The sequence below is a fragment of the Streptomyces sp. DSM 41931 genome (genome assembly GCF_050271085.1).
In the GTDB taxonomy this organism is placed as follows: Bacteria; Actinomycetota; Actinomycetes; order Streptomycetales; family Streptomycetaceae; genus Streptomyces; species Streptomyces albogriseolus.
The window spans coordinates 5400344-5629571 of sequence record NZ_CP189902.1; the positions used below are offsets into that span (position 1 = coordinate 5400344).

A 229228-nucleotide genomic window follows, 5' to 3' on the forward strand; every position below is an offset into this window, starting at 1 on the left:
AACACGCGGGCGGTCCTGGACGGCTCCCCTTCTTCGACGCGGAGGGCGGTCTGCTCGGCCCGGACGCGCTGCCCTCCTCGGATCCCGGAGCCGGTGACCCGGCAGCGCGGGCCGAGTGGGTGACGCTGCTGCACGAGAAGGGGGAGGCCGGGGAGGCCTTCGCCGCCGCCGGGATCGACGCCGACCTGTCGGCGCCGGAGGGCGGCCCTGGCCGGTACCGGAGCGATCCGACGGTGGTCGTCGGCAGGTTCGCGCTCGACCACACCCGTCTGGAGCGGGAGGTTTGCCGGCTCCGGGACGAGGGGGTCGGCGACCGCTTCCTGATCCCCGACGACTGGCGCACGCGGCTGCTGCTGGAACCGACGGCCACCGGTCTCGCGCTGAGGGTCGTGGAGCGCGCGGAGGCCCAGGGCCTCCCTTCCCTGCCCGGGACGCTCTGGCGCAGACTCCCCGACCTCGACCTGCTCCGGGTCGGCGGGATCGAGCCGGAACACCTGCATCCGCTGGTCGGCGCGGCCCTGTTCCCCGGTGTACGCCCCGACGCCGGCATCGGAGGACCGCCGGGCCCCGACGCCCCGCAGCCCGTCCGGGTGCGCTGCCGGGGCGAATGGCACGAGGTCGGCTTCCGGCCGGGCGTCCTGCTCCGTATGCCGCACAGCGACGAGGAGCAGCAGCGCGAGCGGGCCCTGCGCGCGTTCGGCGGCGCCGTCGCCGGATGCTTCGCCGTGGAGCAGACCTGGGCGTCGGGCGACGGCCGCCTGCCGAAGGCGCTCCAGGCCCAGCGGCGCGACCTGTTCCTCCGCGCCCAGCACGGCGACACGGACGGCGTCCTCCGCCTCCTCGACATGGGCGTGGACTGCCGCGTCCGTGACGCCGCCCGCCGCTCCCTGCTGCACGCCCTGAACCTTCTCGACCACGAGCCGCTGCTGCCCAGGCTGCTCGCGGCGGGGCTCGATCTGGAGGCACGGGACAAGGAGGACCGGACGCCGCTGTTCGTGGCGGTCGCCGAGGGCGGCTCCCGGGCCCTCGTGGAGGCGCTGCTCGACGCGGGCGCCCGGATCGACGTCGAGGACCACATGGAGCAGTCGCTGGCGCACGTCGTCCGCCGCTACCGCCGCTCCGACCTGGCCTTCCTCGAGAAGCGCGTGCGGGAGGAGTACCCGGACGCCGGGGCCGACTGGTGGGACGACTATCTCTCCCGCGACGACGAGGACGACGACTAGCACCGGCGCGCCGAGCGTGACCGCCACCGACCCGCACCCGTCCCCGCACGGGCCCGAGCCCGCCGAGTACAGCGAGGAACCCCGCCTTGACCACCCGCCCCGCCCCCGACCCGCTGGCCGCCGCCGACGCCCTCGTCGCCCGGCTGCGCGCACGCCGCACCGAGCCCGCGGCCAGCCCCCAACTGGAGGCGCTGGCCCTGGCGGTGACGGCCAACCAGCCCGTCCTGCTGTGGGGCGAACCCGGCATCGGCAAGTCGGCCGGACTGGAACAGCTCGCCGCCGGGCTCGGCCTCCCGCTGGAGACGGTCATCGCGAGCGTCCACGAGCCCTCGGACTTCGCCGGGCTGCCGATCGTCGGGGACGACCCGGCGGCGACGGGCGTGCCCATGGCCCCGCCCGACTGGGCGGTCCGGCTGCGGGACGCCGGGCACGGCCTGCTGTTCTTCGACGAGCTGTCCTCCGCGCCCCCGGCGGTGCAGGCGGCGCTGCTGAGGGTGGTGCTGGAGCGCCGGGTCGGCAGCCTCGTCCTGCCCGACGCGGTGCGGATCGTCGCCGCCGCCAACCCGCCGTCGAGCGCCGCGGACGGCTGGCACCTCAGCCCGCCGCTCGCCAACCGCTTCGTCCACCTCCACTGGACCCACGACCCGGCCACGGTCGCCCGCGGCATGGCCGGCACCTGGCCGGAGGCGACGGTCCCGGTGGTCGATCCCGCGAAGGTCCCCGGCGCCGTGGCGCGGGCACGCGGCGCCGTCTCCGGTTTCCTGACCGCCCGACCCGGCCTGGTCCATCAACTCCCCGGCGACGCGGAGACCCGGGGCCGCTCCTGGCCGTCCCCGCGCACCTGGGAGATGGCGCTGCGGCTGCTGGCGACGGCGTACGCGACGGGCGCGGGCCGTGAGGCGACGGCCGCCGCGCTCACCGGGGCCGTCGGGGACGGCGCGGGCATCGAACTGCTGTCGTACCTGGAGCACCTGGACCTGCCCGACCCCGAGCGGGTTCTCGCCGACCCCGCCGCGTTCGCGCTGCCGGACCGCGGCGACCGGCAACTGGCCTTCCTCATCGCCATCGTCTCCGCCGTCCAGAGCGACCTCACCCGGTCCCGCTGGGAGGCCGCCTGGGCCGTTCTGGCCAAGGCGGTGGACGCGGGCGTGCCGGACGTGGCCGCCCGTGCCGCCACCGACCTGGCGGCGATGCGCCGGCTGGACTGGCCCGTACCCCCCGGCATCGACGCGTTCCTGGACCTGCTGCGGCTGTCCGGGGCCCTGCCCGGCGGGCGTTGAGGCGTACGCGCATGGCGGACACCCGCGGCGGCCTGGACCGCACCAAACTCCTCGCCGCCCGCTACCGCGCGGCGCACGACCGCCCCTATCTGGCGTCGGCGCTGTACGCCCTCGGCATCGTGGCGAGCAGTGAGGTGCCGACGATGGGAGTGGACCGGCACTGGCGCTGCTACGTGTCGCCCGCGTTCGTCGACGCGACGCCCGTCGAGGAGCTCGCGGGCGTGTGGATCCACGAGGTGGCGCATCTGCTGCGCGACCACCACGGCCGCGCCGGACGGCTGCCCGCCGCCGACCAGCGCGACCGCTACCGCGTCAACGTCGCCCAGGACTGCGAGATCAACGACGACCTCCTCGCCGACGGCCTGCGCCTGCCCGCCGGACGCGTGGAACCCCGCCTCTACGGCCTGCCCGACGGGCAGTTGTTCGAGGAGTATCTGCCGGGACTGCCCCCGCACGTACGGGAGCACGACTGCGGCTCGGGCGCCCACGGCACCCCCGTGCCGTGGGAACTCCCGCAGGCCGACGGCCCCGACGGGGTCGGCGAGGCCGAGGCGCAGGCACTGCGCCGGCACACCGCCGAGACGATGCGCGCCCACCTGCGCTCCCGCGGCACCCTGCCCGGCGGCTGGCAGCGCTGGGCCGAGCAGGTCCTGGAACCCACGGTCGACTGGCGGCAGGCCCTGACCGGCGCGGTGCGGGAGGCCGCCGCCTGGGCGGGCGGCGCCGTCGACTACACCTACCGCCGCCCCTCGCGCCGCACCCCGGCGCTGCGCGGTGTGGTCCTGCCGAGCCTGCGCCGTCCGCTGCCCCGGGTGGCCGTCGTCGTGGACACCTCGGGCTCGATGGGCGACGCGGAGCTCGCCGCCGCGCTGGGCGAGATCACGGGCGTCCTGCGCGAGGTCGGCGTGCGCGGCAACCGCGTCACCGTCCTCGCCTGCGACGCCGACGTGCACGCCGTGTCGAGGGTGACGTCGACCGAGCAGGTCACGCTCGGCGGCGGGGGCGGCACGGACATGCGCGTCGGCATCGACGCCGCGCTCGCGCCCCCCGACCGCCCTTCGGTCGTGATCGTCCTCACCGACGGCTACACCCCCTGGCCCGCCGAAACCCCGTCCTGCCGCCTGGTCGCGGCCCTGATCGGCGCGGGCGCCCCCGAGCCGCCGCACTGGGTGGAGACGGTGCGCGTCCCGGCCGCCTCCGACCGGTAGCGCGGCTCGGCGCCGGCGGACCGGCCCACGGGGGCGTGCCCGGTGTGCTGGGGCACGCCCCCCGGGCCGGTGGGCGTCGGAGGATCAGCCGGCCGCCGCGGGCAGACGGAGGCGGCCGTCACGGACCTCGGCGATCCGGTCGACGGCGGTCAGATGGGTGCGGTCGTGGGTGACCAGCACGGTGGCGCTGGCCTGCTGGTGGGTGAGGCGGGTGATCAGGTCGATGACGGCGGCGCCGCGCTCGTGGTCGAGGGCACTGGTGGGTTCGTCGACCAGGAGGACGGTGGGGTCGTTCATCAGGGCACGGGCGATGTTGACGCGCTGGCGCTCACCGCCGGAGAGCTGGTGGGGGCGTCGGCGGGCCTGGTCGGCCAGGCCGACGGCGTCGAGCAGTTCCATGGCCCGGCTCCGGACGGTGCGGGGCGTGCGGCCGTCGATGTGGGCCATGACCTGGAGCTGTTCGGCGGCGGTGAGGGAGGGCAACAGGTTGGGCTGCTGGAAGACGATGCCGATCTTGTGGCGGCGCAGCTCGGCGAGCTCTCCGCGGGCCATGCCGGTGGTGGCCAGGCCGTCGATCGTGACGGTGCCGGCATCGGGGGTGATCAGAGTGGCGGCGACCGCGAGGAGGCTCGACTTGCCGGAGCCGGAGGGCCCGACGACCGCGGTCAGGCTGCCCCGGGGCACATCGAGGGTGACCTGGTCCAGGGCGGTGAGACGGCTGTCACCGTCGGGGTAGGTGAGGGTGATGTCGGTCAGGCGGAGACTCATCGGGTGCTCCCCAAGGCGGTCAGCGGGTCGACGGAGGTGATGCGGCGGATGGACAGGGCGGCTCCGAGCGCGCCGAGCGCGATCATCACGACGGCCGGGACCAGGACGGTCGCGGGGGTGAGGAGAAACGGCACCGCGCTGCCGGCGACGAGCGCTCCGAGACCGGCGGCGAGACCGGTGCCGATCAGCGTGCCGCCGGTGAGCAGGACCACCGCCTGGCCGAGGGCGTCCTTGAGCAGGCCTGCGGTGGAGGCGCCCAGGGCCTTGAGGACGGCTACGTCGCCGCTGCGCTGCATGGTCCACACGGTGAAGAAGGCGCCGACGACCAGGGCGGAAATCGCGAACAGGAAGCCGCGCATCAGCTGCAGGGACCCGTTCTCGGAGGTGTAGGAGCCGATCGCGGACAGCGAGTCGTCCTTGGAGACCGTCTTCGTGCCCGCGGCCTCGTCGGCGGCGCCGATGCGGGCGTCGGAGGTGGTGTCGAGGGCGATGACAGTGGCGGCCGGTCCCTGGCTCCCGCCTGTCGGGGGTGCGGTCTGCTGCCATATGCCGAGGCTGGTCCAGATGACCGGGGTGTGGCTGAACGAGGCGTCCCCGCTCACCGCGGCGACGGTCAGCCTCTGTCCGGCCAGGGTGACGGTGCCGCCCGTCGTGACGCCGAGACCGTCGGCCGCGGTGGCGGACAGGACGGCCTCCCGGCCGCCGATCTTGTCGCCGCCGCCGGGAACGAGCGCGGAGCCCGGCCGCACCCCGAACACGGAGACCCCGGTGCTCCTGTTCCCGGCGCTCGCCCTGGTGGTGGTGATGCCGAGCGGCTCGGCGCTGCTCACGCCCGGCGTCCCGGCCCACCGCTGCCACTGCTCCTCGGTGACGGTGGAGTTCGAGTACGACAGGTCCTCGCCCCTGCCGGGCGCGGCGAAGGCGATCCTGTCCGCGGGCAGGCCGGTGATCGCGGAGGTGTTCTGCCGGCCCAGACCGGCGGTCAGCCCGGACAGCAGCCCGACCAGCAGGGTGATCAACACGATGACGGTTCCCATCAGGGCGAAGCGCCCCTTGGCGAACTTCAGGTCTCTCCAGGCGACGAACACGGCGTGGGCCTGCCCTTTCACGGGGGTCACGGGGGTCATGGGGGGGGAAGCGGTAGGACTCCACCGTCGCTGTCGGACCCCCGCCCGGGCATCTGGCCCAGGACAGCACGTGCCGCACCGAAAGGCGGCACGCCGGTTGTAACTTTCGACGGAGGCCGGGCCGCGGGCTCCTCCCTAGGCTGGAGGGACTGTGAACTCCACCGCCCCCGCCCTGACCCCCACCCCACGCGCTCTGGCCTGGTGCCTGCATGTGCTGGTCGTCGCCCTGCTCGCGCTGGCCGCCGGCCGGGCCGTCACCGGCCACAGCCCCTACGCCGGGCCGATCACCGCCACGGCTGCCGCGTGCGCCGTGATCTACGGGGTCGGTCCCGCGCTGCCCCGGGTGCGCCGCTCGCGGCGGGCCGCGGCACTGTGGCTGGCCGCCGTGGGCGCCTGCTGGCTGGTGCTGCTGGCCCTGTCCGGCGACGGGGTGTGGGTGGCGTTCCCGCTGTACTTCCTCCAGCTCCACCTGTTGCCCCGCCGCGCGGGACTGGCGGCGGTGGCGGCCACGGCGGTGGCGGCCATCGCCGGCTTCGCCGCGCACCAGGGCTCCTTCAGCCCCGCGATGGCCATCGGCCCGGCCCTCGGCGCCGCCGTGGCCGTCGCGGTGGTGTGGGGCTACCAGGCCCTGTACCGGGAGAGCGAACAGCGCAGGCGTCTGATCGAGGAACTCACCGCCACCCGCGCCGACCTGGCCGCCGCGCAGCACGCCGCCGGGGTGCTCGCCGAACGCGAACGCCTGGCCCGCGAGATCCACGACACCCTCGCCCAAGGCCTCTCCAGCATCCAGTTGCTGCTGCGCGCCGCCGAACGCGCCCTGCCCCGGACACCGGAGAACGCCGCCCGCTACGTGGACCAGGCACGGCAGGCCGCCGTGGACAACCTCGCCGAGGCCCGCCGCTTCGTCGCCGCCCTCGCCCCGCCCGCCCTGGAGGGCACCACCCTCGCCGGCGCCCTGGAGCGTCTGTGCGCCACCACCAGCGCCCGACACCGGCTCACCGCACGCTTCCACCTCACCGGCGAGCCCGTGCCCCTCGCCACCGCGCACGAGGTCGCGCTGCTGCGCGTCGCCCAGTCCGCGCTGGCCAACACCGAACGCCACGCCGAAGCCGGCACCGCCGACGTCACCTTGAGCTACCTCGGCGACCACGTCGCGGTGGACGTCGTCGACGACGGACGCGGCTTCGACCCCGACCGGCTTCCCGCCCCCGACCCGGAGACCGGCGGGTTCGGACTGGCCGCCATGCGCGCCCGGGTGCACGCCCTCGGCGGCACCTTCACCATCGAATCCGCCCCCGGCCACGGCACCGCCCTGGCCGCCCGGCTCCCCCTCACCCCGCCCGCCGAGACCGAGCCCGAGGCCCGCCCGTGACCGACACACCCATCCGTCTGCTCCTGGCCGACGACCACCCCGTCGTACGGGCAGGGCTGCGCGCCGTCCTGGAGACCGAGGAGGGCATCACGGTGGTGGCCGAGGCCGCCACCGCCGAAGACGCCGTCACCCGCGCCGCCCGAGGCGACATCGACGTCGTCCTCATGGATCTCCAGTTCGGCACGGGCATGAACGGCGCCGAGGCCACCGCCGCCATCACCGCTCGCCCCGGCTCACCCCGCGTGCTGATCGTCACCACCTACGACACCGACGCCGACACCCTGCCCGCCATCGAGGCCGGCGCCACCGGCTACCTCCTCAAGGACGCCCCACCCGAGGACCTGGCCGCCGCCGTACGCACCGCAGCCACCGGACGCACCACCCTCGCGCCCGCCGTCGCCGACCGGCTGATGAACCGGCTACGCGCCCCCGGCACCGCCCTGACCCGTCGCGAGACCGAAGTCCTCGCCCTGGTCGCGGAGGGCCTGTCCAACCAGGCCGTCGGCGACCGCCTCCACCTGACCGAAGGCACCGTCAAGTCCCACCTGGCCCGCGTCTACACCAAGCTCGGTGTCGAATCGCGCACCGCGGCCGTCGCCGCCGCCGTCGACCTCGGCCTCATCCGCCGCTGACCCCGCGCGCGCGAGGTCACCCGCACCGCCACGGGAGTGACCCACCCGGACCTGGACGGCGTCGCGGGCGGGCGACTCCCGCACCCCAGGCGCGGATCAGGCTCGTCCCTGCGGCGTCCCGGGTCGCCGACATCGGCAGGGCTCTGAGGGCCGGCTGAGGCGCAAGACGCGGGTCGAGGCGGCCGCCGCGGGCGTGTTCTGCCCGTCTGCCGGGCTCAGCCGGTGCGCCCGTACCGCCGCCGCAGCCCCTCCGCCAGCGGGGCCTCGGCGAAGGCGCCCGCCGCCACCCGCGCCGCGACCGTGCGGCGCACGATGCGGTCGGCCAGGGACGGGGCGTGGCGGGCCAGCGCCATCTCCGCCCGGCCGCGCCGCGTCGTCGCCACGTCGCGCGGTGCCCTGCGGGCGGTCACCGCGGCGACCACCGCCGACACCACGCCCTCCAGCGGTTCGGGCCGCGACACCCCGTCCAGGGAGAGCCCCGCCTCCCGCGTGCTGTCGTGGATCGGGCTGCGCACCATGCTCGGGTAGACGGTCGTCACGCCCACATGCGTGCCGGCCTCCAGCCGCAGCGTGTCCGCGTACGCGGCGAGGGCGCGCTTGGACACCCCGTACGCGGCGGCCAGCGGCAGCGGCAGGACCGCCATCCGTGAGGCGATGAACACCACCCGGCCGCGCGCCCGTTCGAGATGGGGGAGGGCCGCACCGGTCACATCCCAGGCGCCCAGCAGGTTGAGGCCGAGCTGCGCGTGGACCTCCGCGGACGGCCGCAGCTCCGCCGGCGCCGGTCCGCCCCGGCCCGCGTTGTTCACCAGCACGTCCACGCCCCCGCCGAGCAGCCGTACCGCCTCCTCGACGCCCTTCGTCACCGACTCGGGGTCGGTCAGGTCGCAGGCCACCACCGGCACCGGCGCCGAGGCGTCGGCGTGCAGGTCCAACCCGACGACCCGGGCGCCGAGTTCGGTGAAGCGCGCGCCCAGCGCCCGGCCGAACGTCCCCTCCGCGCCCGTCACGAGCACCCTCCGTCCCGCGAGCGGGGTCGCCTTCCGTACGCCCTTCAGGTCCCGCGCCACCTGGCGCAGGTACTGGTCCACGTCGATCCGCATGTGCGGCCGCCTGTCGCCCCAGCGTTCCCGCGCCGCGTGCAGTTCGGCGGTGACCGACGCCAGCATCCGGTCCCGCGACGGCCTGCGCAGCCGCCCGGTCAGGCAGGCGGCGAGCAGCCGGCTCTGCGCCTCCACCACCGGCAGCGCCGACCCCGTCGACTGCATCAGTCCCACGAAGGACAGGGCGTCGTCGTCCAGCGGGAACACATGCCGGTACAGCGGCAGCCGGGCCGGGTCCGGCACCAGCGTCGGGTCGAGGAACGGCACGGTCGCCCGGTACCCGGTGCACCACAGCACGTGGTCCACCTCGTCCTCCCGCCCGTCCGTGAAGCGCACCCGGCGCCCCTCGAAGCGCTCGATGCCCGCCCGTACGCCGATCGTCCCGGCCCGCACCAGGGCGGGGACCGTGTCGCTCAGCGTCGGGTGGTCCTGGAGCACGCCCTCGGGCGACGGCGGCAGCGCGGGACCCTCCGCGCCCCGGGCCGCCAGCCGCAGCATCGTCTGCGAGAGCCGCTGGCGCAGCCGCCACGGCAGGACGGCCGCCAGCGCGCCGTTCCACTGGTCGGTCGGGCGGCCGAACAACGTCTTCGGCAGCACCCACACCCCGCGCCGGGCGGAGATCAGCACCTCGTCCGCCTGCCCGGCCAGCTCGGTCGCGATGTCCATCGCCGAGTTGCCCGTGCCGACGACCAGCACCCGGCGGCCCGCGAACGCGGACGGCTCGCGGTAGGAGTGCGCGTGCGAGGTGGTGCCCTCGAACGTGCCCGGATACGGCGGTTCGGGCAGCCGGGGCGTGTGGTTGTGCCCGTTGGCGACCACGAGATGCGCGACGGTCTCCTCGTACGCGCCGTCGGGGCCGGTCAGTTCGAGCCGCCAGCCGTCCTCGGTGCGCCGGGCGGCGACCAGTTCCGTGCCGGTGCGGAAGTGCCGGGGGACGTCGAAGCGCTCGGCGTAGTCCCGGACGTAGGCGAGGAGTTGGGCGCGGGTCGGGTAGTCCGGCCACTCCGCGGGCATCGGGTGGTCGCTGAACTCGCTGCGCGGCTTCGACGTGTTGAGCCGCAGCCCCTCGTACGCGGCGGTGTCCGGGGCCGGCCGCCACAACCCGCCCAGCTCCTCGGCGCGTTCGACGCCGAACACCTCGACGCCCGCCTGAAGCAGCGCCTTCACGGCCGCGATCCCCGCCATGCCGCCGCCGACGACGGCCACCCGCCCCGGTCCCGCCGTGCCCCGCCCTGCGCCCATCGCGTCCGCGCCCTTCCCCGAGCCGTGCGGCCGTCCGTGCGGCCGCCCCGTGGAGTTATTCCAACGTGCGATGGATTATTACGTCAGTTCCGTCGCCGGCACCAGACCCCGGCCGGGCCTCCGCCCGCCCGGGTCCGTACAGGGCGTCGAGGAAGCGGCGCACCCACAGGCGGAACTCGTAGCGCTCCCGCTCCCGTTCGGCGGGGGAGGCGGCGGCCAGCGCGGTGACATGGCCGTGCGCCGCCCACACCAGGCTGCGCACCGTCACGTGCGGCGTGGTCTCCCGCACCGTCCCCGCCTGGGCGGCCTCCAGCAGCGCCCGCTCCACCTCGCCGTACAGCGGCAGCGCGTACGCCCGGTCGAGGCCCGCGCCGCGCGTGGGGTCCAGCCACCGGCGCAGCCAGAGGAACGTGGTGTGCGGATGCTCCTCCAGGAAGTCCACGAAGCCGTCCGCGAGCGCCCGCAGCGCCGTCGCCAACGGATCCCCGCCCATCGTCGCGGCCTCCCGGAGACCCGCCACCAGCGGGGCCAGCGCCTCCCGCTCGGCCGCGTGCACCCGCTCGAAGCAGGCGTCGTACAGCGCCTCCTTGGCGGGGAAGTGGTGGTGCAGGCTCTTCACGTCGATGCCGACCCGCGCCGCGATGTCGCGCAGCGAGGTCCCCTCGGGGCCGCGCGCGGCGAACAGTTCCGTGGCCTCCCGCAGGATCCGTTCGCGGGTGGACGGGCCGTCCCGCTCCGCCCGGCGGGGCCGGCCAGGTCCGCGCCGGGCGGGCCGCTCGGCGGAGGGTGTCTCGCTGGTCTTCCTCATCCGGCACAGTCTGGCTAGGATCCGCAGACCTCGCAATCCAACACCTGAGGGATTCATGAACGCCGCCACAGGATCCGAAGCCCCTCTCCCCGACGAGCGCGCCCCCGCCGCCGTGGCGGACGCCGGAGACGGCGCGGAGGTGCCCCGCCCCGCACTCGTGCGCTACGCGCTCGGCTCGGCCGGCATGGGCGTGTACGTCACCGTCCCCGGCCTGCTGCTCCTGTACTTCCTCACCGACACCCTCGGGGTCACCCCCTGGCTGGCGGGTCTGGCGCTGCTCGTCCCGAAGGCCGTGGACATCGTCCTGCACCCGTACGTCGGCTCCCTCTCCGACCGGGAACGCGCCCGCCGCGGGAGCAGACTGCGGCTGCTGACGGCGGGCTGCGCCCTCGCACCCGCGTTCGTCGCCCTGTTCGCCGTCCCCGGTCCGGTGGCCGACCGGCCGTGGGCCGCCGCCTTGTGGGTCGCCGCCTGGTTCGTCGTCGCCAACGCCCTGTTCGCCGCGTACCAGGTGCCCTATCTCGCCACCCCCACCGACATGGAGACCGGCTACCACGGCCGCACCCGGGTGCTGTCCTTCCGGATGGTGGTCCTCACCGTCGGCATCCTCGTCGGCGGCGCGCTGGCCCCGCTGCTCGCGGGGGAGGGCGACTCGGTCGGCCGGTACGTCGTCATGGCCCTCGTCCTCGGCGTCTTCACCGTGGTCTTCCAGTACGTCGGCGTCGGCGGCGTGCGCGACCTGCTGCCCGCAGCGGCCCCGACCGGAACAGCGGTGGACCGACACGGCCCCGCCCTCGCCCAGGTACGGGACGTGCTGCGCCGCAACCGTCCCTTCCGCGTGCTGGTCTCCTGCTACCTGCTGGTCTCCACCACGACCCACCTGGTCCTCGCCGGACTGCCGTACTACGCCCGGCACGAGCTGGACCGCCCCGGTTTCACCACCGTCCTCATGGCCGCCTTCGTCGCGCCCGCCCTGCTCACCACGCCCCTGTGGTTCCGTCTCTCCCGGACCTGGGGCAAGCAACGCTGCCTGCTGCTGTGCCAGGGCTTCTTCGCCGCTGGGGCGCTCGGTCTGGCGGCGGGGAAGACGGCCGGACTCGTGGTCCCGGTGCTGTGCACGCTCGTCCTCGGCGTGTGCTTCGCGGGACTCCAGCTCTTCCCGTTCTCGATGGTTCCGGACACGGTCCGCGCGGCCGACGGCGACGAGACCGGACGCACCGGCGCCTACACCGGGGTGTGGACCGCGACGGAAGCGACGGGCGCCGCGGCCGGCCCCTACCTGTACTCGGCGGCCCTCGCCCTCGGCGGCTACGCGGCCGCGCGGGCCGGCGAGGAGGTCACCCAGTCGGGCGGCGCGCACACGGCCATCCTGCTCGGCTTCACGCTCCTGCCCGCCCTCCTCATGGCGGCGGCCCTGGCGGTCCAGTCCCGCTACCGCCTCGACGCCGAACTCACGCGCGCCAGGGGCGTCTGACGAAGAGCCCGGCACGACGCGACCGCGACGATGTCGACCGTCCTCGCGGGCGCGTCAGCGCGGCCCCCGTACCAGCGCGAACCGCGCCCCCTCCGGGTCGGCGACCGTGGCGACCCGGCCGTGTGCGGTGTCCCGGGGGCCGCCGAGCAGCTGGCCGCCGAGGTGGAGCACCTGGTCCACCGCGTCGTCGGTGTCCGCCACGGTGAAGTAGGTCGTCCAGTGCGGTCCCCGGTCCCGGGGCAGCGCGTTGCCCAGGCCGTGGACGCCGGTCACCGGGTGGCCGTCCAGACGCAGCGTCACATAGTCCAGGTCGGCGGAGACGACCGGTTCCTCGTCGTAACCGAACACGGTCTCGTAGAACTTGGCCACATTCGTGGTCTCGAAGGTGGCCAGTTCGTTCCACGCCGGGGTGCCGGGCCGGCCGCTGACACCGGGGACGGAGCCGTCGGCCGCCTCCCAGATGCCGAAGACCGCGCCGCACGGGTCCGAGGCGAGCGCCAGCCGCCCCGCGCCGTCCGCGCTCAGCGGCCCCACGCCGACGGTCCCGCCGCACGAACGCACCACCTCGGCCGTCAGATCCACGTCGTCGGAGGCGAAGTACGGCGTCCACGCCGCCGGCAGCCGGCGGTCCGGCGGAAGCACCCCGATCCCGGCCACCGCGTGCCCGTCGAGCACGGCACGCACGTACGGGCCCAGCGGCCGCGGGCCGGGCCGGAACTCCCAGCCGAACAGCGCCCCGTAGAACTGCTCCGTCGCGTCGAGTCCGCGCACCATCAGGCTCACCCAGCAGGGTGTGCCGGGTGCGTGCCGGGCGGACCCGTCGCCGTTCGGGCGGGCGTTCCCCCGTGCGTCGGTCATCGTCACTCTCTTCTCGGCCGCCCGTACGTCGGCCGTGTCCGCTCGCCCCTGCCGGGGCCGTCCCGTGTCCGGCCCGGCGGATCGTTCCCGCATCGCGGCCGACACCGTATGTGCCCGATCCCGTACGCCCGGTGACCGGTTGTGCCCGGCCGAGCAGAGTAGCCGGACCGGGACGAGTCGGCCACCCCGTGCGCGAGGATGGTGACCATGAACGCCATCATCTCCGCATCCGAACTCGCGGACGCGCTGCGGTCGGAGCGCCCTCCGGTCCTGCTCGACGTCCGCTGGCAGCTCAGCACGGCCGCCGCGGCCGGCGAGCCGTTCGACGGCCGTGCCGCCTACGCGTCCGGCCATGTCCCCGGCGCCGTCTTCGTCGACCTGGACCGCGAACTGGCGTCCGCGCCGGGTGCGCGGGGACGCCATCCGCTGCCGGACCTCGACGTGTTCGGCGCGGCGATGCGGCGCGCCGGGGTGTCAGCGGGAACGCCCGTGGTCGCGTACGACGGCGGCATCGGGTGGGCGGCGGCCCGCGCCTGGTGGCTGCTGCGGTGGACCGGTCACCCGGACGTACGCGTCCTGGACGGCGGACTGCCCGCCTGGGACGGCCCGTTGGAGACGGAGGCGCCGACGCCGGTTGAGGGCGACTTCGTGCCGGAGCCGGCGGGGAGCGGTGTGCTGGACGCGGACGGCGCGGCGGCGCTGGCGCGTGCGGGTGTGCTGCTGGACGCCCGTGCGGGGGAGCGGTACCGGGGCGAGGTGGAGCCGATCGACCCCGTCGGCGGCCACATCCCGGGCGCGGTGTCCGCGCCGACCTCCGACAACGTGGATGCGGACGGCCGCTTCCGGCCCGCCGCCGAACTGCGCGCCCGCTTCGGCCGGCTGGGCGCGACGCCGGACGCGCCGGTCGGCGTGTACTGCGGCTCGGGCGTGTCGGCGGCGCACGAGGTACTGGCGCTGGAGATCGCCGGCATTCCGGCGGCTCTGTACGTCGGTTCCTGGTCCGAGTGGTCGTCGGATCCGGCGCGGCCGGTCGCGGTGGGGCCGGATCCGCAGTAGCCGCCCGCCCGTCCCGCCCCGGGGCTCCGCCCCGGACCCCGCTCCTCAAGCGCCGGAGGGGCTGAATCGTCCTCAAACGCCGGACGGGCTGATTTCAGCCCGTCCGGCGTTTGAGGACGAGGCCCGCCAGGGGGCCGGCGAGCCGGCCTACTCCTGCTTTTTGCGCCGCGTCCCGAAGACGATCTCGTCCCAGCTCGGGACCGCCGCGCGGCGGCCCGGGCGGACGCCGTCCGCCTCGGCCTGGCGGTCGGTCGAGCCGATGAGGCGGTCCCGGTGGCCGCCCACCGAACGGGGCATCAGCACATCCGCGTACGCGGAGCCCGCGGACGCGGCCGGCGCCGGCGGCTCCTCCGCCTCGGGCTCGGACTCCGGCTCCTCGGCGGCCGGTTCGGTGCGCTCCGGCACCACCAGGTCGCCGCGGAAGCTCGGCACGGCCTCCAGCAGGCTGGTCAGGGAGTCGCGCTCGCCCGAGGCGGTGGCCGCGGTGGACTCCTCGGCCGGTTCGGACGCCTGCGCGGGCAGGCTGGGCCGCTCGCGGTCGGCGGGGCGGTCCAGCGGACGGTCGCGCGGGAGCCGTGCGATGCGCGGCACGAACGGGAAGCTGGGCTCGGGCGCGGCGAGGTCGTCGGACTCGCCGATCAGCGAGCGGGCCTCCTCGTCGACGGCCTGGACGAGCCGCCGGGGCGGGTCGTACGTCCAGCTCGCCGAGTGCGGCTCGCCCGCGACCCGGTAGACCAGCAGGACCTCCCATGTGCCGTCGTCGCGGCGCCAGGAGTCCCACTGGACGGTGTCCTTCTCCGCGCCGCGCAGCAGCAGCCGCTCCTGCACGGCCTCGCCCAGCGGGGGGCCGGAGTTCTCACCGGGGCGGCGGACCGGCGTCTTGCGGGCGCGCTCGGCCATGAAGGCGCGCTCGGCGAGGACGGGGCCCTCGAAGCGCCGCACGCGGTCCACGGGGATGCCGGCCATCTGCGCGACCTCTTCCGCGGTCGCGCCCGCCCTTATACGGGCCTGGATGTCGCGGGGGCGGAGGTGGCTCTCCACCTCGATCTCGATCTGGCCGAGGCGGGGACGGTCGCCGCGCACGGCGGCGCGGAGCCGTTCGTCGATCGGAAGCGTGTACTCCGTGCTGTCCGCAGCCTTCAGCACCAGCCGTGTGCCGTCATTCGAGACGGCCACGACACGCAGTTCGGGCATGGGGACCTCCCGGGTGGTGCCTGCCGACGTCACGTGCGTCGCTGCTTCCGCTAGTCGAGTGTGGCCTGCCCGGGTGCAGCCTGCCACAACCTTGCCGAGTTGCCCGGCGTGTCGGGCGCGGGCCCTGGATCGCCGTTATGGCACGGTTACCTATTCGCAACGCTAAGTGACCAAATGCGTCACCCTGTGCAACTAGCCCCCTCCCGGCGGTCCTCCGAGGACCCGGGCACCCTGACGGGAGTCCGGACCCAGGGCTCGCAACAGTACTCCATTTGGGCCACGTGCGTGGATTGGCACGCCGTGCGAGTTCACGCAAGGGGTGGGACTTGGCCGCCGTTGCCCCACTCATCCACCCCTGGACGTGGGGGACTTGTGGGGTACTTCACGCGATCGCCGGATACGGAGGCAATGTCCACGGCCCTGGTCCACGCGCCGGGACCAGCGCCGGGACTACGCGCCCAGGACCCTGCGCAAGTAGTCGTTGCGGAACCGCCGTTCCGGGTCCAGCCGGTCCCGCAGCGCGACGAACTCGCCGAAACGCGGATACACCCGTGAGAGGTACTCGGCGTCACGCGTGTGGATCTTCCCCCAATGGGGTCGTCCCTCGTGCGCGGTGAAGATGCGCTCGGCGGCGGTGAAGTACCGCTGGTACGGGGTCCCCTTGAACATGTGGACCGCCACGTAGGCGCTTTCCCGGCCGGACGCCGTGGACAGGGTGATGTCGTCGGCCGGCGCGGTGCGCACCTCGACCGGGAAGCTCACCCGCAGCGGGGACCGGTCCACCATCGCCTTCAGCTCCCGCAGCGTGTCCACGAGCGCCTCGCGCGGCACCGCGTACTCCATCTCCACGAAGCGCACCCGGCGCGGGGAGGTGAACACCTTGTAGGGGATGTCGGTGTACGTCCGCGCGGACAGCGCCCGGCTGGAGATCTGCGCGATGGCCGGAATCGTCACCGGGGCGGCGCGGCCCACCCAGTTGGCGACCTGGAAGACCCCGTTGGAGAGGAACTCGTCCTCGAACCAGCCGCGCAGCGGCGGCACGGGACGCTCCGGGCCGGCGCTGCGGTTGTTGCGCTTGGTGTTGGTGTTGCCGGTGTGCGGGAACCAGTAGAACTCGAAGTGCTCGTTCTCCGCGTGCAGCGCGTCGAACTCGGCGCACACCCGGTCGAACGTCATGGGCTCCTCGCGCGCGGTGAGGAGGAACAGCGGCTCCACGGCGAAGGTGAGGGCGGTGACGATGCCGAGGGCGCCGAGACCGATCCGGGCGGCGGCGAAGACGTCCGGGTTCTCCTTCTCGGAGCAGCTCAGCACCGAGCCGTCGGCGGTGACCAGTTCGAGGCCCTTGATCTGGGCGGCGATGGAGGCGGACTCCCGGCCGGTGCCGTGGGTGCCGGTGCTGGTGGCGCCGGAGACCGTCTGCTCCATGATGTCGCCCATGTTGGTCAGCGACAGGCCCTCGCGCGCGAGGGCGGCGTTGAGCCGCTTCAGCGGGGTGCCCGCCTCGACCGTGACGGTGCCCGCCTCGCGGTCGATCCTCCGTATCCCCGTCAGCAGCTGAGGGCGTACCAGCAGGCCGTCGGTCGCGGCGATGGAGGTGAAGGAGTGGCCGGTTCCCACCGCCTTCACCGGCAGCCCGTCCTCGGCGGCCCGGCGCACGGCGTCGGCCAGTTCGTCGACGGAGGCCGGAGTGACCTCCCGGGCCGGCCGGACGGAGACGGTGCCTCCCCAGTTACGCCACGTGCCGTTCCTCGCGCTCGTCGTGCTGCCCAACGAAGCCTCCCCGACCCGGCGCCGGCCGCTTGAGCCGGCGGTACCCGAGGAAACCGACCGCGACCGCGACGGCCCCGGCGGCCGCCGGAACCCCGTACCCGGCGCGCGCCCCGGCCGCGTCGATCACCCAGCCGCCCACGGAGGAACCGAGGGCGATGCCGACCGCGAGCCCGGTGCTCACCCAGGTCATCCCCTCGGTGAGCTGCGCGCGAGGTACGTGCTCTTCGATGAGGGACATGGTCGTGATCATCGTGGGAGCGATGGACAGACCCGCAGCGAACAGCGCCACGGCCAGAAACGGCAAGTTCCCGACCAGTAGGAGTGGGATCATACTCACGGCCATCGCGCAAACGCCGAGCAGCCACCGGCGTTCCGGCGCCCCCGCGAAGTGCAGCAGCCCGAACACCAGACCGGCCACGCAGGAACCCAGGGCGTACACCGCGAGCACCACGCTGGCCGCGGCCTTGTGCCCCTCCTCCTCGGCGAAGGCGACCGTCACCACGTCCACCGCGCCGAAGATCGTGCCCGTCGCCACGAACGTCGCCACCAGCACCTGCAGACCGCGCGACCGCAGCGCCGTGCCGCCGCCCTTCCGCTCACCGGGATGCGGTTCCGGCTCGGTGGCGCGCAGCGCGGTCAGCCAGAAGACGCCGGCCGCCAGGAAGCAGGCCGCCAGCAGCGGGCCGGCCTCCGGGAACCAGGCCGTGGACAGTCCGATCGAGACGATCGGGCCGACGATGAAGCACACCTCGTCGACCACCGACTCGAACGAGTAGGCGGTGTGCAGGCGCGGAGTGCCGCGGTACAGCGCCGCCCAGCGGGCCCGGACCATCGCGCCGAGGCTCGGCACACAGCCGATCCCCACGCACGCGGCGAACAGCACCCACTCCGGCCAGGAGAAGTGCACGGCGAGCAGCAGCACCGTCGCCGCGGCCAGCGACAGCAGCGTGGCCGGGCGCAGCACCCGGCGCTGCCCGTACTGGTCCACCAGCCGCGAGACCTGAGGGCCCACCAGCGCGGCGGACAGCGCGATGGTCGCCGAGAGGGCGCCGGCCAGCCCGTACCGGCCCGTCACCTGGGAGATCATCGTGACGACGCCGATGCCCATCATGGACAGCGGCATCCGGCCGAGGAACCCCGCGGCGGAGAAGGCCTTGCTGCCGGGGGCGGCGAACAGGGCGCCATAAGGGCTGGGCACGGGGTTCTCCGGAAGATCAGTAAGGTGCTATCGCCGTCGATACAGATTACCGGCGGCGTCACCCGCTTGCGCCGGTGATGTACGGCACCTTCCCGCGACACCCCCGGCCCCTGTCCCCGCTGTCGGTGCCGGGTGGGAGGATCGAGACATGTCTGACGTGCTCGATGCCAGTCCCTACGACGCCCTGCTCCTGCTCTCCTTCGGCGGCCCGGAAGGCCCGGACGACGTCGTCCCGTTCCTGGAGAACGTGACACGCGGGCGGGGCATCCCCAAGGAACGCCTCAAGGAAGTCGGGCAGCACTACTTCCGGTTCGGCGGGGTCAGCCCCATCAACGACCAGAACCGCGCCCTGCTGGACGCGCTGCGCAAGGACTTCGCCGAGCACGGCCTGGACCTGCCGGTGTACTGGGGCAACCGCAACTGGGCGCCCTATCTCACCGACACCCTCCGGGACATGGTGCGCGACGGCCGCCGCCGCATCCTGGTCCTCGCCACCAGCGCCTACGCCTCCTACTCCGGCTGCCGCCAGTACCGCGAGAACCTCGCCGACGCGCTCGCCACGCTGGAGAAGGAAGGGCTGGATCTGCCGAAGACCGACAAGCTGCGGCACTACTTCAACCACCCCGGCTTCGTCGAGCCCATGGCCGACGGGGTGATCCGGTCGCTCGCCGACCTCCCCGAGGACGTCCGGGACGGCGCGCACATCGCCTTCTGCACCCACTCCATCCCCACCGCCGCCGCGGACACCTCCGGCCCCGTCGAGGCGCACGGCGACGGCGGCGCGTACGTCGCGCAGCACCTGGACGTGGCCCGGCTGATCGCCGACGCCGTCCGCGAGCGCACCGGCGTCGACCACCCCTGGCAGCTCGTCTACCAGTCCCGCTCCGGCGCCCCGCACATCCCGTGGCTGGAGCCCGACATCTGCGACCACCTCGAGGAGCGGAAGGCCGCCGGCGTCCCGGCGGTCGTCATGGCCCCCATCGGCTTCGTCTCGGACCACATGGAGGTCCTGTACGACCTCGACACCGAGGCCACCGCCAAGGCGGAGGAGCTGGGCCTGCCGGTGCGCCGCTCGGCGACCGTCGGCGACGACCCGCGGTTCGCCGCCGCCGTCCGCGAACTGGTGCTGGAGCGCGCCGCGGCCGAGAGCGGGCGGGACGTCACCCGGTGCGCCCTGGGCGCGCTCGGCCCCAGCCACGACCTGTGCCCCGTGGGCTGCTGCCCGGCCCGCGCCCCGCGTCCCGCCGCCGCGGGCGCCGACAGCCCCTACGCCTGAGGAGCCCCGTGACCGACCCTCTGCACGCGGAACTGCTGGAACTGGCCCGGGAGGCCGCCCGGCGCGCGGGTGAGCTGCTGCGCGACGGCCGCCCGGCCGACCTCGCGGTCGCCGCCACCAAGTCCAGCTCGGTCGACGTCGTCACCGAGATGGACCTCGCGGCGGAGAAGCTGATCACCGCGCTGATCGCCGAGCGCCGCCCGGAGGACGGCATCCTCGGCGAGGAGGGCGCCTCCACCGCCGGCAGCAGCGGCGTCCGCTGGGTCGTCGACCCCCTCGACGGCACGGTGAACTACCTGTACGGCCTGCCCACCTGGGCCGTCTCCGTGGCGGCCGAGCAGGACGGCGTGGCCGTGGCCGGCGCGGTGTTCGCCCCGATGCGCGGGGAGGAGTACCACGCGGTGCTGGGCGGCGGGGCGTGGGCCACGGGCGCCTGGGAGGGCGAGCGGCGCCTGGCCTGCCGGCCGTCGCCGCCGCTGGACCAGGCGCTGGTCTCCACCGGCTTCAACTACGTCGCCGACGTCCGTGAGCAGCAGGCCGAGGTCGCCCGCCGGCTGATCCCGCTGGTGCGGGACATCCGCCGGGGCGGCTCGGCGGCGATCGACCTGTGCGACGTGGCGGCGGGCCGCCTGGACGGCTACTACGAACGCGGGCTGCACCCGTGGGACGTCGCCGCGGGCGCCCTGATAGCCCGGGAATCCGGCGCCCTCACCACCGGCCGCCACCCGGACAGCCCTCCTTCCGCCGAGCTCACGGTGGCCGCGTCTCCGGGCGTCCTGAGGCCCCTGCTGGGGCTGCTGGAGGAATGCGGCGCGTAGGAGGCGGCTGACGCCGCCGACCGTCGGGGAAAGGCCCCGGGCATCGCCGGCCGGCTCCCGACCGGGCCGGATCGCGTCCGCGCTGAAGTCGGCTGGCTCCGGCCGACGGGGCGAGGATCCGCCGGGCCGGGCGGCAATGGACGGTGAACGCCTGCCGGCGCTGCGCCGGCAGGACCGCCGCCGACCGGGTGCCTCCGGGGCAGAGGCGGCAAGCCTTGCTGGGCCAGGCCTGTCCACGCGAGCGTGCGTGTGACGGGCGCGGTGTCGTCGAGGGCGGCGCGCCAGCGGGTTCGCGCGCCGATGGGCTGTCACGGTTTACCGGCGGGAACGACGGTGGGCCTCGGCGGATCATCCGCCGAGGCCCACCGGGCGTTGCTGTGTGCGACGGTCAGACGCTCGTCGCGCCGACTTCCACACCGTGTTCGGCCGCCAGGCGGCGCAGGTCGTCGAGCTCGCCCTGCTCCACTTCGACGAGGAAGTCGTCGCCCTCGTCGCGGGCCCGCGACAGGTCGGACTCGGTCGTCTTTATGCGCTGCAGAAGTCCTGCGGTGAATGCGTCCATGCTGCGCCCCCTCGTCCTGGGTCGGTGGGTCGGTGGCACGGGGGTGTGCCGTCGGAAGGGACGATCACGTCCGTGGCGGATGCCCGGCGCCGCTCGGCCGGGCGGCGACGGTACCGGACATCCACGCCCGCTCTGCGGAAGCGGACCGTGTGCACCGCACGGTGGCGCGGTACGAGCAGAGCGTGATCGCGGGATGTAAACCCGTCCTCCCCAAGCTCCCTCCCGCGGAAACCTAACCTCGCGAGAAATTCTCGTATTCCCGCCCCGTTCGCCCGCACGTTCCCCGGCCCCCGGGGCCGCCGGCCGCTCCCCTGTTCCGGCCGCCTTACAGCCGACTTACGGCCGAAAAGGGCAGGATGGAGGCAACAACACCCACCCGTACCCCTGCCCGCGTGCGTGCCGACACGGCCCGCCGGGCGGGTCATGAGGAAGGACAAGCGACGTGCGCGTACTCGTCGTCGAGGACGAGCAGCTGCTCGCCGATGCGGTGGCCACCGGACTGCGCCGGGAGGCCATGGCCGTCGACGTCGTGTACGACGGTGCGGCCGCCCTGGAGCGCATCGGCGTCAACGACTACGACGTGGTCGTCCTCGACCGCGACCTCCCCCTCGTGCACGGCGACGACGTCTGCCGCAAGATCGTCGAGCTCGGCATGCCCACGCGCGTGCTGATGCTCACGGCGTCCGGCGACGTCAGCGACCGCGTCGAGGGACTCGAGATCGGCGCCGACGACTACCTGCCGAAGCCGTTCGCCTTCAGCGAGCTCATCGCCCGCGTGCGGGCGCTCGGCCGGCGGACCAGCGTGCCCCTGCCGCCCGTCCTGGAGCGGGCCGGGATCAAGCTCGACCCCAACCGCCGCGAGGTCTTCCGCGACGGCAAGGAGGTCCAGCTCGCGCCGAAGGAGTTCGCCGTGCTGGAGGTCCTGATGCGCAGCGAGGGCGCCGTGGTCTCCGCGGAGCAGCTGCTGGAGAAGGCCTGGGACGAGAACACCGACCCGTTCACCAACGTGGTCCGGGTGACCGTCATGACCCTGCGCCGCAAGCTGGGCGAGCCGCCGGTCATCGTGACCGTGCCCGGCTCCGGATACCGGATCTGATCACCGACCATGGCTGCCACTCCCGCGCCCCCCACCGCGCCCCCCAAGCCCACCTGGGACCCCCGGTCGCCCACCCCGATGCCGTGGCTGCGTCCCACCATCCGCATACGGCTCACGCTGCTGTACGGCGGCATGTTCCTGATCGCCGGCATCCTGCTGCTGTCGATCATCTATCTGCTCGCCGCGCAGGCCCTGCGCACCGGCAGCCAGCCGCTGTTCAAGATCGTCGACTTCAACGGCCTGAAGGTCTCCAGCAACGACTGTCCGGGCATCGCCGACGGCAACCTCTCGCTGAACGAGTTCAACGCCGCGATCAGCGAGTGCATCGACCACCAGCGCCAGGTCGCCCTGGACAACCTGCTCAGCCGCTCCCTGCTGGCCCTGCTCGGCCTCGCCGTCATCGCGTTCGCCTTCGGCTACGCCATGGCCGGGCGCGTGCTGTCGCCGCTGGGGCGGATCACCCGCACCGCGCGCGCGGTGGCGGGCTCGGACCTGTCCCGCCGGATCGAGCTGGACGGCCCGGACGACGAGCTGAAGGAGCTGGCCGACACCTTCGACGACATGCTGGAGCGGCTCCAGCGCGCGTTCACGGCCCAGCAGCGCTTCGTGGGGAACGCCTCCCACGAGCTGCGCACCCCGCTGGCGATCAACCGGACGCTGCTCGAGGTGCACCTCTCCGACCCGGAGGCGCCGGTGGAGCTCCAGCAGCTCGGCAAGACCCTGCTGGCCACCAACGAGCGCAGCGAGCAGCTCGTGGAGGGCCTGCTGCTGCTCGCCCGCAGCGACAACCAGATCGTGGAGCGGGGCCCCGTCGACCTCGCGGAGGTGGCCGGCCAGGCCATCGACCAGGTCGCCGGCGAGGCGGAGTCCCGGCACGTGACGATCCGCGGCACGCGCCGTCCCGCCGTGGTCCAGGGCAACGGCGTGCTGCTGGAGCGGATCGCCCTGAACCTGGTGCAGAACGCCGTGCGGTACAACGTCCCGGAGGACGGCTGGGTGGAGGTCACCACGGACGTCCAGCACGGCCAGGCGGTCCTCGTGGTGTCCAACACCGGACCGGTCGTCCCCGCGTACGAGGTCGAGAATCTCTTCGAGCCGTTCCGCAGGCTGCGCACCGAGCGGACGGGCAGCGACAAGGGCGTGGGACTGGGTCTGTCCATCGTGCGGTCGGTCGCCCGGGCGCACGGCGGGCACATCTACGCACAGCCGAGGGAGGGCGGCGGACTCGTGATGCGTGTCACCCTTCCGATCTGAGATCATGCCCCGGCCCCGGCCGGTGTTCGCTTCGGGCGAAATTCTGGACCGGTGCCCCAATCGAATTCATGTGTGATCGATCACAGGCGCATCGATTCGGCCGTCTACTCTCCGTGATCATGAATCCCGTCGGAAGGCCGGAAAAGTCCCGGTTTTCAGGGGTCCCGTTCACGGGAAGTACACGGTGAGGTGCCTTTGTAGTGCGGCATCGGGACCGTGTACGGTCCCCATCGCCATCCAACCCGATCACTCATGAGGAGTCCGGTTGGGTGTCGATTGAGTAACAGACCTTGATGTGAGGCAAAATCTCCGCCTCAGGTCGGGCACAAGTCCGGCCTCTCACGCGTTACGTGCGCTGGAGACACCGCATACACCCAGAGGGGGAGAGTGACATGGCTACCGACTACGACACTCCACGCAAGACCGACGACGACGTCGACTCGGACAGTCTGGAAGAGCTGAAGGCACGGCGGAACGACAAGTCGGCCTCGGCCGTGGATGTCGACGAGTTCGAGGCCGCCGAGGGTCTCGAACTGCCCGGTGCGGACCTCTCGAACGAGGAGCTGGCCGTCCGGGTCCTGCCCAAGCAGCAGGACGAGTTCACCTGCATGAGCTGCTTCCTGGTGCACCACCGCAGCCAGCTGGCCCGCGAGAAGAACGGCCAGCCGATCTGCCGCGACTGCGACTGAGGCGGGGTCGGCCGTGACTGGCTCGACCCCACCGCGGAAGCGCCGCTTCTTCTCGAAGGGAGCGGACCAAGGGTCCTCGGAGGACCCACAGCACGACACGCGTGATTCCGAGCGAGGCTGGACCGGTTCCGGGGCGGCCTCGCTCGAAGCGCCGGCCGGCCGGGGTGACCTCCCGGTGTCCGTGGAGGTCACCGCGCCCGTGGCGCGCAGGCGCACCGCCGTCGTCCGGGAGAAGGCCCGGGAAGGCGTCCGCAAGGGCGGTGCACGCGCCCGCGCGGGTCTGGCGCACCTCGCCGACCGGATCATCGACATCGCCCCGCGTGTGCCCGTACGGGACCTCGCGACCCTGCGGGAGCAGTTCCCCGGGCTCGGGCCCGAGGACATCGCCGACAAGCTCGTGGCGGGCGCCGCGAAGGCCACCGCGACGGTCGGGGCCGGCGTCGGAGCGGCGGCCATGATGCCCGTCCCGCCCGCGATGCCGACGGAACTGGCCGCGGAGGTCACCGGCGTCGCCGCGATCGAACTGAAGCTGATCGCCGAACTGCACGAGGTCTACGGCGTACGTCCCGCGGGCACCCTCGCCCAGCGCAGCACCGTCTACCTCAACTCCTGGTCCCAGGAGCGCGGCATCGAGGCGACCAAGCCCTCCACCGTGAGCGCCGCGATGAACAGCCGCATGAAGCGCGAACTGCGCCAGCGGATCGTGAAACGCACGGTGCGCAACCTGCCGAACCTGATGCCGTTCCTGGTGGGAGCGGCCGTGGGCGCCGTGATGAACCGGCGCGACACCAGAAAGCTCGCCGCCCGCATCCGGGACGACCTGCGCAAGGTCCAGGTGCCCTGGGACGAGCTGCCCCCGCTCCCGGCGCTGGAGCGCCCCCACGACGCCCTTCCCGAGCACGCGCTGGAGCTGGACATGGGCGTCGACCGCCACCGGAAGGACGACGAATCCCCGTGACCGCCCGGGGCGGCCGCTACGAGGCGTCCGCCGCGTCCCTCGCCGCCCTGAGCGCCTGCGCCAGCCGCTCGGGCTCACGGGTGGACAGGAAGACGTAGGGAGTGGGGTCCTCCGGGTCCGTGACGGCCACGCGCAGCGCACCGGGGACGTACGCGCGCAGCAGCATGAACGCGCGCGGGTCGGCCTTGGGGCCGCGCCAGGCGCGCGCCTCCTCGGCGTCCAGCACCTCCGCGTCGCCGAGCGCCGACGCCGGGATCTTCGCCTCGCCCGCGATCAGATGACCGTTCACGACCCGGATCCGCACCGAGCCGTACGCGCTCACCACGACCGCCGCCGCGGCGGTCCCGCCGGCCAGCCCGCCCAGCATCGGCAGGGTGCCGAACGGCAGCATGATCAGCGCGAAGGAGATCCCGGCCAGGAAGCACAGGAACCACCAGGAGCGGGGAGCGGTGAGGCGTTCTTCGTACGGGGCGGCGGAAAGCTGCATGAGGCCAAGCTTGGCACGCTTCCCGCAGGGCCCCCGCGCCAGGGCGGACGCGTGCTCAGGGGCCTCGCCGCGGGCGGGTAAGGTCTGCGGCTGTGAGTGGTAATTCCGCAGCTCTTCAGCCCCCCGCCGACGCCGTGCCGCCCGTGCGCCACCCCGAGGCCCCCGCACCGGGTGAGCTCCTGGGCGCCCACTACGGGCAGTGCTTCGGCTGCGGGGACGAGCAGCCCCACGGGCTGCACCTCCAGGCGCGCGCCGGCGAAGGCGTGTCGATCACCGCCGAGTTCACCGTGCAGTCCGCGCACCAGGGCGCCCCCGGACTCGCCCACGGCGGGGTGCTGGCCACCGCCCTCGACGAGACGCTCGGCTCGCTGAACTGGCTGCTCCGCACCATCGCGGTCACCGGACGGCTGGAGACCGACTTCGTCCGGCCCGTGCCCGTCGGTACCGTGCTGCACCTCCAGGCGGAGGTGACCGCCGTCGCGGGACGCAAGATCTACTGCACCGCCACCGGACGCATCGGCGGCCCCGAAGGCCCGGTCGCCGTCCGCGCGGACGCCCTGTTCATCGAGGTCAAGGTGGACCACTTCATCGACCACGGCCGCCAGGAGGAGATCCAGGCCGCGATGGAGGACCCCGACCAGGTCCGCCGGGCCCGCGCCTTCGAGGTCAACCCGTGAGCGCCGGCCGCGGAGCGCTCGAGGTGCTCATCCGGCGCGTCGACCCGGACGTACCGCTTCCGGCGTACGAGCACCCCGGCGACGCGGGGGCCGATCTGCGCACCACCGAGGCCTGTGAGCTGGCCCCGGGCGAGCGGGCCGTGCTGCCCACCGGGGTGTCTGTCGCGCTGCCGGAGGGGTACGCGGCCTTCGTGCACCCACGATCCGGTCTTGCCGCCCGCTGCGGCGTCGCCCTGGTGAATGCCCCGGGGACGATTGATGCCGGGTACCGTGGGGAGATCAAGGTGATCGTGGTGAATCTCGACCCGCGCGAGTCCGTGCGGTTCGAGCGCTTCGACCGGATTGCCCAACTGGTCGTCCAGCAGGTCGAGAGGGTGCGCTTCGTGTCCGTCGCGCGGCTGCCCGGATCGGCCCGGGCCGAGGGGGGCTTCGGATCCACCGGCGGCCACGCCGCGGTGGAAGGTAAGAGCGGCACAAGCGTTCAGGCCGCCGAGGGCGGTACAGCGGGTGGGAATCGATACGCTTCGGTCGTATCCGACCGGGAAGGACAGTGACGTGTTCGGACGTCGCAAGAAGAGGGATGCCGCCGACGGTGCGGCCGGCGAGGCCGAGCAGGTCGTCGACGGTGTCGACGCTGAGGCGGACGAGGAGACCGGGCGCGTGAGGCTCGAGCCCGCGCCCCGGCCCGACGGGCCCTGGGACAGCTCCGAGGTCCGCGAGCCCGGCGAGGGCCGGGTCGATCTGGGCGGTCTGTTCGTGCCCGGCGTGGACGGCATGGAACTGCGCGTGGAGGTCGCGGGCGACGCGATCGTCGCGGCCACCGTCGTGCTGCGCGACAGCGCCGTCCAGCTGCAGGCCTTCGCCGCGCCCAAGCGCGAGGGCATCTGGGGAGAGGTGCGCGAGGAGATCGCGGCCGGCATCACCCAGCAGGGCGGCATCATCGACGAGGTCGAGGGCCCGCTCGGCTGGGAGCTGCGCGCCCAGGTCCCGGTGCAGCTGCCGGACGGCACCGGCGGCTTCCAGGTCGTGCGGTTCGTCGGCGTGGACGGCCCCCGCTGGTTCCTGCGCGGAGTGATCTCCGGGCAGGGCGCGGTGCAGCCGCAGGCGGCGGGGCTGCTGGAGCAGATCTTCCGGGACACGGTCGTGGTGCGCGGGGACGGCCCCATGGCCCCGCGCGATCCCATCGTCCTGAAGCTGCCGAACGACGCGCAGATGGTGCCGGAGAACGTGCAGCAGGAGGAAGGGTCGCGGTTCGCCGGCGGAATGAGCCGGCTGCAGCGGGGGCCCGAGATCACCGAGGTGCGCTAGCGCAGTTTTTGCCGTGGCCCGCGGGGCCGGTCGTCTACGCGGCCGGTTGCCGCGGGCCGCTGTGTTGTCCGGGGCTCCGCCCCGGACCCGCTCCTCGAACGCCGGAGGGGCTGTCTCCAGCCCCGCGGCACTGGGCGACTCCGCCCGACCCTGTTGATCGGCCGGGCGCCGGACAGCGATACTGGCGCCCGGTCCACGGGGGAGGGCATCCGCATGGGACGGACGATCACCGACACCATGGTGCGCGTCGAGGACGTGCACAAGTCCTACGGCAGCGGCGCGGCCGCCGTGCACGCGCTGCGAGGCGTCTCCTTCGAGGTCCCGCGCGGTGAACTCGTCGCCCTCAAGGGGCGCTCGGGCTCCGGCAAGACCACCCTGCTGAACATCGTCGGCGGCCTGGACGCCCCCGACCGGGGACGGGTCGACGTCGACGGCCGCGACCTCGCCCGCCTCGACGAGGAGGGCCTGCTCGCCCTGCGCCGCGACCGCGTCGGCTTCGTCTTCCAGTCCTTCGGCCTCATCCCCATCCTCAGCGCCGCCGAGAACGTCGGGGTCCCGCTGCGGCTGCGCGGCGCGGACCCCCGCGAGCGCGAGGAGCGCGTGGAACTGCTGCTGGCCCTCGTCGGCCTCGCCGACCACGCGGCCCAGCGGCCCGGCGAACTCTCCGGCGGCCAGCAGCAGCGGGTCGCCATCGCCCGCGCCCTCGCCAACAGCCCCTCCTTGCTCATCGCCGACGAGCCCACAGGACAGCTCGACGCCGAGACCGGGCACGCCGTGATGGAGCTGCTGCGCGCGGTCGTCCGCAGCGAGAACGTCACCGCGCTCGTCGCCACCCACGACACCACCCTGCTCGACCTGGCCGACCGCGTCCTAGAACTGAGCGACGGACAGATCGTCGAGCACTGACCGGCCGCCCGGCCCGCGCGTCAGGGTTGCGTCAAGGTCGGACCCCGGGCCCCCGCCGGCCGCCCGGCCGCCGCGCACGGCGGCCTAAGGTCGACTCCGCCGGAAGCACGACCGGAAGACAATGGGGCCATGGGACGCGGCAAGCTTCGGATCCACCTCGGCGCGGCGCCGGGCGTGGGCAAGACCTACGCGATGCTCGCCGAGGCGCACCGCCGCACCGAACGCGGCACCGACTGCGTCGTCGCCTTCGTGGAGACGCACGGCAGGACCCGCACCGAGGCCCTGCTGACCGGGCTGGAGCGGGTCCCGTACAGGCGCCTGGAGCGGGACGGCGTGACCGTGGCCGAGATGGACCTCGACGCCGTCCTCGCCCGCCGCCCCCGCGTCGCCCTGGTCGACGAGCTCGCCCACACCAACGCGCCCGGCTCCCGCAACGCCAAGCGCTGGCAGGACGTGGAGGAGCTGCTGGCCGCCGGCATCGACGTGCTGTCCACCGTCGGCATCCAGCACCTGGAGTCGCTGGGCGACACCGTGGAGTCCATCACCGGCGTACGGGAGCCGGAGACCGTGCCGGACGAGGTGGTGCGCCGCGCCGACCAGGTCGAACTGGTCGACATGACGCCCGAGGCGCTGCGCCGCCGCATGGCGCACGGCAACATCCACCAGCCCGACCAGGTCGACGCGGCCCTCTCCAGCTACTTCCGCCCCGGCAACCTCGCCGCCCTGCGGGAGCTCGCCCTGCTGTGGGTCGCCGACCGGGTCGACGCCCACCTCCAGCGCTACCGCAGCGAGCACGCCGTCTCGGCGATCTGGGGGTCGCGCGAGCGGATCGTGGTCGGGCTGACCGGGGGGCCCGAGGGCCGCACCCTGATCCGGCGGGCCGCGCGGCTCGCGGAGAAGGGCGCGGGCGGGCAGCTGCTCGCCGTGTACATATCCCGCAGCGACGGCCTCGCCTCCGCCTCGCCCGGCGAACTGGCCGCCCAGCGCACCCTCGTGGAGGACCTCGGCGGCAGCTTCCACCACGTCGTCGGCGACGACATACCCGCCGCCCTGCTCGACTTCGCGCGCGGCGCCAACGCCACCCAGATCGTGCTGGGCTCCTCCCGCCGCCGCACCTGGCAGTACGTCTTCGGCCCCGGCGTCGGCGCGACCGTCGCCCGCGACTGCGGACCCGACCTGGACGTGCACATCGTCACCCACGAGGAGGCCGCCACGGGCCGCGGACTGCCCGTCGCCCGGGGCGCGCCGCTGGGACGGCTGCGGCTCGCCTGGGGGTGGGCGGCCGGCACGGCGGGGCCCGTCGTCCTGGCGGCGCTGCTCAGCGCCGTCGACCCGGGGCTCGCCCTCGACATGCTGATGTTCCTGGCGGTGACCGTCGCCGCGGCGCTCCTCGGCGGGCTGTGGCCGGCCCTCGCCTCGGCGGCCGTAGGCTCTCTGCTGCTCAACTTCCTCTACACCCCGCCCCTGCACACCTGGAGCGTCTCCGACCCGCGGAACATCGTCGCCATCGTCGTCTTCGTCGCGGTCGGCGCCTCGGTCGCCTCCGTGGTCGACCTCGCGGCCCGGCGCACCCAGCAGGCGGCCCGGCTGCGCGCCGAGTCGGAGATCCTGTCGTTCCTCGCGGGCAACGTGCTGCGCGGCGAGACCGGCCTGGAGAACCTGCTGGAGCGGGTCCGGGAGACCTTCGGCATGGAGTCCGCCGCGCTGCTGGAACGCGCCGGGGACGTCGAGCCGTGGACCTGCGCGGGCCGGGTGGGCCGGGGCCGCCCGGTGGAGCGGCCCGAGGACGCCGACGTCGAGGTGCCCGTCGGCGACCACATGGCGCTGGCGCTGACCGGCCGGGTGCCGCCGGCCGAGGACCGCAGGGTGCTGGCCGCCTTCGCCGCGCAGGCCGCCGTGGTCCTGGACCGCCGGCGGCTGCGCGAACAGGCCGACCAGGCCCTCGCCCTCGCCGAGGGCAACCGCATCCGCACCGCGCTGCTCGCCGCCGTCAGCCACGACCTGCGCACCCCGCTCGCCGGAATCAAGGCGGCCGTCTCCTCGCTGCGCTCCGAGGACGTCGAATGGTCCGACGAGGACCGCGCCGAACTGCTGGAGGGCATCGAGGACGGCGCGGACCGCCTGAACCACCTGGTGGGCAACCTGCTCGACATGTCCCGCCTGCACACCGGCACGGTCACCCCGCTGATGCGCGGCACCGACCTGGACGAGGTGGTGCCGCGGGCCCTCGGCGGGGTGCCCCAGGACAGCGTCGTCCTGGACGTCCCCGAGACGCTGCCGATGGTCGACGCCGACCCCGGACTGCTGGAGCGGGCGATGGCCAACGTGGTCGAGAACGCCGTGAAGTACAGTCCGCCGGGGGAGAAGGTGCTGGTCGCCGCCAGCGCCCTCGCCGACCGGGTCGAGGTGCGGGTCGTCGACCGGGGTCCCGGCGTCCCCGACGAGGCGAAGGAGCGCATCTTCGCGCCGTTCCAGCGCCACGGGGACGCCCCGCGCGGCGCCGGCGTCGGCCTGGGCCTGGCGGTCGCCCGCGGCTTCGCCGAGGCCATGGGCGGCACCCTGAACGCCGACGACACGCCCGGCGGCGGCCTCACCATGACCCTCACCCTGCACGCGGCGGACGCCCGGCCGGAGGACGGCCCGGACGACCGCGGGCGCGGCCGCGTGGCCGCGGAGAACGAAAGCGGCCCCGTGGCCGCGGAGAACGAAAGGCGAGCCTCATGACCCGGGTGCTGGTGGTCGACGACGACCCGGCCATCGTGCGGGCCCTGGTGATCAGCCTCAGGGCCCGGCAGTACGAGGTCGACTCCGCCGAGGACGGGGCGGGCGCCCTGCGCGCGGCCGCCGCCCGCCACCCGGACGTGGTCGTCCTCGACCTGGGCCTGCCCGACACGGACGGCGTCGACGTCATCCGGCGGCTGCGCGAGTGGAGCCGGGTGCCGATCCTGGTGCTGTCCGCGCGGCACGCCTCGGGCGAGAAGGTCCAGGCGCTGGACGCCGGCGCCGACGACTACGTCACCAAGCCCTTCGGCATGGACGAACTGCTCGCCCGGCTGCGGGCCGCCGTACGGCGCGCGGAACCCGCCGACGGCGGAGACGTGGTCGTGGAGACCGAGGCGTTCACCGTCGACCTCGCCGCGAAGAAGGTCCACCGCGACGGCCGTGACGTACGGCTCACGCCCACCGAGTGGCATCTGCTGGAGGCGCTGGTGCGCGCCGGGGGCCGGCTGGTGGGGCAGAAGCAGCTGCTGCGGGAGGTGTGGGGGCCGTCCTACGGGACGGAGACCAACTACCTGCGCGTCTACATGGCGCAGCTGCGCCGCAAGCTGGAGGCGGACCCGTCACGGCCGAGACACCTCATCACCGAGCCCGGCATGGGCTACCGCTTCGAGAAGTGACGGCGGGCCGTTCGGACCGGGGAAGCAGGGGGTACGTAACCGTCAGTGCACCCCGGTACGCTTCAGATATGAGTGCTGTTCCTCGGTCCGAGAAGCCGGCAGGCCGGTTCCGCCGCATGCTCGACCGGCTCTCGTCCTCCCAGGAGGACCTGGAGTCGGAGGAGCTGCGCGAGGACGCCGCGACTGCCGGATGCACGCGGATAGGTGACTGCCAGGACCGCGAGATCGTCACGGTTACTGGTACCTTGCGCACGGTCACGCTGCGGCCGCGCGCGGGAGTGCCGGCCCTGGAGGCCGAGCTGTTCGACGGTACCGCCGCGCTGGACGTGGTGTGGCTCGGCAGGCGCTCCATCGTGGGGATAGAGCCGGGGCGCAAGCTGATCGCATCGGGCCGGATCGCCATGAGCCGTGGCCGCCGGGTGCTGTTCAATCCGAAATACGAACTCAGACCCCTCGGACGGGAGTAGCCGGTGACGTCGCTCGACAAGCCGACAACCGAAGAGACCGCCGCGGACACGTCCGCGGACGACGCCCGGGCGGTGACGGAAGCCGCCCTGTTCGAGGCGTTCGGCGGTGTCCGGGGCATGGTCGAGACGGTGCTGCCGGGGCTGCTCTTCGTCAGCATCTACACGGTCAACAAGAACCTGCACATGTCGGCGCTCGCGGCGCTCGGCGTGGCGCTGGTCATGGTCGTGGTCCGGCTCGCCCGCAGGGACACCGTGAAGCACGCCTTCAGCGGCGTCTTCGGCGTCGGCTTCGGCGTGGTCTTCGCCATGATGACCGGCAACGCCAAGGACTTCTACCTGCCGGGCATGCTGTACACCCTGGGCCTGGCCCTGGCGTACATCGTCACGGCGATGGCGGGCGTCCCGCTGATCGGCCTGATGCTGGGCCCGGTGTTCAAGGAGAACCTCTCCTGGCGCACCAGGAACCCGGGCCGCAAGAAGGCGTACACCAAGGCCAGCTGGGCCTGGGGCCTGATCCTGCTCGCCAAGTGCGCGATCCTCTTCCCGCTGTACTGGTGGGCGGACACCACCCAGCTCGGCTGGGTGCTGGTGGCGCTGAAGATCCCGCCGTTCCTGCTCGCCGTCTATCTGACCTGGGTGTTCCTGGCGAAGGCCCCGCCGCCGATCGACGTCTTCGCCGAGATGGAGGCGGAGGAGCGCGCGGAGGAGGAGCGGAAGGCCGCTGCCGCGGGGGAGGGTGAAGGGGCGCAGGCGGGCCGGCACCGCCGCCCGTGAGCTTCCTGTACACGTGTGAGGGGCGCCCGGATCCATCCGGGCGCCCCTCACACGTGTGCGCACGGCTCGTGGCCGCGCGTGCTGCTCACGACTCCTTGCGGACCGAGAGCAGGTCCTCCAGCTGCTCCTCACGGGCCTGCGCGGCCACGAAGAGCAGCTCGTCGCCGGCCTCCAGGGAGTCCTCGCCGGTCGGCGTCAGCACCCGAGTGCCGCGGATGATCGTGACCAGCGAGGTGTCCTGCGGCCACGCCACGTCCCCGACCTGGGTGCCGGCCAGCGCGGACTCCTCCGGCAGGGTCAGCTCCACCAGGTTGGCGTCGCCGTGGCTGAAGCGCAGCAGCCGGACCAGGTCTCCGACGCTGACCGCCTCCTCCACCAGCGCCGACATCAGACGCGGGGTGGAGACGGCGACGTCCACGCCCCAGGACTCGTTGAACAGCCACTCGTTCTTCGGGTTGTTCACCCGGGCGACGACGCGGGGCACGCCGTACTCGGTCTTCGCGAGCAGCGACACGACCAGGTTGACCTTGTCGTCGCCGGTCGCGGCGATGACCACGTTGCAGCGCTGGAGCGCCGCCTCGTCCAGGGACGTGATCTCGCAGGCGTCGGCGAGCAGCCACTCCGCCTGCGGGACGCGCTCCACCGAGATCGCGGTCGGCGCCTTGTCGATCAGCAGGACCTCGTGGCCGTTCTCCAGCAGCTCGCCCGCGATCGAGCGGCCGACCGCGCCGGCTCCGGCAATGGCGACCCTCATCAGCGACCGCCCTCCTCGTCGGGTCCCTTGGCGAAGGCCGCCTCGACCCGGTCGATCTCGTCCGTGCGCATCATCACGTGCACCAGGTCACCCTCCTGCAACACCGTCTGCGAACTGGGCAGGATGGCCTCGCCGAGCCGGGTGAGGAACGCGACCCGCACGCCCGTCTCGTCCTGCAGCCGGGAGATACGGTGCCCCACCCACGCCGCGGAGGTGTGCACCTCGGCGAGCTGCACTCCGCCGGTGGGGTCGCGCCACAGCGGCTCGGCGCCCGAGGGGAGCAGCCGGCGCAGCATCTGGTCGGCGGTCCACCGGACCGTGGCGACCGTCGGGATACCGAGCCGCTGGTAGACCTCCGCGCGCCGGGGGTCGTAGATCCGCGCTGCGACGTTCTCGATGCCGAACATCTCGCGGGCCACCCGGGCGGCGATGATGTTCGAGTTGTCGCCGCTGGACACGGCGGCGAAGGCGCCGGCGTCCTCGATGCCGGCCTCGCGCAGGGTGTCCTGGTCGAAGCCGATGCCGGTGACCCGGCGGCCGCCGAACGAGGAGCCCAGCCGGCGGAACGCGGTGGGGTCCCGGTCGACCACGGCGATCGTGTGCCCTTGTTCCTCCAGGGCCTGGGCCAGGGCGGAACCGACCCTGCCGCAGCCCATGATGACGATATGCATCGCGTTACACCGCGCTTCCTGCAGGCCGTGCGACCTTCATGACCTTCGTGCTCATGTCTCTCTTTCGGCTCGCCAGGCAACACGTCGCGGCCCGTTGGCGGCCGCCAGGCAACATCATGCCGGGGTCCGCCGACCCTGATGCCCCTCGGGGGCGCTCTGCCCGCCGTAACCGACGGTACGCGGGCCGGGGTGGCCCTACCGTCCGCGGCGCGGTGGGGGCTTGGCGCGCAGTTCCCCGCGCCCCTGAAGGCGCTGCGGTGAACGCGCCCCGAAGGGGCGCGAGGAACTGCGCGAGCAACCCATGACGACCTGCACCCGGCGCCCCGGGCGTCTTCGAGGAGCGGGGCGCCACAGGCCCCAAGACCTAGCGGCGCGTGATGCTGCGCACGCTGGCGATGGCCAGGACGCCCAGGACGACGAGGCCGGCCGCTGCGCCGATCAGTTCTGCGGTCGTGTGCATGGGACCCTCCACGAGGCGTTGCGACAACGGCCGGGCATGTGGTCATACAGGCATGCAACTCCCCCGACCTGCGCAATCCGCACCCCGACGCCCCGACTTTTCACCCGGAGGGCAGCGGCCGTATGGATGCCGTATGGATCTGGGGTGGCGGGTGCGTCGCTCGTCGCCGGACGGCTTACGATCCACACTTGTGTCCAAACTGACCGACGTGCCCAAACGCATTCTCATCGGGCGCGCACTACGCAGCGACCGGCTGGGCGAAACGCTCCTGCCGAAGCGCGTCGCACTCCCCGTCTTCGCCTCCGACCCGCTGTCCTCCGTGGCGTACGCGCCCGGCGAGGTGCTGCTGGTCCTGTCCATCGCGGGCCTGTCGGCGTACCACTTCAGCCCCTGGATCGCCGCCGCGGTCGTCGTGCTGATGTTCACCGTGGTCGCCTCCTACCGGCAGAACGTGCACGCCTACCCCAGCGGCGGCGGCGACTACGAGGTGGCCACCACCAACCTCGGTCCGAAGGCCGGCCTGACCGTCGCGAGCGCCCTGCTCGTCGACTACGTCCTCACCGTCGCCGTGTCGATCTCCTCCGGCATCGAGAACCTCGGCTCGGCGATCCCCTTCGTCGTCGAGAACAAGGTGGCCTGCGCGGTCGGCGTGATCGTGCTGCTGACGCTGATGAACCTGCGCGGGGTCCGCGAGTCGGGCACACTCTTCGCGATCCCCACCTACGTCTTCGTCGCCGGCGTCTTCCTCATGATCGCGTGGGGCGCCTTCCGCGGGGTCGTCCTCGGCGACGACATGCGCGCGCCGACCGCCGACTTCGAGATCAAACCCGAGCACCCCGGCCTGGCCGGCTTCGCCCTCGTCTTCCTGCTGCTGCGCGCCTTCTCCTCCGGCTGCGCCGCGCTCACCGGCGTCGAGGCGATCTCCAACGGCGTACCGGCCTTCCGCAAGCCCAAGTCGCGGAACGCGGCGACCACGCTCGCCATGATGGGTCTGCTCGCCGTCACCATGTTCTGCGGCATCATCGGGCTGGCCATGGCCACGGACGTCCGCATGGCCGAGAACCCCGCCAAGGACCTGATCCACGACGGAGTCCCACTCGGCCCCGACTACGTCCAGCACCCGGTGATCTCCCAGGTCGCCGAAGCCGTGTTCGGTCAAGGCAGCCTGCTGTTCATCGTTCTCGCCGCCGCCACCGCGCTGGTGCTGTTCCTCGCCGCGAACACCGCCTACAACGGCTTCCCGCTGCTCGGCTCGATTCTCGCCCAGGACCGTTACCTCCCTCGCCAGCTCCACACCCGCGGCGACCGCCTCGCCTTCTCCAACGGCATCGTGCTGCTCGCGGGCGCCGCCGGACTGCTGGTGTGGGTCTACGGCGCCGACTCCACCCGGCTGATCCAGCTCTACATCGTCGGCGTGTTCGTGTCCTTCACGCTCAGCCAGACCGGCATGGTGCGGCACTGGAACCGGCTGCTGGCCACGGAGAGCGACCAGGCCAAGCGCCGCCACATGATCCGCTCGCGGGCCATCAACGCCTTCGGCGCCTTCTTCACCGGCCTGGTCCTGGTCGTCGTGCTCGTTACCAAGTTCACCCACGGCGCGTGGGTCGCGCTGCTCGGCATGTGCATCTTCTACGCGACCATGACGGCGATCCGCCGCCACTACGACCGGGTCGCCGAGGAGATCGCGGCGCCGGACACCCCGACCGACGACAGCGTGCGGCCCTCCCGGGTCCACTCCGTCGTCCTGGTCTCCAAGGTGCACCGCCCCGCTCTGCGCGCCCTCGCCTACGCCAAGCTGCTGCGCTCCGACACCCTGGAGGCGCTCAGCGTCAACGTGGACCCGGACGAGACCGGTGCGCTGCGCGAGGAGTGGGAACGGCGCGGCATCGACGTCCCCCTGAAGGTGCTCGACTCCCCGTACCGGGAGGTCACCCGCCCGGTGATCGAGTACGTCAAGAGCCTGCGCGCCCAGTCGCCGCGGGACGTGGTGTCCGTCATCATCCCGGAGTACGTGGTCGGCCACTGGTACGAGCATCTGCTGCACAACCAGAGCGCGCTGCGGCTCAAGGGCCGGCTGTTGTTCACCCCGGGCGTGATGGTCACCTCGGTGCCGTACCAGCTCGAGTCCTCCGAGGCCGCCAAACTGCGCGCCCGCAAGCGGCAGGACTGGGCCGCCCCCGGCTCGGTGCGCCGAGGTCCGGCGGAGCGGGCGAAGGACTCCTCCCCGCACACGTAGACTGGTGGGCTGTTGTCCCGGGCCGCCAGGCCCGCCCGCCCGTACCCGATGTTGTGGAGTCACCCCGCCATGCAGGCAGAACCGAGGAAATCACTGGTGGGGGAGGAGTACGAGGTCGAGATCGGCCCCGTCGCCCACGGCGGCCACTGCATCGCCCGTACGTCGGAGGGGCAGGTCCTCTTCGTCCGGCACGCCCTGCCCGGCGAGCGCGTCGTCGCCCGCGTCACCGAGGGCGAGGAGGGCGCGCGGTTCCTGCGTGCGGACGCGGTGACGGTGCTGGAGGCGTCCAAGGACCGCATCGACGCGCCCTGCCCGTTCGCCGGCCCCGGCCGCTGCGGCGGCTGCGACTGGCAGCACGCCAAGCCGGGCGCGCAGCGGCGGCTCAAGGGCGAGGTCGTCGCCGAGCAGCTCCAGCGGCTGGCCGGGCTGACGCCCGAGGAGGCCGGCTGGGACGGCACGGTGATGCCCGCCGAGGGCGACAAGGTGCCCGCGGGCCAGGTCCCGTCCTGGCGCACGCGCGTGCAGTACGCGGTGACCGCGGACGGCCGCGCGGGTCTGCGCCGGCACCGTTCGCACGAGGTCGAGCCGATCGACCACTGCCTGATCGCCGCCGAGGGCGTCAGCGAGCTGGGCATCGAGAAGCGGGACTGGACCGGCATGGACTCGGTCGAGGCGATCGCCGCGACCGGCTCCCAGGACCGCCAGGTGGTTCTGACGCCGAAGCCCGGCGCCCGCCTTCCGCTGGTCGAACTGGACCGCCCCGTCTCGGTGTTGCGCATCGACGAGCGCAACGGGCAGGTGCACCGGGTGCACGGCCGCCCCTTCGTCCGCGAGCGTGCCGACGGCCGCACCTACCGCGTCGGCAACGGCGGCTTCTGGCAGGTCCACCCGAAGGCCGCCGACACCCTCGTCACCGCCGTCATGCAGGGCCTGCTGCCCCGCAAGGGCGACATGGCGCTCGACCTGTACTGCGGCGTCGGCCTGTTCGCGGGCGCGCTGGCCGACCGGGTCGGCGAGCAGGGCGCGGTGCTCGGCATCGAGTCCGGCAAGCGCGCGGTGGAGGACGCCCGGCACAACCTGGCGGAGTTCCCGCGGGTGCGGATCGAGCAGGGCAAGGTCGAGTCGGTGCTGCCCCGCACCGGCATCACCGAGGTCGACCTGGTCGTCCTCGACCCGCCCCGCGCGGGCGCCGGCCGCAAGACGGTCGCACACCTCTCCTCCCTGGGCGCCCGCCGCATCGCCTACGTCGCCTGCGACCCGGCCGCCCTGGCCCGCGACCTCGCGTACTTCCGGGACGGCGGGTACAAGGTGCGGACACTGCGGGTGTTCGACCTGTTCCCGATGACGCATCATGTGGAGTGCGTGGCGATTCTGGAGCCGGCGGCGAAGTAGCCTTGACCTGCGGTTCATCCGGCACTGCCCGAGTCAGGCCGGAGCGCTCGACCTGTTTTTTCGAAGCACACCACGTCGAGCGCTTCATAGGCTTGTGTTACGTGTCTGCACCTGCGGTTAAGCCTAGACGGTGCGCTTGACGCTCACCGAGCGCTCATTCTGACGGTGCGTCATGATGCTGGACAGCCGGCTACCGAGACGGCCGTGTCCGCGCATGAGCACGCCGCCGCCCCGCAGGTCAGCGACCTCGATGAGCCGTGATGAGCTCAACGCCCGCGCCTGGGCCGTGTCTGGCGTCGAGCAGGCGCAGGCCGTTGCGCGCCCAGTGCGACGCGTCGAGACGGTGGTGATCACGGTTGGACAGCGGGGCGACTCCCCGCAGTACTCCTCGCAGTCCGAACCCGTCTTGGAAGCGATCCGGGGCCCCGGCTGGGTCTCGGCAGGCCGCGCAAGCGCCGGACCGGGTCCGTGCCGACAAGGCGTACGACTCCCGCCGCAAACGCTCTCACCTGCGCAGACGCGAGATCAAGGCCGCCATTCCGTTTGGGTGGACCGGGTCCGCAACCGCCGCAAGCGCGGATCACGCGGCGGGCAGCCGCCGAAGTTCGACAAGGACGACTACATGCAGCGGCACGCGGCCGAGTGCGGGATCAACCGCCTCAAGCGCCACCAGGCCGTCGCCACGAGGTACGACTAACTCGCCGTCCGCTACGGAGCGACCGTGCTGATCCCAGCCATCAACGGTGGCTCTGACCTGTGTAAATGCTTCGGTGGCACCAACTGTCGGGCGGTAGCGTGCCCCGATGGGGATCAGCGTTCAGGTTCGGACATTTACCGACGCGGTCGAAGCCACGTGCATGCATCCATCCATCGCTGACCTGTGCAGACGGGCGGCGAGCCAGAACCTGCCCATGCTCGGATACGTCGATCCCTGCGACGGCACCGTGTTCAACCGGTCGCAGCTCGCAGTCCTCACCCCGGAACTCCAGGCCTTGGCGAACGGCTCAGCCGTCGAAGAAGCCGAGGCGGTGCACGAGATCCTTGCGCTGACCGCTCAAGTCGAGCGCATGACCCACCGGTATCTAGTCCTCAACGACGACTGACGACGCCCCTTCCACAACAGGCCCTGATCGCCGGGGCCTTCCTCGTCCCGGGTGGGGAAGCGGTTTCGGGGTTGCTGGTGGCCGCGGGGATCTCCGGCCTTGCCGCGATCTGGCCGCACCTCCGCGAAGCCCTGCACTGAGAGGGGCGGCAGATCGTCGGCGTTTGTCCACAGCGCCACAGCGAGGGAACCCCAGCCCGCTGCCGAGGAGCCCCGATGTCCGGCGCGCCCACCGTCAACTCCCCGCCCTGCTACTCAGTCCGATCGACCGTCACCACGAAATCACGGACGGTAGGGTGGTGGAGCGATCGAAGAGGACACGATGAGCCCACATGGCATGAGGGGGAGGGTGACGAGACGACATGGCAGCGCTGGAGGAGAGTCAGGGGCGTACCCGGGACCAACGGTCGGTGTTCGAGCGGTATCAGGACGCTGCGGCGGATGCCGGAGAGCTTGATTCATCCCTGTTCTCCGTGGAGGTCACCGCCGACGGCCGGCCGACCGACATCGAGCGCGAGGAGGCCGAGGACGTGGTGATCGAACAGATCACCTCTCCCTTCGACCCCGAGCACATCGACATTGACACCCGGACGACGACCGTCGATCTGCTGCTGTCCCGGCTGCGCAACGAGATGATCGACCTCGCCCCGGACTTCCAGCGCAAGGCGGGCATCTGGACCGACGGCAAGCAGAGCCGCCTCATCGAGTCGCTGCTGTTGCGCATCCCTATCCCGTCCTTCTACGCCGCTGAGAACAAGGACGGCAGTTGGGCCATCGTCGACGGCATCCAGCGGCTCACGTCGATCGCCCGCTTCCTGGAGCCGCAGACGGTCGGAGCCGACCCGCTGAAGCTGACGGGCCTGGAGTATCTGCGCAACTTCGAGGGGGCGGGCTTCGCGGACCTTTCCGGAAAACTCCAGATCCGGCTACGCGAGACGGAGGTCGTCGTCCATGTCATCCGGCGAGGCACTCCCGAGCCGGTGATGTTCAACGTCTTCGCGCGCATCAACACCGGAGGCGAGCCCCTCACCCGGCAGGAGATCCGACACGCGCTCATCCCGGGAAGGGCCCGCACGCTTCTCGCGGAGCTTGCGGAGACCAAGGAGTTCCGGCAGGCCACCGGCTACAGCGTCGTCGGTGACCGGATGGCCGACCGGGAGATGGTCCTGCGCTTTCTGGCGTTCCGGATGACCTCCCCGCACGCGTACAAGCCCGGTGACTTCGACGCTTTTCTCGCCGAGGCGATGCATCAGGTGAACCGTCTCGACAGCGTGGAAGAGGGCCGGCTGCGAAGCGAGTTCATCACGGCGATGATCGCGGCCAGGGAAATCTTCGGACATCATGCCTTCCGCAAGTACCGCCGGAACCAGCAGCGCAAGTCACCCATTAACAAGGCACTCTTCGAGGCGGTTGCCGTCAATCTCGCGAGCCTCGACGACGACGACCGCGAGGCGCTGCGGCAGATCGACGTCCTCGGTGCCTTCGCGGAACTCATGGATGACGTGGAGTTCGAGCGCGCCATCTCCGTGGGCACCGGCGACGCCAGGAAGGTGCGGAAGCGGTTCGACGCTGTTAAGGAGCTCTTTGAGGACGCGCTCGGCGAGGAACGGAGCGAAGTCGAGCAGTGATCAACCACATCAAGCTGATCAACTTCAAGGCGTTCCGGCGTCTGGAACTGCCCCTCGGCCCGCTGACGCTCCTCACCGGTCTCAACTCCTCGGGTAAGAGCAGCGTTCTTCAGGCACTGGCGCTGCTGCGGCAGTCGTACGAGACGCAGATGCTCACCCGGACCAAGCATGCTGGGGGAGGGCTGCTGCTCAACGGGGACCTCGTGGCCCTCGGCACCGCACAAGATGTCCTGCATGAGGACTTCGGGCCCGTGGAAGAACTCCCCGCCGTCAAGGAGCCACTTGTGGGCTTCATCATTGAGGAAGACGGCGAGCAGCGTACGTGGGCCGCCGCGTACGACTTTCGTCATCCCGATCGGGACGTCATGCCCCTGGCGGAGGGGTCGGTCCGCTCGCACGTGGCCGAGCAGCCGTTCCAGTACCTGCACGCCGACCGCATCACCCCGGCGGTCACTTACCCCCGCTCCCACCAGATCGCCATCGCGCGCGGCTTCCTCGGCGTGCGGGGTGAGCACACCGTCAACTACCTGCGCCATCACACGGAGCAGGACGTACCCATAGAAGTGCCGGACGGTCCGCTCCGCCATCGCGGCGCGACCTCTCCCCAACTCCTGGACCAGACGATCGCCTGGATGCAGGAGCTGTGTCCGGGCGTCAACATCGAGACGGATCCTGTCGAAGGCACGGACTCGGTCCGCCTCTCCTACGGCTTCGGCGGCACCGCCGGCATCAACGCCACTCGCCGTCGGCGCCCCACCCACGTCGGCTTCGGTCTCACCTACGCGCTGCCCGTCGTGGTCGCCTGCCTCACCGCCACGTCCGAGAGCCTGATCCTGCTGGAGAACCCAGAGGCGCACCTGCATCCCAAGGGGCAGAGCAGGATGGCCGCGCTGCTCTCCGCAGCCGCCGCCACCGGCGCTCAGCTGATCGTCGAGACGCACAGCGACCACGTGCTGAACGGTGTGCGCATCGCCGTGAAACATAGTGTCCTTCGGCACGAAGATGCGGTCGTGCACTACTTCAGTGGCAATGGGGCGGGCACCGAGGTCGTCACGCCGCGCATCGACAAGGACGGCATGCTCGAACAGTGGCCCGAGGGATTCTTCGACGAGTGGGAGAACTCGCTCGACCAACTGCTGGACTGACGGCACGGAACGACACAGGGGGAAGAAGGCGTGCCACTGTTGTTTCTGAACGAGAAGTCCTGGGGGGCGGCCTGCGACCCGGCGCGGGCCGAGCGGGCGATGGCCGACTTTGTGGCCGTCGTCCGTGCCGCCGCGGCCGAAGGAGGGTCGAGCACGGCACTGGTGAGCGAGGTGGACGTCAAGTCGCTTAACATCGCCGAGGGCTATCCCGTCAACAAGTGGATCGCGGCCAGTCCACGCAACCGCGCTCTCTGGCAGCGCCTGCGGGCGTTACAGGGCCGCTCGCCCGTGCGGAGCGTCTTCTCTGCGGATGATGCCGCCGATCATCTGGAATACCGCCACGATGGCGAGGTCGTCCTCGGCCTGGGCGCCGCGCACTTCATGGACGGCATCGCGGTCAGCCTTGCGGTGGCCCGGCAATGGCAGGCCGATCGCGTCACTCTGGAGCGAAGCGAACTCGTCGAGGACGACGACAGGCTGGAGATGCGGCAGGACGCCGTCGATGTCCGTCATTTGTCTGCGGAGCCACATCTCGATAGGTACCGGGACTGGCTTCGGGCGGGGCGCAGCGAGGGCGTCACCACCGGCTCGCGGATCTGGGACAGCCGGTCCGACCTCTATCCACACCTCACTTTCCTGCAGCGCGTCGAGGGCCAGCTCCGCAGCCTGGACCCGCAGTGGGTGGTACCCGTGCGGCGGGCTCTGGAGCGACTGGAGGAAGCCGTCGCCGCGTGGGATCCAGCAACCATGGCCGAGCCCGAGTGGCGGACCAAGGTCACCCCGGAGGGCGAGACCCGCAAGCGCGTGTGCCGCTTCACCGATGTGAACGGCGAGACACACACATTCGACCTGCACGCCCGGTTCACCCCGGGCGCCGGCCGCATCCACTTCCGTTTGGTCCGGGAGGAACGGACGATCCGCCTTGCCCACATCGGCAGCAAGATCCGGCCGGAGGTCTAGTACTGCAACGGTGCTTGCCATGATTGCTAACCAGGTTGGTCGTTGGTGTGGTCATGGGTGGGGGACCTTGCTGATGCCAGGTTGTGGGCGAGCGAACCCGCGGGAGTCGGGTCCTTGCCTGCATGCGGGGCCTGATCGCTCCGCTGCAGCGCAGACCGTTGACTCCTCCGCGGTAGCGGTACCGGGAGGGGCCGCCCCTCCGCCAAGCGGAGTGCTCGGTCAAGCCCGCCATGAACCGGTGACGGGCCGGAGCCACTTCCGGACCGGGGCAACACAGTGAAGCCGCAGGTCACATGCCCGATCCGGCTCGGACGGCCCGGCCCCGCGTCTGTGGCACGCGGTCTTCGCTCTGACAGTAGGTCAGTGAGCCTACCCCGGACGGGCCGGGCCCGCTGTGGTCCGTGGGGCAGATCCACGTACGCCGATCACCCGACCGGGACCACTCGGGCGTCGTTCCGGTCCAACCCGCATAGCCCACAGGCCGAGACCGATGAAGCGGCCGAGGGCCCCGGCGACCCGGTCGGCCTGCAAGGTCAGGTCGCCGGAACGGGCCGTAGCCGGTAGGTGCCCCCGTGCGCGACGACACGGCCGGCTGTGGGCGGGGCGAAGTGGGTGCCGAGGAGGAGGGTGTCCGTGCCCGCGAGGGAGGCGAGCAGTTCACCGCGGGTGGTCTCGGACTGCTGTGGGTCGATGTCCACGCAGGCGCCGATGGCGGGGTGGGCGAGTTGGACCGGGTGGTGAATGCAGTCACCGGTGATCAGCGCTGTCTCACCCTGACTGGTCAGTTCCACCGCGACATGGCCGGGGGTGTGGCCGGGGGTGGGGACCAGACGCAGGCCCGGAGTGATCCGCACGCCCTCGGCCGGGACGTCGACCAGGTCGAGCAGACCGGCCTGCTCGACCGGGATCACCGAGTCGCGGAACATCTGACGGCGTGCCTCCTCCATGTCGTACGCGGCCCAGAACTCCCTTTCGGCGCGTGCGGTGAGGTAGCGCGCCGCGGGGAACGTGGGAACCCACTCGCCGTCCGCCTTCCGGGTGTTCCAGCCGACGTGGTCGGCGTGCAGGTGGGTGAGGACCACCAGGTCGACGGAGTCGGGCGGGAAGCCGGCGGCGGCCAGACGCTCGGGGAAGTCGGTGCGCAGGTCGTGCCAGGCCGGGTTGGCCCGTTCCTTGCCGTTGCCGATGCCGGTGTCGACGAGTACGCGCAGCCCGTCCACGACGCACGCGAAACTGTGGCTGTCGATGTGGAGGATGCCGTCAGCGCCGGCGAAGTGGGGGCGCAGCCAGTCCTGGCCGGCCACCACCTGAGGAGTGGCGTCGGGCAGCAGCCAGGGCCCGGTCGCGGGCGGCAGCGGTGTCTCGTCGATGCGGTGGACGGTGATGTCGCCCACCGCCCAGGAGGGGATGGGGGCGGCCGAGGACGTCTGCATGGTCTGTCTTTTCCTTTGCTCTTCAGCGGAGAGGCCGGTGGCGCGGGCTGCCGCAGGCCCCTGTCCGGGTTCGTGACACGGCGAGGGCTGTGAGGGCGGCCGCAGCGAGGAGTGCGGCGATGACGGCGTAGGCGTGCGAGGTGGTCCTGAGCCCGTAGTGCTGGGTGGCGGCCCCCGCCGCGACGGCGGGCAGGCTCATGGAGAGGTGGCTCAGAACGTAGTAGGCGGCCAGTGTCGCGGCGCGGTCCCGCTCGTCGAGCGAGGCGAGGAGCATGCGAAGCACCCCTTGGGAGACGGCCCCGAAGGCTGCTCCGGCGAGAGCCGCGCCGCCCTGAACGGCCGGCAGTCCGACGCCGTGCAGACCGCTCAGGGTCAGGACCGCGGCGGGCAGGACGACCGTGCATCCGCCGATCGCGGTGGTGAGGGGATCGGTGCGGCGCAGAACCCACATGGTGAGTGCGGCTGCGGCGCTGAGGGTGAAGAAGACCGTGCCGAGGGTTGCCTGTGGGGCGTCGGGGGCCACCAGACGCACGAGGGCCGGCCCGAGGGAGGAGTAGAAGCCGCCCAGTGCCCAGACCGCGACGATCGCGGTGCCGGTGGTCAGCAGGGTGCGGCGCACCGCGGGCGGTACACCGAGCCGCGGGCGCAGCGATCGGAGCGCGCCTGCCCGGCGGCCGGCTGTCTCCGTGGTGAAGGTGACGGCGATCGCCTGGGCGGCGAACAGTGCCGCCAGCAGTGCGTGGACGGTGACCGTGGGGGAGGGGGCGAAGCGGACGAGGAGGGTGGAGGCGAGGACGCCCGCGGCCATGCCGGCGACCGGGGCGATGGTGTTGGTCAGGGCGGACCGACCGGGACGCCGCGGGTTCTCCAGGTCGAGGAGAGCCGCGCCCGCGGCGCTGGTGGCCACGCCGGTGGCCACTCCTTGCAGAAGGCGGGCCGCTGTCAGGGTGCCCGCGCCGTCCGCCGAGGCGAGGAGGACCATGGCGACGGCCTGCGCGCCCAGGGCGCCTGCCAGGACGGGACGCCGTCCCAGATGGTCGGAGAGCGTGCCGGTGGTGAGAAGGGCCGACAGCAGTGCCAGGGAGTAGGCGCCGAAGACCACCGTGACGGCGAGCGCCGAGAGGCCCCAATGGTCCTGATAGAGGGGGTACAGCGGTGTCGGGGCACTGGATGCCGCCAGGAGGGCCACGAGTACGGACGCGTCCAGACCGAAAGAGGCGGCACGGGTCTTCCCTTGGGCGCGGCTGTCCCTGACAGGGCAGTGCGCACCTGGGCCGGACACGACGTCGGACATGGAACCTCCCTTAAAGCAACTCGTTTGCCTTAAGGGAGGGTAGATTCTACAGTCGCGCTAAAGCAAATCTTTAGCTTTTGGCTTGGTGTGCCTCGTCGCACCACCCCGACCAGGGAGAATCCGTGTCCTCCGCCGAACTCACACCGTCCGAGGCCGCCCGCTGGGCCGCCCGCGCCGGGCTTCCGCTGCCCGATGACCGCCACGCGGCGGTCACGGTCACCGCCAACCACATCCACTCCGTCGTCGCGGCCCTGCGCGAGCTGGACTTCGGTGACACCCCGCCCGCCGGTGCCTTCCGTGCGCAAGAGGGGAAGCACGATGCAGCCGTATGAGTTGTCCCTCGCCGCCGCCGCGCGGGAGATCCGGGAGCGACGGCTGTCCCCCGTCGAGCTGGTCGACTCGGTCCTCGACCGCATCGAGAAGGTGGAGCCGCACGTTGCGGCCTACGTCGCGGTTTCCGCTGATCACGCCCGTCGGACCGCCCGCGAGGCCGAGCGCGAAGCCGCCCAGGGCTCCTACCGGGGCCCGCTGCACGGGATCCCGGTAGGAATCAAGGACGTGATCGATGTGGTCGGCGTGTCCACCACGGCAAGCTCCAGGACCCGGGCCGGTCACCGCGCGGCCTCCGACAGCACGGTCGCCGCGAGTCTGCGTGCGGCCGGCGCGATTCTGATCGGCAAGACGCACACCCACGAGTTCGCCTACGGGCTGACCACCCCGCAGACCAACAACGCCTGGGACCGAGGGAGGATCGCCGGTGGCTCCAGCGGCGGCTCCGCCGTCGCCGTGGCCTCCGGCGCGGCGACATTCGCCCTCGGCACCGACACCGGCGGATCGATCCGGGTGCCCGCCACCCTGAACGGGGTGGTCGGACTCAAGCCGACGTACGGACTCGTGCCCCGTCACGGCGTCACGTCGCTGTCCTGGTCGCTCGACCACGTCGGCCCGATCACCCGCACCGTCGACGACGCGGCCCTGGTCCTGACCGCCATCGCCGGGCACGACCCCCGCGACCCCGCCTCGGTGGCCGTCCCCGGCGTCGACTACCGGCCGGGCCCCGAACCGGATCTGACGGGAGTGCGCGTCGGCGTGCCTCGCACCTACTACTTCGAACACGTCGACGCGGACGTCGCGGCCGCCGTCCGCCACGCCATCGCGCAGCTGGAGGCCCTCGGCGCCCGGCTCATCGATATCGGCATACCGATGACCCGCTACATCCAGGCCGTCCAGTGGGGCCTGATGGTGCCGGAAGCCACCGCCTACCACCAGGCCACCCTGCGTGCCGTCCCCGAGCTGTACCAGGCGGATGTCCGGATCCTCCTGGAGGCCGGCGAGCTGATGGGCGCGGGCGACCACCTGCGGGCGCAGCGCGCCCGGACGCTGATGCGCGACGCATGGGCCCGCATCCTGGAGGAAGTCGACGTGATCGCCGCTCCTGCGGTGCCGATGGCCGCGGTCCCGTCCGGTCAGGAGACCGTCACCTGGCCCGACGGCACGGTCGAGAGCGTCTCCGACGCCTACGTGCGCCTCTCCTCCCCGGCCAACATCACAGGCGTGCCCGCGCTCTCCGTCCCGGTCGGCCGGGACACGGCAGGCATGCCCATCGGCATGCAGTTGCTCGGGCGGCCCTTCGCCGAGCGGACGCTGCTGCGGGTGGGCCACGCCTACGAGCGGACCCAGCCCGCCCGGTCGCTCGCACCCGTCACCTGAGGGCGGTAGGGGCCGGGCCGAAGATTTCCGGCCCGGCCGCCCCACCGCTCGGCTCCGGCGGGATCAGGACCGGATGCCCGCCACGATGAGAGCGGCGAGGACCCCGCCCCGGCCGTCGGGCAGGCGCTCGCCCTGTGCCGCGGAGGCGGTGGCGGCGTCACCCGCGGGTGCCGGAGCGCGTGGGGGTCGACAGGACGACGGTGCCACCGAAGGGCATGCGCTGCCCGGGGCAGAGGGAAACGCTAACGCAAGGACTGTGCTTTAGGCTGGTCGGATGAGCACCAGGCAAAGGGTTCGCCCCGGCGGGCGCAGCGCACGCGTCCAGGCGTCGGTGCACACCGCCGTACGGGAACTCCTGGAGGAGAGGGGCCGCGAGGCTCTGACCGTCCCCCTGGTCGCCCAGCGCGCCGGAGTCACCCCGTCGACCATCTACCGACGCTGGGGCACCCTGCAGGAACTGCTCTCGGACGTCGCGGTGGAGCGGCTGCGACCCGACACCGCGCCGGAGGACCACGGCGACCTGCGGTCCGACCTGACGGCGTGGGCCGAACAGTTCCTCGACGAAATGACGTCCGCCTCGGGCCGCGCCTACATCCGCGACGCCCTGCTCGGCGACCCGGACGGCGACAACGCCGGCCAGTGCTCGGCCTACGCGGCCGAACAGATCAACGTCATACTCGCCCGGGCCGACGACCGGGGGGAGCACGGTCCCGACGTCGAAACGGTCATGGACCGCATCGTCGCTCCCATGATGTACCGCATCCTCTTCCGTCCGGCCGGGCTCGACGCCGCATACGCCCGCCGGCTGGTGACTGAGCTCTTCGGTGGACGGGGGAAGGGCGGACAGTGACCGGGCGGCTGACTCCGTCGCCTCGGAAAGCACCCGCGCGGCGCACGGACGCGTCGGCGGCGCCCACGGTCCCCTACAAGGCCGTGGACCGACCCCCGAAGTTGCGCACGGTGGGGCCAGGCGGGGCGCCGAGGACCGCACCCCCCGGTTGAGCCGGGTGCTGAGAGCGGAGGAGCTCGACGAACCTCGCTGCACCGCCGCGAGGTCGAACGGGGGCCGGCCCGCTTGCCGTTCGTCCGGGTCCGTGTTCTCAGGCGGGGTCGAGTGACTCCACGGTATCGGCACAGGCGCCTGTGACGCGCCCGTCGAGAGCGGCGTGCACGGTGGGGAAGACGGGGAGGAGCGTGTCGAGGCCGAGGAGGCCCCACACCTGCTGGTAGTGGTCGCTGAGGGCGGCGAGGCGCAGGGCGCCGGCACGGCTGTCGAGCACGCTGGACAGCGCGACGATCATGCTGACGCCCGAGGAGTCGAGGTACTGCACGTCGGAGGCGTCGAGGACGAGGGTGGTGCAGCCCTCCTCGATCAGGTCCTCGCACCGGGCGCCGATGTCGGAGGCGTTCGCGTGGTCGACCTCGCTCGGCAACCGGACGACCGTCGTGTCCGCTTGATGTACCCGCACCCTCAGCATGGAGAACCGACTCCCGTCCCGATCGTTCATACCCGTGCCCCGGCGCCTTTCCGTTCGCCGCCCCCGCGTTTACCCCGGGCGCCCTCGGTCACGCGTGCCGTCGAGCACCGCATCGTCGAGCAGACCCATGGGCGCCGTCGGCGGGCCTACCCGGGCAGCTCGGTGTGCAGGCGGATCGTGGTCCCGTCATGCGGCGTGGACCGGATCTCGACGAGATCGCAGAGCTGGTGGACGAGCCACAGCCCGCGGCCACCCACCTGCCGCGCGGTCGGCATCGTACGTCCGGCCAGCGGGTCCTCCAGGTAGCCGGCGTCGCGGAACTCGCAGACGAGCCGTCGCTCCTCGCTCCACGTGCGCAGCACGCCGTGTCCGCCGCCGTGACGGATGCTGTTGGTGGCCACCTCCGTCGCGGCAAGATGCAGCTCGCGCAGACGCCGACCGGTCAGGCCGTGCTGCTCGGCGCAGGCGGCGATCTTCTCCCGGAGGGCGGGCAGGTCGCCGCTCGTGTAGAGGAACTCGTCGTACGGGTCGCAGGGGTCGGTGAGGGCAGCGAACTCGTACGGCGCCCGCGCGTCGTAGTCCTCGGACAGCACCGTCCGGCCGTCCCTGCGAATCTCGGGGTGGCAGCGTGCCATCTGGGTCAGTGCGGCGTCGTCGCGTGCGACGTCGTAGGGGCACAGCAGCCACCAGGCCGGGCCCTGGGCGAAGGCCTTGTTGAGCAGCCACTCGTGATAGCGCAGTTCCATGGCCTCGGCAGCACTGCGCACCTGGTCCCAGGGGGATTCGCCGATCCCGCGGACGGGCCGCCCCTCAGAGACGCGCTCCTTGATCCATTCCTGCCAGGCAGCGATGAGCCGTCCCGGATGGCGCGCCACCCGACTGGTGTCGACATAGCGCACGGTGTCCCCCTCGCGGACCTGGGCACGCAGCAACGACGCCTTCTCCTGCGGCACGGCCACGACGACGGCCTCGTCACTGTCGAGCGCTTCCTGGATGAAACCGACAGCGCCCGCGACGAATTCATCGCTGCCCGAGTACGGATACAGCTCGTGCCGGTATCCGCTGCTTCCGAGGGGAGTGGGCGAAGAGGAGGTCACGGCGCCATCACCACCGGAACGTCGGGGACCGCGAAGCCGGAGAGCTTCCAGGCGAGCCGCACGGTCTCGTTGGTGCCTTCCAGGACTATCTTCCGATCCGGAAGGTGTCTGGCGGCATCGGCCAGCGCTCTCATCCCGGCGGCATCGAAGAACTCCACGGTCTGGCAGCGCAGACGCACCGTCGGCGTGTGAGCGAGGAGGGTGCACAGAATGGAGCCGAAGGCCACCGCGCCGTCACTGTCGACGGTCCCTGTCACCGCCCAGCCTTCCTGCTCGGTTCGGTACACCCGGAAAGCGGGGGAGACCGGTCGGCTGCCCACATGATGAGGATGCACACACGTGATCTGCTGCAGAGCCGGCAGGTCCCAGTCGGCGCCGCTGTAGGCGCAGACCACCATGGCTCCGGTGTCGGCGGCGAACTCCTCGAGATCGAGCTCGCTGCGCAGCCACTCCTCGCTCGGGTCCGCGCCCGGGCCGGGCACGACATGGTGCAGCACGCGAAGGGAGCGGAACCCCTCCCGGTCCGCCGTGGCCGCCTCCCGACGCACTGCGGCAAGAAGGGAACCCTGCAACCGCGCGGGGTCGAGTACGAGCGGTGCGAACTCGCTCTCCGTCCGCGGGGCGGGGCCGACGATCACGACCTTGTCGCCGTGCAGCGCACCGTCCGCGACGAAAGCCCGGCTGCGGCCGATGACGTCGTCGCTACGCCCCAACAGGTGGCAGACATGATCGCCGATGTCGACCTCGTCCAGGCTTGGCAGTACGCGCGGCGTTCTCACTGCTCCTCCCTCGCTTCCTGCTCACTCTACTGCTCCCGCAACTCCCTTCCGCGCGGGTGAGGACCGGCTGCGGTTCAACGGTTCCCGGGGACGAGGGGGCGGGTGGTGGCGGGCGTGTCCGTCTCGCACACGGTGCCGTCGGCGGGGTGGGCGCCGTGGATGAGGGCGGCGTCGACCGCGCTGTCGACACACGTGTTGATGCCGTAGGAGCCGTGTCCGACTCCTTCACGTGTGAGCAGGACCGCGGAGTCCAGGGTGCGGGTCATGGTCTCGGCCCAGTGGTGCGGGGTGACCGGGTCCAGTCGGCCCGCGACCACCAGTGCGGTCGGCGAACCGGCGGCTGTGAGCGGCTTGGTGACGCGGTCCTTGTCCGGCGCGGGCCACCGGGCGCAGTTCAGGGCGGAGTAGGCGGCCCGGGTCCCGATCCGCTTGGCCTCGGTGACGGCCTTGGCGGCTGCTGCCTTGTGCGCGGCGATGCCGGCGGGGGTCTGCCAGTCGGCGCAGCGCACCGCGGTGTGGGTTTCGAACATCGCGGTGGGGACGGGGAAGGGGGACACCGTGACGCTGTTCCACAGGGTGTACAGGGGTGCGCCGTTGCCGTCCTGCGCGGCCAGCAGGGCCGACGTCAGCAGTGGCCAGGTGTTCTGGTCGCCGGCCAGGGCCCGGGTGGCCTCCAGGGCCATGGCGCCGTCGAGTTCACCGCCCGGCGTGACCCCCTTGACGGGTGCGACCTTCAGCGGCTTCGCCGCCAGCGTGTCGGTCAGTGTGTCGAACGCCCCCTGGGGGTCTCCCGCTCCGAACGGGCACACCGCGGTCCCTTCGGCGCGGCAGGTCTCGAACCAGGCGTCGAGCGTCCGTTCGCTCGCCACGGCGACCTCGTGCTGGAAGGGGAGGGGGTTGCCGAACCACTGGTTGGTGTCGACGGGCGCGTCGAGCACCATCTGGCGGACCCGGTCGGGGAACAGGGTGGCGTACATCGGTCCGACCACGGTGCCGTAGGACAGGCCGTAGTACGTGATCGTGTCCTCGCCGAGGGCGGAGCGGACCTGGTCGAGGTCGCGGGCCACGTTGTCGGTGGACAGGCTGGCCAGGAACTCCTTGCTCCGGTGCTTGACGCAGCCGTTCGTGAACGCGGCGGCATCGGTCAGCAGCCGCGGCAGGGGTTTGCCCCCGGGGACGGCCGGGTCGAAGCCGGTGCCGGCGGCCTCGGCCCGCTGCTCGTCGGTCAGGCAGCGGACTGCCTGCGATCGGCCGACGCCGCGCGGGTCCATCGCGACGATGTCGAACCGGGCGAGGACCGCGGGCGAGAAGGCACCAGGAGTGCCCGCTGTCCTGGGCAGATCGCGCAGTGTCCCGGTGGCGGAGACTCCGGGTCCACCCGGGTTGAAGACCAGGCTGCCGATGCGGCGGCCGGGATCCGTGGCCCGGTGCCGCATGACCGCGAGCGGGATCTGCCTGCCGTCGGGCTCGGTGTACTCCTGCGGCACCTTGATCGTGGCGCACTCGAGGTTCTTCCCGCAGGTGCTCCATGTGAGCGGGTCCGGGGAGGGAGCCGGGACCGATGCCTCCGCCGCGGACGTGCTGCGAGGCCCCGAGGCACCGGACGAGCACCCGGTCAGGACGACGAGGGCCGCGGCGAGCGCCGCCCCGTACCGGGCGGTGCGCCTTGACCTCGACCGGATCATGATGATCTTCCCTTTCGTCGTACGCGCGCCGGCCGAGAAGGGCCGGCGTCGGTCGTGCCTTCTCGCTTCGCAGGGTCAGCGCCCGGCCGCGTCGAGCAGCGGGGAGTACCGCAGGCGGAGCGAGCGCTCCATGCTGGCCAGAACGGCCCCGAGCCCCAGTGCGACGTTCAGCCAGATCGGCAGGTGTACCGGCGATTCGAACGTTCCGACCCGCTGCATGACGGGAGGAATGCGGGAGAGGGGTTCGGCGAGCTGCACCAGGTTCAGGCCCACGCCGATGACGAGCAGCAGCACCGATCCGATGCCGATCGCCCGGCTCAGCCCCGGATGGCGGACACCGAAACGCGCCCGCCGTCCCTCCGCCGACGCCGGGTCGGGCGTGAGCTGACGCGGCTGCCCGTCCCGGGGGCGGTAGTGGCAGCGCTTGACGCCGTAGTCGCTCATCGCCACCTCGATGACACCCCCGTCGACCGGGAAGACCGCGGGCAGCTTCGACTCGGCCACGTGCCTGCCGTCCAGGAACAGATGCGCCCGGATCCTGCTGGTGTCCCACCGCGCCCAGTGCCGTACGTCGACGGCGTACAGGCGTGCGTCACCGTCGGCGCCGGGAAGCCGTAGCCAGAACAGCGAGCGCAGGGGGAGCTGCCACCAGCGGAACCGCTGCAGTTCCCTGCCGTCTCCCGGCTTGAGGCGCTTCGACGCCGCCCACTGCTTCCACGCCATGCCCCGTCCACCCCTTCGCGCCTCAGCCGCACCCCCACTAGTACAGCGTGTTAGCAGAACGCTAGCACACTGTACTAGTACGCCGTGCTAGTAGAGTGGGTGGAACCGGGAGAAGCGAAGGAGAGCGGGTATGGACACGCGCGAGAAGATCCTCCAGGCCGCCGCGGAGATGCTCGCCGAGGACGTGGCGGCGAAGCTGAGCGTGCGCGCGGTCGCCGCGCGCGCGGGAGTGAGCGTCGGCTCACTGAGGTTCCACTTCCCCACCCAGCGCGCCCTCCAGGACAGCTTGCTCGCGCGGATCTACGAGCACCTGCTGCCCGGCGATGCGATCCGGGACCGGACGCTGCCGCCCCGCGAGCGGCTGCTGAACTGTCTGCGGCAGGTCCTCGCACCGCTCGGCACCAGGGAGGACGCGCGGACCGCATGGGGCACGGTGTACCGGGCCTTCATCGAACCCGAGCCGACCGAAGAGGTACGTGCCGCATACCTCCGCTTCGAGCGGGAGGCGGAGCGCCGGGTCGAACACTGGCTGACCGTGCTCGAGGAGGAAGGCGCTGTGTCCCCGGGGCAGCACACCCGCAACCTCAGGTTCCTTCTCACCGTCCTCAACGGGCTCTCGGTCGAACGCGCCCTGCCCAGCGGCGAATCCGTCCTCATCGCCGAGACCGAGACGCTCAACGCCGCCGTCGACCACGTCCTCTCCACCGGCCCCGCACCACCCGCCGGACCGGCTCGGCCGTGAACCGGATCAGTCCCCTCTCCGCGCCCGTTCCCCCCAGGTGAGGGCGGCCCGGTACGCGCCACCGGCCTGATAGGCGCTCCGGCTGGGTCAATATCTGTGCCCGCGAGCTGAGATTTCAACGGAGTAAGCGGACAGATTTTCTGCCGCATTACGTGGAGTGGGGTTCTTCACCGTACTCAGGCCGCTGCGGCGTGCTACTGTCGGTGTCAGTTGCAGTTGTGGTTCCCAAAAATTCAAGTGCTCACCGGGCGGCATCTGTGCCACTGGAAGCGCCTTGTTATCCGGTTTTTCCGGACGGGGTGATCATCGCGGCGACACGGAGTCCGTGACGTGCGGACTCCGATGTACTGCCCCCAGAAGGAGAAATAGCATGGCTTCCGGTACCGTGAAGTGGTTCAACTCGGAAAAGGGCTTCGGCTTCATCGAGCAGGACGGTGGCGGCGCGGACGTGTTCGCCCACTACTCGAACATCGCCGCCCAGGGCTTCCGTGAGCTGCTGGAGGGCCAGAAGGTGACCTTCGACATCGCGCAGGGCCAGAAGGGCCCGACGGCCGAGAACATCGTTCCCGCCTGACGCCGACTGTCGCACACGTGCAGCTGGGGCCCGCGTCCTTCGGGGCGCGGGCCCCAGCTGCTCGCCATTTTGCGCCCGTAGACCTATCGCATACGGAGCGTCCTTCTGGGACGCTCCGCGCCACTCATTCCAGCGCCTGTGCCCGCACGGATTTTCCGTCGGTCACATCCGCTTTCGCTTGTCACCAGGTTCATTCTTGCAATTCTTTGTGCTGCTCATCGCTGCGGGAATTCCTTGATATGTGCCGCATCGAGGAAGGTTCCGCATGAACCGCACACGCACGAACGACCGCTCCGCCCGCACCCGTAACGGCAGTGCCGACTCCGGAAGGGGCGACAGCCGATTCGGCTCGTCGGGCAGGAGCCGCTCCGGCGGGCCGAGCCGTTCCGGCGGTCACGGCCGCCGGCCCGCCGCAGTCCAGGGGGAGTTCGCGCTGCCCAGGACGATCACTCCCGCACTTCCCCCCGTGGAGGGCTTCGCCGATCTCGACATGCCTGGGGCACTGCTGGGCGCACTGGGCTCGCAAGGCGTGACCGTGCCCTTCCCGATCCAGGCCGCGACCCTGCCGAATTCCCTCGCCGGCCGGGATGTACTGGGCCGTGGCCGCACCGGTTCCGGGAAGACCCTGGCCTTCGGGCTGGCGCTGCTGGCCCGTACGGCCGGGCAGCGCGCCGAGCCGAGGCAGCCGCTGGGGCTGATCCTCGTACCCACGCGTGAGCTGGCGCAGCAGGTCACCGACGCGCTCGCCCCGTACGCCCGCTCCGTGAAGCTGAGGCTGGCCACGGTGGTGGGCGGCATGCCCATCGGCAGGCAGGCGAGCGCGCTGCGCGGCGGCGCCGAGGTCGTCGTCGCCACGCCGGGACGCCTCAAGGACCTCATCGACCGTGGCGACTGCCGACTGAACCAGGTTTCCGTCACCGTCCTCGACGAGGCCGACCAGATGGCCGACATGGGCTTCATGCCGCAGGTCACCGACCTTCTCGACCAGGTCCGCCCCGAAGGCCAGCGCATGCTGTTCTCCGCCACCCTCGACCGCAACGTCGACCTGCTCGTGCGCCGCTACCTGACCGACCCCGTCGTGCACTCCGTCGACCCCTCGGCCGGCGCGGTCACGACGATGCACCACCACGTGCTCCATGTTCACGGCGCCGACAAGCACATGGCCACCACCCAGATCGCCGCACGGGACGGCCGGGTGATCATGTTCCTCGACACCAAGCACGCCGTCGACAACCTCACCGAGCACCTTTTGAACAGCGGGGTACGGGCCGCCGCCCTGCACGGCGGAAAGTCGCAGCCGCAGCGCACCCGCACGCTGGCGCAGTTCAAGACCGGACACGTCAACGTGCTGGTGGCGACCAATGTCGCGGCGCGCGGCATCCATGTCGACCACCTCGACCTCGTCGTCAACGTCGACCCGCCGACCGACCACAAGGACTACCTCCACCGCGGCGGCCGCACCGCCCGCGCGGGAGAGTCCGGCAGTGTCGTCACCCTGGTCCCCCCCCACCAGCGCCGCGGCATGACGCGCCTCATGGCAGCGGCCGGCATCGTCCCCCGGACCACCCAGATCCGCACCGGCGAAGAGGCCCTGCACCGCATCACCGGAGCCCAGGCCCCCTCCGGCATCCCGGTCGTCATCACCGCACCGGCGGCCGAACGCCCCAAGAAGCGCGGCGCCGCCTCACGCGGCCGGCGCCGCCCCGTCCCGGCGGCCCGCCGCGCGCCCGTGCGCGGGCAGTCCACCGCCGGTACGGCGGCATAAGGACGCTTGCCCGACCGCAGGTCGGGAGAGCGGGCTTCCGCGACGTCAGGCCCCACAGCGTGCCGGTGGGGCCTGCCCCGCCGCGTCCGGACGAAGAGATCACCCAGGCAATGGATCAACCCGCCCCACTCTCCGGGTACCGTCAGGGCATGAGTCATCCGCACCCCGAGCTGAAAGCCGCCCCGCCCCTTCCCGAAGGGGGGCTGCGGGTCGTCGCCCTGGGCGGCTTGGGCGAAATCGGCCGCAACATGACCGTCTTCGAGCACGCAGGCAAGCTGCTCATCGTCGACTGCGGCGTGCTGTTCCCCGAGGAGACCCAGCCCGGCGTGGATGTGATCCTGCCGGACTTCACCTCGATCCGGGACCGGCTGGACGATGTCGTCGCCGTCGTCCTCACGCACGGCCACGAGGACCACATCGGCGGCGTGCCCTATCTGCTGCGGGAGCGGAGGGACATCCCCGTCGTCGGCTCCAAGCTGACGCTGGCGTTCCTGGAGGCCAAGCTCAAGGAGCACGGCATCCGGCCGCGCGCGGTCCGGGTGAGGGAGGGTGACCGGCGTGGTTTTGGCCCCTTCGACTGCGAGTTCGTGGCGGTCAACCACTCCATTCCCGACAGCCTCGCGGTCGCGATCCGCACCCGGGCCGGGATGGTGCTGCACACCGGCGACTTCAAGATGGACCAGTTCCCCCTCGACGACCGCATCACCGATCTGCGCGCCTTCGCCCGCCTCGGCGAGGAGGGCGTGGACCTGTTCCTCACCGACTCCACCAACGCCGAAGTGCCCGGCTTCACCACCTCCGAGCGTGAGCTGAACCCGGCGATCGAGCAGGTGATGCGCACCGCGCCGCGCCGGGTCATCGTCTCCAGCTTCGCCAGCCATGTGCACCGCATCCAGCAGGTCCTGGACGCCGCCCACCAGTACGGCCGCAAGGTCGCCTTCGTCGGCCGGTCCATGGTCCGCAACATGGGCATCGCCCGTGATCTGGGCTATCTGAAGGTTCCCTCCGGTCTGGTCGTGAGCACGAAGGAGCTGGAGAAGCTCCCGGACCACAAGGTCACTCTGGTGTGCACCGGCTCCCAGGGCGAACCGATGGCCGCGCTGTCGCGGATGGCCAACCGCGACCACATGATCCGCATCGGCAAGGGCGACACCGTCCTGCTCGCCAGCTCCCTCATCCCCGGGAACGAGAACGCCATCTACCGGGTGATCAACGGACTCACCCGGTGGGGCGCCCACGTGGTCCACAAGGGCAACGCCAAGGTGCACGTCTCCGGGCACGCCAGCGCCGGCGAACTCGTCTACTGCTACAACATCGTCAAGCCCCGCAACGTCATGCCGGTGCACGGCGAATGGCGCCACCTGCGGGCCAACGGCGACCTCGCCATCCGTACCGGCGTCGACCCCGACCGGGTCGTCATCGCCGAGGACGGCGTCGTCGTCGACCTCGTCGACGGGCGTGTGTCCATCACCGGCAAGGTCCCCGCGGGCAACGTCTACGTGGACGGCATGGAGGTCGGTGGCGCCACCGAAGCGTCCCTCAAGGACCGCCTCACCCTCGCGGAGGAAGGCGTCGTCACGGTGGTGGCGATCGTCGACGCGGACACCGGCGCCCTCGCCGAGCCCCCCGACTTCCTGGCCCGCGGCTTCGTCCACGACGACGCCACCTTCGAACCGGTCGTCCCCGTCATCGAGAAGACCCTGGCCACCGCGGCCGAGGAAGGCGTCGGGGACGCGCGCCAACTCGAACAGCTCATCGCCCGCGCCGTGGCGAACTGGGCGTTCCGCACCCACCGCCGCAAGCCCCTCATCATCCCCGTCATCATCGACGCCTGAGCCACAGCCCGGCAGGCGTCCGGGGCGGATGGTGGTGAAAGCTCGGGGCCCGGACGCCACGACGGCGTCCGGGCCCACACGGTGCGGCGTCCTGCCGTGGGTGTGACGCCGCTCTCGACCGGTCAGTCCGCGTCGCGGGGGTCGAAGGAGTCGGTGTCGACCGTGAGCGGCTGGGGGAAGGCGCCGGCGACGGCGTCCCAGCGGACGAACTTGAAGCCGGTGCCCTCACGGTCGCCGTCGGCCGGGGTGTCCTCGCCGTCGTGCGTGACCAGCAGCCCCTTGGGGAAGGCGCGGCCGAGGGGCACGTTGACGACGGTGGAGCCGTCGGAGTGCTGCACGCCGTCGGTGGCGCCGTCGGTCACGGCGAACGAGCCGAGGTAGTCGTTGTCCCCCTCGCGTGCGTATACGGCGAAGGTGTCGTCGCCCTGGCTGGAGGCGAGGACGTATCCGGTGCCGTCCTCGGCGTGGTAGACGGTGACGCCCTCCGCGTCGGCACTCAGGTGCTCACCGCCGAAGCCGGGGTCGTCGTCCGTGTCGAGGGCGCACTCCTCCTCCTCGGCGTCGTACGTCCACGGCGTGCCGTACTCGCGGACGCGGTCGATGAGTTCGGGGTCCTCGAACTTCTCGTCGTCCAGGCCGATGCGCCACAGGCCCACCGTCTCCTGGGCGGCGTACAGGACGTGCTCCTCCAGATCGACGGCCATGCCCTCGACCTGGGGGTTCTCACCGGGATCGGCGCACGGGGACCAGTCGGTGCCGTCGGGCAGGGTGAAGGTGGAGGGGAGGTCGAGGGTGTCCTCGGTCGCGTAGGCGACGCGCCCGTCGTCGTCCTTGAGCCGGAGCAGGCGCAGGCGGGTCTCCTCACGCCGGGAGACGACCACGTAGGCGTCGTCGTCATCGCTGAAGGCCGTCAGGCCGTAGGCGGTGCGCTGGTCGTCGACCTCGGTCTCGTCGGCGGCGAAGACCGGCGCGGCGCCGGCCGCGGTGACGTCCTTCAGCGGCGGCCTGCCGGCCGCGACGGCGACCGGGTCGATGGCGTAGGCGCGGACGCGGTCGCGGCCCCGGTCGCTGACGAGGGCCAGGTCCGTCTTCTCGCCGTCCAGTTCGAAGCCGTAGACGATGTCGACGTTGTTGAACCGGCCGGGCTCGGCGTCCTCGTGCGGGGCCGGGGGAGCGGCGATGTGCTGGAGGCGGCGGCCGTCGAGTCGGTGGACGTCGAGGCCGGCCTCCTTCAGCGTGCCGATGACGATGCTGCGGCCGGGATTCCGGGGGTCGACCCACACGGCCGGGTCGTCGGCGTCGGCGTTGCCTCCTGCCGCGTCGTCGTACACCGCGGGGGTCTCCACGGTGGCCGTGACGGTCACGGGAGCCGTGGGTCCGGCGGTCAGGGTGAACGCGGTGGCCAGTGCGGTCAGGCCACTGAGAGCGAAGACGTTCACGTTGCTCCTCGGTAGGAATGCGGACGCCGTGAACGCTACGGAAGGTGCGCGAAGCGGTGGCGACGCGATCCTGAACGCAACATGACGGCGGCCGCGGACGGCACGCTCGTGCGCTCCTGCCGCGCCCGTGGGGTGGTCCCACGCTGCCGTGCTCCTCAGAGCGTTCGCCAGAGCTGTGCCAGCGCCGACGGGGTGAGGACCTGGTCCGGATGCCCCTGTCCGGCGAGGCGGCCGTCCTGGAGCAGGAGGCATGCGTCCGCGGTGCGGGCGGCCTCCAGGTCGTGCGTGGCCTGGACGACCGTCACGCCGTCGGCGACCAGGGCCGTCAGCAGTGTCCCGATCCGCTCCCTCGCCTCCGGATCCAGCCCCGTGGTCGGCTCGTCGAGGAGCAGAAGGTCCGACTCCTGTGCCAATCCCTGTGCGATGAGGGCGCGTTGACGCTGTCCACCCGACAACTCGCCCAGCTGGCGTGAGGCGAGGTCCCGGATCTCGAGCCGGTCGAGCGCCGCGTCCACGGTCGCGTGGTCCCGGCGGGTCAGCCGGCGCCACGGTCCGCGGTCACCCCAGCGCCCCATCTCCACGGTCTGCCGGACGGTGAGCGGCAGGGTGTCGCCGACGGCTCCGCGTTGCGGCACGAACGCGGGTGGCCGGTCTCCGGTGCGGTGGAGATCGCCGGATGTCGGACGGATCACACCGGCGAGCACCCCGAGCAGGGTCGACTTGCCGCTGCCGTTGGGTCCCACGAGCACCGTCGAGGCCAACTTCGGTATCCGCGCGCTGATTTCACGGAGCACGGGGCGGCCCGGGTAGCCGGCGCACAGCCCGGAGAAGTGGAGGTGAGCGGTCGGGTCCGAGGGCGGGGCGGGCGAGGGCCGTGGTTTTTTGAACATGATTTTCATTGTAGTGTCCTCGCCATGGAATGGCTGACGGCCCCCTTCGAGGCGACCTTCGTGCAACGAGCCCTGTGGGGCGGGATACTCGTGTCCGCGATCTGCGCGCCGGCGGGCACCTGGGTGGTGCTGAGGGGAATGGCCTTCCTCGGTGACGCCATGTCCCACGGGCTGCTGCCAGGGGTCGCGCTGGCCGCGCTGCTCGGCGGGAACGTGATGGTGGGGGCCGTGGCCAGCGCCGCCGTCATGACAGCCGGCGTCACCGCGCTCGGCCGGGCGCCGAGGCTGTCCCAGGACACCGGCATCGGGCTGCTGTTCGTGGGCATGCTCTCGCTCGGCGTGATCATCGTCTCGCGCTCCCAGTCCTTCGCGGTCGACCTGACCGGCTTTCTCTTCGGTGACGTCCTCGCCGTCCGGCAGCAGGACCTCCTCGTGCTCGCGGCGGCGTCGCTCGCGGCGCTGGCGGTGTCGGTCCTCGGCCATCGCGCCTTCCTGGCCCTGGCGTTCGACGAGCGCAAGGCCCACACCCTGGGCCTGCGGCCGCGCCTGGCTCACGCCGTGCTGCTCGGCCTGCTCGGTCTGGCGATCGTGGCCTCGTTCCACATCGTGGGAACGCTGCTCGTCCTCGGACTGCTCATCGCACCGCCGGCGGCCGCTCTGCCCTGGGCCCGCGGTGTGCGCGGGGTCATGGCACTCGCCGCCCTGCTCGGCGCCACCGCCACGTTCGGCGGACTGCTTCTGTCCTGGCACCTGAGCACCGCCGCGGGCGCGACCGTCGCGGCCCTCGCGGTGGGCCTGTTCTTCCTCTCGCACGTGCTGTCCGGGCTGCGGAACCGCCGTGCGCGCCACGCCCCCGCCCCCGTACTCGAAGTCAACTGAAAGAAGCCTGAGGCGCTCGTCATGACCGTCCGCAGAATCGTCACTCCCTGGGCCTCGGCCGCGCTGGCGCTCACCGCGCTGCTCGCCGCGAGCTGCGCGGGAGACAAGGACAACAACTCCAGTCCCGGGGCGAGTTCACCCTCCGCCACTCCGCACGGGTACGTCGAGGGAGCACAGGAGGCCGCCGAGCAGCAGTCCCGGCTCCTGCTGAACGACCCCGGCAGCGGAGACAGCGGGGTCCTCGACCTCGTCACCGGCACGGTGCACCGCACCGCTCAGGTGACCGGCGCCGTCCGGCTGGGAACGGACGGCAGGTTCGGCTACCTCCACACCTCCCGCGGCACCCATGTGCTCGACAGCGGCGCCTGGATGGTGGACCACGGGGACCACATCCACTACTACGGCGCGGCCGTACGGGACGTCGGCGAGCTTCCCGTGGACAGCCGGGCACAGGTGCGCAGCGACGTCGCGGTGACCGCGGTGACAGACGGGGGTGGGCGCACCGTCCTCTACGACCGGAGGAAGCTGGAGCAGGGCAGGATCGAGTCCTTGCGGACGCTGCCGGGCATCTACACGGGCGCCGTCGTGCCGTACGAGGAGCACCTGCTCGCTTTCGCGGACGAGGGCGGCACACCCCGGCTCGTCGTCCTCGACCGTGAGGGCGAGCGCGTCGCCTCCCCAAACGTGGAGTGCGAGGAGCCGCGAGGGGACGCCGTCACCCGGCGCGGCGTGATCCTGGGCTGCGCCCGCGGCGCCCTGCTCGTCCGGGCCCAGGGGGGCGCCTTCACCGCCGAGGAGATCCCCTACGGGCGGGACGTGCCGGCCAAGGAGCGGGCCACCGCCTTCCGGCACCGGCCCGGCGGCGACACCCTCACCGCCCCGGCCGGAGACGACGCCGTATGGGTCCTCGACGTCGCGGAGCGGACCTGGACCCGGGTGGAGACCGGACCGGTCGTCGCGGCCAACACGGCCGGAGAAGGCTCCCCGTTGCTCGTCCTGGAGACCGACGGCTCGCTGCACGGCTACGACATCGCGACCGGCGAGCGGACCGCGCGGACCAAGCCGCTCCTGACCGGAGGAAAGCGAGCCGGCACCGGCGGCAGCGCCCCCGTCATCGAGGTCGACCGCAGCCGCGCCTACGTCAACGACCCGGAAGGCAAGAAGGTGTTCGAGATCGACTACAACGACGGCCTGCGTATCGCCCGCTCCTTCGACCTGGACGTCAAGCCGGTCCTCATGGCGGAGACCGGACGATGAGCCGGACCGAGGCCAGGCAGCGCGCGAGGGTGGGCCTCGCACGTCTGCGCAGCCTGATCCTGGGCCTGCTGGCCCTCGCCGTGTCCGCCACCGCCACCGCCTGCACCGCCGCCGACGACCGGCCCGACATCGTCGTCACCACCGACATCCTCGGTGACGTCACCCGGGAGATCGCCGGTGACGAAGCCGACGTCACCGTCCTGATGAAGCCGGGCGCCGACCCGCACTCCTTCGGCCTCTCGGCGGTCCAGGCCGCCGAGCTGGAACAGGCCGACCTGGTCGTCCACAACGGCCTGGGCCTGGAGGAGAACGTACTGCGGCACGTGGACGCCGCCCGTGAGTCCGGCGTCGCCACCTTCGCGGCCGGCGAGGCGGCCGACCCGCTCACCTTCCGTACCGCCGAAGACGGCGGTCCCGAGGGCGAGGCGGGACGGCCCGACCCGCACTTTTGGACCGACCCGGACCGGGTGCGCAAGGTCACCGCCCTGATAGCCGATCAGGTCATCGAGCACGTCGACGGAGTGGACGCCGACGCGATACGCGCCAACGCCGACCGCTACGCCGGGCACCTCACACACCTCACCGCCTGGATGGAGAAGTCCTTCGCCCGCGTTCCGGAGGGCAGGCGGGCCTTGGTGACCAACCACCACGTGTTCGGCTACCTCGCCGACCGCTTCGGCCTCCGGGTGATCGGCGCGGTCGTCCCCAGCGGCACCACGCTGGCCTCACCCAGTTCCTCGGACCTCCGCTCACTCACCGAGGCCATGGAGAGGGCAGACGTACGCACCGTCTTCGCCGACTCCTCCCAGCCCGGACGGCTCGCCGAGGTACTGCGCACGGAAACGGGCGGCCAGGTCCGGGTCGTCGGACTCCACTCGGAATCGCTGACCGCCAAGGGCGAGGGCGCCGACACCTACCTGCGGATGATGCGCGCCAACACCACCGCCATGGTCGACGGCCTGACCGGCGCCTGACCCGCGGCGTCCCCTGTCCGCCGGCACACGGGCCGGCGCCGTCACACCCCACCGCCGCCACCGGGCGGCACGGAAAGGAACACACAGATGAACACGTCGATACGCGGCAGAGCCCTCATGGGAGCGGCGCTCGCCCTGGCGGCCTCCACGGTTCTGACCGCCTGTGGAGGGGGAGACTCCTCCTCCGCCGACGCCCACGCCAAGGCCGGCGGGACCGCGAGCGCCGCGCCCGCGGCAGCGGTCAGGAACCCGCTGGTCGCCACCTTCGACGGCGGCCTCTACATCCTGGACGGGGAGAGCCTGAAGCTCGCCAGCACCATCGAGCTCCCCGGCTTCAACCGGGTCAACCCCGCGGGCGACGAGGACCATGTCATCGTGTCCACCGCCGACGGCTTCCGCGTCCTGAACGCCACCGGCCAGACCCTCACCGACATCGAGTACAAGGGCGCCAAGCCCGGCCACGTCGTACGCCACGCGGGCAGGACCGTGCTGTTCACCGACGGCACCGGAGAGGTCAACGTCTTCGACCCCGCCGACCTGAGCAGCGGCAGGAAGCCGGAAGGCCGCACCTACACCTCCGCCGAGGCGCACCACGGTGTCGCCATCGAACTGGCCAACGGCGAACTCCTCACCACCCTGGGCACCGAGGAGAAGCGCACCGGCGCGCTGGTGCTGGACAAGAACGACAAGGAGATCGCACGGAACGAGAACTGCCCCGGCGTCCACGGCGAGGCGGCAGCCAGGAACGAAGCCGTCGCCGTCGGCTGCGAGGACGGCATCCTGATCTACAAGGACGGCACGTTCACCAAGATCGACGCCCCCGACGACTACGGCCGCATCGGCAACCAGGCCGGCAGCGACACCTCACCGGTCCTCCTGGGCGACTACAAGACCGACCCCGAGGCCGAGCTGGAACGGCCCACCCGCGTCTCCCTCATCGACACCGAGACGAAGAAGCTGCGCCTGGTGGACCTGGGCACCAGTTACTCCTTCCGCTCACTGGCCCGCGGCCCGCACGGCGAGGCCCTGGTCCTCGGCACCGACGGCGCCCTCCACGTCATCGACCAGGACACCGGCAGGATCGAGCGGAAGATCCCCGTCGTGGGCGAGTGGCAGGAGCCGCTGGACTGGCAGCAGGCCCGGCCCACCCTGTTCGTCCGCGACCACACCGCGTACGTCTCCGACCCCGGCAAGAAGGCCCTGCACGCCGTCGACCTGGAGACGGGGAAGAAGACCGCCTCCGTCACCCTGCCGGAGAGCACCAACGAACTGTCGGGCGTCGTCGCCGGACACTGACCCCCGCAACGTGCCCTCGCCACAACGGTTCCGAAGCCGCGGTGGCGAGGGCACACCGCGACGCGTCGGCCCACACGGCCCGTCAGCGGCCCACGGGGTCACCGTCGGCACCGTCGTTCCGGACGCGCAGTACCAGGTGGCCGCCGTGATGCAGCGGTGTGCTCAGTCGCGGACGTGCCGCCTCCTGGCCGGTCTCCGCGTCGACGATGTGCACCTCGCCGTGGCCGCCCCGGGTGACGGCGATCCAGTCGGAGCCGGGTGAGGCGGCCACCGCTCGGCGCTGGACGCCCTCCCAGGGGGTGCCACCACGACGTGGGGCACCGTCCATACCGGGCAGGGGAAAGCGGCGGGCGGCGCCGTCGGCGTCGAGCAGGATCAGCTCGTCGCCGTCGGGATGGATGCGGGAGAAGGCGGTGTGGCGCCGGGCGAGGGCCAGCCGGAAGACGAGCCCGGGACCGAGTTCCGTGAGCAGCGTGCGGCCGGTTCCCAGCTCGTGGCGCCATGCCTGGTTGCTCCACTCCGGCCAGCGCAGCGGGTCCGGGTCGCCGCCGCGCAGCGTGGTCCACAGGGCCTGCCGCCGGGTGTCGAACCGCAGGTACCAGCCCCGCGCGGACGATCCCCACGGAACGACCGCCTCGGTGGTGAGCGCGTCACCCGTCCTGCGGGCCCGGTGCACTCCCTGGCCCGTGGCCGCGAACACCAGCTCCGGACCCGGCACGTACGCGTCCCCGTGCCCGTCGTCCGGCAACGCCAGGACGGCGTGAGGGACGACCCGGGGGCAGCCCGGCGGCGCCCCGAGGAGGTCCGCGAACCGGTGGACGGCCAGCGCACCGGGTTCCCGGTGCCGCAGTACGACGAGCGGGTCGCCCCCGCCCAGCACCGTCACGCCCGGTTCGCCGGCACGGGTGCGCACGCGCGCGGCCTCCCCGGTGGCCAGGTCGACGACTGTGAGCAGGTCCGACCACGGTTCGCTGTTCTTGCCGAGGCCGGTGGTGACGGCCAGTCGGCGGCCGGACGGGTCACAGGCGAGGTGCTCGGCCGGCACGGCGACCGGGACCGTGCGTTCCACGAGTTGCTCGGCGAAGGGATCGAGCACCAGGAGTTCGCCCCGACGGTCGTCGACGCAGGCCACCCGCCCTCCCGGCAGTGCCAGGAAACCGGCGTGCTCGGAGAGGTGACGGCCGGTCAGACGTCCCGCGACGGCACCGTCCGGAACGGTCAACAGGTGTACGGCTCCGGCCACATGGTCGGAGACGAGCAGGACGGGGGTGGCAGCGGGCATGAGTCCTCCAGAAGCGTTTTGATGAAAACGATTATCATGTATCTTCAGTGCGTTCCCGGTATCTGAAAGAAGCGAGGGCATCGATGCTGCGCTCACCGTCGAGATTCGTCCGCAACTGGCTCACCGCAGCGGCGGTGGGTTCCCTCCTGGTCGGCTGCGGCTCGTCCTCCGAGGAGTCCGCGAACGACAAGGCCAGGCCCGCGGCGAAGACGGAGGTGACCGTCGAACCCATCAAGGCGTCGACGGAGTTGACCGACACCAACGGCGTCAAGGTCTCCTTGGAGAAGAAGCCCGAGCGGATCGTCTGCCTGTTCGCCCTGTGCGACGACATCCTGACCGAACTGGGCATCGTCCCGACCGCCACCAACAGCGCGGTGCTCGCCCACCCGGACTTCCTGGGGGAGGAGAAGGCCAAGGAGGTCGACATCATCCCCGGCGGCTTCATCGCCCCGGAGGTGGAGGCGATCCTCTCCCACAAGCCCGACCTCGTCATCGGCCTCGGGGACACCCACGGCAAGCTCGCCCCGGCGCTGAAGGGAGCGACCACGTTCTGGGCCATGCAGCCCGAGACGTGGCAGGACAGCGTGGGCTACCTGCGCGACACCGCGGCGCTCACCGGCCGCACCGCCCAGGGGGAGAGGGCGGAGAGGGCCTTCCGGGTCAAGCTCGCCGCAGCCGAGAAGACCCCGAGTGACAGGACCGCGCTCATCATCTACGGCAGTGACGAGAACTTCGGCGTCGCGACGCCCGAAGGGGACGTGGCCGCCAGCCTGTTCCCCAAGATCGCCGACTACCCGTGGAAGTCCCGTGGCGTGGAGGGCAGTTACAGTCTCGAGGAGATCCTCGCCAAGGACGTCGACGTGTTGTTCGTCGAGACGCTGAGCTTCGGCGACGCGGAGGGCAAGCTGTCCGAGAAGCTCGCCGCGAACCCGCTCTGGAGCAAGATTCCGGCGGTGCGGAACGGTGACGTCCACGAGGTGAACTCAGAGGTGTGGGCCAAGGGGCGCGGCACCCGTTCGCTGGGCATCGTGCTCGACGAGGCCACGGCCGCGCTGCGGTGAGGACGTCCCTTCCCGTGCCCGCCGTGGCCGATCGCGCCGCGGCGGGCGGAGAGCGGCCGTCGCGCGGTGCGCGCAGGTGGCAACCGCTGGTGGTGGCCGTGCTGCTGGCGGTCTCCTCGGTCTGCGCGCTCAGCCTCGGCACCCCCTACGTCCCCCCGCACCGGCTGGTCGCCGCCGTCCTGGAGGGGGACACCACCCTCGCCGGGATCGTCGTGAGTGAACTCCGCGTGCCCCGGCTGCTGCTGGCGTCGGTCGCCGGGGCCTGTCTGGGGGCGGCCGGACTGGTGCTCCAGGAGGCGCTGCGCAATCCGCTGGCGGTGCCGGAGATGCTGGGTGTGTCGTCCGGGGCCGCGCTGGGGGTGGCCGCGCCGCTGGTGCTGGCCTTCTCGCTGCCCGCCGCCGTCCAGCCGCTGTTGGCCATCGGCGGGGCCGCCCTGGGGGGCGGGCTCACGTTGCTGGTCGCCGGGATCGGCCGAAGTCCGTCCGCCGTGCTGCTGACCGGCGCGGCGGTGGCGGCCGCGTTGCAGGCTGCCCTGCTCGTGCTGATGGTCATGGCCGACCAGTTGGACCTCCAGCTGATCTACCGCTACCTGCTCGGTTCCCTCTCCGCCCGGACGTGGGACGACGTGACGGGCCTGTGGCCGTGGCTGCTCGTCGCGGCGCCCGCGCTCGTGCTGTGCGCGCCGGTGCTGTCCGTGCTGCGGCTGGGCGACGAGGACGCGGAGGCGCTCGGTGTGCGGGCTCAGCGCGCCCGGCTGGCGGCGCTGGCCATCGCCGTGGTGCTGATCGCTCCGGTGACGGCCGTGTGCGGGCCCGTCGCCTGGGTGGGTTTCCTCGCCCCGCATCTGAGCCGCTGGTTCGCTCCCGCGGCGGGAGCGGTGCGCTGGCTCCCCTGGTCGGCGGCCTGGGGCGCCGCCGTCGTGGTGGTCGCCGATGTCCCGGCCCGGCTGGCGTTGGCGCCCGTGGAGACGCCGGCCGGCGCGTGGACGGCCCTGCTGGGCGTGCCGGCCGGCGTCGCGCTGATGCGGTCGGGCGGCCGTCGCGGGGCAGCGGCCCGGCGCACCACGGCCGCACCTCCCGCCGGGGCGGCGCAGCCCGTTCACCGGGGCGGACCCGGGCCCGGCGGTCCGCCCTCGCCGCCTCTCGGGACGACCGGACCGGAGGGCGTACGGTGACCCGGCGTTTCACGGCTCTCGCGGCGCTGGCCGTCGTGTGCGCCGCCGTGGAGGTGGTGGCGGGGCGCGGTATGTCCCCGGGGGTGGTCTGGGAGGTCCTCAACGGTGGCGGTGACGCGACGGAGCGCCACATCGTGTTCCAACTCCGTCTGCCGAGGCTGCTGGTGGCCCTCGGCGCGGGCGCCTGCCTGGCCGTGGCCGGGTTGGTCCTGCAGTCGGCGCTGCGCAACCCCCTCGCCGGGCCGGAGGTGACGGGCGTGACCCCGGGGGCGGTCCTCGGCGCGGTCACCGCGACCGCGCTGGGGCTCGCCGGGTGGGACGCGCCGCTGGCCGTGGTCCTCGCCGCGTGCGCGGGCGGATGTGCCGGAGCGGCGCTGCTGTGGCTGCTCGCCGGCCGCGGTCGCGGTGATCCCGCGCAGACTGCCGTGCACGGGGTGCTGGTGTCGGCGGTGCTCGGCGGGCTCACCGCCATGGTGCTGCTCGTGGAGCCGGGTGAGCTCGGCAGCGTCGTGCAGTGGCTGGTGGGCACCACGGAGGGCCGGGTGTGGGAGCACTGGCACCTGCTGTGGCCGTGGGCGCTCGTCTGGGGGGTCGCTGCCTGGTTGCTGGCGGGGCCGTTGACCCTGCTGCGCTGCGGGGACGACATCGCCCTCGCCGCCGGTCTCTCCGCTCGCCGGGCCCGGACCCTGGCCCTGCTGTGCGCGGTGGCCCTGACCGCCGGCGCCGTGGCCGCCGTCGGCGCGCTGGGCTTCATCGGGTTGCTCGTGCCGCATCTGGCCGTGGCCGTCTTCGGTGCGGACCTGCGCCGGAGCCTTCCCGGTGCCGCTCTGACAGGCGCGGTGGTGGTGTGCGGGGCCGACGCGGCGGCGCAGTTGTCCTCGCGGCTGCTGGCGACGGCGCTGGACTCCGGGCGGCTCACGCTGCCGGTCGGGGCGCTCACCGCCTGTCTCGGCGCCGCGCTGCTGCTGCTCGTGGTGCGCCGCACACCGAGCCGTACGTTCTGACGTCGAAGTGAGGACAGAGCATGACCGAGTCCGTGGGGATCCATGTCGAGGGGGTCCACTTCGGCTACCCCGGACGGCCCGTGCTGCGGGGCGTCGACCTGACCGTCCGGCCGGGCGAACTGACCGCCCTGATCGGCCTGAACGGCTGCGGGAAGTCGACCCTGCTGCGGCTGGCCGCCGGGCTGCTGCACCCCGACGAAGGGCGGGTGCTGCTCGGCGAGGACGACGTCGCGCGGCTCTCGAGGCGCGCCACGGCCCGGCGGGTGGCCCTGCTGCACCAGTCGGCCCCGGCCGTGCCGGGTATGACGGTGCGTCACCTCGTCCGTCAGGGGCGGTACGCGGCACGTGGCCCGCTGGGCATGCTGCGCGAGGGCGACGACCCCGTCGTGCGCCGGGCGCTGCGCGACGTCGGGGTGGAGGACTGGGCCGACCGTGACGTCGACGCGCTGTCCGGCGGCGAGCGGCAGCGTGTCCGGCTCGCGATGGCGCTCGCGCAGGACACCCGGGTCCTGCTGCTCGACGAGCCGACCACGTACCTGGATCTGCACCACCAGCTCGACGTGCTGCAGACCGTGGTGCGTCTGCGCGAGGAACGCGGGCTCACGGTGGTGATGGTGCTGCACGACCTGGCCCACGCGGCCCGTTTCGCCGAGCGGATCGTCGCCCTGCGGGAGGGCCGTGTGGTGGCCGACGGAGCGCCGAAGCAGGTCGTCACGCCGGGGTTGCTGGCGGAGGTGCTGCAGGTGGCGGGCCGGGTCGGTGAGGATCCGGAAGGGGGGTGGCCTGTGTGTTACCCAGATCACCCTATCGCGGCTCTAGAATATGAAAATCAGATTCATTAGGGTGGGTCGTGGCGCTCAACCGAACGCCGCATCTCCCTGCTGATGAAGGAGAGTTCATGGACAACGAGCAGGTCTTCGCGCCGATCGCCGACCCGGGTCAGCTGGCTCACGACTCGGCTTCTCACTCCAACGCGCTCGTCGAGAACCCCTTCGAGGACACCGAGGAGTAAGCGAGGGTCCGGCCACCCTCGACCGTGGGCCCGCCCGATGCACCTTCCGGGCGGGCCCACGCCCGTCCCAGGTCCCGTCGACAGGAGGAACGCCGTGTCCCGTAACCGACTCGTCCCCGGTGTCGAGGTCGTCCCCGTGCCCGGGCGAGGGCTTGCCGTCCGCACCCCCGAGGGGGAGTTCTTGAGCGTCAGGACAGGAGACGCCGACGAGGACGCCCTGCTCTCCCTGCTCTCCGGGGGAACCACAGCCCTGGTGGACGAAGGACTGGACCGCGTGGTCCGGGCGTTCGAAGAAGCCGGTTATCTGGCGGAAGGGCCATCGGGCCCGGAGTGGCCCGCCGCGCACGGGGACGTCAGGATCCTCGGCGACCCGGTACTGACCGAACCGCTCGCCGGACAACTGGCCGCCCTGGGCGCGCGGCCCCGTACGACGCCGGCCGTCACCGCCTCAGGCAGCTCGCCGGCGGGCATCGAGGACCTGCTCGACGGAAACCCCTGCGCGGTCGTGTGGTGCCTGGACGGACCCGTGCCGGACGGCCTGTGGGATGCCGCCGACCGGCTGCCGGAGCACGGCGTCGCGTGGCTGCGCTGCCACCGCGAGGGCTGGCAGGCGTACGTTGAGCCGATGGCCGTCGCTCCCGGGGACGTCACCTCGGCGCACGTCCGGTCCCGTCGGCTCGCCGCCACACCCGCACACCGCGAACTGGCCGCGTACTGGAGCGGACCGCGCACCTCCGGCGCCCCGGTCCGGCTCGCCCCGCCCGCCGCCACGCTGCTCGCGGCGCTGCTCGCCGACGACCTCCGCCGATGGGCCACCGGCGCCTCCGACCCGGGGGGACTCCCGGCACGGCGCCGACTGCGACGGGTGGACCTGCGCACGCTGACCGTCACCGAGCACCCCGTGCTGCCGGTGCCCGACGTCGCGCCGACGCCGAAGAAGGACGGATGACGGCCTTCAGCACGGCCGCCGTGGGGGAACTCGCCACCGACGTACGACTCCCGGCGGGTGACGGCCCTTTCCCGGCCGTCCTGCTGCGCACCCCCTACGACCGGGCCCGGCACGAGGCCGAGGCGCGTGGCTGGGCCCGCCGCGGGTTCGCCGCCGTCGTCCAGGACGTGCGGGGGCGGTTCGCGTCGCCGGGGGAGTGGCACCCGTACGCGTACGAGACCGCGGACGGAACAGCGGCCGTCCGCTGGATCCGGCAACAGCCGTGGAGCGACGGGCGACTGGTGGCCGCCGGCGCCTCCTACGCCGCCCACTGCGCCCTCGTCCTCGCCCTCGACGCGCCCGGGGACGCCCGGCCGGATGCCGTCATCGCGGCCGTGCCCGCCCTCGGCCCGGCGGAGACGGCCCGCGAGGCGTCCGGCGTGGAACGGCTGCTCTCCCGCGCCGGGTGGTGGGCCGCCCACGGCGACCGGCGCGACTCCGACGAACGCGCGCTGGACAAGGCCCTGGCCCAGGACCCCGGCCTGCTCGCCCACCTGCCGTTGACCGCCCTGCCCGAGCGGCTGGGACGCGCACTGCCCTCGTGGGCGGGGCTGTGGCGCCGGCCCGACCGCGGGCACCTCGTGGCGCGGGCGGCGTACGCCGGACCGCCCCTGCTCGCGGTGGGCGGCCACCACGACCACTTCACCGAGGAGACCGTCGCTCTGTGGCACGCCTGGGGCGGATCCTCGGCGCGTCTGCTGCTCGGCCCCTGGGGGCACCCTCTGACCGCTGCTCCGGGGCCGGACGCGGGACCCGCCCACCGGCTCAACCTCGGCGAACTGTACGTGCGCTGGGCCCGCCGCGCCCTGACCGGCGACCTCGCCCCCGGCCACCACGGCGCACTCGCGCTGGGCGGCGCCGACCTATGGCTGCCCGCCGGCGCCGAGGGAGAACCGCGCGCCCACCGCACGCACCTCGTGCACGGCTCCGCCTTCACCGCCGACCCCGCCCGGCCCGTTCGCTCCGACCACCTGACCGTCCCCGCGGACGGCCCGCCCGACCGCTGCCTGCTGGTCACCCCGCCGTCGCCGCGTCCGCTCGACCTCGTCGGCCCCGTCAGTGTGCGGCTGCGGGCCACCGCCCACACACCGTCCGCCGACTGGGCCGCCAGGCTCGTCGCGCTCCCACCGGACGGAACCGCCGAGCGGCTCGCCGTCGGTGTCGTCCGGCGTGCCGAACCGGTCGGCCGGGAGGCCGCCTTCACCGTCGGACTCGGCCGGCTCGCACGCCGGCTCCGGACCGGTACCCGGTTGCGCCTGGAGATCGCCGGACACCACTTCCCGGCCCACGCCCGCAACCCCCACACCGGGGACGACCCGATCACGGCGGAACGGCTGCTCGTCTCCCGGCGGGAGGTCGACCCGGACAGCGTGGTGCTGAACCTGCCCGTCCTCCCGTCCCGTCCCGCCCCCACCGATCCTGCCGAGGAGATCCTGCGATGACGGCTCTGCCGCTGGAAGCGCTCGTCGACCCCGTCTGCGGAATCGTCCGCAAGGTCAAGCCCGTCGAGCACCCCGCGGGCGCCCCGCCCCGCTACACCGCGCTCACGGCCGAGGTGTCCGACGCCCGCAGACTCGGGCTGTGGCCCGCCGACCGGGTCTCCCTCGGCACCACCTTCGGCGACCCCGAGCAGGCCCGCGTCGCCGCGATAGCCGAGGGAGTGGAGCGCTACTGCGGCAACCGTGTGCCGCCGCCCGGCCATCCGGACGCACCCCTGCGCGCCACCGCCGCCGAACTGGCGGACAAGGGCCTGCGCCTGTACGGGCCGGCCGATCTGCCCGCCTACGCACCCTGGCAGTACGCCCGCGTGGGCTTCCCCTACCGCCCGTTCACCGCCGACACCCCCGCGCTGTGGACACGGGGAACCGAACGACTGCTCGACGGGACCGCTGTCGAGGTCTGGGCACCCGTCTCGCTCACCCACCTCAACTGGCGCCAGGGCGGCCTGCGCGCACTGCCCCGTACCCACCACCTCAACTACGCCGGCATCGCCGCCGGACAGGGCCTCGACGACGCGATCGAGCGCGGCCTGCTGGAGATCGTCGAACGCGACGCCCTGGAACTGTGGTGGCACCTGGACGGCCCGGCCCGGGGCATCGACCCGGCGAGCGTGCCCGGCCTCGCCGACGACCTCGCCGGTTCCGCGCTCGAGGTCCATATCGTGGAGATGCGCTCGGAGTTCGCCCCCTGTATGGCCGCGCTCGTCCACGACCCGCGCCTCGGCCTGTACGCCGCCGGGTTCGCCTGCAAGTACGACCCGGCCGACGCCGCCCGCAAGGCTGTCCTCGAAGCCGTTCACACCTGGGTCTTCACCCAGGGGCTGACCGGCCCCGACGGCTGGGTGTTCCAGGCCGTCGAGGCCGGGCTGCTCGCCCGCGGGCTCTACCTGGACCACCGGGCCGACGGCCGCTACCTCGACGTGTGCGGCGAGCAGTTCGAGCACGTGCGGGACCTGGGAGCACACGTGCAGGTGTGGCTCGACGAACGGATGGCGGCCGAGGCCCGGAGGTTCACCGAGCCCGCGCTCGGGACGGTGTCCGTCGCCGAGGTCGAGCCGGGCAGCCGGGAGCGCCTGAGGAGCGCGCTGCGCGGCGGCGGCCACCGCGTCATGACCTTCGATCTCACCACCGAGGACGTGGCGGAGACCGCGTTGCGCGTCGCGCGGGTCCTCGTCTCCGGACTGCTGCCCAACGCGCCTGCGGCCTTCGGGTACTTCGGCTGCCCGCGCCTCGCCGAGGCCGCCGTCGCGCGCGGCTGGCGCACCACCGCGCCGAGCGCGCCGCGGGACTTCACGCTGGCACCTCCGCCGCACATGTGAGGGCCGGTGTGGAAGACCACCGTGAGGACCTGCCGACGGGCCTGGTCGCCGCCCTCGCCCGTGCCCGCTCCCCGGAGCGCCCCGGCCCCGACACGCCCGCCGGGACAGCCGTCCGCCGCTGGCCGGGGCCGCCGCGTCCGATTCCGGAGGCCGGCCCCGCGGACCTCGACCTGCGGACCCTGCTGCGTCTGTCCCTGGCGGCCTCGGACCCCTCCGGACGCCTCAGGCCCACCCCCTCCGCGGGTGCGCTGCATCCGGTGGACACCGAACTGGTCGTGGGCGCCGGCTGCTCGCTGCCGCCCGGCCGCTACGGCTACGACCCGCTGCGCCACCGCGTCCACCCCGTCGGCCCGCCCGTCGACGGCACGCCGCCGGGCGTGACCGCCGTGCTCTCCGTCACCGCACAGCGCACGGTGTCCCACTACGGCCACCGCGCCTGGCCCCTCCTGTTGCTGGACACCGGGCACGCCGCCGCGGCGCTGTTCCTGGCGGCCCGCGTCCTGGGCGCCGGTGAACCCGACGTACGGATGGACGGACGCACCGGCAGCCCTCTGGCCGTCGTACGCGTCCCACCGCCCGGCGGTGGGAGCCCGAGGCGCCCGGCGGACGAGGACCGGCCCGCCCCGGCCGACCTGCTGGCGCGTCGCAGTGCCCCGCCACCGCTGCCGGGTCTTCCACCCCGCGCTGCCCTACGGGCGGTCCTGGCCACCGCCGAACGAGCCGGGGACGGCGGCCTGTTGCGCTGGTGCGCCGCGGTCGGCCCGCCTCGGCCCGGCCTCATGGAACTGGCTCCCGAGGGCACGGCCCTGCGGCGCCACGCGTCCGGCGACGCCCGTCCGACGCTCGCGGCCTGGGCGGCGGGCCAGGCGTGGCTCGCGGACGCCGGCGCCGTGGTGATCGCCCACGGCTGCCCCACGGACGCCGGCCCCGCGCACATCCGCCGCGCCCATCTGAGAGCCGGCTTCGCCGTCCACCTGGCCCATGTCACGGCCCAGCGCCACGGGCTGGCGGCCCGGCCCGTCGGCTCCTGGCAGCAGGCGGATCTCGGCGCCGCCCTCGGCGCCGAGCCGGGCCGTGACTGGGTCGTGCACGCACTGGCCCTCGGCACCCCTCACGCCGACGAGGAGAAGTCCGCATGATCGTCCACCCCGAGCTGCGCCGCGCCGCGATGCGCGCACGGCGTCCCCTGCTGGCGGCCACCCTCTTGCAGGGAGCCGTCACCCTCACCCACCTGGCCCAGGCCGTGCTGCTGGCCCTCGCGCTCGCCGCCCTGGCCCGCGGTGACACCGGCCCACTCCCGTGGTTGCTCGCCACGGTGCTCGCCGTCGTCGCCGCCCGCGCCGGACTCGCCGTGTGGCAGCGGCGCACCGCCACCCGTGCCGGGGCCAGGGTCAGGGTGGCACTGCGCGACGAACTCCTCGCCCACCTGGGCCGGCTGGGGCCCGCGTACCTGACCACGGCGCGGGCGGGAGCCGTCCGCACCACCCTGGTCGAGGGGGTGGAGGGCGTCGACGCCTACGTCTCCCGCCACCTGCCCCAGATCCTGGTCACCCTCGCGGTACCTCCCCTGGTCCTCGCCGTCCTCGCCGTGGTCGAACCCCGGGCCCTCCTCGGACTCGTCCCCGCCCTGCTCCTTGCCCTGCTGGGGCCACGCGCCTGGGACCGGCTCCTCGCCGCCCGGGGAAAGGAACACTGGGACACCTACGAAGGACTGGGCGCCGACTACCTGGAGGCCCTCCAGGGCATGCCCGCGCTGCGCGCCGCGGGCGCCGTCGGCCGCACCCGCGCACGCCTGGAGGAGCGGTCCGCGGCCCTGCACCGTGCGACCGTGGCCAAGTTGCGGATCTCCCTGGTCGACACCGGCATCACCGACCTCGCCGTCCAGGGCGGCACCGCCGCCGCCGCGCTCCTGGCGTGCTGGTCGGCCGTCACCGGATCCACCACCGCGGCCGGCACCTACCTGGTGCTGCTGCTGGCCTCCGAGTGCTTCCGCCCGGTCCGCGACCTCGCCCGGGAATGGCACGCCGGCTACCTCGGGGTGTCGGCCGCCGACGGGCTGGCGGCCCTGCGCACGGCCGAGCCGGCGGTCCCCGACACCGCGACGGCGCCCGCGCACCGGCACACTCCGCCCGAACTCCGTTTCCACGAGGTCCGGTTCACGTACGACGGTGCTCCCGCACCCGCCCTGGACGGTGTCTCCTTCACCGCGCGGGCGGGACGGACCACCGCGATCGTCGGGCCGTCCGGCGCGGGCAAGTCGACCCTGCTGTCCCTGCTCCTGCGCCACCACGACCCGCAGGAAGGGCGGATCACCCTCGACGGGCGCCCCACGACCGAGTACGCGCTCGACTCGCTGCGGCAGGGCATCGCCGTGGTCTCGCAGGAGACGTACCTGTTCCACGCCACCATCGCCGACAACCTGCGTCTGGCCCGACCCGGCGCCACGGACGACGAACTCACCCGGGCGGCGCGCGCGGCCGGGATTCACGACGAGATCGCCGCCCTGCCGGACGGCTACGCCACGGTGCTCGGCGAACGGGGCGCCACCCTCTCCGGCGGACAGCGACAGCGGCTCGCCCTCGCGCGGGCGCTGCTGTCGGACGCCCCGGTCCTCGTTCTCGACGAGGCCACCAGCGCGGTCGACGAACGACGCGAGGCGGACATCGTCCGGGAGCTGCTGAAGGCGGCCGGCGGGCGGACCGTCCTGGTGGTCGCCCACCGGCTCGCCGCCGTCCGGCACGCCGACCACATCGTCGTCCTCGACGCGGGACAGGTCGACGCCGTCGGCGACCACACCGGCCTGGTCGAGGCCGGCGGCGTCTACACCCGGCTCGTCGAGGCCGGCCGCGTCCACCGAGGAGAACTCGCCGCATGAGCACCGTCACGGGCCCCACGGCCACCTGCGCGGACGTCCCCGCCCGGGGCGCGCTGCGCGCCCTGCTGCCCGCCCTCGCGGCACACCGTGCCATGACGGCACGCACCTGTGTTGCCGCGCTTCTCGAACAGGGCTCCCTCACCGCGCTGGTGACCCTGGCCGCGCACACCGTGGGCACCGCCGTCATCGAAGGGCGCGCCCCCACGGCCGGCGTCGTCACCGCGCTCGTCGCCCTCGTCCTTGTACGCGCCCTGATGACCTGGCGGGAGATGGATCTCTCCCATGACCTCGCCTACCGGGTGCTGGCCGCGCTACGGGTCCGCGTCTTCGACGGACTGGCCCGCAGCGCGCCCGCCCGGGTCGCCGGCCGCCGCAGCGGGGATCTCGCCGCCACCGCCATGGCCGACGTGGAGGCGCTGGAGTTCTTCTACGCCCACACCACCGCCCAGCTGCTCGCGGCGGGCACGGTGTTCACCGGCGGCTCGGTACTCCTGGCCCTGGTGGAGCCGTGGCTGCTGGTGGCCGTGCTGCCGGTCGCCGTCCTGCTCGCCACGGCGCCCTTCGCCGACGCGGGCGCGCGCACGGTACGCGGTGGCCGCACCCGGTCGGCCGTGGCCGCGCTGTCGGCGGACACGGTGGAGACCGTCGACGGGCTGCGCGAACTGCTCGCCTTCGGCGCTCTGGCCGAACGCCGCCGCAAGCTGGCGGAGCGGGGGCGGCAGGTGGGCGACGCCCAGCGCGCCGAGGCCACCTGGGAGGCCGTCGCCGCCGCCGTCCGTGACGTCCTCATCGTGGTGGCGGTCCTCGGCGTGGTCGCTGCGGCGGCACACTCCGTGACCTCCGGACGGCTGCACGGTGCCTGGGCGCCGGCCGCGACGGCGCTGGCCCTGTCCGTCCTCGGCCCGGTCGCGGAGTCGGCCCGCGCCCTGAGCCAGGCCGTGGCCCTGCGCGCCGCCGCCGCCCGCGTCGACGCGGCCGTCAAGGCCCCCGCCCTCGCCCCGCCGCCCGCCGCTCCACGTCCCCTGCCTCCCGGACCACTGGGCGTCCGGCTGCACCGAGTGAGCTTCGACTACGGCGGCGAGCCCGTGCTGAACGGCGTGGACCTCACCGTCCGACCCGGCCGGACACTCGCCCTCGTCGGCGCCTCCGGCGCCGGCAAGTCCACCTGCGCCCACCTGCTGGCCCGCTTCTGGGACCCGTCCGCCGGTGAGGTCCAGCTGCTGCCCGCCGACGGCGAGCCCGTGGACGTGAGGGAGGTGCACGACGCGGAACTGCGGCGCGCGGTGGTCCTGGTGGGACAGGACACCCCCCTCTTCCACGGCACCCTCGCCGAGAACCTGCGGCTCGCCGAGCCCGAGGCCGACGACCGGGCGCTGGCCGAGGCGGCACGGCTGTGCGGCGTCGACCGGATCGCCCCTCTGGACACGCTCGTCGGCGAGCGAGGCGCCACGCTGTCCGGCGGTCAGCGGGCCCGCATCGCCCTGGCCCGCGCGCTGCTGGCCGGACCGCGCGTCCTCGTGCTCGACGAGTCCACCGCCCACCTGGACAACACCGGCGACGCCGAACTCGCCGCCGCGCTGCGGCAGGAGAGCCGCACGACGATCTTCATCGCCCACCGCCCCGCCACCATCCGCCGCGCCGACCGCATCGCCGTCCTGGAGGACGGTCTCATCACGGAAGAGGGAACCTGGGAGGACCTCACAGGCGATCCCGGCAGCGCGCTCAACCGCATCCTCGGCCACACCGCCCCGACCGAACACGGCGTGCCCACGGCGTAGAAGACGAGATGCACCCCTCCTTCGAGGGGTGCATCGTGTGCTTCCAGCTGCTGCTGAGCCGTGACGCGGGTGACGCGGCGGCTGCGGATCCTGCCGCGGTCGGAGATGAACTTCCGCGGCAGATCGGTGTCCTTGGAGTCGGTGTAGGCGATCCCGGCCGCGTCAGCGGGTTGTGACGGGTTGGACGGGCGGTGTCACGCGACGGGATCGAGCAGGGAGTCGAAGGCGGCCGGCAGTCGTTTCCACGCCTCGGGGCCTGCCGCGTACTCGGCGTCGGTCAGCAGGCAGGACTCCAGCACCCGGGCGAGCCCGTCGCGGTCCAGGCCGGGTGAGGTGAAGACGAGGTGCTGGCAGCGGTCGCCGTGCTCGGAGTGCCAGTCCAGTGCGGCGGCCGCCCGGCGGACGGGCGGGACCATCTCCCAGGCGGCGTCCGGCAGGGAGGCGAGCCAGGGGCCGGCGCTCTCCACGCACAGCGCTCCGCCCGCGGCGTCCCAGGCGAGCAGGGTGTCGGGGCGGTCCGCGAGCCAGAACCGTCCGCGGCTGCGGACCGCGGCGCAGCAGAGGTCTTCCAGTGCCGCGTAGAGGCGTTCGGGATGGAACGGGCGGTGCCGGCGCCAGACGAAGGTGGTGACACCCGCCTCGTCGGCGTCCTGGGGGAGCAGGGCGCAGGCCGGGTGCTGGGCCGCGGCGGCGGCTTCGGCGTCGAAGCCGGTGAAGGCCAGTCGGGCGAGCTCCGGAGAGCCGGCGCTCACCTGACGGGCGGTGGGGTGGAGTTGGGTGAGGAGCGCCCGGTCCTCGTCGTCGGCGTTCTCGCTCCCCACGACGGCGAGGACGGGGGCGTACTCCAGTTGCCTGGCCCAGGTGTCGCCGACCGTGCGCCGGTCGCCGGCCGTGGCCGCGAGGCCCGCCTCGGCCAGGTCGTCGCCGTTGCCGAGGCAGGGGAGGACGAGAGCCGGATCGACCGCTGTGACCACGTTGGTGAGCCGGACCGCGTCGGCGGCGTGCTGGACGACGACCTCGGCCATCCCCTTGGGTTCGACGGAGTCCCACAGTTCGACGACGGCGAGCCGGGTGAGGCCGGCGTCGGCGAGCCGTCGCAGCTGGGGGACCAGGTCCTCGCGGAGCGCGCAGCACGCGCAGTCGTTGACCAGGGGTGCCTCGTCCCGGGACAGCTCGCCCGAAGCGTCGCGCACCTGACGCAGCACGGTGCCGTCGGCCGCTGTGGACAGGTCGTGATGGAGGGCGACGCTGCCGGGTACCAGGCGCAGGAGGTGCTCCACGACCTCGCGGCGGGCCTCGGAGTGGATCCCGGCGACGATGACGACGGGCAGTCCGGTCTCGTCCCGCATCAGTTGGCTCCGCGTCGGCCGTACCGGCGCTCGAAGCGCTCGACCCGCCCGGCGGTGTCCAGAACGCGGGCGGTCCCCGTGTAGAAGGGGTGGCTGACGTGCGAGATCTCGACGTCGACCACCGGGTAGGTGTTGCCGTCCTCCCATTCGATCGTCTTGTCGCTGGTCATGGTGGAGCGGGTCAGAAAAGCGTAGTTCGCGGCACGGTCGCGGAAGACGACGGGGCCGTAGGCGGGGTGGATCCCGGGCTTCATGGGGCGTCCTCGAGTTCGGGGGCCGGTGGGGGAGTGGCGGGAGGTCAGCGTTCCTCGCGGAAGTCGGCGTGGCGCCGGGCGATCGGGTCGTACTTGCGCAGGACCAGGCGATCGGGGTCGTTGCGGCGGTTCTTGCGAGTGACGTACGTGTAGCCGGTTCCCGCGGTGGAGCGGAGCTTGATGATCGGGCGTACCTCGTTGCGTGCCATGGGCGGTACTATATGACAATGATTTCCATTATCGAAAGTTAGCCGTCCCCGACGAGAGGTAGGTACGACCGTGTCCGCCCACTGCCAACTGACCGGCGCCCGGCCGCGCTTCGGCAACACCGTCTCCCACTCGCACCGGCGCACGTCGCGCCGCTTCGACCCCAACATCCAGCGCAAGCGCTACTGGCTGCCGAGTGAGGGCCGGTACGTCCGGCTGACGCTCAGCGCCAAGGCGATCAAGACGGTCGACAGCATCGGCGTCGAAGCCGCCGTGGCCCGCATCCGCGCCCGCGGGGGGAAGATCTGATGGCCAGGAAGAGCAAGATCGCGCAGAACGAGAAGCGCAAGGCGGTCGTCGAGCGGTACGCGGCCCGGCGTGCGGAGCTGAAGGAGATCATCCGCCGGCCGTCCTCCACCGACGCCGAACGCCGGGCCGCAGTGGAAGAGCTGCGGCGCCAGCCCCGCGACGCGAGCGCCACCCGCGTGCGCAACCGGGACAGCGTGGACGGGCGGCCCCGCGGTCACCTCCGGAAGTTCGGCCTGTCACGTGTCCGCGTGCGTGAGCAGGCCCACGCGGGCTTCCTGCCGGGGGTCACCAAGTCCTCCTGGTAGTCCCCCCCCGCTCCGGCGACGGGCCCCGGTTCCGGCCGTGACTCCGCCGAGTCGCGGCCGGAACCGGCCGCCGGCCAGGACGCCCCGCCGCACGACGACGCAGACAAGGGGGTGTCGCCCGCCGGATCGGGGGAACGTTGCGTCTGTCGTGATCGCCCTCAGACGTCCCGTTGGTGCGGCTTCCGGCATCCGCGACGGGGCGGGGCGGGCTTCACGGGAGGGCACGGGCCGGTATGAGGAGAAGGGCGTCGCGTGGAGCGTTCAGGCCGATCGGTGAGCGGGGCGCGAGCCGACGTCGACGCACAGGTGTTCACCGCGGACCCGGAGGTGGGCGGAGACCTCGCCCGGGTGGACTGGACGGCCACGCCGCTCGGCCCGCCGCGGCAGTGGCCGCAGAGCCTGCAGACGGCCGTCAGCATCCTGCTCTCCTCCCGCTTCCCGATGTGGATGGCGTGGGGCGAGGAGCTGACGTTCTTCTGCAACGCGGCCTACCGGCGCGACACGCTCGGCCGTAAGTACCCGTGGGCGCTGGGCCGGCCCGCGAGCGAGGTGTGGGCGGAGATCTGGGGGGACATCGGCCCGCGCATCGACGCCGTGCTCGGCACGGGCCGGGCCACCTGGGACGAGGGGCTGCTCCTCTTCCTGGAGCGGTCCGGCTACACCGAGGAGACCTACCACACGTTCTCCTACAGCCCGCTCCGGGACGACGCCGGCGACGTCGTCGGCATGCTGTGCGTGGTCAGCGAGGACACCGAGCGGGTGATCGGCGAGCGGCGCATGGCCACCCTGCGGGACCTGGGCTCCGACCCCAGCGTGATCCGCACCGAGCAGGAGGTGCTGGCCTTCGCCGACCGGCAGCTGTCCCGCAACCCGAAGGACCTGCCCTTCACCCTGACCTACCTGTTCGACGGCGGCGACGCCCGGCTCGTCGGCGCGACCGGCGTCACCCCCGGTACGCCTGTCGCACCCCGCGTCCTCCCCGTCGCCGGCGACGACGGCGTCTGGCCCGTCGCGGCGCTGGCCGAGGGGGAGACACGCCTGGTCCCGCTGACCGGCGCGCCGTTCGTCGGGCTGCCCGGCGGCGGCCGGCCCGAGCCGCCCGTGGAGGCGCTCGTGGTGCCCCTGCTCCAGCAGGGCAGCGCGCCGTACGGCTTCCTCGTGGCCGGCCTGAACCGCTACCGCGACCTGGACGAGCGCTACCGGGGGTTCGTCGAGCTGGCGGCCGGACACATCGCCTCCGGCATCGGCAGCGCCCGCAGCTACGAGGCGCAGCAGCGGCGCGCGGAGGAACTGGCGGAACTGGACCGGGCCAAGACCACCTTCTTCTCGAACATCAGCCATGAGCTGCGCACCCCGCTGACCCTGATCATGGGGCCGGTCGAGGAACTGCGGACCCGGCTCGCCGACGCGGGCGAGGACGTACGGACCGAACTCGACGCCATCCATCGCAACGGGCTGCGGCTGGGCAAACTGGTCAACACGCTGCTCGACTTCTCCCGCATCGAGGCCGGCCGGATGCAGGCCCGCTACGAGCCGGTCGAACTGGGCGCGGTGACGGCGGAGCTGGCCAGCGTCTTCCGCTCGGCCATGGAGCGGGCCGGACTCACCTTCGAGGTGGACTGCCCCGCCCTGGACGAACCGGTGCACGTGGACCGCACCATGTGGGAGAAGGTGATCCTCAACCTGCTCAGCAACGCGCTGAAGTTCACCTTCGAGGGAACGGTCCGCGTGGCCGTGCGCCGGTCCGGCCCGCACGCCGTGGTCACCGTGGCCGACACCGGGACCGGCGTGCCCGAGGCGGAGATGCCCCGGCTGTTCGAGCGCTTCCACCGCATCGAGAACGCCCGCTCCCGGTCGAACGAGGGAAGCGGCATCGGACTGGCCCTGGTGCGGGAACTCGTCGGTCTGCACGGCGGCACGATCGACGCCGAGAGCGCCGAGGGCAAGGGCACCGCCATCACCGTCCGGGTGCCGTTCGGCACCGCGCACCTGCCCGAGGGCTCCGTGGTGTCGGAGCCGGCCGGCGCCCGGGCCTCGGCCACCGCCGACCCGTACGTCCACGAGGCCCTCCGCTGGCTTCCCGTGAGCGCGGCGGGCGCGGCGGCCGACGACGGCTCGGAGGAGACGGAGGCCGCCCCGCTCGGCTCGCACGCCGGTGACACCCGCAGCGCCCGCGTGCTGGTCGCCGACGACAACGCCGACATGCGCGAGTACCTCACCCGCATCCTGACCGCCGGGGGATACGAGGTCACCGCCGTCACCGACGGCGTCGAGGCCCTCGACGCCGTCCGCCGCCGCACGCCCGACCTCGTCGTCAGCGACGTGATGATGCCCCGGCTGGACGGGCTGGAGCTGGTGACCCGCCTGCGCGGCGACTCCCGTACGGCCTCCGTGCCGGTGCTGCTGCTGTCGGCCAGGGCCGGGCAGGAGGCGTCGATCGAAGGACTGCGGGCCGGCGCCGACGACTACCTGGTGAAGCCCTTCGCCGCCGCCGAACTGCTCGCCCGGGTCCGCGCGAACGTCGAACTGGCCCGGCTGCGCGGCCACCACCTGCGCTGGCGGACCGCGCTCATCGACTCGCTCCAGGAGGCGTTCTTCGTCTGCGACGAGTCCGGCGCCGTCGTGGAGATCAACACGGCCTTCACCGACATCCTCGGCTACGGCCCCGAGGACCTGCCGTACGCCCCCGTCCCCCCGTGGTGGCCGGACCCGGACACCGACCCGGTCGCGCGCGAGCAGGTCGGCGACGCCTTCGCCGGCCTGCTGGAGAACGCGCAGGGCTCGCACACCGTGCCGGTCACCCGCCGCGACGGCCGCCGCCGGTGGGTCGCCGTGACCTACAACAAGGCCGAGGACCCGGACACCGGACGCCAGGTCACCGTCGGCACCTTCCGTGACGTCACCGCCGAGCACTACGCCATCCAGCGTGAGACGGCGCTCGCGGCGCTCAGCACCTCGCTGTCCCGGGCCTCCAGCATGCCCGAGGCGCTGTCCGGCGCGCTGGACCAGCTGCGGTCGCTGTGGCACGCGGACGTCGTGCTGGCCGCCGTCTTCGACGGCGACGACACCCCGGCGCTCACCGCGACCGACCCGGACCTGCGGTGGGAGAACCTGCCGGACGGACGCCGGGAACGGCTCGGCGCGCTGCGCGGCCGTCCCCCGCTCACCGTGGTCACGGAGGACAGCGGCGCGGGCGTCCTGCTGGAACACCCGCGGGGCCCGCTGACCCTGTGGGTCGACCTGGGCGGAGACCGGCCGTTCACCTCCGAGGACCAGCTGCTGCTGTCGCTGCTGTCCGGGCACCTCGCGCAGGGCCTGGTGCGGGCGCACCAGATCGACCAGCAGCGGGAGGCCGCGATCGCGCTCCAGCGCGCGATTCTCGGTCCCGCGCGGCTCCCCGACGGCTTCGCCGTGCGGTACGAACCCGCTTCCCGCCCGCTGGAGGTGGGCGGCGACTGGTACGACACCGTCACCCTGCCGGACGGGCGCATCGGCATCGTCGTGGGCGACTGCGTCGGACGCGGCCTGGAGGCGGCCAGCGTCATGGGCCAGCTGCGCAGTGCCTGCCGCGCCCTGCTGCTCCAGGACCCCAGCCCCGGCCGCACGCTGGCGGCGCTCGACCGGTTCGCGGCCGGCGTGGCGGGCGCGGTGTGCACGACCGTGTTCTGCGGGGTGCTCGACCCGGCCACCGGAGAGCTCACCTATTCCAGCGCCGGTCATCCGCCGGGCGTCCTCGTGCACCGCGACGGCACCGTACGGCTGCTGGAGGAGGGACGTGCCCTGCCGCTGGCCGTACGGCCGGGCCGGACGCGCCCGGAAGCCACGTGCGCCCTTCCCGCCCGGGCCACGCTGCTGCTGTACACCGACGGTCTCGTCGAACGCCGGCGGCTGCCGCTCAGCACGGGCATCCAGCGGGCGGGCGACGCCGTGCAGGAGGGCCGCGACCTGCCGGTCGAGGACCTCGCCGGCGCGGTGATGGCGAGGCTCGCTCCAGCCGGCGGGTACGACGACGACGTGGCGCTGCTGCTGTACCGCCATCCCGCACCGCTGGACATCACCTTCCCGGCCGAGTCCTCCCAGCTCGCCCCCGTCCGCAAGGCGCTGCGGAGCTGGCTCGCCCGGTGCGAGCTGCCCCCGAACGCGGTGCAGAACGTCCTCGTGGCCGTCGGCGAGGCGTGCGCGAACGCGATCGAGCACGGCCACCGGCACGCTCCGGGGGAGGGTGTACGGCTGCGCGCCGTGGCGCTGGTGGACACCCTGCGGGTGACGGTGGCCGACAGCGGGCGGTGGAAGGATCCGCACCCCGGGGCGAACGCGCACCGTGGCCGGGGCATGTCCCTGATGCGGGCGATGATGCAGCAGGTCACCGTCTCCCCCGGCCCGTCCGGCACCACCGTCGACATGCAGATGAGGATCCCCTGATGACAACCACGCTCACGCTCGCGCCCGGACGGGGTCCCGACGGCGCCGCCCGTCTCGCCGTCGCCGGCGAGATCGACATGAGCAACGCCGGTCGTCTGGCGGAGGCCCTGGACAGCCGTCCCGGTCCCCTCGTCGTGGACCTGACGGAGGTGGAGTATCTCGACAGCGCGGGGCTGAGCGTGCTGTTCGCCCACGCCGACAGGCTGGAACTCATCGTTGCGCCGCTGCTCGAGCCCGTCCTCACCGTCTCGGGTCTCGCCGGCCTGGTCCCCGTCCACGTCTCCGGCCCGCGGATCGGGCCGCAGGGTTGACCGGCCCGCACCGGGGAAGCCGCACTGTGCCCGAGCCACCCGTTCAGGAGTGAAGTCCCAGGTGAGTGACACCCTCGACACGACAGTCCGTTACACCGGGAAGCGCACAGCCGTCGTCACCGTCGTCGGAGACGTCGATCTGCACACCGGGCCCGTCCTGCGGGCGGAGGCGCTGACCGTTGTGGGACATGGCGCTCCGCACCTGGTCCTGGACATGGCCCAGGTGGACTTCGTCGACTCCACCGGCCTCAGCACCCTCATCGTCCTGCTGCACGCCAGCCAGGAGGCAGGCGGCTCGCTCCGCATCGCGGGTGTTCCCGAGCGTCTCCTGCGCATGGTGACCATGACCGGCATCTCCGAGCTGCTCCCCGTGCACGACACGGTCGCCGACGCGCTGGCGGCGCTGGACGTGGCCGAGGGCGCGGAGGACGGCGCCGACGATGCCGTCGGCGGGGTCGGCTCGTCCCGATGACCCGCCCCGCACGGGCGGACGGTCCCGCATCCCGCTCCGGACGCGCCTGCCCTGACCGCGGGCGCCGCTCTCCGGTGCGTTGCGCCACACTGCGTCATGGGCGGCGGAGTCCGGGGCAGCCGGGACGCCAGGACACACGGTCCGGCGGCGGGCACGGGCCGGTGGAGGGGACGAGATGAGCGCTGAACGGGAACCGCGGCCGGGGGAGGGGCCACGCCCGTCACCGGCGGTACGGGACCCGGACGGGGACCTGTCGGTGCTGTTCGGGACGTCGACCGCGCTGTTCGCCTCCATGGCGGGGCCCGCCCATGTGCTGGAGGCCGCCAACCCCGCGTTCTTCGCCGCGATCGGGGGCGGGCGGCGGGAACGCACCGGTGTGCCGCTGGGCGATCTGATGCCCGAGCTGGAGGCCCAGGGCTTCCTCCGGCTGCTCGACCAGGTCTACCGGACGGGGGAGCGGCACGTCGGCCGGGACACCCGCGTCGTCCTCGGCGTCGGCCGCCGGGCCCGGGAGGCGTACGTCGACTTCACCTACGAGGCCCGCCGCGACAGCGGCGGCAACATCGTGGGCGTCCGCATGATCGGGGTGGAGACCACCCAGGTCAAGCACGCCCGGCGGCTCGCCGCCGAGCAGCGCGCCCTCCTGGAGCAGATCGCCCGGCAGGCACCCCTGCCGGAGGTGCTGGAGGGCATGTGCCGGGTGATCGAGGAGCTGTCTCCCGACGTCATCGTCTCGGTGCTGCTGGCGGACGAGGACGGCCGCCGTCTGCGCCACGGCGCCGCCCCCAGCCTGCCCGCCTTCTACAACCAGGCCATCGACGGCATCGCCATCGGTGAGGGCGTCGGCTCCTGCGGCACGGCCGCCCACCGGCGGCGGAAGGTGATCGTCACCGACATCGCCACCGATCCCCTGTGGGACGACTTCCGTGATCTGGCCGGCCGGGCGCGGCTGGCCGCCTGCTGGTCCACCCCGATCCTCGGGCGCGACGGGCGGGTGCTGGGCACGTTCGCGATGTACCACCGCACACCGCGCGCCCCCGAGGACACCGACCTCGCGCTGGCCCGCCTCTTCGTCGACACCGCCGCCCTCGCCGTCGAGCGGCACCACGCCGAGCAGGCCCGGCGGGCGGCCGACGCCCGGGAGAAGGCGGCACGCGACGACCTCTCCTACCTGCTGACCGTCAGCACCGCGCTGGCCGGCCCGCTGGACGAGGGGCAGACACTCCGACGCCTGGCCGACCTGGCCGTCCCGGCGCTGGCCCCGCTCGCCGCGGTGGACGTCCTGGAGGCCGGACGGGTGCACCGGGCGGCGGCCGCCGCCACGACCGGGCGCGCCCGTGGCCTGCTCGCCTCCCACAGCGCCGTCCGGGAGACCGAGGACGACGCCGTCGCGCGGGTCCTGGCCACCGGCCACACCGAAGTGGCCCGCCGCACCCCGCCCGGTCCCGGACCGTGGCAGGACCTGGGCGTCACCGGCTACGTCTGTGTGCCGCTCATGGACCGGGAGCGCCCCTTCGGCGTGCTGAGCCTCTACGCGACGGACGACGCGTCGCTCGACGGTCACCGGATCGCGCTGGCGGAGGAAGTGGCCCGCCGCGCCGCGTCGGCCGCGCACAACGCGCGCCAGTACGCGCAGCGCGCCGCCCTCGCCCGTGACCTCCAGACCGGCCTGCTGCTGCCGGACCTGCCCGACGTCCCCGGCGCGCAGGTGGCGGCCTTCTACCACCCGGCCGGCCAAGGGCTGGACATCGGAGGCGACTTCTACGACGTCTTCCCGCGCGGGGACGGCAGCTGGTCCTTCGTCCTCGGGGACGTCTGCGGACGCGGCGCCCGGGCCGCCACCACGACGGCCCTGGTCCGGCACACCGCCCGAGCCGTCGCCCCGCTCCTCGACGACCCGGTCGCCGTCGTCAAGGCCGTCGACAGAGCCTTGAACGACCGCAGCTCCCAGGAGAACAACGGCTTCGTGACGCTCGTCTACGGCCATCTGACGCCGGTCGACGACGGACTCGCCGTCGAGCTGGTGCGGGCGGGCCACACCCCGCCCCTCCTGCTGGACGCCGGCCACACGGTGACGTCGGTCGAGGCCCACGGCGGCCTGATCGGCATCGGCATCCCGCCCCGGCTCGACGCCGTCCGCCTCACGCTGCGCCCGACGGAGAGCCTGGTGCTCTACACCGACGGCATCACGGAGTGCCGAGCCGCGGGCACGGAACAGTACGGAGAGGCCCGCCTGGCCGAGGCCCTGGCCTCCACTCCGGCCCGCCCGGCCGCCACGGACATCGTGCGGAGGCTGACGGAGGACATCCGGGCGTTCACGAGCGGGCGCACGGTCGACGACGACCAGGCGGCGCTGGTGGTGACGGCGCAGGGACCGTCACCGGGCGGGCGGTAGCTCACATCTCCCGCACGGAGGAGCCGGTGCGGCCCGCCCGGGCAGCGAGCGGCCCCGCCGGGGCGCAGCCCGGCGGGGCCTGGAGTGGTGTGGTGCGCCCGCGTCCGTTACCGCACCGCGTAGCCGAAGTACTCGCCGTGGGCGGGGAGTCCGCCCTGGCCCGGCTGGTACGTGGTGGCGGGCGCGCTGGTGCCGCCCGTCACGGCGTTCGCGAACGGCAGGACGTGCACGGCCCCGGTGGCGGCGGGCCCGTAGGGCATGCCGACGTACAGGTTCCGCGGGGTGAAGTGGATGCTCGTGCCCAGCTTGGCGCCGGCGCTCGCGGGTCCGGGGACGCCGTCGCCGTCGCCGGCCTCGATCCACGAGTCGTTGGCGCCCGCCGCGCCCATCAGGGAGAAGGTGTGGACGGCGCCGGCGTCGGTGACGCCCGCGAGGTCCTCACCGGGGACGCCCACGGCGACCTTCAGGGTCTCGGCCGAACCGACCTGTCGCGGCGCGGTGTTGACGGCGCTCAGGGACGCGCCCGTGCGGTCGCCCGCCTCGATGGTGCCGGAGCGGTCGTCGCTGCCGGAGCCCTGGTTGAGCGCCCGCAGGTAGTCCCAGGTGCCGTCGCCCTTGATCTGCAGGAGGAGGACGTTGCCCGCCTCGGCCAGCTGCGCGCCGCCGGTCTCCGCCGCCAGGGCCTCGCCCGGCGCGCCGACCGCGAGGATCGAGTCGGTGGCCGTGGCCGCGCCGGCCGGGCGGTAGGCGACGAGCGCGAGGGCCTGGCCGAACTTGTCACCGGCCTCGGCCCCGGCGTTGATCTTCTCGTTGTCCTGGTCCAGCCCCGTGACCAGGGTGGGCCGTCCGGCGGCGTCCAGCGTGTGGCTGAACACGGCGAGGTTGCCGGCGTTCGCGTCGCCGCCGATGGCGTCGCCGGGAGCGCCCATGGCGATGAAGTTGGAGTCGCCCGTCACGGCCGTGCCGAAGGCGTCGTTCGCCTCGGCCGCGCCGGGGACGCCGGGCGAGTCCTGGTTGATGTCGATGCTGGTGTCGCCGTGCACGTAGAAGGCGGCGCCCGCCTTGGCGAGCGAACCGATCGCCTCGCCCGGCGCGCCGATCAGGACCCACGGCCTGCCCTCGGCGGTGGTGCCCGCCTCGAGGGCGGCGCCCATCCGGTCGTTGCTCTCGGGCGTGGCGGTGCCGATGGAGCCGGTGCCGGCGCCCTGCTCGAGGTGGCGCGCGGCCGGACCGGTGCCGAGACCGTTCCTGCCGCCGAACAGGATGTCGACGAAGCCGGCGTCGGTCGCGGTGCCGAGGTCCTCCTCCGACGCGGACACCACGAGATCGGTGTAGCCGTCCTCGTTGTAGTCGACGGTCGCGAGGTGGTTGCCGAAGTGGTCGCCGGGCTCGGCGCCGCCGGCCACCCAGTCGAGGTCCTGGGTGATCTCGGCGGTGCCCTTGCCGCCGCCGTACACGACACGGACCAGACCCGCGGTGGTGTCGCCGCCGACCGTCGCCATCGGGTCGCCGACGGCGATGTCCTCGACGGCGTCGCCGTTGAAGTCGGCGATGCGGGTGGCGCCGGCCTTCTGCGCCACCCAGGCGGCGAGGTCGTCGACGCGCGCGACGACGCCGGCCGTGGAGGTCTGCGTCTCGTCGGTGCCGAGGCAACCGCCCTGGGACGACCGGCTGGTGAGGCCGACGAGCGTGCCGCCGGACAGGACCGGGCCGCCGGCGTCGCCCATGCAGGCGGCGACCCCGCCCTTGCCGGTGACGTTCACGGAGGCGGCCGCGGTGGAGTCCACGGTGTAGACCCCGGTGTGCAGCTGGTTCGGCGCCCACACCGTCTTCGTCCGGCCGTATCCGGCGAAGGTCAGCTCCGCGCCGGCCGCGGGCGCGGCGCCGGCGAACGCCGCCGGGGTCACGGTGGTGACGGGCCGGCTGAGGCGGGCCAGCACCACGTCACGGTCCGTGCGCGGCACGAGCTCGACGACGCGGCGCTCGGCGCCCTGCGTGCCGGTGAGGTCGGACCGGCCGACGACCGCGGTGGTCGCCTTGGCGGGGACGCCGGCCGGGACGGCGAGCGAGGCGGCCGGGTCCTCGGCGAAGCAACTGGCCGCGGTCAGCAGCCACTCGGGGTCCACGAGGACGGCGGAGCAGCCGCGGTCGTGGGCGCCGACGGTGATCTTCGCCGTGTAGGCGTACGTGGTGTCCGAGGCGGCCACCGGCGTGCCGCCGGTGACGGCGAGGGCGGGCGCCGCGCTCAGCGCGAGCGACCCGGCGGCCAGGACGGCGCAGAGCGCGGCCGGCCGAGGACGTCTGATGAAGGACATGAAGGTGGGTTCCTCAATCATGGGGAGGCGGGGCCTCAGTTGGTGACGTGGATCTCGACCAGGACGTGCTCCCGGCCGTCGACGGACTCGCCGACGCCCGCCCAGGTGTCCGCCGGGATGTCGTACTCGACCTGGTCGTCCTCGGCCGTCATCTCCAGGTGGGTGTTGGCGGAGTCGTCCGTCTTCACCCCGTGCACCGCGGGCAGTTCGAGGGTCAGGAAGCCGGTCTCGGCGGTGACGTCGAAGCAGACGTCCTCGCGGTCGCGGGCGAGGAACCGCAGGAGGTCGGCCCCGGCGGCGCAGTCGGCGAGCACGATGTGGCCGTCGCCGCGCTTGAGGACGATGTTCTGCTCGGCCAGGATCTTGTCGGCGTTCGGGTAGGCGTAGTCCTCGACGGCGTAGCCGGGCGCGTCGCCGGCGACGGCCTCGGCCGGGGAACCGGCGGCGGCGCCGCCCTGGGCGAGCACGGCCCAGGCCAGCGCGCCGGCGGTGGCCGCGGCGCCCAGAAGGCGCACGAGTGTGTTGCGTGTCTTCATCACAGTCCTAGAAGGTCGGATCTCTCGGGCTCGCGCCCTTGGGGAAGAGGGCGGCTCAGCTCGCCCTGTCGTACGTCTGCGTGACGGGACCGTCGGGATCGAGCTGGAAGTACAGCGTGTTCTGGTCCTCCACATAGAGCTGGATCCCGCCGGTGGCGCCGAGGCCGCCGTCCTCCACGCCCAGGTACACGAAGTCGCCGGACGTGCTCGGCTTCTGGTAGTCCCAGGTGCCGCTGAAGTCGGCCGGCTCGGCGCCCTCGTCCGTGGTCACCCCGGCGGCCGTGAACGTCCCGTCCGCCGAGAGCTCGATCCGCCCGCCGTCGTCGCTCCGGTACACACCGGGCAGTTCGAGCGGGTCGACCTTCTCCGAGCACCCCGAGACGAGCAGGGCGGAAACGGCGAGCACGGCGGACAGCCACCGTGCCCGTGCCGTCCCGCGGGTCACGGGCCGAGGGTGACGTCGAACTCGATCACCTGGGTCTTGGGCGACATCGGCCCCTCGTCACCGACGACCTTGTCGACGAACGCGCCCACGGTGTCGCTCCACCAGTCCGTGTACCCGATGACCGGGGGGTGCGTCGCCGACTCGATGTCCGACTCGTTGTACGCGGTGTACCGCCAGGTCACCGAACCGTCCGCGTTCTCCCGGACGGGAGTCATCCGGACCTGGTGCGAGCCCAGGAACGTGTACGCGAGGTTGCCGGTGAGCCCGGCCGTGGTGAGCGTGCCGTAGTCGGTGAGGTACTTGCCGACGCCGTCGAAGCCGCTGAGCTGGTAGTCGTACATGTAGGTCTTGCCCAGCTGGTACTTCCCGGTGCGCTGCCACTCGCTGAGGAAGTACGCGATCACGCCCCTGGTGTGCGCGTGCTCGCGGTAGAGGCGGGTGAACTCGTCGTTGGGGCCGAAGCACTGCGAGCGGGGGCCGTCGCCGGACAGCCAGCTCCAGCCCAGCTCCCACGGGTTGGTGCTGTTGCTGTGCTCGATCGGGTCGCCGAACGGCGTCAGACAGCTCTCCGCGCCGTCGGGCAGCCCGGTCTTGCCGTCGATCGGCACCTTGGAGTTGTCGATGGCGTCCTGGATCGCCTGCCGGATCGCGGCCTGGATCACCAGGATCCGCGCCTCGGTGGCGGCCCTCGCCGCCTGGGCGTAGGACTTGCCCGCCGCCAGCTCCGCCTGCCGCGCCTTCGTCGCGGAGGCCTGTGCGTCGGCGGCGTAGGCCGCGGCGGTCGAGGCGGAGCGCACGGCCCGGTTGGCCGCGTCCCGCGCCACGGCGCTCGCCTTGCGGGCCGTCGCGGCCGCGTTCGCGGCGGTCTGCGCGGACCTGGCGGCGGAGGCGGCGGAGGCTTCCGCGGCCTCCGCGTTCCTGCGGGCCTCCTCGGCGGAGGTCTTGGCGTCGGCCGCCCAGCCCTTCGCCTTGTCGGACCACTCGGTGGCCTCCTCGGCGGCCTGGCGGGCGAGCGCCGCGGCCTCGGAGGCGTACGCCGCGTCCTCGAGCGCGTCCTGCGCGACCTTGGCCGCCCGGGCGATGGCCGCGCGGATCGCGCTGATGTGCGTGGCGTGGTCGTGGTCGATGCGCGCGAACTCGTGCTGCGTCGTCCCGATGAACTGGCGCAGCATGTGCGTGTCGCCCTCGAGCGCGACCTGCGCCGCGGCCCGTACGTAGGGACCGCCGCTCGCCAGCAGCGTGGTGGCCGCCACCCGGTCGTCCTCGTGGACGGCCGCGGCGCGCTCCACGTGCAGGAAGGTGTGCAGCGCCTCGGCGGAGCCGTCCGCCAGGGCGGCCTCGGCGGCCCTGCGCACGGCGGTGCCGGTGGCGGGGTCCGCGAGGAGCGTGGTGACCTCCACCTCGTTGTCGTCCCGGGCCGCCTCGACCGCGCCCTTCTCCAGGAACGTCCTGACGGTGGCGGCGTCCTCGGTGCCCAGCGCCGCAGCGGCGGCCTCGGCCACCTTGCGCGTGGAGATCGCGGCGACGGCCGCGGCGTTCTCCGCGTTGTCCTGCTCCAGGGCGATCAGCCGGTCGGCCTCGATCCAGCGCAGGACGTCCTCGTCCGAGCCGGCCAGCGCGAACTCGGCGGCCTCCCGGGTCCACGTACCGGACCGGTCGAGGAGCAGGACGGCGGCCTGCCGCCCCTTGTCCACGGCCTCCCCGGTCCGGCCCTCGGCGAACGCCGTGTCCATCGCGGTGATCAGCGCGACCAGTTCCTCGGACAGCCGCGCCTGCTGCGTCCGCTCCTGGTTGGCGCGCTCCAGCAGGTCGGTCTCCGCGCGCCGCTGCTGCCGGGCGACCTCGATCGCTTCCTCGGTCTCCTCGTTCAGCCGGGCGATCTCGGCCTCACGGGCCTCCTGCTCGACCTCCCGCGCCTCGGTGACGGCGTCGTAGGCCTTGTTCGCGGCCTCGACGGCGGCGTTCGCGGCGGCGGTGGAGCGGTTGGCGTAGTCCACGGCCTTGCCGGCGTTGAGGGCCGCCTCCTCGGCGGCGGCGGCCGCCTTGTCCGCGTGGTCGGCCGCGCTGTCGGCGGCGGCGGCCGCGGTGCGCGCGGCGGCCGCCGACCTGCGGGACAGGGTCGAGGCCCGGCTCGCGGCCGCGGTGGCCCGTCCCGCCGCGGCCTCGGCGATCGCGGCCTGGCGCTGCGCCTCGGCGGCCTGGGACTGCGCGGCGCCGGAGGCCGCGGCGGCGTCGGCGGAAGCGCGCGCGGCGGCGGCCGAGTCGACCGCTGCACCCGCGGCGGCGAGGCCCGCGGACTCCGCGGCGTCGGAGGCGAGGGCCGCGAGCCGGGCCTTCGCGGCCACGGTGCGGACCCAGCTGACCATCGCCTTCGCGGCCTGCGCCGCCTGGTTGGCGGCCTCCGCCATGTTCGCGTTCTTCGACGCGCTGATCGCGGCGTGGTAGGCACGCGACGCGGCGCGCCCCGCCGCGGCGGCCGCCGCGGCGGCGGCGTTCGCGGCGGACACCGAGCGCCGGGCCGCGGCCTGCGCGGTACGCGAGGCGGACACCGCGGTCGACGCGGCGGCCGCGGCGCCCTGGGCGGCCCGCGCCGCCTTGTTCGCCGCCTTCGCCGAGCGCTGTACGTCCTGTTCGGCGGCCAGGGCCTCGGCCTTCGCCTCCAGCGCGGCCGCCTTGGCCTTCTCGGCGGCCTGGACCGCCTGCTGCGACAGCTCGACGGCCTCGTCGGTCTTGCGCTCGGCGAGCTTGCCCTCCGACTCCACGATCCTGACCAGCTGCTGGATCGTGGCCGTCTCCTCGTCCCGCGCCCGGGCGATGTACTGCCCGGTCGTCAGGAACCACTGGATCGCCCGCGGTGACCCGTCGTCGAGCGCCCGCTCCGCGTACTCCCGCACCTGCGGCGAGGCGGTGACGAGGATCGTGGTCACCTGGACCCGCTGGTCCTCGTGGAGCGCGTCGTACTGCCCGGTGCTGAGGAAGGACCGCAGCGCGAAGTCCGTCCCGGTCGTCAGCGCCTCGGAGGACTCCCGCTTCACGGCCTTGCCGCCGTGCGCGTTGACCGTGGTGACGGCCACCCGGAGGTCCTCGCGCACCGCCGACTGGAAGCCGCCTCCCAGGTAGGCGGCGACGGCCGCGTCCCCGCCGGACAGCGCCTCCCCGATCCCCGCCCGCGTCGCCTTGCCCGCGCTGACCAGGGCCTGGGTGAGGGCGAAACGGTTGTCCTCGGCCACGGCCGCCGGCAGCCGCTCGCCGAGGAACGCGGCCACCTCGTCCGCGTTGCCCACGAGCGCCGCCGCCGCGGCCGTGCGCACCGCGCGGCCGCCCGTCCGGTACGCCCGCACGGCCTTGGCGCGGTCGGTGTCGGGCAGCCCCACGCCGCCGTCGGCCGGCGCCGGGTCCGCCGCGTACGCGGGCCGGGACCCGAACACGCCCAGCGGCAGCGCGGTACCCGCCGCGATCCCGCCCAGGATGGCCAATGACTGGCGTCTGCTGAATATCTCCCGTGCCCCTCGCATCGAGACCCCCTTCTCGGCTCCGAGGGGACATCTCGCCACCCCCGTGGTTCAAGTCCCTTATCGAAACCGGATCTTGACGGCTCGTCCAACGTGATAAACGGGTGGAAACGGGGTTAACTCACGGTTACACCCAGTGATCCGCGTCACGGCGAGAAACGGTTGTAGCGCTCTCGGTAACGAAGTGCTTCAAGCCTTGAATTGGCTGGAAAGCGACGCCAGGTGCCGTGCGGCGGCGGTGCGGCATCTTCGTCTGCGCGGTCGGCGCGAACTCGCCGATGGCTGATTTTCGTGGTGTCGCGAGGCGGACTTCGTTATCTCGGCGCGGCGAGCCGGCGGTGTGCAGTCCTGACCGACGAAACTTTCGATGAGCGCTCTGGAGCTTGCGCCGTAATCACTTGGCGGTGCGTGTGTCGAGGTGCAGGTATATGGCGGTCCAGGCGTTTGAGCTGGGCATACGTATCACGCGAACTTCGCGGTGTGAAGGCGAAGTTTCCGAAAGGCTGTCGAAACTGTTGACACGCTCATGCCCTCCTACGAACACTGTGGCCACCGCACGACAGCCAACCCCCGTTGCCCAGGCGTCACTTGGGCGTAACGGTGGTCGGCCACGCAAGGCCGCGGGTGGCATCAGCCGCCCGGCCCCCCCACCAGCCTTCATCGGGAGGACGAATGAACCAGGACGGCAAGCGCTACGAGTCCGAGCAGAACCCGCGCCCCTTCAGCGGCTTGAGCCGGCGCGGTTTCCTCGTCGGCGCCGGGGCGGGCGCCGCCGCGGCCGTCACCGGGTCCGGACTGCTGCTGCCGGGCACCGCGCACGCCGCCACCACCATCACCACCAACCAGACCGGGTACGACGGCATGTACTACTCGTTCTGGACCGACGGCGGCGGCTCCGTCTCCATGACGCTCAACGGCGGCGGCAGCTACAGCACCCGGTGGACCAACTGCGGCAACTTCGTGGCCGGCAAGGGCTGGGCCAACGGCGGCCGCCGGACCGTCCGGTACACCGGCTGGTTCAACCCGTCGGGCAACGGCTACGGCTGCCTCTACGGCTGGACCTCCAACCCGCTCGTCGAGTACTACATCGTCGACAACTGGGGCAGCTACCGGCCCACCGGCGAGTTCCGCGGCACCGTCTACAGCGACGGCGGCACCTACGACATCTACAAGACGACCCGGTACAACGCCCCCTCCGTCGAGGGCACCCGCACCTTCGACCAGTACTGGAGCGTCCGGCAGTCGAAGGTGACCAGCGGCTCCGGCACCATCACCACCGGGAACCACTTCGACGCCTGGGCGCGCGCGGGCATGAACCTGGGCCAGTTCAGGTACTACATGATCATGGCCACCGAGGGCTACCAGAGCAGCGGCAGCTCCACCATCACGGTCACCGGCTGAGCCCGGACACCGCGCCCTGTCACGCGTTGAGCAGCCAGATCGACAGGTTGAGGGCGGCGGCGTAGGTGACCCAGGCCGCGTACGGCAGGAGCAGCAGCGCGGCGGCCCTGCGCCGCCGCGCGAACGCGACGATCGTCGCGGCGAGCGCGAGCAGCAGGAGACAGATGTCGGCGAACGCCCAGCCGTAGGCGTCGGCGGCGAAGAACAGGGGCGTCCAGGCCAGGTTCAGCGCGAGCTGGACGGACCACCAGACCATGGCCGGGACGCGCCCGGTCCTGCTGCTGTCGCCGTCGCCGCGCAGCGCGAGCCAGGCGGCCACGGCGATGGTCCCGTAGAGCACCGTCCACACGGGGCCGAAGAGCCAGCCCGGGGGAGCCCAGGACGGCCGGTCGAGCGCCCGGTAGGTCTCGCCGGAGCCGGCGGCGGCGACGCTGCCCAGCGCGGCCACGGCGTAGCACACCGCGAGCAGAAGCAGCAGCGTCGGCCATCCCGGGCGGCTCCGGCGGGTCGGCCGGGAGGTCTCCTCGCGTCGCAGGTCGGCCATGGGCGTCCTCCGATCGGTCCCGGAGTGGGTGCCCGGATGGGGAGCACGTACACGGCGCCCCCTCCCGCGGATTCCGGCGGGAGGGGGCGCCGCTTCCGTGGCGTCCGTTTCCGTGGCGCCCGTGCGTCGGCCGGGGGACATGGTCCCCGTCCGGGTGCTGTGCCCGCCGGTCGCGGGTAGGGGCGAGGGGAGGGCCGCGCGGGCGGCCACGTCTTCCCCCCTTCCCCACCACGGCTGCGAGGCCGACCGAGGAGCAGCATGAGCGAGCACCGCCGCGGGACGCCGGACGTGGTCGTCGTGGGTGCGGGCCTGTCCGGTCTGGCGTGCGCGCTGGACCTGTGCCGTGCCGGACGGCGGGTGGCGCTGCTGGAGGCGTCCGACGGCGTGGGCGGCCGGATGCGCACGGACCGGCGGGACGGGTTCCTGCTGGACCGCGGATTCCAGGTGTTCAACACCTCCTACCCCCAGGTCAAGCGGCGCCTGGACCTCAGGAGTTTGCGCCTGCGGCCGTTCACGGCGGGCGTCGTCGCGCACACCTCGCGGGGCCCGGTCCGGCTCGTCGACCCGACCAGGGAGTCCGGCGCGGCGGAGGCGCTGACGCCGGGGCGGCTCCCCGGGGCGCGCGACCTGGCCGCGCTGGCCGGGCTCACCGCCTGCGACGCCCTGCTGCCGGCGTCGGTCGTCAGGCGGCGCCGGGACGATTCCACCTCCGCGGCCCTGAAGCGGGCGGGACTGTCGGACGCCGTGATCGACGAGATCCTCCGGCCGTTCCTGTCGGGCGTCTTCCTGGAGGACCGGCTGGAGACCTCCGCCCGCTTCTTCCACCTGGTGTGGCGCAGCATGGTCCGCGGCTCCCTGTGCCTGCCGGCCCAGGGCATCGGCGCCGTGCCCGCACAGCTTGCCGACGGCCTGCCGGACGGCGTCCTGCGGCTGAGCACGCCCGTCTCCGCGCTCACCGACGACGGGGTGCTGACGGAGGACGGGAGCGAGGTCCCGGCCCGCGCCGTGGTGGTGGCGACGGAACCGGCGACCGCCGCCCGGCTGCTGCCGGGGCTGACCGTGCCGGACACCCGCACCGTCACCACGTACCACCACGCCGCCGACGCGAGCCCCGCCGTCGAACCGGTCCTCCGGGTGGACAGCACCGGCACGATCCTGAACACCTGCGTGCTCTCCCGGGTCACCCCCACCTACGCCCCCGCGGGCACCGCGCTGATCTCCACCTCCGTCCTGGGGACCGACGAACCCGGCAGGGAACGGACCGTGCTCCGGCGGCTCGCCGAGCTGTACGCCACCGACACGGACGGCTGGCAGCGGGTGGACGTGCGCACGGTCGGGGGCGCGCTGCCGGCGATGGTGCCGCCCTGGCCGCTGAGCCGCACCACCCGTCTGCGGCCCGGCCGGTACGTGTGCGGGGACCACCGGGCGACCGGCTCCGTGCAGGGCGCCCTCGCGTCGGGGACGCGCGCGGCACGGGAGGTGCTGGCCGGCACGGCAGGGTGACGTGGGCCCGTACCGGAGCCTCAGTCGCGGCCCCGGGCGCGGCGGAAACGGGTGAGTCCCTCGGCCAGGCCGACCACCGGGTCCGGGTAGCCGAGGGCGTCGCGCCGGTCCGGCGGGAGGCGCCACGGCTCGTGGATCCGCCCGGCGTCGACGTCCGCGAGCTCCGGGACCCAGCGGCGTACGTAGGCGCCGTGCGGGTCGAAGCGCCGGGCCTGGACCGTGGGGTTGAGGACGCGGTGCGGGCGGGTGTCGGTGCCCGTGCCGGCCGCCCACTGCCAGTTGAGCTGGTTGTTGACGACGTCGCCGTCCACCAGCAGGTCCAGGAAGTGCCGGGCGCCGATCCGCCAGTCCACGTACAGCGTCTTCGTCAGGAAACTCGCCGTCAGCAGGCGCGCCCGGTTGTGCATCCAGCCCTCGTGCCGCAGCTGGCGCATGGCCGCGTCGACGATCGGATAGCCGGTGCGTCCCTCCCGCCACGCGGCGATGTCCTCGGCGGCGTCGTCCTCGCCGCGCCAGCGGTCGTCCCGGGTGCGGTAGTCCCGCCAGGACGCCTCGGGCCGCGCCGCCAGCACCTGGTGGTGGAAGTCCCGCCAGCACAGCTGACGCACGAACGCCTCCGCGCCTTGACCTCCCTGCCCGCGTGCCCGGTGGACGGCCTCCGCCGCGGAGAGCGCCCCGAAGTGGAAGTACGGCGACAGCCGCGACGTGGCGTCGCCCGCGAGGTCGTCGTGCCGGTCCTCGTAGGCGGCCATGCCCCCGGAGCGCGACCACCGCGCGAACCGGTCCCGGCCGGCCGTCTCCCCTCCCGGCGGGAGACCGGGGGAGGTGCCGGACACGTCCGCGCGGACGGGCAGCGGCTCACCGCGCACCCCGTCGGGGACGCGTACGGCGCGGGGCGCCGCGAGGGGCCTTCGCAGGGTCTCCCGGGACCAGCGGCGGAGGTACGGGGTGAACACGCCGTAGTGGTCCGAGCCGGCCGGGGTCACCGCCCCCGGGGCGAGGGCGGTGATCACCGCCTCGTGCACCCGGAGGGCGACGCCGGCGGCGCCGAGCTCCTTGCGCAGCCGCTCCTCACGGCGGTGCGCGTACGCCGTCACGCCCGCCGCCATGTGCACCTCGGCGGCCCCGCACGCGGCGGCGACCGCGCGGACCTCCCGGACGACCGGCCCGGACCGGAGCACGAGCCGGCCGCCGCGGCGCCGCAGCGAGGCGTCGAGGTCGTGCAGGCAGTCGGCGAGGAAGGCCCGCCGGTTGGGCGCGTCGAAGCCGGCCGCGCGGATGCCGGGGTCCAGCACGAACAGCGGCACCACCTCGTCCGCGGACCGCAGGGCCGCGTGCAGCGGCGGGTGGTCGCGCAGACGCAGGTCCGCGGTGAAGAGGACCACGGAGACGGTCACGGTGTCACTCCGGCAGGTCGGGCGGCGGGCAGCGTGCGTCTGGTGCCGCACCGCCGCGAGTAACCGCCGGGACGGCGCGGGAAACGTCGCCGGCGGCGGGCAGGGTGCGTGACCCGGACGGGCGGGGTTACCCGTCTGGCATGACTGACACACGTCCCCTCGCACTGATCACCGGCGCGTCCAGCGGCATCGGCCTCGAGCTGGCCCGGCAGTTCGCGTCGCACGGCTACGACCTCGTGGTGAACGCCGAGGACGAGGAGCTGGAGGCGGCGGCGCGGCAGCTGCGGGAGCCCGGCGCTCAGGTGCGGGCGGTGCGCGCCGACCTGCGGACCGGCGAGGGACGCTTCCTGCTCCTCGACGCGCTCGACGGCCTCACGGTCGACGTCGCCGTCCTCAACGCCGGGGTCGGCCGGGGCGGCGCCTTCGTCGACACCGACCTCACCGACGACCAGGAGGTCATCGACCTCAACGTCACCGCGACCGTACGGCTGGCCAAGCCGCTGCTGCGGGCGATGGTGGCGCGCGGTGAGGGGCGGCTCGCCTTCACCTCGTCCGTCGCCTCCCAGATGCCCGGCTCCTTCCAGCCGGTCTACAACGCGTCCAAGTCGTTCGTGCAGTCCTTCGCGCAGGCGCTGGCGGAGGAGGTGAAGGACTCCGGGGTGACGGTCACCGCCTTCATGCCGGGGCCGACGGAGACGGAGTTCTTCGACCGGGCGGACATGGCGGACGACACCCGCGTGGGCTCCATGAAGAAGGACCCTCCGGAGCAGGTGGCCGAGCAGGCGTTCGAGGCGATCGTGAAGGGCGAGAAGAAGGCCGTCACCGGGTCCCTGCTGACCAAGGCGCAAGGGCTGGCCGGGAAGGTCCTGCCCGACGGCGTGAAGGCGGCGGCCCACCGACGCCTCGCCGAACCGGGCACGGGCGACGGCTCACGCGACTGACCCGGGAGGCCGGGCGTTTCGGCCCGCCCGCACGAGACACCCGTGCACGGCAGGCGCGCCACGAGGCGCAGGCGACGCACGACGCAAGGACGTAAGGAGGAAGCCGATGTCGAACCCGCAACAGCCCGAGCTGCGGCGCAGCGACAAGGGCGCGGCCACGCCGCAGGACAGCGAGGCCCGCAAGGCGTCCCAGCCCGGCCGCGGCGCGGGCGGCCGCGCGCACGGCACCGACCGCGGCGACAAGGGCGGCGGACGGGGCGGCGGCAAGCCGCCGGAGCAGCAGCCGGACCATCCGGAGTGAGGGTCCTCCGGCCCACGAGGGGCGCGCCGTGAGCGAACGGCGCGCCCCTCGTCGCTGATCCGCCCGTCAACTCGCCTGCCTGGGCAGTCGGTTAGTCTGACAAGGGGCGTTGCGCGGGGGTGGGCGGCACGGTGACGGTGACGGACGGCAAGGTGACCGCTGCGGCGGTGCTGCCCGTGGTGCTGCGCGGGCGACTCGCTGTCGTCGCCGTGCTCGCCGCGCTCGTGGTCGTCGTGCTCGGCGTCCGGTACGCCGGTGACGCCGGGCCCGGCCGGACGGACGCCCGGATCGGGGAGGCCGCGTACGGGGTCGGGGCGCCCTGGTGGCACATCGCCTCCGCGACGGACTTCCTGGGGGACCCGGCGGGCGCGCTGCTGCTGCTCACGGCAGTTCTCGTCGGCTGTCCGACGGTCCGCCGGCCGCGCGCCGCCGTGCTGCTGTTCGCCGGTCCCGGGCTGACCGTCGGTGTGACGCGGCTGCTCAAGCCGCTCGCCGCCCGCACCATCAACGGCGACGACAACCTGGCCTTCCCGAGCGGCCACACCGCCTTCCTCGCCGCGTTCGCCCTCGCCCTCGCCCTGGCGCTGCTCGCGGCGGGGCGGTACGGGCTCGGTCCGACCTCCGGCACCGTCCTCGCGCTCGGCGCCGCCTGTGCCGCCGGCGCCCTCATGGGCTGGGCCCAGGTCGCCACCGGGGCGCACTACCCGACCGACACGGTGGGCGGCTGCTGCACCGCGCTGGCCGTGGTGCCGACGGTGGCGTGGGTCGTCGACCGGGTGGCCGACACCCGCCGTCGGCAGCCCGGGGGAGCAGGGGAACAGCGGCGCTGACCTTTTCGCGAAAAACTATTGGCGAAAAAAATTTCACGTAACTCTTGACGGGAATCAAGGGGTCGGGTGACGCTGAAAGCACCCCGGCCGCCGGGGCCGGCAGCAGGTGACGTCCCCCACACGGCAGCATCCGAGCCGGTGACGCACCGTCCACAGCCCCTACGGCCCACAACGTGAGGAAATCGCCATGACCACGCTCCGTCTCCCCTCGCCGACAGCCGATGTCCGGGCCCCGGCACAGGCCCACCTGTACCGTCGCTCCGCGCGGCCCGGTGCCGCGGTGCTGGCCCTGTTCACCGGCTCGCGCGCCGACCACGCCGTGGCCGCCCGCGCCGCCGACCTCGCCCGCGGCGGACACCCCGTCACCGCCGCGGCCGTCGTCCGCTCCACCGGCTTCAGCATCAACGCCCTGCTGCATCACGCCCGCCACCGGCGCGTCCAGGCCGACGCCGACGCCATCCTCGCCACGGTGCTGCCCGCCATCGCACGCGCCGGACCGGTGCGGACCACGGCGCTGGTCGTGCCCGCCCGGGCCAACCCCTACCGGGCCCTGCCCGCCGGCCGGATCGACCGCGCCGCCCGGCGCCTCGCCTGCGACATGATCCTCAGCCCGGTATCCCTGCCCGGGCGCAGCCCGCACCCCGCCGGGCCTGCCGCACGGCCCCTCGCCCGCGAGCACACCGGCGATCAGGATCGGTCGGGCGGGCTCGGCGGCCGCCGGGCCCGGGGGCGCCTGCCCGGGCCCGCGACGGCTGCCGCGGCCGGACCGGCCGGCGCCCCACGGGGAGGTGGCCGCGATGCGTGACCTGGTCATGGCCGGGATCGACGGTTCCCGTTCCAGTCTGACCGCTGTGGAGGCGGCGGCACGCGAAGCGAGCCTGCGTGGGGCCGACCTGCATCTGGTGCACGCAGTCAGCCGGCCCACCCTGCCCCTGCGGCCCGGCGAGGACACCCGCGCCTCGGTGGCGCGCGTGAGGGCCGAGGCCGAGGACCGCGCCCGCACGACGGCTCCCGGCGTGACCGTCACCTCTGGCGTGGTCGGCGGCAAACCGACGGCTGTGCTGACCGCCCACTCCTACGCGGCCCGGCTGATGGTGGTCGGCTCGCGCGGCCTCGGCGGCCTCACCGGGCTGATGGCGGGCTCCACCGCCGTCCACCTGGCCGCCCACGGTGCCTGCCCCCTCCTGGTCGTGCGGGCAGGGGGCGCATGCAAGGGACCCGTCGTGCTCGCGGTCGACGGATCTCACGCCGGTGCCGCGGCAGCGCGGCTTCGCTTTCACCGAAGCCGCGCTGCGCAAGGCCGACCTGCTGGCCCTGCACGCCTGGACACCCTGGAGCGCCCCCATGCCGCCGCCACCGGACAGGACCATGCCCCACGCCGCCGCGCCCGGCGCGCTGGCCGAACACGAGGCATGCCTGCTGTCGGAAGCGATCGCCGGTCAGCGGGGCGACTTCCCGGACGTGAACGTCGTATGCCGCACGGTGCGGCGAACAGCCCGCACCGCGCTCATCGACGCCAGCCGGACCGCCCAGTTCCTCGTCGTCGGCGCCCGGGGGCACGGCGGCTTCGCCGGCCTGCTCCTCGGCTCGGTCAGCCAGGCCCTGCTCCACCACGCCCAGTGCCCCGTCGCCGTCGTCAAGGCAACCGCCCGTCATGACCACCCCGCCCCTCCGGCCGCACGCCGGCGCCCCGCCGGGTCGCCCGGGGGCGGTCCGCGCACGGCAGTCGGGTGATCCGGCTCCGGCCTTGCGTGAAGCGACGGAGCGGCAGGGGCGGTCCCGCTCTCCTGGCAGCTTCGAGGCATCGGAGGGACGCTGGGCGACGAAGGCGCTGGGTCGGTGTCGAGGAGTCGGGATGAGCGGTCTGGTGGTCGTGGGCGTGGACGGATCCCCGTCAAGCCTCGTGGCGGTGGAGGCCGCGGCGCGCGAGGCACGGTGGCGCGGCGCCGGGCTGCGTGTGGTGCACGCGTTCCTGTGGCCTGCGATGCATGCGCCGCGGGGTCGCTCGCCGCTCGGCCCGCCGGAGGGCGAGCCGCACAACAGGGTCGAGCACCTGGTGGCTGAGGCAGTGGCGCGTGCCAGGGACACGGCGCCGGGGGTGGAGGTCTCGCACGTGGTGGTGACGGGTGAGCCGGTGACGGTGCTGGAGGCGCAGTCACGGGCCGCGGATCTCGTGGTCGTCGGGTCGCGGGGCATGGGCGGGTTCGTCGGGCTGCTGATCGGCTCGACGGCGGTGCATCTCGCCGCGCACGGCCGGTGTCCGGTGCTGGTCGTGCGTGAGGGGGGCGACGAGAAGGGGCCCGTGGTGGTGGGCGTGGACGGCTCCGCCGCGGGCGAGCGGGCGATCGAGTTCGCCTTCGCCGAGGCCTCGCTGCGTGGAGCGCCGCTGAGGGCGATTCATGCCTGGACTCTGTGGAACGCGCCCCCTTCCGAGTTGCACGAGGGCGCGGACACCTATGTGGCCATGCCGGAGGGAGTCGCCGAGGCGGAGGAGCGGCTGGTGTCCGAGGCGCTGGCCGGGTGCCGAGAGCGGTATCCAGGGGTGAGCGTGGAGTCCCGGGCGCTCCGCGGCCAGACCCGTGAGGCGCTGATCGAGGCCAGTCGCTCGGCGCGGCTGCTGGTGGTCGGGGCCCGGGGCCGTGGTGGGTTCGCCGGGCTCATGCTGGGGTCGGTCAGCCAGGCGGTTCTGCATCATGCGCACTGCCCGGTCGCCGTCGTGCGAGGGGCCGCTGGGCGCTCGTGATCCATTGACGGTACGTGGACCTCGCGACGTCGACGGTGAGGGAGCGGCTGACGGTCCCCGTGCGGTGGTCATCGGGAGGCCGGCAGCAGCCTGTCGCCGGCCTCCCCCGCCTCACACCTTCCGCCGGAACACCGGCCGCACCGGCCTGCCCCCCAGCCACGGCGTCGGATCGCCCGCGTCCAGCGCCTTCCGGTACACCGCGCACGCCTGGCCGACCACGTCCACCGTGCGGTCGACGTCGGCCTCCTCCAGCGCGCTGCTCACCACGAACGACGGGGCCAGGATGCCGCCCGTCAGCAGCCGGCGCAGGAACAGCGTCCGGTACTCCTGCGACGGCCGCCCCTGTGCGTCAAGGGTCGCGAAGACCAGGTTGCTGGCGCGGCCCCGGACCACCACATGGTCGGCGACGCCCATCGCGGCCGCCGCGTCCCGGACGCCCGCGGCCAGCCGCTCGCCCAGGGCGTGCAGGCGGGCGGTGACGCCCTCCTCCACGTACGTGGTCTGCACGGCCATCGCCGCCGCCAGGGCGTGCGTCTCCGCGCCGTGCGTGGTGGACAGCAGGAACACCCGCTCGGCGTCGTGGCGCAGCCCGCCCCGCTCCATCAGCTCGCGGCGCCCGGCCAGCGCGGACACCGCGAAGCCGTTGCCCAGCGCCTTGCCGAAGGTGGAGAGGTCGGGGGTCACCCCGTACAGGCCCTGGGCGCCCGCCTCGGACCAGCGGAAGCCGGTGATCATCTCGTCGAAGACCAGCACGCTGCCGTGGCGGTGGGCGAGGTCGCGCAGCCCGGCGAGGTAACCGGGCGGCGGCTCCGTCCCGGTGGCCGGCTCCAGGATCAGGCAGGCGATCTCGTCCGGGTACCGGTCGAACAGCGCCTCCACCGCGGCCAGATCGCCGTAGGGGAACGTCACCGTCAGGTCCGTGGTCTCCGACGGGATGCCCGCCGGCATCGGCGTGGTGCCGATGAACCAGTCGTCCACCGAGAAGAACGGGTGGTCGGCGCAGAGCGCCACCCGCGCGCGCCCGGTGACGGCGCGCGCCAGCCGCACCGCCGCCGTGGTCGCGTCGGAGCCGTTCTTCGCGAACTTCACCATCTCGGCGGTCGGCACCGTGGCGAGGAACCGCTCCGCCGCTTCCGCCTCCACCACCGACGGGCGCACGAAGTTGCTGCCCCGGTCCAGTTCCCGCCGCACCGCCTCCAGCACCCGTGGATGGGCGTGGCCGAGGCTCACCGACCGCAGGCCCGAGCCGTACTCGACGTACCGGTTGCCGTCGACGTCCCACACATGGGCGCCGCGGCCGTGGCTGATGACCGGCGCCAGGTCCTGCGGGTACTGGTCGTCGCCCTTGGCGTACGTGTGCGCCCCGCCGGGGACCGCCGCGTGCAGACGTTCGTTCACCGCCCGCGACAGCGGAAGCTCCAGCTCCTCGCCGCTCATGGCGTCCTCACCTCCAGCGTCCTCAGCACCTCCGCCAGGCCCGGCGCCTTGCGGTCCCGTTCGGACGTCACCGTGACCGGCAGCGGCCAGGGGACGGCCAGTCCGGGGTCGTCGAAGGCGATCGTCACGTCCTCCGAGGGGTCGTGCTCGCGGTCGATCCGGTACGACGTGTCGGCGGTCTCCGTCAGCGCCTGGAAGCCGTGCGCGCAGCCCGCCGGCACGTACAACGTCGCCTGCGTGTCGCCGGACAGCTCGAACGTGGCCCGGCCCAGATACGTCGGCGAGCCGGGCCGCAGGTCCACCACCACGTCGAAGATCCGGCCGTAGGAGCAGCGCACCAGCTTGGCCTCGCCCTCGCCGGAGCGCAGATGCATGCCGCGCACCACGCCCCGCACCGAACGGGAGAGGCTGTCCTGCACGAAGGCGCCCGGGTCGAGGCTCACGGAACGCACCGCGTCCGCGTCGAACGTGCGGCAGAAGAAGCCGCGTTCGTCGGTGAACGGCGTCGGCTCGAACAGAAACGCCCCGGCGATCGCCGGGACCTCGGTCACCTTCATGGGGTCTCCTGTCGTGCGTGGTCGGGGGCGGCGCCGGACGCCGGTAACAGGGGGTTCAGCGCCTCGAACTGCCGGCGGACGCGCTCGGCCAGCACCGGGTTGCGTTCGGTGAGGGTCCGCCGGACCGCCGCCCGGTCCCGCTCCAGCGCGCGGAACTGCTCCAGCAGCCGGCCCGCGTCGATCTCCCGCGCCGGGTGGCAGTGCTCGCCCAGCCCCATGTCGGCCATCAGCCGGTCGCTCTTCGCCGCGTAGCTCACCGCGAGCGCCGGGGTGCCGACCTTCAGCGCGCACACCAGGTTGTGGTAGCGGGTCGCCACCACGGTGTCCGCGACCGCCATCTCCTTCATCAGGTCGCCCAGCGACGCCGTCGCGGCGGCGGTGACCAGCGGCGAGTCCACCGCCTCGAGGATCGCCTCGGTCACCGGCCGGTCCACGTCGTCGCCGGTGAGCAGCCGCACCGGCCTGCCCTCCGCGGCCAGCGCGCGCACGAACCGCGTCATGCCGTCCAGGTAGCGGCGGCGCAGTTCGTCCGCCCGGTCCCGTTCGTCGTTGCTGCCGCCGAAGTCCATGACGCCCACGCACACCGGTCCGGGCGGCCCCGAGGAGTCGCCCGGCGGGGGAGTGGGCAGGGTGAACACCAGGTCCGCGTACACCTCGTCGCGCCGGGTGTCCACGCCCATCGCCCGTATCGCGTCCCGCGACAGCGTGTCCCGGTACGACCGGTACGCGGCCAGCCGCGCCGCCCAGCGGGTCAGCGCCCGCACCGGCCGGCTGCCGGTCTCGGACGCCCCGACGCCGACCAGCGCGACCGGGGTGCGCAGCAGCCGTCCGGCCGCGCACACCAGGAACAGCGAGTACGGCATGCCCCAGGGCCGCAGCGGCAGGGTGCTCTCCAGGATGCCGGTGCCGGGCACGATCACCACGTCGTGCCGGCGCACCCAGGCGGCGATGCGGAAGGCGTCCACGAGTTTGCCCACGCCCTTGCCCGCGATGTCGCCCGGGCCCGCGGCCGTGCGGTACTCGCCGCGGAACCAGTGCAGCCGGGCCGCCGGTATGCCGTACCGGGCCGTCACGGTCTCGGGGCCGCCGCACAGGGCGTCCACCTCCGCGCCCGGGCGGGCCGCGCGCAGATGGTCCAGCAAGGCCACCAGCGAGCCGTCGTTGCCGACGTTCCCGGAGCCGAACAGACCGAAGAGGCCCACCCGGGGAGACGTCACGCGCCACCCCTCTCGCGGCCGGCGACCAGGGCGTCCACCGAGACGGCCGACGCGGCCGGGTCCACCGGGGCCCGGTCCTCGACCCGCTCGCCGGCGCCCGGCCGGACCCGGCTGGTCGCCCACGAGGCGAGATGCCGGTAGCAGGCGCGCCGGTCGGCCGGGGACAGCGGCGCCCGCCGGACGGCCGAGACGAACCCCCACACGTACTCGGCGAGCAGCCGGGGCGTCGGGTGCAGCGGGCCGGCGCGGCGCGGGTCCAGGTTGACGCAGCGGGCGCGCTTGGAGGGGTTGGCCCGCTCGGCGCGGGTGGGGTGGTCGCGGCGGAAGTACAGCAGCTCGGGCACCTGGTGGAAGGGGCCGTGCAGGGTGATCTCGGCAACGAAGGTGCGGTCCGCGTGGTGGTAGCTGTCGTGGGGCCTGACCCGGCGCAGCACGTCGGCGCGGATCACGCCGTAGAAGTCGTCGCCGCCGGGCTCGAACAGCAGGCTGCGGAAGCGCTCGGGCGCGCGCGGCGAGCCGGTGTTCAGCGTGTACGCGTAGGGCACCTTGATCGTGCCGTCGGCGTCGATGACGGCCTGGTCGCTGTGCGCGAGGATCACGTCAGGACGCTCGTCCAGCGCCTCCACGCAGCGCTTCAGCAGGTCACGGGCGTACAGGTCGTCGTGCGAGGCCCACTTGAACAGCTCGCCGCGGCACTGGGTGAAGACGTAGTTGTGGTTCGGCGCGGCGCCGATGTTCCGGGACAGCCGGATGTACCGGATCCGGGAGTCCCGCGCGGCGTAGCGGCGGCAGATGTCCTGGGTCCCGTCGGTCGACGCGTTGTCGGTGATGACCAACTCGAAGTCCTCGTACGTCTGGCCGAGCAGGGCCTCCAGCGACTCGGCGAGGTACTCCTCGCCGTTGTACACGGGAAGGCCGATGCTCAGCCGTGGTTGCGCGGTCATGACGTCCTCACTTCACGGATGAGTTCTCGGTGGTGCTCGCGCAGTGCGATCCTCAGGTGCAGCCACCACGCGGCCGAACCGCACACGGAAGCGGCGGCGGCGCCCCAGGCCGAGCCGACGGTGCCGCCGAGGGCCGCACCGCCGATGCCGAGGCCGACGTAGCACACGGAGGCGAAGATCTGGCACCGGAGACTGAGCCGGGCCGCGCCGAGCGCGCGCAGCCCGGCGGCCGCTCCGGTACCGACACCGGCCCCCGCGACACCGAGGGTGGCCGGAACGATGAGTTCCTTGGCGGCGGGCCAGACGTCGCCGAGGACCAGCTCGCCCGCCCGGTCCGGCATCAGCAGCAGCACACCGCCCCACAGCAGGGCGGCGACCGCCTGACCGCCGCCCAGCAGCAGACAGAACCGGCCGAGCCGGTGCGGGGCCTGCCGCAGCATCCGCGCCGCCTCGGCCACGGTGACCAGCGTCAGCCCCATCAGCACGGCCAGGAACGGACCCTGCAGCAGCTCGGCGCCCCGGACGACGCCGACCGCGCCGACGCCGACGATGGCGCCGAGCCCGTACGCGCGCAGCTGGCCCGCGCCGCTCACGCAGGTGTTCTCGACCAGGTACCGGTAGCCGAGGTCACGGTGGTCGCGGATCCACAGCCGGGCCCCGGTGAGCCGGGGCCGGATGCCGGACTGCGCCCAGCCGTACGCCGCCGCCACCGCGGCCGAGCCGCCCCAGGCGAGCACGAACGCGGGCACGGTGCCCGCCCGCGCCGCCACGACCAGGGCGGGGATCAGCGCCACGCCCCACACCACGTCGTTGACGAACGCCTTCCGGCCGACGCCGGCCGCGAAGAACGAGTACCGCCAGGCGTCCTGGAGCAGCAGCCCGGGCAACACCACGCCGAGGCAGGCGAAAGCGGCCCCCACGCTGCCGCCGAGCAGCGGCCAGGACGCCACGCACAGCGTGCCGATGACCGCGCCGACGCCCAGCGAGGTGCCCGTGGAGCGGGACACCGCCGGCCGCCAGGACGCCTCGGGCACGCCGCTGAACCGCACCACGAGCGGATCGGTGGCCAGACCGCGGGAGACGCTGAGCACCACGCCGTAGGTCACCCAGGCCAGGCTGAACACGCCGAACGCGGTCAGTCCCAGCGAGCGCGCCACGTACACGCCCACGGCGAAGTTGGACAGGCTGGAGGCCGCCTGGTCGGCGAGCCCCCACGACAGGCGGCCCGCGACGGCCCGCGTGACGGTGCGGGCCGGGCGCGCCGCCGGCGTCGTTGTCGTAGGCGGCTTGTCCCCCTCGGTGGCCATCGGCGTCACGCCTTGACCAGCCCGGCCCCGTGCAGGGCGTCGGCCGCCGCGACGACGGTGTCGAACGGCAGACCGGCCCGCTCGGCCACGTCCAGCAGACCGTGCTCGCCGTCGGAGAGGCTGAGCACCCACAGCATCGCCATCTGGGCCTCCTGCGCGTCGCTGCGGCCGCCGAGCGCCCCGTAGAGCCCCCGCCGGCCCAGCTGCGGCTCCCCGTACGGGCTGAGGTTGACGTACCGCCGGTTGCGGTCGAGCACGGCGCACACCTCCCGGCAGACGGCGAGGGTGTCCTCCATCGCCTCCGGCGTCACGAAGTCCAGGTCGTCCGCCGAGGTGTGGTACTCCGGGTAGCCGGCGTACGGGGTCCGGCTGAGCGAGCCCACACCGAGGTCGAAGCCCGGCGAGCAGAACTGCCGCTCGTCGTAGCCGTACGGGGTGAACTCCCGTATCTCGTGCGGGCGTCCGGAGGTCTCCAGCACGTACCGCGTCACCCGGTCGATCTCCGCGTCCCCGCGCCTGCTGCGCTTGTAGGTCAGCGAGCCCCGGTCACCCGCGCAGGCCAGCACAAGACCGTGCTTCACCCGCTCCACCCGGCCGGCGTTGCGGGCCAGCCAGGTGATCGCCCCGATGGTGCCGGGCGCGAACAGGAACCGGTACGTGTAGTACGGCGTGCCCCGGGCGAGCGACCGGGCGAGGAACACCGCCACCGCGATGCCGGCCAGGTTGTCGTTGGCCAGCGACGGGTGGCAGACGTGACTGGAGACGATCACCTCGTCGGGCACCTGCCCCGGCACCACGTGCTCGGCGTAGGTGAGGTGCCCGTCCGCGAGGGTGGAGTCGATCCGCACCTCGTACTCGCCGTCCGGCAGCGCGTCCAGGGTCTCCTGCGCGAGACAGAACCCCCAGTCCGGCTTGTAGTAACTGGTGCGGTACGGCACCCACTTCGGGTGCTCGGGCAGCGTGTGCAGATGCGGGCGCAGCTCGGACAGGGGCATCCGCGCCGCCACCGGCACGCTGTACCCGAGCACGTGCAGGCTGGAGTCGGCGAGGTCGACGACCCGCCGCCCGGAGGGGTCGGCGATCCACGCCTCCCGGACGTTCCACTCCTGCGGCACCGTCCAGTCCAGCACCTGCGTCCCGGTGGGCACCTCGTGCACCTCCAGCGGCAGATGCCCGCCGACGACGTCCAGGGTGGCGCGCACCCCGTCGCCCGTGATGCTCCGGCAGAGCGGGTACATCCGCTCCACCAGGGCGTGCATCTCCTCGCCCGGCGTGGTCACGACCGCCACCGCAGGGTGTCGTCGACCGTGCCCGCGTCGGACGCGGCGCGCAGCACGGCGAGCCGGGTGAACCGCTGCTCGAACGCCTCCCGGGTCAGCCCGTGCGCCCGGTAGGCGTCGGCGAGTTCCAGCGCGCCCCGCTTCACCGTCCACTCGCACGCGAAGCCGGGGATCGCCGCCCGGAACCGGGAGAAGTCCACCCGGTAGGAGCGCGGGTCGGCGCCCGTCTCCCCGGTGATGACCACCTTCGAGCCGTCCACTGCGTCCGCGACCTGCTGGGCGATCTCCGCGACCGTGACGTTGTTGGTCTCGCTGCCGATGTTGAACGCCCGGTCGTGCACCGCCTCCCGCGGCGCCTCGAGGGCGGCCGTGAACGCGCGGGCGATGTCCGCGGCGTGCACCAGCGGGCGCCACGGCGTGCCGTCGGACAGCACCAGCACCTCGCCGGACAGCAGGGCGTGCCCGACCAGGTTGTTCAGCACGATGTCGGCGCGCAGCCGCGGCGAGTACCCGAAGGCGGTCGCGTTGCGCATGTACACCGGGCTGAAGTCGTCGTCGGCCAGCTCGTGCAGGTCGTCCTCCACCCGCACCTTGGACTCGGCGTACGGCGTCACCGGGCGCAGCGGGGCGTCCTCGGCCACCAGTTCGTCACCGCCCGCCGCGCCGTAGACCGAGCAGGTCGAGGCGTACAGGAAGCGCCGCACCCCCGCGTCGCGGGCCAGCTTCGCCAGCCGCACGGACGCGTGGTGGTTGATGTCGTAGGTGAGTTCCGGCGCCAGCGCCCCCAGCGGGTCGTTGGACAGGGCGGCCAGGTGGATCACGGCGTCCGCCCCGGCCACATGGCCGGCCGTGACGTCCCGCAGGTCCACCCGCGTCCCCGGAGGGTCCGCGGGCGTCGGCCCCAGCACGCAGTCGGCGAACAGGCCGGCGTCCAGCCCGACGACCTCGTGTCCGGCGGCCGTGAGCACCGGGGCCATCACGGTGCCCAGATAGCCCTGGTGTCCGGTGAGCAGTACGCGCAAGGTTTCAACCCCCCAGGTCGACAGTGAGTTTGGTGACGGCGAACGCCTCGGCGTAGCGCGCGTTGCTTTCGATGCCCCGGATCCGGGCGAGCCCGAGGAAGGCCTCCCGGTCGTACCAGGGCCGGTGCCGCTGCGAGGGGTAGTGCTCCTGCAGCAGCCGCACCTTGTCCTCGGCCGTGTCCGGGGCCAGCGGCTGGTACACCACCGGACGGCCCAGGTCCCCGTCCCATTTGACGATCTCGTAGCCGAGCACGAGATGGTCGCGGAACGCGGTGGTCATCAGCTTCGCCAGACCGCGGTGGTCCTGGTGCGCGTCCTCGGTGCGCGGGGCGAGCACCAGGTCGGGCTCGGTACGGGTGCGCAGCTCCTCGACGGCGGCCTTGGCCTCCGTCCAGTGCGCGGGCAGCCGCCCGTCGGGCATCTTGTCGACGGTCAGCCGCAGGTCGGCGCCCGGGCAGAACGCGGCGAGCGCCTCCTGCTCCTCCTGCTCGCGCTCCGTGCCGCCGCCGGACAGCACCAGCGCGTCGACCCTGAGGCCCGGGCGGGCCCGGCACAGGGTCAGCAGGGTGCCGCCGGCGCCGATGGCGATGTCGTCGCAGTGCGCGCCCACCGCGACGACCCGCTCGAGACGCCCGGTTCCCAGCCGGATCACGCGCTCACCCCCGTCCCCGTACGCTCCCGCTCCCACACGGCCCACGGCCGGTCCCCCCGGGCGTAGGCCTCGTCCAGCGCCGCACGCTCCTTCACAGTGTCGGTCGGCTTCCAGAAACCGCGGTGCCGGTGCGCGACGAGCCTTCCCCGCTTGGCCAGTTGGCCACACCCGTCGGCGACGAGATCCCCGTTCTCGGGGATGTGGTCGAAGATCTCCTGGCGCAGCACGAAGTAGCCGCCGTTCTCCCACAGCGGCAGCTCGCTCACCGCGGTGATGCCGCCCACCAGGCCGTCCTGGCCCAGCTCCACGCAGTGGAACGACGACTGCGGCGGCACCACCATCATCGACGCGCCCGCGTCCCGGCGGGAGAACTTCTCGATCATCTCCGGCAGCGGGGCGTCGGTGAGCACGTCCGCGTAGTTGGCGAGGAACATCTCGTCGCCGTCCAGATGGTGCCGCACCCGGCGCAGCCGCTCCCCGATGGGCGACTCGATGCCGGTCTGCGCGAACGTGATGGTCCAGTCCGCGATGTCGGTAGACAGCAGCTCGGTGCGGCCGCCGCGCAGCACGAAGTCGTTGGAGGTGGTCTCCTCGTAGGTGAGGAAGAACTCCTTGATGTGGTGGGCGCCGTAGCCCAGGCACAGGATGAACTCCTTGTGCCCGAAGTGCGCGTAGTAGCGCATCACGTGCCAGATCAGCGGGCGCGGGCCGACCATCGCCATGGGCTTGGGGATGTCGTCGTTCGCCCCGGCGCGCATGCGCAGCCCGTAACCGCCGCAGAACAGTACGACCTTCATCGCTCGACCTCGACAATGCTCAGTTCCGGGATGGGGAAGACCAGCCGGCCGCCCCACTCGTGCACGTACGCCAGCTGCTCGGTCAGCTCGGCGCGCAGGTTCCACGGCAGCACCAGCACGTAGTCCGGCCGGTCCGCGGCGATCCGGTCGGGCGGCAGGATCGGGATGCGCGTGCCCGGCGTGTACCGGCCGTGCTTGTACGGGTTGCGGTCCACCGTGTACGGCAGCAGGTCGGGCCGGATCCCGCAGTGGTTGAGCAGCGTGTTGCCCTTGCCCGGCGCGCCGTACCCGACGACCGTCTCGCCCCGCTCGGCCGCGTCGACCAGGAACCGCAGCAGGTCCCGGCGCACCTTGGCCACCCGGGCGGAGAACTCGGTGTACCCGGACAGATCCTGGAGCCCGGCGGCCTTCTCCCGGGCGAGCACGTCGGCCACCCGCGGGCCCGGCTCCCCGGCCGCCTCCTCGGGCCGCGCCCAGAGCCTGAGCGAACCGCCGTGCGTGGGCAGCAGCTCCACGTCCACCAGGGCCAGCCCGCCGCTCGCGAGCGCCCGGATCGCGGAGGCGACCGTGTAGTACTGGAAGTGCTCGTGGTAGATCGTGTCGTACTGGTTCTCCTCGATCAGGGTCAGCAGGTGCTGCACCTCGATCGAGACCCAGCCGTCGTCGGCGACCAGGGCGCGCAGCCCCTGCGTGAAGCCGATGACGTCCGGGATGTGCGCGTACACGTTGTTGGCGACCACCAGGTCGGCCGGCCCGTGCTCGGCGCGCACCGCCGCGCCCGTCTCAGGGCTCAGGAACGCGGTGAGCGTGGGCACGCCCGCCTCCCGCGCCGCCGCGCCGACGTTCACCGACGGCTCGACCCCCAGGCAGCGCACGCCCCGGTCGAGCACGTGCCGCAGCAGATAGCCGTCGTTGCTCGCCACCTCCACCACGAACGAGTCCTCGCCGAGCCCCAGCCGCGCCGCCGCGTCCTCGACGAACACGCGCGCGTGCTCCACCCAGGAGGAGGAGTACGACGAGAAGTACGCGTACTCGCTGAACGTCTCCTCCGGCGTGATCAGCGGCGGGATCTGCGCCAGCCAGCAGTCCGTGCACACCCGCAGGTGCAGCGGGTACGCCGGCTCCGGCGCGTCCAGGTGCTCCGCGGCGAGAAAGCTCTCGCACGGCGGGGTCGCCCCCAGGTCGACGACGCTCTCCAGCGCCGTCGAACCGCACAGTCGGCAACGTGTCATCTGCTTCCCCCATCCCGCTCGCGCAGGTCCCCCCGGCGCGAGCTCGTGTGCGTGTCCCCTCGCGACGGGTCCGCCCCGCCGCGTCCCGCGATCGCCGCGCGGTACCCCTCCTCCAGGCGGGCCAGCCCCACCTCGGGGCTGAAGCCCCGCTCGTACCGGAGCCGGGCCGCCCGGCCCATCTCCCGGTTGCCGTCGCCGTCCGCGGTGATCCGGCGCAGCGCGGCGGCCAGTGACGCGGGGTCGTCCGGCCGGTGCAGCAGCCCGGTCACCCCGTCCTCCACCAGCTCGGTGAAGGCGCCGTGCCCGGCGGCGACGGCCGGCACCCCCGCCGCCATCGCCTCCACGACCACCAGCCCGAACGCCTCCTTCCACGTCGACGGGGCCACCACGGCCACCGCCCGCGCGACGGCCTCACGGCACCGCGTCCGGTCGTACAGGCCGGCGTAGCGCACGTCGTCCCGGCCCGCCGCCCAGGCCGCCACCTCCGCCTCCAGCGGACCCGTGCCGGCGATCACCAGCGGCACGCCCACCCCGCCGGCGGCGGCGAGCTCGTCCCACGCGGCCATCAGCGGCCGCACGCCCTTCACCTCCGCGAGCCGCCCCAGAAACAGCAGGTGCTCGCCCGGACCGGTGCGGCGCACGTCCGTCTCCGGCACGAAGTTGTGCTTCACCACGAGCCGTCCGGCCGGCATCCCGGCGCCCGCCAGCACCTCGCGCTGCGCCGCCGAGATGCAGAAGAACCGCTCCACGCCCGACCACCAGCGCCGCCGGTTGACCGAGAGGCTCACCGCCAGCGGCACCGTCGCCAGCCGGGAGTTCCGGTAGCAGCCGTGCCGGACGGCGGGCAGCGGCGCCCGGCCCACGCACGCGGTGCACGGCGAGCCGTCCCGGTGCAGGGTGCCCGGCGGACACACCTGGGTGTAGTTGTGCAGCGTGGCGACGGCCGGCACCCCGGCGTCCGCGCAGGCGGCGATCACCGCGGGCGACAGCAGCGGGAAGACGTTGTGGAGGTGCACCACGTCAGGACGCTCGGCGCGCAGCCGCTCGGCCAGCCGGGCGCGCACCGCCGGGTTCCACGGGACCAGCAGCGGGATCGCCGCCTTGGCCGGCAGCGAGCGGGCGGCGATGTCGTCGCTGCGCCGCTCGAACACCCCGACCCGGTGGCCGGCCTCCCGCAGCAGCGCCACCTCCTGGTCGACGACCTTGTTCTCCCCGCTCGGCTGTGCCGACGCGTAGCGGTTGTGCACCACCATGACGTGCATTCACGCCACCTCCTTGCCGCGGACCGGCCGCGCGACGGTCCGTCGGACGGGATCCGGCGCCGGCGGACCGGCCCCGGGCGCGGGCGGGGCGGCGGGCGCCACCAGCAGCGAGGCCGCCAGGGCCAGGTGCAGCAGGTACGGCGAGGCGTCGCCCAGACCCGCCTCGGTGTACGAGGCGAGCCCGCAGTAGGTGATCAGGAACAGCGCGCAGGCCCGCGCGAGCGACGGCGGCCGCAGCAGCGCGACCGTGGCCGGCACCAGCACGAACCCCGCCACCAGCGCCACGCCCAGCAGACCCTGTTCGTGGTAGACGGCCAGCCAGCTGTTGTCGATGGGCAGCCCGTCGAACGACTTGTCGCCGAGCCCCACCCCGAACAGCCGCTCCGCGCCCGACCGGGGCGCGTCCAGCAGCGCCTCCCACACCTTGGCGCGGCCGGTGAGGGTGGAGAAGTTCTCCTCGGTCTGCCCGCGCAGGAACCACGCCTGGAGCAGCGACCCGAACGCGACCGCGGCGACCGCCGCGCACGCGAGCGCCCAGCCGAACCAGCGGCGGGCGGCGGCGCTGGTCAGCACCAGGGAGCCGATCGCCACCACCAGACCGGCGAGCAGCCCGATCGTCGCCGTCCGGGTGTGCGTGAGGGCGAGCAGCGCCAGCGACGGCACGATCACCAGCACGGCGCTCCGCCGGTCGGTGCGGCGGCCCAGCACCAGCAGCACCGTGAGCCCCACGACCACCGCCGCGTACTGCCCGATCTGCGGCGGCGTCAGCGGCCACAGCGCGCCCACCAGACGGCCGCCGTAGAGGTCGGGCAGGGCGGCGCCCGGCGACAGCACCAGGCCGGCGGCGACCGAGCACAGCACCAGGAAGTAGCAGCGGATGTGGTACCGCACGAACGTGGTGGAGCCGTCCCACCAGCGGGAGAGCAGCCACAGCGTGGCCACGAACACCGCGAACCGGCCGCACCGGAACAGCGCCCCGAACCCGGCGCTCAGATCCACGCTGGAGATCAGGCTCGGCACCAGCAGCAGACTGAGCAGCAGCAGGAACGCGCCGGCCCGCACCCGCAGCCGAGGGTTGAGCGCGAGCGCCAGCGCGAACGCGGCGACCAGGGCGCCCATCGTGACCATCTGGATCAGCGACCGGGGCAGCGGCACGATGGTCTCCGCGCCCGTGGAGCCGAGGGTGTTGAGGACCAGCAGCCCCCACACCGCCTGGACCGTCCTCGGCGTGTGCTCCACCCGCACGTCAACCACCGTCCCCGGCGCGGAAGGTGCTGCCCGCGTCCTGCCGGTACGGCGCGCCCTGCCACTCCTGGAAGTCCAGCTCCCCGCTCGGGTCGTGCGCGACGAACGTCCACGGCCCCTCGTAGACGTTGCTGCGCCAGCGGTTGTGCTGCTTCAGCGTGACGGCGTCGGCGACCTTCTCGCCCATGTACGGCGACCAGTCCGGATAGGTGCCGTAGTTGGCGAGGACCGCCATACGGCCGCACATCGACGCGCAGTCCATCGCGGACGGGTCCAGCAGGAACCGGTTGTGGTGGACGTCCACCCGCTGGGTCCGCCACCGGCAGTCCGTGTACAGCGGCGCCTTGGTGATGCCGGGCCGGGCGCAGCGGTCGATGTCCTCGACGAGCAGCGTGCAGTCGGCCGAGGAGGTGTTGGCGGGGCTGTTGCAGAACCGGTCGGCGTTCTCCCACAGGGTGATCGCGTTCCAGTTGTCCTCGAAGAGGTTGCCGGAGATCTCCAGCGTGTCGGTGCGGGCCTTCACCCGGGGCTCGCCGCCGGACTCCGAGATGTAGACGGTGGCGAACGGGAAGGTGTCGCCGCGCTCGGCGTACCGCTTCCCCTCCAGCCAGTTGTTCCGCCGGATCGTGTTGTTCCTGATCACCGCGTTGTAGCTGGTCTCGTACATCAGGGCGGCCCCGTGGTTGTCCTCCAGGACGTTGCCCTCGATCAGGAAGTCGTTGTTGTTGGTGTCCGCCCACAGGCCGGTGCCGCGGTTGTCGTGCACCCAGTTGCCGCGCACGTCCGCGCCGTCGACGGCCCAGAACTTGACGCCGCCGGTGCAGCCGCAGCCGGGCCGCCTGCGCTCCCAGTCGTGCCGGTTGTTGTCGGTGATCTCGTTGCCCTCCAGCACCAGGTCGCGCAGCGGGCCCGACCCCTTGTAGGCGTTCATGCCGTACTGGCCGTTGCCGCGCAGGCAGCTCGCCCGCACCTGCTGGCGGGAGCCGGCCATCAGCCCGGCGCCGGAGTTGAACTGGATCCGGGAGTGCTCGATCACCCAGCCGTCGGCCGAGTCATGGTTGACGACGCCCTCGTCGTGCGGCGCGACGAACCCCTGCACGGTCAGATGCCGGACGGCCACGTCGCGCGCGCCGCCGCCGAAGGCGTACTGGTTCGTCCTGAGGCCGTCGAGCACCGCGCCGGGCGCGCCGATGTAGGTGTTGCCGTCCTTGGGCTCCACCTGCGCGTACCGGTCGCCGGCCAGCCGGTGCCTGCCGGGCTTCAGCCAGAACGTGGTGCCGGCGGGGGAGGCGTCGGTCTTCGCGGAGAGGTCGCCGGGCACCGAGGGGTCCACGGTCACCGCGCCGGACGGCGTCTCGGACGGGCCGGGCTTCGGCTTCTCGCACACCCGGGCCACCGGCCGCGGCGCCCCGCCGGTGTCCTCCGGCTGTGTGCGGGCGTCCGCCCGCGACCGCCCGTCCGGCTTGTTCGCAGGCTCGGGCTCGCTCTCGCAGCCGGCGGTCGCCACCAGGACCAGCGCCAGCCCGGCCGCCGACGCCCAGCGCCGCCACCGGCGCACGCCTCCTCCACGCGGACCCATCGCAGCCCCCTAGCCGTCGAACCGGAGGACGGTGGTGAACCCGGCCGTCCCGTCGACGGATCCGCTGCCGACCAGCGTGGTGCTCGGCACCTTGCGCCCGAACCCGGGGGAGTACCAGCCCAGCGGCGGTCCGCTCTCGCCCCGGTGGGCCCGCCAGGTGAGCCCGGCCGGCAGGTCGAGCACCGCCGAGCGGTCCTCGCCGTCCCGCGTCCAGGTGAGCCGCGCCCGGCTCCCCTCCAGCTCCGCCGTCACCGAGGGGCCGAGGTGGAACGCCAGACGCACCTCCCGGCGGTCGCCGCTCACCGTGTCGGTCACCCGCACCTCACGGCGCTCGTGGGCGAGTTCGACCTGCCGCCGGTGGACCAGCGGGCGGTAGCCGTCGTGCTCGGCGCACCAGCGCGCCGTCTCCTCCCCGTCGGCGTCCACCGTCAGCACCCGGGTCCCGGCGTGCCGCGTCCACAGGAAGGGGCCGCCCGACACGGACTGGTCCCGGCCGCCCGCCTCGAGCGTGTTGTGCCCGAGCGTGGACCGGAAGTAGCTCCGCCACTCGGGCCGGCCGTGGTAGCAGTACGTGCCCGGGTCGGCCAGCACGTCGACCCCGTCGTGCCGCACCTCCACGGACAGCGCGTCCGCGTGGGCGTGCGCGGCGATCGACAGGAAGCCGTGTGGACCGCCGTCGCAGCGGCACCAGATCTCCCCGGGCCCCCGCAGCACGGTGAGCCCCGCGTCCGCGAAGTGCGCGGGCCGGCTCTCCGGACGCGCCACGCCCCTGCCGTACGGCTCGACCAGCGAGGCCAGCAGCGGGGTGCGGACGTCGGCGCCGGGCACCTCGGGCCACCAGCCGAGCCGGCCGAACACCGCCTCCCCGGTGGCCAGCAGCGACCCCCAGCGGTCGGTGTCCGGGCCGTCCAGCACCAGCCCGTGCCCGTCGTCCGCGTCCCCCTGACGGGGCGGGCGCAGCCGGTTGTCGACGACGGCCGCGAGCGCGTCCGTCATCCGCAGCAGCACCAGCCGCGTCGTCGCGGGCACCGCCACGCCCGCCGCGTCCGCCTCGGCCAGCGCGGCCAGCCCCAGCTCCAGCACCAGCCCGTGGTACTCGCTCGCCAGCTCCCGGTTGATCCCCGACAGGAAGGTGTTGGCGCGCAGATGCCGGTCCAGGTCGCGCAGCGCGTCCGCCCGCAGGCGCGGCGAGTACGGGAACCAGCCGAACGCGCAGGACGCGGCGAGCTGCCCGGCGGCCTCGGCGACCGCGTGGTTGTTCGCCGACGACCCCCGGCTGGGGAACGCGGCCAGCCAGCGCTGGTGGTGCCAGATCTGGTCCAGCGCCACCGGGTTCTCCTCGAACAGCGCGGGCGCGCCCGCCCAGCCGTCGAGCAGGCGGCGGATCCACACCCACGACAGCAGCCGGATGCCCAGCTCGATGCCGCTGACCCAGTGCGCGCCCCGCAGCGGCGGGTTGGCCTCCCACCACGACCGCAGATGCGCGGCCACGCGCTCCGCGTACCGGTCGTTCCCGGTCAGCGCGTACGCGGCGGCCAGCACGGTCAGGTACTGGTGCCGGGACGGCTCCCAGATCTGCTTGATGTCGCCGACCGCCTCCTCGTCGCGGTACGGCACGTCGAAGGCGTGGTCCAGCGGGGCGCGGCGCCCGGTCCCCGGGTCCAACTGCCAGTCCGGGTCCGCCATGTCGTCGCGGACCACCCCGAAGAACTCGGCCCGCCCCGCCATCAGCCGGTCCGCCTCGGCGACCAGGCGCTTCACCGCGTCCGGGTCCACCCTGGCGAGCGCGCCCCCGGGCAGCACGGCCGTGAACCGGACGCCCGTCACCGGCGGCCGCCCGGGCAGCGCCGACCGCCAGCGCCGCCGGCGCACCGCGTCGGCCGCCCGGCCGCCGGCCTCCCGCGGCCCCATCCGGGACAGCCGCCGCAGGTACCACCCCGCGCCCATGCTCATCGCGCCCCCGCCAGGGTGACCGGGACACCGCTCGCCAGCGCCGTGCGCACGGCGAGCGTGGCCGTCGTCGTCGCCGCCAGCGACTCCAGCGGCACCGGCATCGGCCCGCCGGTCCGCACGGCCTTCACGAACGCCGCCAGCTCCGCGTTCTGCCCCTTGTCGCGCGTCTTCGGCAGCCGCGAGCCGACCCACTGCCGGCGCCGGCCGTCGTACACGGCGGCCCGCGTGAAGTCGTCCAGCCGCAGCACCTTGCCGTCCGCGACGAGGTCCAGCGTCTCCTTCGGGAAGGTCGAAGGACCGGAGGTGACGTAGCTGATCGTCGCCGTGGACCCGTCCGGGTAGCCCAGCACGATCTGCAGGTCCTCGTTGCCGGCCGGGGCGGCCGCGTACACCGACACCGGGTCGGCGTCCAGCAGCCAGCTCGCGGTGTCGACGAAGTGCCCGCCCTCCCCGGCGAACCGCGACCCCTCGGTGTCCTGCCGCAGGTACCAGCTGCCGTGATCGAGACGGCCCGCGTTGACCAGGTAGCGCAGGCTCGCCGGACCGGTGCGGACGCCGAACCGCTCCCGGGCCTCCCGCAGCAGCGGGGCGAACCGGCGGTTGAAGCCCACCTGGATCCGGTCGTTGCCCGATTCCTCCACCGCCGCCAGCACCCCCGCCAGCTCCTCCTCGGTGAGCGCCAGCGGCTTCTCCACGAACACCGCCTTGCCCGCCAGCAGCGCCCGCCGGGTCAGCTCGGCGTGCGAGCTGTGCCGGGTCACCACGAACACCGCGTCCACGGCCGGGTCGCCGAGCACCCCGTCCAGGTCGGTGGTGGCCCTGCCGAAGCCGAACTTCCGCCGGGCGTTGGCCGCGGACAGCGCCGTGGTGGTGACGACCGTGGACAGCTCCACGCCGTCGCGGCCCGTCAGATGCGGCAGCAGCATCGACGAGGCGTAGTTCCCCGCGCCGACGAACGCCAGCCGCACCGGGCCGGACCGCCGCGACGGCGCCGACCGGCCGGGACGCCGCCGCACGTCGGGCACCGTCACCTCCGGTGCCTCGACGACGGGCGCCTCGCGCGCCGACGCGTACCGGAACAGCACCGCCACCGCCTTGAGTTCGCCCTCCTCGAGCCGCCGGTACGTCTCCACGGCGTCCTCGAAGCCGGCGACGTGCGACACCAGCGGCTCCACGTCGACACGGCCCCGGGCGACCAGGTCGAGGAAGCACGCCAGATTGCGGCGCTCGGTCCAGCGGACGTAGCCGATCGGGTAGTCCCGGCCCTGGAGTTCGTACTCGGGGTCGTAGCGTCCGGGCCCGTAGCTGCGGGAGAAGCGGACGTCGAGTTCCTTCTCGTAGTACGCGTTCCACGGCAGGTCGAGCCGGCACTTGCCGATGTCGATCACCCGGCCGCGGTCCCGGCACAGCCGCGCGGCCAGCTCCACCGGCTGGTTGCTGCTCCCGCCGGCCGCCAGATACACCTGGTCCACGCCCATGCCGCCGGTGAGTTCGGCGACCGCGCTCTCCACGCTCGCGGAGCCCGGGTCCCCGCAGGCCGCCGCGCCCAGCCGTTCGGCCAGCTCGCAGCGCGCCGGGTCGGGGTCCACGCCGACCACCCGCACCCCGGAGGCGTTCAGCAGCTGCACCACCAGCTGCCCGATCAGCCCGAGACCGATGACGAGGGCCGCCTCGCCGAGCCGCGACTCGCCCTGGCGCACGCCTTGCAGCGCGATCGACCCGACCGTGCCGAAGGCCGCGTGCCGGGGCGCGACCCCGTCCGGGACCGGGACGTAGAGGTTCTTCGGCACCCAGTTCAGCTCGGCGTGCAGCGCGTGCTCGTTGCCCGCGCACGCCACCAGGTCGCCCACCTTCACGTCGTCGATCCCGGCGCCGACCTGCTCCACCACCCCGCACAGCGAATAGCCCAGCGGCGTGTACGAGTCGAGCTTGCCCATCACCTTGCGGTACGTGGCGGGCACCCCGTTGGCGGCGACGCTCTGCACGACCTTCGCCACCTGGTCCGGCCGCGACCGCGCCTTGCCCAGCATCGACATGCCGGCCTCGGACACCTTCATCAGCTCGGTGCCGGTGGAGATCAGCGAGAAGGCGCTGCGCACCAGCACCCCGCCCGGCTTGCAGCCCGGCACTGGCACGTCGAGCAGCGCCAGCTCACCGCTCTTGTAGTTCTGCACTACCTGCTTCACGGAGTTCCTCTTGTCTCTACGCCGTCGAGGTGGGGGAGTCGTGGCCGGCCCTGGAGGTCGCGTCGCGGTACCAGTGCTCGAGGGTCAGCACATGCCAGAGGTGCTTGGAGAAGTCCCGCTGCCCGGCGGCGTCCTCGGCGACCATGCGCGCCAGCGCCTCCCGGCGCAGGAAGCCGGAACGGACCAGCAGGCCGTCGTGCACCACCTCCCGCACCAGCGGCGCGAGGTCCCGGCTCATCCAGGCCCGCAGCGGGGCGCTGAACAGGCCCTTGGGCCGGTACACGATCTCCCGGGGCAGCACCGTCGTGGCCGCCTCCTTGAGCACCGCCTTGCCCTGCCGCCCGGCGATCTTGCGCGCGCCGGGGACCGCGAACGCCGCCCTGACCACCTCGACGTCCACGTACGGCACCCGCACCTCGGTCGACGCGGCCATGCTCGACCGGTCGGTGTAGGCGAGGTTGAGACCCGGCAGGAACATCCGGGCGTCCGCCAGGCACATGCGGTTCACGAAGTCGTCGAGGGCGTTGTCCCGGTAGACGTCCGCGTGCTCGGTCAGCACGTCGTCCACCGCCGGGGCCAGGTCCGGGTCGAGCAGCCCGATCAGCTCCTCGCGGTCGTACAGGGTGTAGCTGCGGCGGAACGCGGTCTCCTCCGGCAGGCCCGCGAAGGACAGGAACCGTTTGGCGAACCGCACCGACCGCAGTCCGCGGCGGCGGGTGGCGACCGGCAGCCGGTCCACGGCCCCGGCGACCCCGCGCCGCACCGGCCCCGGCACCCGCCGGTAGCGCACCGCGATCAGGTTCGCCAGGTGCTTGCGGTACCCGGCGAACAGCTCGTCGGCGCCCATCCCCGACAGCATCACCTTCACCCCGGCCTCCCGGGCGGCCGCGCAGATGAGGAAGGTGTTGATCGCGGCGGGGTCGCCGACCGGCTCGTCCAGGTGGTACGTCATCCGCGGCAGCAGGTCCTGCACGTCCGGGGCGATCTCGATCTCCCGCAGGTCCACCCCGAACCGCTCGGCCACCCGGCGGGCGTAGCGCAGGTCGTCCGGCATCGCCTCGAACCGCGCGTCCTCCGCCCGGAACCCGATCGTGTACGCGGGGATGCCGGGCCGGTCGCGCGCCGCCAGCGCGGTCAGATAGCTGGAGTCGAGACCGCCCGACAGGAACGTCGCCACCGGCACGTCGGACAGCAGATGGAGCCGCGTCGACTCCTCCACCACGGCCGCCAGGTCTGGCACGTCCCCGGACCGGGCCCGCTCCTGCCCCTCGGCGGCGACCTCCCGCAGATCCCAGAACCGGCCCCGCTGCACCGAACCGTCCGGGCGGCACCGCAGCCAGGTCCCCGGCGGCAGCTTCTCCGCCCCGCGGAACGCGCACCGCGAGTCCGGCACCCAGTAGTACAGCAGCGAGGCCACCAGCGCCGCCGGATCCACCTCCAGCGACCCGCCCGTCACCGCCGCCAGCGCCTTCAGCTCCGAGGCGAACACCAGCCCCTCGCCGCGCCGCAGCAGGAACAGCGGCTTGATGCCGAGCTGGTCGCGGACCAGCACCAGCTCACCGGTGCGCTCGTCGAACACGGCGAACGCGAACATGCCGCGCAGCCGGGGCAGACAGTCCGTGCCCCAGCGCCGCCACGCCTCCAGCAGCACCTCGGTGTCCGAGGTGCCCCGGAACCGCACCCCGGCGCCCGCCAGCTCGGCCCGCAGCTCCGGCGCGTTGTACAGCTCGCCGTTGTACGTCAGGGCCAGCCCCTCCGACACCATCGGCTGGGCGCCGGTGCCGGACAGGTCGAGGATGGCCAGCCTGCGGTGCCCGAGGTGCACCTCGCCGTCGCCCAGGGCGTGGGCGTAGGTGCCGGACCCGTCCGGGCCGCGGTGGGCGAGGGTCTCGGTGAGCCGGTCGGTGACCGCCTTGCCGTCCGGCCACCGGTACGTGCCTGCGATGCCGCACATGAGCTACCGCGCCTCCTGGTCGCTGTCCGGGACCCGCGCCGCCCACATCGGCAGCCTTTCCGTGCGCCGCGGACCCTCGCCCACGGCCTGGACGGTGGGGCTCCCGCCGTGCTGCCGGGCCGGCCGCCCCTCACGGACGCGCGGCACCGGGAACGGCCCGTCCCACAGCGTCCCGTCCGTCCGGTCCCGCGGATCCGGGTCGACCAGCACCACGCCGGCCACCTCCACCCGCCGGTCCGCGAGCTGCCGCGCCACCGTGTGCAGCCACGCGGTGGTGCCGTGCCCGGCCGCCACCACCAGCACGGCCCGGCCGGCCAGGCCGGGGAGGTCGGACCAGGCCGCGCCGGGCGCCACCGAGGCCACGCCGATCCGGCGCCGGTCGGACGGCAGGGCCGCGGCCCGCTCCACCCCGACCACCTCCGGGTCGCCCTGCTTGGCGCGGCGCCCGGCGAGACCGTGCCGGGGCAGGGCGTCGACCACGGCCACCGGCTCGTCCGCCGCCAGCGTCCGCGCCAGGTCCAGGGCGATCACGCCCGCGCCGCGCGGACAGCCCAGCTCCAGCAGCGCCAGCGGCTCCGCGGACGCGCGCACCGTACGGGCCAGCGACGAGGCGAGCCGGGTCCGCGCCGCACGCCTGCGCCGGCGCCGCCCCAGCAGGCCCGGCCGCAGCGCGGAACCGGACAGCTCGGCGGTGACCGAGGCGCCCAGATGGCGCGCGACGTCCCGGCGCAGCACCGGGCGGTCGCCCACCACCGAGGCGACCGCGGCGACCACCAGGCCGAGCACCAGGCCGAGGACCAGCCCGATGCCGCCGTTGGCGGCGACGGCCGGCGGCAGCGAGTGCTTCAGGAGGCGCGGGGCGTCGACGATCTGCGTGCCGGCGACCAGCCGGGGCGTGCCCACCCGGGCCTCCGCCGCCCGCTGCGAGAAGTCGCTGATGCGGGAGCTGAGTTCGGCGCGGCGGGCGAACAGCGTCTCCAGGTTCGCCGACTCCTCCGGGCTGCCCTCCGGCGGCCCGTCGCCGATCGCCTCGTTCACCTCGTCGAGTTCCTTCTGCATGCGGTCGCGCTGCGCGAGCAGGGTCGAGGCGTCGGCGGCCGCGGCCTGCTTGATCCGCCGCACATGGTCCGCGACGAACGCCTCGGCCACCGCGCCGGCGCGGGCCACCGCCTCCTCGCCGGTCCCGCCCGTGGCCTTGATCTCCAGCAGGTTGTTGGTCAGGCCGGCGCCCTCGTAGTCCTCCATGAAGTTTTCGGCGCTCACCGAGGAGCCGAGGGACGTCAGGGCCGCGTCGGCGATCCGTGTGGTGTGCAGCAGCGCCACGTCGGTGCGGATCAGCGTGCCGGGGTCGTTCGGCTGGTCGTCCTGGTGGGCGACCAGCACCTTGGTCACGGCGGTCGGCGGCGGGGGCAGCAGCACCGCCACCGCCACCCCGATCAGCAGCCCCAGCAGCGCCAGGGAGCCCCACAGGCGGCGGCGTCTGCGCACCGACACCGTCAGGGCCTGCAGATCCAGCAGGGGAGCGGCGGCCGTCGGCTCGGCCGTGGCACTCGTCATCGCGCACCTCCCCGGGCGCCGTCGCCGAGGGCGAGCGCCGGTGCGGCGGCCTCCCGCGGCGGGCCGGCGGACCGTGCCGGACGGGTCCGGACCGCGTCGGCCAGGACGATGCCGACGACGTCGTGGCCCGCGTCCGCGCACGCCTCGGCGACGCCGGCCAGCTCGGCGGCGGTGCGGGTGCCCGCGCTCAGCACGACCAGGACGCCCGACTCCTCCGCACGGTCCGGCACCAGCGGCGCCTCGGCGGAGACCACCGTCACCCGCAGCAGCGGGTCGCCCCCGGCCTCGTCCGCCAGCCGCTCGGCGGCCCGCAGGGCGACGGAGTCGTCGTCGGCCACGACGAGCAGCAGACGCCGCGCGCCCGGCACCAGGTCGCGGATCCGGCCGCACACCCGCCGGTACCGGATTCCCAGGCTCGCCTCGTCCCCGGCAGCCGGCGGGGCCGGTGCGTTCCACGGCGTGTCCAGGCCCAGCAGCCGGCGGACCCGGTGCCGGGCACCGCCGCCCTCCGGCCGGTGCCCGCCCCGCCGGGCGGCGACGTCGACGCCGCCCAGCAGCCCGGACCCGAGCGCGGCGGCGATCTCCCGCTCGGAGCGCGGCCGGCGGTTCCCCCGGGCCGCGGCGAGATGCCCGACGACCGCCAGCAGGAAGAACAGCACCGCCCCGGCGGCGATCAGCTGCACCCGCGTCGGCGGGGCCTCACCGGACGGCCTGGCCGCCGGACCCATCACGACCAGCCGGGAGCCGGCCGCGTTCGAGTCGGCCTGGCTCAGCTTCCCGACCGCCTCCTGCAGCGCGGTGCGCAGCTTCGCCAGCTCGGTGCGGGTCTGCACGCTCTCCACGGTCCGGCCGGGGTCGGCGGCGTCGGCCAGCTCGGTGATGCGGCGGCTGGTGGTGAGCACCATCTGCCGCAGCCGGTCGGGGCCGGCCGCCGCCGTCGGGTCGGCGGTGTCGTCGACGATCCGCGCGGAGAACGCCACGAACTGCCGCGCCAGTTCGTCGGCGAGCCGCTGCGCCTTCGCGGGGCTCTCGGCGGTGCCGGAGATCTCGATGATGTTGCCGTCGGTGACCTCGGCGCGCACCCGCTCGCGCAGTTCCTCGCCGTCCACCCCGCCCCAGCCGAGCTCGGCGGCCGTGCGGTCGGTCACCACCGTGCTGGTGGCGATCTCCGCCTGGGTCAGCAGCACGCGCTCCTCCCAGGCGCCCGGCAGCAGCACCGACGCCGAGGTGGTGTAGCGCGGCGGGAACACCAGGGAGGCGCCGAACCCGGTCAGCGCCCCCAGCACGGCGAGGACCGTCAGCAGCCTGCCGCGCCTGCGGAGCATCCGCCCGATGGTGACCAGGCGTATCGCGTCATCGTTCAAAGGACGTGCCTCTTTCCCGCCCGTTCCGGGCCGCCCCCGCGTCCGTGCCGCCCGCGACGGCGGCCTCGTAGGCGGCCAGCAGCGCCGCCTGCGAGTTGCGCCAGGCCAGCGGGCCGTTGATCCGTTCCTGCCCGGACTTCCCCATGCGGGAGCGCTGTTCGGGGTCGTCCAGCAGCCGGGCGATGAGCGCGGCGAACTCGCCCTCGTCGTCGCCCTTCGCGTACACGGCGGCCTCGCCGGCGGAGACCCGCGCCTCCTTCAGGTCGAAGGAGACGATCGGCCGGCCCATCACCATGTACTCCAGGACCTTGTTCATGGTCGACACGTCGTTGAGCGGGTTGCACGGGTCGGGGGAGAGGCACACGTCCGCGGAGGACAGGTAGCGCACCAGGTCGGCGTCCGGCACCCGTCCCGTGAACTCCACCTGGTCCGCGAGCCCCAGCTCCCGGGACAGCGCCACCATCGCGTCGAAGGTGTCGCCCCCGCCGACGAACACCGCGTGCCAGTCGGTGCGGCCCTGCTCGTCACGGAGCTTCGCCAGCGCCCGCAGCGCGTAGTCGACACCGTCCTGCGGGCCCATCACGCCCAGGTAGCACAGCAGATGGGGCTTGCCGCGCCTCAGCTCCGGCTCCGGCTCCACCGGGTGGAACCGCTCGGTGTCCGGCGCGCTGCGCACCACGAACACGTCCTCGGGCCGCCGCCCGCCGCGGCGCACGGCGACGTCCTTGTAGCTCTCGTTGGTGGCGAGCACCACGTCCGCCGCCCGGTACGTCATCCGCTCCAGCGCGCACACGCCCCGGTAGAGCAGGTCCTTGCCCCGGCCGAACCGGGACAGGTACAGCTCCGGCACCAGGTCGTGCTGGTCGAAGACGAACCTCGCGCCCTGCCGCTTCAGCCGCAGCGCGGGCAGGAACAGCAGGTCCGGAGGGTTGCAGGCGTGCACCACGTCGACCGGGCCGACCTTGCGGGCCAGCCGCGCCGTGTGCCACAGCGCGGCGCCGTACTCCTTCAGGTAGCCGGCCGGTCCTCCGGTGGCCGCGCGCAGCGGGTAGCGGTGGATCCGCACCCCGTCGATCACGGCCTCCGGCTCGGTGTCCCGCTTGGCGCCCCGCGGGCAGATGACGTCGACCTCCCAGCCCGCGTCGCGGAGCGTCCGGCACTCCTGCCACACCCGCCGGTCGAACGGCACCGACAGGTTCTCCACCAGGATCAGCGCGCGGCGGCCCCGCGCGCCCTTCGGCTCACCAAGCAAGGCCCACGTACCCGGGTTCGGCCCGGCGCGCCTCGGCGTCGGGGAGGCGGACGAGGTCGACGATCACGGGGGCGTCGCCGTGCGGCAGCGCCGACAGCACGGCCGGGTCCTTCGTCCCCACCAGGACGACCTCGGCGTGGTCCAGCACGTCCTCGACGGAGTCGGCGAGCAGTTGCGCGAGGTGCGGCAGCCGGGTCTCGATGTACTCGCGGTTGGCGCCGAGCAGCCGGGACAGGCTGACGTTGGCGTCGTGGATCCGCAGGTCGTACCCCTTGCCGAAGAGCCGCTCCGCCAGTTCCACCAGCGGGCTCTCGCGCAGGTCGTCGGTGCCGGGCTTGAACGACAGCCCGAACAGGCCGACCTTGCGCCTCCCGGTGCGCTCGACCAGCTCCACCGCCCGCTGCAGGTGCTCCTCGTTGGACGGCAGGACGTGGGCGAGGATCGGCACCGACACGTCGGCCCGGTGCGCCGCGTGCACCAGGCTGCGCAGGTCCTTCGGCAGGCAGGAGCCGCCGAAGGCGAAGCCCGGACGCAGATAGGCGGGGCTGATGTTGAGCTTGCGGTCGGCGAGGAACACGTCCATCACCTGGTGCGAGTCCACCCCGAGCGCCCGGCACACCGCGCCCAGCTCGTTGGCGAAGCCGATCTTCAGCCCGTGGAAGGCGTTGTCCGCGTACTTGATCGCCTCGGCCGTGGGCACCGGCACCCGGAACACCTCGCCGGGCAGGTCCGCGTACAGCGCCGCGACGACGTCGCCGCTCGCCGTGTCGAGTTCGCCGATGACGGTCTTCGGCGGGTCGAAGAAGTCCCGCACGCTGGTGCCCTCGCGCAGGAACTCCGGGTTGACCGCCACACCGATGTCGACGCCGGCGGTGCCGCCGACGTGCTTCTCCAGGATCGGCACCAGCAGGCCCAGGCAGGTGCCCGGCAGCATCGTGGAGCGGAACACCACCGTGTGCCGCCCGCCCCGCTCGGCCAGCGCCGCGCCGATCTCCTCGGTGACCCGCTCCAAGTAGGTGGTGCACAGGCTGCCGTTGGGCTCCGACGGGGTGCCCACGCAGACCAGGGACACCTCGCTGCCCTCGATCGCCTCGCGCACGTCGGTGGTCGCGCGCAGCGCCCCGCTGCCCACGACCTCGGCGATCAGCTCGCCGATCCGCTCCTCGACGACGGGCGCCTTGCCGTCGTTGACCAGGTCCACCTTCACCGGGTTGACGTCCACCCCGACGACCTCGTGACCCATGGCGGCCAGGCACGCGGCCGACACGCAGCCCACGTAGCCGAGCCCGAACACGCTGACTCTCATGACCCGTTCCTCCCCCCGGGCAGGCCCCGTCGGCCTGCGGTCCGCACACCGGCCGCCCCACGGGCGCGGCGCATCAGTAGGCCCCCTGTCCCTGGATCACGGCGCGCAGCGTCTTCCACAAGATCACCGTGTCCAGGGCGAGGGACCAGTCCTCCACGTACCGCAGGTCCAGGCGGACCGCCTCCTCCCACGACAGGTCGCTGCGTCCGCTGATCTGCCACAGTCCGGTGAGCCCCGGCTTGACCTTGAGCCGGCGCCGGATGTCCGGGCCGTAGGAGGCGCACTCCTCCGGCAGCGGCGGTCGTGGACCGACCAGCGACATCGACCCGGTGAGCACGTTGAACAGCTGCGGCAGCTCGTCCAGCGAGTAGCGGCGCAGCACCGCCCCGATCCGGGTCACCCGCGGGTCGCGGCGCATCTTGAACAGCGGTCCGGCACCCTCGTTGAGGCCGGTGAGCGCGGCGCGGGCGCGGTCCGCGTCGGGAACCATGGTGCGGAACTTCAGGATGGTGAACTCGAGGCCGTCCTTGCCGACTCTGCGCTGCCGGTAGAACACCCCGCCCCGGCTGTCCGTCGCCACGAGCAGCGCGACCAGCAGCATCAGCGGCGCGAACACCACCAGCAGGACCGTCGCGCCGAGCCGGTCGACGACGCCCTTGACCGCGCGGCGGCCGCCGGTGAAGGCCGGCATGCTGACCCGCAGCAACGGTATGCCGAGGACCGCGTCGACGTGCAGCCGCGGCCCCGCCACCTCCATCAGCACCGGGGCGACGACCATCTCGGCGTCGGAGCCCTCCAGGTTCCACGACAGCCGCTGCAGCCGGTCCGGCGACCAGTGCGGGTCGGGGGTGACGGCGACCACGCGGTAGCCGTCGCGGCGGACGTGGTCGGCGACGTCCGCCAGCCGGCCCACCACCGGCACCCCGTCCAGCCGGCCGCCGTCGAGTCCCGGACCGTCGGTGGTGCACACGGCGTCCACGCGCCAGCCCAGGTGCGGGTACTTGCGGGTGCGGGCGATCAGGTCGCGCACCGTGTCCGGGCTCCCGGCGGCGAGCACGGGCCGCAGGCAGCGGCCCTCCTTGCGCTGCCGGTGCAGCCACAGGCGCAGCAGGTAGCGCATCGTCATGGTGACGAGCGCGATCGCGGGGACCGCGACGAAGATCCAGAGTTTGATGTTGCGTGAGGTCAGGGCGATCCCGCCGAGCGCGAGCACGACGGTCGCCATGAACAGCGAGCGGCCCAGCCGCCGGAACTCCTCGGCGCCCTGGCCCAGCACGGTCGGCGCCCACGACCGGCTCACCGCCAGCGCGCCGAGCACCAGTAACCAGGTGCCGAAGGCGAGGATGCCCCACTTCTCGTGCCAGTCGGCGGCGTCCCGGACGCCGAAGAAGTTGCCGATCCCCGCGACCACGACGGCGGTCGCCACCGTGTCGCTCGTGATCACGGTACGGCGGTACCGGTGCTCCCAGTCGGCCGGCCCCCGGTGGTACGTCCCGTCCGCCAGATGATCCCGCTCCGACGGGAACGGGCTGACCAATCCCCCTTGCCGCACAGAACCCCCCAGGTCCCCAGTGATGCGACGTGTGCGCCTGACACTGTCTCTGCCGGGGGACCCCACCCCCGACCGCGCTGTTCCTCGCCACGGGAGGCCCCCGCCTCCCGCGCCGGCACGCCGGCTACGGACGGACAAAGAACAACGTGAACAACCTGTCGCGGCGGCAGCGGCACACGGCCGCGCCGGCACATGGAGCCGAGCGGACCTGACCGGCCCCTCGGGCGCGCCCCCGCACCCGAGCCCCCCCGGGACTCAGCGGTGTGATCACCCCCACGCCTGGCGCCGTGGACGAACCCCTCCCCCCGGCGCCGGACTTAAAGATCATTTAATCGGTCGCCTCGTGCCCGAACAGCCGAAGCAGGGTCAATCTAGACCATCGGGGCCGGTAAGAAGAGAGGGTGTGAGGAAATTGTGTTCAGGGGGCGTGGCCGAATGCGCCGTCCGGAACCCGTCCGCGTAGCTCTCGCACCGGCGTCTCAACTCCCGTCGTACGAAAGCCTGATGACACTTACGCCCCGCGCCGACACCGCCTCGCGGTCCGCCCCGCGCCCCCGCCGACCCGGCGACGGCCGAGGTCCGGGCACACATGACGTACACATGGGCTCACCGCCCCCGCCGCGCTCCGAGCGCCTCACGATGCCCGGTCCCGGGACCGGAATCGCACCCACGGCTCCCCGTCGAACGATTTCGTGTGTGTTCCACGGATGTCCGAGATCCAACCGCTGAAGCGACCGTTCCGCAGGGCAGGCGGGGAAGTCCTGACGGCTGTCGGCGGCCGAGCCCGGTGTCCACGCCCAGGGCCCGACCGCCCTCTCAGACTGGGTACGCCGTGTGGATGTGGCCGTCACGGATGACGACTTCGACGACACTGGTCTCTCGACCGCTGCCGTTCACACCTACCGGCTCTCCGTAGTCGAAGCGGTGCAGATGACTGTCCTGGCCCGCCCGGGCGCGGGGGTTGGGGATCGCCGGGGTTCCGTCGACGCCTTCCCGCAGCCTTCGGCCCAGGACGAAGTCGTCGCCGTCCCAGAAGAAGTCCTCGTAGAACTCACCAGGCAGTGAGGGCTCCGGCCCGGTCGGGTCGGCGTTCTCCCGCACTCGGTCCTGGGCACCAGGTCCGTGCTGGCCCTCGATGTGGGCCTCGCGTTGCTCCGTGATGCCGTGCCTGCTGCTCTCGCAGTTGACCAGCCCCCACGGATCGGTCCACCGAAGCGGGTCGGGGACGTACCCGTGGTGGTTCGGCGCTGGGGAGAGGCCCAGTGGATCCGGACTGATGTAGCGGGCGTTGGCGGGGTCGTAGTAGCGGCGGAAGTTGTAATGGAGGCCTGTCTCGCGGTCGAGGTACTGCCCCGGGAAGCGGAGAGGGCAGTCGACGGGGTCCGAGGTACGGGCCAGGGGCGCGCCCCACAGAGTGGTGCGCGCCCGCCAGGCGATCCGGCCCTCGTCGTCGACCAGTTCCGTGGGGGTGCCCACCACATCGGTGACGATGGCGTAGAAGCGGCGGTCGACCTCGTCCTGGTCCAGTTGCGCCAGCGCGCGGTTGGTGCCGGGAGCCCATTCCCAGCTCCTGGTGGGGCCGTCGGCACAGTCGCTCTGTTCCACCAGGTGGGAACCGTCCCAGGTGAAGACGGTTTCCTCTGCGACCCGTCCGTCGTCGGACAGGCGGCGCTTGGCGACACGTCGGCCGAGGCCGTCGTACACATATGCCCAGCGGCAACCGTCCGGGGTCGTGACCTGAGTGAGCCGGTCCTCGGCGTCCCACGTGTAGGTCCATTCCCTCGTCCCTCCGGACAGCAGCTTGCGTGTCTGCCGGACGAGGCGCCCCTGCGGGTCGTGGACGTAGGTGACGTGGCCGGCCCTGCGGATGAGGGTCCCGTCGTGGATCCGCTTCCCTTGCGGGCCGCCTTCCGGCGTGTCGGCGCGGCTGACGTTGCCCGCCGCGTCATAGGCGTAACGCTCGGACCAGCCGTCTGCGGTGACCGCCTCGACCCGGCCGAGGCGGTCACGGGTGAACCTGCGGACGCCATGGGTCTGGTCCCCGACGGCCGTCAGACTGCCGTCGTCTCCGTACGTGTAGGAGCGGTGGAGCAACACCCCGTCCAAGGTGTCCGAGCCTGAGGCGGCTTCCATCAGCACCGTCTGGCCGGTGAGGCGGTGGCCGGCGTCCCACTCCTGGGTGAGCACCGCCGCCTCGCCGAGCCTTCGCTCGGTCTCGTGTCCTGATGCCCCGTAGCCGAAGGACAGGGAGTTCCCGGCCAGCCGTACCCGGAGGGGGCGGTTGTTCGCGTCCCATTCCCACCGACTGACGACACCCGACGGAGTCCTCCGCTCCACCCGCCTGCCGAGAACGTCGTACGCGGTGTGCAGCGCGCGCCCGTCACACTCCTCCGAGACGACACGCCCCGCCGCATCGCGTGTGAGTGTGAGAACGGTGTCGGGCGTGACCGCCGTGACCAGCTGGCCGGTGGCGTCGTAGGCGAAGGTGGCGACTTGCTCGCTGGAACGCCGTTCCACGACCCGTCCGCACGCATCCCGTACGTACGTGGTGATCTGCCCCGCGCCGTTGGTGCGCCGGACCAGGCGGCCCGCCGCGTCATAGGCGTAGGAGACGGTGCGTCCGTTGAAGTCCGTCTCGCTCACGAGACGGCCCGCGGGGTCGTACTCGTAGGTCCATACGGCACCCGAGGCGCTCGTCACGGAGGTGAGCCGCAGCTCCGTGTCGTACGCGAACCACGTCGTCGAGCCGTCCGCCTCCGTACGTGCCCGCAACTGGTCGAAGCGGGTGATGGTGTGAGTGGTGCTCCGTCCGTCGGTGCCGGTGTGGCGGACGACGTTGCCTTCTCCGTCGTAGGACCAGCTCTCGCTACTGCCGTCGGCCATGACCCGCTCGGCCGGCAGCCCTTCCACTGTCCAGGTGGTGCGAGTGGTTCCACCGGTGACGTCGACGGATTCGACGATGCGCCCGAAGGCGTCACGGGTGACCCGGTTGGTCCCGCCCAGTGGAGCCGTGACGGCGTCGGGAAGGCCCAGCGGTCCGGGCTCGACGCGGTGGGCCGCGCCCAGGGCGTTGGTCACTGACAGGAGCGCACCGGAGGCGTCATGGGTGTAGGAGGTGACGGCACCGTCGACGTCGACCGTCGCTGTCGGGTGGCCGTGCTCGTCGTAGGCGAATCCACGTCTGGCGCCGGTCGGCAGAGTGATCCACAGAGGGCGGTCGGAGTCGTCGTACTCACAGGTCGTCGTCGTACCGTCGGGCCGGACCACAGAGGTGAGGTTGCCGCGCTCGTCGTAGGTGAAACGGGATGTACGGCCCAGCGGGTCGGTCCGCGAGAGCAGCCGGTTGTACGCGTCCCACTCGGCATGCGTGGTGTTGCCGAGCGGGTCGGTCTGGGCGACCACCTGCCGGCGATCGTTGTACCGGTACACCGTGGTGTGACCCAGGGAGTCCGTGTAGCGCGTTTCGCGGGCGTCAGGGTCGTAGGCGATCGCGCAGGAAAGGATTCCGTCGACGCCGTCACCTCGGACGCACCGGTCCTGATCGTCGTAGGTGAAGCGGTACCAGGATCCGTTACGGTCCGTCCAGGACGTGATGCGTCCTTGCACGTCGTAGGTGAACGTGAGTGGCAGTCCACTGGAGTTGTAGATCTCGGTGAGATGTCCTTCGGCGCTGTACGCGTAACGCAGCAGCGTGGTTCCTCCGGGCTCCTCCGCCTCGGTGCGCAGCCGCAGTCCGACGATCCGGTCGCCCTCGGTGTCGATGTGCAGGTGGCGTCCGCCGGAGTCACGGACGGCGGTGGGAGCGCCGCGTTCGTCCCGGTCGAAGTCGATGCGCCGCCCGCCGCGGCCGGTCACCGCGGCCAGCGGAAGGGTGAACGCTTCCTGCGCGGCGACGGGCGCGGCGGGCGGAGCGAAGTGACGGGTGCGCCCCGATGCGGGATCGGTGATGCGAATGGGTGCGCCGGGGGCCCCGTCCCAGTCCAGGGGCCAGCGCGGTCCTTCGAGAGGCATGACCGAACTGCCGGGTGCGGGCACGGGGTACACGAGGATCATGCCGTCCTCGGACGCGAAGACGGCTCCCTTCTCGTCCAGTTCGAGACGCTCGTCGAGCGTCGATGCCCAGGACGGACCGAACCACCGGCCCCAGCGGTACGTCGACAGATGCGTGCGCCGCAGTACGAGGGGGAGGAGCCCGGGAAGGCTGACGTCGGTCTCCTCCACGAGCATCTCACCGGAGACCATGTCGACGGGATCGCCGTTCTTGCAGCGTCCCTTGGCGGGCTTGCTCTTGCCGACGGCGTCGTCCGCACCCTTCCGCAGCCCTCGGCCGAGCCCTTTCGCCATGGCCTTGAGACCGCCCTTGCCGAGGGCCTTCACGCCTACGGCGAGCTTGCCGAGGGTGGTGATCCCCTTGCCGCCCGGTATGCAGTCCAGCGCGGCCAGTCCGACGTCCCATAGGGACGCCTGGCCTTTGCTGTATTTGTAGAGCGTGTCGGCGAGGACGACGAGCGCGGCGATGAGGACGATCGCGCCGAGGATCGGACCGCCGATGATCATCGCGACGATGCCGACGACCGCCACCACGATCTTGCAGGCGGCGACGATGGTGTCCCAGTTGTCGGTGAACCAGTCGCCGATCTCCTCCCACCAGGACCGGTTCTGGATCCCCGCGTCGGAGGCCTCGTCGATCTTCGACTTCGCGTCCCGCGCCGCCTCCTCGCGCATCTTCCGCGCGTCCGCGGCCATCTTCTTCGCCGCGTCCAGCGCGCTCTGCGCGGACGTGACGTCCGACTGCGCCTTCTCCTGCGCCGACTTCGCACTGCGTACATCACGGGTCGCGGCCCGCACCTTCGCCTCGTCCGGCTTGTCCGCGTCCGACTTCGACCCCGTCGGGTCGTCCTTGTACTTGTCGGCCTCCTTCGTCGCCCGCCCCACCCACGACTCCGCCGACGCCAGCTTCGACTTCGCCGACGACAGATCAGCCTGCGCCTCACGCGCCTTCGCCAACGCCTTGTCCGCCAGCGCCTGCGCCCGCTCCAGCTTCGGCCAGTAGTCCGCGAGCGCGTCCCCGCACATCGCGTACGACTTCTCCAACTTCCTCAAGTTCTTGGGAACGCCGGAGAACTCCTCCTTGAACACCTTCGCCGACTTCCCCGCCCACTCCGCCAGCGTCCCCTCACCGGCCATCCCCTTGACCAGACGCAACGCGTCGGAGACGTCGTCGGCGAAGTCGTGCAGGAATCGCGCGAGCTGGCGCACCCGCTCCGGGTCACCGGGCGTCGGGTCCTTGTCCAGGTCGAGAACATGCCAATCACTCGGCCGGTGGCCCATGATTTCCCCCGTTGCGACGCTTCACCCGTGGAACGTGTGCCTGGGCAAAGTTACTTGATTCTCCCCTCATAGACTCGTGTGGTGAGCCACGACCGAGAGACACCTGGTGACGACGCCTCCGAGCGGCGGCGATGGGAAGCTGCGAGCCCGGAGGAGTTGGCGCGCCTGGCAGGGCAGCGGCCGGAGGAGCTGTTCGCAGCGGCCGAGAGGCTGTGCGGTGGGGCGACCGGCGAGAGGTCCGCAGCGGGCCCGGTGGCGCGGACCCTTGGGCGGATCGCCGAGGCGCTCGCCGACACGCGCTCACGGGACGGTGCCGCACAGGCCGCGGACATCGCAGGCCGTCTGCTGCCCTTGGAGGCCGCGGCTCACGGGGAAACGGATCGGATACGGCGTGCGGTGGCCGCGAGGCTGGCCAAAGCTCAGCCTCTGCGCAACCTCGAGCCCTTGTTCGAGCAGCTACCGGAAGGACTCCACAGTCCTCAGGTCGAGACGCGGGCCTGTCTCCTCGGGGAACTCGCGCTGCTCGGCGCGCTGACCGGGGCGGGCCCCGGTCGAGGCCGACTGCGTATGTACGCGGAGAGGCTGCGCGAACTGGAACACCCGCTGGCCCGGCTGCCCCAGAACCGGCTCGACATCGAGCACCGGTTCATGGTGAGAGTGCGTGGGCTCGGGTCGGTCAAGACCTCGCAGCAGCTTCGGTCCCGGTTCCCGGAGGTCCCGCCGAGCGACACGGGTGCGGCCGCCGGGCGGTCGGCCGTCGGCGTACCCGACGACACCCGGGTCCGGGCGGCCGCACGGCCGTTCACCGCGGGCGGGTGGGCCCGCACCCCCGAGGTGCGGTTCTTCGCGCTGCCCGCGCCGCTCGACCCCGGCGACTTCGGCATGTCCTTCCTCGAGCGGCTTTCTGTGGACTGTCTGCGGGGAGACGGGACGCGCGTTGCCTGTGTGACGACACCCGACGACGTGCTCGACGAACTCTTCTCCGCCGCCTATTACGGCGGAGTCGGTGGGCAGGGGCAAGGCGGCGCCTACGCCCGCCTGTTCGCCTGGGACGCCCTGTACGCCCTGATGGGCCTCCCCGTCCACGTGCCCTTCCTGGAGGCGGTGCGCCGAACCGCCGATCACCGCTGGGTGCGCTTCGTCGCCTCCACCCCGTGGTTCCACCACGACACCGCCGACCTGGGCCTCGCCGTACTCGACCCCTCCCGTACCCGCGTCGCCGTGCTGGCGGCCACCGACACCGATGTCACGGCGCCGGACGCGTCAGCACGGCCGTGAACTTGTAGCGGGACCCCCGGTACACCGACCGCACCCACTCGACCGGCGTCCCGTTCTCGTCCCGTGAGTGGCGGGACAGCAGCAGCATCGGCAGGCCCACGTCCGTGCCGAGCAGTCCCGCCTCGCGCGGGGTCGCGGGGGAGGTCTCGATGGTCTCGTCGGCCTCCGCAGGGCGCACCCCGTACACCTCGGCGAGCGTGGTGTAGAGGGAGGTGTAGCGGGTCAGGTTGCGGCGCAGGCCGGGGAAGCGGCGGGCGGAGAGATGGGTCGCCTCGATCGCCATCGGCTCGCCGCCCGCCAGCCGCAGCCGCTCGATGCGCAGCACCCTGTCCTCCGGCTCCACCTCCAGCAGCGCCGCCAGCGCCTCGTCGGCCGTGACGTAGCCGATGTCGAGCACCTGGGAGGCGGGGTTGAGGCCCTGCGCCCTCATGTCCTCGGTGTACGAGGTGAGCTGGAGCGTCCGGTACACCTTCGGACGGGCCACGAACGTGCCCTTGCCCTGGATCCGGTCCAGCCGCCCCTCGCTCACCAGCTCCAGCAGCGCCTTGCGGACCGTCGTGCGGGACGTGGCGAACTCGACGGCGAGCAGCCGCTCGGCCGGCATGGGGGAGCCCGGCGGGCGCTCGTCGGTCATCTGCAGCAGCCGCTGCTTGATGCGGTAGTACTTCGGCACCCGCTCCCGGCGGCCCGGCGCCTCCGTGCCGGGCTGGGCGGCGCTGCTGACGTCCGTGCTCATGTCCTGCCTTCCGGCTGCGGTGTCCGGCGCGCGGACGGCGGGGGCCGGCCGCGGTGCACGTCGGCGGACCGCCGGGTGATCGGCGCCGCACGCTCGGCGGTCCCGTTATAACGGCGCGCTCTCGCTTTGGTCTAGTCCAACCCTGTGTCCCGTCCCCCTTTGGGTGGACATCTCCGCCCCGCGCACGGGGCGTTGCCGTTACCCAGCCGTGAGTCGGACAACCCTTGACACGACCATAGGTCTAGGCCAAGCTCCCCTTGCTGGTCTAAACCATTTAGCGGAAGCCGGGTCCCAGCCCGCCGAGCTGTTGCGCCGATGTCAGGGTCACCGCGAGGGCGTGGGTGTGCAAGGCATTCCTGAGGAGGGGTGGCGCGTGAAGCGCAAGCTGATAGCCGCGATCGGGGTCGCGGGCATGTTGTTCTCGGTCGCTGCGTGCGGTGGCGACGACGGCGGTGACAGCGGCGAGAAGGCCGGCGCGGACGGCTACGCCGGGCAGACGCTCACCGTCTGGGTCATGGACGGCTCCTCACCGGACCAGTGGCAGAAGGACCTCGCCGCCGAGTTCGAGAAGAAGACCAAGGCGAAGGTCACGTTCGAGGTCCAGCAGTGGAACGGCATCCAGCAGAAGCTGACCACCGCCCTGTCCGAGGAGAACCCCCCGGACGTCTTCGAGATCGGCAACACCCAGACCCCCGCCTACGCCAAGACCGGCGGCCTCGCCGACCTCGCGGACCTCAAGGAGGAGATCGGCGCCGACTGGACCGAGTCCCTCAACGAGTCCTCCGTCTACGAGGGCAAGCAGTACGCCGCCCCCTGGTACTTCGCCAACCGCGTCGTCCTCTACAACAAGAAGGTCTGGGCCGACGCCGGCCTCAAGGACACCCCCAAGACCCGCGACGAGTTCTACACCGCGCTCAAGACCATCGGTGAGAAGACCGACGCCGAGCCGATCTACCTCCCCGGCCAGAACTGGTACCACTTCGTCGGCCTGGTCATCGGCGAGGGCGGCGAGCTGGTCAAGAAGGACGGCGACACGTACGTCTCCAACCTCGACGACCCGAAGGTCGCCGCGGCCGCCGAGACCTACAAGAAGTTCCAGGCCCTGTCCAAGGCCCCCAAGGACAAGGACGAGGCCACCCCGCAGCAGGGCGAGGTCTTCGCCAAGGGCAACGTCGGCGCCTTCATCGGCATGGGCTGGGAGGCCGGCATCGCCATCGAGGCCAACCCGGCCATCGAGAAGCAGATCGGCTACTTCACCATCCCCGGCGCCACCGCCGACAAGCCCGAGGGCGTCTTCCTCGGCGGCTCCAACCTCGCCGTCGCCGCGGGCAGCCAGAAGCAGGAGCTCGCCAAGGAGTTCCTGAAGCTCGCCCTCTCCGACAAGTACGAAGGCCGGCTTGCCAAGCTCAACGGCGTCATCCCCAACAAGGAGTCGCTGCAGAGCAACCTCAAGGGCAACGCGCCCGCCGAGGCCGCCGCACCGGCCGCCGCCGTCGGCGGCACCACCCCGCTCATCCCCGAGTGGGCCGCCGTCGAGAACGACCCCAACCCGATCAAGACCTACCTGACCGCCGTCCTGAACGGCAAGTCCCCGGCCGCCGCCGCGAAGCAGGTCGAGGGCGAGTTCAACAAGCGCCTGGCGCAGCAGCAGTAACAGCGCACGCGCTCCGACCGGAGCGGGGACCGGCCGACGGGACGGTCCCCGCCCCGCGTTGAGCACGCCGAGAAGAGAGATCGCGAGCATGACCGTGCAGACCGAACGGCCGCCCTCCGGACCGGCGGACGTCCGCAAGTCGGACGACCCCGCACCCGCCGGGCCCCGACCCAGAGCCGCGTCGCGGGCCGGCGCGCTCGCCCCGTACCTCCTGCTGCTGCCCGCCTGCGCGGCCACCGTGCTGCTGCTCGGCTGGCCGCTGCTGAAGGACCTGCTGCTGTCGTTCCAGAACCTCAACATGGCGCAGCTGATCCAGCACGTCACCGAGTGGAACGGCATCGACAACTACAAGGAGGTCCTCACCGGGGAGGACTTCTGGCGGGTCACCCTCCGCTCCATCCTGTTCACGGCCGTCAACGTCGCCCTCACCATGCTGCTGGGCGCCCTCGTCGGTCTGCTGCTCGCCCGCCTCGGCAAGCGGATGCGGCTCACCCTGATGATCGGCCTGGTGCTGGCCTGGGCGATGCCCGTGGTCGCCGCCACCACCGTCTACCAGTGGCTGTTCGCGCAGCGCTTCGGCGTCGTCAACTGGGTCCTCGACAAGCTCGGCTGGCACTCCATGGCCGACCACAGCTGGACCAGCAGCCAGATGTCGACGTTCTTCGTCGTCACCCTGCTCATCGTCTGGATGTCCGTGCCGTTCGTCGCGATCAACCTCTACGCGGCGACCACCACCATCCCCGGCGAGCTGTACGAGGCGGCCGCGCTCGACGGCGCCGGCGCCTGGCGCGGCTTCACCACCGTCACCCTGCCGTTCCTGCGGCCGTTCCTCTACGCCACGACGTTCCTGGAGATCATCTGGATCTTCAAGGCGTTCGTCCAGGTCTTCACCTTCAACGGCGGCGGCCCCGACCGGCTCACCGAGATCCTGCCCGTCTACGCCTACATCGAGGGCGTCGGCAACCAGCACTACGGCATGGGCGCGGCGATCGCGGTGCTGACCATCCTGATCATGCTCGGCCTGACCGCGTACTACCTCAGGATCGTGCTCAAGCAAGAGGAGGACGAGCTGTGAAGCGCTCGCTCTTCGGCCGTGTCTGGCCCAACGCCACCGCCCTCGTCGTCTTCGCCGCCTGCGTCTTCCCCGTGTACTGGATGTTCGCCACGGCGCTGAAGCCGACCGGCGACATCATCGCGGAGGACCCGGTGTGGTTCCCCACGGACATCACGTTCGAGCACTTCGGGACCGCGACGGACGCCGAGCACTTCTGGACGTTCGTCCGCAACTCGCTCACCGTCACCTGCCTGGCCGTCCTCTTCTCCCTGATCATCGCGCTGGCCGGCTCGTTCGCCCTGGCCCGGATGCGGTTCAAGGGGCGGCGCGGCTTCGTCATCGCCTTCATGCTGGCCCAGATGGCGCCCTGGGAGGTCATGGTCATCGCGATCTACATGATCGTGCGCGACGCCTCCATGCTGAACAGCCTGGTGCCGCTGACCGCGTTCTACATGATGATGATCCTGCCCTTCACCATCCTGACGCTGCGCGGCTTCGTCGCCGCCGTGCCGAAGGAACTGGAGGAGTCGGCGATGGTCGACGGCTGCACCCGCGCCCAGGCGTTCCGCCGGGTCATCCTGCCGCTGCTCGCGCCCGGCCTGATGTCCACGTCCATGTTCGGCTTCATCACCGCCTGGAACGAGTTCCCCCTCGTCCTGGTGCTCAGCAAGGAGTCCGGCGGCGCGCAGACCCTGCCGCTGTGGCTGTCCAGCTTCCAGACCCAGTTCGGCGACGACTGGGGCGCGACCATGGCCGCCTCCTCCCTGTTCGCCGTGCCGATCCTGATCCTCTTCGTCTTCCTGCAGCGCCGCGCCGTCAGCGGCCTCACCGCAGGCGCCGTGAAGGGATAACGCCACCAGATGACGACATTCACCACCGGCGCCGGCACCCTCACCCGGGACGCGCTCGCCGTGCTCCAGCCGGGGTTCACCGGCACCACCGCACCCGACTGGGTGCGGCGCAGACTGGCCGAGGGCCTGGTCTCCGTCGCCCTGTTCGGCCGCAACGTCGCCGACCCCGAGCAGGTCACCGCCCTCACCGCCGCGCTGCGGGCCGAACGGGACGACCTGTTGGTGGCCATCGACGAGGAGGCCGGCGACGTCACCCGCCTCGAGGTCCGCACCGGCTCCTCCTTCCCCGGCAACCACGCCCTCGGCGCCGTCGACGACCCCGCCCTCACCCGGCGGGTGGCCCGCGAACTGGGCCGCCGGCTCGCCGCGTGCGGCGTCAACCTCAACTGGGCGCCCTCGGCCGACGTCAACGCCAACCCCGACAACCCGGTGATCGGCGTACGCTCCTTCGGCCGCGACCCCGCCCTGGTCGCCCGGCACACCGCCGCCTACGTCGAGGGCCTGCAGTCCCACGGCGTCGCCGCCTGCACCAAGCACTTCCCCGGCCACGGCGACACCAGCGTCGACTCCCACCACGCGCTCCCGCAGATCGACCTGGACGCCACCACGCTGCACGAGCGTGAACTGCGCCCGTTCCGCGCCGCCATCGAGGCCGGCACCCGCGCCGTCATGACCGCCCACATCCGGGTGCCCGTGCTCGACCCGGACCGCCCCGCCACCCTCTCCCCGCGCATCCTCACCGGCCTGCTGCGCGACGAGCTCGGCTACGACGGCCTCATCGTCACCGACGGCATGGAGATGGGCGCCGTCGCCGGCACCTACGGCCTCGAACACGGGGTCGTGCTGGCCATCGCGGCCGGCGCCGACGCGATCTGCGTGGGCGGCGGACTCGCCGACGAGGACACCGTGCTGCGGCTCCAGGACGCCCTGGTCACCGCCGTGCGCTCCGGCGAACTGCCCGAGGAGCGGCTCGCCGACGCCGCCGCCCGGGTCAGGTCCCTGGCCGCGTGGACGACCGGCATGCGCCACTCGCCCTCCGCCGCCGGCGACCCGGCGCCGGAGATCGGCCTGACCGCCGCCCGCCGCGCCGTGACCGTCACCCGCGCCGCCGGTCCCGCGCCGGTCACCGCGCCCGTCTACGTCGCCACGTTCAGCCCCGCCCCGAACATCGCGGTCGGCGACGAGACGCCGTGGGGCGTCGGAGCGGAGCTGGAACGGCTGCTCCCGGGCACCGCCACCGGCCACTTCACCGGCCCCGGCGCCGGCACGGAGGCGCTGCGCGCGGCCGGCGGGCGGCGGGTCGTCGCCGTGGTCCGCGACGAGCACCGGCACCCGTGGATGGGGGCGGCCCTGGACACGCTGATCGCGGCCGGCCCGGACACGGTGGTCGTGGAAATGGGCGTCCCCCAGTCCACGCCGCGCGGGGCGGTCCACATCACCACCCACGGGGCGGCACGGGTGTGCGGCGTGGCCGCGGCGGAGGCGGTCCTGGCAGGCTGACCGAACGCCGGAGTGGCTGATTACAGCCCCTCCGGCGTTTGAGGAGCGGGGTCCGGGGCGGAGCCCCGGGGTCGGGACGGGAAGGGGCGGAGGGGGCGAACACCCCCCGGTCATGGGTGGAGCTTCTCGCCCGCCGCCAGCATGGCCACGAACTTCTCGATCCGCGCCGCCCGCGTCTGCGCCCGCTTCGCCTCCTCGATCCGGTGCAGGATCGCGTACCGGTTACGGCTGTCCAGCGCGTCGAAGAACTCACGCGCACCCACGGGCGCCGCGTCCAGCGCGGCGCGCAGATCATCAGGAACGACCGCACTCCGAGGACTGGCGTACGCGGCCTCCCACCGCCCGTCCGCCTTGGCCCTCTCGACCTCCCGCAGCCCGGCCGGCCGCATACGACCCCGCTCGATCAGCTCCAGCGCCTTCCGCCGGTTGACGGCGGACCACCTGCTGCGCGCACGGCGCGGGGTGAACCGCTGGATCCAGTGGGTCTCGTCCAGGCTCCTCTTGTGTCCGTCGATCCAGCCGAAGCACAGCGCGGACTCCAGCGCCGTGGCGTAGTCGACGCCGGGCAGCCCGGACCCCTTCCTCGGGATCTTCAGCCAGAGGCCCTCGGCGTCCCCCTGGTGCTCCTCCAGCCACGCCTCGAAGTCCTCCTGGGTCCCGAAACCCAGCACCGGCCCTGTCGCATCGTCCGTCCCACCAGCCATGCGCCCATGCAAGCCGGGTTCGACGGCCAGGTCAACGGCCGCCCGCCGCCGGGGTGTTGCGGGCGGAACCATGGCGGAGCGTGTCGTTATTGGGCCGAACGGGTGACCATGGGTAAGAATTGGCCGATGCAGACAGCCAGCGCGACAGGGGACGGAGCATGCCGGTGAGCAGCCACGATGTCACCGACGAACAGTGGGAGGGGCTCGCCCAGGTCGTGCCGCTGCGGGGCCGCGACGCGTGGCCGTCCTCGGTCGGCCACCGCGCCATGCCGGAGGCCAGGACGGAGGCGCGGCGCCGCTTCGTCGTCCTGCGGGTGAACGTCTTCGCGGACGCCCGCGAGGTCGCCGAGACCCTGATGTCGGGCATACCCGTCCTCCTCGACCTGACGGGCGCGGAACCGGATGTCGCCAAGCGCGTCCTCGACTTCAGCACGGGCGTCGTCTTCGGCCTCGCCAGCGGCATGCACCGCGTCGACCGCAACGTCTTCCTGCTGACGCCGGAGGGCATGGAGGTCACCGGACTGATGGAGGGCCTGGGGGCGCCGGGCGCGTGACGCTTCACGCGCCCCGCGCGTACGGACGGGCACGCCGTCCGTTCGTAGGAAACGCCCCGTGAAGGAACGGTTCGGCGGCACGGGAAGCGTTTAGCGTCCGGCGCATGACCCCGCCGCCCCCGCCCCAGCCGGTCGCGACCGTACCCCGGCAGTCCGCCGAACCCCCCGCGCACGCGCCCGTGGACGCCGGGCGGGCCCGGCGGCCCACGCTGCCGCGCGTCACCGAGCTGCTGCTCTCCGCCTTCGCCGGGCACCGCGGCAGCACGTTCCGCCTGGGCGACCTCACCCTGCTCGCCGGCCCCAGCGGCACCGGCAAGACCACCGCGCTGCGCGCGTACGAGGCGCTCGCCCGGCTCGGCGGCGGGGCCGAACTGGGCGAGGTGTTCCCGGACCCGTCGGCCTGCGTCCCGGAGCGGGCCCGGCCCGACGCCCAGCGCCGCCGCGGCTTCCGCATCGGCTGCACCGCCGACGGCCCCGAGGGCCCGGTCCGCCTGGAGGTCGCCGTCCAGGCGGAGCCCGAACTGCGCATCGTGGGGGAGCGGTTGTCCGCCGACGGCCTGGTCCTGATGGAGACCGCGCTGCGCGACCCCCGCCGCCGCGCCGTGCAGGCCGCGTGGCACACGGCGGGCGCCACCGCCGTCACCCGCGCGCCCCTCCCCGACGACCGTCTCGGCACGGCGCTGCTGCCGCTGCGCGTGGCCGGCACGACCGCCGGACAGCTCCGGGTGCTGGCCGCCGCCGAGCAGATGCTGGTGGCGCTGCGCTCCGTCTTCCCCTGCGACCCCCGCCCCGAGCGGATGCGCGACCCCGTCCCGGCCGGCACCGGCCGGCTGCTCCCGGACTGCGAGAACCTCGCCGACGTGCTGTGGCGCACCCGCTCCGAGTGCACCCGCCGCCACGCGCTGCTCGTGGACGCGGTACGCGTCGGCTGCGCCGGACCCGTCGACGACCTCCTCGCCGAACCGTGCGCCGGAGGACGCCTGGTGCGCGCCGTGCTCGACCGCGGCGACGGCGTCCGCACCACGCTGCGGCGGCTCGGCGACGGCGAACTGCGCTACACCGCCCTCGCGCTGGTGCTGCTCACCGGCCCCGGCGTACTGGAGGCCGACGTGCCGGGCGAGGTGCCGGACGCCCTGCGATGCCTCACCGTCCTCGCCGACGGCCTGGACCGGGCGCAGGATCCCGCCCAGCGCGCCGCCCTGCTGGCGCTGGCGGCGCGGATGTGCGAGCGGGGGCACATCCGCCTGGTCGGCGCCGTGAGCGACGCCACCTGGGCCGCCGGGGTGCCCGGGGCGACCGTGGTACACCTGAGGCGTGACTGAACCGCGCGACGACGCGTCCCGGCCCGCCGACCTGCCCGCCCTCCAGCGCCGCCTCGCCGACTTCGCCGCCGCGCGGAACTGGCAGCCGTACCACACGCCCAAGAACCTCGTCGCCGCACTCGGTGTGGAGGCCGCCGAACTGCAGGAAATCTTCCAGTGGCTGACGCCGGAGGAGTCCGCCCGGGTGATGGACGACCCGGACACCGCGCACCGAGTCACCGACGAGGTGGCCGACGTGCTCGCCTACCTCCTCCAGTTCTGCGAGGTCCTCGGCGTCGACCCGCTGGCCGCCCTGGCGGACAAGATCGAGCGGAACGAGCACAGGTTCCCGGTGCCGGGGCCGGAGCGGTCCGGTGCTCCGCCCCGCGCCTAGGAGTCACGCCTTCCGTTCTCACGCTCCGTAGTCGAAAACGCGTTCCTATACCAAGTGGTGTCCGCAGATTTCGGACTTCCTCTGGCCTTTTGTCTCACAGAGCTTCACTCTGGGTAGTGAACAGAGCAGTTCAACGGATGCGGACGCGTGGGCAGCGCGTCGGACAGACGGGGGCAGCGCATGGACGCTGTGCGGCTCATCGTGACGAGCAGGAGGGCCCTGGCCGCCGGCGGCGGTGTGCCGGAGCTGCTGACCGAGGTGTGGCAGGCACAGGCCCTGGCCCAGGCGATAGGGAGCCGCCTGGCCCTCGTGGGCCCGCCTCCCCTGCGCGACGAGGCCACAGGGCTGGCCGATCTGGCCGGCCGAGGCTGCGGCGTCCTCGACCGGCCGCCGCCCGGCCCCGACGAGCCGCGCGCGGCCCGGCTCACCGAGCTGGGGGAGACCCGCGCGTGCCTGATGCACCTCGGCGGCCTGCTCGGCGACGTCGGCATCGCCCTGGTCGGCATCGCCTGCGCCGCCGACGACGAGGCGACGTACTGGAGCTGCGTCGAGGCCATCGACGCGGCGGACGAGGCCCGGGACCGCGTCCGGGACATGCTGCGCAAGCTGGCGGAGAGGGAGGCGGCGTTACCCAGGCAGGAGGCCGGCTGACCGCCTGGCCGGCGGCTTTCCCACACGAGCTCGGAACCGGGCGGCGCACCGTCCTGGTCCCGCCCGCTTCCCGCCCGGCCGGAGGCCTTCCCGCGCGAGGTCGGACGCCGGCGGCGCGGTCGCCTCGGTCCCGCCTGTTTCTTGCCTTGCAGGTGGCCTTCCTGCGCGAGGTCGGACGCCGGCGGCGCGGTCGCTTCCGTCCTGCCCGCTTCCCGCCTGGCGGGTGGCCTTCCTGCGCGAGGTCGGACGCCGGCGGCGCGGTCGCTTCCGTCCCGCCCGCTCCCCGCCCGGCCGGAGGCCTTTCTGCACTCCGGCGGCGCGTCGCTTCCGTCCCGCCCGCCCGGGACGGGGCAGAGCACCTGCTGGAGCCGGTCGAGGGCGACCTCGCGGTGCGGTTGCGGCGCGGGCCGGGCCCTCCACCGGCCGGACCGGCCGTTGCTCCGATCGGCTGATCCGGACGAGGAGGCCGTCTCAGGTTGCCGGGCCGTCGCCCGCATCCTCCGCGGCGGACGCCCGGGCCTCCGCCGCGCACCCCCCGCCCGACGCCCCGGGCGCCTCACCCCTCCCGCCGGAGTCCAGAAGCTTCGCGTCCAGCGCGGACAGGTCCGCGTTCAGCGCCGCCATCAGCAGGTCCATCTGCGCCAGCAGACCCGCCTGCGGCACACTGCTCCGCTCGTCCGACATGACGGTCCCCTCGGCCCACGGCCCCGCCCGGGGGCCGACACGGTGACACCCCGGCGTCACAGGGCCGGCGCGGGCGCCGGACGCTCCGGCTCCGAACGAGCCAACGATCTTCCCGTCCCCCGGTCACGACCAGGCCGTACCACCGGCGTGCGACGAGGCATGCCGACGGTCCTCGCGCGCCCCCGCCCCCGGGAGCGTGCAGGATAAGAGGCATGGATCTTCGCATCTTCACCGAGCCCCAGCAGGGGGCCACCTACGACACCTTGCTCACCGTCGCCAAGGCCACCGAGGACCTCGGCTTCGACGCCTTCTTCCGTTCCGACCACTACCTGAGCATGGGATCGGGGGACGGCCTGCCCGGCCCCACCGACGCCTGGATCACCCTCGCCGGACTCGCCCGCGAGACCAAGCGCATCCGCCTCGGCACGCTGATGACGGCCGGCACCTTCCGCCTCCCCGGCGTGCTCGCGATCCAGGTCGCGCAGGTCGACCAGATGTCCGGCGGCCGCGTCGAACTCGGCCTGGGCGCGGGCTGGTTCGAGGAGGAGCACAAGGCGTACGGCATTCCCTTCCCCAAGGAGAGGTTCGCCCGCCTCGAGGAGCAGCTGGAGATCGTCACCGGCTTGTGGGCCACCGAGGTCGGCAAGACCTTCGACTTCCACGGCACCTACTACGACCTCACCAAGTCGCCCGCGCTGCCCAAGCCGGCCCAGTCCAAGGTGCCCGTGCTGATCGGCGGCCACGGCGCCAGGCAGACCCCGCGCCTCGCGGCCCGGTTCGCCGACGAGTTCAACATCCCCTTCGCGTCCGTCGAGGACTCCGCGGCCCAGTTCCAGCGGGTCCGCGACGCCGCCCGTGAGGCCGGCCGCGACCCCGGCGACCTCGTCTACTCCAACGCCCTCGTCGTCTGCGTCGGCCGCGACGACCAGGAGGTGGCGCGCCGGGCCGCCGCGATCGGCCGCGAGGTCGACGAGCTGAAGGCGAACGGTCTGGCGGGCTCCCCGGCCGAGGTGGTCGACAAGATCGGCCGCTACGCCGAGGCCGGCTCCCAGCGGATCTACCTCCAGGTGCTCGACCTGTCCGACCTGGACCACCTGGAGCTGATCTCCTCCCAGGTCCAGTCCCAGCTGTCCTGACCCAACCGTCGGAGCGGGGCCGTCCCACCGGGGGCGGCCCCGCTCCCCGTGCGCGCGAAAAATGCGCGGACCCCCGCGACACCTTCCCTGTACGTTGGGCCGACACCGGAATCCCGGTGACTACCCCCAGCTCAGAAGGTGTCTCGAGGTGTGACTCCGTGTTCCTGACGATCAGTACCACCGGCTCCGCGCAGCGCCCGGCGACCGACCTCGGTTATCTGCTGCACAAGCATCCCGAGAAGGCGCAGGCGTTCTCCACGTCGTACGGAACGGCGCACGTCCTCTACCCCGAGGCGGACGCCGAACGCTGCACGGCGGCGCTGCTGCTGGAGGTGGACGCGGTGGCGCTGGTCCGGCGCGGCAAGGGCAGGGGCCGCGGCGGCGCACCCGACGCCGCTCTCGCCCAGTACGTCAACGACCGCCCGTACGCGGCCTCCTCGCTGCTCGCCGTCGCCCTCGGCTCGGTCTTCTCCAGCGCCATGCGCGGTGTGTGCGCGGCCCGTCCGGAGCTGCCGGACGCCCCGCGGCCGCTGCGCGTCGAGGTGCCCGCGCTGCCCGCGCGCGGCGGCGCCGACCTGGTCCGCCGCCTCTTCGAGCCGCTCGGCTGGACGGTCACCGCCGAACCGGTGCCGCTGGACACCGAGTTCCCGGAGTGGGGCGACTCGCGTTACATACGCCTGGCCCTTCAGGCCGCGGACCTCACCCTCGCCGAGGCGCTGCGCCACCTCTACGTGCTGCTCCCTGTCCTGGACGACGCCAAGCACTACTGGGTCTCCCCGGACGAGGTCGACAAGCTGTTGCGCGTCGGCGACGGCTGGCTGGCCGGCCACCCCGAGCGGGAGCTGATCACCCGCCGCTACCTCTCCCACCGCTGGTCGCTGACCCGGCAGGCGAAGGAGCGGCTGGAGCTGGTCCGGCTGGCCGAGGCGGACGACAGCGAGGTCGAGGACCTCGACAACGCCGTCGCGCCGGAGGCCGAGGAGGAGGAGAAGCCGACCCCGCTGGCCGTGCAGCGCCGCGAGGCGGTCCTCGGCGTGCTGCGCGCGTCGGGCGCCGCGCGGGTGCTCGACCTCGGCTGCGGCCAGGGCCAGTTGGTGCAGGCGCTGCTGAAGGACCCGGCGTTCACCGAGATCGTCGGCGTGGACGTGTCGATGCGGGCGCTCACCATCGCCTCCCGCCGCTTGAAGCTGGACCGCATGGGCGAGCGGCAGGCGTCCCGCGTCACGCTCCTCCAGGGCTCCCTCGCCTACACCGACAGGCGTCTCAAGGGCTACGACGCCGCCGTGCTCAGCGAGGTGATCGAGCACCTCGACCTGCCGCGGCTGCCCGCCCTGGAGTACGCGGTGTTCGGCGCCGCCCGCCCCCGCACGGTGTGCGTGACCACCCCGAACGTCGAGTACAACGTGCGCTGGGAGAGCCTGCCGGCCGGGCACGTCCGGCACGGCGACCACCGCTTCGAATGGACCCGCGAGGAGTTCCGCGGCTGGGCCCGCACCGTCGCCGAACGGCACGGCTACGCCGTGGAGTTCCTGCCCGTCGGGCCGGACGACCCCGAGGTCGGCCCGCCCACCCAGATGGCCGTGTTCCGGCTCGGCACCCCGAAGGAGGCGAAGGCCGCATGACCACCACCGACACGACCACCGCCGCCGCACGCGGCCGTGCCCTGCCGGTCACCGACCTGTCCCTGGTCGTGCTGATCGGCGCCTCCGGCTCGGGCAAGTCCACGTTCGCGCGGCGTCACTTCAAGCCGACGGAGGTCATCTCCTCCGACTTCTGCCGGGGTCTGGTCGCCGACGACGAGAACGACCAGAGCGCCTCCCGTGACGCCTTCGACGTGCTGCACTACATCGCGGGCAAGCGCCTCGCGGCGGGCCGCCGCACCGTCGTCGACGCCACCAGCGTCCAGCAGGACGCCCGCCGGCAGCTGATCGACCTGGCCAGGCAGCACGACGTGCTGCCCATCGCCATCGTGCTGGACGTGCCCGAGGAGGTGTGCGCCGAGCGCAACGCGGCCCGCACCGACCGCGCCGACATGCCCCGCCGGGTCATCCGCCGCCACATCCGCGAACTCCGCCGGGGCCTGCGCCACCTGGAGCGCGAGGGGTTCCGCAAGGTGCATGTGCTGCGCGGCGTGGAGGAGGTCGAGCACGCCACCGTCGTCACCGAGAAGCGTTTCAACGACCTCACCCACCTCACCGGACCCTTCGACGTCATCGGCGACGTCCACGGCTGCTCCTCCGAACTGGAGGCGCTGCTCGGCAAGCTGGGCTACGTCGACGGCGTCCACCCGGAGGGCCGCACCGCCGTGTTCGTCGGCGACCTCGTCGACCGCGGTCCCGACAGCCCCGGCGTGCTGCGCCGTGTGATGGCGATGGTGAAGTCGGGCAACGCCCTGTGCGTGCCCGGCAACCACGAGAACAAGTTCGGCCGTCACCTCAAGGGCCGCAACGTGCAGCTCACCCACGGACTCGCCGAGACCGTCGCGCAGATGGAGGGCGAGAGCGAGGAGTTCCGCGCCGAGGTGCGGGAGTTCGTCGAGGGACTGGTCAGCCACTACGTCCTCGACGGCGGCCGGCTGGTGGTGTGCCACGCCGGTCTGCCCGAGAAGTACCACGGCCGCACCTCCGGCCGGGTCCGCAGCCACGCCCTCTACGGCGAGACCACGGGCGAGACCGACGAGTTCGGGCTGCCCGTGCGCTACCCGTGGGCGGAGGACTACCGCGGCCGGGCCGCCGTCGTCTACGGCCACACGCCCGTCCCCGAGGCGACCTGGCTCAACAACACCATCTGCCTCGACACCGGCGCGGTGTTCGGCGGCAAGCTCACCGCGCTGCGCTGGCCGGAGCGCGAGCTGGTCGACGTACCGGCCGAGCGGGTCTGGTACGAGCCGGTGCGGCCGCTGCGCACCGAGGCGCCCGGCGGGCACGAGGGGCGCCCACTGGACCTGGCGGACGTGCACGGCCGGCGGGTCGTGGAGACCCGGCACATGGGCCGGGTGGCCGTACGGGAGGAGAACGCGGCGGCCGCGCTGGAGGTGATGAGCCGGTTCGCGCTCGACCCGCGGCTGCTGCCGTACCTGCCGCCGACCATGGCGCCCACCGCCACCTCGCGGCTCGACGGTTACCTGGAGCACCCGGTGGAGGCGTTCGCCCGCTACGAGCAGGACGGCGTGGCCCGGGTGGTGTGCGAGGAGAAGCACATGGGGTCGCGGGCGGTCGCCCTGGTGTGCCGTGACGCGGGCGTGGCGGCCCGCCGGTTCGGCGCGGCCGGGGGCGAGACCGGTTCGCTGTACACCCGGACCGGACGGCCGTTCTTCGACGACGCGGACATCACCGAGGAGATCCTCGGCCGGCTGCGCACAGCGGCCGGCGAGGCCGGGCTCTGGGAGGAGCTGGACACGGACTGGCTGCTGCTGGACGCCGAGCTGATGCCGTGGTCGCTGAAGGCGTCCGGGCTGCTGCGCACCCAGTACGCGGCGGTCGGCGCCGCGGCCGGCGCGGTCTTCCCGTCCGCCCTCGCGGCCCTGGAGGGCGCCGCGGCCCGCGGGGTCGACGTGGGCGAGCTGCTGACGAGCCAGCGTGAGCGGGCGGGCGCGGCGGCCGGCTTCACCGACGCGTACCGCCGCTACTGCTGGACCACCGACGGGCTGGAGGGCGTGCGTCTCGCGCCGTTCCAGATCCTCGCCGTCCGGGGCCGCAGCCTGGCCGCGCTGCCGCACGACCGGCAGCTCGCCCTGATCGACCGCATGGTCGAGCACGACCCGACGGGCCTGCTGCAGACCACCCGCCGGCTCTACGTCGACACCGCCGACCCCGAGTCGGTGCGGGCCGGCGTGGACTGGTGGCTGGAGATGACCGGACGCGGCGGCGAGGGCATGGTCGTCAAGCCGGTCGGCGCCCTGGCCCGCGACGGCGCCGGACGCCTGGTGCAGCCGGGCATCAAGTGCCGTGGCCGGGAGTACCTGCGGATCATCTACGGCCCCGACTACACCCGGCCGGAGAACCTGGCGCGGCTGCGGTCCCGCTTCCTCGGCCACAAGCAGTCCCTCGCCCTGCGCGAGTACGCCCTCGGCCTGGAGGCCCTGGACCGCCTCGCCGACGGGGAGCCGCTGTGGCGGGTCCACGAGCCGGTGTTCGCGGTGCTCGCCCTGGAGTCGGAGCCGGTCGACCCGCGCCTGTGAGACGCGCGGGGCGCGGAGGGCCCGTTCCTCCGCGCCCCGTCCGCTTCCCGCGTGCGGCGGGCGGGATTCGGCGAGGGCAGGGGTGAACCCGGGCCGCGGCGGTCAGGATGGAGGCATGACCTACCACGTCGACTCCGAGGCCGGGCGGCTGCGCCGCGTCATCCTGCACCGGCCCGATCTCGAGCTCAAAAGGCTCACCCCGAGCAACAAGGACGCGCTGCTCTTCGACGACGTGCTCTGGGTGCGCCGGGCGCGCGCGGAGCACGACGGCTTCGCGGACGTGCTGCGCGACCGCGGTGTCACCGTCCACCTCTTCGGGGACCTGCTCACCGAGACGCTGGAGCTGCCCGAGGCGCGCGCGCTGGTGCTGGACCGGGTCTTCGACGAGAAGGAGTACGGCCCGCTGGCCACCGACCCCCTGCGCGCCGCGTTCGAGACCCTGCCCGCGCCGGAGCTGGCCGAGGCGCTGATCGGCGGGATGACCAAGCGGGAGTTCCTCGACTCCCACGCCGAGCCGGTCTCCGTGCGCTTCCATGTGATGGAGCTGGACGACTTCCTGCTCCGCCCGCTGCCCAACCACCTCTTCACCCGCGACACCTCCGCCTGGATCTACGACGGCGTCGCCATCAACGCCATGCGGTGGCCGGCCCGGCAGCGCGAGACCGTGCACTTCGAGGCGATCTACCGGCACCACCCGATGTTCCGGGACGGGTCCTTCCGTCTGTGGTCGGAGGGGCAGGCCGACTACCCGTCCACCATCGAGGGCGGGGACGTCCTGGTGATCGGCAACGGCGCGGTGCTGATCGGGATGAGCGAGCGCACCACCCCGCAGGCCGTGGAGATGCTCGCGCACAAGCTGTTCGCGGCCGGCTCGGCGCGCACCATCGTCGCCCTCGACATGCCGAAGAGACGCGCCCTGATGCATCTCGACACCGTGATGACCATGGTCGACGGCGACACCTTCACCCAGTACGCGGGCCTGCCCATGCTCCGCTCGTACACCATCGAGCCGGGCGCCGACGAGAAGGAGCTGAAGGTCACCGACCATCCGCCGGAGCACATGCACCGGGCGATCGCCGCCGCGCTCGGTCTGAGCGAGATCCGGGTGCTGACCGCCACCCAGGACGTGCACGCGGCCGAACGGGAGCAGTGGGACGACGGCTGCAACGTGCTGGCCGTCGAACCGGGCGTGGTCGTCGCCTACGAACGCAACGCCACCACCAACACCCATCTGCGGAAACAGGGCATCGAGGTGATAGAGATCCCCGGCAGCGAGCTGGGCCGGGGCCGGGGCGGGCCGCGCTGCATGAGCTGCCCGGTCGAACGGGACGCCGTGTAGGACGCTGTGGAGAAGGGTGGCGCTGTATAGAATTGCGGTTAGTCGTATAGACTTCCACGGTTCGTGTCCCCCAGTCCTGGAGCGCCCCCATGGCGACAGTCCCGACCCCCCTCGCCGGCCGTCACTTCCTCAAGGAGGTCGACTTCACCGCGGAGGAGTTCCGCGGCCTGCTGGAGCTGGCCGCGGAGCTGAAGGCCGCCAAGCGGGCCGGGACCGAGACGCCGTACCTGCGCGGGAAGAACATCGCGCTGGTCTTCGAGAAGACCTCGACGCGCACCCGCTGCGCCTTCGAGGTCGCCGCCGCCGACCAGGGCGCGTCGACGACCTACCTCGACCCGTCCGGCTCGCAGATGGGCCACAAGGAGTCCGTGAAGGACACCGCGCGGGTGCTCGGCCGGATGTACGACGGGATCGAGTACCGGGGCGACAGCCAGGCCAAGGTCGAGGAGCTGGCCGCCTTCGCGGGCGTGCCCGTCTACAACGGGCTCACCGACGACTGGCACCCCACCCAGATGCTCGCCGACGTGCTCACCATGACCGAGCACAGCGACAAGCCGCTCACCGGGATCGCCTTCGCCTACCTCGGCGACGCCCGTTTCAACATGGGCAACTCCTACCTGGTCACCGCGGCCCTGCTGGGCATGGACGTCCGCATCGTCGCCCCCAAGACGTACTGGCCCGCGCAGGACGTGATCGACCGCGCCCGGGAGCTGGCCGCGGCGAGCGGGGCCAGGATCACGCTCACCGAGGAGATCGCCGAGGGGGTGGCGGGCGCCGACTTCGTCGCCACCGACGTCTGGGTGTCCATGGGGGAGCCCAAGGAGGTCTGGGGCGAGCGGATCGCCGCCCTCGCGCCCTACGCGGTGACCATGGACGTGCTGCGCGCCACCGGCAACCCGGACGTCGGCTTCCTGCACTGCCTGCCGGCCTTCCACGACCTGGGCACCGCGGTCGGGCGGGACGTGTACGAGGCGCACGGCCTCACGTCGCTGGAGGTGACCGACGAGGTGTTCGAGTCGGCGCACTCGCTGGTCTTCGACGAGGCCGAGAACCGTATGCACACCATCAAGGCGGTCCTGGTCGCCACCCTCGGCTGAGGGGCCGGGTCAGACCGGGCGCCGCTGGCCCGGCAGCCGGAACCACACCGCCTTGCCGGACTCGGTGGGGCGGTGCCCGCACGACGAGCTGAGCGAGCGGATCAACAGCAGTCCGCGCCCGTGCTCCTGCCACGGGTCGGGCAGCTCGAGGTGGGGCCGGGTGAGGTCACGGGGCGGCTCAGGGTCGGCGTCGTGCACCTCCACCTGGAAGCCGGTCGGCAGCAGCCGCAGGACCAGCTCGATCGGGGTGGCGCCGGAGGTGTGCTCCACGGCGTTCGCCACCAGCTCCGCCGTCAGCAGCTCCGCCGTGTCGCAGTCGGCGGAGTGATCCCGTTCGGCGAGCGCCGTGCGCACCAGGGCACGCGCGACGGGCACGGCCGCGGTCGTGTGCGGCAGTGCGACGCGCCAGGAGGTCGGGATGGCGGGGGGTTCGTGCACAGTGGTTCCGTTCATGGAGCGGGCGCTCCCGTGTTCGAGTGCCCATGGTACGGCGCGCCTCACCCGGCCCCGCCCCCGGGACCGGGTGACACCGGGGCCCTGCCGGGCGCGCCGTCCGGGGCGCTGCGCCCCGGCAACCGCGGCCTACCCGCCCGGCGGCCCCGCCTCGCGCGCCCGCCCCCACCGTTACCGGGGTGTCGATGTTCCGTGACGCGCGTGACGGCGCCCGAACGGCGTATTGCGTACTCGTGACGACAGTCACCAACCGGTGATAACTTCGAGTGGCAGACCTCACTGAGCCGCGCAGTGCCCGCCCGAGGAGGCCGCCCTCATGAGTCCTTTCACCGGCTCCGCCACCCGCACCGCGCGCTGGGAGCATCTGCGCGTCGAGCTCGCCGACGGCGTCGCCCACGTCACCCTCGCCCGCCCCGACAAGCTGAACGCGCTCACCTTCGGCGCCTACGCCGACCTGCGCGACCTGCTCGCCGAGCTGTCCCGGGAGCGGGCCGTCCGCGCCCTGGTGCTGGGCGGCGAGGGCCGCGGCTTCTGCTCCGGCGGCGACGTGGACGAGATCATCGGCGCCACCCTCTCCATGGACACCGCCCAGCTCCTCGACTTCAACCGGATGACCGGCCAGGTCGTCCGCGCGGTGCGGGAGTGCCCGTTCCCGGTGATCGCCGCGGTGCACGGGGTGGCCGCGGGCGCCGGCGCGGTCCTCGCGCTGGCCGCGGACTTCCGGGTCGCCGACCCCACCGCCCGCTTCGCCTTCCTGTTCACCCGGGTCGGCCTGTCCGGCGGCGACATGGGCGCCGCCTACCTGCTGCCCCGGGTCGTCGGCCTCGGCCACGCCACCCGGCTGCTGATGCTGGGCGAGCCGGTGCGCGCCCCGGAGGCCGAGCGGATCGGGCTGATCAGCGCGCTCGCCGACGAGGGCGGCGCGGACACGGCGGCCCGCGAATTGGCCCGCCGCCTCGCCGACGGCCCCGCCCTCGCCCACGCCCAGACCAAGGCCCTGCTCACGGCCGAACTGGACATGCCGCTCGCGGCGTCGGTCGAACTGGACGCCTCCACCCAGGCCCTCCTGATGACCGGCGAGGACTACGCCGAGTTCCACGCGGCCTTCACGGAGAAGCGCGCTCCGAAATGGAGGGGACGATGACCCCCTCAGGGGCGCGGGGAACTGCGCGACCAGCCCCCACGGCGCCGCACCTGAGCGTGGCCGTCGTGGGCGGAGGCCCCGGCGGCCTCTACGCCGCCGCCCTCCTCAAACGCCTGGACCCGTCCAGGAACATCACCGTGTGGGAACGCAACGCCCCCCACGACACCTTCGGCTTCGGCGTCGTCCTCTCCGACGAAACCCTCGGCGGCATCGAACACGCCGACCCCGAGGTCTACACCGCCCTCAAGGCCGAATTCGTCCGCTGGGACGACATCGACATCGTCCACAGAAACACCCGCCACACCTCCGGAGGACACGGCTTCGCCGCCCTCGGCCGCCGTCGCCTCCTGGAGATCCTCCACCACCGCTGCCGCTCCCTGGGAGTGGAACTCCGCTTCCGCGCGGAGGCCCCCGACCCGGCCCGCCTCGCGGAGACCCACGACCTGGTCATCGCCGCCGACGGCGTGCACAGCACCACCCGCACCGCCTTCGCGGACGTGTTCCGCCCGCACATCACCGCGCACCGCTGCCGCTACATCTGGCTGGCCGCCGACTTCCCCTTCGACGCCTTCCGCTTCGAGATCGCCGAGACCGAGCACGGCGTGATGCAGCTGCACGGCTACCCGTTCTCCGCCGACGCCTCCACCGTGATCGTGGAGATGCGCGAAGAGGTGTGGCGGGCCGCCGGGTTCGACGAGCTCGACGAGGCCGAGTCCCTCGAGCGCTGCGCCAAGATCTTCGCGGACGCGCTCGGCGGACGCCCCCTGCGCTCCAACAACTCCGCCTGGACCACCTTCCGCACGGTCGTCAACGAGCGCTGGTCGCACGGCAACGTCGTGCTGCTCGGCGACGCCGCCCACACCGCCCACTTCTCCATCGGCTCCGGCACCAAGCTCGCCGTGGAGGACGCCCTCGCCCTCGCCGCCTGCCTGAGCGAGCAGCCCACGCTCACCGACGCCCTCGACGCCTACGAGACGGAACGGCGGCCCGTCGTCGCCTCCACCCAGCGCGCGGCCCGCGCCAGCCTGGAGTGGTTCGAGAACCTCGCCCTGTACCTGCGCCAGCCGCCGCGCCAGTTCGCCTTCAACCTGCTCACCCGCAGCCGCCGCGTCACCCACGACAACCTGCGGCTGCGCGACGCCCGCTTCACCGAGGCGGTGGAGCGCGGCTTCGGCTGCCCGCCCGGCACACCGCCGATGTTCACCCCGTTCCGGCTGCGCGGACTCACCCTGCGCAACCGGGTCGTCGTCTCACCGATGGACATGTACTCGGCGGCCGACGGCCTGCCCGGCGACTTCCACCTCGTCCACCTCGGCGCCCGCGCGCTGGGCGGCGCCGGGCTGGTGATGACGGAGATGGTCTGCGTCAGCCCGGAGGGCCGCATCACCCCCGGCTGCGCGGGGCTGTGGAGCGGACGGCAGGCGGAGGCGTGGCGGCGGATCACCGACTTCGTGCACACCCGCGCGCCGGGCACGGCCATCGGCGTGCAGCTCGGCCACAGCGGCCGCAAGGGCTCGACCAAGCTGATGTGGGAGGGCATGGACGAGCCCCTCGACGAGGGCAACTGGCCCCTGGTCGCCGCGTCCCCGCTGCCGTACCGGCCGGGGAGCCGGACCCCCCGCGAGCTGTCCCGCGCGCAGCTCACCGATCTGCGCGAGCAGTTCACGGCAGCCGCGGTGCGGGCCGCGCGGGCCGGGTTCGACCTGCTCGAACTGCACTGCGCGCACGGCTACCTGCTCTCCGGCTTCCTGTCCCCGCTGACCAACCGGCGCACCGACGCCTACGGCGGCTCGCTGGAGAAGCGGCTGCGCTTCCCGCTGGAGGTGTTCGACGCGGTGCGGGCGGTGTGGCCGGAGGACCGGCCGATGACCGTGCGGATCTCCGCGACCGACTGGGCGGAGGGCGGCACCACGGCACAGGACGCGGTCGCGATCGCCCGTGCCTTCGCCGACCACGGTGCCGACGCGATCGACGTGTCCACCGGGCAGGTGGTGGCCGACGAGGAACCGGAGTTCGGCCGCTCGTACCAGACGCCGTTCGCCGACCGGGTGCGCAACGAGGCTCGCGTCCCGGTGATCGCGGTCGGCGCGATCTCCTCCTGGGACGACGTCAACTCCCTGATCCTGGCCGGGCGTACGGATCTGTGCGCGCTGGCCCGCCCGCATCTGTACGACCCGCACTGGACGCTGCACGCGGCCGCCGAGCAGGGCTACGAGGGTCCGGGCGTCGTCTGGCCGCCGCAGTACCGCGCGGGCAGCCGCCCGCCCCGCACCGGCCGCACCGACGCCCCCAAGCCCCGGCTCACCCTGTCCGACCTGCCGCTCGCGGAGACACCGGCGCCCGGCGCGTGACCCCGCCGGACCCTCCTCAGTCCGCTTCGGAATCCGCCGAGGGGCTCGCGAACTCCGCCCCCGCGTCCCGCAGCCGCTCGTGCAGGGCCCGGAAGACGGACGCCGAGCGGGTGCCGGGCCAGTCCGCCGGCAGCAGCCCGGCGGGCAGGCCCGGGTCGGTGTAGGGCAGGTGGCGCCAGTCGTCCAGGGCCAGGAGGTAGTCGCGGTACGCCTCCTCGGGCGGGGTGTCCGCGCGCTGCTCCCAGGCGCGCAGCACCGGCGCGTGCCGTTCCAGGAACGCCCGGTGCCGCTCCGCGATCGCCTTCAGGTCCCACCAGCGGGCCACCGCCTCCGCCGTGGCCGTGAACCCGAGGTGCTCGCCGCGGAACAGGTCGACGTACGCGTCCAGCCGCAGCCGCTCCAGGGTGTGCCGGGTCTCCTCGTACAGCCGGGCCGGGGCGATCCACACGCCGGGCGCCGCCGTGCCGAAGCCGAGACCGGCCAGCCGGGAGCGCAGCAGATGCCGCTTCTGCCGCTCCGACTCCGGGACCGAGAACACCGCGAGCACCCAGCCCTCGTCGCCGGGCGGCGCGGTGGCGTAGATGCGCCGGTCACCGTCCTCCAGCAACTGGCGTGCTTCCGGGGACAGTTCGTAGCCGGCCGCGCCCTGGGCGGTGCGGGCCGGGAGCAGCAGTCCGCGGCGCTTGAGCCGGGACACCGAGGAACGCACGGACGGGGCGTCCACGCCGACCGCGCCCAGCAGGCGGATCAACTCCGCGACGGGCACCGGGCCCGGCACGAACCGGCCGTAGGCGCCGTAGAGCGTGACGATGAGAGACCGTGGAGCATGCTGGTCGGACACGTTGATCATCTTAGGTCGTGTCCGCCGGCCCGCTGCCCCGGCATCAGCCCTGGTCGTCTCCGGTGCCGGCGCCGGTGCGCAGCCGGAACCGCTGGAGCTTGCCGGTGGCCGTGCGCGGCAGCGTGTCCAGGAAGACGATCTCGCGCGGGCACTTGTACGGCGCCAGCTCCGTCTTCACGAAGGCCCGCAGCGCCTCCGCGTCGCGCTCCGCGCCCTCCTTGAGGACCGTGTACGCCACCACGACCTGGCCGCGCGCCTCGTCGGGACGCCCGACCACCGCCGCCTCCACCACGTCCGGATGGCGCAGCAGGGCGTCCTCGACCTCGGGGCCCGCGATGTTGTACCCGGCCGAGATGATCATGTCGTCGGCGCGGGCCACGTACCGGAAGTAGCCGTCGGGGTCGCGGACGTAGGTGTCGCCGGTGACGTTCCAGCCGTCCCGCACGTAGTCCCGCTGGCGCGGGTCGGCCAGGTAGCGGCAGCCGACGGGGCCGCGCACGGCGAGCAGTCCGGGCTGCCCGTCGGGCACCGGGACGCCGTCCGCGTCCTGCACGCGCGCCTCCCAGCCCGGCACCGGGACGCCGGTGGCGCCGGGGCGGACGGCGTCGTCCGCGGCGGAGATGAAGATGTGCAGCAGCTCGGTGGCGCCGATGCCGTTGATGATGCGCAGCCCGGTGCGGTCGTGCCAGGCCTGCCAGGTCGCGGCGGGCAGGTTCTCGCCCGCCGAGACGCAGCGGCGCAGGCTGGAGAGGTCGTGTCCTTCCGCCTCCGCCAGCATCGCCCGGTAGGCGGTGGGCGCGGTGAACAGCACCGACACCCGGTGCTCCTCGACCGCCGCCAACAGCTGGGAGGGGTGCGCCTGTTCGAGCAGCAGGGCGCTCGCGCCCGCGCGCAGCGGGAACACCACCAGACCGCCGAGGCCGAAGGTGAAGCCCAGCGGGGGGCTGCCCGCGAACACGTCGTCGGCGACCGGCTTGAGGATGTGCCGGGAGAAGGTGTCGGCGATGGCCAGGACGTCCCGGTGGAAGTGCGCACAGCCCTTCGGCTTCCCGGTCGTGCCGGAGGTGAAGGCGATCAGGGCGACGTCGTCGGCGGCGGTCGGCACCGCGTCGAACGCCCCGTCGGGCGCGGGACGGTGCAGCAGGTCGTCACGGGAGCCGCCGCCGAAGGTGGCGATGCGCAGGTCCGGGACCTCGGCCTTCACGAGGTCGTCGAGGGAGCGCACGTCGCACAGGGCGTGCCGGACCTCGGCGAGCGCGCAGACGGTGGCCAGCTCGTGCGGCCGCTGCTGGGCCAGCACGGTGACGGCGACCGCGCCCGCCTTCAGCACGGCCAGCCAGCAGGCGGCCAGCCAGGGAGTGGTGGGCCCGCGCAGCAGCACCCGGTTGCCGGGCACCACGCCGAGGTCCGTGGTGAGCAGATGGGCCAGCCGGTCCACCCGGGCGCGCAGCTCGCCGTACGTCCAGACCCCGCCGTCGGGCGTGCGGAACGCGGGCCGGTCGCCGGGCCGGCCGTGCAGCAGTTCGGCGGCGCAGTTCAGCCGCTCGGGGTAGCGCAGCTCCGGCAGGTCGAAGCGGAGTTCGGGCCACTCGTCCGGCGGCGGGAGATGGTCACGGGCGAAGGTGTCGACGTGCGCGGTGAACCGTGGACTCATGTCGATGCGCCCCCTTGGCGTGGTGGGCTCGCATCAGGAGCGTATCGTGTTGGTGACGGCAGTCAACGGTTCGCGATAACCTCGGGATGGCCCACCGGCGAGGGAAGGGACCGGCGATGACCGCATTCTCGCTCGAACCGGCACAACTCGCCTGGTGCGCGGAGCTGCGCGCCCTGGCCGCCGAACGGCTCGGACCGCTCGCCGAGAAGGGCGAGCCGGGCCGCGTCAACCGCGCCCTCGTCGCCGAGTTGGGCGCCCTCGGACTCCTCTCCCGGCTCTTCGCCTCCGGTGCGCTGGACCTGTGCCTGATGCGCGAGTCGCTCGCCCAGGCGTGTACGGAGGCGGAGACCGCCCTCGCCCTCCAGGGCCTCGGCGCCCACCCCGTGCACGCCCACGGCACCTCCGCACAGAGGGACCACTGGCTCCCCCGGGTGAGTGACGGGACGGCCGTCGCGGCCTTCGCCCTGTCCGAACCGGGCGCAGGATCCGACGCGGCCGCGCTGTCCCTGGGCGCGGAGCGCGACGGCCCGGACGGGTGGCGGCTGACCGGCGAGAAGTGCTGGATCTCCAACGCCCCCGACGCCGACCTCTACACCGTCTTCGCCCGCACCACCCCCGGCGCCGGCGCGCGCGGCGTGACCGCCTTCCTGGTGCCCGCCGACCGGCCCGGCCTCACCGGCAGCCGCCTCGACATGATCGCCCCGCACGCCGTCGGGACCCTGCGCTTCGACGGCGTGCCGGTCACCGGCGCCGACGTCCTCGGCGAACCCGACGCCGGCTTCCGGGTCGCCATGGACACCCTCAACCTGTTCCGCCCCAGCGTCGGCGCCTTCGCCGTCGGCATGGCCCAGGCCGCCCTCGACGCGACCGTCGCCCACACCGCCCGGCGCGCCGCGTTCGGCGGCCGGCTGGGGGACCTCCAGGCCGTCGCCCACCAGGTCGCCGAGATGTCCGTCCGCACGGAGGCGGCCCGCCTGATGGTCTACGCGGCGGCCACCGCGTACGACGAGGGCGCGCGGGATGTGCCCCGTCGCTCCGCGATGGCGAAGCTGCTGGCCACCGAGACCGCCCAGTACGTCGTCGACACCGCCGTCCAGCTGCACGGGGCGCGCGCCCTGTGCCGGGGCCATCTGCTCGAACACCTCTACCGAGAGGTCCGCGCGCCCCGCATCTACGAGGGGGCGAGCGAGGTCCAGCGCGGCATCATCGCCAAGGAGCTGTACAAGACCCTGGAGGCCCGGTGACCGCCGAGCGCGTCAACCCGTCCGACCTGTCCCCGCCCGCCGGCTTCTCGCACGCCGTCGTCGCCACCGGCTCCCGCGTGGTGTTCCTGGCCGGGCAGACCGCCCTCGACGGCGACGGGAAGGTCGTCGGCGACACGCTCCCCGAGCAGTTCACCCGCGCCCTCACCAACCTCCTCACCGCCCTCCGCGCCGCCGGGGGCGCCCCCGCCGACCTGGCCCGCGTCACCGTCTACGCCACCGACGTCGCCGCGTACCGCGAGCATGCGCGCGAACTCGGGCGGATCTGGCGAAGCTTGGCGGGGCGGGACTATCCGGCGATGGCGGTCGTGGAGGTGGTCCGGCTGTGGGACGAGGAGGCGATGGTCGAACTCGACGGATGCGCGGTACTGCCGTGAGCCGCCGGGCGCAGCCCGCCCGCTCCTCCTAGCCTGGAGCGATGCCGGAGATCGAGTTGAGCGCGGGGACCGTCGCGTACGAGGACACGGGCGGCGAGGGGCCGGTGGTCGTGCTTCTGCACGGTCTGCTGCACGACGCCTCCGTCTGGCGCCACGTCGTCGCCGAACTGCGCACCGACCACCGTCTCGTCGCGCCGACCCTCCCGTACGGGGCGCACCGCACGCCGATGACCCGGCCGCCCACGCCGGACCTGGTCAACGAGCTGGTCGCCGAGTTCCTCGACCGGCTGGACCTCAGGGATGTCACCCTCGTCGAGAGCGACTGCGGCCGCGCCCAGACGGTCGCCGCCCGGCACCCCGAACGGCTGGCCCGGCTGGTGCTGATCTCCTGCGAGGCCTTCGACAACTACCCGCCGGGTCTTCCCGGCAGGATGATCGGCCTCGCGTGCCGTGTGCCGGGCGGTGTTCCGCTGCTGGTCCGCGTGCTGGGCCGGAAGCCGTTGCGCCGGCTTCCGGTCGGCTTCGGCGCCCTCACGAAGCGGCCGTTGCCCGACGAGCTGGTCGATCGCTGGCTTCGCCCGCTGCGGACGGACCCCGCGATCCGCCGGGACTTCCGCCACTACAACACGCACGTTCGGCGTACGGAACTCCTCGAGGCGGCTCAGGGGTTGCGGCGCTTCGACCGCCCCGCGCTGGTCGTCTGGGCGACGGAGGATCTGATGATGCCGCGCGAGCACGGCCGCATGCTGGCGGAGTTGCTGCCGCAAGGGCGGTTGGTGGAGCTGAGGAACACGCGAACGCTGATCGCGGAGGACCGCCCGCAACGGCTGGCGTCGCTGCTGCGGTGGTTCGTGGCGCAGGGCTGACCGGACCGCCTGGCTCGCCACGGCCGGGCGCACCGTGGTGCGGGGGCAGCGCCGACGAGCGTCCGCGGTCCGGTGGGGGCTGATCGCGCAGTTCCCCGCGCCCCTTCAGGGGCGCGGGGAACTGCGCGCACGGTCACCTCAGCGCAGGGTGCGCAGCCGGCAGGGCGGACGGCGACCCGGTCGGTCGAGGCGCGGCCGTCTGCCGATGGGCCGCGACCGCGACCGCGGCAGCGAGGGGGGCGCGGTCAGGCGGCGACTGACAGGCCCTGCGTCGGCAGCCGGTGCGGGGCGATGACGCGACCGTCAGGTCGCAACTCACCCGTGTCGTCGAAGACGATCGCGCCGTCGCACAGCAGGGTCCAGCCCTGCTCCGGGTGGGCGGCCACCACGTGCGGGGCGGGGGAGTCGGTCTGCCGGCAGGACGTCCGGTGGGCACACATGGCGCACCTCCACATCGGTGGAACGAGCCGAACACGTCGTACCCCACGACCATGCGCCGCCCGCACCGCCCGCTGGAACGGCCCGGTGGGAAACGTGACAGTCCCCGGACACGGCAGGGACGGTTCCCCGACGGCCGATGCGGCTCCGCCACCGAAGGGTGACGCTGAGTGGCCGCGCCCCCGTGCGGCGGGTACTGCTGGAGGTCCCCCTTCCGCTCACCTCGGAGGTCCCCCTCATGCCCGTACGCCCCCTCCTCGGCACGGCGTCCTGCGCCGCGCTGCTGCTGCTCGGCGCCGCCGCGGCGGCCCCCTCGGCGGCGGCCGCGCCGTCCGACCCCGCGGAGTACGTCACCGTCGACCCGGAGGGCCGGATCGCCGCCGACGGCACCGTCACCCTCACCGGCACCTACCGCTGTGACGCCGGCACCGGACCGGTCTACGTCAGCTCCTCGGTCAACCAGAGCACGCCCCACGTCAACTACGGCATCGGCGGCTCCGTCGCGGTGTGCGACGGAGCGGAGCACCGCTGGCAGAACAGCGGCAAGGCCCCGCGGAACGCCCTGACAGCGGGCCCGACCAAGGTGGAGGCCACGCTGCTGGAGCTGCGCGGCAGCGGCATCCTGATCGTCCCCGTCCCGCACGCGGCCGGCCACCACGACGTCACCCTCGTCGACGGCTGACCCGCGGCCCGGCCCCGGTACCGGTAGTCCCTACGCCGCCGAGCCCGGCCAGTCCAGCAGCCGGGCTCCGATGACCGCCGTCTGCAGCATGTAACGGTGCGCCGGGTCACCGGGGTCGGCGCCGGTCAGCCGGTGGATCCGCTCCAGCCGGTACGTCAGCGCCCGCACGCTCAGCGACAGCCGCCGGGCCGCCTCGGCGGCGACACATCCCGAGTCGAAGTAGGCGGTGAGCGTGTCCAGCAGCGGCCCGGCCCCGCCGCGCGCCTCGGTCAGCGGGCCCAGGGTGTTGTGCACCAGGTCGGCCATGGCCTGCCGGTCACGGGCCAGCACCGGGTAGACCAGCAGGTCGGAGGCGCGCAGCACCGGGTCGTCCAGGTCCAGCCGCTCGGCGATCTCCAGCGCGTTCAGCGCCTCCTCGTACGACTGGACCACCCCGCCCGGCCCCGGCTGCGGACGTCCGACGGCCACTTGGCCGCCGTCCGTGGCGGCGTGCGCCTGCTTGGCGAAGTGGGTGAGCACGTCCTGTTGGTGTCCGGGCGCGATGCACAGCAGCCGTCCGTCCTTGGTGGTGAGCAGGATGCTGCGGTCGCCGAACCGGGCGATCAGGGCGCGCTCCACCTGACGGGGCACCGGGTCGCCCTCCTCGTAGGCGACGGGGCCCCGGGCGACGGCGACGGCGTGCTCGTGGGACAGCCGCAGCCCGAACCGTTCGGCGCGCTCGGCCAGCCGGCCCAGGTCGCTGCGCCCGTAGAGCAGGTCGTCGATGAACTCACGCCGCGCTGCCTCCTCCTGACGGACCGCCAGCCGTTGTGCCCGCTCGTACCCTTCGGCGAACGCGTCCACCACCTGCTGCACGGCCGCGAGCGCGCCGTCGGCCGCGTCCGTGCCCCGGGTCGGCCACGCTCCGCGGGCGGCGGCGAGGTGGGCGATGACGAGGGAGCGCAGTCCGAAGCCGGCCTCCGCGGCCTGTTCGCCGAGGGCGCGGCGGGACGCGAGCTCGTCGCGGGTGAGGCGCCTGCCCGTGGCGGCGACCTCGGTCAGTATCCGGGTGTAGCCCTCCAGATACTGCTCCGGAATCTTTCGTTCCGACACGTCGTCCCCTCGACTCCCTGACGCGGTCCTGATGCGTTCATGGCGGCTCACCGGCATGCAGACCCTAGTGAACTTTGCCGGAATCCGGCAATGCGCGGTGCGGGGCGGGCCGTGCAGCATGGCTCGCGGGGAGCACTGCGGAGGTTCCGGTGCCGGACACCGGCAGGCGTCCGGCACCGGAACCGGAGGGGAGCAGTGCCGCCCGACGGCATCGGCCGTCGCACGCGACGACGGGATCCGACGTCACCGCCTCGCCCGGCGCGAGGCCCCCACCGCTTTGAGGCCCTCGCCCGCGAGACGCCGCACACATCCGACTTCTGCCCGTAAGCCAGCCCAGAAGGACGTGTCCCATGGATGCCGCCACCGTGGGCATCGCCGTACTCGTCGGCGCCGCCCTGTTGCTCGTGCTCATCGGTCTGCTGCTCGTCACCAAACTGTTCCGCAAGGTGGAACAGGGCAAGGCGCTGATCGTCTCCAAGCTCCGCAAGGTCGACGTGACCTTCACCGGCTCGGTCGTGCTGCCCGTGCTGCACAAGGCCGAGGTGATGGACATCTCGGTGAAGACCATCGAGATCACCCGCGCCGGCAAGGAAGGACTGATCTGCCGGGACAACATCCGCGCGGACATCCGCATCACGTTCTTCGTCAAGGTCAGCAAGACCGTCGAGGACGTCATCAAGGTCGCCCAGGCCGTCGGCACCGCCCGCGCCAGCGACCGCGACACGCTCCAGGAGCTGTTCCACGCCAAGTTCTCCGAGGCGCTGAAGACCGTCGGCAAGCAGCTGGACTTCACCGACCTCTACACCAAGCGCGAGGAACTGCGGTACCGCATCATCGAGGTCATCGGCGTCGACCTGAACGGCTACCACCTCGAGGACGCCGCGATCGACTACCTGGAGCAGACGCCGCTCACCCAGCTCGACCCCGGCAACGTCCTCGACGCCCAGGGCATCCGCAAGATCACCGAGCTGACCGCGGTGGAGCACGTCCGCACCAACGAGGCGCAGCGCAACGAGGAGAAGGAGATCACCCGACAGGACGTCGACGCACGCGAGGCGATCCTGGAGCTCCAGCGCCGGCAGGCCGACGCGGAGATCAAGCAGAGGCGGGAGATCGAGACCGTGCGGGCCCGCGAGGAGGCGGAGACCGCGCGGGTGGTCGAGGAGGAGCGGCTGCGGGCGCAGAGCGCCTTCCTGCGCACCGAGGAACAGCTCGGGGTGCAGCGGGAGAACCAGGCCCGCGAGGTCGCCGTCGCCGCCAAGAACCGCGAGCGGGTCATCGCGGTGGAGAGCGAGCGCATCGAGAAGGACCGCCTGCTGGAGGTCATCGCCCGGGAGCGGGAGACCTCGTTGACCCGCATCGCCGCCGACAAGGAGGTCGAGGCGGAGAAGCGGGAGATCGCCGAGGTCGTCCGCGAGCGCGTCGCGGTGGACCGTACGGTCGCCGAGCAGGAGGAGTCCATCAAGAAGCTGCGGGCCGTCGAGGAGGCGGAGCGCCGGCGTCAGGCCGTGATCATCGCGGCGGAGGCCGAGGCGCAGGAGAAGCTGGTCAAGGACATCAAGGCCGCCGAGGCCGCCGAACAGGCCGCCGCGCACCGCGCCGCCGAGGAACTCACCCTCGCCGAGGCCCGGTTGAAGACGGCCGACCTGGACGCCAAGGCCAAGCTGCGCCTCGCGGAGGGCGTCCAGGCGGAGTCCGCGGCCGAGGGTCTCGCCGCCGTCCAGGTGCGCGACAAGGAGGCCGAGGTCATCGAGAAGGCCGGCCGCGCCGAGGCCGGGGCCACCGAGGCCCGGCTGCGCGCGGAGGCCGAGGGCGCCCGCGCCAAGGCGGTCGCCGAGGCGGAGGCCATCTCCGGCAGGCTGCGCGCCGAGGCGGCCGGCCTCACCGAGAAGGCCGCGGCGATGGCCGCGCTCGACGAGGCGTCCCGCGGTCACGAGGAGTACCGCCTGCGCCTTGAGGCCGAGAAGGACGTCCGGCTGGCCGGACTGGACGTGCAGCGGCAGGTCGCGGAGGCGCAGGCCACCGTGCTCGCCACGGGCCTGGAGAACGCGGACATCCACATCGTCGGCGGGGACTCGGTGTTCTTCGACCGCCTGGTGTCGTCCATCTCGCTCGGCAAGGGCGTGGACGGCTTCATGAAGCACTCCGAGACCGCGCAGGCCCTCGCCGGGCCCTGGCTGGACGGATCCGCGAGCTTCACCGACGACCTGAGCCGGATGCTCGGCTCCGTCTCCACCTCCGACGTGCGGAACCTCACGGTGTCCGCGCTGCTGACGAAGCTGATGAGGCAGGGCGGCGAGAACACCGGGCAGGTCAAGCAACTGCTCGACAAGGCGGGTGAGTTGGGTCTGGCGGACACTCCGCTGGCCGTGCTGAACGGCCGCACCAGGGCCTGACCACCACCCGGCCGGGAGCCGCCGCACAGGGGACGGCGGCTCCCGGCCGGCTCCCTTCCGAGAGGCAGCCATGACCACCGGCACCCACGAGCCCATCCACGACGGCGCCCGCCCCGGCGCCGCCCCGGACGCGTCCGCCGCGGACACGGCTCCGCGGCGGCCCGGCGCGGCGGTCGACGGCGGCGCCTACCAGGTGCTGCGCGACCGCCTCACCGACCGCGCCCGTGAACTCGCCCGCCGCGCCGAGGCGCTGAACCGGCGCCGGGCCGAGGAGTTCGGCGCGCCCGAGCTGCGCCTCACCGGCACCGAGCGGCTGCGCACCGGGCGCACCGCCGTGCCCCGCGACGTCGTCGCCGTCGGCGACGTGCTGCTCTTCGGCTACGAGACCCGCCCCCGCCCGGAGCGGGACACCACCGTGGGCGACGTCCTCGCCGCACACGACCGCGACCTGAACCGGCTGCCCGAGGACGCCGTGCCCGGCCTGCTCGACGACCCCGCGTTCCAGCGGGAGTTCGCCGCCCTGCACCGCTACTACCGGCAGGCCCGCCTGCTGCGGCTGCGCCGCGTCGAGGGCACGCTGCTCGCCGTCTTCCAGACCGGCGAGAAGCCCGGCGACATCCGCGTCCTGCGCTGGACGGTCTCCGAGGACGGCCAGGCCGCCTTCCTCGACGCCCGCGGCGAACGCGACCACGCGCGCGTCCCGCCCGCCGGCCTCACGTGGACGCCCGCCACCCGCGAGGACCACGTCCTCGGCCGCCACCCGCACGTCTCCGTGGGGGGCGAGGTGTTCGTCGACACCCTCGGCGGCACCCTCACCGTCAAGGCGGAGAACGACACCGGCACGCCCGACGGCATCCACAGCGAACCCGTCGACGAGCCTCTGCAGTCCCTCGCCGACGCCGACATCGCCCATGCCCGCGTCGGCCCGCTGATCCTGCTGCGGATCCTCCCCTACAAGGAGACCGCACACCGCCATCTGGTCATCAACACCCTCACCCGCACCGTCGTCCGCCTCGACGGCATCGGCCAGGGCTGCCGCCGGCTGCCCGAGGACCAGGGCATCGTCTTCCCCGGCGGCTACTGCCTCGCCGCAGGCAGCCACAAGACCTACGACCTCGACACCGAGGGCATGGAGTTCGAGCGGGAGGTGCGCTCCCCGTACGGCGAGGACGTGCTCTACGCCTTCCACGCGCCCGCGCGCGGACGCGCCCTGCTGCTCTCCTACAACCAGATCCGCGAGGCCGTAGCCACCCCGATGGCCTGCCACGGCTGGGCCCTCTTCGACGACGGGCGCCTCACCCTGCTGCGCCCCGAGGGCGACGAACCCGCCCGCGTGCACCCCGTGCGGCAGTGGGACACGCCGTACCTGTCCGACGCCCGCGCCGCCGCGCGGCCCGTGGGGGAGGGGCCGCTGGCCCGGGTGGGCAACGCCGACCTGGTGCGCGGCGTCTCCGACTGCCTGTCGCTGGCCCGCGCCGCCGCCGAGACCGCCCCCACCGCCGAGATCTACGCGACCCTCGCCGCCGCCTGCGTGCGCGCCCTGGACACCCACCACTGGCTGGGCGACCCCGAGGTCGGCGACCTGCGCACCCCGCTGGAGGAGGTGCGCGCCACCGCCGCGCAGGTGCTCGCCGAGTTCGAGACGGTCACCGACCTCACCCGCCGGGCGGCCGGGGCGCTCGACGAGGCCGCCGAACGGATCGCCGCCGTGGTGCGCCGGCTGCGAGGCGAACAGCCCCGCGAGGCCGCCGCCTGGGTGCGCGGCCTCACCGAACTCCGCCAGGCCCAGGGCCACCTGCTGACCCTGAAGGAGATGCGGTACGCGGACCACGCGCGCATCGACGCGCTCGCCGCCGAGGCCGAGAGCGACCTCGCGTCCTTCGGGCAGCGCGCCGTAGCGTTCCTGAGCCGCGAGGACGCCTTCGCCGCCCACCACACCGGCCTGGAGAGGCTGCACGCCGCCATCGAGGCGGTCACCACCACCGCCCAGGCCGCCCCGCTCACCGCCCGGCTCGACGAACTCGCCGACGGGCTGCGCACGGTGACCGAGGTGGTCGCCGGGCTCGACATCGCCGACGCCACCGTCCGCACCGGCGTCCTGGAGCGCGTCGCCGACGCCCTCGGCGGCGTCAACCGCGCCCGCGCCACCCTCGACGCCCGGTGCCGGGCCCTGCGCGACCGGGAGGCGCGCGCCGGGCTCGCCGCCGAGCTGACCCTGCTCGGCCAGACCGTCACCGGCGCCCTCGCCGCGGCCGGCGACCCGGACGCCTGCGACGACCAGCTCGCCCGCGTCCTCGCCCAGCTCGAGGAACTGGAGTCCAGGTACGCGGAGTTCGACGACGTCCTCGGCGAACTCGCCGACCGGCGCACCGACATCTACGACGCGTTCTCCGCCCGCAAGCAGAGCCTCACCGACGCCCGCGCCCGGCGCGCCGGACAGCTCGCGTCCGCCGCCGAGCGGGTGCTGGAGACGGTCGCCCGCCGCAGCGTCGGGCTCGCCGACGCCGACGCGGTGAGCACCTACTTCGCCTCCGACCCGCTGGTCGCCAAGGTCCGCCGCAGCGCCGACGAGCTGCGCTCCCTCGGCGACCGGGTGCGCGCCGAGGAGCTCGACGGCAAGCTGCGCTCCGCCCGCGAGGAGGCCGCCCGCGCCCTGCGCGACCGCACCGACCTCTACGCCGACGGCGGCCGCGCCATCCGTCTGGGCGCCCACCGCTTCGCCGTCTCCACCCAGCCCTTCGACCTCACCGTCGTCCCGCACGACGACGGCCTCGCCCTCGCCCTCACCGGCACCGACTACCGCGCCCCCGTCACCGACCCCGCCCTGCTCGCCGACCGCCCGCTGTGGGACCGGCGCCTGCCGTCCGAGTCGCCGCGGGTCGCCCGTGCCGAACACCTCGCCGCTCGGCTGCTGCACGAGCACGGCCCGGACGCGCTCGCCGGGGCCGACGACCTCCCCGCCCTGGTCCGCACGGCCGCCGAGGAGGCGTACGACGAGGGCTACGAGCGGGGTGTGCACGACCACGACGCCACCGCGATCCTCACCGCCCTGCTCCCGCTGTCCGACGGCGCCGGCACCCTGCGCCACGCCTCCGCGGCCCGCGCCCACGCCCTGCTGTTCTGGGCGCACGGCACGACGGAGCAGGAGCGCGCCGAGTGGACGACCCGCTCCCGTTCGCTGGCCCGGGTCCGGGACGCCTTCGGGGCGCCGCCCGCGCTGGACGCGCTGCGGGACGAACTCGCCCGCGCGGTGGGGGAGTGGGACCCGGACGCGCCGGTCCGCCCGGAGGCGTGCGCCGCGTACCTCTTCGACGAACTCACCACCGGCCCCGAGGGGTTCGTGATCAGCGCCCGTGCGCGCTCCCTGCTCGACACCTTCCGCCGCACGGTCGCCGGTGAGGGGTACGACGAGGACCTCACGGCCCTCGGCGACCTGGGCGCGCGCAGGCAGCTCGTCGAGGCGTGGCTCACCGCGTACACGCGGGCGTCCGGGGAGGAGGCGGACCCCGGGGACCTCGCGGAGGCCGCGGCCGCCGAGCTGTGCCCGGACGTGCCCCGCCACGCGTCGGACGCGCCCCTCAGCGTCACCGTCGAGGGCCTGGTCTCCACGCACCCGCGCGTCACCGACCGCCGGCTCACCCTCCGCCTGGACGAGTTCCTCGCCCGCACCGGGGAGTTCCGGGCGCGCGAGGCGCCCGCCTTCCGCGCCTTCCAGCGGCGCCGCGCGGCCCTTGTCACCGTCGAGCGGACCCGGCTGCGCCTGGACGACCACCGGCCGCGGGTGCCGGCGTCGTTCGTCCGCAACCGGCTGGTCGACGAGGTGTACCTGCCGCTGATCGGCGACAGCCTCGCCAAGCAGCTCGGCACCACGGGCGAGTCCGCCCGCACCGGCGCCGGCGGTCTGCTGCTGCTCCTGTCCCCGCCCGGCTACGGCAAGACGACCCTGGTGGAGTACGTCGCCCACCGCCTCGGCCTGGTGCTGGTGCGGATCAGCGGCCCCGCGCTCGGCCACGGCGTCACCTCGCTCGACCCGGCCGAGGCCCCGGACGCCACCGCCCGCCAGGAGATCGAGAAGATCAACTTCGCGCTGGCGGCGGGCAGCAACACCCTGCTGTACCTGGACGACATCCAGCACACCTCGCCCGGACTGCTCCAGAAGTTCATTCCGCTGTGCGACGCCACCCGCCGGGTGGAGGGCGTGTGGCAGGGCGAACCGCGCACCTACGACCTGCGCGGCAAGCGGTTCGCGGTGTGCATGGCCGGCAACCCCTACACCGAGTCCGGCGAGGTCTTCCGCATCCCCGACATGCTCGCCAACCGGGCCGACGTGTGGAACCTCGGGGACGTCCTCACCGGCAAGGAGGAGGTCTTCGCGCTCAGCTTCGTCGAGAACGCGCTCACCGCGAACCCGGTGCTGGCGCCGCTCGCCGGACGCGACCGCGCCGACCTGGACCTGCTGATCCGGCTCGCCTCGGACGACCCGACGGCCCGCCCGGACCGCCTGCTCCACCCGTACGCGCCGACCGAACTCGACCGCGTGCTGGCGGTGTTGCGGCATCTGCTCACCGCCCGTCGTACGGTCCTCGCGGTCAACGCGGCCTACATCGCGTCCGCGGCCCGCTCCGACCACGCCCGCACCGAGCCGCCGTTCCTGCTCCAGGGCTCGTACCGCAACATGAACAAGATCGCGCAGCGGATCCAGCCCGTGATGAACGACGCGGAGCTGTCCGCCGTCGTCGAGGACCACTACACGGCCGAGGCCCAGACCCTCACCACCGGCGCCGAGGCGAACCTGCTGAAGCTCGCCGAGCTGCGGGGCACGCTCACATTGGAACAGGCGTCCCGCTGGGCGGAGGTGAAGGCGGCTCACGTCCGCACGCTCACCCTGGGCGGTCCCGACGACGACGCCCTCGCCCGCGCGGTGTCCGCCCTCGCCCTGCTCGGCGACCGCATCGCGGCGGTCGAGTCGGCGATCACCCGCGCGGCCGGCTCCCGGCGCCTTCTCACGCCCCCGCCCCGGCAGGGGGACGACGGCTGAACGGGGCAGGCCGAGGACACCGAGCCGGATCACGCGAGGCGTGACCCGGCATCGGTTTCACGCCATCAACTTGACGTGAACATGGCCTATCTGGAGTTTATCTACGCGCGGAGCTGGTTCGGCGAAATCAGTATTCGGGTCATTACGGAAGACTTTCCGACCGGTAGTTACCGAGCGGTATTCGGCCCTGCTACAACCCATGTTGCTCCCTCAACTACCGTCGCGAGTTTCGTCGTGAAGGGCGGATACACGTGTCAACGCGCTCCCTGGGAACAACTCTCGCCACCCTCGTCCTGGGTGTGGCGACCGTACTCGGCCTCGCCCAGCCCGCCACCGCCGCCGGCCACAACTACGTGGCGCTCGGCGACTCCTACTCCTCCGGCGTGGGCGCCGGCAGCTACACCTCCGAGAGCGGTGACTGCAAGCGCAGCACCGCCGCCTACCCCCAGCTCTGGAAGAACGCCAACGCCCCCGCGTCGTTCAGGTTCGTCGCCTGCTCGGGCGCGACGACGACGAGTGTGTCCTCCACCCAGCTGGGCGCACTGTCCTCCTCCACGACCCTCGTGAGCGTCACCGCGGGCGGCAACGACGTCGGCTTCGCGGACGTCATGCAGACCTGCGTGCTGCAGAGCGAGGCCACCTGCGTCTCCCGGGTCGACACCGCCGTCTCGCAGATGCAGAACACCCTCCCGGGCAAGCTCGACTCGCTGTACTCCGGCATCCGGTCCCGCTCCCCGCAGGCACGCGTGGTCGTCCTCGGCTACCCGCGTTTCTACAAGCTGTCGGGCAGCTGCATCGCGGGCCTGAGCGAGACCGAGCGCTCCGCGATCAACAACGCCGGTGACGTGCTGAACGGGGTGATCGCCAAGCGGGCCGCCAACGCCGGCTTCGCCTACTCCAGCGTGGTGGACGAGTTCACCGGACACGAACTCTGCTCGGGCGACGCCTGGCTGCACAGCGTCACCTTCCCGATCGGCAACTCCTACCACCCGAAGGCCGTCGGCCAGTCGGGCGGCTACCTGCCCGCCTTCCGCTCGGCGGTCTGACGGGACGTCACCGGCGCACGCAGGCGGCAGCATTCCGCTTTGTCCTCTGGCGGACGCGCGTAGACCACGGGCATCATCGGTCTGCTCCGCCTGCACAGCCGTCCCCCACGCACCCTGGCCCCGACAGCAGGAAGGCCCCCACATGAAGACCCTCAAGGCGCCGAAGCTCCGCTCCGTCCTGACCGCCCTCGCCCTCGTCGTCGCCCCGGGCGCCGCCGTGGTGGGCACCGCCGGCGAGGCGTTCGCCGTCACCAAGATCAGCCATGCCACCGCGACGTCCATGTTCCGCGAGGTCGGCATCACCTGGTCGTCGTCCGGAGGCTGCTCCGACCGCTATGTCTCCACCTGCACGTCCTTCGACCAGCTCAACCTGGCCACGGCCCAGGGCGCCCAGACCCTGAAGCGGGCCACCGGCTGCGCCCTGAACATCACGGGCGGCACCGAGACCGGGCACGCCTCCGGCACGTACTCGCACTGGAACGGCTACAAGCTCGACTTCTCCAAGACCACCTGCGTCGGGAACTACATCAAGAACACCTTCACCTACATCGGCGTGCGCGGCGACGGAGCCCCGCAGTGGCGGTCCGGCTCCGGCAACGTCTACGCCGACGAGGGCAACCACTGGGACGTCACGTACTACAACTGCGGCGGCTGCTGACCTCGCGTCGGAGGTCTCAGCCGGACCTCCGGTCCCCGTACTCCGGCAGGGCGGCCAGCGCCGCCAGCTCCTCCGGGGTGCGGGGACCGGCGTCCGTGCCGCCGGCCGGCCCCCGCGCCCGCAGGAACAGCCCGGCCGCCACGCCCCACGGCAGCCTGAGCCCCGCCGCCGTGAGAAGGTCCCGGCGGGACAGCATCTGCGGGGCCGGGCCGGTGTGGGCGCCCGCCGGGGTGAGCAGCGCCGCGTCGTCGGCCCAGCGCAGGGCGAGATCCACGTCGTGCGTGGCCATCACCACCGTCGTGCCGCTCGCCCGCAGACCGTCGAGGGTGGCCAGCAGCCGTTCCTGGCCGTCGGGATCGAGACCCGCCGTCGGCTCGTCCAGGATCAGCACCCGCGGCCGCATCGCGACCGCGCCCGCGATCGCCGTCCGCTTGCGCTGCCCGTACGACAGCAGATGGGTGGGCCGGTCGGCGAGCGCGGCGATGTCCAGCGCCTCCAGCGCCTCCGCGACCCGCGCGCGCACTTCCGCGTCGGGCAGCCCGAGGTTCAGCGGCCCGAACGACACGTCCTGCCCCACGGACGCGGCGAACAACTGGTCGTCCGGGTCCTGCACCACCAGCTGCACGGTGGTGCGCAGCACCGTCAGACCCTTCCGGTCGTGCCGCACCGCACGGCCCGACAGCAGCAACTCCCCGCCGTGGGGCCGCAGTCCGCCGCTCAGCAGCCGCATCAGCGTGGTCTTGCCGCTGCCGTTGCGGCCCAGCAGCGCCAGCGCCCGTCCCTCGCGCACCTCGAAGTCGAGCCCGGTGAACACCGGCGGCCCGTCCTCGTACGCGAACGACACGTCCCGCAGTGCCACCAGCACGGATCCGCTCACGACAGGGGCCTTTCCAGTACGAAGGTGAGGGCGGCCAGCGCCGCCAGGAGCGCGCCGCTCGCGGCCGTGAACCGGGCGGACACCCGGGCCTCGGGCACCAGCACGCGCAGGGCGCCGTCGTAGCCGCGGCCCGCGAGCCCGGTCTGCAGCCGCGCCGCCCGGTCGAAGGACCGGACGAACGCGGTCGCGCCGAGCCCGCCGAGCGAACGCCAGGCCGCCGCACGGGTGGTGTGCCCGAGCCGCGCCGCCTGCGCCCGGTGCACCCGGCGCACCGAGTCCAGCAGCAGAAAGCTCATCCGGTACGTCACCAGCGCCACGTCCACGAGCGGCGCGGGCACCCCGGCGCGCACCAGCCGCGGCAGCAGGTCCGACATCGGTGTGGTGAACGCGAACAGCAGCACGCCCAGCGAGGCCGCCGAGGTGCGCAGCAGCAACTCCCCGGCACGCAGCGGTCCGTCCTCGGCCGGCGACACGAAACCGCCGGGTCCGCCCACCCGCACCAGCAGGGTCAGCGCCCCGGTGACGCAGAACCCCAGCGGCACCCGGTACGCCCGCCACAGCCGCCCGGCCGGCACCCCCGCCGGGCCGAGCAGCAGCACCAGCGCGGTGACCAGCACCAGCGCGGCGCCCGGCCACGGGGGCAGCGAGACCGCGAGGACGGTGAGGCCGAGGCCGAGGACGGCCTTGTCCACGGGATGTCGGCGGCGCCAGCGGCTGCTGTGCGCCGCCGCGTCGATCGGCAGCACGGATCCGTCAGTCCCGTCCGCCGTCGGCGCCGGTGCGTGCCCCCGCGTCCGTGTCCCCCGCGACGGACCGCTCACGGGCCCGCGCCTCGCCCTGCCGGCGCCCGCGCCGCAGCCCGAAGTAGTACGCCAGGACGCCCGCGCCGATCGCGGCCTGGAGGGCGAACAGCGCCGACTCGACCTCCCCGGACGGCGGTTCGTACAGCGGCGAGAACCACGGCTCGTAGTCCGGGTCGATCTCGGTGATCGCGGTCTCCGCCTCGCCGTCCGCCCCGGTGAACGGCTCCTCCTTGTGGTCGCCGAGCCCGAGCGCCAGCGGGATCACGGCGAGGGCCGCGACGAGCAGCAGGAGCAGGGTGTTGATCCTCGCGTTGCGCCTCACCGGGCCACCGCCCCGGCCGACTCGGCCCGCTTGCCGCCGGCCGCCGAGGTGACCAGCACCCCGAGCCGGGTCAGCTCGCCCTTGCTGGACTGCACCAGCAGACGCATCACCAGCACGGTCAGCAGCCCCTCGCTGACCGCGAGCGGAATCTGCGTGACGGCGAAGATGGAGCCGAACTTCCCCAGCGCGCCCAGGAATCCGCTGCCCGGGTCGGGGAACGCCAGCGCCAGCTGGACGCTGGTCACGCAGTACGTCGACAGGTCGGCGACGAACGCGCCGCAGAACACCGCGCCCATCAGCGGCACGCCGTACCGGCGCAGCAGCCGGTAGACGCCGTACCCCGCCCAGGGGCCGACGACCGCCAGGGAGAAGACGTTGGCGCCGAGCGTGGTGAGCCCGCCGTGGGCGAGCAGCAGCGCCTGGAACAGCAGGGTGATGGTCCCGAGCACCGCCATGACCGGCGGCCGGAACAGGATCGCGCCCAGCCCGGTGCCGGTGGGGTGGGAGCAACTCCCGGTCACCGAGGGCAGTTTCAGCGCGGACAGGACGAAGGTGAACGCTCCCGACGCGCCCAGCAGCAGCGTGCTCTCGGGATGTTCTCTGACGTCACGGACGAGCGACCGGGCTCCGTGGACGACGAAGGGCGCGGATACGACGCCCCAGGCGACCGCGTGCGCCGGAGGCAGGAAACCCTCGGCAATGTGCATGGCTCAGCACACCCTCTCCAGCACCTCGTGGATGGTTGACGCGCCTTGGCCGGTCTCCTGGCTGACGGGTACCACCGCCCGTGCTCCGCCTTCCCGGGTCCCGAAGAACCCAGTGGCTGCCCGTGAGGGCCGGAGCCGGACTTCCCGATCACAGTGGCGAGGGCCGCACCGGTATCGCACCGATTTCCCGTCACCAAGGCGTGGTGACAGTAGTCCCCGTCGCGGTCCGGTGACAAGCGGCGACGGGGGCGCGCGGAGGGCGCCCGGCGGCTCGGGACCCGGCGCACACCTGCGCGTTCGGGCAGCCCGGCGACCGGGGTGACTGGGGGGCCGCCGTCCTGGGCAAGGTCTTCCTGCAACTAATATGCAAGAGCGATTTTCCAGCAACAGGGATGTGAGGTTCGATGACGACCCGACGACGCATACGGGGCGCCGCCGCCGTGCTGGCGACGGCCGCGGCGGTCGCCGCCTGCTCGGCACCGGGCTCCGGCGGCGCGGACGGCGCGGCGGCCGGCGAGTCCGTGGTGATCGGCGTCTCCACCGAGCCCGACACCCTCAGCCCGCTCCTCGGCTACGGCAAGGACGGCAACTCCAAGCTCTTCGACGGCCTCCTCGCCCGCACCGCCGACATGACCCTCGAACCCGCCCTGGCCACGGCACTTCCGCGGATCACGGACGGCGGACGCACCTACACCTACACCCTGCGCAAGGGCGTCAGGTTCAGCGACGGCAAGCCGCTGACCGCGCGGGACGTCGTCTTCACGTACCGCACGGTGCTCGACGACGACACCAACAACACCGCCAAGAGCGAACTCGCGGCCGTCAAGGACGTCCGGGCGGTGGGCGACGACACGGTCGTCTTCACCCTCCACCACCCCTACGCGCCGTTCGCCGCCCGCACGGTGCTGCCGATCGTCCCCGAGCACGTCGCCGGCGGGCAGGACCCCAACACCGGCCCCTTCAACACCAAGCCGGTCGGCACCGGACCGTACGTCCTCGCCGACTGGCGCAAGGGCGAGAAGCTCACCTTCAAGGCCAACCCGCACTACTGGGGCGGCGCCCCGAAGGTGAAGAAACTCACCATGGCGATCGTCCCCGACGACGACGTCCGCGCCACCCGGCTCCGCTCCGGCGACCTCGACGGCGCGGTCCTCCCGCCCAACCTCGCCGCCACCTTCAAGGGCGACGACGACAAGAAGACGTACCGGGCCACCTCCTACGACGTCCGCGTCGTCACCCTCCCCAGCGGCAACCCCGTCACCGGCGACACCGCGATCCGCCGCGCCCTCGACCTCGCCGTCGACCGGCAGGCCATGGTCGACAAGATCCTCGACGGCGCCGGCCGCCCCGCCTACGGCCCGCTGCCCGTCGACGACCCCTGGTTCGCCGAGGACGTCGAGCGCCCGCGCGACCTCGCCGAGGCCGGCCGCGTCCTCGACGCCGCCGGCTGGACGAAGGGCGAGGACGGCGTCCGCGCCAAGGACGGCCGCCCCGCCCGCTTCACGCTGTACTACCCCTCCGGCGACAAGGTCCGCCAGGACCACGCCCTCGCCTACGCCTCCGACGCCAAGAAGGCCGGCATCGACGTCCGGGTGGAGAGCGCCACCTGGGAGGTCATCGAGCCCCGCATGCACCGGGACGCCGTCCTCGCGGGCTTCGGCAGCACCGGCGACCCCGACTTCGGGCTCTACACGATGCTGCACTCCTCCCTCGCCGGCGACGGCTTCAACAACATGGCCCACTACGACAACCCGGCCGTCGACCGCGCCCTGGAGACCGGCCGCCGCACCCAGGACCCCGAGGCCCGCAAGGCCGCCTACGCCGCCCTCCAGCGCGCCCTCGTCAAGAACCCCGGCTACACCTTCCTCACCCACATCGACCACCTGTACGTGCTCGCCGACCGCTGGAAGGGCCTCACCACCCAGACCGAGCCGCACGAGCACGGCTTCGCCGCCGGACCCTGGTGGAACGTCGAGGACTGGCAGCCCACGCCATGACCCACGCCCCCTGGCGCGCCATGGCACGGCTCACGGCGCGCCGCGCGCTGTACGCCGTGCCGGTGCTCCTCGTCGTCACCTTCGGCGTCTTCGCCGTGGCCGCCGCGTCCCCCTTCGACCCGGTGAAGGCGTACGCGGGCACCGCCGCGCTCGGCGCCGACCAGGAGACCCTGGACCGGCTGCGGGACAACCTCGGCGTGGACCGGCCGTTCACCGCCCGCTGGTGGGACTGGCTGACCTCCGCCCTCGGCGGCGACCTCGGCCTCTCGGCGGTGATGCGCCAGCCGGTGGCCGAGGTCATCGGCGAACGCCTGGTGTGGTCCACGCTGTTGTGCGCCGTCGCGTTCGCCGCGGCCGTGCTGCTCGGCACGGTGCTCGGCGTGCTCGCCGCCCGCCGCCCCGGCTCCCTCGTGGACCGTGCGGTCACCTCCGCCGCGTACGTCCTGGAGGCCGCCCCGGTCTTCTGGATCGCCCTGCTCGCCGTCTGGCTGTTCGCCCTCCAGCTGGACGTCCTCCCGGCGGGCGGCCTCACCGACACCGGCAGCGACCGGGTGACCTTCGGCGGCCTGGTCCAGCACCTGGTGCTCCCCGCCGGCGTCCTCGCCGTCTCCCAACTGCCCTGGTTCACGCTGTACGTCCGTCAGGGCGTCGGCGACGCCCTCGCGGAGGACCCCGTGCGCGGGGCGAGGGCGCGCGGCCTGAGCGAACGCACCGTGCTGCTCGGCCATGCCCTGCGCTCCGGACTGCTGCCGGTGCTCACGCTCATCGGCTCCCGGGTGCCGGAACTCATCACCGGGGCGCTGCTGGTGGAGACCGTCTTCAGCTGGCCCGGCATCGCCTCGGCCACGGTGGAGGCGGCCACGGCGGTCGACTTCCCGCTGCTGGCCGCGCTGACCACCCTCGCCACCGCCGCCGTCCTCGCCGGCAACCTGCTCGCCGACCTGCTCTACGGGCTGATCGACCCGAGGGTGAAGCTGGAGGAGATGTGACGACCGAGGCCGATACCGCCGCCGGCCCGGCGGCTCCCGAGTGGCGAGCGCACGACGCCGCCCGCCGCTCCACGCACGTCCTGCGGCTGCGCGTCTCCGCCGCCCTGGTCGCCGTGACCGTGCTGGCCGTGCTGCTCGTCCCGCCGCTGGTCCAGCTCGACCAGCAGGCCGTCGACCTGGCCGCCAAACTCGAACCGCCCAGCTGGGCGCACCCGTTCGGCACCGACGACGTGGGCCGCGACCTGCTGCTGCGCTGCGTCTACGGACTGCGGGTGTCCCTGCTCGTGGGCGTGGTGGCCGCGCTCACCGCCACGGTGATCGGCACCGCCGTGGGAGCCGCCGCCGGCGCCCTCGGCGGCTGGGCCGACCGTCTGGTCATGCGTCTGGTCGACACCCTGTCGTCCGTCCCGCACCTGCTGCTCGGCATCTTCATCGTGGCCATGTTCCGGCCGGGCGTCTGGCCGGTGGTGATCTCCGTCGCCCTCACGCACTGGCTGTCCACCGCGCGCATCGTCCGCGCGGAGGTGCTGTCGCTGCGGTCCCGGCCGTTCGTCGACGCGGCCGTCTCCGGCGGGGCGAGCCGGTGGCGGGTGACGGTACGCCACCTGCTGCCGGGCGTGCTGCCCCAGGCGGGTCTCGCCGCCGTCCTGATGGTCCCGCACGCCATGTGGCACGAGTCGGCCCTGTCCTTCCTGGGCCTGGGCCTGCCCACCCACACCGCGAGCCTCGGCACGCTCATCCAGGGCGCCCGCGGCTCCCTCCTCGCCGGCCAGTGGTGGCCCACCCTCTTCCCCGGCCTGTTCCTGATCCTCCCCACCCTCGCGGTCGCCGGCCTGGCGGGCGCCTGGCGCGAACGGATCAATCCCCGCCGCCGATCGGAGCTGATGCTGTGACGCCCGCGCCCCTGCTCTCGGTACGCGACCTGTCCGTCCGCTTCCTGCTCCCCGGAGGGCGCCGCGTCGCCGCCGTGTCGGACGCGTCGTTCGACGTCGCGCCGGGGGAGTGCCTCGCCCTCATCGGGGAGAGCGGCTGCGGCAAGTCCGTGCTGGCGTCCGCCCTGCTCGGGCTGCTCCCGGCCAACGCCCGCACCGCCGGCCACGCCCACCTGGGCGATCTCGACCTGCTGACGGCCGGCGAACGCACCCTCGCCCGCACCGTACGCGGCCGCCGTATCGGCCTGGTCCCGCAGTCCCCGGCAGCGCATCTGACCCCGGTGCGGACGATCCGCTCGCACATCGAGGAGACGGTCGCCCGCCTCACCGGCGTCCGCGGCCGCACCGCCCGCCGGAAGGCGGCCGAACAGGCGTCGTCGCGCGCCGAGTTCCCCCTCGACCACCTCGACCGTCACCCGCACGAACTGTCCGGCGGGTTGGCCCAGCGCGCCGCGACCGCCCTCGCGCTGATCGGCGACGCTCCGCTGCTGCTCGCGGACGAACCCACCACCGGCCTGGACCGCGACCTGGTGGACCGCACGGTCGACGAACTGCGCCGGCACGTGGACGACGGTCACGCCCTGCTGATGATCACGCACGACCTGGCCGCCGCCGAGCGCATCGCCGACCGCGTCGCCGTCATGTACGCGGGCCGCATCGTCGAACTCAGCGACGCGGCACCCTTCTTCGGCTCCCCGGGCCCCCGCCACCCCTACAGCCGCGGCCTGCTGGAGGCCCTCCCCGAGCGGTCCTTCACCCCCGTCCCCGGCCTGCCGCCCGAACTGGGCAGCCTCCCCGAGGGCTGCGCCTTCGCCCCCCGCTGCGACCGCGCGACGGACATCTGCCGCGCGCTCCCGTACCTGGAGAACACCGTCGCCTGCCACCACCCGGTACCGGCCCCGGCCGGCACGTCCCACGCGACCCGGACCCCGGAGGACACCCGTGCTTGAGCTGCGCGCCGTCACCGCCGGCTACGACCGCCGCGCCCCCGTCGTCCGCGACGCGCACCTCACGGTCACCCCGGGCGAGGCGGTGGGCCTGCTCGGCCCGAGCGGCTGCGGCAAGTCGACCCTCGCCCGGGTCGCCGCCCTGCTGCACCGCCCGGACGCCGGTGAGGTCGTCCTCGACGGCACGCCCGTCCGCGGCTTCCGGCATCGCGCCCCCCGCGAGCAGCGCACCGCGATCGGCGTGGTCTTCCAGCAGCCGCGCCTCGCCGCCGACCCCCGGCTGCGCCTCGCCGACCTGATCGCGGAACCCCTGCGGGCGACGGGCCGGCGCGCCTCGGCCGCCGACCGCGTGGCGGAGCTGGCCGACACCGTGGGCCTCACCCCGGACCTGCTCGGCCGCCGCCCTCACGAGGTGAGCGACGGCCAGCTGCAACGCGCCTGTCTGGCAAGGGCGTTGGCCCTGAAGCCCCGCTGGCTGGTGTGCGACGAGATGACGGCGATGCTCGACGCGTCGACCACGGCCGCGCTGGTGCGGGCCGTGGAGGACTACCGCGCGTCGACGGGCGCGGGCCTGCTGTCGGTCGGCCACGACCGCGTCCTGCTGAACCGCTGGTGCGACCGTACGGTCCCCTGGGAGGCGGTGGCCGCGGGCTGAGGCCCGGGCGGCCCGGCCCCGCCTCCCGGAGAACCGGTCACCACATCTGGACGTCGCCCGCGAGGTCCCCCTCCTCGAACGAGGCGTCCCCGGACATCTCGTCGGCGGCGGGCGAGCCGAAGGCGCCGGAGAGCATGCTGGTCATCAGTTCCTCGATGTTCAGCTCGGTCGCCCCGGCGGGCGCCTCGGGCTTCTCGCCCTCGCTCACGCGCAGCACCAGCGCGAACTTCTTGACCTTCGCCGTCTCCGCCAGCTTGGCGAGATCGACGGACACCTCGGTCAGCTCGCCGTTCTTCAGCGTGAAGTCGGCGCTGACCTTCTTGTTCGGGGCGTCCGCGAAGTCCTTGGCGGTGGGCAGCTCGTCCCCGATCGGCAGGTCGTTCTGCAGCGGCTTCAGCGCGTCGAACAGCTCGGTCAGCAGCGTGCGGAACGGCGCGGTCGCCTTGATGTGCTCGGTGCCGTCCGAACCGCCGGAGGTGGTGAGGTCGACGTTCTCGGCGACGGCTTTCTTCAGCGCGTCCGTCAGCTTCTTCTGCGTCTTGGCGTCGAGGCTGGGCTCCGCGGACGGCTCCTCGCCACCGAGGCCCTCCGCCCCGGACATGTTCTTGCCGGTCTTCTCCATCTCCTTCTTGGAGAGCTTGATCCACCCGCCTTCGAGGAGCTTCTTGAACGCCCCTGCCTCGGGCGGCAGTTCACTGGCCGGCGGCAGCGGGCTGCCCGACATCTCGCCGAGCGTCGCGGCGTCGACACGGGCGTAGATCCAGTCCCCGACCAGCCGGTACTCGAGAAGGGCGCCGTCCGGACCGCTGAGCTTCATCGCCATCGCGGTGAAGTCCTTCTCCCCGGAGTCCTTGATCGGCTTCTTCGAGTGCATGGAGACGCTGATCGTCCCCTCGCTGAGCAGCTCGGCGATCTCGGCGGGCATCTCCTCGCCCGGCTCCGACTGCTCGGCGTCCAGCGCCTTCAGCGAGGCCGCGTCGGTGTCGAGGTCCAGCTCGAAGGCGAGCGAGCGCTCCTCACCGAGCTTGTCGAAGGCGTTGTCCAGCTTCTGTCCGGCGGACAGGTTCTCCACCGTGCCGCAGGCGGCGGTGCCGGCGAGGACCATGCCGGCGACGGCGGTGGTGGTCAGGGTCTTGCGCAACGCAAAAATGACGATCTCCTTGTCAAGCGACCGGTCCGGTCGTCATGTCAGACGACCGAACAACTCGAACGGTTGTATGGCAAAAGCAAGTTCACCGGGAGAACACGCACGGAAGCGGCCCCCGCCCGACTCACCGCCCCGCAGGCAGGGAAGAACCGGACCATGTCCACTCACACGACGGCCGCCGCAGGAGTCCAGGTCTGCTCCCTCAAACGGGACACCCCGCAGACGATCCCGGCCAACGCCCCCTACACGGTCATCCGGTTCCCCTTCGGATCCGCCGAGTCCAGCGACCGTTTCACCATGCACCAGGTCGACCAGCCCGACGGCTATGTGATCACCGACTGGGACAACGACCCCCGCTCCGGCCTGATATGGCCCAGCGTGGCCGGCTGGGGCACGCTCTACGCGATGATCCAGTGGGAGGCCGGCGGCTACGACGAACTCCGCGACCAGTTCGTCCGCGACCCCCTCGGCCTCACCCCCAACCCCAACGACACCACGGCCACGGAACACCGCCCGCCCAGCCCCGGCATGCAGTGCTGGACCAAGAGCTGGGGGATCTTCGTCGACCCGTCCGTCCCCCTCGCGGTACGCGCCACCCACGACGACAGCGTGGCCCGCAAGATCGTCCTGGCGGAGTTCAAGCTGGTGATCCACGAGGCCGCCTGAACCGCCCCCTGCCAGGGCCGTCCCCGGCCGGGGCTGTCCCGGGCCGGGGTCATCGCGGGCTGACGGTGACCGTGGCGTAGGCGAAGGCCTCGCCCTCCCGGGGCGCGCGGTTCCAGGACCGGGTGGTCAGCTCCGGCAGGATGCCCTCGGCCAGGGCGTGCCGGGGCAGGGAGAGGCCGAACTCGCCTTCCACCGCGGCCAGCAGACGCCGCTCGCGGTCCGCGTCGCCGACCCCGCTCAGCACCCGCTCCGGGTCGAGGGCCGCGGGCACCTCCCCCGAGCGCTCGACGTCCGTGCCGCGCAGCGTGTACGCGTACAGCTCCTCGCCCCGCTCGGCGACCGAGAGGTGGAAGACCCTTGGCATGTCGTCGCGCCCGCGGCATACCCACAGCACCACGGCGCGTCCGCCGCGGGAGGCATCGGCGGCGGGGGAGACGAAGAGGCGCCCGGGCCCCCGTGTCCGCGCGGCCGGATCGAAGCCGAACGCCCACCCTGAGCCCGTCCGGCCCACCGCCACCACGGCCCGGTCCTCCCACGGCTCCTCGCCGTCCCGCCGCTGCCTGACGTCGTGGGGGAACCACCCGGCGGGACGGACGGGCGGGGCGGTCAGGCCCGCACCCTCGTCCTGCCCGACCAGACCCGGCAGCGCCTCCGGCTCCACGCCCTCCACCCACAGACACCGGTACGAGCCGAACGGGGCGTTCCACCGCTGGGACTCCGCCAGCCAGCTCAGCCCCGGCGGGTCCAGGTCCGGCACCCGCTCGGGCGCCGTGCCCGTCCGTCCGGCCCGGGGCGTCGCCAGCAGCTCCCGCCCCCGCTCCCGCGTGACCACCGGCCCGAGAACCGGGTCGGCCAGCAGGCCGAGCGGCGCCAGCAAGGCCGGTGCGGGCGGCGACCAGGAGGGCAGCGCGGCACGGATCACCCGCCACGCGCCGTCCGTGTCACCCCACCGCGCGGCCTCCCGCGCCTCGGCGACGGCCCGCCCGAAGTCACCGTCCGGTGCGTAGCGGTAGGAACCGTCGCGCACCCGGGCGAGTATCGCGTCGGCGGCCGCCTGGATGGCGTCGTCGGTCTCGACGCCCAGCGGGAACCGGTGGGCGCCGAGGTGGGGGCGGCTGTCCCGCGCCCGGGCCAGGGCCAGCACGGGCACCAGCTCGTCCGTGCAGCGCGGATCGGCGACGAGCCCCCCGAAGGTCGCGCCACCGTGCCCGACGCCCTGTGCCAGGACGTCGAGCTGCCCCAGCATCCCCCAGGCCCCCGGCCGCCCGTAGCGCCGTGCGACGGCCAGCAGCTCCCGGGCGGCCTCCCACCTCCCGCTCAGCGCCTCCTCCCGCGCCCGCGCGACGTCGGCGTCCCGGGCGCGGGTGGTGTCGTTGACGAACTCCGGCAGCTGCGCCCGTTCCGCGTGGAAGGACTCGTACCGGCGCTGCATATAGGCACGGAACGACGGATACCGGGTCGGGTACTCACCGCTCCAGCCTTTGTAGACGTACAGCGCCCACTCGCCGTCCTCGTCGGTGTCGCCCGGGTCCAGCAGCGCGTAGGACATGTCGGAGTCGGTCTCCAGCTGCAGCGCGCGCTCCCACATCCCGGCGAGCAGTACCTGCTGCTCGGTCGCCCGCTCGTCCAGGCTCTCCCGGTACATCGGCGTCATGGAGAACGGATCCCCGAACCAGCCGATCTCGTGCGCCGCGCCGAGCTGGTATATCGAGTCGTCCCGCAGAGCCCAGCCGTTGCTCGCCAGGAGGAACCCCCGGTACGACGGCGGCAGCCGGGTCCCCAGGCGCCGCTCGGCGTCGGCCACCTCGCCCTCGGACGCCGGCGGAGCCGCGAGCGCCAGATCGGCGAGGGTCGTCTCCCCCTCCTCCAGCTCCATCGCCTCGTCCTCGCTCGGCACCCACTCGTCCTGCCAACGCCGCAGGAACGTCCCCCAGTCGAACCCGTTGTCGTCCATGCGCCGATGGTGGCAGCCGCCACTGACAACGCTGCTCGTGAGGCCGCAGGGGCCCGTTCGAGGGGCTGGTCAGGCGGGTCACGCAGGGACGACGACCCGTCCGACCCCGGCGGGATCAGCCGACAAGAACGATCTCGTCGGCGCCCGTCTGCGCGTACATGTCGTTGACGATCTTCTGAGCCAGGACACGGTGCCCGGACGGAACCTCGACGCGTGCCCACATCAGGTGAGCCTGCTGGGCCCCGCTGTCCTTGTACCGCCAGGCCCAGTACCGCTTCATGGCCATGCGGTAGCGGCCGTCACCCACCACGCCGGCCGTGTGGTAGGTGGCCTCGTTGTGCTTCGTCCACGGGGTCGTGGCGTTGTCGGGGACGGTGCGCAGAAAGGCGGCCGTCTCCTGGTCGCTGCAGTAGGCCCCGCACAGTTCGCTCCTGATCTCCAGGCGCAGGTCGGGGAGCAGCCCGGCCTCGACGGCGTCGGGCACCGCCGTGCACGTGTACGAGCCAGGGCCGCCGGAGGCGCTCTCACAGTCCATCTGCTTGGGCGCGCGGAAGACGAAATGGACGCCGGACAGCTCCCAGACGTAGGAACGCTCGTCGCCCCGCCAGGTCGCGCCCCGCACCGAACCGGTGGCCCGCCGGTTGTAGTACGCGAGGCGGTTGTCCTGGGCGGGCACGGGCGGCGGCGGGGTGACGGAGCTGAGCGGCCGGTCGACGGCCGGCACGGTGGCGCCCCGGGTCAGAGGCTTCGGATCCCCCTCGCGGGGACGTGTCCCGGCGAGACCGGCCCGGCGGAGCGCCGTGCGGACCAGGATCTGGGCGATGTCGGCCACGCGGTCGGAGGAGGCGAATTCCTCGCTGTAGTCGAACTGGACCACGGCATTGCCGACCCGCACGCCGACCCTGGCCGTCCTCGACGCCTCGACACGGTAGGAGCTGCCGCCCGAACCGCGCCAGACGGACAGGTAGGCCTCGTGGCCGAGGCCGCTGAGATCCCGGTGGAATCCCCAGGCCGGCACATCTTCTTCGAAGTTCGGTGCGCCGGCGCGAAGCTGCCCGTAGCGGGCATGGGCCCACTCGGTTCCGCTGACGCCGATGCCGTCGCCGGCGAGCAGGTCCCAGCTGACGCCGAGGGACACGTTGCGGCTGAACGGCGCCTGCTCTCCCGCCGAGCACGAGGCACCGTCGTCCGCGGCCACCTGGACCGGATCCCGCATCAGCCGGGCCACGTCCGCCGCGTCGAGCAGTGCGCAGGCGGTGGGCAGCGAGCGGACCGGCCCCGGCACCCGCTCGCCGACCACGGCACCGGAGCCCACCACCAGTTGCCCGCCCGAGACCGCGACGGCGAGCGCCGCGGCCAGGGCTCGGCGAACCCGCGCGGGCGCGGTCCGGGACCGCGCGCCCGCCTCGGCCGGCACCCCGAGGGCAAGACGGTTCCGCAGCTCGATGTGCCGGAACCGGTAGACGCCGCCGGCCTGCCGCAGCACCCCGCGGGCATGCGCGTCCTCCAGGAAGGGCAGGAGCCGCCAGGGAAGCCGGCCCGTGGCCCGGAAGTACAGGCGGGCCGTCGTGAACCCGCCCCACGCGGAGGAGCCGAAGGCGAACAGCAGCCAGCACACCGGCGTCGCGACGGCCATCAGCACCCAGTCGCGAACGGTGACGACGTCCCTGCCGCCTCCATTGGACTGCCAGGCGAGCAGCAGCATGGGCGGCAGGTGGAGCACATGCCGCAGCGGTGTCGCGTCGCCGCCCAGCCGCACCGGGGCGAACCAGCCCACGCGGAGCACGCTGCGCCGGTCCGTCCGCAGCAGGGCGGCCGGGCTGTCCGCCCTGGCCGGATCGGCGTCGCGCCACACATGCCTGAGGGCCCGGCGCCCGTACCACCACACCACTACGCCGGAGAGCCACAGGCAGAGAAACACCGGGCCGTCCCAGCGGACGACGGCCGTCACCGTGGCGCCGATCGTGAGGGCGGCCAGAACGGCCAGCCCTCGATCCCGCCACGGGACGAACGCTCCCCGGACGTCCCCCCGCCGGGGCCTGTGCAGCCTGCGCGGCGGCACATGACGCCCGGCGGCCGGCGCGGCTGCCTGCGCCAGGAAGGCCAGCCCGCAGAGCATCGCGTAGGCCCCGGCCATGGACGGCAGCGGCAGCCATTGCCGCCACCACGGCAGCCCGAAGGCGAGGCCCGCCACCGACAGCCAGCCGACCAGAAGTGCCGGCGCCATGACGAGCCCGGAGACGAGCCGGGGCACGGCCCGGTCCAGTCGCCACCAGGCGAAGTCCTGTTCGTTCTCCGCCTTCATCTGCGCGGCGAGGAAACCGATCCAGGCGCGCGCCTGCTGCGGTGACCAGCCGCCGTGCGCGGCCTGGATGTCGTACGAGGAGCTGTAGACGGTGTCCAGGAAGGCGTCGTACAGATGGCTTTCGATGTCGGCGCGGGATCTGAACGCATCCGGCGCGAGCAGCTCCGAGGGATCGGCGTCGGCGCGGGCGTACGCGACCCGGGCCAGTCCCACCATCAGCGGGACGGACAGCACCTGTCGAAGCCGCCGTACCTCGGGCGGCGCGGCGGAGCGGCCGGCGATCCGATCCAGGACCGGTGTCCAGCGGGTGGGGGCCGGACCGGGGCTGAGGTACGCCCGTACGGTCGCGTCGCCGAGCGGCCTCAGGCGGATTTCGGTGCGTTCGAAGTCGAGCTGGTCGGAGACATGCCGGCGGTACTCGGGCTCGCGGCCGGCCAGCACGAAGGGCCGGCTGCCGCGCAGGGTCTCGCCGATCTGGCGGAGGGCGGCGGCCCGCCGGTGCTCGGGGAGTTCGTCGAAACCGTCGAGCATCGGCAGGACCCTGCCGGTGAGGAGGAGATGGAAGGCGACCTCCGCCGGGGGGACGTCGCGCACCAGGGTGCACGCCTCCGGGTGCGCGTCGGCGAGCTGTTCCGCCATCCAGAGCAACAGCCCCTGGTCCGGGTCCCAGGAGGCCAGCGACACGATCAACGGCACCGGGTCGCCGGAGCCGCGGGCCCGCCGGTGCAGCAAGGCGTGGGCCAGGCGCAGGACGAGCACGGACTTGCCGGCGCCGGCGCCGCCGAGGACGACCAGGCGACGTGTGGGGAGGGCGGTGTAGTAGTCGGCGATGTCCGGCGGGTCGGGGCGCGCCGACGGGCGTTCCTCCTCGGCGCCGTCCTCAGCCTGCGGCGTCAGGGTCGTCCACGCCACGTCCAGCGGGTACGGATCGTTGAGCCGCCGCAGACGTTCGTCCTCGTCGTAGCGGACGACCAGGCTCTCCGCGAGCGCCTCGGCGACGCGGTCGAGGGTGCGCCGCGTGCGCCAGGCGGCCCGGCGCCGGCGGGCCCATTTCCTGCGCAGCCGGGACCACCGGGACAGCCCGAGGGCGCCCACGAGGAGCAGCCCGCCGCCGACCACCGGACCCGGGTCGAGCCGCGCGGGAAGCGGGAGTTCGGGCCGGGCGAGAAGCAGGACCACCCCGAGCAGACCGACGGCGTACGGCAGGACGGCCTCACCGGGACCGCGGTCGCCGGGAGCGCCGACGCCGTGCCCCGCGTACAGGTCGCCGTCCCCGTGCAGGGAGACGTTCTCGACGACCTGCGCGAAGACGACGTTCCGCTGGGTTCCCCCGGAGATCTCCTGGTGCAGGCCGTCGCCGCCGCTCGCCACGCCCCCGCCCCTCCTCCGTCAGCCCAGGTTGATCGAACCGTGGACGTCGCGGGTGAAGACGACGTTGTGCTGGGTGCCTCCGGAGATCTCCTGGTGCTGGGTGCCGCCGCCGGCCGACGCGCCGGACAGCTGCTCCGCCTCCCGTCGCCACCGGGCGAGGGCCTCGGCGAACGCGGGGTCCTGGCGGGCACGCAGGGCGAGACCCTCCGCCAGCCGGGCGGCTCGCTGCTCGTCGGAGGCGTCGTCGTCCAGGGCCCCCACCAACGCGCCCACCTCCGGTTCGCCGTCGTCCTGCACGGCATCGGGCTGCCGGTCGGGGGACCGCTGCACGAGGGCACGCAGCCGCTCCCAGAGGTTCTGCCCCGCGGCGCCGGCGGTCCCGCTCGCCAGAGCCATGAGAAGGTCCGCCGCCACGGGTTCCACGCGTCTCCCCTTTCGCGTTCCCTCAGGGAATACGACCCTACGCCCCAACCGGGCCTCGGGGCACGCCTGTTGTGCCGGTCAGCGGGGTTGCGAGACCGCGGAGGCCGGCCCTGTGAGCACCGCCCGGACCGTCTTGCCCTGGGGCGGGTAGGGGACGCGGTCCCAGTGGTGGCGTCGGAGTGGCGGTCCGGTGCGGGCTGGGGCCGAGTGCCGCGCTCCGTGCGCTGAGTGAGCGTACGGATGCGACGGGTCGACGGTGCGCCGGGTCTTCCGCGGCGTCGGGCGGGGAGCGCAGGGATGGTGGCGACGGGGGCGGGTCCTCTCGACCCGTGATCGGCCGTCGCCCCGTCGTGACCGCCCGGAACGGAACGGGCCCCGGGCGTCCGTCCGGGGTCCGGTCACCCGCTCCGATCAGGTGACCCACGTCACACCCGGATGCTGTCAGGAACCGGGGCGCCGTCTCGTTCAAGGGGCACGCGAACGAGACAGGAGCATCGCCATGAAGCACCGCATCGTCGTACTCGGTGCCGGATACGCCGGGGCTTTCGCCGCCGGGAACCTGGCCCGCCGGCTCTCCCCCGCGGACACCGAGATCACCGTCGTCAACGCCGCGCCCGAGTTCGTCGAGAGGATGCGGCTCCACCAGCTCGCGGCCGGCCAGGACCTCACGTTCCGCAGGCTCGCCGACGTGTTCGCGGGCACCGGGGTGCGGCTGCGTCTGGCGCGCGTCACCGGCGTCGCCCCCGAGCGCAGGACCGTCTCCGTGACCGGCGAGGACGGCGACGGCGAGCTCGCGTACGACACCCTTCTCTACGCGCTCGGCAGCTCCGTGGCCCACCACGGCGTCCCCGGCGTGGCCGAGCACGCCTTCGACGTGACCGGCCTGTCCTCGGCGCTGCGTCTGCGCGAGCGCCTGGCCGGCCTGGACAGGGGCAGCACCGTGCTGGTCGTCGGCGAGGGGCTGACCGGCATCGAGACCGCCACCGAGTTCGCCGAGTCCCGGCCCGACCTCTCGGTCGCGCTCGCCGCCCGCGGCGAACTGGGCGCCTGGCTCTCCCCGAAGGCCCGCCGGCACCTGCGCCGGGCCTTCGACCGGTTCGGCATCACCGTCCACGAGCACACCGCCGTCGAAGCCGTCGAGCCGACACGGGCGGTCGCCGCCGACGGCACGTCCCTCCCGGCCGATGTGACCGTGTGGTCCGCCGGGTTCGCCGTGCACCCCGTCGCAGCCGCCAGCGGCCTGGAGGTGGCCGAGACCGGTCAGATCGTCGTCGACCGCACCATGCGCTCCCTCTCGCACCCGGACGTCTACGCCGCCGGTGACTGCGCCTACGCGATCGGTGAGAACGGCCGACCGCTGCCGATGTCCTGCGCCTCGGCCGGCCTCACCAACATGCAGGCGACCGCCGCGATCGTCGCGCGCCTGACGGGCGGCGAGGTCCCGGCCACCGAGTTGAAGTACTACGGGAACCACATCAGCCTCGGGCGGCGGGACGCGATCTTCCAGATGGTGGACGGGGACGTCCGGGCGAAGTCCTGGTACCTGGGCGGCAGGACCGCCGCGCGGCTCAAGGCGGGCGTGCTCAAGGGGGCCGGGTGGGGTGTCGCCCACCCGACCTTCGGCATGCCGAAGCGCAGGCGCCGACTGACCACCGTGCCCGACCCGGCCGGTGCGCCCGACCGCGCCGGCGCGAGGACCACCGCCTAGGCTGCCGCACATGGACAGCGCAGCCGTCGAACGCTTCGAGGCCGGCCGGGGCCGGCTGGCCTCGCTCGCGTACCGTCTGCTCGGTTCGGCCGCCGACGCCGAGGACGTCGTGCAGGACACGTTCCTGCGCTGGCAGGCGGCGGACCGCGAACGGATCGAGGTACCGGAGGCGTGGCTGACCAAGGTCGTCACCCATCTCTGCCTCGACCGGCTCCGCTCGGCGCAGGCGCGCCACGAGCGCGCGGCCGGCGCCTGGCTGCCCGAGCCGCTCCTGGAGGGCGACCCGATGCTCGGCCCCGCCGACACCGTCGAGCAGCGCGAATCGGTGTCCCTGGCCGTACTGACCCTCATGGAGCGCCTCTCACCGGTCGAGCGGGCCGTCTACGTGCTGCGCGAGGCCTTCTCGTACAGCCATGCCGAGATCGCCCGGATCCTCGACGTCACCGAGTCCGCGAGCCAGCAGCATGCCCACCGGGCCCGGGTCCGGGTCGCCGCCGAGCGACGCCGCGGCAGCGAGGAGGTGGACCTCGCGTCCGCGCGCCGGGTCGTCGAGGAGTTCCTCGCCGCCGCCACATCGGGGCGCACCGAGCGGCTGGTGGCGCTGCTCACCGACGACGTGACGGCGGTCTCGGACGGTGCGGGGCGGGCCAGGCGGCTGCTGCGGCTCACGACGCGCGAGCGCGTCGCCTCCTACGTACGGGCGGGGTTCAGGCCCACGCCGGTGAAGCGGCGGCTGGCCGGCGGCTCGCCCGTGTTCCACATCGCGGTGCTCAACGGCTCCCCGGCGGTCCTGGCCGTGGTCGACGACCGGGTCGTCGGCACCGTGGTGTTCGACGTCCGGGACGGCAGGGTCGCGTCCCTGTGCGGCATCGCCGCCGCGGACCGGCTCGTGCGTCTGGACGAGGCCTGGCGGCGGCACGGAAGCGACGCACCGGTCGTCGCCGCGTGGTGACTGGCGCCGGCGGGTTCCGGCGGAGGCGAGGGAAGGGGCGGCGGATAGGCGCGGTCGGGGATGGGGGGGAGCCGGCGGTGTGCGGGCGGTTACGGTGGCGGGGGAGGGGGAGTGGGATGACGCCACCCCCCGTCACCACCGAAGCGGACTGCCGTCCGCGCCGCGTGGTGGAGGCGCGTGAAGGGAACGCCCCCCTCGCCTATGCCGGGACAGGGTCTCCCAGCATGTTCAGGGCCTGGCGGGAGAGCAGGCGCTCCGCCGCGTCGTAGCTCCAGCCGCAGTCGACAACGAGCGACCGCCATGCCGACAGCCCGAAGCACAGCCACAGACGGTCCGCCGCACCGTTCACGTCGAGATGCGGAGCCACTGCGCCGATGGAGACCAGGTGCTCCGCGGCTTCGCGAAGCGCCTGGCGGTACTGCGTGACAACGTAGTCCCACACCTCCCGCGCCTTGGCGTCGCTCGTCATGGAGGAGTAGAGCAGGTCGATGGACGGAGCGAAGCGTTCGGTGTTGTCGCGGATGCCATGCGCCAGGCATGCGACCGCCGAGGCAAGGTCCTCGGTCCGGCCCACTTCCTCAAGGATCCCGGTGGTCCGCGAGTCCGCCACATCTGTGGCCAGAAGGGCGTGCAGGAGCTCCGTCTTGGTCCCCACGCTCGCGTACAGCGTCTTGGTCGCGACGCCGGCCGCGCGAGCGATGTGCCCCATCGTCACCTGTGCGTAGCCCTGCGCGATGAAGAGCTCACGCGCGGCCGCCAGGATGTCCTGCCGGGTCTGAGCCGCGCCCCGCTCACGCCGTGGCGATCGGTAACTGCGGGTCGGTGCGGACATGCCTTCACCTTACCCCGAGGTAAGGGCAGGCGTATTCATTGCAGATGCTGTAACTTCAAAATGGGACTTCTCTTCCGGACGGGAAGACCATGCACCATGCACCCCTCAACCCGAAGGTTCCGCACCTATGGACATGAACGCCGGGCGTGACTCACAAGCCGTCGTGGAAACGCGGCTCACCCATGAGACACACAGACTGGCCACCGGGCTGCTCGTGGACGCCGTCGGCCGCCCCTCCGTGCCTCGCCAAGCGCTCGCGCAGTTACGGGACTTCCTCGTGGTGAACCTGCGTCACCACCACGAGACCGAGGACGAGTGGCTGTGGCCGCTCATCCTGACCGCGGCGCCCGAAGTGAAGCGCGCCCTCGACGACCTGAGCGAAGAACACGAACGGTTGGACCTCGCGCTCGACCGCCTCGCCGACATCGGCCTCACCGGCGCTAAAGACCATGACGGCGACCATCTGAACGAAGACGAACGGCACGCACTGCGCGAGGCGGCGGTCGCGGTGCGCGACAGCGTGCGCGACCACCTGGACCACGAGGAACCAGTTCTTTTCCCCGCCCTGCGGGAGCACATCACGCCCGCGCAGTGGGCGGAGTTCGCCCAACGAGTCATCGCCACCACGCCCCCGGTGGCCGGGCATCTGATGATCGGCCTCCTCGACGAGGTGGGCACACCGGCCGAGGTGGAGTCGATATTCGTGAACATGCCGCCGGCGATGAAGTCGCTGCTGCCCGCCCTGCGCGACCAGGCCGCCGCCGACCTGCGCGTGCTGCGAGGTACCGGCTCGTGACGGACACACACCTGACCTGGCCGGACACGGCGTACGAGGCGTTCACGGGCGACCTGACCGTCGCGGTCGCCTACCTCACCCCCGCCGGAGGGGCGGTGGTCACCAGCGTCTCACCGGTCGGGCTCGCGAACCGGGCAGCCAACCAGGTCAGCTTCACCACCTCGCTGGGCTTCCCGAAGAAACTGGAACGCATCCTGAACAACCCCCGCGTCGCCCTCGCCTATCACACGCGCCTGCACGGATTCGCCGCCCACAGTCAGTACGTCCTCGCCCAAGGCAAGGCATCGGTGGACCTTCAGCCCTCAGCACAGCGGCTGGATGAGCTGATGGACGCCACAGAGCCGTTCCTCGGGAAGACCAAGCACGGAAGAGTGTGGGACTGGCTGCTGCGCGAATATCACCGAGAGCGCGTCTTCGTCGACGTCGGCCTGGAACGCATCACCACCTGGCCCCACCTCTCGGCACACGGACCGGCAACCGTGACCGGCCCGTCCTGGCCCCAGCACCCCGTCGAACAGCGACCCCCGAAGAACGGCACGACACCCCGGATACCCGTCTCCACACTCGCCCGGCGGATCGCCGCACTTCCGCATCGTCTGCTGGCGTACGAGGGCGCCGACGGCAGCCCCGTCATCCTCCCAGTGACGGTCACCGGACACGACGAGACCGGGCTGCGCCTCGGCGCACCGCCCGAACTCCTGCCACCAGGCGGACGCCGAGCGGGATTCCTCGCCCACGCGTTCCGGCCGCAGTGCGTCGGTGTGAGCATGCGCACCGTCACCGGCTGGCTGACCGTCGACAACGGAGAGGCGTTGTACGCCCCCCACACATCGGTCGGCATGGCAGCGCCGCCCAGCAGGACGGTCATGACCGTGGCCAACGGCCTGCTGGCCAAACAGGGACTGCGTCGCGCGCGACGCAACGGCACCACCGCACACCTGCACAGCCTCGCGGCCGGCGTCCGCCCCGGCGCGTAGCGCGGAGGCGGCCGGGGGCGTCGCCCGGGATGCGGTAGAGCGGTGTGTCGGGTCAAGCAACGCGACTGGCCCTGCCGCTGCCTCGTCGATCGCGGCCGAAGATTCCGGATATCGCGGGCCTGGTTCAAGTCCAGCTACAGCGGCAGCGCCGAACAGGCCGTCCACGTACGGGACTCCAAGGACGTAACCCGCCCGTCCTTCGCCGTCGGCCGCGAAGGCCGGGGGCGGTTCGTACGGTTCGCGTCGGAGTGCTGAGCGGACTTGAGGGCGTGCGGTCCGCTGGAGAGGCGGACGGCACGCCCTCAGCGCGGCTCCCCCTACTCCCCGAGCGACGCCACCGCCTCCTCGTACCCGCCCGTCGGCGGCGCCGTGTCCGGCCCGTACACCAGATTCAGCACCCCCGTGCCGAACGTCTCCGACTTCAGCAGCTTCAGCGGGATCGAGGGCTCCCCCTCGTCGAAGAGGCGCATGCCCTTGCGCACGGCGATCGGGTGCACAAGGAGCTGCAGCTCGTCCAGCAGCCCGGCGGCGAGGAGCTGCCGGATGATCGAGATCGAGCCGCTCAGCCCGATGTCGCCGCCCGGCTCCCGCTTCAGCGCGGCGGCCACCTCGGCCACGTCGCCCTGCGCCTGCTCGGAGTTGCGCCACTGGAAGTCGAGAGGGCTGCGCGAGAACACGATCTTCCGCATGTCGCCGAGCTGCTTGGCGAAGCCCGCGTCCTCCCCGCCCGCGGTCTCCCGTTCCGGCCAGGCGCCGGCGAAGCTGTCGTACGTCACGCGGCCGAAGAGCATGGTGTCGGCGTTGCTCAGACCCGCGCCCACGGCCGCGCCCATCTCGTCGTTGAAATACGGGAAGTGCCACTGGTCGGGCGCCTCGACGACGCCGTCGAGCGAGATGAACACGCTGGCCACGATCTTGCGGGACATGGGGTCCTCCTGTGCTGTCGGTCCGTGTACTGGTGATGACCGTGGCAGTCCCCGGAACTCATCGCCGGACGGCGCGCGAAGGAATGACTCCGGACGGCCGTCCCGCCCCGCCCGTCCGCCGCCGGCGATCCGTGACGCTGCCCAGCCAGCCCAGCAGGAACCCGGCCGGCACCGTCACCACCCCCGGGATCGTCACGTCCCACAGCCGGAAGTCGTGCCCCGGCAGGATCGACGTCGGCGTGCCCGACACGTACGGCGACACCACGAGCGCGGCCACGCTCACCGCCGTCGCTCCCCACAGGCACCACAGCGCGCCGCGGGCGGTGAACCCGGGCCAGTACAGGGCGTACAGCAGAACCGGCGCGAGGGCGGCGCCGCAGAGGGCGAGCCAGAGCGTGGAGACGACGACCAGGTTCCAGTCGGCGCAGACGACGGCCACGGCCGCGGCGGCCAGCCCGGTCAGCGCGGCCGACCAGCGTGACGCGGTGCCGTCGAGCCGCCCGGCCGGCCGGTCACCGGAAGCGGCCAGCACGTCCCGGCCGAGGGTGATCCCGGCGGCGAGGGTGACGTCCACGACGGCGGCCAGCGCGGTGAGGAAGAGGACGCAGGCGAGCGCCGCGACCAGCAGGCCGCCGCCGTCCAGCGCCCGCCCCAGCAGCAGCGGCGTGAACACCTGCCCCGACGGACCGGCCTCCCGCAGCACCCCGCCGACCAGCGCAGCCGCACCCACACCGACGACGGCGAGAGCCCCGTACAGCAGGACCAGCTCACCGAGCATCCAGCGGCCGACGGTCCGCGCCCCGCGCGGGCTCTTGGTCGCGATGGCCCGGATCAGTACGGCGGGCATGGCGAGCGTGGCCATGGTCATGCCGAAGGTCTGCCCGACCCGGTTCACCGCCCCGACCCACCCGTCACCCGTGTAGCCCCCCGGCCGCAGGAACGCCTCACCCGTCCCCGACCCGAGCGCGGCCGCGTCGAGCAGCCGTCCGAGGTCGCCGCCGAAGCGGTGCAGGACGAGGACGGCGGCGACCACCAGCACGGGCAGCGCGATCGCCGACTTGGCGATCATCACGACACCCGTGCCCCGGATCCCGCCGCTGACGGCCAGCGCGGTCATCGCACACCCGATGACGACGATGCACCCGGTACGGGCCCCGGGCTGCCCGAGCAGCGCGGCGGCCACGTTCCCGACCACCACCAACTGCACGACCAGCAAAGGGAAACAGACCAGCAGCGTCACCACACCCCACGCCACCCGCACGGCGGACCCGCCGCTGCCGCGCGCGTCCAGCAGATCCGGCGCGGTCAGCGAGGCATGCGCCCGCAACGGCTCGACGACGAGCACGAGGAAGAGGAGCACACCGACGAGGCTGCCCAGCATGACGCCGAGCCCGTCGAACCCGGTCGTGGCGACCATGCCCACCAGCACGGTGACGGTCGCGACGGTCGTGGTGTCACCTCCCATCGCGATGCCCTGCTGCCACGACCGCAGCCGCCGGCTGTCGGACCGCACGAGAGCGCGGTCGTCCTCGTCGGCGCCGGTGATGACGCACAGCATCAGGCAGATGACCACGAACACGGAGAACACGGCGAAGACGAGCGACCGTGAGGAGGAGTCGAGCAACGAGGTCACGCCCACCTCCGGTCGTCCGCGTCGTTCGCCGCGCCGACCTGGTCGGCCCGCCGCCCGTACACGACCACCCCGTGCAGCCCGACCCCGAGCGGCACCAGGGCGGCCAACGCCCCGACACTCACGCCCCCGAGGACGGCGGTGCCGTACACCCCAGGCACCAGCGCGGCGCCCGCCACGTACACCAGCCACACGACGGCGATCCGCACGCCGACCCGCAGCCCCACCCCCAGCCGCGCACGCTCCGCTTCGTGAAACTCCACGACAACTCCACTCACTTACGTCGATCACGCCGATACGGGAGGCCGTGGAGTCAACCAGGGGTGGAGGGGGCGCGGGCGGGGGATTGTTCCCGTGCCCAATCGCACCCGCGGGGGACGGTGCCGGAGCACCGCACCGCCCGCGTGTCAGTCCAGGATCACGGCGACACCCCGGCGACGGAGCCCCTCCGGACCGTCCCGCACGGCCTGGATCTGCTCGGGGGAGTGACCGGCCCGGTCCGTCAGCTCCGAGATGACGCGCACGGGGGCGCCGGTGCGGTAGGAACGGGTCGGATTGCCGGGCAGCTTCTTGTCGGTGACGTTGGGAGCGTCCTCGAGAGCGCCGGTCGGCTCGACGACGTAGACGCGCCCCGGCCCGTCCCCGACGGCGAGCTCGGCCGCCCGGACGGCGGCGTCCAGTGTCTAGGCGACGTGGACGTTGCGGGACATACGCCCGTCCTGCCCCCGCCTTGCCGTATGGGCCACACGGGCCGAAATGGCCTCCTTTTCAAGTGTTCAGGGATGAACCGACCCTGACGGGAAGGGAAGCGCACGGACGGTCTCGAGGGGGGAGCCGCGATGTCCGGACCGCTCTATGTTCCCGTTCTGCCCACGAAACAGCATGCGGCCGAGGTCTTTCCACGCTTGCGGCCGGACGTCCGGTCCGCGGTCAGACCGCTGTGGAACCTGCCGCCCTTGCACAAAGTGGCCCAGGAGACACTGGGCACGGTGGTCGACACGTGCGTCGGCCGAGCGAGCGCCGTGAGCCGCCACGGCGGATGGATCGACGCTCCCTTCGGGACGGAGGCCCTGACGCCTGCCTTCGCTGAAGCACTCGCCGCCCGCTGCAGATTCGGGCAACTGAAACCGGTCACCGGACCGGAGAGGACCGCGGAGCAGCAGGCGATGGCGGTGGGGACGGCTCGCCATTGCTCGTGCGGCCTGGGCGTGCGGGTGCAGGTCACGGGGGAGTGGGACGCCCGCCTCTGGGAGGGCGTGAGGGGCCTGCTGGCGCAGACCGGACCGGAGATGCCTCTCGATCTGCTGCTCGACATGGGAGCGGTCCTCGATGACCGGACCGACGCGGGGAAGGAAGCCCTGCGGGCCCTCGACACGCTGATGCCGATGACGGCCTGGCGAAGCGCCGTCCTGATCGGAGGCGGCCTGCCACCGGTCAGCAACGACCTGCTGGAGGACGGACCGGTCGAGGTGCCGCGGGGGGAGTGGCGCATGTGGCACGAGGTGCGAGCGACGGACCGGACCTACGCCTCGCGGATCGGCTACGGCGATTACGGCGTGCAGCACCCTGCCGCCCTCGCGCAGCCCTTGGCACCCAGGAAGGGCGGCCCGTCCTGGGGAACGCTCCGGTACACCACCGACAGGTCCTACTTCATCGTCAGGACGCTGACGAAAGGGCCGGACCGGATAGACGTCACCCGCGCCGCGGCCCGCCGGATCACCGAACTGCCCGAATTCCGGGGCGCCCGGGCGGCCGGGCACGGCGAGGCATGGCTGAGCGACTGCGCGCACGGTCCACGGACGACCGGCAGAGGAACGGGCGGATTCAGGGAGTGGCTGCGAGCGGGATATCTCCAGCACATGACGTACGTCGTGCGAAGCCTGCCCGACGGCTGAGCCGGCCGAGGCAGTGAGAGCAGATCGCATGGCGTGTGCGGGAGGCGGAGGTGCGGTGCGGGATCCGGCGCGGGCCCGGTCCGGGGGTGATCCGCACCGCCGAGTCCTCTCCGCCCCGAACTCATCGCTCAGGGCCCGCCGGCATCAGCGGCCGGCCCCGAGCGGGCCCCTGCTCACACTCGGGAGACGTCCGGCTCCAGGAAGACCGCGACGAGCCGGTCGCTGAAGAAGCGGGCGGTGCTGTCGTCCGCCGTCCCGGCGCGGTACGCACGGATCGCCGGATCGCTGAGGGTGAGCGTCAGCATCGGGCAGTCCGCGGCGTCGTTGGTGCCCTCGGGGAGGCACGTGCTGACGTCGCGCAGGCTGTGGCCCGGACACACGGCCCCGGCGGGCAGCTCCACCTCCAGGAGCAGCTCCTCGCCGGGATCGACGCGGAAACGGCCGGACGCCGGGACGTCCACCGGCTTGCCCGGGTAACCGCCGTCCACGACGGTCGCGGTGAGACCGCGGGCGGACGCGCGGACGCCTTCACCGTGGGGGCCGTAGAAGTCGAGCGTGACCCGGCCCGCGGCCACCGGTGCGTCCAGTACCAGCGGGCGGTCGCCCGTGCGGATCGCGGCGTGGACGGTGAAGCGGGGTTCGCCCGGCATCTTCGACCCCGGGTCGTGGTAGCCCCAGCTGGTGAGCGCCAGTCGTGGGTCCTCGCTCCGCTCGGCTCTGCCCCGGGGTTCGGGGCGCGGCCATTCGTCCACCCCGCATCTGGAGAGCTGGGCCGTACCGCCGGAGGGGAGCGGACCGTCCCGCAACGGCTCGGCGGCGACCTGCCAGTCCCCGTCCGCGCGTGGCTCGGGCGATGTGGCGGAGTACGTCAGTACCAGCACGCCCACGACGGGCACGGCGAGGACCAGCCAGGAACGCAGGGAAGCGCGGAACACTCAGCCACGTCCTCGCGCTCGGCGGACCGCCCCGGCACCCTCACCGGGTCGCTCGCGGTCGTCTGCCGGGGAGGACCATTCGATGACGTTCATGATCCTTCCTGCGCACGCGGCGGCAAGAACGTCACTGGGCCAGTTCGACGGCGATCTCGGGCGGCTGGTGCAGGGTGTTGTGGACCGTGCAGTGCGAGGCCACGGCCAGCAGACCCGCGCGCCGCTGCTCGGGCAGCTCCGGCGGCGGGTCGATCACGAGGCGCAGGGCCGACACCCTGGCCGGCCGGTCGGTGGCCATGGTGAACTCGGTGCGGACCCGCAGTCCGGTGCGGGGCAGGCCGTGCCGGTGCAGGTAACGGCCCGCGTAGAAGGCCACGCAGGTGGCCAGGGAGGCCGCGAAGAGCTCCGTGGGGGTCGGCGCGGAGTCCGTGCCTCCCGCCTCCAGCGGCTGGTCGACCCGGAGGCGGTGTCCACGGACGTCCACCGTGTAGGCGTCCTGCTCGACGTGAGTGACCTCGAGACGGTGCACGTCCACGGGCTGCGGGCGGTCCGTGCCGAGGGTCTGTGGTGTGCTGCCGGTCATGGCCGGCCCCCTTCGCTGGTGTCGGTCCCCGTGTACCAGTCGACCACCGGGGGCGGTGCGCCGTGAGGGGCCGACGGGCCTCGACGGGGGCCGTTCGGCTCTGATGCGCGCCCGTCGCGGTTCGCTACCCTCCCCGTGGTGTGCGGGGCGGCGCCTGGCCGGTGCGGGCAGCCGCATGCTCAGGGGGCAGCCGCACGCTCAGGGGGCGGCCTCACGGGCCGGCCCGGCCGGCTCGGCACCCCGCTCGGCCTGGCCCGCGTGCCGGAGGAGCAGGTCCGCCAGGTCACGCGCCTCTCCCGCGGTGAGCGCCGCCCACGTGCCCGGTTCACCGCCCCGGTCCGGGCCCACGTCCAGGGCGATCCGGCTGATGGGCCGGTCCGCGGTCGCGAGCCGCAGCCGCCGCACGGCGATCCTGCGTCCACAGGTCGTCACGATGCCCGCGCCGCCACTGGCGGGGTGCCGTTCGGTTCCTGCCGTCCTCATCGCTCTCACGCTCCTTGCCGGGTCGGTGCCGATCCCCCGGCGGGTCTCGCCGTGGCTTCCCCGCCCCGTGGGGCACCAGGAACAGCGCCCCGCACGGCCGCGTTGTTCCCGGCGCGCACGGGCCCGTCGGTCGCGGCGCCGACACCGTGCGTCATCTCCGTACGGCGCGGACGAGCGCGTCCAGAGCGGTGCGGGCGCGGCCCTCGGCGTCGGTCACCGGCCGGGTGACCGTCCCGGCCCGCACGATGTCGGCGTAAGGCCGCCAGACACCGGCGACCTGTTCGGCGGTGCAGAGCACGCCCGGGTCCCGCGGGCCGCCGTGGCCGTGCTCGAGGTTGGCGGCGTCGTGGCCGACGAGCAGCAGCGTCCCGCCCGTCCGCACGGCGGTGGCGGCCCGGGACAGCACCTCGGCCAACTGCGGCCACGGCACCTGCAGATACGCGATCAGCGCCAGGTCGTACGACGCGGCCGGGGGCGCCCAGTCCACCAGATCGGCCTGGACGGTGCGCACGCGCACGCCCCGTTCGGCGGCCAGCCGCGCGGCCTTCCCGAGGGCCACCGCGGAGAAGTCGACGGCGTCCACCTCCCAGCCCCGTTCCGCGAGCCAGACCGCGTTGCGGCCCTCGCCGGCGGCGATGTCCACCGCCCGGCCGGGCGGCTCCAGACCGGCGAGCTCCTGTTCGACGAAACGGTTGGGCTCGGCCCTCCAGACCAGTTCGCTGCCGCGGTACCGCTCGTCCCAGTCCGCTGCGTCCATCGTGCGCACCTCGTTTCCCTCGCGTCCGGCCGGAGTCCTCCTCCCCATCGAACCGCACCGGGGCGGGCTCGGACGTCGGCGGAAGCGGCAGGACACCGGCGGCACGACCGGATCGCTGCCGCACCCGGTGACCCGCCGCGTTCGGTGACCCTCGTTCGGAGCAGCACGCCGCCTGTCGCCACGGGGCGCACCGTCCCGGTCGATAGCGTCCGACCGGCTGCCGCCGGGCCGAACGGCGGACCCGTCAGCGCGTCGCAGGGAAGAGGTTCCATGACGTCACGATCCATCCGTCTGCTGGCATCCGGGCTGGTCCTCGCCTCGACCTGGGCCTGCCTCGCCCTGGGCGGCACCCATGCCTCGGCCCGGACGGCGCCGAAGGGGGGCGGCGACGGCGTGCCGGGCCGATTGAACGCCATCACCGACGTCCCGGGCATCCTGGTCGGACAGGTGCAGTCGACCGAACCGCCCTATCTCACCGGTTCGACCGTGGTGTACACCCCGGACGAACCGGTCGCCGGTGTCGATGTGCGGGGCGGCGCCCCGGGCACGTGGATGACGGACATGCTCAGCCCCGCCAACGCCAATCCGGGGACGGACGCCATCGTGCTCACCGGGGGCAGCGCCTGGGGCATGGACGTCGGCGTCGGCGCGATGCACTGGCTGGAGGACCGCAAGGGCGTCGACATCCCCATCGTGCCGGGAGCGGTGATCTACGACATCGGCCGGGGCGGGGACGACACGGCCCGTCCCACGGCGGACTGGGGCTACCGGGCGATGGACGCGGCCAAGGACGGACCGGTCCGTCAGGGCACCGTGGGCGCCGGGACGGGAGCCCTCACCGGGAACGGGACCCTGAAGGGCGGCGTGGGCACGGCCAGCGTCGAGCTGGACGACGGGACCGTCGTCGGAGCACTGGTCGTGGTCAACGCCCTGGGCTCCACGGTGAACCCGAAGGACTGCACGCTGTACGGCGCCGAACTGGGCCTCGGTCAGGAGTTCGCCGGGCTGCGCAAGCCCTCACCCGCCGAGTGCGGGCCGCTCGGGGGAACGGCCCAGGACCGCAACACCACGATCGCGGTCGTGGCCACCAGCGCGAGCGTGGAGAACGCGGCGGCGACCAGGATGGCCGCGGCGGCACAGGACGGTCTGGCCCGGGCGATCAACCCCGCCCACACGCTCCACGACGGGGACACCGTCTTCGCGGTGGCCACCGGCACCGGCCGCAGACTGGCCAACAACGATCCGGACGACGTCCCTGCCCTCGCCCGGATCGGCGCCGCCGCGGCCGACACCGTCAGCCGTGCGGTCGCCCACGCCATGCTCGCGGCCACCTCCGCGCGCCAGTACGAGAGCTACTGCGACACCTACCCGTCGGCCTGCGCGAACCTCCAGCGCCACCGGGCGGGCCGGGGAGGCGCCTGACACCGCGAGGTCCTGAACCGCCTGCGCGGGGAGGCGCCGACGGCGCGAGCGCCGAGCAGATCCCGCGCGGGGACGAGGCCCTCCCGGCGGGCGTCCGTCAGCGGATCAGCGAGCGGCCCGTGGGAGCCAGCCGCAGTGTCCTGGGGGCGGCCGTCCGCGCCCCCTCGACGGCGGTCAGGAGCCCGTCCCGGACGAGGGGGTGGTCGCGCACGCCGGCCAGGTGCCGTCGGTGGCCGCTCTCGTCCGGGTACGACGTCAGGACCACGGCCACGTTCTCACCGGTGCGGACCGGCAGCCTGGGGAACGTGTTGGGAGCGGACTCGGTGGCCAGGGCGGCGAGCGGCGCGGGTCCCGTCTCGCGGAACACCGGGAGGAGACCGTCCCGGACCAGGTCGAGGCCGTCGTGCCGTCCGGGCGGGAAGGACCACAGCGTGGCGGCCACGAAACGCTCCGGTTCCGGGGCGCCGGGCCGAGGCCGCTCGGCGGGGGAGACGGCGAAGCCGGTCCCGGCCGACAGCGGTCGCAGCAGGAGCACGTCGTCGGAGTCGATCATGGTGGCGTTGGCCCGGGGGCCGTGCTCGGCCCAGACCGGGCCGCCGTAGAACGCCGTCAGCGCGTGGTGGCGCGCCGTCATGTCCCGGAAACCCCGTAGCCAGACGAAGCGGTTGGGGTCGTCGAGGTCCCGGAACTGACCGAGCACCACCATCCCGGTCTCCTCCTGGGTCTCCACGAACTCCCGGTCGAACAGCTCGATGAGCTCGTCGCGCCGGCCGGGACGCAGCGTGTACTGGCGCAGTTCGATCACGCCGGGGTGGTCGACGGCATGGGTGGGTGGCACGGCGGGCTCCTGTTCGGTGGTCTTCTCCGGGCGCGGAACGACGGTAGGGGAGCCGTGTGCCAGGCTGTCAGGGTTTCCTGGAACGAACTGGGAGCGGCGGTGGGGCGGACCGGTTCAGACGTCCGCTCCGGCCCGGGTCCGGCGGCTTGCGGTGGTGGGGCCGTGCCATTGCAGGCAGAGCACGGTGGCGTCGTCCTGCAGTTGTCCGCGACTCGCCTCGGTGACCGCGGTGGCCAGGGTGCGGACGACTTCGCGGGGATGGTCGTCGGCGGTGTCGCGGAGCAGCCCGGCCAGATCGACGCCCGACGCGTGCCGTTCCTGCATGCCGTCCGTGTAGAACAGCAGACGGTCGCCGGGACGCAGGTCGAGGTGCTCCACCCGGTAGGGGCCCTGGACCGGGACCCCGAAGGGGAGGTTGATGTGAGGGCGGATCTCCTCGACGGTGCCCTTGCGCAGCCGCAGCGGCCACAGATGGCCGGCGTTGACGAACTGCGCGCTGCTGCCGTCCAGGGCGATGCGCAGCAGCTGGCCGGTGGCGAAGGTGCGGCGGCCGTGGTGGAGGAGGGCCTGGTGCATCTGGCGGGCCTGTTCGGCGATGTCCGCTCCGGCCCGGCGGGCGCCTCGGGAGGCGTTGACGACGAGGGTGGCCATCAAGGAAGCGTTGACGTCGTGGCCCATGGCGTCGGTGATGGACACGTGCAGGGTGTCGTGGTCGAGGGCGTAGTCGTAACTGTCGCCGGCGATGTCGTCGGCCGGGACCAGCGCACCGGCCAGAGCGAACTGAGCGGCCTCGCAGGAGGGAGCCGACGGCAGCAGCTGGCGCTGGATCTCGGCGGCCAGGGTGACCGGAGTGGTGCGCTGGCCCCAGTGGTAGAGGTCGGTGAAGCGGCGGTCGGTGACGAGGATGTACGCCAGCGCGTGTGCCGCCTTCCCCACCTGCTCCAGAGTCTCGGTCGACGCCTCGGGCAGGTGCAGCTCCAGAACGCCGATCGTGTCCCCCCGGTTGGTGACAGGGGCCAGCACCCGCTGTCCGGGGCCGTCGCTGTGAGCACGGATGAGCTCCTGGGTGCGCAGGACCCTCTCGTACACGCTGTCCGCCAGCGGGATCTGCTCGGCCTTGCGCTCCTGTCGGGAGGTCGCCTCCTCACTGACCCGTACCATCTGGCGGCCGACGACGTCGACGAAGAGGAACGACACGTATCGTGCGCCGAACCGGTCCCTGAGATGGTGTGCCACCACGTCCAGGGACGCCACCGGGGCGGCATCCTCCGCCGCGGCCAGGACATCGGCCAATACCATACGGTCGCTCGTCACCACAGCCTCCTCGTTCCCCGTCGCTCCTTCCCCGTCTCGTCACGAACATCGCGGCATGTGCATAGGGACCGGGTCAGGGGGCGGCGGCCGGCGCAGGGGAGAGCGGCGGTGCGGTGGCTGACGACGGGCCGCGCCCAGCAGCCGCATGTGCAGGTGCGGCGCCTCTTGGGTCACTTGCTCTCTTCGGTGCTGTCGTGCCGGCCGGCGCCCGGGCGGTCGTCGCGGCGACGGCTGCCGGGCAGCATCTCCTGCACCTTGGCCTTCAGGCCCTGTTTCACCATGGAGCCGCGGTCGCTGTCGCCCTTGAGGACCGCGGCGGCCGCTGCCTCGATCTGATCCAGCGAGGCGTGCGGCGGGATCGGCGGCACGGCCGGGTCGGTGCGGAAGTCGATGACGAACGGCCGGTCCGCGGCGAGGGCCCGGTCCCAGGCGGCCTCGACCTGCTTGGGCTTCTCCACCCGCACGCCGTCCAGGCCGATGCGCTGGGCGATGTCCGCGTACGGCAGGTCGGGGATGTGCTGGGACTCCTCGAACTGAGGGGCGCCGGACATGGCGCGCATCTCCCAGGTCACCTGGTTGAGGTCGCCGTTGTTCAGCACCGCGACGATCAGCCGGGGGTCGGACCACTCGCGGTAGTACTTCGCGGCGGTGACCATCTCCATCATGCCGTTCATCTGCATCGCCCCGTCCCCGACCAGGGCGATCGCCGGCCGGTCGGGATGGGCGAACTTCGCCCCGATGGCGTACGGCACACCGGGGCCCATCGTGGCCAGGGTGCCGGACAGGGAGCCGCGCATGCGGCCGCGCAGCCGCAGGTGCCGGGCGTACCAGTTGGCGGCCGAGCCGGAGTCGGCGGCGAGGATCACGTCGTCGGGCAGCTTGCCGTCCAGGGCATGGACGACGTACTCCGGATTGACGGGGTCGGCGCTGACGGCGGCGCGGCGCTGCATGACCTCCCACCAGCGGGCGACGTTCTTCTCGACCCGCTCCCGCCACGTCCGGTCCTGCTTGCGGTGCAGCTTGGGCAGCAGGCGGCGCAGCGTCTCCCGGGCGTCGCCGACGAGATTGACCTCGTTGGGGTAGCGCAGGCCGATCATGTGCGGATCGATGTCGATCTGCACGGCCCGCGCCTGGTCCAGTTCCGGCATGAACTGCGTGTACGGGAAACTGGAGCCGATCATCAGCAGGGTGTCGCACTCCCGCATCAGCTCGTAGGAGGGGCGGGTGCCCAGCAACCCGATGGAGCCGGTCACGTAGGGCAGGTCGTCGGGCAGGGCGTCCTTGCCGAGCAGCGCCTTGGCCACCCCGGCACCGAGCACGTCCGCCAGCCGCTCGACCTCCTCGCGGGCGCCGCGCGCGCCCTGTCCGATCAGCACGGCGACCTTCTCGCCCGCGTTCAGCACGTCGGCGGCCCGCTGGATGTCCTCGTCGGCCGGCACCGGCGCGTACCGTCCCAGCCCCAGGCTGGACGGCACCATCTTGAAGGCGTGCGTGGGCGGGCTGTAGTCCAGCTCCTGCACGTCACCGGGCAGGATGATCGCCGTCACGGTGCGCTTGGCGTAGGCGGTGCGGAACGCGCGGTCGATGAGGTTCGGCAGTTGCTCGGGCACCGTCGCCGTCTCGCAGAAGTCGGAGGCGACATCCTTGTACAGACTCGCGAGGTCCACTTCCTGCTGGTAGGAGCCGCCCATGGCACTGCGGTTGGTCTGCCCCACCAGCGCCACGACGGGGACGTGGTCCAGCTTGGCGTCGTAGAGGCCGTTCAGCAGGTGGATCGCGCCGGGGCCTGAGGTCGCCGCGCACACGCCCACCTTGCCGGAGAACTTGGCGTAGCCGACGGCCTGGAACGCGGACATCTCCTCGTGGCGGGCCTGGACGAACTTCGGCTTGTTGTCCGCCCGCCCCCAGGCCGCCAGCAGCCCGTTGATGCCGTCGCCCGCGTAGGCGAACACGTGGTCCACATCCCACTCGCGCAGCCGCTGGAGGATGTAGTCGGCCACCTTCGTGCCGGCCATGCGCACTCCCTTTCCGATCCCGCCGACGAACGACTGCCCCCGGCGTCCAGGTGTGCACAGGGAGGCGCGGGGGTGAGACGCTTCATGGGTAACCGGGCCGGTACGGGCGAAACGTCGCCCGGCGAAGCCCGACCCGGTTGCCCGAGCGGCAGCCGAGGGAGGCGAGCGGGTCGTCGCGTGATCGCCCCCCGCTTCCCAGCGGTGCACTTCACGGGGCTGGGGCCGAGCCCCTTCCGTCCGCCACACGCCGGCCGGCGGCGTGCGGCGGACAACGCGCCGCCGGCGGCGCCCGCTCCGGGGCGACGCTGACCGTGTTCGCCGGGTCCGAGGGCGGGGCCGTCGTGGCACCTCGGGTGGCACGGCGATCGGCGCGACCGCGTCGTCGTCCACCGGGCCGGCCGACCGGTCCCCGGTGAGGCCTGTCGTCGGCTTTCCTGCGATGCGTCCCGAGGGTCGGCGGGCGGACGCACAACTCGTCCGGGGACCCCAATAATTCGAGTATCCGTGAGGCAGCCGCCCGGATAGGCGCGCGGTCGGTGCGCCCGTAGGTTCCAGCCACCGGTCGCGACGCATGACGTCGACGGTGCGGACCGCCTCCTCACATCCGCGCCGGACCGGAGCCGCACGGGCGCCGGGGCCCCACACCCGACGCCCGTGCGGCCGGGCCGCACTCCCCAGCCCCTTGCTCCTGCGGCGCCCCAGGAGAGCGACTTGTCATGACCCGGCTCAATGAGTCGTGGTGGACAGGTCGTGGGACAGCGAAAGGAAACACCTTGAAGCACAGACCGCTCGGCATGTCCCTCGTCGCCCTGACCACGGCAGCGCTGCTCGGAACCGGCACGGCCGTCGCCGTCGCCGACCCCGCGGCGACCGTCGGCTCCCCCGTGAAGGCGGCCGTTCCCGCCGCCACGGCCGGTCAGCCGGTCGAGCGCCTGATCGTCGGATACACGTCCCAGGCCGCGGAGGCGAAGTCCGACTCCGCTGCCACCGAGGACGCCAAGAACAAGGGCCGAAGGACCGGCGAGTCCCTCGACTTCGACCGCAGACTGGGCACCGGGGCGGTGCTGGTCGACCTCGGAGCCGAACTCGGCAAGAAGGACGCGGCGGACGTCATGGCCGCCTTCCGCGCCGACCCGGACGTCGCCTTCGTGGTCCCGGACAAGCGGATGTACGCCACCGCCGTGACGCCGAACGACGCGGAGTACAACCGCCAGTGGGACCTCTTCGAGGCCACGGCGGGAATGAACGTACCGGACGCGTGGGGCAAGGCCACGGGCGCGGGCGTCAAGGTCGCCGTCATAGACACCGGCTACGTCTCCCACTCGGACCTCACCGCCAACGTCGTCGCGGGATACGACTTCATCTCCGACCCGTTCATCGCCAACGACGGAGGCGGCCGCGACAGCAACGCCTCCGACCCGGGCGACTGGATGCTCCGCGGCGAGTGCGGCAACAACTACCCCGAGTACGACACCACCAGCTCCTGGCACGGTACCCACGTCGCGGGCACCATCGCCGCCACCACCGACAACGGCAAGGGCATCGCGGGCATCGCGTACAACGCGACCGTCCAGCCGGTCCGCGTGCTCGGCAAGTGCGGTGGCACCACGGCGGACATCATGGACGCCATCACCTGGGCGTCCGGCGGCTACGTTCCGGGAGTCCCGTCCAACCCGAACCCCGCCGACGTCCTCAACATGAGCCTCGGCGGCAGCGGCGCCTGCGACGCGGGCACCCAGAGCGCCATCAACGGCGCCGTGAACCGTGGCGCGTCGGTCGTCGTCGCGGCCGGCAACAGCAACGCCGACGCGGCCGGCTTCAACCCGGCCAACTGCTCCAACGTCATCACGGTCGCCGCCTCCGACCGTGAGGGCAACCGCGCCTCGTACTCCAACTACGGCAGCATCGTCGACATCACCGCTCCCGGCGGCGAGACGGCGGTCAGCTCCGCCAACGGCATCTGGTCCACGCTCAACAGCGGCACGCGGAGCCCGGCGAGCGAGAACTACGAGGCGTACCAGGGCACCAGCATGGCCGCCCCGCACATCGCGGGCCTCGCCGCGCTGATGTACGAGGCGAACCCGTCGATCACCCCGGCCCAGGTCGAGTCGTCGATCAAGAGCAACGCCCGTCCCCTGCCCGGATACTGCTCCGGCGGCTGTGGCGCCGGCCTCGCGGACGCCGCGGCCACCCTCGGCGGTTCCACCCAGCCACCCACGGGCACCGTGTTCACCAACTCCACCAACGTGAACATCCCGGACAACACCACGGTCGCCTCCTCCATCGCGGTGACCGGCATCAGCGGTAACGCCCCGGCGTCCCTCAAGATCGGCGTCGACATCAAGCACACCTACCGCGGTGACCTGAAGATCGAGATCGTCGCCCCGAACGGTGCCGCGGCCGTCCTCAAGAACACCAGCACCAGCGACAGCGCCGACAACGTCATCGCCACCTACACGGTCGACGCCTCCGGCGTGGTCGCGAGCGGTACCTGGAAGCTGCGCGTCACGGACGCCTACGCGGGCGACACGGGCTACATCGACTCCTGGAGCCTCACCTTCTGACCCCTTCACATCACCCCGCACCACAGGGCCCGCCGGTGCCTCCGCATCCGGCGGGCCTGACCGATTCGGGAGTTGCAGCATCGCCGGTATGACGACTTCCCCGAGGGCCGACCACACTCACCGCGGCGGCCCCGGCCCTCAGGACCCGCGCCGTGTTCCCGGTCCGTGCGGTGGAGGGCGACCGCCGCTGCCCGCCGCGGACGTCGCGGGGCGACAGGACGGGCCTGTCGGGGCCGGGCCGCCGCCGACCCCCATGGACGGAGCGGTTGATCCATGCCTGTCGCAGGCCGTGCGGGCCATCCCGTGAACAGTTCCGCGGCGGGACGGGCGCACCGGATCGAAGCGGCGACGCACCGAGACACCGGACGCCCGGCCCGTCGGCGGCCGGACCGGGCGACCGTCCTCAGGCGGCGTGCCACTGACGGCGGAGGCCGCCCGCGTCCGCGGTCACAGGGCGACCACGGCCCGCACCAGCGTGCCCCCGGCGTCGCGCCGTACGGACCTGTCCACGGCGTACGCGTCGACCAGGGCCAGTCCGCGTCCGAATTCCGCGTCCATGTCGGTCGCCTCGCAGCGGGGTGCGGACCGGTCTCGCCACCGCCCCTGGTCACGCACCTCCAGAGTCAGCGAGTGACAGTCGGCTGTGAGCGTCACCGTCAGGTCCGGGCTGCCGCTGTGCAGGACCACGTTGGTCGCCAGCTCGCTGACGATCACGGCGAGCGCCTCCTCGGCGGCCGCGGGCAAGCGGTGGCTGAGCGCCACCGCCGCCATCAGACGGCGCAGGCGGGACACGGCCCGGGGACAGGCCGGGAGGGTGGCCACGGCCAGGGCGCGCGCCGCGCCGGTCCGGGGGCACTCGGTCCTCCGCGGCTCCTGCTCGCTCGCGATCGGCCCCCCGCGGCTCGGACACATCACCTTTTTCACGCGGGACTCCTGCCAGGCAGCCGACTGTGCCGGCGTCGGGCCCCGCGAATCCTGGAGACGACGAGGCCTTACGGGTCCACGGTGCCCGCCGTCTCCGGCGCGGGGCAATCAGGGCAGACTGACTACGTATACGCAAACAACGATGAGGCGCGTGAGGGTCCGTGACAGCTACGGCGGGAACCGACGCGACGACGGGTGAGACCGAGGTCGCGCTGCGGAGACGACTCGAAGCCGCTCTCGCTCCGGAAGGCGCGGGACGGCCCTTGCTGCTGCTCGTCGAGGGCGCGGCCGGGACGGGCAAGAGCTACCTGGTCCACCGGCTGACGGCGGCTCTGCCCCCTACCGTGCGTCGCATGACGCCCGAGGAGCCGCCGCCCGACTCGGGGCCTGTGCTCACCGTCGTCGAGGACGTCCACCGCGCGCGGCCCGGGGTCGTCGCGCGCCTGCTCCGTCTGCTTGCCGAGCCGCGTGCCCCTCTCGCCTGCGTCCTGAGCTACCGCCCTGAGGAACTGGCCGTGCCGGGGCTGGTACTGGGGCCCGCGACCGAGTTCCCGGCCACGCTCACCGTCGTGCGGCACGTCCTCGGGCCGCTCGACGTCACGGCGGTCCGCGGGATGGCCGAGGACGCGCTCGGAGCGGACCACTGCACGGCCGACCTGGTCGACGGTCTGTACCGGGCCTCCGGCGGTGTCGCGCAGACCGTCGCCGACCTGCTCGACGATCTGGCCGCCCGGCCGCCGGTCCCCGGTCAGCCGTACTCCGTGGCCCACCGGACGGGTACGCCTCCGCGACTCGAGGCCCTGGTCCTGCGGCGTACCGCCGCCGTGCCCGAGGAGCACCGCGCGGTCGTCTTCGCCGCCGCCGTGCTGGACGAGCCCGCCCCCTCGCGCGACCTCGCCGCCGTGGCGGGCCTCCGGGGACAGCCGTTCCACCACGCCCTGGTCGCGGCGTGCCGGGCCGGGGTCCTCGAGGCACGCGGCGACGGCCGCTACGGCTTCACCTCGCCGCTCGCCGCGGCCGCCGCCCGCCGCGCCGCCACGGGGCCCGCACTGGAGGTCCTGCACCGGCGTGCCGCCCGGCTGCTCGCCGCCCGCCAGCCCGTCGACTGGGAACGCGTGGCCGGGCATCGTCTCGCCTGCGGTGACGAGCGGGGGTGGCTGCACGCCGTCGAGCGCGCGGCCCAGAGCTTCGAGGAGGACGGTGAGCAACAGCGGGCGGTGCCCTTGCTGGAGTCGGCGCTGGCCACGGACCTGGTACCGCGGCAGGCCCGCTCCCGGCTCGCCACGCTGCTGGCCCGCTGTGCCGTGGTGGGCCTGCGCTCCGACCAGACTCTGCGGGTGCTGCGGCACATCGTGGCCGACCCCGGGCTCCCCGTCGGCGTACGCGGCGAGATCCGCCTGGACCTGGGCCTGCTCCAGTGCAACCAGGTGGGTGCGGTGGCCGAAGGCCTGGCCGAGCTCACCCGCGCGGTGGGCGAGCTGGAGGGACGGCCGGTGCCGCTGGCCCGCGCCCTGTCCGCCCTCGCGATGCCTTACGGGCCGGGGTTCTCGCTCGCCGAGAACGCCGCGTGGATCGAGCGGGCCGTGGCGGTCGCGGACGAGTCGGGCGACCCGGTGGTCCAGACGGCGGTCGCGGCGAACCGGGTGAGTGTGCTGCTCAACGGAGGCGATCCGGCCGCCTGGGAGCTGATCGACCGCCTGCCCCGGGAGAGCGACCTGGCCGGCTGCCGTCAGCAGACCGCCCGCGGCCTGTGCAACGCGGCGGACGCGGCGGTCTGGCTCGGGCACTACGAGAAGTCGCGGGAGCTGCTGGCCGAGGGCGTCGCCCTGGCCGCGCGCAGCGGAGCCGCGTACGCGGAAAGGACCGGGCGTGGCTGCGCGCTCGTCCTCGACTGGGCGACCGGGCGGTGGGCAGGTCTCGCCGAACGGGCCCGCGCCTTCGTCGAAGAGGCCGGCACCATGCCCTACCTCGTCTCCGACGCCCGGATGGTGCTCGGTCTGCTGGCCCTCTCACGCGGCGAATGGGCCGACGCGGTCACCCACCTGCGTGGTCCCCAGGCCGCCGACCTCGACACCGGCCCCGTGCCGATCTCGGCGACCGTCTCCGGGGCACTGATCAGACTGGCCCTCGCCCACGACGACATCGCGGCCGCGACCGAGGAGGCCGCGGCCGCGTGGAAGCGCCTGCGCGCCAAGGGGAACTGGTCCTGGGCCGCGGAGCTCGCGCCCTGGGCCGTGGAAGCGGCCCTGCGCGCCGGGGAGACGGTCACCGCCGGCTCGATGACGGAGGAGTTCGCCGCCGGACTGGAGGGCCGCGACGCGCCGTCGGCGGAGGCCGCCCTCGAATGGACACGGGCCGTCCTGGCCGAGCACACGGACGGCACGGCCGAAGCAGCCCTTCTCTACGAGTCGAGTGCCGCCGCCTACCGGGAGCTTCCCCGGCCCTACCACGAGGCCCTCACCACGGTGGGCGCCGCCCGGTGCGCGCTCACCCTGGGAGAGAAGAGGGATTCCGCCGTCACCGCGCTCACCGACCGCGCAGCCGTCTTCGACGTGCTCGGCGCGACCTGGGACGCCGCCCGTGTCCGTGCCGAACTGCGCCGGTACCAGCCGGCCGGGGAACGTCGGCAGCCCGGCCGCCCCCGGTACGGCGACATGCTCTCGCCCCGCGAGGCGGAGGTCGCCGAACTGGCCGCTGCGGGCATGTCCAACCGGGAGATCGCCACCACGCTCCACCTTTCGCCCCGCACCGTGGAGCAGCACGTCGCCCGAGCCCTCCAGAAGACGGGCGTGCACTCCCGTCAGCAGCTCGCCCAAGCCCTCGAAGCGGCCTCGGGCTGATGGTGTGCGGGGATCAGCATGATGACGGTGCCCCTCAGGGCGAAGCATGTGTATGACGGATCGCCCGCAGGGTTCGCGCTCCTCGTCCGCGGCCGGTCAGACGCTGATGAGGTCGAACGACTCGGAGGGGCCGATCGTTGTGCCGTTGGCGATGAGCGGGGCGGTTCCGGCGTTTCCGGCGCTGACGTACAGGTTGTTGGCCTGTGCGCGCAGGCTGGTGGTGCCGTCGGAGTTGTTCACGCGCTGGAAGGTCTCCCAGGGGCCGACGGCGGTGCGGTTGGCGATGAGCGCGTTGGCACCGGCGTTCTCGGCGCAGACGTATCGGCCGTTGACGCGGGCGCGCAGTGCGACGGCGCCTCCGCCGAGGTCGAGCAGGTCGAATCGTTCCCAGTCGCCGATGGCGGTGCGGTTGGCGATGAGCGGGTCGGCTCCGGCGTTCTCCGCGCAGACGTACTGGTTGGTGGCCCGGGAGCGCAGGCTGACGATCCGCCCGGTGGGGAGGGGGGTGAGGACGGCTTCCCAGGTGGTGGTGCTGGTGTTGGAGGTGGCGTCGGCGGGGAGGCGGTCGCGGGCGGCGGTGTCCGCGTAGAGACTCCAGCGCATCCAGTCCACGTAGGTGGCGACGGTCTGGGTGTGGTTGTAGCCGCTCCATATGTACTGGTCGTGGCCCGTGCCGCGGTGGGTGAGGAACGCCTTGGGCGCGGGCAGTTCCCCGTACGCCTGGCGGGCGGAGGAGTACTGGGTGAGGGTGTCCTGATCGCCGTGGACGAAGAGGACCTTGGCGGCGACCGTGCTGTTGGGGTTGCCCATGTCGACACAGGCGAAGGGGACGGCGGCGGCTATCCGGCTGTCCGGCCAGGCCGTCAGCAGCCCGTGGGTGGTCATGCCGCCCAGCGAATGGCCCGCGACGCCGACGCCGGTGGTGGTGTCGAGGTGCCCGGCGAGCGGGTCGCCGGCCGTGGTGTTGAGGGCGAGGGTGTTGGTGATGACCTGGGAGACGTCCATGGACTGGTTGCCGTTGTAGACGTCCTGGACGTTGCCCTGGGTACCGCTGGAGGTCGTGGGGAAGACGGGTGCGGGGACGACGAATCCGGCCTCGGCCAGGGGCCGGACCAGCGGCGCGTAGCTCTCCGGGTTGCCGCCGAGGCCGTGGCTGAACTCGCAGATGGGGAAGACGCCGTCCGCGATGGGGGCGTTGACGACGGGATTGCCGCCCGGTGTGCCGGTGGCGGGGTAGAAGATCCGGGTGGTCAGCCGACGGCTGCCGCGGCTCCAGGCGTACTCCCTCACCCCGATGGCGAAGCGCTGGGTCGGCGCGGCTGCCGGGGCGAGCGAGGATGCCGTTGCCGCGGTGGTGCCGTACGCATGGACGGCGGCCACGGCTCCGGCTGCGCCCAGTCCCAGGAAGGTACGCCTGTTCATGGCCATGGTGTGCTCCTTGTCGGATGGTGTGGGTGGACAGGGGAGTTCCGGGGCGGCGGGTCTGCCAGGAGGCGAGCGGGCCCGCGGGCCCGCGGTTGAAGCCCCGTCGGTGGGAATGCGCCGGCTTCCACCAACGGAGAGCGGAGCCGCCCGGCGATCGCGTCTGCTCTCACAAGCCGGCAGCCGTATCGGGCTGGACGTTCCAGAGGCCGACGGTCATGGTCCGGCCGGTGAAGCCGGTGTACGCCGGACCCCGTGCGCCGGCGGCGCCGACGAGGTGGAGAGCGCCATGACGCGCCACGTTGGCCGCGTGCGCGGTCCGGGCGGCGATGGCATCGTGTGACGGCGTGTGATGCTACCCATGGGATTCCTCTTCTGTGTTCGCGCTGGCGCTGACGTGCGGAAGGCGGCGATCAGTGGAGGTACGGGCGGGCGACGCGTGCTGTTGGACCACGGTCCGGAGTCCAGCCGTGTCGGGGGCGGCTCTTGACCGACGCTGGAACCGATGTGAGCAATTGTTTGTTCGGTATATCGTTCAATGTTCGTCGGCCTGAACGGAGAGTAGGGTGAGGCTGACGGGGTGTCAATCGCGGGATGTGGCGCCTTACGGTCACCTTTTGCGCGGCTCTGAGGCGACGTTCGAATAGGTCGCTCTTGAGTGGAGCGTGAGGAGCTACGAAATACCAACGAAATCCGAAGCGGGAGCCGGCGATGCGGGAGATGGTTACCGGTTATCGGCGCTCCCGCAGGGTGTCGCTTCCGAAACTCAACGAAAGCGACCCTCCCGCTCGCTGTCCGAAACTGTTCCACGCCAGGAAGGAGAGGCTCCGGATCGCTCTGCGGTCGGGCTGTGGCGATCGGCTGATCCAGAACGAGGGAGTGCGCCTGCCGCCTGCTGAGGCTGCCCACCATGTGAGCCCGGGCCGCCGACACGATCGACCGGGAACATGTTGAGGTGTCGTGCCCCTTGCCTCCAAGGGGCACGACACCACGACGATCAGATGTCCCGGAAGAGACCGGCCAGTTCCGTGACCTGCTGCTATGGACGGTCGTGGGCCGCTGACCTGGCAAATGGCCTTTCGGAGGTTTCACGCTCGTATCCGTTGATGCAGCCGAAAGTCCCAGAAAAGTCCCAGAAAACTCCCACTACCCGCAGCCATTTTTCGGTTCCATGCAGGGCTTTGGGCGCGGTGTGGGCTGGTGTCTGTGCATCGGTGGTCCGCCCTGAACGAACTGCAGCACGTGCTTCTCGAACCGCTCGCGGCTGGTGAAGATCCCGCGGCCTGGGATCCGGGTGACTGGCGGTTGGCCTATGCTCTATGCAACCGTGGGCTTCTGAGCGTCAGGCGCCGTGGTGGGAATGTGTGTGCGGAGGTCACCGAGGCCAGCCGCTTCTACTTTCGGCATGGCCGTCATCTCGACGACCCGGCGTATACAGATAGTGGCGACCAGGCGGTATCCGCCCGGCACCGCGCTTTCGGCGGCAGGCGTCGGGTGGCGCGGTTCCACAGGGCGGAGGCGCGTTCCGATGGCTGACAGCGAACGGCCTGATGTCCGTGCGAGCTGCAGGCTGGTGCAGGAGCCGCACACCAAGGGAATTGCGTTCGCTCGTGGTCCGTGACCTCGGCGAAGGCGATGAAGCAGCGCGCTTGAATGCGAGTGGGACGGTGAGGGCGGCCGGGTACCTGTGCGCCATGTGCAATTCACCAGATCTCATGCCCCCTGATTCGGTTGGATGGCACTGCCAGGAGGCTTCTGGCGGGCGCAGGCGCAGGCGCAGGCTGTGCACGAACGAGGGGGAGCAGTCATGACATCGATGTGGAATTCCGCGGAGGGTGACGGGTTCCGGGCGGTTGTACGCGCCCTGACCCGGCGGCGAGTCGAGATCTACAGGGACGCCGGCAGGACATGGCGGTTCGCCGAGAGCCTGAAGTCCGTCAGCGAGGACACCGCCCAGGAGTACGAGGGCCGCACGATCCTTGAACTCGTCCAGAACGGTCACGACGCGCTCGGTCAAGCCGCCCCGGGAAGGATCGCCGTCCTGGCGGTCACCCGGGAGGACGGCGGCGTCCTCTACGTCGCCAACGAGGGGGCGGTGTTCACCGAGGAGAACTTCCGCGCCATCACTGAGCTGGCCCTGTCGAGCAAGGCGGCGGGTGAGGGGATCGGCAACAAGGGCCTCGGTTTCCGCAGCGTGCTCCAACTGACGGACTGGCCGGAGATCTACTCGAAGTCCTCACCCGACTCCCGGGTGTTCGACGGCTATTGCTTCCGCTTCGCCAGGCCCGAGGACGTGCGCGCCCTGGTGGACGACCCGGCACTCGCGGCCCGGGTGATCGAGGACATCTCTCCGTTGGCACTACCGGTACCGGCCGACGTCACCGACCCCGTGCTCAAGGAACTCGCCGAGGACGGCTACTCCACGGTTGTACGGCTGCCACTGCGCGACCGGCACGCCTGGGGACTCGTTGTGGCGCAGGCGGAGGACATGGTGAACGGCGAGGCGCCGCTCCTGCTCTTCCTCGACCGGGTGGCCGAACTCCTCGTCGAGGTGCGCGAAGGCTCCGACACCGGCTTCCGACAAGTCCTCTCGCGTGCCGAGTGTGCATCGGAACTGGTCACCGCATGCGAGAACGACTGGGTACGGGAGGTCGACCTGGCCGGGGCGGGCCGCTACCTGCTGGCGCGCCGCACACTCGATGCGGAGGCTCTGAGCGCAGCGGTCAGCCGCAGTGTCCGGGCGCGCGAGATCGACGCAGCCTGGGAGAGCTGGAACGCCGAGGCATGGGTGGCGGTCGCGCTGCGACTGGACGAGCCGCTCACCCACGGGCGCATGTACACCTTCCTGCCGATGGCCGAAGGCGTCCACGCCCCGTTTCCCGGTCACGCCCACGCGCCGTTCTTCACCAAGCTGGCCCGCCTCGACATCAGCGAAACGGTGGCTCTGAACGCCTTCCTCCTCGATCAACTCGCTCTACTGACGGTGGAACTGGGCAGGCGCATCCGCTCGCAGACTCCGCACCTGCGCGCCGCGGACCTCGTACTCGACCTCATGTGCTGGGACGTTCCCGACCGGCTGAACGCCGCCCTGGACGGGAAGCTCGCCGCCGAATCGATCGTGCCCCTGCACGGCCGGGAGGCGTGGGGCTCGCTGCAGGACTCCTACGGATGGCGGCCCGACGGCAAGCGCTCCTGGCGTGTTCTCACTACCGATGCACTCACAAAGGCCGGAGGCGACCTGCTGACCCCGTCCGTCGGCCCGGTCCGCCACACGCGTCTGGACAAACTGTGCCGAGCCGTCCTCTCCAGGCCCTTCCGTCCGCCGGCGCTGCTCGCCGCCGAGTGGGCCGAGACTGTGGCCCAGTCACTACTCGACGGTACGGAACCGGCAGGACAGGTATGGGCGGACTTCTACAGCGACCTGTCCCATGCGTTCGCCCGAGACCAGGGCGTGCTGCGGGGCCGGCGCATCATCCTCACCCAGGACAGCCAGCTGAGAAGCACCCTCGGCAGCCGGGCCGGGGCCGGCAGGCAGAACGCGACCGTCTTCTTCCACCCCGAACCCGACGACATCGCGGACGCCGATGCCGTCACCCGGGTCCCGGGCGACCTCAAGGCACTCCGGCGCCGTATCTCCTTCACCCACCCGGCAATCACCTGGGACATTGCCGGACGCGGATTCCTCGAGCGCAATGAACTGGTGCGCCCCTACCAACTGGACCGCGTCTTTGACGCGCTGAACGACCTGCTTTCCGACCATCCTTCGGAGGCGCTCAGTCGCGACGCCCTCACCTTCGCCTTCCGGCAGTACCCCCTGCTCACCCAGGCCCAGCGTCGTCGGCTGGCCCGTATCCCCTTCCGGTTGCCGCTGGCCGACACCGGCCGGTGGGGCAGAGCCTCACACTGCTCCTTCTCGCCCGCCTGGGGCACCGAGGGGGCGCGGCGGCTGGAGCGCTTCCTCGCCGAGGGGGGATCCCGGATCCCCGCCCTGGCCGCGCAGCGGGACCAGTGGATCAGCGGCCCCGACGACTGGCCCGCGCAGATCCGGGACCGGAGGGCCTACGCCGAGTTCCTGGAGGCCCTCGGCGTGTGCGACGGCTTGAGGCCGGGAGCCGTCGGGGAACGCCTCGGGGCTTGCCAAGGCTATGAACTGCGGCCCTCGGGCCTCGCCGTGCGCCTTGGACTGGAGGATGCTCTTGCCGAAGCATGGTCCGACGACGTCAGGAGCAGGTGGACCAAGTTCGCACATCCGTACACGCCGTACGAGTTCACGAAGGCTCCGGCCCACCTGGCCGGAGCAACCGAGGTTGCCGGGCTCGGCTTCGCCGCTCGGCGCGAGTTCGCCGAACTGCTGATGCACGGGCTCCGCACCTGGGGCGAGGAGGTTCTCACCGTCACGGTGCACAGGCCCCTGTACCCCTTCAAGGACGCGCATATCTGGCCCACTCCTCTGGCTTCCTATCTCCGAAGCCTTGCCTGGCTCCCCGTGGAGGAGCCGGACGGCCCGTCCTTCGTGGAGCCCCGTCGAGCCTGGTTCAGCACCGACGGTGAGCTCCCGGCCTTCGTGCCCGCGCTGCCCCTGTCGACGCGACGCCTGCTCAGCGACAGGGGCGTCGTCGAGCGGATGCTCCGGCTCGGTCTCCGCAGGTGGGACGATCCGCAGCACGCCGGGGCGGCGGTGAAACAGCTCGCTGACGTGCTCGACAAGGGCGAGGTGCCCGAGTATCTCAGTGTCTCCTTCAAACGGCACTACGAGCGGGCGTGGTCGAGCATCGCACGGACGGGCCGGTGGCCCTGGGCACCAGGTGAAAAAGTCCGTCTCGTGGTCAGCCGCGCCCATACGCTCGGCACCTTCACGCCGTCGGCCGACGAAGCACCGGTCATCGTCTGCGATGAGACGGACCCCTTGAAGGAGGCGCTCATCGAGCCGGCGGGGCATCCCGTCCTCGTCGCCGCGGCGGAGTCCGGTGACGCCGTCGTCCGCCTGGCCGCGGCGAACGGGCTGAGGACGCAGCGCACGTCGGCCACGCACGTGCAGGTGCGTCATCGCGACGGCGCCCCCATCATGCCGTCGGGACAGGCGGCGCCGTTCACTAGAGGGCGGGAGTGGCTGGTCACCGTGGTCGCGCTCGCCATGGAACTCAAGTCCGGGGCGTTCGTGCGCCGCAGCGAGCGCGGTGCCCGTGCAGCGCTCGAACGCCTCCGCGCCCTCCGCGTCGTACACGCCGACGACGTGGAGATCACCATCTCCGGGACGCCGGCCGAACCACCGTCGTCGACGCGCGCCCTGCCGCTGCCGGACGACGAGCACCCCACGGTAGTCGTCTGGAGGAGCGACGAGGGCTGGGACGAGCTGCAGGCGGCGACGCCCGCCGTCGCGCAACTGCTGGGCAGGCCGTGGTTGCAGGACGCGCTGGAACTGGTCCTGGTCAAACTTGAGCGGAGCTTCGGCGGTGGCAGCCCGACACTTGTCGACGACAGCGTCCTCGCCGCGGCGCTGGACACGACCGAGGCCAAGGTCGCCGAGATCCGGCGCAACCTCACCGGTGACGTGCAGGACGCGGTGAGACTGCTCCGCCCGGTACTGGCGTGCCTGGCCGCCGACGCCTGGAACGAGGAGGCCGCTCACCTCCTCGGCCGTGCGGCCGGTGAGCGCGAACTCGCCGGGATACTCGACCGACTCGCCAACGATCTGCCGCTGCCGTCGACGGAGCTGGTGGCCCTGGCCCGCTCCTGTACGAAACCGGCGGAGCTCAGGGACGAACTGGGGCTCGACTTCCAGCAGTTCAACGCCGCACTGGCCGCCCTCGGCCCCGGATACACCCCGGACCACTATCCTGACCGTCACGAACAGGTCTTCGGCGACTTCGTGCGCGCCCGTTCCGGTATCCTGCTGGACCGACTCCGCGAGCGATACGCCGTCGCCGCACAGCAGGGCGAGGACATCTCCGGTTACGCGGCGGCCCGCGGTCTTCACGATCTCCAGCCGGACCCGGACTGGCTTCCCCGCTTCATCACCCCGCCCGAAGAGGAGATGCGCGACAGGGTGCGGCAATGGCTTCGGGCGCATGGAGCCGACGACGACCTCGAACGGCCCACCGAACTCGATCCCGTCGACCGGCTCCGCGCATGCAACACGGCCGCACTCGACGCGCTCGTCCCGGCGCTGACCCCCCTGGTGACCGCCTGGTGCCGCCGTCACGGCGTCCAGGTGCCCGCCGGATGGCACGGAGCGGTGCTGATGGAATGCAGGAGCCACATCGACGGGACCGGGCTGGGCGACCTGCTGCCGCTGAACGAAGAACAGCTGCTCGACGCGGTGGAACGCGCCGTGGGATGGCCCGACGGAATGCCGCACGCCACGGATCCCGCGGCCCTGGGCCTCACCGAGAAGGACTTCGCGCAGACGGCGCCACGGCCCCTGGGCTCCGGCGGTTCTACGACCGTCGCCCCGCGCACGATCAAAATCGGGGACGCCGAAGTCAGGGTCGGAAGCGACCAGCTGTCCACCATCGCGGACATCGCCTCGAAGACCCTCGACGAGGCCTTCCTCACGCAGTCGGGCAGAGTGCGCCTGGACACGGTGGCCGGCGTGCCCCGGTCACGAAATGGAGGCAGTTCCTCCGCCAAGTCGCGCATCGTCGTCGCGAAGACGAAGCGGACCACCGAGGACCAGCGATCTGCCATCGGCCTCGTCGGGGAGGTGGCCGCGCGTGCCTGGCTCCAGCGCCACTACCCCGACGTGCGGTGGGTTTCGGGCTACGCGGCCGTCGTCAACGGCGACGACGAGGCGTCCGACTCCCTGGGCTACGACTTCGAGGTCACCTGGCGGGGCACCACCCGGCTGTACGAGGTGAAGGCGTTGAGTGACCCGGCCGCCGAGCGGGTGGAGTTCGAGCTCGGACCGTCCGAGGTGGACGCGGCCCGCCGCCATGCCCGGAGCAACCGCTACCGCATCCTGCTGATCACTGCGGCCCTCGTCCCGGAGGAACGCCGCGTGTTCGACCTACCGAACCCGTTCTCGGCCCAGGGGCGCGACCGCTTCAGAATGGTCAGCCGGGGGGTGCGCTATCAGTGCTCGCCCTTGGGCAGGGGGTAGCGCGTCCGATCCGCAGGGTGCGGCTACCTTGCTTCATCCTGCTCATGAGTCGTCATGAGCAGGATGGTTGTAGCTTGCAAATGTCCTACGGCAGGGGTGACCCGCGGCTGCCGAGCGACCATGGCGGGGAAGAGGAACCCGGAGGGGGTGGCAAGGCCTGCGTCACTGGACGTTCGAGAAGCGCTTCGGCTCCGCCAGAACGGCGCCGGCACCGTCGAAGTCGGCGAGCCGCGCCGACAGGGTGGCCACGGCCAGTCGTTGGGGGAGCGACGCCGAGAACTTCAGACCGCGCACTGCCCGCTGGTCGACATCGGGCAGGACGAGTGTCGGCCCGTCGGGTACGGCGTCCAGCGCGGCGTGCCACATGTCCGGGCTCAGATCCTCCCGGAGCCGCAGGTAGCAGTCCGTGGGTCGTTGTACCGGGTCGGCGACCGACGGCAGAGTCGCGCCCAGCGTCGCGTTGGCCCGGTACCCCGCCCACGTCCACCAGCGGACGTCATTCCCGCGTCGTGCGATCAGTGTCCCGCCCGGGTGGACGAGGTGAGGGGCGTCCCCGTCACGCCACTCCTGGAGGCAGAGCTGGGCTCGCCGGGTGATCGAGACGTTCGGGTCGGCGCCCAGGAGGACCTCGCGCATGGCCCGGGTGAGCGCGTACGACAGTCCGGCGATCGTGCCTCCGGACCATTTGGCGATCCCGCCGCCTTCGACCGGCTCGACGAAGACCCGCTTGCGCCCCCAGTCGATGAACGTCACCTGCCAGCTGCGGCCCGCCAGCAGCAGCCGGCGCGGACCCTGGCGTTCCTCGGTGAGAACGGACGGATCCATCCGTCCGATCTCGGTGCGGCCGGACAGGACGGTGAACTGCGGTGGTGCGGTGAAGGACGCGGTCAGCTCGATGAAGTGGCGCCGTCCGAAGCGGCGTTCCGCCTCGGGGCCGATGAACAGCATGCCCCCGTCGGTGTCGAGGAAGCCTTCGTCTGTCAGATGGCGGAGGATGGTAGCGGCCGAACGGTCGAAGGGTGCCAGACCGTTCCACTGCGCGGGCCACGTCCGATCGCCCAGCTTGTGTTCCTGCAGCACGGCGGCCAGCAGTTGCTGCGCGACGAGGTGGCGTGGCTCGGGAGGTGGGACGACCGGTTCGACCCAGCCGCGGCTCCACAGGAGCAGCAGCCCGGCGGCCTGCAACAGGGTGTCCCTCTGGGTGGCCAGGAACAGGCAGTTCCGGGTGCTTCCGGCGCGGCGCCCCGTCCGGCCGATGCGCTGGAGGAACGAGGCGACGGTGCCAGGGGCGTCGATCTGGATGACTCGGTCGAGGTCACCGACGTCGATGCCCAGTTCCAGGGTGGATGTGGCCACGATGACGCAGTCGCGCGCCTCGGCGAACGCCTGCTCGGACCGGACTCGTTCGTCGGCCGAGAGGGACGCGTGGGAGAGGACCACGGTGACGTCGCGTGTCCGAAGTGCCGCGCCCAGTTCCTCGACCTGCCGCCGGGAGTCGCGGAACACCAGTCGTTTCTCGCCCTTGTGCAGGGCCGCGATGACCTTGGCGGCATTGGACAGGGAGCCGACGTAGTCGAGTTCGACTTCTCCTGGCGGGGGACCGGCCGTGACCTTCGCGGGCGCTCCTGCCGGTGCCGTCTGCGAGGGCGCCGTGAGGTCCGGGGCGACGACCCGGCCCGGACGCCGGCCGGCACCGGACCCCTGCAGCCAGGTGAGCAGATGCTGTGGATTCCCGACGGTCGCCGACAGCCCGATCGATCATGTGGACGCCGCCGGGGGCGACGACGAGAAGGTCCACCTCGCGGACGTGACCGGTGTGAGCGGTGAAGGTGAAGTTCGACCAGGCCCGCCACGGATCGGCGTCCGGCAGCTGCTCCCGGATGGCTTCCAGGCCACGGTGCTCATGGTCGAACTCGGACTCGGTGACCGTGGTCCACCGGCCTTCCCGCATGCGCCGTCCCCGCCTCTTGCACTCCGACTCCAGTGGGCGTCCGCTCCTGGTCTCCCGGCCTTTCGCACCGTTTCCACTACGTCGCGGACCCGGTGAATCCTAGTCGTGGCCGCCGACAGCGGGTACGTCCCGGACGGTGGACCAGGAGACGAGGGGAGAGGACGCTCCGCCGCGAGCAGCCGGGCATCGGACGCCCGAACCGTAGGCTCCTCG

At 73.0% G+C, this 229228-nt stretch carries 185 protein-coding genes, 5 pseudogenes and 1 riboswitch (1 of these 191 only partly in view); of the genes and pseudogenes, 104 read left to right on the forward strand and 86 right to left on the reverse strand.

The features are described 5' to 3' along the window. The 3 genes from ACP7TJ_RS24925 to ACP7TJ_RS24935 form a co-directional block, all read left to right on the forward strand. Positions 1-1223, forward strand: the 3' portion of a protein-coding gene (locus tag ACP7TJ_RS24925; protein WP_427765449.1) for an ankyrin repeat domain-containing protein. Its footprint begins 535 nt before the window's first position; only the last 1223 of its 1758 coding nucleotides appear in the window; the start codon falls outside the window, past its left edge; its stop codon occupies positions 1221-1223. Between the two features lie 86 nt (positions 1224-1309). Beyond that, positions 1310-2503 (forward strand): AAA family ATPase, encoded by a 1194-nt coding sequence (locus ACP7TJ_RS24930; protein ID WP_387581676.1) that lies wholly within the window; start codon positions 1310-1312, stop codon positions 2501-2503. A gap of 11 nt (positions 2504-2514) precedes the next feature. Continuing rightward, a complete protein-coding gene (locus ACP7TJ_RS24935; RefSeq protein ID WP_266549590.1) occupies positions 2515-3711 on the forward strand; it encodes a vWA domain-containing protein in 1197 nt (398 codons plus the stop codon). A gap of 84 nt (positions 3712-3795) precedes the next feature. On the opposite strand, the gene ACP7TJ_RS24940 is transcribed toward ACP7TJ_RS24935, so the two are convergent. Both ACP7TJ_RS24940 and ACP7TJ_RS24945 read right to left on the reverse strand, forming a co-directional pair. Beyond that, complete coding sequence (locus ACP7TJ_RS24940) at positions 3796-4479, reverse strand: ABC transporter ATP-binding protein (RefSeq protein WP_266549593.1); 684 nt, start codon at positions 4477-4479, stop codon at positions 3796-3798. After that, positions 4476-5567, reverse strand: coding sequence for an ABC transporter permease (locus ACP7TJ_RS24945; RefSeq protein WP_266551606.1), 1092 nt, complete (start codon positions 5565-5567; stop codon positions 4476-4478). The genes ACP7TJ_RS24940 and ACP7TJ_RS24945 overlap by 4 nt, the downstream gene beginning before the upstream one ends. A gap of 190 nt (positions 5568-5757) precedes the next feature. Here ACP7TJ_RS24945 and ACP7TJ_RS24950 point away from each other — a divergent pair, with 190 nt between their 5' ends. Together ACP7TJ_RS24950 and ACP7TJ_RS24955 are read left to right on the forward strand one after the other, a co-directional pair. Then, entirely contained in the window at positions 5758-6978 is a 1221-nt protein-coding gene (locus ACP7TJ_RS24950) for a sensor histidine kinase (protein ID WP_427765455.1), read from the forward strand. Beyond that, complete coding sequence (locus tag ACP7TJ_RS24955; RefSeq protein ID WP_266549599.1) at positions 6975-7610, forward strand: response regulator; 636 nt, start codon at positions 6975-6977, stop codon at positions 7608-7610. The genes ACP7TJ_RS24950 and ACP7TJ_RS24955 overlap by 4 nt, the downstream gene beginning before the upstream one ends. A 215-nt stretch (positions 7611-7825) precedes the next feature. Here the strand turns inward: ACP7TJ_RS24955 and ACP7TJ_RS24960 are convergent, their stop codons facing one another. Together ACP7TJ_RS24960 and ACP7TJ_RS24965 are read right to left on the reverse strand one after the other, a co-directional pair. Further along, complete coding sequence (locus ACP7TJ_RS24960; protein ID WP_427765460.1) at positions 7826-9955, reverse strand: SDR family NAD(P)-dependent oxidoreductase; 2130 nt, start codon at positions 9953-9955, stop codon at positions 7826-7828. A 55-nt stretch (positions 9956-10010) separates the two neighbouring features. Continuing rightward, a complete protein-coding gene (locus ACP7TJ_RS24965; protein WP_367560748.1) occupies positions 10011-10763 on the reverse strand; it encodes a TetR/AcrR family transcriptional regulator in 753 nt (250 codons plus the stop codon). A gap of 55 nt (positions 10764-10818) precedes the next feature. On the opposite strand from ACP7TJ_RS24965, the gene ACP7TJ_RS24970 reads away from it, so the two are divergent. Then, on the forward strand, positions 10819-12237 hold the full coding sequence (locus ACP7TJ_RS24970; protein WP_318296395.1) for an MFS transporter: 1419 nt from the start codon (positions 10819-10821) through the stop codon (positions 12235-12237). A gap of 54 nt (positions 12238-12291) precedes the next feature. Here ACP7TJ_RS24970 and ACP7TJ_RS24975 read toward each other — a convergent pair whose 3' ends face one another. Further along, a complete protein-coding gene (locus ACP7TJ_RS24975; protein WP_367549273.1) occupies positions 12292-13095 on the reverse strand; it encodes a VOC family protein in 804 nt (267 codons plus the stop codon). A gap of 207 nt (positions 13096-13302) precedes the next feature. Here ACP7TJ_RS24975 and ACP7TJ_RS24980 point away from each other — a divergent pair, with 207 nt between their 5' ends. After that, the gene (locus ACP7TJ_RS24980; protein ID WP_367490896.1) at positions 13303-14151 is read left to right on the forward strand and encodes a sulfurtransferase; all 849 of its coding nucleotides are present in this window, start codon (positions 13303-13305) and stop codon (positions 14149-14151) included. Between the two features lie 147 nt (positions 14152-14298). Here the strand turns inward: ACP7TJ_RS24980 and sepH are convergent, their stop codons facing one another. The 3 genes from sepH to ACP7TJ_RS24995 form a co-directional block, all read right to left on the reverse strand. Next, positions 14299-15345, reverse strand: coding sequence for a septation protein SepH (gene sepH, locus ACP7TJ_RS24985; protein ID WP_189910661.1), 1047 nt, complete (start codon positions 15343-15345; stop codon positions 14299-14301). Positions 15346-15795: 450 nt separating this feature from the next. Continuing rightward, on the reverse strand, positions 15796-17115 hold the full coding sequence (locus ACP7TJ_RS24990; protein WP_189910662.1) for a D-arabinono-1,4-lactone oxidase: 1320 nt from the start codon (positions 17113-17115) through the stop codon (positions 15796-15798). Next, a complete protein-coding gene (locus ACP7TJ_RS24995) occupies positions 17075-18313 on the reverse strand; it encodes an MFS transporter (RefSeq protein ID WP_167743657.1) in 1239 nt (412 codons plus the stop codon). Before ACP7TJ_RS24995 ends, ACP7TJ_RS24990 begins: the two co-directional genes overlap by 41 nt. 148 nt (positions 18314-18461) lie before the next feature. On the opposite strand from ACP7TJ_RS24995, the gene ACP7TJ_RS25000 reads away from it, so the two are divergent. Further along, a complete protein-coding gene (locus ACP7TJ_RS25000) occupies positions 18462-19589 on the forward strand; it encodes a ferrochelatase (RefSeq protein WP_427765468.1) in 1128 nt (375 codons plus the stop codon). Between the two features lie 8 nt (positions 19590-19597). Then, a complete protein-coding gene (locus ACP7TJ_RS25005; protein ID WP_390921043.1) occupies positions 19598-20407 on the forward strand; it encodes an inositol monophosphatase family protein in 810 nt (269 codons plus the stop codon). A 388-nt stretch (positions 20408-20795) separates the two neighbouring features. Here ACP7TJ_RS25005 and ACP7TJ_RS25010 read toward each other — a convergent pair whose 3' ends face one another. Continuing rightward, on the reverse strand, positions 20796-20969 hold the full coding sequence (locus ACP7TJ_RS25010) for a hypothetical protein (RefSeq protein ID WP_167743659.1): 174 nt from the start codon (positions 20967-20969) through the stop codon (positions 20796-20798). 442 nt (positions 20970-21411) lie between these two features. On the opposite strand from ACP7TJ_RS25010, the gene ACP7TJ_RS25015 reads away from it, so the two are divergent. The 4 genes from ACP7TJ_RS25015 to ACP7TJ_RS25030 all read left to right on the forward strand — a co-directional run bounded on the left by ACP7TJ_RS25015 (position 21412) and on the right by ACP7TJ_RS25030 (position 24966). Further along, positions 21412-22065: a response regulator transcription factor gene (locus ACP7TJ_RS25015; RefSeq protein WP_003993508.1), complete on the forward strand. Its 654-nt coding sequence runs from the start codon at positions 21412-21414 to the stop codon at positions 22063-22065. A gap of 9 nt (positions 22066-22074) precedes the next feature. Continuing rightward, the gene (locus ACP7TJ_RS25020) at positions 22075-23319 is read left to right on the forward strand and encodes a sensor histidine kinase (protein WP_093766459.1); all 1245 of its coding nucleotides are present in this window, start codon (positions 22075-22077) and stop codon (positions 23317-23319) included. Between the two features lie 392 nt (positions 23320-23711). Continuing rightward, on the forward strand, positions 23712-24008 hold the full coding sequence (locus ACP7TJ_RS25025) for a DUF4193 domain-containing protein (RefSeq protein ID WP_003993510.1): 297 nt from the start codon (positions 23712-23714) through the stop codon (positions 24006-24008). A 13-nt stretch (positions 24009-24021) separates the two neighbouring features. Continuing rightward, positions 24022-24966: a hypothetical protein gene (locus ACP7TJ_RS25030; protein WP_370165274.1), complete on the forward strand. Its 945-nt coding sequence runs from the start codon at positions 24022-24024 to the stop codon at positions 24964-24966. Between the two features lie 16 nt (positions 24967-24982). Here ACP7TJ_RS25030 and ACP7TJ_RS25035 read toward each other — a convergent pair whose 3' ends face one another. Next, positions 24983-25453, reverse strand: coding sequence for a DUF3093 domain-containing protein (locus tag ACP7TJ_RS25035; protein ID WP_093766457.1), 471 nt, complete (start codon positions 25451-25453; stop codon positions 24983-24985). A 92-nt stretch (positions 25454-25545) separates the two neighbouring features. Here ACP7TJ_RS25035 and ACP7TJ_RS25040 point away from each other — a divergent pair, with 92 nt between their 5' ends. From ACP7TJ_RS25040 to ACP7TJ_RS25075, 8 genes are all read left to right on the forward strand, one after another. After that, positions 25546-26130, forward strand: coding sequence for a PaaI family thioesterase (locus tag ACP7TJ_RS25040; RefSeq protein ID WP_228917890.1), 585 nt, complete (start codon positions 25546-25548; stop codon positions 26128-26130). Continuing rightward, positions 26127-26684, forward strand: coding sequence for a dUTP diphosphatase (gene dut / locus ACP7TJ_RS25045; RefSeq protein ID WP_093766455.1), 558 nt, complete (start codon positions 26127-26129; stop codon positions 26682-26684). The genes ACP7TJ_RS25040 and dut overlap by 4 nt, the downstream gene beginning before the upstream one ends. Position 26685: 1 nt before the next feature. Next, entirely contained in the window at positions 26686-27438 is a 753-nt protein-coding gene (locus ACP7TJ_RS25050) for a DUF3710 domain-containing protein (protein ID WP_093766454.1), read from the forward strand. A gap of 213 nt (positions 27439-27651) precedes the next feature. Continuing rightward, positions 27652-28344, forward strand: a complete 693-nt coding sequence (locus ACP7TJ_RS25055; protein ID WP_093766453.1) for an ABC transporter ATP-binding protein — start codon at positions 27652-27654, stop codon at positions 28342-28344. Between the two features lie 129 nt (positions 28345-28473). Beyond that, positions 28474-31068, forward strand: a complete 2595-nt coding sequence (locus ACP7TJ_RS25060; protein ID WP_427765480.1) for an ATP-binding protein — start codon at positions 28474-28476, stop codon at positions 31066-31068. Beyond that, entirely contained in the window at positions 31065-31742 is a 678-nt protein-coding gene (locus ACP7TJ_RS25065; RefSeq protein ID WP_093766451.1) for a response regulator, read from the forward strand. The genes ACP7TJ_RS25060 and ACP7TJ_RS25065 overlap by 4 nt, the downstream gene beginning before the upstream one ends. 68 nt (positions 31743-31810) lie before the next feature. Next, a complete protein-coding gene (locus ACP7TJ_RS25070) occupies positions 31811-32209 on the forward strand; it encodes an OB-fold nucleic acid binding domain-containing protein (RefSeq protein WP_093766450.1) in 399 nt (132 codons plus the stop codon). A 3-nt stretch (positions 32210-32212) separates the two neighbouring features. After that, positions 32213-32983 (forward strand): DUF3159 domain-containing protein, encoded by a 771-nt coding sequence (locus tag ACP7TJ_RS25075; RefSeq protein WP_093766449.1) that lies wholly within the window; start codon positions 32213-32215, stop codon positions 32981-32983. An 85-nt stretch (positions 32984-33068) separates the two neighbouring features. Here the strand turns inward: ACP7TJ_RS25075 and ACP7TJ_RS25080 are convergent, their stop codons facing one another. Both ACP7TJ_RS25080 and ACP7TJ_RS25085 read right to left on the reverse strand, forming a co-directional pair. Further along, on the reverse strand, positions 33069-33737 hold the full coding sequence (locus ACP7TJ_RS25080; protein ID WP_093766448.1) for a potassium channel family protein: 669 nt from the start codon (positions 33735-33737) through the stop codon (positions 33069-33071). Then, complete coding sequence (locus ACP7TJ_RS25085) at positions 33737-34408, reverse strand: potassium channel family protein (RefSeq protein WP_093766447.1); 672 nt, start codon at positions 34406-34408, stop codon at positions 33737-33739. The genes ACP7TJ_RS25080 and ACP7TJ_RS25085 overlap by 1 nt, the downstream gene beginning before the upstream one ends. Positions 34409-35058: 650 nt before the next feature. Between ACP7TJ_RS25085 and ACP7TJ_RS25090 the strand changes: the two genes are divergently transcribed. From ACP7TJ_RS25090 to ACP7TJ_RS25120, 7 genes are all read left to right on the forward strand, one after another. Next, positions 35059-37104, forward strand: coding sequence for an APC family permease (locus tag ACP7TJ_RS25090; protein WP_427765487.1), 2046 nt, complete (start codon positions 35059-35061; stop codon positions 37102-37104). A 69-nt stretch (positions 37105-37173) separates the two neighbouring features. Continuing rightward, positions 37174-38496: a class I SAM-dependent RNA methyltransferase gene (locus ACP7TJ_RS25095; protein WP_228917883.1), complete on the forward strand. Its 1323-nt coding sequence runs from the start codon at positions 37174-37176 to the stop codon at positions 38494-38496. Positions 38497-39043: 547 nt separating this feature from the next. Further along, positions 39044-39193: a hypothetical protein gene (locus ACP7TJ_RS25100; protein ID WP_401628397.1), complete on the forward strand. Its 150-nt coding sequence runs from the start codon at positions 39044-39046 to the stop codon at positions 39191-39193. A 106-nt stretch (positions 39194-39299) separates the two neighbouring features. Beyond that, positions 39300-39599 carry a hypothetical protein gene (locus ACP7TJ_RS25105; RefSeq protein WP_427765490.1) on the forward strand — a complete coding sequence of 100 codons (300 nt, stop codon included), beginning with the start codon at positions 39300-39302 and terminating at the stop codon, positions 39597-39599. 361 nt (positions 39600-39960) lie between these two features. Further along, positions 39961-41226, forward strand: a complete 1266-nt coding sequence (locus tag ACP7TJ_RS25110) for a DUF262 domain-containing protein (RefSeq protein ID WP_193459526.1) — start codon at positions 39961-39963, stop codon at positions 41224-41226. After that, positions 41223-42371, forward strand: a complete 1149-nt coding sequence (locus ACP7TJ_RS25115; RefSeq protein WP_228917880.1) for an AAA family ATPase — start codon at positions 41223-41225, stop codon at positions 42369-42371. Before ACP7TJ_RS25110 ends, ACP7TJ_RS25115 begins: the two co-directional genes overlap by 4 nt. A 39-nt stretch (positions 42372-42410) precedes the next feature. After that, positions 42411-43331, forward strand: coding sequence for a hypothetical protein (locus ACP7TJ_RS25120; protein WP_401628389.1), 921 nt, complete (start codon positions 42411-42413; stop codon positions 43329-43331). 533 nt (positions 43332-43864) lie between these two features. Here the strand turns inward: ACP7TJ_RS25120 and ACP7TJ_RS25125 are convergent. Together ACP7TJ_RS25125 and ACP7TJ_RS25130 are read right to left on the reverse strand one after the other, a co-directional pair. Beyond that, a complete protein-coding gene (locus tag ACP7TJ_RS25125; protein WP_427765495.1) occupies positions 43865-44764 on the reverse strand; it encodes an MBL fold metallo-hydrolase in 900 nt (299 codons plus the stop codon). A gap of 22 nt (positions 44765-44786) precedes the next feature. Further along, positions 44787-46058, reverse strand: coding sequence for an MFS transporter (locus tag ACP7TJ_RS25130; protein WP_427765498.1), 1272 nt, complete (start codon positions 46056-46058; stop codon positions 44787-44789). 122 nt (positions 46059-46180) lie between these two features. On the opposite strand from ACP7TJ_RS25130, the gene ACP7TJ_RS25135 reads away from it, so the two are divergent. From ACP7TJ_RS25135 to ACP7TJ_RS25145, 3 genes are all read left to right on the forward strand, one after another. After that, on the forward strand, positions 46181-46390 hold the full coding sequence (locus ACP7TJ_RS25135) for a hypothetical protein (protein WP_427765501.1): 210 nt from the start codon (positions 46181-46183) through the stop codon (positions 46388-46390). Then, positions 46377-47768, forward strand: coding sequence for an amidase (locus ACP7TJ_RS25140; RefSeq protein ID WP_380875225.1), 1392 nt, complete (start codon positions 46377-46379; stop codon positions 47766-47768). The genes ACP7TJ_RS25135 and ACP7TJ_RS25140 overlap by 14 nt, the downstream gene beginning before the upstream one ends. 274 nt (positions 47769-48042) lie before the next feature. Next, positions 48043-48618: a TetR/AcrR family transcriptional regulator gene (locus ACP7TJ_RS25145; protein ID WP_189910672.1), complete on the forward strand. Its 576-nt coding sequence runs from the start codon at positions 48043-48045 to the stop codon at positions 48616-48618. A gap of 250 nt (positions 48619-48868) precedes the next feature. Here ACP7TJ_RS25145 and ACP7TJ_RS25150 read toward each other — a convergent pair whose 3' ends face one another. From ACP7TJ_RS25150 to ACP7TJ_RS25170, 5 genes are all read right to left on the reverse strand, one after another. Continuing rightward, positions 48869-49276, reverse strand: coding sequence for an STAS domain-containing protein (locus ACP7TJ_RS25150; protein WP_308438471.1), 408 nt, complete (start codon positions 49274-49276; stop codon positions 48869-48871). Between the two features lie 116 nt (positions 49277-49392). Beyond that, complete coding sequence (locus tag ACP7TJ_RS25155; protein ID WP_427765505.1) at positions 49393-50343, reverse strand: anti-sigma factor RsbA family regulatory protein; 951 nt, start codon at positions 50341-50343, stop codon at positions 49393-49395. Then, on the reverse strand, positions 50340-51122 hold the full coding sequence (locus tag ACP7TJ_RS25160; protein ID WP_427765507.1) for an MEDS domain-containing protein: 783 nt from the start codon (positions 51120-51122) through the stop codon (positions 50340-50342). Before ACP7TJ_RS25160 ends, ACP7TJ_RS25155 begins: the two co-directional genes overlap by 4 nt. 74 nt (positions 51123-51196) lie before the next feature. Beyond that, the gene (locus ACP7TJ_RS25165; protein WP_427765510.1) at positions 51197-52807 is read right to left on the reverse strand and encodes an alpha/beta hydrolase; all 1611 of its coding nucleotides are present in this window, start codon (positions 52805-52807) and stop codon (positions 51197-51199) included. Positions 52808-52882: 75 nt separating this feature from the next. Continuing rightward, positions 52883-53530, reverse strand: a complete 648-nt coding sequence (locus ACP7TJ_RS25170) for a hypothetical protein (protein WP_167743686.1) — start codon at positions 53528-53530, stop codon at positions 52883-52885. A gap of 130 nt (positions 53531-53660) precedes the next feature. Here ACP7TJ_RS25170 and ACP7TJ_RS25175 point away from each other — a divergent pair, with 130 nt between their 5' ends. From ACP7TJ_RS25175 to ACP7TJ_RS25190, 4 genes are all read left to right on the forward strand, one after another. Continuing rightward, positions 53661-54272: a TetR/AcrR family transcriptional regulator gene (locus tag ACP7TJ_RS25175; protein WP_427765513.1), complete on the forward strand. Its 612-nt coding sequence runs from the start codon at positions 53661-53663 to the stop codon at positions 54270-54272. A 370-nt stretch (positions 54273-54642) separates the two neighbouring features. Beyond that, positions 54643-54846 carry a cold-shock protein gene (locus ACP7TJ_RS25180; RefSeq protein WP_093766428.1) on the forward strand — a complete coding sequence of 68 codons (204 nt, stop codon included), beginning with the start codon at positions 54643-54645 and terminating at the stop codon, positions 54844-54846. 265 nt (positions 54847-55111) lie between these two features. Beyond that, positions 55112-56611 (forward strand): DEAD/DEAH box helicase, encoded by a 1500-nt coding sequence (locus tag ACP7TJ_RS25185; protein WP_427765516.1) that lies wholly within the window; start codon positions 55112-55114, stop codon positions 56609-56611. A 149-nt stretch (positions 56612-56760) separates the two neighbouring features. After that, entirely contained in the window at positions 56761-58446 is a 1686-nt protein-coding gene (locus ACP7TJ_RS25190; protein WP_093766426.1) for a ribonuclease J, read from the forward strand. Between the two features lie 122 nt (positions 58447-58568). Here the strand turns inward: ACP7TJ_RS25190 and ACP7TJ_RS25195 are convergent, their stop codons facing one another. Next, positions 58569-59885 carry a phytase gene (locus tag ACP7TJ_RS25195; RefSeq protein ID WP_427765520.1) on the reverse strand — a complete coding sequence of 439 codons (1317 nt, stop codon included), beginning with the start codon at positions 59883-59885 and terminating at the stop codon, positions 58569-58571. A gap of 155 nt (positions 59886-60040) precedes the next feature. Continuing rightward, positions 60041-60784 (reverse strand): zinc ABC transporter ATP-binding protein AztA, encoded by a 744-nt coding sequence (aztA, locus tag ACP7TJ_RS25200; RefSeq protein WP_427765523.1) that lies wholly within the window; start codon positions 60782-60784, stop codon positions 60041-60043. A 15-nt stretch (positions 60785-60799) separates the two neighbouring features. On the opposite strand from aztA, the gene aztB reads away from it, so the two are divergent. The 4 genes from aztB (at position 60800) to aztD (ending at position 65181) form a co-directional block, all read left to right on the forward strand. Further along, entirely contained in the window at positions 60800-61654 is an 855-nt protein-coding gene (aztB, locus tag ACP7TJ_RS25205; protein ID WP_093766424.1) for a zinc ABC transporter permease AztB, read from the forward strand. 21 nt (positions 61655-61675) lie between these two features. After that, a complete protein-coding gene (locus tag ACP7TJ_RS25210; protein WP_380875201.1) occupies positions 61676-62911 on the forward strand; it encodes a hypothetical protein in 1236 nt (411 codons plus the stop codon). Continuing rightward, positions 62908-63885 carry a zinc ABC transporter substrate-binding protein AztC gene (gene aztC / locus ACP7TJ_RS25215; protein ID WP_427765528.1) on the forward strand — a complete coding sequence of 326 codons (978 nt, stop codon included), beginning with the start codon at positions 62908-62910 and terminating at the stop codon, positions 63883-63885. The genes ACP7TJ_RS25210 and aztC overlap by 4 nt, the downstream gene beginning before the upstream one ends. 87 nt (positions 63886-63972) lie before the next feature. Beyond that, the gene (gene aztD / locus ACP7TJ_RS25220; RefSeq protein ID WP_427765531.1) at positions 63973-65181 is read left to right on the forward strand and encodes a zinc metallochaperone AztD; all 1209 of its coding nucleotides are present in this window, start codon (positions 63973-63975) and stop codon (positions 65179-65181) included. An 82-nt stretch (positions 65182-65263) separates the two neighbouring features. On the opposite strand, the gene ACP7TJ_RS25225 is transcribed toward aztD, so the two are convergent. Continuing rightward, a complete protein-coding gene (locus tag ACP7TJ_RS25225) occupies positions 65264-66463 on the reverse strand; it encodes a hypothetical protein (RefSeq protein WP_427765534.1) in 1200 nt (399 codons plus the stop codon). Positions 66464-66546: 83 nt separating this feature from the next. Here ACP7TJ_RS25225 and ACP7TJ_RS25230 point away from each other — a divergent pair, with 83 nt between their 5' ends. The 11 genes from ACP7TJ_RS25230 (at position 66547) to ACP7TJ_RS25280 (ending at position 79174) form a co-directional block, all read left to right on the forward strand. Further along, the gene (locus ACP7TJ_RS25230) at positions 66547-67524 is read left to right on the forward strand and encodes an ABC transporter substrate-binding protein (protein WP_427765537.1); all 978 of its coding nucleotides are present in this window, start codon (positions 66547-66549) and stop codon (positions 67522-67524) included. A 104-nt stretch (positions 67525-67628) separates the two neighbouring features. Further along, positions 67629-68699, forward strand: coding sequence for a FecCD family ABC transporter permease (locus ACP7TJ_RS25235; RefSeq protein WP_427767462.1), 1071 nt, complete (start codon positions 67629-67631; stop codon positions 68697-68699). Next, positions 68696-69703 carry a FecCD family ABC transporter permease gene (locus ACP7TJ_RS25240; protein WP_189910681.1) on the forward strand — a complete coding sequence of 336 codons (1008 nt, stop codon included), beginning with the start codon at positions 68696-68698 and terminating at the stop codon, positions 69701-69703. Before ACP7TJ_RS25235 ends, ACP7TJ_RS25240 begins: the two co-directional genes overlap by 4 nt. 20 nt (positions 69704-69723) lie before the next feature. After that, positions 69724-70545, forward strand: coding sequence for an ABC transporter ATP-binding protein (locus ACP7TJ_RS25245; protein ID WP_093766417.1), 822 nt, complete (start codon positions 69724-69726; stop codon positions 70543-70545). Positions 70546-70601: 56 nt separating this feature from the next. Then, on the forward strand, positions 70602-70715 hold the full coding sequence (gene amiA / locus ACP7TJ_RS25250) for a streptamidine family RiPP (RefSeq protein ID WP_241270818.1): 114 nt from the start codon (positions 70602-70604) through the stop codon (positions 70713-70715). Positions 70716-70809: 94 nt separating this feature from the next. Then, positions 70810-71664, forward strand: coding sequence for a hypothetical protein (locus tag ACP7TJ_RS25255; protein WP_427765543.1), 855 nt, complete (start codon positions 70810-70812; stop codon positions 71662-71664). Further along, the gene (locus ACP7TJ_RS25260) at positions 71661-73145 is read left to right on the forward strand and encodes a CocE/NonD family hydrolase (RefSeq protein WP_387581411.1); all 1485 of its coding nucleotides are present in this window, start codon (positions 71661-71663) and stop codon (positions 73143-73145) included. The genes ACP7TJ_RS25255 and ACP7TJ_RS25260 overlap by 4 nt, the downstream gene beginning before the upstream one ends. Continuing rightward, positions 73142-74521 carry a YcaO-like family protein gene (locus ACP7TJ_RS25265; RefSeq protein ID WP_427765547.1) on the forward strand — a complete coding sequence of 460 codons (1380 nt, stop codon included), beginning with the start codon at positions 73142-73144 and terminating at the stop codon, positions 74519-74521. The genes ACP7TJ_RS25260 and ACP7TJ_RS25265 overlap by 4 nt, the downstream gene beginning before the upstream one ends. 8 nt (positions 74522-74529) lie before the next feature. Next, positions 74530-75660, forward strand: a complete 1131-nt coding sequence (locus tag ACP7TJ_RS25270; RefSeq protein ID WP_387581405.1) for a nitroreductase family protein — start codon at positions 74530-74532, stop codon at positions 75658-75660. Then, the gene (locus ACP7TJ_RS25275; protein ID WP_387581402.1) at positions 75657-77396 is read left to right on the forward strand and encodes an ABC transporter ATP-binding protein/permease; all 1740 of its coding nucleotides are present in this window, start codon (positions 75657-75659) and stop codon (positions 77394-77396) included. Before ACP7TJ_RS25270 ends, ACP7TJ_RS25275 begins: the two co-directional genes overlap by 4 nt. Beyond that, complete coding sequence (locus tag ACP7TJ_RS25280; RefSeq protein WP_403159275.1) at positions 77393-79174, forward strand: ABC transporter ATP-binding protein; 1782 nt, start codon at positions 77393-77395, stop codon at positions 79172-79174. The genes ACP7TJ_RS25275 and ACP7TJ_RS25280 overlap by 4 nt, the downstream gene beginning before the upstream one ends. A gap of 47 nt (positions 79175-79221) precedes the next feature. Here ACP7TJ_RS25280 and ACP7TJ_RS25285 read toward each other — a convergent pair. From ACP7TJ_RS25285 to rpmG, 4 genes and pseudogenes are all read right to left on the reverse strand, one after another. Continuing rightward, positions 79222-79347, reverse strand: a pseudogene (locus ACP7TJ_RS25285) (30S ribosomal protein S18); the annotation flags it as partial. Between the two features lie 21 nt (positions 79348-79368). Then, positions 79369-80523 (reverse strand): CobW family GTP-binding protein, encoded by a 1155-nt coding sequence (locus tag ACP7TJ_RS25290; RefSeq protein ID WP_403159277.1) that lies wholly within the window; start codon positions 80521-80523, stop codon positions 79369-79371. After that, positions 80523-80777 carry a type B 50S ribosomal protein L31 gene (locus tag ACP7TJ_RS25295; protein ID WP_093766409.1) on the reverse strand — a complete coding sequence of 85 codons (255 nt, stop codon included), beginning with the start codon at positions 80775-80777 and terminating at the stop codon, positions 80523-80525. Before ACP7TJ_RS25295 ends, ACP7TJ_RS25290 begins: the two co-directional genes overlap by 1 nt. A gap of 44 nt (positions 80778-80821) precedes the next feature. Beyond that, on the reverse strand, positions 80822-80986 hold the full coding sequence (rpmG, locus tag ACP7TJ_RS25300; RefSeq protein WP_093766408.1) for a 50S ribosomal protein L33: 165 nt from the start codon (positions 80984-80986) through the stop codon (positions 80822-80824). 70 nt (positions 80987-81056) lie between these two features. Between rpmG and rpmB the strand changes: the two genes are divergently transcribed. From rpmB to ACP7TJ_RS25330, 6 genes are all read left to right on the forward strand, one after another. Then, a complete protein-coding gene (gene rpmB / locus ACP7TJ_RS25305) occupies positions 81057-81293 on the forward strand; it encodes a 50S ribosomal protein L28 (protein WP_093766407.1) in 237 nt (78 codons plus the stop codon). Beyond that, on the forward strand, positions 81293-81598 hold the full coding sequence (rpsN, locus tag ACP7TJ_RS25310) for a 30S ribosomal protein S14 (RefSeq protein WP_093766406.1): 306 nt from the start codon (positions 81293-81295) through the stop codon (positions 81596-81598). The genes rpmB and rpsN overlap by 1 nt, the downstream gene beginning before the upstream one ends. Positions 81599-81850: 252 nt before the next feature. After that, positions 81851-86020, forward strand: a complete 4170-nt coding sequence (locus tag ACP7TJ_RS25315) for a SpoIIE family protein phosphatase (RefSeq protein ID WP_427765555.1) — start codon at positions 81851-81853, stop codon at positions 86018-86020. Continuing rightward, positions 86020-86331 carry an STAS domain-containing protein gene (locus ACP7TJ_RS25320; RefSeq protein ID WP_093766404.1) on the forward strand — a complete coding sequence of 104 codons (312 nt, stop codon included), beginning with the start codon at positions 86020-86022 and terminating at the stop codon, positions 86329-86331. Before ACP7TJ_RS25315 ends, ACP7TJ_RS25320 begins: the two co-directional genes overlap by 1 nt. 61 nt (positions 86332-86392) lie before the next feature. Further along, complete coding sequence (locus tag ACP7TJ_RS25325; protein WP_093766545.1) at positions 86393-86803, forward strand: STAS domain-containing protein; 411 nt, start codon at positions 86393-86395, stop codon at positions 86801-86803. A gap of 175 nt (positions 86804-86978) precedes the next feature. Further along, entirely contained in the window at positions 86979-89198 is a 2220-nt protein-coding gene (locus ACP7TJ_RS25330; protein WP_427765559.1) for a SpoIIE family protein phosphatase, read from the forward strand. Positions 89199-89305: 107 nt separating this feature from the next. Here ACP7TJ_RS25330 and ACP7TJ_RS25335 read toward each other — a convergent pair whose 3' ends face one another. Genes ACP7TJ_RS25335 through ACP7TJ_RS25350 form a run of 4 tightly spaced genes read right to left on the reverse strand, consistent with a single transcriptional unit; the run spans position 89306 to position 96009 of the window. Continuing rightward, positions 89306-91513, reverse strand: a complete 2208-nt coding sequence (locus ACP7TJ_RS25335; protein WP_427765561.1) for a S1 family peptidase — start codon at positions 91511-91513, stop codon at positions 89306-89308. 35 nt (positions 91514-91548) lie between these two features. After that, the gene (locus ACP7TJ_RS25340) at positions 91549-92049 is read right to left on the reverse strand and encodes a hypothetical protein (RefSeq protein WP_093766401.1); all 501 of its coding nucleotides are present in this window, start codon (positions 92047-92049) and stop codon (positions 91549-91551) included. Positions 92050-92104: 55 nt separating this feature from the next. Next, the gene (locus ACP7TJ_RS25345) at positions 92105-92494 is read right to left on the reverse strand and encodes a hypothetical protein (protein WP_367495770.1); all 390 of its coding nucleotides are present in this window, start codon (positions 92492-92494) and stop codon (positions 92105-92107) included. Next, positions 92491-96009, reverse strand: coding sequence for an ALF repeat-containing protein (locus ACP7TJ_RS25350; RefSeq protein WP_266401574.1), 3519 nt, complete (start codon positions 96007-96009; stop codon positions 92491-92493). Before ACP7TJ_RS25350 ends, ACP7TJ_RS25345 begins: the two co-directional genes overlap by 4 nt. A gap of 669 nt (positions 96010-96678) precedes the next feature. Here ACP7TJ_RS25350 and ACP7TJ_RS25355 point away from each other — a divergent pair. Next, positions 96679-97407: a glycoside hydrolase family 11 protein gene (locus ACP7TJ_RS25355; protein ID WP_093766399.1), complete on the forward strand. Its 729-nt coding sequence runs from the start codon at positions 96679-96681 to the stop codon at positions 97405-97407. A gap of 19 nt (positions 97408-97426) precedes the next feature. On the opposite strand, the gene ACP7TJ_RS25360 is transcribed toward ACP7TJ_RS25355, so the two are convergent. Continuing rightward, the gene (locus ACP7TJ_RS25360) at positions 97427-97951 is read right to left on the reverse strand and encodes a TspO/MBR family protein (protein WP_093766398.1); all 525 of its coding nucleotides are present in this window, start codon (positions 97949-97951) and stop codon (positions 97427-97429) included. Between the two features lie 258 nt (positions 97952-98209). Here ACP7TJ_RS25360 and ACP7TJ_RS25365 point away from each other — a divergent pair, with 258 nt between their 5' ends. Next, the gene (locus ACP7TJ_RS25365) at positions 98210-99454 is read left to right on the forward strand and encodes an NAD(P)/FAD-dependent oxidoreductase (RefSeq protein ID WP_427765567.1); all 1245 of its coding nucleotides are present in this window, start codon (positions 98210-98212) and stop codon (positions 99452-99454) included. Positions 99455-99474: 20 nt separating this feature from the next. Here ACP7TJ_RS25365 and ACP7TJ_RS25370 read toward each other — a convergent pair whose 3' ends face one another. Then, entirely contained in the window at positions 99475-100851 is a 1377-nt protein-coding gene (locus tag ACP7TJ_RS25370; RefSeq protein ID WP_401539906.1) for a cryptochrome/photolyase family protein, read from the reverse strand. 140 nt (positions 100852-100991) lie between these two features. Between ACP7TJ_RS25370 and ACP7TJ_RS25375 the strand changes: the two genes are divergently transcribed. The 6 genes and pseudogenes from ACP7TJ_RS25375 (at position 100992) to ACP7TJ_RS25400 (ending at position 105666) form a co-directional block, all read left to right on the forward strand. Beyond that, positions 100992-101792 (forward strand): SDR family NAD(P)-dependent oxidoreductase, encoded by an 801-nt coding sequence (locus tag ACP7TJ_RS25375; protein WP_193458144.1) that lies wholly within the window; start codon positions 100992-100994, stop codon positions 101790-101792. 106 nt (positions 101793-101898) lie between these two features. Beyond that, positions 101899-102093 (forward strand): hypothetical protein, encoded by a 195-nt coding sequence (locus ACP7TJ_RS25380; protein ID WP_093766395.1) that lies wholly within the window; start codon positions 101899-101901, stop codon positions 102091-102093. Between the two features lie 119 nt (positions 102094-102212). Continuing rightward, positions 102213-102923, forward strand: a complete 711-nt coding sequence (locus ACP7TJ_RS25385) for a phosphatase PAP2 family protein (RefSeq protein ID WP_427765572.1) — start codon at positions 102213-102215, stop codon at positions 102921-102923. 187 nt (positions 102924-103110) lie between these two features. After that, positions 103111-103728, forward strand: coding sequence for a hypothetical protein (locus tag ACP7TJ_RS25390; protein ID WP_189908866.1), 618 nt, complete (start codon positions 103111-103113; stop codon positions 103726-103728). Continuing rightward, a pseudogene (locus ACP7TJ_RS25395) lies at positions 103721-104657 on the forward strand (universal stress protein). The gene ACP7TJ_RS25390 and the pseudogene ACP7TJ_RS25395 overlap by 8 nt, the downstream one beginning before the upstream one ends. 121 nt (positions 104658-104778) lie before the next feature. Then, positions 104779-105666 carry a universal stress protein gene (locus tag ACP7TJ_RS25400; protein ID WP_427765575.1) on the forward strand — a complete coding sequence of 296 codons (888 nt, stop codon included), beginning with the start codon at positions 104779-104781 and terminating at the stop codon, positions 105664-105666. Positions 105667-105777: 111 nt separating this feature from the next. Here the strand turns inward: ACP7TJ_RS25400 and ACP7TJ_RS25405 are convergent, their stop codons facing one another. The 22 genes from ACP7TJ_RS25405 to ACP7TJ_RS25510 form a co-directional block, all read right to left on the reverse strand. Further along, the gene (locus tag ACP7TJ_RS25405; RefSeq protein WP_189908869.1) at positions 105778-107103 is read right to left on the reverse strand and encodes a glutamate-1-semialdehyde 2,1-aminomutase; all 1326 of its coding nucleotides are present in this window, start codon (positions 107101-107103) and stop codon (positions 105778-105780) included. Further along, the gene (locus ACP7TJ_RS25410) at positions 107100-107660 is read right to left on the reverse strand and encodes a dTDP-4-dehydrorhamnose 3,5-epimerase family protein (protein WP_427765578.1); all 561 of its coding nucleotides are present in this window, start codon (positions 107658-107660) and stop codon (positions 107100-107102) included. The genes ACP7TJ_RS25405 and ACP7TJ_RS25410 overlap by 4 nt, the downstream gene beginning before the upstream one ends. Continuing rightward, positions 107657-108862: a polysaccharide pyruvyl transferase family protein gene (locus tag ACP7TJ_RS25415; protein ID WP_093766390.1), complete on the reverse strand. Its 1206-nt coding sequence runs from the start codon at positions 108860-108862 to the stop codon at positions 107657-107659. Before ACP7TJ_RS25415 ends, ACP7TJ_RS25410 begins: the two co-directional genes overlap by 4 nt. 11 nt (positions 108863-108873) lie before the next feature. Then, positions 108874-109821, reverse strand: coding sequence for a glycosyltransferase family 2 protein (locus ACP7TJ_RS25420; protein ID WP_427765581.1), 948 nt, complete (start codon positions 109819-109821; stop codon positions 108874-108876). Beyond that, on the reverse strand, positions 109818-111128 hold the full coding sequence (locus tag ACP7TJ_RS25425; RefSeq protein WP_403266962.1) for a hypothetical protein: 1311 nt from the start codon (positions 111126-111128) through the stop codon (positions 109818-109820). The genes ACP7TJ_RS25420 and ACP7TJ_RS25425 overlap by 4 nt, the downstream gene beginning before the upstream one ends. 5 nt (positions 111129-111133) lie before the next feature. After that, positions 111134-112417 carry a DUF4910 domain-containing protein gene (locus tag ACP7TJ_RS25430; protein ID WP_367421086.1) on the reverse strand — a complete coding sequence of 428 codons (1284 nt, stop codon included), beginning with the start codon at positions 112415-112417 and terminating at the stop codon, positions 111134-111136. Further along, positions 112405-113430: an NAD-dependent epimerase/dehydratase family protein gene (locus tag ACP7TJ_RS25435; protein ID WP_367421084.1), complete on the reverse strand. Its 1026-nt coding sequence runs from the start codon at positions 113428-113430 to the stop codon at positions 112405-112407. Before ACP7TJ_RS25435 ends, ACP7TJ_RS25430 begins: the two co-directional genes overlap by 13 nt. 4 nt (positions 113431-113434) lie before the next feature. Further along, positions 113435-114082: a PIG-L deacetylase family protein gene (locus tag ACP7TJ_RS25440; protein ID WP_427765586.1), complete on the reverse strand. Its 648-nt coding sequence runs from the start codon at positions 114080-114082 to the stop codon at positions 113435-113437. Beyond that, positions 114079-114879: a glucose-1-phosphate cytidylyltransferase gene (locus ACP7TJ_RS25445; RefSeq protein ID WP_093766384.1), complete on the reverse strand. Its 801-nt coding sequence runs from the start codon at positions 114877-114879 to the stop codon at positions 114079-114081. Before ACP7TJ_RS25445 ends, ACP7TJ_RS25440 begins: the two co-directional genes overlap by 4 nt. Then, positions 114876-116111, reverse strand: a complete 1236-nt coding sequence (locus ACP7TJ_RS25450; RefSeq protein WP_427765589.1) for a class I SAM-dependent methyltransferase — start codon at positions 116109-116111, stop codon at positions 114876-114878. Before ACP7TJ_RS25450 ends, ACP7TJ_RS25445 begins: the two co-directional genes overlap by 4 nt. Beyond that, positions 116108-117373, reverse strand: a complete 1266-nt coding sequence (locus ACP7TJ_RS25455; protein WP_093766382.1) for a glycosyltransferase — start codon at positions 117371-117373, stop codon at positions 116108-116110. The genes ACP7TJ_RS25450 and ACP7TJ_RS25455 overlap by 4 nt, the downstream gene beginning before the upstream one ends. Then, the gene (locus ACP7TJ_RS25460) at positions 117374-118618 is read right to left on the reverse strand and encodes a hypothetical protein (RefSeq protein ID WP_093766381.1); all 1245 of its coding nucleotides are present in this window, start codon (positions 118616-118618) and stop codon (positions 117374-117376) included. It abuts the gene before it with no gap. Between the two features lies 1 nt (position 118619). Continuing rightward, entirely contained in the window at positions 118620-120197 is a 1578-nt protein-coding gene (locus ACP7TJ_RS25465; RefSeq protein WP_427765594.1) for a right-handed parallel beta-helix repeat-containing protein, read from the reverse strand. 9 nt (positions 120198-120206) lie between these two features. Continuing rightward, positions 120207-122150: an alginate lyase family protein gene (locus ACP7TJ_RS25470; RefSeq protein ID WP_427765597.1), complete on the reverse strand. Its 1944-nt coding sequence runs from the start codon at positions 122148-122150 to the stop codon at positions 120207-120209. After that, complete coding sequence (locus ACP7TJ_RS25475) at positions 122147-124336, reverse strand: bi-domain-containing oxidoreductase (RefSeq protein WP_403431802.1); 2190 nt, start codon at positions 124334-124336, stop codon at positions 122147-122149. Before ACP7TJ_RS25475 ends, ACP7TJ_RS25470 begins: the two co-directional genes overlap by 4 nt. A 16-nt stretch (positions 124337-124352) precedes the next feature. Next, a complete protein-coding gene (asnB, locus tag ACP7TJ_RS25480) occupies positions 124353-126290 on the reverse strand; it encodes an asparagine synthase (glutamine-hydrolyzing) (protein WP_376724064.1) in 1938 nt (645 codons plus the stop codon). A 3-nt stretch (positions 126291-126293) separates the two neighbouring features. Then, complete coding sequence (locus tag ACP7TJ_RS25485) at positions 126294-127847, reverse strand: Wzz/FepE/Etk N-terminal domain-containing protein (RefSeq protein ID WP_427765601.1); 1554 nt, start codon at positions 127845-127847, stop codon at positions 126294-126296. Beyond that, positions 127844-129211 carry a polysaccharide biosynthesis protein gene (locus tag ACP7TJ_RS25490; RefSeq protein ID WP_387581337.1) on the reverse strand — a complete coding sequence of 456 codons (1368 nt, stop codon included), beginning with the start codon at positions 129209-129211 and terminating at the stop codon, positions 127844-127846. Before ACP7TJ_RS25490 ends, ACP7TJ_RS25485 begins: the two co-directional genes overlap by 4 nt. Then, positions 129201-130463 (reverse strand): glycosyltransferase family 4 protein, encoded by a 1263-nt coding sequence (locus ACP7TJ_RS25495; RefSeq protein WP_167743729.1) that lies wholly within the window; start codon positions 130461-130463, stop codon positions 129201-129203. Before ACP7TJ_RS25495 ends, ACP7TJ_RS25490 begins: the two co-directional genes overlap by 11 nt. Beyond that, positions 130453-131769 (reverse strand): nucleotide sugar dehydrogenase, encoded by a 1317-nt coding sequence (locus ACP7TJ_RS25500; protein ID WP_167743730.1) that lies wholly within the window; start codon positions 131767-131769, stop codon positions 130453-130455. The genes ACP7TJ_RS25495 and ACP7TJ_RS25500 overlap by 11 nt, the downstream gene beginning before the upstream one ends. Positions 131770-131842: 73 nt before the next feature. Continuing rightward, positions 131843-133321, reverse strand: a complete 1479-nt coding sequence (locus tag ACP7TJ_RS25505; RefSeq protein WP_167743731.1) for a sugar transferase — start codon at positions 133319-133321, stop codon at positions 131843-131845. Between the two features lie 816 nt (positions 133322-134137). Further along, positions 134138-138652, reverse strand: coding sequence for a DUF6531 domain-containing protein (locus tag ACP7TJ_RS25510; protein WP_427765606.1), 4515 nt, complete (start codon positions 138650-138652; stop codon positions 134138-134140). An 81-nt stretch (positions 138653-138733) separates the two neighbouring features. On the opposite strand from ACP7TJ_RS25510, the gene ACP7TJ_RS25515 reads away from it, so the two are divergent. Further along, the gene (locus tag ACP7TJ_RS25515; protein WP_427765609.1) at positions 138734-139930 is read left to right on the forward strand and encodes a DUF6183 family protein; all 1197 of its coding nucleotides are present in this window, start codon (positions 138734-138736) and stop codon (positions 139928-139930) included. Here ACP7TJ_RS25515 and ACP7TJ_RS25520 read toward each other — a convergent pair. Beyond that, a complete protein-coding gene (locus ACP7TJ_RS25520) occupies positions 139899-140666 on the reverse strand; it encodes a GntR family transcriptional regulator (RefSeq protein WP_427765612.1) in 768 nt (255 codons plus the stop codon). The two genes, ACP7TJ_RS25515 and ACP7TJ_RS25520, sit on opposite strands and share 32 nt — an antisense overlap. A gap of 373 nt (positions 140667-141039) precedes the next feature. On the opposite strand from ACP7TJ_RS25520, the gene ACP7TJ_RS25525 reads away from it, so the two are divergent. The 4 genes from ACP7TJ_RS25525 (at position 141040) to ACP7TJ_RS25540 (ending at position 145725) form a co-directional block, all read left to right on the forward strand. Next, the gene (locus tag ACP7TJ_RS25525) at positions 141040-142320 is read left to right on the forward strand and encodes an extracellular solute-binding protein (protein ID WP_427765615.1); all 1281 of its coding nucleotides are present in this window, start codon (positions 141040-141042) and stop codon (positions 142318-142320) included. 88 nt (positions 142321-142408) lie between these two features. Then, positions 142409-143395: a carbohydrate ABC transporter permease gene (locus tag ACP7TJ_RS25530; RefSeq protein WP_266401636.1), complete on the forward strand. Its 987-nt coding sequence runs from the start codon at positions 142409-142411 to the stop codon at positions 143393-143395. Next, on the forward strand, positions 143392-144225 hold the full coding sequence (locus ACP7TJ_RS25535) for a carbohydrate ABC transporter permease (protein ID WP_093766356.1): 834 nt from the start codon (positions 143392-143394) through the stop codon (positions 144223-144225). The genes ACP7TJ_RS25530 and ACP7TJ_RS25535 overlap by 4 nt, the downstream gene beginning before the upstream one ends. 9 nt (positions 144226-144234) lie before the next feature. Beyond that, positions 144235-145725 (forward strand): glycoside hydrolase family 3 protein, encoded by a 1491-nt coding sequence (locus tag ACP7TJ_RS25540; RefSeq protein WP_367473567.1) that lies wholly within the window; start codon positions 144235-144237, stop codon positions 145723-145725. A 110-nt stretch (positions 145726-145835) separates the two neighbouring features. Here ACP7TJ_RS25540 and ACP7TJ_RS25545 read toward each other — a convergent pair whose 3' ends face one another. Continuing rightward, a complete protein-coding gene (locus ACP7TJ_RS25545; protein WP_189908888.1) occupies positions 145836-146429 on the reverse strand; it encodes a YdeI/OmpD-associated family protein in 594 nt (197 codons plus the stop codon). Between the two features lie 158 nt (positions 146430-146587). On the opposite strand from ACP7TJ_RS25545, the gene ACP7TJ_RS25550 reads away from it, so the two are divergent. The 4 genes from ACP7TJ_RS25550 (at position 146588) to ACP7TJ_RS25565 (ending at position 149329) form a co-directional block, all read left to right on the forward strand. Further along, positions 146588-146983 carry a cell division protein SepF gene (locus tag ACP7TJ_RS25550; RefSeq protein WP_093766353.1) on the forward strand — a complete coding sequence of 132 codons (396 nt, stop codon included), beginning with the start codon at positions 146588-146590 and terminating at the stop codon, positions 146981-146983. A 104-nt stretch (positions 146984-147087) separates the two neighbouring features. Next, positions 147088-148305 (forward strand): biotin transporter BioY, encoded by a 1218-nt coding sequence (locus ACP7TJ_RS25555; RefSeq protein ID WP_093766352.1) that lies wholly within the window; start codon positions 147088-147090, stop codon positions 148303-148305. Continuing rightward, positions 148298-148678, forward strand: coding sequence for a nucleotide pyrophosphohydrolase (locus ACP7TJ_RS25560; RefSeq protein ID WP_167743743.1), 381 nt, complete (start codon positions 148298-148300; stop codon positions 148676-148678). Before ACP7TJ_RS25555 ends, ACP7TJ_RS25560 begins: the two co-directional genes overlap by 8 nt. Before the next feature lie 180 nt (positions 148679-148858). After that, positions 148859-149329, forward strand: a complete 471-nt coding sequence (locus ACP7TJ_RS25565; protein ID WP_093766540.1) for a DUF6099 family protein — start codon at positions 148859-148861, stop codon at positions 149327-149329. Between the two features lie 471 nt (positions 149330-149800). Here the strand turns inward: ACP7TJ_RS25565 and ACP7TJ_RS25570 are convergent, their stop codons facing one another. Continuing rightward, positions 149801-150013, reverse strand: coding sequence for a hypothetical protein (locus tag ACP7TJ_RS25570; RefSeq protein WP_427765623.1), 213 nt, complete (start codon positions 150011-150013; stop codon positions 149801-149803). 212 nt (positions 150014-150225) lie between these two features. On the opposite strand from ACP7TJ_RS25570, the gene ACP7TJ_RS25575 reads away from it, so the two are divergent. From ACP7TJ_RS25575 to argF, 5 genes are all read left to right on the forward strand, one after another. Beyond that, a complete protein-coding gene (locus ACP7TJ_RS25575; RefSeq protein WP_427765626.1) occupies positions 150226-151149 on the forward strand; it encodes an LLM class F420-dependent oxidoreductase in 924 nt (307 codons plus the stop codon). A gap of 158 nt (positions 151150-151307) precedes the next feature. Further along, positions 151308-152771 (forward strand): 3' terminal RNA ribose 2'-O-methyltransferase Hen1, encoded by a 1464-nt coding sequence (locus tag ACP7TJ_RS25580; RefSeq protein WP_404714784.1) that lies wholly within the window; start codon positions 151308-151310, stop codon positions 152769-152771. Further along, positions 152768-155329 (forward strand): polynucleotide kinase-phosphatase, encoded by a 2562-nt coding sequence (locus tag ACP7TJ_RS25585; protein ID WP_093766348.1) that lies wholly within the window; start codon positions 152768-152770, stop codon positions 155327-155329. Before ACP7TJ_RS25580 ends, ACP7TJ_RS25585 begins: the two co-directional genes overlap by 4 nt. A 115-nt stretch (positions 155330-155444) precedes the next feature. After that, positions 155445-156668, forward strand: a complete 1224-nt coding sequence (locus ACP7TJ_RS25590; RefSeq protein ID WP_167743746.1) for an arginine deiminase — start codon at positions 155445-155447, stop codon at positions 156666-156668. 89 nt (positions 156669-156757) lie between these two features. Next, positions 156758-157765, forward strand: a complete 1008-nt coding sequence (gene argF, locus ACP7TJ_RS25595; RefSeq protein WP_427765631.1) for an ornithine carbamoyltransferase — start codon at positions 156758-156760, stop codon at positions 157763-157765. A 9-nt stretch (positions 157766-157774) separates the two neighbouring features. On the opposite strand, the gene ACP7TJ_RS25600 is transcribed toward argF, so the two are convergent. Further along, positions 157775-158218, reverse strand: a complete 444-nt coding sequence (locus ACP7TJ_RS25600) for an ATP-binding protein (RefSeq protein WP_093766345.1) — start codon at positions 158216-158218, stop codon at positions 157775-157777. A 316-nt stretch (positions 158219-158534) separates the two neighbouring features. Here ACP7TJ_RS25600 and ACP7TJ_RS25605 point away from each other — a divergent pair, with 316 nt between their 5' ends. Then, positions 158535-159362 carry an enoyl-CoA hydratase family protein gene (locus tag ACP7TJ_RS25605; protein WP_266401658.1) on the forward strand — a complete coding sequence of 276 codons (828 nt, stop codon included), beginning with the start codon at positions 158535-158537 and terminating at the stop codon, positions 159360-159362. Beyond that, entirely contained in the window at positions 159359-161713 is a 2355-nt protein-coding gene (locus ACP7TJ_RS25610; protein WP_266401661.1) for a bifunctional salicylyl-CoA 5-hydroxylase/oxidoreductase, read from the forward strand. The genes ACP7TJ_RS25605 and ACP7TJ_RS25610 overlap by 4 nt, the downstream gene beginning before the upstream one ends. A gap of 16 nt (positions 161714-161729) precedes the next feature. Here the strand turns inward: ACP7TJ_RS25610 and ACP7TJ_RS25615 are convergent, their stop codons facing one another. After that, entirely contained in the window at positions 161730-162563 is an 834-nt protein-coding gene (locus ACP7TJ_RS25615) for a PaaX family transcriptional regulator (protein ID WP_266401663.1), read from the reverse strand. Positions 162564-162597: 34 nt separating this feature from the next. Further along, the gene (locus ACP7TJ_RS25620) at positions 162598-164208 is read right to left on the reverse strand and encodes an AMP-binding protein (protein ID WP_427765637.1); all 1611 of its coding nucleotides are present in this window, start codon (positions 164206-164208) and stop codon (positions 162598-162600) included. A 116-nt stretch (positions 164209-164324) separates the two neighbouring features. On the opposite strand from ACP7TJ_RS25620, the gene ACP7TJ_RS25625 reads away from it, so the two are divergent. The 3 genes from ACP7TJ_RS25625 to ACP7TJ_RS25635 are packed head-to-tail and all read left to right on the forward strand — an operon-like array spanning position 164325 to position 166713. Then, the gene (locus ACP7TJ_RS25625; protein ID WP_427765640.1) at positions 164325-165452 is read left to right on the forward strand and encodes an acyl-CoA dehydrogenase family protein; all 1128 of its coding nucleotides are present in this window, start codon (positions 164325-164327) and stop codon (positions 165450-165452) included. Continuing rightward, entirely contained in the window at positions 165449-165847 is a 399-nt protein-coding gene (locus ACP7TJ_RS25630) for a RidA family protein (RefSeq protein WP_167743752.1), read from the forward strand. The genes ACP7TJ_RS25625 and ACP7TJ_RS25630 overlap by 4 nt, the downstream gene beginning before the upstream one ends. Before the next feature lie 41 nt (positions 165848-165888). After that, a complete protein-coding gene (locus tag ACP7TJ_RS25635; protein WP_266401673.1) occupies positions 165889-166713 on the forward strand; it encodes an alpha/beta fold hydrolase in 825 nt (274 codons plus the stop codon). Between the two features lie 245 nt (positions 166714-166958). Here ACP7TJ_RS25635 and ACP7TJ_RS25640 read toward each other — a convergent pair whose 3' ends face one another. Further along, on the reverse strand, positions 166959-167153 hold the full coding sequence (locus ACP7TJ_RS25640; RefSeq protein ID WP_427765644.1) for a DUF5999 family protein: 195 nt from the start codon (positions 167151-167153) through the stop codon (positions 166959-166961). 236 nt (positions 167154-167389) lie between these two features. Here ACP7TJ_RS25640 and ACP7TJ_RS25645 point away from each other — a divergent pair, with 236 nt between their 5' ends. Further along, the gene (locus ACP7TJ_RS25645; RefSeq protein WP_427765647.1) at positions 167390-167833 is read left to right on the forward strand and encodes a DUF6299 family protein; all 444 of its coding nucleotides are present in this window, start codon (positions 167390-167392) and stop codon (positions 167831-167833) included. 30 nt (positions 167834-167863) lie between these two features. Here the strand turns inward: ACP7TJ_RS25645 and ACP7TJ_RS25650 are convergent, their stop codons facing one another. Continuing rightward, complete coding sequence (locus ACP7TJ_RS25650) at positions 167864-168925, reverse strand: PucR family transcriptional regulator (RefSeq protein WP_427765649.1); 1062 nt, start codon at positions 168923-168925, stop codon at positions 167864-167866. Positions 168926-169275: 350 nt separating this feature from the next. Here ACP7TJ_RS25650 and ACP7TJ_RS25655 point away from each other — a divergent pair, with 350 nt between their 5' ends. From ACP7TJ_RS25655 to ACP7TJ_RS25670, 4 genes are all read left to right on the forward strand, one after another. After that, positions 169276-171321, forward strand: coding sequence for a flotillin family protein (locus tag ACP7TJ_RS25655; RefSeq protein ID WP_427765652.1), 2046 nt, complete (start codon positions 169276-169278; stop codon positions 171319-171321). Between the two features lie 70 nt (positions 171322-171391). After that, a complete protein-coding gene (locus tag ACP7TJ_RS25660) occupies positions 171392-176359 on the forward strand; it encodes a DNA repair ATPase (protein WP_427765655.1) in 4968 nt (1655 codons plus the stop codon). A 251-nt stretch (positions 176360-176610) separates the two neighbouring features. Further along, a complete protein-coding gene (locus tag ACP7TJ_RS25665) occupies positions 176611-177405 on the forward strand; it encodes an SGNH/GDSL hydrolase family protein (protein ID WP_427765658.1) in 795 nt (264 codons plus the stop codon). 142 nt (positions 177406-177547) lie between these two features. Beyond that, the gene (locus ACP7TJ_RS25670) at positions 177548-178063 is read left to right on the forward strand and encodes a hypothetical protein (RefSeq protein WP_193458114.1); all 516 of its coding nucleotides are present in this window, start codon (positions 177548-177550) and stop codon (positions 178061-178063) included. A gap of 16 nt (positions 178064-178079) precedes the next feature. On the opposite strand, the gene ACP7TJ_RS25675 is transcribed toward ACP7TJ_RS25670, so the two are convergent. From ACP7TJ_RS25675 to ACP7TJ_RS25690, 4 genes are read right to left on the reverse strand one after another with little or no spacing between them, the layout of a single operon-like run. Then, positions 178080-178940: an energy-coupling factor ABC transporter ATP-binding protein gene (locus ACP7TJ_RS25675; RefSeq protein WP_427765660.1), complete on the reverse strand. Its 861-nt coding sequence runs from the start codon at positions 178938-178940 to the stop codon at positions 178080-178082. Beyond that, on the reverse strand, positions 178937-179686 hold the full coding sequence (gene cbiQ, locus ACP7TJ_RS25680; RefSeq protein WP_167743761.1) for a cobalt ECF transporter T component CbiQ: 750 nt from the start codon (positions 179684-179686) through the stop codon (positions 178937-178939). Before cbiQ ends, ACP7TJ_RS25675 begins: the two co-directional genes overlap by 4 nt. 7 nt (positions 179687-179693) lie before the next feature. After that, positions 179694-180065 carry an energy-coupling factor ABC transporter substrate-binding protein gene (locus ACP7TJ_RS25685; RefSeq protein ID WP_427765664.1) on the reverse strand — a complete coding sequence of 124 codons (372 nt, stop codon included), beginning with the start codon at positions 180063-180065 and terminating at the stop codon, positions 179694-179696. Next, positions 180062-180772: an energy-coupling factor ABC transporter permease gene (locus tag ACP7TJ_RS25690; RefSeq protein ID WP_427765666.1), complete on the reverse strand. Its 711-nt coding sequence runs from the start codon at positions 180770-180772 to the stop codon at positions 180062-180064. The genes ACP7TJ_RS25685 and ACP7TJ_RS25690 overlap by 4 nt, the downstream gene beginning before the upstream one ends. A 30-nt stretch (positions 180773-180802) precedes the next feature. After that, positions 180803-180985: riboswitch (cobalamin riboswitch) on the reverse strand. Positions 180986-181176: 191 nt separating this feature from the next. On the opposite strand from ACP7TJ_RS25690, the gene ACP7TJ_RS25695 reads away from it, so the two are divergent. Genes ACP7TJ_RS25695 through ACP7TJ_RS25715 form a run of 5 tightly spaced genes read left to right on the forward strand, consistent with a single transcriptional unit; the run spans position 181177 to position 186292 of the window. Next, on the forward strand, positions 181177-182769 hold the full coding sequence (locus ACP7TJ_RS25695; protein WP_427765669.1) for an ABC transporter substrate-binding protein: 1593 nt from the start codon (positions 181177-181179) through the stop codon (positions 182767-182769). 20 nt (positions 182770-182789) lie between these two features. Then, positions 182790-183758 carry an ABC transporter permease gene (locus ACP7TJ_RS25700; protein ID WP_093766538.1) on the forward strand — a complete coding sequence of 323 codons (969 nt, stop codon included), beginning with the start codon at positions 182790-182792 and terminating at the stop codon, positions 183756-183758. After that, positions 183755-184651 (forward strand): ABC transporter permease, encoded by an 897-nt coding sequence (locus ACP7TJ_RS25705; protein ID WP_093766327.1) that lies wholly within the window; start codon positions 183755-183757, stop codon positions 184649-184651. Before ACP7TJ_RS25700 ends, ACP7TJ_RS25705 begins: the two co-directional genes overlap by 4 nt. Then, positions 184648-185640 carry an ABC transporter ATP-binding protein gene (locus ACP7TJ_RS25710; protein WP_394854375.1) on the forward strand — a complete coding sequence of 331 codons (993 nt, stop codon included), beginning with the start codon at positions 184648-184650 and terminating at the stop codon, positions 185638-185640. Before ACP7TJ_RS25705 ends, ACP7TJ_RS25710 begins: the two co-directional genes overlap by 4 nt. After that, positions 185633-186292: an ABC transporter ATP-binding protein gene (locus ACP7TJ_RS25715; protein WP_193458109.1), complete on the forward strand. Its 660-nt coding sequence runs from the start codon at positions 185633-185635 to the stop codon at positions 186290-186292. The genes ACP7TJ_RS25710 and ACP7TJ_RS25715 overlap by 8 nt, the downstream gene beginning before the upstream one ends. Positions 186293-186329: 37 nt before the next feature. On the opposite strand, the gene ACP7TJ_RS25720 is transcribed toward ACP7TJ_RS25715, so the two are convergent. Continuing rightward, positions 186330-187397, reverse strand: coding sequence for a hypothetical protein (locus ACP7TJ_RS25720; RefSeq protein WP_427767466.1), 1068 nt, complete (start codon positions 187395-187397; stop codon positions 186330-186332). 198 nt (positions 187398-187595) lie between these two features. Between ACP7TJ_RS25720 and ACP7TJ_RS25725 the strand changes: the two genes are divergently transcribed. Continuing rightward, positions 187596-188105 carry a hypothetical protein gene (locus tag ACP7TJ_RS25725; RefSeq protein WP_193458108.1) on the forward strand — a complete coding sequence of 170 codons (510 nt, stop codon included), beginning with the start codon at positions 187596-187598 and terminating at the stop codon, positions 188103-188105. A 49-nt stretch (positions 188106-188154) separates the two neighbouring features. Here ACP7TJ_RS25725 and ACP7TJ_RS25730 read toward each other — a convergent pair whose 3' ends face one another. The 3 genes from ACP7TJ_RS25730 to ACP7TJ_RS25740 form a co-directional block, all read right to left on the reverse strand. Then, positions 188155-190059, reverse strand: a complete 1905-nt coding sequence (locus tag ACP7TJ_RS25730) for an SMI1/KNR4 family protein (protein ID WP_427765675.1) — start codon at positions 190057-190059, stop codon at positions 188155-188157. 115 nt (positions 190060-190174) lie between these two features. Next, positions 190175-193735 (reverse strand): NACHT domain-containing protein, encoded by a 3561-nt coding sequence (locus ACP7TJ_RS25735; protein ID WP_427765678.1) that lies wholly within the window; start codon positions 193733-193735, stop codon positions 190175-190177. 18 nt (positions 193736-193753) lie between these two features. Beyond that, positions 193754-194158: a hypothetical protein gene (locus tag ACP7TJ_RS25740; RefSeq protein ID WP_228918443.1), complete on the reverse strand. Its 405-nt coding sequence runs from the start codon at positions 194156-194158 to the stop codon at positions 193754-193756. Positions 194159-194657: 499 nt separating this feature from the next. On the opposite strand from ACP7TJ_RS25740, the gene ACP7TJ_RS25745 reads away from it, so the two are divergent. Beyond that, positions 194658-195866 (forward strand): NAD(P)/FAD-dependent oxidoreductase, encoded by a 1209-nt coding sequence (locus tag ACP7TJ_RS25745; RefSeq protein WP_427765682.1) that lies wholly within the window; start codon positions 194658-194660, stop codon positions 195864-195866. Between the two features lie 10 nt (positions 195867-195876). Further along, positions 195877-196818, forward strand: coding sequence for a sigma-70 family RNA polymerase sigma factor (locus tag ACP7TJ_RS25750; RefSeq protein WP_427765685.1), 942 nt, complete (start codon positions 195877-195879; stop codon positions 196816-196818). 199 nt (positions 196819-197017) lie between these two features. Here ACP7TJ_RS25750 and ACP7TJ_RS25755 read toward each other — a convergent pair whose 3' ends face one another. Then, entirely contained in the window at positions 197018-197650 is a 633-nt protein-coding gene (locus tag ACP7TJ_RS25755) for a TetR/AcrR family transcriptional regulator (RefSeq protein ID WP_266401705.1), read from the reverse strand. Between the two features lie 127 nt (positions 197651-197777). On the opposite strand from ACP7TJ_RS25755, the gene ACP7TJ_RS25760 reads away from it, so the two are divergent. From ACP7TJ_RS25760 to ACP7TJ_RS25770, 3 genes are all read left to right on the forward strand, one after another. Then, positions 197778-198446, forward strand: coding sequence for a hemerythrin domain-containing protein (locus tag ACP7TJ_RS25760; RefSeq protein WP_425821795.1), 669 nt, complete (start codon positions 197778-197780; stop codon positions 198444-198446). Next, on the forward strand, positions 198443-199423 hold the full coding sequence (locus ACP7TJ_RS25765; RefSeq protein ID WP_427765688.1) for a hypothetical protein: 981 nt from the start codon (positions 198443-198445) through the stop codon (positions 199421-199423). The genes ACP7TJ_RS25760 and ACP7TJ_RS25765 overlap by 4 nt, the downstream gene beginning before the upstream one ends. A gap of 108 nt (positions 199424-199531) precedes the next feature. Continuing rightward, on the forward strand, positions 199532-199678 hold the full coding sequence (locus tag ACP7TJ_RS25770; RefSeq protein WP_367463459.1) for a DUF397 domain-containing protein: 147 nt from the start codon (positions 199532-199534) through the stop codon (positions 199676-199678). Positions 199679-199740: 62 nt separating this feature from the next. On the opposite strand, the gene ACP7TJ_RS25775 is transcribed toward ACP7TJ_RS25770, so the two are convergent. From ACP7TJ_RS25775 to ACP7TJ_RS25790, 4 genes and pseudogenes are all read right to left on the reverse strand, one after another. Next, positions 199741-200349, reverse strand: coding sequence for a dihydrofolate reductase family protein (locus ACP7TJ_RS25775; protein WP_427765691.1), 609 nt, complete (start codon positions 200347-200349; stop codon positions 199741-199743). 58 nt (positions 200350-200407) lie between these two features. After that, positions 200408-201982, reverse strand: a complete 1575-nt coding sequence (locus tag ACP7TJ_RS25780; RefSeq protein WP_427765694.1) for a sodium:solute symporter family transporter — start codon at positions 201980-201982, stop codon at positions 200408-200410. Then, a complete protein-coding gene (locus ACP7TJ_RS25785; protein ID WP_189908925.1) occupies positions 201979-202242 on the reverse strand; it encodes a hypothetical protein in 264 nt (87 codons plus the stop codon). Before ACP7TJ_RS25785 ends, ACP7TJ_RS25780 begins: the two co-directional genes overlap by 4 nt. Before the next feature lie 236 nt (positions 202243-202478). Beyond that, positions 202479-202662: pseudogene (locus ACP7TJ_RS25790) on the reverse strand (NAD(+)--rifampin ADP-ribosyltransferase); the annotation flags it as partial. Positions 202663-202818: 156 nt separating this feature from the next. Between ACP7TJ_RS25790 and ACP7TJ_RS25795 the strand changes: the two are divergent. Beyond that, a complete protein-coding gene (locus ACP7TJ_RS25795; RefSeq protein ID WP_427765697.1) occupies positions 202819-203874 on the forward strand; it encodes a beta family protein in 1056 nt (351 codons plus the stop codon). A gap of 173 nt (positions 203875-204047) precedes the next feature. Here ACP7TJ_RS25795 and ACP7TJ_RS25800 read toward each other — a convergent pair whose 3' ends face one another. The 4 genes from ACP7TJ_RS25800 to ACP7TJ_RS25815 form a co-directional block, all read right to left on the reverse strand. After that, positions 204048-204809, reverse strand: coding sequence for a hypothetical protein (locus ACP7TJ_RS25800; RefSeq protein WP_427765700.1), 762 nt, complete (start codon positions 204807-204809; stop codon positions 204048-204050). Positions 204810-204933: 124 nt separating this feature from the next. Next, positions 204934-205386 carry an OsmC family protein gene (locus ACP7TJ_RS25805; RefSeq protein ID WP_189908927.1) on the reverse strand — a complete coding sequence of 151 codons (453 nt, stop codon included), beginning with the start codon at positions 205384-205386 and terminating at the stop codon, positions 204934-204936. Positions 205387-205584: 198 nt separating this feature from the next. Next, on the reverse strand, positions 205585-205869 hold the full coding sequence (locus ACP7TJ_RS25810; protein WP_367486830.1) for a hypothetical protein: 285 nt from the start codon (positions 205867-205869) through the stop codon (positions 205585-205587). 151 nt (positions 205870-206020) lie between these two features. After that, positions 206021-206626 carry a class I SAM-dependent methyltransferase gene (locus tag ACP7TJ_RS25815; protein ID WP_427765703.1) on the reverse strand — a complete coding sequence of 202 codons (606 nt, stop codon included), beginning with the start codon at positions 206624-206626 and terminating at the stop codon, positions 206021-206023. Positions 206627-206896: 270 nt separating this feature from the next. Here ACP7TJ_RS25815 and ACP7TJ_RS25820 point away from each other — a divergent pair, with 270 nt between their 5' ends. Further along, the gene (locus ACP7TJ_RS25820; RefSeq protein ID WP_427765706.1) at positions 206897-208048 is read left to right on the forward strand and encodes a P1 family peptidase; all 1152 of its coding nucleotides are present in this window, start codon (positions 206897-206899) and stop codon (positions 208046-208048) included. A gap of 97 nt (positions 208049-208145) precedes the next feature. Here the strand turns inward: ACP7TJ_RS25820 and ACP7TJ_RS25825 are convergent, their stop codons facing one another. From ACP7TJ_RS25825 to ACP7TJ_RS25835, 3 genes are all read right to left on the reverse strand, one after another. After that, the gene (locus ACP7TJ_RS25825) at positions 208146-208886 is read right to left on the reverse strand and encodes an NIPSNAP family protein (RefSeq protein ID WP_313896753.1); all 741 of its coding nucleotides are present in this window, start codon (positions 208884-208886) and stop codon (positions 208146-208148) included. 114 nt (positions 208887-209000) lie between these two features. Further along, positions 209001-210185, reverse strand: a complete 1185-nt coding sequence (locus ACP7TJ_RS25830; RefSeq protein ID WP_208840656.1) for a PP2C family protein-serine/threonine phosphatase — start codon at positions 210183-210185, stop codon at positions 209001-209003. Between the two features lie 185 nt (positions 210186-210370). Further along, positions 210371-212215, reverse strand: a complete 1845-nt coding sequence (locus ACP7TJ_RS25835) for a thiamine pyrophosphate-requiring protein (RefSeq protein WP_427765710.1) — start codon at positions 212213-212215, stop codon at positions 210371-210373. Positions 212216-213009: 794 nt separating this feature from the next. Here ACP7TJ_RS25835 and ACP7TJ_RS25840 point away from each other — a divergent pair. Beyond that, positions 213010-214779: a S8 family serine peptidase gene (locus ACP7TJ_RS25840; RefSeq protein WP_367548902.1), complete on the forward strand. Its 1770-nt coding sequence runs from the start codon at positions 213010-213012 to the stop codon at positions 214777-214779. A 447-nt stretch (positions 214780-215226) separates the two neighbouring features. Here the strand turns inward: ACP7TJ_RS25840 and ACP7TJ_RS25845 are convergent, their stop codons facing one another. Then, entirely contained in the window at positions 215227-215703 is a 477-nt protein-coding gene (locus tag ACP7TJ_RS25845) for an ATP-binding protein (protein WP_266549896.1), read from the reverse strand. Between the two features lie 161 nt (positions 215704-215864). Between ACP7TJ_RS25845 and ACP7TJ_RS25850 the strand changes: the two genes are divergently transcribed. Then, the gene (locus ACP7TJ_RS25850) at positions 215865-218543 is read left to right on the forward strand and encodes a LuxR C-terminal-related transcriptional regulator (RefSeq protein WP_427765713.1); all 2679 of its coding nucleotides are present in this window, start codon (positions 215865-215867) and stop codon (positions 218541-218543) included. A gap of 96 nt (positions 218544-218639) precedes the next feature. Here the strand turns inward: ACP7TJ_RS25850 and ACP7TJ_RS25855 are convergent, their stop codons facing one another. Next, entirely contained in the window at positions 218640-219971 is a 1332-nt protein-coding gene (locus ACP7TJ_RS25855) for an alpha/beta hydrolase (RefSeq protein ID WP_427765717.1), read from the reverse strand. Between the two features lie 1801 nt (positions 219972-221772). On the opposite strand from ACP7TJ_RS25855, the gene ACP7TJ_RS25860 reads away from it, so the two are divergent. After that, on the forward strand, positions 221773-227064 hold the full coding sequence (locus ACP7TJ_RS25860) for a sacsin N-terminal ATP-binding-like domain-containing protein (RefSeq protein ID WP_427765720.1): 5292 nt from the start codon (positions 221773-221775) through the stop codon (positions 227062-227064). Positions 227065-227226: 162 nt separating this feature from the next. On the opposite strand, the pseudogene ACP7TJ_RS25865 reads toward ACP7TJ_RS25860, so the two are convergent. Together ACP7TJ_RS25865 and ACP7TJ_RS25870 are read right to left on the reverse strand one after the other, a co-directional pair. Beyond that, positions 227227-228819 (reverse strand): annotated as a pseudogene (locus ACP7TJ_RS25865) (helicase-related protein); the annotation flags it as partial. After that, positions 228818-229015 (reverse strand): annotated as a pseudogene (locus tag ACP7TJ_RS25870) (NERD domain-containing protein); the annotation flags it as partial. The pseudogenes ACP7TJ_RS25870 and ACP7TJ_RS25865, both read right to left, overlap by 2 nt. Between the last annotated feature and the right edge of the window lie 213 nt (positions 229016-229228).

Excerpts from the sequence above, each read along its gene's own strand:
- ACP7TJ_RS25175 (WP_427765513.1), top strand. The coding sequence starts at position 53,661 with ATGGACACGCGCGAGAAGATCCTCCAGGCCGCCGCGGAGATGCTCGCC.
- ACP7TJ_RS25110 (WP_193459526.1), top strand. The coding sequence starts at position 39,961 with ATGGCAGCGCTGGAGGAGAGTCAGGGGCGTACCCGGGACCAACGGTCG.
- ACP7TJ_RS25020 (WP_093766459.1), top strand. The coding sequence starts at position 22,075 with ATGGCTGCCACTCCCGCGCCCCCCACCGCGCCCCCCAAGCCCACCTGG.
- ACP7TJ_RS25725 (WP_193458108.1), top strand. The coding sequence starts at position 187,596 with ATGTCCACTCACACGACGGCCGCCGCAGGAGTCCAGGTCTGCTCCCTC.
- ACP7TJ_RS25035 (WP_093766457.1), bottom strand. The coding sequence starts at position 25,453 with ATGCAGCTTTCCGCCGCCCCGTACGAAGAACGCCTCACCGCTCCCCGC.
- ACP7TJ_RS25590 (WP_167743746.1), top strand. The coding sequence starts at position 155,445 with ATGACCTACCACGTCGACTCCGAGGCCGGGCGGCTGCGCCGCGTCATC.
- ACP7TJ_RS25360 (WP_093766398.1), bottom strand. The coding sequence starts at position 97,951 with ATGGCCGACCTGCGACGCGAGGAGACCTCCCGGCCGACCCGCCGGAGC.
- ACP7TJ_RS25615 (WP_266401663.1), bottom strand. The coding sequence starts at position 162,563 with ATGATCAACGTGTCCGACCAGCATGCTCCACGGTCTCTCATCGTCACG.
- ACP7TJ_RS25355 (WP_093766399.1), top strand. The coding sequence starts at position 96,679 with ATGAACCAGGACGGCAAGCGCTACGAGTCCGAGCAGAACCCGCGCCCC.
- ACP7TJ_RS25585 (WP_093766348.1), top strand. The coding sequence starts at position 152,768 with ATGACCACCACCGACACGACCACCGCCGCCGCACGCGGCCGTGCCCTG.
- ACP7TJ_RS25570 (WP_427765623.1), bottom strand. The coding sequence starts at position 150,013 with ATGTCGGACGAGCGGAGCAGTGTGCCGCAGGCGGGTCTGCTGGCGCAG.
- ACP7TJ_RS25450 (WP_427765589.1), bottom strand. The coding sequence starts at position 116,111 with ATGACACGTTGCCGACTGTGCGGTTCGACGGCGCTGGAGAGCGTCGTC.
- ACP7TJ_RS25760 (WP_425821795.1), top strand. The coding sequence starts at position 197,778 with ATGGACATGAACGCCGGGCGTGACTCACAAGCCGTCGTGGAAACGCGG.
- ACP7TJ_RS25140 (WP_380875225.1), top strand. The coding sequence starts at position 46,377 with ATGCAGCCGTATGAGTTGTCCCTCGCCGCCGCCGCGCGGGAGATCCGG.
- ACP7TJ_RS25695 (WP_427765669.1), top strand. The coding sequence starts at position 181,177 with ATGACGACCCGACGACGCATACGGGGCGCCGCCGCCGTGCTGGCGACG.
- ACP7TJ_RS25690 (WP_427765666.1), bottom strand. The coding sequence starts at position 180,772 with ATGCACATTGCCGAGGGTTTCCTGCCTCCGGCGCACGCGGTCGCCTGG.
- ACP7TJ_RS25080 (WP_093766448.1), bottom strand. The coding sequence starts at position 33,737 with ATGAGGGTCGCCATTGCCGGAGCCGGCGCGGTCGGCCGCTCGATCGCG.
- ACP7TJ_RS25025 (WP_003993510.1), top strand. The coding sequence starts at position 23,712 with ATGGCTACCGACTACGACACTCCACGCAAGACCGACGACGACGTCGAC.
- aztB (WP_093766424.1), top strand. The coding sequence starts at position 60,800 with ATGGAATGGCTGACGGCCCCCTTCGAGGCGACCTTCGTGCAACGAGCC.
- ACP7TJ_RS25610 (WP_266401661.1), top strand. The coding sequence starts at position 159,359 with ATGACCCCCTCAGGGGCGCGGGGAACTGCGCGACCAGCCCCCACGGCG.
- ACP7TJ_RS25425 (WP_403266962.1), bottom strand. The coding sequence starts at position 111,128 with ATGGCCACCGAGGGGGACAAGCCGCCTACGACAACGACGCCGGCGGCG.
- ACP7TJ_RS25445 (WP_093766384.1), bottom strand. The coding sequence starts at position 114,879 with ATGAAGGTCGTACTGTTCTGCGGCGGTTACGGGCTGCGCATGCGCGCC.
- ACP7TJ_RS25165 (WP_427765510.1), bottom strand. The coding sequence starts at position 52,807 with ATGATCCGGTCGAGGTCAAGGCGCACCGCCCGGTACGGGGCGGCGCTC.
- ACP7TJ_RS24960 (WP_427765460.1), bottom strand. The coding sequence starts at position 9,955 with ATGGGCGCAGGGCGGGGCACGGCGGGACCGGGGCGGGTGGCCGTCGTC.
- ACP7TJ_RS25700 (WP_093766538.1), top strand. The coding sequence starts at position 182,790 with ATGGCACGGCTCACGGCGCGCCGCGCGCTGTACGCCGTGCCGGTGCTC.
- ACP7TJ_RS25565 (WP_093766540.1), top strand. The coding sequence starts at position 148,859 with ATGGACGCTGTGCGGCTCATCGTGACGAGCAGGAGGGCCCTGGCCGCC.
- ACP7TJ_RS25550 (WP_093766353.1), top strand. The coding sequence starts at position 146,588 with ATGCCGGTGAGCAGCCACGATGTCACCGACGAACAGTGGGAGGGGCTC.
- ACP7TJ_RS24965 (WP_367560748.1), bottom strand. The coding sequence starts at position 10,763 with ATGAGGAAGACCAGCGAGACACCCTCCGCCGAGCGGCCCGCCCGGCGC.
- ACP7TJ_RS25290 (WP_403159277.1), bottom strand. The coding sequence starts at position 80,523 with ATGCGGGACGAGACCGGACTGCCCGTCGTCATCGTCGCCGGGATCCAC.
- ACP7TJ_RS25625 (WP_427765640.1), top strand. The coding sequence starts at position 164,325 with ATGACCGCATTCTCGCTCGAACCGGCACAACTCGCCTGGTGCGCGGAG.
- ACP7TJ_RS25745 (WP_427765682.1), top strand. The coding sequence starts at position 194,658 with ATGAAGCACCGCATCGTCGTACTCGGTGCCGGATACGCCGGGGCTTTC.
- ACP7TJ_RS25805 (WP_189908927.1), bottom strand. The coding sequence starts at position 205,386 with ATGACCGGCAGCACACCACAGACCCTCGGCACGGACCGCCCGCAGCCC.
- ACP7TJ_RS25815 (WP_427765703.1), bottom strand. The coding sequence starts at position 206,626 with ATGGACGCAGCGGACTGGGACGAGCGGTACCGCGGCAGCGAACTGGTC.
- ACP7TJ_RS25065 (WP_093766451.1), top strand. The coding sequence starts at position 31,065 with ATGACCCGGGTGCTGGTGGTCGACGACGACCCGGCCATCGTGCGGGCC.
- ACP7TJ_RS25265 (WP_427765547.1), top strand. The coding sequence starts at position 73,142 with ATGACGGCTCTGCCGCTGGAAGCGCTCGTCGACCCCGTCTGCGGAATC.
- ACP7TJ_RS25095 (WP_228917883.1), top strand. The coding sequence starts at position 37,174 with ATGCAGGCAGAACCGAGGAAATCACTGGTGGGGGAGGAGTACGAGGTC.
- ACP7TJ_RS25070 (WP_093766450.1), top strand. The coding sequence starts at position 31,811 with ATGAGTGCTGTTCCTCGGTCCGAGAAGCCGGCAGGCCGGTTCCGCCGC.
- ACP7TJ_RS25060 (WP_427765480.1), top strand. The coding sequence starts at position 28,474 with ATGGGACGCGGCAAGCTTCGGATCCACCTCGGCGCGGCGCCGGGCGTG.
- ACP7TJ_RS25405 (WP_189908869.1), bottom strand. The coding sequence starts at position 107,103 with ATGAGCGGCGAGGAGCTGGAGCTTCCGCTGTCGCGGGCGGTGAACGAA.
- ACP7TJ_RS25170 (WP_167743686.1), bottom strand. The coding sequence starts at position 53,530 with ATGGCGTGGAAGCAGTGGGCGGCGTCGAAGCGCCTCAAGCCGGGAGAC.
- ACP7TJ_RS25720 (WP_427767466.1), bottom strand. The coding sequence starts at position 187,397 with ATGGTCCTCGCCGGCACCGCCGCCTGCGGCACGGTGGAGAACCTGTCC.
- ACP7TJ_RS25400 (WP_427765575.1), top strand. The coding sequence starts at position 104,779 with ATGAGCGGTCTGGTGGTCGTGGGCGTGGACGGATCCCCGTCAAGCCTC.
- ACP7TJ_RS25125 (WP_427765495.1), bottom strand. The coding sequence starts at position 44,764 with ATGCAGACGTCCTCGGCCGCCCCCATCCCCTCCTGGGCGGTGGGCGAC.
- ACP7TJ_RS25185 (WP_427765516.1), top strand. The coding sequence starts at position 55,112 with ATGAACCGCACACGCACGAACGACCGCTCCGCCCGCACCCGTAACGGC.
- ACP7TJ_RS25510 (WP_427765606.1), bottom strand. The coding sequence starts at position 138,652 with ATGGGCCACCGGCCGAGTGATTGGCATGTTCTCGACCTGGACAAGGAC.
- ACP7TJ_RS25245 (WP_093766417.1), top strand. The coding sequence starts at position 69,724 with ATGACCGAGTCCGTGGGGATCCATGTCGAGGGGGTCCACTTCGGCTAC.
- ACP7TJ_RS25190 (WP_093766426.1), top strand. The coding sequence starts at position 56,761 with ATGAGTCATCCGCACCCCGAGCTGAAAGCCGCCCCGCCCCTTCCCGAA.
- ACP7TJ_RS25540 (WP_367473567.1), top strand. The coding sequence starts at position 144,235 with ATGACGACATTCACCACCGGCGCCGGCACCCTCACCCGGGACGCGCTC.
- ACP7TJ_RS25755 (WP_266401705.1), bottom strand. The coding sequence starts at position 197,650 with ATGTCCGCACCGACCCGCAGTTACCGATCGCCACGGCGTGAGCGGGGC.
- ACP7TJ_RS25655 (WP_427765652.1), top strand. The coding sequence starts at position 169,276 with ATGGATGCCGCCACCGTGGGCATCGCCGTACTCGTCGGCGCCGCCCTG.
- ACP7TJ_RS25795 (WP_427765697.1), top strand. The coding sequence starts at position 202,819 with ATGTCCGGACCGCTCTATGTTCCCGTTCTGCCCACGAAACAGCATGCG.
- ACP7TJ_RS25485 (WP_427765601.1), bottom strand. The coding sequence starts at position 127,847 with ATGACGAGTGCCACGGCCGAGCCGACGGCCGCCGCTCCCCTGCTGGAT.
- ACP7TJ_RS25820 (WP_427765706.1), top strand. The coding sequence starts at position 206,897 with ATGACGTCACGATCCATCCGTCTGCTGGCATCCGGGCTGGTCCTCGCC.
- ACP7TJ_RS25295 (WP_093766409.1), bottom strand. The coding sequence starts at position 80,777 with ATGAAGCCCGGGATCCACCCCGCCTACGGCCCCGTCGTCTTCCGCGAC.
- ACP7TJ_RS25000 (WP_427765468.1), top strand. The coding sequence starts at position 18,462 with ATGTCTGACGTGCTCGATGCCAGTCCCTACGACGCCCTGCTCCTGCTC.
- ACP7TJ_RS25150 (WP_308438471.1), bottom strand. The coding sequence starts at position 49,276 with ATGAACGATCGGGACGGGAGTCGGTTCTCCATGCTGAGGGTGCGGGTA.
- ACP7TJ_RS25340 (WP_093766401.1), bottom strand. The coding sequence starts at position 92,049 with ATGAAGACACGCAACACACTCGTGCGCCTTCTGGGCGCCGCGGCCACC.
- ACP7TJ_RS25055 (WP_093766453.1), top strand. The coding sequence starts at position 27,652 with ATGGGACGGACGATCACCGACACCATGGTGCGCGTCGAGGACGTGCAC.
- ACP7TJ_RS25855 (WP_427765717.1), bottom strand. The coding sequence starts at position 219,971 with ATGGCCATGAACAGGCGTACCTTCCTGGGACTGGGCGCAGCCGGAGCC.
- ACP7TJ_RS25530 (WP_266401636.1), top strand. The coding sequence starts at position 142,409 with ATGACCGTGCAGACCGAACGGCCGCCCTCCGGACCGGCGGACGTCCGC.
- ACP7TJ_RS24970 (WP_318296395.1), top strand. The coding sequence starts at position 10,819 with ATGAACGCCGCCACAGGATCCGAAGCCCCTCTCCCCGACGAGCGCGCC.
- ACP7TJ_RS25145 (WP_189910672.1), top strand. The coding sequence starts at position 48,043 with ATGAGCACCAGGCAAAGGGTTCGCCCCGGCGGGCGCAGCGCACGCGTC.
- ACP7TJ_RS25860 (WP_427765720.1), top strand. The coding sequence starts at position 221,773 with ATGACATCGATGTGGAATTCCGCGGAGGGTGACGGGTTCCGGGCGGTT.
- ACP7TJ_RS25465 (WP_427765594.1), bottom strand. The coding sequence starts at position 120,197 with ATGGGTCCGCGTGGAGGAGGCGTGCGCCGGTGGCGGCGCTGGGCGTCG.
- aztD (WP_427765531.1), top strand. The coding sequence starts at position 63,973 with ATGAACACGTCGATACGCGGCAGAGCCCTCATGGGAGCGGCGCTCGCC.
- ACP7TJ_RS25835 (WP_427765710.1), bottom strand. The coding sequence starts at position 212,215 with ATGGCCGGCACGAAGGTGGCCGACTACATCCTCCAGCGGCTGCGCGAG.
- ACP7TJ_RS25645 (WP_427765647.1), top strand. The coding sequence starts at position 167,390 with ATGCCCGTACGCCCCCTCCTCGGCACGGCGTCCTGCGCCGCGCTGCTG.
- aztA (WP_427765523.1), bottom strand. The coding sequence starts at position 60,784 with ATGAAAATCATGTTCAAAAAACCACGGCCCTCGCCCGCCCCGCCCTCG.
- ACP7TJ_RS25600 (WP_093766345.1), bottom strand. The coding sequence starts at position 158,218 with ATGAACGGAACCACTGTGCACGAACCCCCCGCCATCCCGACCTCCTGG.
- ACP7TJ_RS25380 (WP_093766395.1), top strand. The coding sequence starts at position 101,899 with ATGTCGAACCCGCAACAGCCCGAGCTGCGGCGCAGCGACAAGGGCGCG.
- ACP7TJ_RS25775 (WP_427765691.1), bottom strand. The coding sequence starts at position 200,349 with ATGTCCCGCAAGATCGTGGCCAGCGTGTTCATCTCGCTCGACGGCGTC.
- ACP7TJ_RS25375 (WP_193458144.1), top strand. The coding sequence starts at position 100,992 with ATGACTGACACACGTCCCCTCGCACTGATCACCGGCGCGTCCAGCGGC.
- ACP7TJ_RS25275 (WP_387581402.1), top strand. The coding sequence starts at position 75,657 with ATGATCGTCCACCCCGAGCTGCGCCGCGCCGCGATGCGCGCACGGCGT.
- ACP7TJ_RS25320 (WP_093766404.1), top strand. The coding sequence starts at position 86,020 with ATGACAACCACGCTCACGCTCGCGCCCGGACGGGGTCCCGACGGCGCC.
- ACP7TJ_RS25545 (WP_189908888.1), bottom strand. The coding sequence starts at position 146,429 with ATGGCTGGTGGGACGGACGATGCGACAGGGCCGGTGCTGGGTTTCGGG.
- ACP7TJ_RS25390 (WP_189908866.1), top strand. The coding sequence starts at position 103,111 with ATGACCACGCTCCGTCTCCCCTCGCCGACAGCCGATGTCCGGGCCCCG.
- ACP7TJ_RS25410 (WP_427765578.1), bottom strand. The coding sequence starts at position 107,660 with ATGAAGGTGACCGAGGTCCCGGCGATCGCCGGGGCGTTTCTGTTCGAG.
- sepH (WP_189910661.1), bottom strand. The coding sequence starts at position 15,345 with ATGCCCGAACTGCGTGTCGTGGCCGTCTCGAATGACGGCACACGGCTG.
- ACP7TJ_RS25810 (WP_367486830.1), bottom strand. The coding sequence starts at position 205,869 with ATGAGGACGGCAGGAACCGAACGGCACCCCGCCAGTGGCGGCGCGGGC.
- ACP7TJ_RS25575 (WP_427765626.1), top strand. The coding sequence starts at position 150,226 with ATGGATCTTCGCATCTTCACCGAGCCCCAGCAGGGGGCCACCTACGAC.
- ACP7TJ_RS25210 (WP_380875201.1), top strand. The coding sequence starts at position 61,676 with ATGACCGTCCGCAGAATCGTCACTCCCTGGGCCTCGGCCGCGCTGGCG.
- ACP7TJ_RS25455 (WP_093766382.1), bottom strand. The coding sequence starts at position 117,373 with ATGCACGTCATGGTGGTGCACAACCGCTACGCGTCGGCACAGCCGAGC.
- ACP7TJ_RS25470 (WP_427765597.1), bottom strand. The coding sequence starts at position 122,150 with ATGAGCATGGGCGCGGGGTGGTACCTGCGGCGGCTGTCCCGGATGGGG.
- rpsN (WP_093766406.1), top strand. The coding sequence starts at position 81,293 with ATGGCCAGGAAGAGCAAGATCGCGCAGAACGAGAAGCGCAAGGCGGTC.
- ACP7TJ_RS25660 (WP_427765655.1), top strand. The coding sequence starts at position 171,392 with ATGACCACCGGCACCCACGAGCCCATCCACGACGGCGCCCGCCCCGGC.
- ACP7TJ_RS25420 (WP_427765581.1), bottom strand. The coding sequence starts at position 109,821 with ATGACCGCGCAACCACGGCTGAGCATCGGCCTTCCCGTGTACAACGGC.
- ACP7TJ_RS25730 (WP_427765675.1), bottom strand. The coding sequence starts at position 190,059 with ATGGACGACAACGGGTTCGACTGGGGGACGTTCCTGCGGCGTTGGCAG.
- rpmG (WP_093766408.1), bottom strand. The coding sequence starts at position 80,986 with ATGGCACGCAACGAGGTACGCCCGATCATCAAGCTCCGCTCCACCGCG.
- ACP7TJ_RS25180 (WP_093766428.1), top strand. The coding sequence starts at position 54,643 with ATGGCTTCCGGTACCGTGAAGTGGTTCAACTCGGAAAAGGGCTTCGGC.
- ACP7TJ_RS25335 (WP_427765561.1), bottom strand. The coding sequence starts at position 91,513 with ATGTCCTTCATCAGACGTCCTCGGCCGGCCGCGCTCTGCGCCGTCCTG.
- ACP7TJ_RS25260 (WP_387581411.1), top strand. The coding sequence starts at position 71,661 with ATGACGGCCTTCAGCACGGCCGCCGTGGGGGAACTCGCCACCGACGTA.
- ACP7TJ_RS25620 (WP_427765637.1), bottom strand. The coding sequence starts at position 164,208 with ATGAGTCCACGGTTCACCGCGCACGTCGACACCTTCGCCCGTGACCAT.
- ACP7TJ_RS25010 (WP_167743659.1), bottom strand. The coding sequence starts at position 20,969 with ATGGACGCATTCACCGCAGGACTTCTGCAGCGCATAAAGACGACCGAG.
- ACP7TJ_RS25840 (WP_367548902.1), top strand. The coding sequence starts at position 213,010 with ATGTCCCTCGTCGCCCTGACCACGGCAGCGCTGCTCGGAACCGGCACG.
- argF (WP_427765631.1), top strand. The coding sequence starts at position 156,758 with ATGGCGACAGTCCCGACCCCCCTCGCCGGCCGTCACTTCCTCAAGGAG.
- ACP7TJ_RS25520 (WP_427765612.1), bottom strand. The coding sequence starts at position 140,666 with ATGAGCACGGACGTCAGCAGCGCCGCCCAGCCCGGCACGGAGGCGCCG.
- ACP7TJ_RS25635 (WP_266401673.1), top strand. The coding sequence starts at position 165,889 with ATGCCGGAGATCGAGTTGAGCGCGGGGACCGTCGCGTACGAGGACACG.
- ACP7TJ_RS25365 (WP_427765567.1), top strand. The coding sequence starts at position 98,210 with ATGAGCGAGCACCGCCGCGGGACGCCGGACGTGGTCGTCGTGGGTGCG.
- ACP7TJ_RS25555 (WP_093766352.1), top strand. The coding sequence starts at position 147,088 with ATGACCCCGCCGCCCCCGCCCCAGCCGGTCGCGACCGTACCCCGGCAG.
- ACP7TJ_RS25230 (WP_427765537.1), top strand. The coding sequence starts at position 66,547 with ATGCTGCGCTCACCGTCGAGATTCGTCCGCAACTGGCTCACCGCAGCG.
- ACP7TJ_RS25750 (WP_427765685.1), top strand. The coding sequence starts at position 195,877 with ATGGACAGCGCAGCCGTCGAACGCTTCGAGGCCGGCCGGGGCCGGCTG.
- ACP7TJ_RS25670 (WP_193458114.1), top strand. The coding sequence starts at position 177,548 with ATGAAGACCCTCAAGGCGCCGAAGCTCCGCTCCGTCCTGACCGCCCTC.
- ACP7TJ_RS25330 (WP_427765559.1), top strand. The coding sequence starts at position 86,979 with ATGAGCGCTGAACGGGAACCGCGGCCGGGGGAGGGGCCACGCCCGTCA.
- ACP7TJ_RS25085 (WP_093766447.1), bottom strand. The coding sequence starts at position 34,408 with ATGCATATCGTCATCATGGGCTGCGGCAGGGTCGGTTCCGCCCTGGCC.
- asnB (WP_376724064.1), bottom strand. The coding sequence starts at position 126,290 with ATGTGCGGCATCGCAGGCACGTACCGGTGGCCGGACGGCAAGGCGGTC.
- ACP7TJ_RS25605 (WP_266401658.1), top strand. The coding sequence starts at position 158,535 with ATGAGTCCTTTCACCGGCTCCGCCACCCGCACCGCGCGCTGGGAGCAT.
- ACP7TJ_RS25130 (WP_427765498.1), bottom strand. The coding sequence starts at position 46,058 with ATGTCCGACGTCGTGTCCGGCCCAGGTGCGCACTGCCCTGTCAGGGAC.
- aztC (WP_427765528.1), top strand. The coding sequence starts at position 62,908 with ATGAGCCGGACCGAGGCCAGGCAGCGCGCGAGGGTGGGCCTCGCACGT.
- amiA (WP_241270818.1), top strand. The coding sequence starts at position 70,602 with ATGGACAACGAGCAGGTCTTCGCGCCGATCGCCGACCCGGGTCAGCTG.
- ACP7TJ_RS25640 (WP_427765644.1), bottom strand. The coding sequence starts at position 167,153 with ATGTGTGCCCACCGGACGTCCTGCCGGCAGACCGACTCCCCCGCCCCG.
- ACP7TJ_RS24935 (WP_266549590.1), top strand. The coding sequence starts at position 2,515 with ATGGCGGACACCCGCGGCGGCCTGGACCGCACCAAACTCCTCGCCGCC.
- ACP7TJ_RS25225 (WP_427765534.1), bottom strand. The coding sequence starts at position 66,463 with ATGCCCGCTGCCACCCCCGTCCTGCTCGTCTCCGACCATGTGGCCGGA.
- ACP7TJ_RS25350 (WP_266401574.1), bottom strand. The coding sequence starts at position 96,009 with ATGCGAGGGGCACGGGAGATATTCAGCAGACGCCAGTCATTGGCCATC.
- ACP7TJ_RS25280 (WP_403159275.1), top strand. The coding sequence starts at position 77,393 with ATGAGCACCGTCACGGGCCCCACGGCCACCTGCGCGGACGTCCCCGCC.
- ACP7TJ_RS25500 (WP_167743730.1), bottom strand. The coding sequence starts at position 131,769 with ATGAGAGTCAGCGTGTTCGGGCTCGGCTACGTGGGCTGCGTGTCGGCC.
- ACP7TJ_RS24975 (WP_367549273.1), bottom strand. The coding sequence starts at position 13,095 with ATGACCGACGCACGGGGGAACGCCCGCCCGAACGGCGACGGGTCCGCC.
- ACP7TJ_RS25830 (WP_208840656.1), bottom strand. The coding sequence starts at position 210,185 with ATGGTATTGGCCGATGTCCTGGCCGCGGCGGAGGATGCCGCCCCGGTG.
- ACP7TJ_RS25105 (WP_427765490.1), top strand. The coding sequence starts at position 39,300 with ATGGGGATCAGCGTTCAGGTTCGGACATTTACCGACGCGGTCGAAGCC.
- ACP7TJ_RS24940 (WP_266549593.1), bottom strand. The coding sequence starts at position 4,479 with ATGAGTCTCCGCCTGACCGACATCACCCTCACCTACCCCGACGGTGAC.
- ACP7TJ_RS24980 (WP_367490896.1), top strand. The coding sequence starts at position 13,303 with ATGAACGCCATCATCTCCGCATCCGAACTCGCGGACGCGCTGCGGTCG.